At 71.4% G+C, this 230,686-nt stretch carries 193 protein-coding genes and 2 pseudogenes (2 of these 195 running past the window's edge); 88 read left to right on the top strand and 107 right to left on the bottom strand.

Annotated elements, in window-relative coordinates; genetic code table 11:
• The 5 genes from ACIHIX_RS08525 to ACIHIX_RS08505 form a co-directional block, all read right to left on the bottom strand.
• Positions 1-1,158, bottom strand: partial view of a CocE/NonD family hydrolase gene (locus tag ACIHIX_RS08525; protein ID WP_399951668.1) — the 5' portion only. 582 nt of this gene lie to the left of the window's left edge; the window shows 1,158 of its 1,740 coding nt (coding positions 1-1,158); it begins with the start codon at positions 1,156-1,158; its stop codon lies beyond the left edge, outside the window.
• A 117-nt stretch (positions 1,159-1,275) separates the two neighbouring features.
• On the bottom strand, positions 1,276-2,199 hold the full coding sequence (locus ACIHIX_RS08520; protein ID WP_399951665.1) for an LD-carboxypeptidase: 924 nt from the start codon (positions 2,197-2,199) through the stop codon (positions 1,276-1,278).
• The gene (locus ACIHIX_RS08515; RefSeq protein WP_399951663.1) at positions 2,196-4,160 is read right to left on the bottom strand and encodes a prolyl oligopeptidase family serine peptidase; all 1,965 of its coding nucleotides are present in this window, start codon (positions 4,158-4,160) and stop codon (positions 2,196-2,198) included. The genes ACIHIX_RS08520 and ACIHIX_RS08515 overlap by 4 nt, the downstream gene beginning before the upstream one ends.
• Before the next feature lie 4 nt (positions 4,161-4,164).
• Positions 4,165-5,469: a M20/M25/M40 family metallo-hydrolase gene (locus ACIHIX_RS08510; protein WP_399951660.1), complete on the bottom strand. Its 1,305-nt coding sequence runs from the start codon at positions 5,467-5,469 to the stop codon at positions 4,165-4,167.
• Positions 5,462-6,295, bottom strand: coding sequence for a M55 family metallopeptidase (locus ACIHIX_RS08505; RefSeq protein ID WP_399951657.1), 834 nt, complete (start codon positions 6,293-6,295; stop codon positions 5,462-5,464). The genes ACIHIX_RS08510 and ACIHIX_RS08505 overlap by 8 nt, the downstream gene beginning before the upstream one ends.
• A gap of 132 nt (positions 6,296-6,427) precedes the next feature.
• Between ACIHIX_RS08505 and lpdA the strand changes: the two genes are divergently transcribed.
• On the top strand, positions 6,428-7,840 hold the full coding sequence (gene lpdA / locus ACIHIX_RS08500) for a dihydrolipoyl dehydrogenase (RefSeq protein WP_399951654.1): 1,413 nt from the start codon (positions 6,428-6,430) through the stop codon (positions 7,838-7,840).
• A 375-nt stretch (positions 7,841-8,215) separates the two neighbouring features.
• Here the strand turns inward: lpdA and ACIHIX_RS08495 are convergent, their stop codons facing one another.
• From ACIHIX_RS08495 to ACIHIX_RS08480, 4 genes are all read right to left on the bottom strand, one after another.
• A complete protein-coding gene (locus tag ACIHIX_RS08495) occupies positions 8,216-8,941 on the bottom strand; it encodes a class I SAM-dependent methyltransferase (protein ID WP_399951651.1) in 726 nt (241 codons plus the stop codon).
• 155 nt (positions 8,942-9,096) lie between these two features.
• Positions 9,097-11,559 (bottom strand): SpoIIE family protein phosphatase, encoded by a 2,463-nt coding sequence (locus tag ACIHIX_RS08490; RefSeq protein WP_399951648.1) that lies wholly within the window; start codon positions 11,557-11,559, stop codon positions 9,097-9,099.
• Positions 11,560-11,808: 249 nt separating this feature from the next.
• Positions 11,809-14,199: an MFS transporter gene (locus ACIHIX_RS08485; protein WP_399951645.1), complete on the bottom strand. Its 2,391-nt coding sequence runs from the start codon at positions 14,197-14,199 to the stop codon at positions 11,809-11,811.
• Between the two features lie 162 nt (positions 14,200-14,361).
• Positions 14,362-14,805, bottom strand: a complete 444-nt coding sequence (locus ACIHIX_RS08480; protein WP_399951642.1) for an SRPBCC family protein — start codon at positions 14,803-14,805, stop codon at positions 14,362-14,364.
• A gap of 134 nt (positions 14,806-14,939) precedes the next feature.
• Between ACIHIX_RS08480 and ACIHIX_RS08475 the strand changes: the two genes are divergently transcribed.
• Both ACIHIX_RS08475 and ACIHIX_RS08470 read left to right on the top strand, forming a co-directional pair.
• Positions 14,940-15,971, top strand: coding sequence for an Rv2578c family radical SAM protein (locus ACIHIX_RS08475; protein ID WP_399951639.1), 1,032 nt, complete (start codon positions 14,940-14,942; stop codon positions 15,969-15,971).
• Between the two features lie 26 nt (positions 15,972-15,997).
• On the top strand, positions 15,998-16,672 hold the full coding sequence (locus tag ACIHIX_RS08470) for an HAD family hydrolase (RefSeq protein WP_399951636.1): 675 nt from the start codon (positions 15,998-16,000) through the stop codon (positions 16,670-16,672).
• Between the two features lie 3 nt (positions 16,673-16,675).
• Here the strand turns inward: ACIHIX_RS08470 and ACIHIX_RS08465 are convergent, their stop codons facing one another.
• Positions 16,676-20,566, bottom strand: a complete 3,891-nt coding sequence (locus ACIHIX_RS08465; RefSeq protein ID WP_399951633.1) for a TIR domain-containing protein — start codon at positions 20,564-20,566, stop codon at positions 16,676-16,678.
• A 70-nt stretch (positions 20,567-20,636) separates the two neighbouring features.
• Between ACIHIX_RS08465 and ACIHIX_RS08460 the strand changes: the two genes are divergently transcribed.
• The 4 genes from ACIHIX_RS08460 (at position 20,637) to ACIHIX_RS08445 (ending at position 23,796) form a co-directional block, all read left to right on the top strand.
• On the top strand, positions 20,637-21,125 hold the full coding sequence (locus ACIHIX_RS08460) for an NUDIX hydrolase (RefSeq protein WP_399951630.1): 489 nt from the start codon (positions 20,637-20,639) through the stop codon (positions 21,123-21,125).
• A 132-nt stretch (positions 21,126-21,257) separates the two neighbouring features.
• Positions 21,258-22,829: an alpha/beta hydrolase gene (locus ACIHIX_RS08455; protein ID WP_399951628.1), complete on the top strand. Its 1,572-nt coding sequence runs from the start codon at positions 21,258-21,260 to the stop codon at positions 22,827-22,829.
• A gap of 59 nt (positions 22,830-22,888) precedes the next feature.
• Positions 22,889-23,287: a RidA family protein gene (locus ACIHIX_RS08450; RefSeq protein ID WP_399951625.1), complete on the top strand. Its 399-nt coding sequence runs from the start codon at positions 22,889-22,891 to the stop codon at positions 23,285-23,287.
• A gap of 14 nt (positions 23,288-23,301) precedes the next feature.
• Positions 23,302-23,796 (top strand): GNAT family N-acetyltransferase, encoded by a 495-nt coding sequence (locus tag ACIHIX_RS08445; RefSeq protein ID WP_399951977.1) that lies wholly within the window; start codon positions 23,302-23,304, stop codon positions 23,794-23,796.
• Here ACIHIX_RS08445 and ACIHIX_RS08440 read toward each other — a convergent pair.
• Positions 23,793-24,368, bottom strand: a complete 576-nt coding sequence (locus ACIHIX_RS08440; RefSeq protein WP_399951622.1) for an adenylosuccinate lyase — start codon at positions 24,366-24,368, stop codon at positions 23,793-23,795. The two genes, ACIHIX_RS08445 and ACIHIX_RS08440, sit on opposite strands and share 4 nt — an antisense overlap.
• A 387-nt stretch (positions 24,369-24,755) precedes the next feature.
• Here ACIHIX_RS08440 and ACIHIX_RS08435 point away from each other — a divergent pair, with 387 nt between their 5' ends.
• From ACIHIX_RS08435 to pssA, 9 genes are all read left to right on the top strand, one after another.
• Positions 24,756-26,561 (top strand): 3-hydroxyacyl-CoA dehydrogenase family protein, encoded by a 1,806-nt coding sequence (locus ACIHIX_RS08435; RefSeq protein ID WP_399951619.1) that lies wholly within the window; start codon positions 24,756-24,758, stop codon positions 26,559-26,561.
• Positions 26,562-26,706: 145 nt separating this feature from the next.
• Positions 26,707-27,516 (top strand): TetR family transcriptional regulator, encoded by an 810-nt coding sequence (locus tag ACIHIX_RS08430; protein ID WP_329332902.1) that lies wholly within the window; start codon positions 26,707-26,709, stop codon positions 27,514-27,516.
• Between the two features lie 389 nt (positions 27,517-27,905).
• Positions 27,906-29,249 (top strand): crotonyl-CoA carboxylase/reductase, encoded by a 1,344-nt coding sequence (ccrA, locus tag ACIHIX_RS08425; protein ID WP_399951615.1) that lies wholly within the window; start codon positions 27,906-27,908, stop codon positions 29,247-29,249.
• A 17-nt stretch (positions 29,250-29,266) separates the two neighbouring features.
• Positions 29,267-31,315 carry a protein meaA gene (locus ACIHIX_RS08420; RefSeq protein ID WP_399951612.1) on the top strand — a complete coding sequence of 683 codons (2,049 nt, stop codon included), beginning with the start codon at positions 29,267-29,269 and terminating at the stop codon, positions 31,313-31,315.
• Complete coding sequence (locus tag ACIHIX_RS08415; protein WP_399951609.1) at positions 31,312-32,271, top strand: HpcH/HpaI aldolase/citrate lyase family protein; 960 nt, start codon at positions 31,312-31,314, stop codon at positions 32,269-32,271. Before ACIHIX_RS08420 ends, ACIHIX_RS08415 begins: the two co-directional genes overlap by 4 nt.
• 5 nt (positions 32,272-32,276) lie before the next feature.
• Positions 32,277-32,783 carry a MaoC family dehydratase gene (locus ACIHIX_RS08410; protein ID WP_059195327.1) on the top strand — a complete coding sequence of 169 codons (507 nt, stop codon included), beginning with the start codon at positions 32,277-32,279 and terminating at the stop codon, positions 32,781-32,783.
• 5 nt (positions 32,784-32,788) lie between these two features.
• Complete coding sequence (locus tag ACIHIX_RS08405; protein ID WP_399951606.1) at positions 32,789-33,994, top strand: acyl-CoA dehydrogenase family protein; 1,206 nt, start codon at positions 32,789-32,791, stop codon at positions 33,992-33,994.
• A gap of 170 nt (positions 33,995-34,164) precedes the next feature.
• Positions 34,165-34,821: a phosphatidylserine decarboxylase gene (locus ACIHIX_RS08400; protein WP_399951974.1), complete on the top strand. Its 657-nt coding sequence runs from the start codon at positions 34,165-34,167 to the stop codon at positions 34,819-34,821.
• A 22-nt stretch (positions 34,822-34,843) separates the two neighbouring features.
• Positions 34,844-35,662: a CDP-diacylglycerol--serine O-phosphatidyltransferase gene (gene pssA / locus ACIHIX_RS08395; RefSeq protein ID WP_399951971.1), complete on the top strand. Its 819-nt coding sequence runs from the start codon at positions 34,844-34,846 to the stop codon at positions 35,660-35,662.
• 54 nt (positions 35,663-35,716) lie between these two features.
• On the opposite strand, the gene ACIHIX_RS08390 is transcribed toward pssA, so the two are convergent.
• Genes ACIHIX_RS08390 through ACIHIX_RS08370 form a run of 5 tightly spaced genes read right to left on the bottom strand, consistent with a single transcriptional unit; the run spans position 35,717 to position 40,495 of the window.
• On the bottom strand, positions 35,717-36,973 hold the full coding sequence (locus ACIHIX_RS08390; protein WP_399951603.1) for an ABC transporter substrate-binding protein: 1,257 nt from the start codon (positions 36,971-36,973) through the stop codon (positions 35,717-35,719).
• Complete coding sequence (locus ACIHIX_RS08385) at positions 36,970-38,052, bottom strand: branched-chain amino acid ABC transporter permease (protein WP_399951600.1); 1,083 nt, start codon at positions 38,050-38,052, stop codon at positions 36,970-36,972. Before ACIHIX_RS08385 ends, ACIHIX_RS08390 begins: the two co-directional genes overlap by 4 nt.
• Entirely contained in the window at positions 38,045-38,935 is an 891-nt protein-coding gene (locus tag ACIHIX_RS08380) for a branched-chain amino acid ABC transporter permease (protein WP_399951597.1), read from the bottom strand. The genes ACIHIX_RS08385 and ACIHIX_RS08380 overlap by 8 nt, the downstream gene beginning before the upstream one ends.
• Positions 38,932-39,696 carry an ABC transporter ATP-binding protein gene (locus ACIHIX_RS08375; RefSeq protein ID WP_399951594.1) on the bottom strand — a complete coding sequence of 255 codons (765 nt, stop codon included), beginning with the start codon at positions 39,694-39,696 and terminating at the stop codon, positions 38,932-38,934. Before ACIHIX_RS08375 ends, ACIHIX_RS08380 begins: the two co-directional genes overlap by 4 nt.
• Positions 39,697-39,700: 4 nt before the next feature.
• Positions 39,701-40,495, bottom strand: a complete 795-nt coding sequence (locus ACIHIX_RS08370) for an ABC transporter ATP-binding protein (protein ID WP_399951591.1) — start codon at positions 40,493-40,495, stop codon at positions 39,701-39,703.
• A gap of 181 nt (positions 40,496-40,676) precedes the next feature.
• Between ACIHIX_RS08370 and ACIHIX_RS08365 the strand changes: the two genes are divergently transcribed.
• On the top strand, positions 40,677-41,873 hold the full coding sequence (locus ACIHIX_RS08365; protein ID WP_399951590.1) for a PucR family transcriptional regulator: 1,197 nt from the start codon (positions 40,677-40,679) through the stop codon (positions 41,871-41,873).
• Between the two features lie 5 nt (positions 41,874-41,878).
• Here ACIHIX_RS08365 and ACIHIX_RS08360 read toward each other — a convergent pair whose 3' ends face one another.
• Positions 41,879-42,997, bottom strand: coding sequence for a glycerate kinase (locus tag ACIHIX_RS08360; protein ID WP_399951969.1), 1,119 nt, complete (start codon positions 42,995-42,997; stop codon positions 41,879-41,881).
• Positions 42,998-43,188: 191 nt separating this feature from the next.
• Here ACIHIX_RS08360 and ACIHIX_RS08355 point away from each other — a divergent pair, with 191 nt between their 5' ends.
• The 5 genes from ACIHIX_RS08355 to ACIHIX_RS08335 all read left to right on the top strand — a co-directional run bounded on the left by ACIHIX_RS08355 (position 43,189) and on the right by ACIHIX_RS08335 (position 47,408).
• Entirely contained in the window at positions 43,189-44,259 is a 1,071-nt protein-coding gene (locus tag ACIHIX_RS08355; protein WP_399951587.1) for an ADP-ribosylglycohydrolase family protein, read from the top strand.
• A 29-nt stretch (positions 44,260-44,288) separates the two neighbouring features.
• Positions 44,289-44,783, top strand: a complete 495-nt coding sequence (locus ACIHIX_RS08350) for an NUDIX domain-containing protein (protein WP_399951584.1) — start codon at positions 44,289-44,291, stop codon at positions 44,781-44,783.
• A 180-nt stretch (positions 44,784-44,963) separates the two neighbouring features.
• The gene (locus ACIHIX_RS08345) at positions 44,964-46,331 is read left to right on the top strand and encodes a S8 family serine peptidase (RefSeq protein WP_399951581.1); all 1,368 of its coding nucleotides are present in this window, start codon (positions 44,964-44,966) and stop codon (positions 46,329-46,331) included.
• Between the two features lie 7 nt (positions 46,332-46,338).
• Positions 46,339-46,641, top strand: coding sequence for a hypothetical protein (locus tag ACIHIX_RS08340; RefSeq protein WP_399951578.1), 303 nt, complete (start codon positions 46,339-46,341; stop codon positions 46,639-46,641).
• Between the two features lie 41 nt (positions 46,642-46,682).
• The gene (locus tag ACIHIX_RS08335) at positions 46,683-47,408 is read left to right on the top strand and encodes an SIR2 family NAD-dependent protein deacylase (protein WP_399951575.1); all 726 of its coding nucleotides are present in this window, start codon (positions 46,683-46,685) and stop codon (positions 47,406-47,408) included.
• 7 nt (positions 47,409-47,415) lie between these two features.
• Here the strand turns inward: ACIHIX_RS08335 and ACIHIX_RS08330 are convergent, their stop codons facing one another.
• From ACIHIX_RS08330 to ACIHIX_RS08320, 3 genes are read right to left on the bottom strand one after another with little or no spacing between them, the layout of a single operon-like run.
• Complete coding sequence (locus ACIHIX_RS08330) at positions 47,416-47,898, bottom strand: methylated-DNA--[protein]-cysteine S-methyltransferase (RefSeq protein WP_399951966.1); 483 nt, start codon at positions 47,896-47,898, stop codon at positions 47,416-47,418.
• A 27-nt stretch (positions 47,899-47,925) separates the two neighbouring features.
• On the bottom strand, positions 47,926-49,410 hold the full coding sequence (locus ACIHIX_RS08325; RefSeq protein ID WP_399951572.1) for an AlkA N-terminal domain-containing protein: 1,485 nt from the start codon (positions 49,408-49,410) through the stop codon (positions 47,926-47,928).
• A 49-nt stretch (positions 49,411-49,459) separates the two neighbouring features.
• A complete protein-coding gene (locus ACIHIX_RS08320) occupies positions 49,460-51,448 on the bottom strand; it encodes a heavy metal translocating P-type ATPase (protein ID WP_399951569.1) in 1,989 nt (662 codons plus the stop codon).
• A gap of 35 nt (positions 51,449-51,483) precedes the next feature.
• Between ACIHIX_RS08320 and ACIHIX_RS08315 the strand changes: the two genes are divergently transcribed.
• Entirely contained in the window at positions 51,484-51,840 is a 357-nt protein-coding gene (locus tag ACIHIX_RS08315) for a metalloregulator ArsR/SmtB family transcription factor (protein WP_079308492.1), read from the top strand.
• Positions 51,841-51,859: 19 nt separating this feature from the next.
• Entirely contained in the window at positions 51,860-53,011 is a 1,152-nt protein-coding gene (locus ACIHIX_RS08310; protein WP_399951963.1) for an MFS transporter, read from the top strand.
• Here ACIHIX_RS08310 and ACIHIX_RS08305 read toward each other — a convergent pair.
• A complete protein-coding gene (locus ACIHIX_RS08305) occupies positions 52,990-54,765 on the bottom strand; it encodes a SpoIIE family protein phosphatase (protein ID WP_399951566.1) in 1,776 nt (591 codons plus the stop codon). The genes ACIHIX_RS08310 and ACIHIX_RS08305 overlap by 22 nt on opposite strands.
• Positions 54,766-55,107: 342 nt before the next feature.
• Here ACIHIX_RS08305 and ACIHIX_RS08300 point away from each other — a divergent pair, with 342 nt between their 5' ends.
• Positions 55,108-55,620, top strand: a complete 513-nt coding sequence (locus ACIHIX_RS08300) for a hypothetical protein (protein WP_399951563.1) — start codon at positions 55,108-55,110, stop codon at positions 55,618-55,620.
• A 111-nt stretch (positions 55,621-55,731) separates the two neighbouring features.
• Here the strand turns inward: ACIHIX_RS08300 and ACIHIX_RS08295 are convergent, their stop codons facing one another.
• From ACIHIX_RS08295 to ACIHIX_RS08265, 7 genes are all read right to left on the bottom strand, one after another.
• Positions 55,732-56,244, bottom strand: coding sequence for an O-acetyl-ADP-ribose deacetylase (locus tag ACIHIX_RS08295; RefSeq protein ID WP_399951560.1), 513 nt, complete (start codon positions 56,242-56,244; stop codon positions 55,732-55,734).
• Between the two features lie 229 nt (positions 56,245-56,473).
• Positions 56,474-57,889, bottom strand: coding sequence for a phytoene desaturase family protein (locus ACIHIX_RS08290; RefSeq protein ID WP_399951557.1), 1,416 nt, complete (start codon positions 57,887-57,889; stop codon positions 56,474-56,476).
• 257 nt (positions 57,890-58,146) lie between these two features.
• Positions 58,147-58,992 carry an inositol monophosphatase family protein gene (locus tag ACIHIX_RS08285; RefSeq protein ID WP_399951554.1) on the bottom strand — a complete coding sequence of 282 codons (846 nt, stop codon included), beginning with the start codon at positions 58,990-58,992 and terminating at the stop codon, positions 58,147-58,149.
• An 86-nt stretch (positions 58,993-59,078) separates the two neighbouring features.
• A complete protein-coding gene (locus ACIHIX_RS08280; protein ID WP_399951552.1) occupies positions 59,079-60,905 on the bottom strand; it encodes a gamma-glutamyltransferase family protein in 1,827 nt (608 codons plus the stop codon).
• Between the two features lie 58 nt (positions 60,906-60,963).
• Positions 60,964-64,725 carry a DUF4062 domain-containing protein gene (locus ACIHIX_RS08275; RefSeq protein ID WP_399951549.1) on the bottom strand — a complete coding sequence of 1,254 codons (3,762 nt, stop codon included), beginning with the start codon at positions 64,723-64,725 and terminating at the stop codon, positions 60,964-60,966.
• 32 nt (positions 64,726-64,757) lie between these two features.
• A complete protein-coding gene (locus ACIHIX_RS08270) occupies positions 64,758-65,420 on the bottom strand; it encodes a response regulator (protein WP_399951546.1) in 663 nt (220 codons plus the stop codon).
• 52 nt (positions 65,421-65,472) lie between these two features.
• Positions 65,473-66,690 carry a sensor histidine kinase gene (locus ACIHIX_RS08265; protein WP_399951543.1) on the bottom strand — a complete coding sequence of 406 codons (1,218 nt, stop codon included), beginning with the start codon at positions 66,688-66,690 and terminating at the stop codon, positions 65,473-65,475.
• A gap of 167 nt (positions 66,691-66,857) precedes the next feature.
• On the opposite strand from ACIHIX_RS08265, the gene ACIHIX_RS08260 reads away from it, so the two are divergent.
• Complete coding sequence (locus ACIHIX_RS08260) at positions 66,858-67,865, top strand: carboxymuconolactone decarboxylase family protein (RefSeq protein ID WP_399951540.1); 1,008 nt, start codon at positions 66,858-66,860, stop codon at positions 67,863-67,865.
• A gap of 211 nt (positions 67,866-68,076) precedes the next feature.
• The gene (locus tag ACIHIX_RS08255; protein ID WP_399951537.1) at positions 68,077-68,736 is read left to right on the top strand and encodes a hypothetical protein; all 660 of its coding nucleotides are present in this window, start codon (positions 68,077-68,079) and stop codon (positions 68,734-68,736) included.
• Between the two features lie 28 nt (positions 68,737-68,764).
• On the opposite strand, the gene ACIHIX_RS08250 is transcribed toward ACIHIX_RS08255, so the two are convergent.
• The 9 genes from ACIHIX_RS08250 to ACIHIX_RS08210 all read right to left on the bottom strand — a co-directional run bounded on the left by ACIHIX_RS08250 (position 68,765) and on the right by ACIHIX_RS08210 (position 79,765).
• On the bottom strand, positions 68,765-70,315 hold the full coding sequence (locus ACIHIX_RS08250; protein WP_399951534.1) for an NCS1 family nucleobase:cation symporter-1: 1,551 nt from the start codon (positions 70,313-70,315) through the stop codon (positions 68,765-68,767).
• A 114-nt stretch (positions 70,316-70,429) separates the two neighbouring features.
• Positions 70,430-71,449: a TIGR03842 family LLM class F420-dependent oxidoreductase gene (locus ACIHIX_RS08245; protein WP_399951532.1), complete on the bottom strand. Its 1,020-nt coding sequence runs from the start codon at positions 71,447-71,449 to the stop codon at positions 70,430-70,432.
• 11 nt (positions 71,450-71,460) lie between these two features.
• Entirely contained in the window at positions 71,461-72,864 is a 1,404-nt protein-coding gene (gene hydA / locus ACIHIX_RS08240; RefSeq protein ID WP_399951529.1) for a dihydropyrimidinase, read from the bottom strand.
• 60 nt (positions 72,865-72,924) lie between these two features.
• Positions 72,925-73,767, bottom strand: coding sequence for a nitrilase-related carbon-nitrogen hydrolase (locus ACIHIX_RS08235; RefSeq protein ID WP_399951526.1), 843 nt, complete (start codon positions 73,765-73,767; stop codon positions 72,925-72,927).
• 155 nt (positions 73,768-73,922) lie between these two features.
• Positions 73,923-75,470 (bottom strand): PucR family transcriptional regulator, encoded by a 1,548-nt coding sequence (locus ACIHIX_RS08230; protein WP_399951523.1) that lies wholly within the window; start codon positions 75,468-75,470, stop codon positions 73,923-73,925.
• Between the two features lie 25 nt (positions 75,471-75,495).
• A complete protein-coding gene (locus tag ACIHIX_RS08225; protein WP_399951520.1) occupies positions 75,496-76,779 on the bottom strand; it encodes an aspartate aminotransferase family protein in 1,284 nt (427 codons plus the stop codon).
• Positions 76,776-77,618 carry a nitrilase-related carbon-nitrogen hydrolase gene (locus ACIHIX_RS08220; RefSeq protein ID WP_399951517.1) on the bottom strand — a complete coding sequence of 281 codons (843 nt, stop codon included), beginning with the start codon at positions 77,616-77,618 and terminating at the stop codon, positions 76,776-76,778. Before ACIHIX_RS08220 ends, ACIHIX_RS08225 begins: the two co-directional genes overlap by 4 nt.
• 170 nt (positions 77,619-77,788) lie before the next feature.
• Positions 77,789-79,381 carry a hypothetical protein gene (locus tag ACIHIX_RS08215; protein WP_399951514.1) on the bottom strand — a complete coding sequence of 531 codons (1,593 nt, stop codon included), beginning with the start codon at positions 79,379-79,381 and terminating at the stop codon, positions 77,789-77,791.
• Positions 79,382-79,513: 132 nt separating this feature from the next.
• The gene (locus ACIHIX_RS08210; RefSeq protein WP_399951511.1) at positions 79,514-79,765 is read right to left on the bottom strand and encodes a helix-turn-helix domain-containing protein; all 252 of its coding nucleotides are present in this window, start codon (positions 79,763-79,765) and stop codon (positions 79,514-79,516) included.
• Positions 79,766-79,797: 32 nt separating this feature from the next.
• On the opposite strand from ACIHIX_RS08210, the gene map reads away from it, so the two are divergent.
• The 3 genes from map (at position 79,798) to ACIHIX_RS08195 (ending at position 83,745) form a co-directional block, all read left to right on the top strand.
• Positions 79,798-80,571, top strand: coding sequence for a type I methionyl aminopeptidase (map, locus tag ACIHIX_RS08205; RefSeq protein WP_399951508.1), 774 nt, complete (start codon positions 79,798-79,800; stop codon positions 80,569-80,571).
• A 7-nt stretch (positions 80,572-80,578) separates the two neighbouring features.
• A complete protein-coding gene (locus tag ACIHIX_RS08200) occupies positions 80,579-81,115 on the top strand; it encodes a GNAT family N-acetyltransferase (protein ID WP_399951505.1) in 537 nt (178 codons plus the stop codon).
• An 86-nt stretch (positions 81,116-81,201) separates the two neighbouring features.
• Complete coding sequence (locus ACIHIX_RS08195; RefSeq protein WP_399951503.1) at positions 81,202-83,745, top strand: ATP-dependent Clp protease ATP-binding subunit; 2,544 nt, start codon at positions 81,202-81,204, stop codon at positions 83,743-83,745.
• Here the strand turns inward: ACIHIX_RS08195 and ggt are convergent.
• Complete coding sequence (ggt, locus tag ACIHIX_RS08190; RefSeq protein ID WP_399951500.1) at positions 83,740-85,527, bottom strand: gamma-glutamyltransferase; 1,788 nt, start codon at positions 85,525-85,527, stop codon at positions 83,740-83,742. The genes ACIHIX_RS08195 and ggt overlap by 6 nt on opposite strands.
• 144 nt (positions 85,528-85,671) lie before the next feature.
• Between ggt and ACIHIX_RS08185 the strand changes: the two genes are divergently transcribed.
• A complete protein-coding gene (locus ACIHIX_RS08185) occupies positions 85,672-86,430 on the top strand; it encodes a hypothetical protein (protein ID WP_399951497.1) in 759 nt (252 codons plus the stop codon).
• Positions 86,431-86,546: 116 nt separating this feature from the next.
• The gene (locus ACIHIX_RS08180; RefSeq protein ID WP_399951494.1) at positions 86,547-88,115 is read left to right on the top strand and encodes a CocE/NonD family hydrolase; all 1,569 of its coding nucleotides are present in this window, start codon (positions 86,547-86,549) and stop codon (positions 88,113-88,115) included.
• Between the two features lie 166 nt (positions 88,116-88,281).
• Here the strand turns inward: ACIHIX_RS08180 and ACIHIX_RS08175 are convergent, their stop codons facing one another.
• Positions 88,282-89,025, bottom strand: coding sequence for an amino acid ABC transporter ATP-binding protein (locus ACIHIX_RS08175; protein WP_399951491.1), 744 nt, complete (start codon positions 89,023-89,025; stop codon positions 88,282-88,284).
• A 132-nt stretch (positions 89,026-89,157) separates the two neighbouring features.
• Complete coding sequence (locus ACIHIX_RS08170; protein WP_399951488.1) at positions 89,158-89,565, bottom strand: DUF6278 family protein; 408 nt, start codon at positions 89,563-89,565, stop codon at positions 89,158-89,160.
• A gap of 189 nt (positions 89,566-89,754) precedes the next feature.
• On the opposite strand from ACIHIX_RS08170, the gene ACIHIX_RS08165 reads away from it, so the two are divergent.
• Entirely contained in the window at positions 89,755-91,500 is a 1,746-nt protein-coding gene (locus ACIHIX_RS08165) for an SGNH/GDSL hydrolase family protein (RefSeq protein WP_399951485.1), read from the top strand.
• Between the two features lies 1 nt (position 91,501).
• Here the strand turns inward: ACIHIX_RS08165 and ACIHIX_RS08160 are convergent, their stop codons facing one another.
• From ACIHIX_RS08160 to ACIHIX_RS08120, 9 genes are all read right to left on the bottom strand, one after another.
• On the bottom strand, positions 91,502-92,284 hold the full coding sequence (locus ACIHIX_RS08160) for an exodeoxyribonuclease III (RefSeq protein WP_329332992.1): 783 nt from the start codon (positions 92,282-92,284) through the stop codon (positions 91,502-91,504).
• Between the two features lie 30 nt (positions 92,285-92,314).
• A complete protein-coding gene (locus ACIHIX_RS08155) occupies positions 92,315-92,950 on the bottom strand; it encodes an MBL fold metallo-hydrolase (RefSeq protein ID WP_399951960.1) in 636 nt (211 codons plus the stop codon).
• A 79-nt stretch (positions 92,951-93,029) separates the two neighbouring features.
• Complete coding sequence (gene pcaC, locus ACIHIX_RS08150; RefSeq protein ID WP_399951482.1) at positions 93,030-94,337, bottom strand: 4-carboxymuconolactone decarboxylase; 1,308 nt, start codon at positions 94,335-94,337, stop codon at positions 93,030-93,032.
• 112 nt (positions 94,338-94,449) lie between these two features.
• Entirely contained in the window at positions 94,450-95,475 is a 1,026-nt protein-coding gene (locus ACIHIX_RS08145) for a hypothetical protein (protein WP_399951479.1), read from the bottom strand.
• 123 nt (positions 95,476-95,598) lie between these two features.
• A complete protein-coding gene (locus ACIHIX_RS08140; protein ID WP_399951476.1) occupies positions 95,599-97,803 on the bottom strand; it encodes an SWIM zinc finger family protein in 2,205 nt (734 codons plus the stop codon).
• The gene (locus ACIHIX_RS08135) at positions 97,800-100,628 is read right to left on the bottom strand and encodes an SNF2-related protein (protein WP_399951473.1); all 2,829 of its coding nucleotides are present in this window, start codon (positions 100,626-100,628) and stop codon (positions 97,800-97,802) included. The genes ACIHIX_RS08140 and ACIHIX_RS08135 overlap by 4 nt, the downstream gene beginning before the upstream one ends.
• Positions 100,629-100,725: 97 nt before the next feature.
• On the bottom strand, positions 100,726-101,310 hold the full coding sequence (locus ACIHIX_RS08130) for a sugar kinase (protein ID WP_329333014.1): 585 nt from the start codon (positions 101,308-101,310) through the stop codon (positions 100,726-100,728).
• Positions 101,307-102,455 (bottom strand): ROK family glucokinase, encoded by a 1,149-nt coding sequence (locus ACIHIX_RS08125; RefSeq protein WP_399951469.1) that lies wholly within the window; start codon positions 102,453-102,455, stop codon positions 101,307-101,309. Before ACIHIX_RS08125 ends, ACIHIX_RS08130 begins: the two co-directional genes overlap by 4 nt.
• Before the next feature lie 150 nt (positions 102,456-102,605).
• Positions 102,606-103,343, bottom strand: coding sequence for a GntR family transcriptional regulator (locus ACIHIX_RS08120; RefSeq protein WP_399951957.1), 738 nt, complete (start codon positions 103,341-103,343; stop codon positions 102,606-102,608).
• A gap of 129 nt (positions 103,344-103,472) precedes the next feature.
• Here ACIHIX_RS08120 and ACIHIX_RS08115 point away from each other — a divergent pair, with 129 nt between their 5' ends.
• Complete coding sequence (locus ACIHIX_RS08115; RefSeq protein WP_399951466.1) at positions 103,473-104,474, top strand: Gfo/Idh/MocA family oxidoreductase; 1,002 nt, start codon at positions 103,473-103,475, stop codon at positions 104,472-104,474.
• A 65-nt stretch (positions 104,475-104,539) separates the two neighbouring features.
• On the opposite strand, the gene ACIHIX_RS08110 is transcribed toward ACIHIX_RS08115, so the two are convergent.
• From ACIHIX_RS08110 to ACIHIX_RS08100, 3 genes are all read right to left on the bottom strand, one after another.
• Positions 104,540-105,724, bottom strand: a complete 1,185-nt coding sequence (locus ACIHIX_RS08110) for a cytochrome P450 (protein WP_399951464.1) — start codon at positions 105,722-105,724, stop codon at positions 104,540-104,542.
• Positions 105,725-105,816: 92 nt separating this feature from the next.
• On the bottom strand, positions 105,817-106,497 hold the full coding sequence (locus ACIHIX_RS08105; RefSeq protein ID WP_399951461.1) for a response regulator: 681 nt from the start codon (positions 106,495-106,497) through the stop codon (positions 105,817-105,819).
• A gap of 91 nt (positions 106,498-106,588) precedes the next feature.
• Positions 106,589-107,848 (bottom strand): histidine kinase, encoded by a 1,260-nt coding sequence (locus ACIHIX_RS08100; protein WP_399951458.1) that lies wholly within the window; start codon positions 107,846-107,848, stop codon positions 106,589-106,591.
• A 169-nt stretch (positions 107,849-108,017) separates the two neighbouring features.
• On the opposite strand from ACIHIX_RS08100, the gene ACIHIX_RS08095 reads away from it, so the two are divergent.
• Positions 108,018-108,218 carry a hypothetical protein gene (locus ACIHIX_RS08095; RefSeq protein ID WP_399951455.1) on the top strand — a complete coding sequence of 67 codons (201 nt, stop codon included), beginning with the start codon at positions 108,018-108,020 and terminating at the stop codon, positions 108,216-108,218.
• A gap of 40 nt (positions 108,219-108,258) precedes the next feature.
• Here the strand turns inward: ACIHIX_RS08095 and ACIHIX_RS08090 are convergent, their stop codons facing one another.
• The 4 genes from ACIHIX_RS08090 to ACIHIX_RS08075 all read right to left on the bottom strand — a co-directional run bounded on the left by ACIHIX_RS08090 (position 108,259) and on the right by ACIHIX_RS08075 (position 111,261).
• Complete coding sequence (locus ACIHIX_RS08090; protein WP_399951452.1) at positions 108,259-108,648, bottom strand: ribonuclease domain-containing protein; 390 nt, start codon at positions 108,646-108,648, stop codon at positions 108,259-108,261.
• A gap of 85 nt (positions 108,649-108,733) precedes the next feature.
• The gene (locus ACIHIX_RS08085) at positions 108,734-109,639 is read right to left on the bottom strand and encodes a DMT family transporter (protein WP_399951450.1); all 906 of its coding nucleotides are present in this window, start codon (positions 109,637-109,639) and stop codon (positions 108,734-108,736) included.
• A 91-nt stretch (positions 109,640-109,730) separates the two neighbouring features.
• The gene (locus ACIHIX_RS08080; RefSeq protein WP_399951448.1) at positions 109,731-110,357 is read right to left on the bottom strand and encodes a dihydrofolate reductase family protein; all 627 of its coding nucleotides are present in this window, start codon (positions 110,355-110,357) and stop codon (positions 109,731-109,733) included.
• Positions 110,358-110,445: 88 nt separating this feature from the next.
• Complete coding sequence (locus ACIHIX_RS08075; protein ID WP_399951445.1) at positions 110,446-111,261, bottom strand: AIM24 family protein; 816 nt, start codon at positions 111,259-111,261, stop codon at positions 110,446-110,448.
• A 100-nt stretch (positions 111,262-111,361) separates the two neighbouring features.
• Here ACIHIX_RS08075 and ACIHIX_RS08070 point away from each other — a divergent pair, with 100 nt between their 5' ends.
• Entirely contained in the window at positions 111,362-112,108 is a 747-nt protein-coding gene (locus ACIHIX_RS08070; protein ID WP_399951443.1) for an SDR family oxidoreductase, read from the top strand.
• A gap of 58 nt (positions 112,109-112,166) precedes the next feature.
• Here ACIHIX_RS08070 and alc read toward each other — a convergent pair whose 3' ends face one another.
• Complete coding sequence (alc, locus tag ACIHIX_RS08065) at positions 112,167-113,282, bottom strand: allantoicase (RefSeq protein ID WP_399951440.1); 1,116 nt, start codon at positions 113,280-113,282, stop codon at positions 112,167-112,169.
• Positions 113,283-113,331: 49 nt separating this feature from the next.
• Positions 113,332-114,669, bottom strand: a complete 1,338-nt coding sequence (gene allB / locus ACIHIX_RS08060) for an allantoinase AllB (protein WP_399951437.1) — start codon at positions 114,667-114,669, stop codon at positions 113,332-113,334.
• A 252-nt stretch (positions 114,670-114,921) separates the two neighbouring features.
• On the opposite strand from allB, the gene ACIHIX_RS08055 reads away from it, so the two are divergent.
• Together ACIHIX_RS08055 and ACIHIX_RS08050 are read left to right on the top strand one after the other, a co-directional pair.
• Positions 114,922-115,716 carry an IclR family transcriptional regulator gene (locus tag ACIHIX_RS08055; RefSeq protein WP_399951435.1) on the top strand — a complete coding sequence of 265 codons (795 nt, stop codon included), beginning with the start codon at positions 114,922-114,924 and terminating at the stop codon, positions 115,714-115,716.
• On the top strand, positions 115,713-116,072 hold the full coding sequence (locus tag ACIHIX_RS08050) for a hypothetical protein (RefSeq protein WP_399951432.1): 360 nt from the start codon (positions 115,713-115,715) through the stop codon (positions 116,070-116,072). The genes ACIHIX_RS08055 and ACIHIX_RS08050 overlap by 4 nt, the downstream gene beginning before the upstream one ends.
• Before the next feature lie 83 nt (positions 116,073-116,155).
• Here the strand turns inward: ACIHIX_RS08050 and ACIHIX_RS08045 are convergent, their stop codons facing one another.
• Positions 116,156-116,470: a DUF5955 family protein gene (locus ACIHIX_RS08045; RefSeq protein WP_399951429.1), complete on the bottom strand. Its 315-nt coding sequence runs from the start codon at positions 116,468-116,470 to the stop codon at positions 116,156-116,158.
• A 192-nt stretch (positions 116,471-116,662) separates the two neighbouring features.
• Here ACIHIX_RS08045 and ACIHIX_RS08040 point away from each other — a divergent pair, with 192 nt between their 5' ends.
• Positions 116,663-117,262, top strand: coding sequence for an NTP transferase domain-containing protein (locus ACIHIX_RS08040; RefSeq protein ID WP_399951426.1), 600 nt, complete (start codon positions 116,663-116,665; stop codon positions 117,260-117,262).
• Between the two features lie 187 nt (positions 117,263-117,449).
• Entirely contained in the window at positions 117,450-119,084 is a 1,635-nt protein-coding gene (gene aceB, locus ACIHIX_RS08035) for a malate synthase A (RefSeq protein ID WP_399951423.1), read from the top strand.
• 1 nt (position 119,085) lies between these two features.
• Here aceB and ACIHIX_RS08030 read toward each other — a convergent pair whose 3' ends face one another.
• Genes ACIHIX_RS08030 through ACIHIX_RS08020 form a run of 3 tightly spaced genes read right to left on the bottom strand, consistent with a single transcriptional unit; the run spans position 119,086 to position 121,758 of the window.
• Positions 119,086-119,376 (bottom strand): SelT/SelW/SelH family protein, encoded by a 291-nt coding sequence (locus tag ACIHIX_RS08030; protein WP_399951420.1) that lies wholly within the window; start codon positions 119,374-119,376, stop codon positions 119,086-119,088.
• Entirely contained in the window at positions 119,373-120,278 is a 906-nt protein-coding gene (locus ACIHIX_RS08025; protein WP_399951417.1) for a HipA family kinase, read from the bottom strand. Before ACIHIX_RS08025 ends, ACIHIX_RS08030 begins: the two co-directional genes overlap by 4 nt.
• 22 nt (positions 120,279-120,300) lie before the next feature.
• Positions 120,301-121,758 (bottom strand): IucA/IucC family protein, encoded by a 1,458-nt coding sequence (locus ACIHIX_RS08020; RefSeq protein WP_399951416.1) that lies wholly within the window; start codon positions 121,756-121,758, stop codon positions 120,301-120,303.
• A gap of 87 nt (positions 121,759-121,845) precedes the next feature.
• Here ACIHIX_RS08020 and ACIHIX_RS08015 point away from each other — a divergent pair, with 87 nt between their 5' ends.
• The 3 genes from ACIHIX_RS08015 to ACIHIX_RS08005 are packed head-to-tail and all read left to right on the top strand — an operon-like array spanning position 121,846 to position 125,442.
• Positions 121,846-123,342, top strand: coding sequence for an IucA/IucC family protein (locus ACIHIX_RS08015; RefSeq protein WP_399951414.1), 1,497 nt, complete (start codon positions 121,846-121,848; stop codon positions 123,340-123,342).
• Positions 123,343-123,367: 25 nt separating this feature from the next.
• A complete protein-coding gene (locus ACIHIX_RS08010; RefSeq protein WP_399951412.1) occupies positions 123,368-124,633 on the top strand; it encodes a VWA domain-containing protein in 1,266 nt (421 codons plus the stop codon).
• The gene (locus tag ACIHIX_RS08005) at positions 124,633-125,442 is read left to right on the top strand and encodes a hypothetical protein (RefSeq protein WP_399951410.1); all 810 of its coding nucleotides are present in this window, start codon (positions 124,633-124,635) and stop codon (positions 125,440-125,442) included. Before ACIHIX_RS08010 ends, ACIHIX_RS08005 begins: the two co-directional genes overlap by 1 nt.
• A 44-nt stretch (positions 125,443-125,486) precedes the next feature.
• Here the strand turns inward: ACIHIX_RS08005 and ACIHIX_RS08000 are convergent, their stop codons facing one another.
• A complete protein-coding gene (locus ACIHIX_RS08000) occupies positions 125,487-126,113 on the bottom strand; it encodes a winged helix-turn-helix transcriptional regulator (protein ID WP_399951408.1) in 627 nt (208 codons plus the stop codon).
• Between the two features lie 87 nt (positions 126,114-126,200).
• On the opposite strand from ACIHIX_RS08000, the gene ACIHIX_RS07995 reads away from it, so the two are divergent.
• Genes ACIHIX_RS07995 through ACIHIX_RS07980 form a run of 4 tightly spaced genes read left to right on the top strand, consistent with a single transcriptional unit; the run spans position 126,201 to position 129,206 of the window.
• Positions 126,201-127,409: a pyridoxal phosphate-dependent aminotransferase gene (locus ACIHIX_RS07995; protein ID WP_399951406.1), complete on the top strand. Its 1,209-nt coding sequence runs from the start codon at positions 126,201-126,203 to the stop codon at positions 127,407-127,409.
• A 44-nt stretch (positions 127,410-127,453) separates the two neighbouring features.
• Positions 127,454-128,053 carry a histidine phosphatase family protein gene (locus ACIHIX_RS07990; RefSeq protein ID WP_399951404.1) on the top strand — a complete coding sequence of 200 codons (600 nt, stop codon included), beginning with the start codon at positions 127,454-127,456 and terminating at the stop codon, positions 128,051-128,053.
• A 49-nt stretch (positions 128,054-128,102) separates the two neighbouring features.
• Positions 128,103-128,729: a hypothetical protein gene (locus ACIHIX_RS07985; RefSeq protein WP_399951402.1), complete on the top strand. Its 627-nt coding sequence runs from the start codon at positions 128,103-128,105 to the stop codon at positions 128,727-128,729.
• A 54-nt stretch (positions 128,730-128,783) separates the two neighbouring features.
• Complete coding sequence (locus ACIHIX_RS07980) at positions 128,784-129,206, top strand: acyl-CoA thioesterase (protein WP_399951401.1); 423 nt, start codon at positions 128,784-128,786, stop codon at positions 129,204-129,206.
• 19 nt (positions 129,207-129,225) lie between these two features.
• On the opposite strand, the gene ACIHIX_RS07975 is transcribed toward ACIHIX_RS07980, so the two are convergent.
• Entirely contained in the window at positions 129,226-129,627 is a 402-nt protein-coding gene (locus tag ACIHIX_RS07975) for a winged helix-turn-helix transcriptional regulator (RefSeq protein ID WP_399951398.1), read from the bottom strand.
• 82 nt (positions 129,628-129,709) lie between these two features.
• Between ACIHIX_RS07975 and ACIHIX_RS07970 the strand changes: the two genes are divergently transcribed.
• Positions 129,710-131,158, top strand: a complete 1,449-nt coding sequence (locus ACIHIX_RS07970; RefSeq protein WP_399951395.1) for an MFS transporter — start codon at positions 129,710-129,712, stop codon at positions 131,156-131,158.
• 601 nt (positions 131,159-131,759) lie between these two features.
• Here the strand turns inward: ACIHIX_RS07970 and ACIHIX_RS07965 are convergent.
• Positions 131,760-132,623, bottom strand: coding sequence for an SDR family oxidoreductase (locus ACIHIX_RS07965; protein WP_399951392.1), 864 nt, complete (start codon positions 132,621-132,623; stop codon positions 131,760-131,762).
• Positions 132,624-132,710: 87 nt separating this feature from the next.
• On the opposite strand from ACIHIX_RS07965, the gene ACIHIX_RS07960 reads away from it, so the two are divergent.
• Both ACIHIX_RS07960 and ACIHIX_RS07955 read left to right on the top strand, forming a co-directional pair.
• Entirely contained in the window at positions 132,711-133,511 is an 801-nt protein-coding gene (locus ACIHIX_RS07960; RefSeq protein ID WP_399951389.1) for a helix-turn-helix domain-containing protein, read from the top strand.
• Positions 133,512-133,604: 93 nt separating this feature from the next.
• Positions 133,605-134,405, top strand: a complete 801-nt coding sequence (locus ACIHIX_RS07955; RefSeq protein WP_399951386.1) for a chitosanase — start codon at positions 133,605-133,607, stop codon at positions 134,403-134,405.
• Positions 134,406-134,413: 8 nt separating this feature from the next.
• Here ACIHIX_RS07955 and ACIHIX_RS07950 read toward each other — a convergent pair whose 3' ends face one another.
• The 7 genes from ACIHIX_RS07950 to ACIHIX_RS07920 form a co-directional block, all read right to left on the bottom strand.
• The gene (locus ACIHIX_RS07950; protein ID WP_399951383.1) at positions 134,414-135,799 is read right to left on the bottom strand and encodes a nucleobase:cation symporter-2 family protein; all 1,386 of its coding nucleotides are present in this window, start codon (positions 135,797-135,799) and stop codon (positions 134,414-134,416) included.
• Positions 135,800-136,043: 244 nt separating this feature from the next.
• Positions 136,044-137,420, bottom strand: a complete 1,377-nt coding sequence (locus tag ACIHIX_RS07945) for an 8-oxoguanine deaminase (protein WP_399951380.1) — start codon at positions 137,418-137,420, stop codon at positions 136,044-136,046.
• A 103-nt stretch (positions 137,421-137,523) separates the two neighbouring features.
• Positions 137,524-138,447: a factor-independent urate hydroxylase gene (pucL, locus tag ACIHIX_RS07940; protein ID WP_399951377.1), complete on the bottom strand. Its 924-nt coding sequence runs from the start codon at positions 138,445-138,447 to the stop codon at positions 137,524-137,526.
• 5 nt (positions 138,448-138,452) lie between these two features.
• Positions 138,453-138,842 (bottom strand): hydroxyisourate hydrolase, encoded by a 390-nt coding sequence (gene uraH / locus ACIHIX_RS07935; RefSeq protein ID WP_329333079.1) that lies wholly within the window; start codon positions 138,840-138,842, stop codon positions 138,453-138,455.
• Between the two features lie 6 nt (positions 138,843-138,848).
• Positions 138,849-139,358 carry a 2-oxo-4-hydroxy-4-carboxy-5-ureidoimidazoline decarboxylase gene (uraD, locus tag ACIHIX_RS07930; protein ID WP_399951373.1) on the bottom strand — a complete coding sequence of 170 codons (510 nt, stop codon included), beginning with the start codon at positions 139,356-139,358 and terminating at the stop codon, positions 138,849-138,851.
• 108 nt (positions 139,359-139,466) lie between these two features.
• Positions 139,467-139,835 carry a helix-turn-helix domain-containing protein gene (locus ACIHIX_RS07925; protein ID WP_399951370.1) on the bottom strand — a complete coding sequence of 123 codons (369 nt, stop codon included), beginning with the start codon at positions 139,833-139,835 and terminating at the stop codon, positions 139,467-139,469.
• The gene (locus tag ACIHIX_RS07920) at positions 139,832-140,098 is read right to left on the bottom strand and encodes a hypothetical protein (RefSeq protein ID WP_329333084.1); all 267 of its coding nucleotides are present in this window, start codon (positions 140,096-140,098) and stop codon (positions 139,832-139,834) included. The genes ACIHIX_RS07925 and ACIHIX_RS07920 overlap by 4 nt, the downstream gene beginning before the upstream one ends.
• Positions 140,099-140,236: 138 nt before the next feature.
• Between ACIHIX_RS07920 and ACIHIX_RS07915 the strand changes: the two genes are divergently transcribed.
• The 4 genes from ACIHIX_RS07915 to ACIHIX_RS07900 all read left to right on the top strand — a co-directional run bounded on the left by ACIHIX_RS07915 (position 140,237) and on the right by ACIHIX_RS07900 (position 144,149).
• Complete coding sequence (locus ACIHIX_RS07915; protein WP_399951367.1) at positions 140,237-141,058, top strand: TIM barrel protein; 822 nt, start codon at positions 140,237-140,239, stop codon at positions 141,056-141,058.
• Between the two features lie 26 nt (positions 141,059-141,084).
• A complete protein-coding gene (locus tag ACIHIX_RS07910) occupies positions 141,085-141,978 on the top strand; it encodes a 2-hydroxy-3-oxopropionate reductase (RefSeq protein ID WP_399951364.1) in 894 nt (297 codons plus the stop codon).
• Between the two features lie 173 nt (positions 141,979-142,151).
• Positions 142,152-143,609 carry a catalase gene (locus tag ACIHIX_RS07905; RefSeq protein WP_399951361.1) on the top strand — a complete coding sequence of 486 codons (1,458 nt, stop codon included), beginning with the start codon at positions 142,152-142,154 and terminating at the stop codon, positions 143,607-143,609.
• A 303-nt stretch (positions 143,610-143,912) separates the two neighbouring features.
• Positions 143,913-144,149, top strand: a complete 237-nt coding sequence (locus ACIHIX_RS07900) for a hypothetical protein (protein ID WP_399951358.1) — start codon at positions 143,913-143,915, stop codon at positions 144,147-144,149.
• A 252-nt stretch (positions 144,150-144,401) separates the two neighbouring features.
• On the opposite strand, the gene gcl is transcribed toward ACIHIX_RS07900, so the two are convergent.
• A complete protein-coding gene (gene gcl, locus ACIHIX_RS07895) occupies positions 144,402-146,189 on the bottom strand; it encodes a glyoxylate carboligase (RefSeq protein WP_399951355.1) in 1,788 nt (595 codons plus the stop codon).
• Positions 146,190-146,405: 216 nt separating this feature from the next.
• On the opposite strand from gcl, the gene ACIHIX_RS07890 reads away from it, so the two are divergent.
• Positions 146,406-147,089, top strand: coding sequence for a hypothetical protein (locus ACIHIX_RS07890; RefSeq protein ID WP_399951352.1), 684 nt, complete (start codon positions 146,406-146,408; stop codon positions 147,087-147,089).
• Between the two features lie 24 nt (positions 147,090-147,113).
• On the opposite strand, the gene ACIHIX_RS07885 is transcribed toward ACIHIX_RS07890, so the two are convergent.
• Together ACIHIX_RS07885 and ACIHIX_RS07880 are read right to left on the bottom strand one after the other, a co-directional pair.
• Positions 147,114-148,697, bottom strand: coding sequence for an AMP-binding protein (locus ACIHIX_RS07885; RefSeq protein ID WP_399951349.1), 1,584 nt, complete (start codon positions 148,695-148,697; stop codon positions 147,114-147,116).
• Entirely contained in the window at positions 148,694-150,358 is a 1,665-nt protein-coding gene (locus ACIHIX_RS07880; protein WP_399951346.1) for an AMP-binding protein, read from the bottom strand. Before ACIHIX_RS07880 ends, ACIHIX_RS07885 begins: the two co-directional genes overlap by 4 nt.
• A gap of 115 nt (positions 150,359-150,473) precedes the next feature.
• Between ACIHIX_RS07880 and ACIHIX_RS07875 the strand changes: the two genes are divergently transcribed.
• The 3 genes from ACIHIX_RS07875 to ACIHIX_RS07865 all read left to right on the top strand — a co-directional run bounded on the left by ACIHIX_RS07875 (position 150,474) and on the right by ACIHIX_RS07865 (position 155,251).
• Complete coding sequence (locus ACIHIX_RS07875) at positions 150,474-151,286, top strand: response regulator transcription factor (protein WP_399951343.1); 813 nt, start codon at positions 150,474-150,476, stop codon at positions 151,284-151,286.
• A 145-nt stretch (positions 151,287-151,431) separates the two neighbouring features.
• Entirely contained in the window at positions 151,432-154,236 is a 2,805-nt protein-coding gene (locus ACIHIX_RS07870; RefSeq protein WP_399951342.1) for an ATP-binding protein, read from the top strand.
• A gap of 223 nt (positions 154,237-154,459) precedes the next feature.
• Positions 154,460-155,251 carry a S1 family peptidase gene (locus ACIHIX_RS07865; protein WP_399951339.1) on the top strand — a complete coding sequence of 264 codons (792 nt, stop codon included), beginning with the start codon at positions 154,460-154,462 and terminating at the stop codon, positions 155,249-155,251.
• Positions 155,252-155,277: 26 nt separating this feature from the next.
• Here the strand turns inward: ACIHIX_RS07865 and ACIHIX_RS07860 are convergent, their stop codons facing one another.
• From ACIHIX_RS07860 to ACIHIX_RS07850, 3 genes are read right to left on the bottom strand one after another with little or no spacing between them, the layout of a single operon-like run.
• Positions 155,278-155,727 (bottom strand): LysR substrate-binding domain-containing protein, encoded by a 450-nt coding sequence (locus tag ACIHIX_RS07860; protein ID WP_399951954.1) that lies wholly within the window; start codon positions 155,725-155,727, stop codon positions 155,278-155,280.
• On the bottom strand, positions 155,643-155,930 hold the full coding sequence (locus ACIHIX_RS07855; protein WP_399951336.1) for a LysR family transcriptional regulator: 288 nt from the start codon (positions 155,928-155,930) through the stop codon (positions 155,643-155,645). Before ACIHIX_RS07855 ends, ACIHIX_RS07860 begins: the two co-directional genes overlap by 85 nt.
• A 10-nt stretch (positions 155,931-155,940) precedes the next feature.
• A complete protein-coding gene (locus ACIHIX_RS07850; RefSeq protein WP_399951333.1) occupies positions 155,941-157,056 on the bottom strand; it encodes a winged helix DNA-binding domain-containing protein in 1,116 nt (371 codons plus the stop codon).
• Between the two features lie 912 nt (positions 157,057-157,968).
• On the opposite strand from ACIHIX_RS07850, the gene ACIHIX_RS07845 reads away from it, so the two are divergent.
• Positions 157,969-159,141: a magnesium and cobalt transport protein CorA gene (locus tag ACIHIX_RS07845; RefSeq protein WP_399951331.1), complete on the top strand. Its 1,173-nt coding sequence runs from the start codon at positions 157,969-157,971 to the stop codon at positions 159,139-159,141.
• Between the two features lie 12 nt (positions 159,142-159,153).
• Here the strand turns inward: ACIHIX_RS07845 and ACIHIX_RS07840 are convergent, their stop codons facing one another.
• Positions 159,154-160,182, bottom strand: coding sequence for a hemolysin family protein (locus ACIHIX_RS07840; protein ID WP_399951328.1), 1,029 nt, complete (start codon positions 160,180-160,182; stop codon positions 159,154-159,156).
• Entirely contained in the window at positions 160,179-161,498 is a 1,320-nt protein-coding gene (locus ACIHIX_RS07835) for a hemolysin family protein (protein ID WP_399951326.1), read from the bottom strand. The genes ACIHIX_RS07840 and ACIHIX_RS07835 overlap by 4 nt, the downstream gene beginning before the upstream one ends.
• A gap of 241 nt (positions 161,499-161,739) precedes the next feature.
• Between ACIHIX_RS07835 and ACIHIX_RS07830 the strand changes: the two genes are divergently transcribed.
• From ACIHIX_RS07830 to ACIHIX_RS07805, 6 genes are all read left to right on the top strand, one after another.
• Entirely contained in the window at positions 161,740-162,825 is a 1,086-nt protein-coding gene (locus ACIHIX_RS07830; RefSeq protein ID WP_399951323.1) for an acyltransferase family protein, read from the top strand.
• 58 nt (positions 162,826-162,883) lie between these two features.
• A complete protein-coding gene (locus tag ACIHIX_RS07825; protein WP_399951321.1) occupies positions 162,884-163,147 on the top strand; it encodes a GlsB/YeaQ/YmgE family stress response membrane protein in 264 nt (87 codons plus the stop codon).
• Positions 163,148-163,249: 102 nt separating this feature from the next.
• On the top strand, positions 163,250-165,052 hold the full coding sequence (locus ACIHIX_RS07820; RefSeq protein ID WP_399951318.1) for a methylmalonyl-CoA mutase family protein: 1,803 nt from the start codon (positions 163,250-163,252) through the stop codon (positions 165,050-165,052).
• Positions 165,049-167,223 carry a methylmalonyl-CoA mutase gene (gene scpA, locus ACIHIX_RS07815; RefSeq protein ID WP_399951315.1) on the top strand — a complete coding sequence of 725 codons (2,175 nt, stop codon included), beginning with the start codon at positions 165,049-165,051 and terminating at the stop codon, positions 167,221-167,223. The genes ACIHIX_RS07820 and scpA overlap by 4 nt, the downstream gene beginning before the upstream one ends.
• Positions 167,220-168,212: a methylmalonyl Co-A mutase-associated GTPase MeaB gene (gene meaB, locus ACIHIX_RS07810; RefSeq protein ID WP_399951312.1), complete on the top strand. Its 993-nt coding sequence runs from the start codon at positions 167,220-167,222 to the stop codon at positions 168,210-168,212. The genes scpA and meaB overlap by 4 nt, the downstream gene beginning before the upstream one ends.
• Before the next feature lie 68 nt (positions 168,213-168,280).
• The gene (locus ACIHIX_RS07805; RefSeq protein WP_399951309.1) at positions 168,281-168,910 is read left to right on the top strand and encodes a TetR/AcrR family transcriptional regulator; all 630 of its coding nucleotides are present in this window, start codon (positions 168,281-168,283) and stop codon (positions 168,908-168,910) included.
• A 10-nt stretch (positions 168,911-168,920) separates the two neighbouring features.
• Here ACIHIX_RS07805 and ACIHIX_RS07800 read toward each other — a convergent pair whose 3' ends face one another.
• The 3 genes from ACIHIX_RS07800 to ACIHIX_RS07790 are packed head-to-tail and all read right to left on the bottom strand — an operon-like array spanning position 168,921 to position 172,409.
• Positions 168,921-169,925, bottom strand: a complete 1,005-nt coding sequence (locus ACIHIX_RS07800) for a VOC family protein (protein WP_399951306.1) — start codon at positions 169,923-169,925, stop codon at positions 168,921-168,923.
• Positions 169,922-170,791: an alpha/beta fold hydrolase gene (locus ACIHIX_RS07795; protein ID WP_399951303.1), complete on the bottom strand. Its 870-nt coding sequence runs from the start codon at positions 170,789-170,791 to the stop codon at positions 169,922-169,924. The genes ACIHIX_RS07800 and ACIHIX_RS07795 overlap by 4 nt, the downstream gene beginning before the upstream one ends.
• A 37-nt stretch (positions 170,792-170,828) precedes the next feature.
• A complete protein-coding gene (locus tag ACIHIX_RS07790) occupies positions 170,829-172,409 on the bottom strand; it encodes a bifunctional 3-(3-hydroxy-phenyl)propionate/3-hydroxycinnamic acid hydroxylase (protein ID WP_399951300.1) in 1,581 nt (526 codons plus the stop codon).
• A 105-nt stretch (positions 172,410-172,514) separates the two neighbouring features.
• Here ACIHIX_RS07790 and ACIHIX_RS07785 point away from each other — a divergent pair, with 105 nt between their 5' ends.
• Both ACIHIX_RS07785 and ACIHIX_RS07780 read left to right on the top strand, forming a co-directional pair.
• A complete protein-coding gene (locus ACIHIX_RS07785) occupies positions 172,515-173,177 on the top strand; it encodes a TetR/AcrR family transcriptional regulator (protein ID WP_399951297.1) in 663 nt (220 codons plus the stop codon).
• Positions 173,174-174,199: an amidohydrolase family protein gene (locus ACIHIX_RS07780; protein WP_399951294.1), complete on the top strand. Its 1,026-nt coding sequence runs from the start codon at positions 173,174-173,176 to the stop codon at positions 174,197-174,199. Before ACIHIX_RS07785 ends, ACIHIX_RS07780 begins: the two co-directional genes overlap by 4 nt.
• 22 nt (positions 174,200-174,221) lie before the next feature.
• Here ACIHIX_RS07780 and ACIHIX_RS07775 read toward each other — a convergent pair whose 3' ends face one another.
• Positions 174,222-175,016: an IclR family transcriptional regulator gene (locus ACIHIX_RS07775; RefSeq protein WP_399951291.1), complete on the bottom strand. Its 795-nt coding sequence runs from the start codon at positions 175,014-175,016 to the stop codon at positions 174,222-174,224.
• A 54-nt stretch (positions 175,017-175,070) separates the two neighbouring features.
• On the opposite strand from ACIHIX_RS07775, the gene ACIHIX_RS07770 reads away from it, so the two are divergent.
• The 3 genes from ACIHIX_RS07770 to ACIHIX_RS07760 are packed head-to-tail and all read left to right on the top strand — an operon-like array spanning position 175,071 to position 178,055.
• Positions 175,071-175,841 carry an SDR family oxidoreductase gene (locus ACIHIX_RS07770; protein WP_399951288.1) on the top strand — a complete coding sequence of 257 codons (771 nt, stop codon included), beginning with the start codon at positions 175,071-175,073 and terminating at the stop codon, positions 175,839-175,841.
• Positions 175,842-175,857: 16 nt separating this feature from the next.
• Positions 175,858-176,886 (top strand): L-idonate 5-dehydrogenase, encoded by a 1,029-nt coding sequence (locus tag ACIHIX_RS07765; RefSeq protein ID WP_399951285.1) that lies wholly within the window; start codon positions 175,858-175,860, stop codon positions 176,884-176,886.
• Between the two features lie 53 nt (positions 176,887-176,939).
• Complete coding sequence (locus ACIHIX_RS07760) at positions 176,940-178,055, top strand: FAD-dependent oxidoreductase (RefSeq protein WP_399951283.1); 1,116 nt, start codon at positions 176,940-176,942, stop codon at positions 178,053-178,055.
• A 13-nt stretch (positions 178,056-178,068) separates the two neighbouring features.
• Here the strand turns inward: ACIHIX_RS07760 and ACIHIX_RS07755 are convergent, their stop codons facing one another.
• A complete protein-coding gene (locus tag ACIHIX_RS07755) occupies positions 178,069-178,764 on the bottom strand; it encodes an alpha/beta fold hydrolase (RefSeq protein WP_399951280.1) in 696 nt (231 codons plus the stop codon).
• Between the two features lie 214 nt (positions 178,765-178,978).
• On the opposite strand from ACIHIX_RS07755, the gene ACIHIX_RS07750 reads away from it, so the two are divergent.
• The gene (locus ACIHIX_RS07750) at positions 178,979-179,197 is read left to right on the top strand and encodes a hypothetical protein (protein WP_399951278.1); all 219 of its coding nucleotides are present in this window, start codon (positions 178,979-178,981) and stop codon (positions 179,195-179,197) included.
• A 59-nt stretch (positions 179,198-179,256) separates the two neighbouring features.
• On the opposite strand, the gene ACIHIX_RS07745 is transcribed toward ACIHIX_RS07750, so the two are convergent.
• The gene (locus tag ACIHIX_RS07745) at positions 179,257-179,670 is read right to left on the bottom strand and encodes a (2Fe-2S) ferredoxin domain-containing protein (protein WP_399951951.1); all 414 of its coding nucleotides are present in this window, start codon (positions 179,668-179,670) and stop codon (positions 179,257-179,259) included.
• 152 nt (positions 179,671-179,822) lie between these two features.
• Here ACIHIX_RS07745 and ACIHIX_RS07740 point away from each other — a divergent pair, with 152 nt between their 5' ends.
• The 3 genes from ACIHIX_RS07740 (at position 179,823) to ACIHIX_RS07730 (ending at position 183,670) form a co-directional block, all read left to right on the top strand.
• Positions 179,823-181,322, top strand: coding sequence for a family 43 glycosylhydrolase (locus ACIHIX_RS07740; protein WP_399951275.1), 1,500 nt, complete (start codon positions 179,823-179,825; stop codon positions 181,320-181,322).
• Positions 181,323-181,374: 52 nt separating this feature from the next.
• Positions 181,375-182,817: a family 43 glycosylhydrolase gene (locus ACIHIX_RS07735; RefSeq protein ID WP_399951272.1), complete on the top strand. Its 1,443-nt coding sequence runs from the start codon at positions 181,375-181,377 to the stop codon at positions 182,815-182,817.
• 64 nt (positions 182,818-182,881) lie between these two features.
• A complete protein-coding gene (locus tag ACIHIX_RS07730) occupies positions 182,882-183,670 on the top strand; it encodes a polysaccharide deacetylase family protein (protein ID WP_399951269.1) in 789 nt (262 codons plus the stop codon).
• 6 nt (positions 183,671-183,676) lie between these two features.
• Here ACIHIX_RS07730 and ACIHIX_RS07725 read toward each other — a convergent pair.
• Together ACIHIX_RS07725 and ACIHIX_RS07720 are read right to left on the bottom strand one after the other, a co-directional pair.
• A pseudogene (locus ACIHIX_RS07725) lies at positions 183,677-184,796 on the bottom strand (cytochrome P450).
• A 73-nt stretch (positions 184,797-184,869) separates the two neighbouring features.
• Positions 184,870-185,883, bottom strand: coding sequence for a DUF2278 family protein (locus tag ACIHIX_RS07720; RefSeq protein WP_399951266.1), 1,014 nt, complete (start codon positions 185,881-185,883; stop codon positions 184,870-184,872).
• 128 nt (positions 185,884-186,011) lie between these two features.
• Between ACIHIX_RS07720 and ACIHIX_RS07715 the strand changes: the two genes are divergently transcribed.
• The gene (locus ACIHIX_RS07715) at positions 186,012-186,452 is read left to right on the top strand and encodes an SRPBCC family protein (protein WP_399951263.1); all 441 of its coding nucleotides are present in this window, start codon (positions 186,012-186,014) and stop codon (positions 186,450-186,452) included.
• A 17-nt stretch (positions 186,453-186,469) separates the two neighbouring features.
• On the opposite strand, the gene ACIHIX_RS07710 is transcribed toward ACIHIX_RS07715, so the two are convergent.
• On the bottom strand, positions 186,470-191,176 hold the full coding sequence (locus tag ACIHIX_RS07710; protein ID WP_399951260.1) for a DNA/RNA helicase domain-containing protein: 4,707 nt from the start codon (positions 191,174-191,176) through the stop codon (positions 186,470-186,472).
• Positions 191,177-191,299: 123 nt separating this feature from the next.
• Between ACIHIX_RS07710 and ACIHIX_RS07705 the strand changes: the two genes are divergently transcribed.
• From ACIHIX_RS07705 to ACIHIX_RS07695, 3 genes are read left to right on the top strand one after another with little or no spacing between them, the layout of a single operon-like run.
• Positions 191,300-192,580, top strand: a complete 1,281-nt coding sequence (locus tag ACIHIX_RS07705; RefSeq protein ID WP_399951258.1) for a toll/interleukin-1 receptor domain-containing protein — start codon at positions 191,300-191,302, stop codon at positions 192,578-192,580.
• Positions 192,577-193,539 (top strand): AAA family ATPase, encoded by a 963-nt coding sequence (locus ACIHIX_RS07700; protein ID WP_399951255.1) that lies wholly within the window; start codon positions 192,577-192,579, stop codon positions 193,537-193,539. Before ACIHIX_RS07705 ends, ACIHIX_RS07700 begins: the two co-directional genes overlap by 4 nt.
• 2 nt (positions 193,540-193,541) lie before the next feature.
• Positions 193,542-194,513 carry a hypothetical protein gene (locus ACIHIX_RS07695; RefSeq protein WP_399951252.1) on the top strand — a complete coding sequence of 324 codons (972 nt, stop codon included), beginning with the start codon at positions 193,542-193,544 and terminating at the stop codon, positions 194,511-194,513.
• 16 nt (positions 194,514-194,529) lie between these two features.
• Here the strand turns inward: ACIHIX_RS07695 and ACIHIX_RS07690 are convergent, their stop codons facing one another.
• The 5 genes from ACIHIX_RS07690 to ACIHIX_RS07670 all read right to left on the bottom strand — a co-directional run bounded on the left by ACIHIX_RS07690 (position 194,530) and on the right by ACIHIX_RS07670 (position 201,282).
• Positions 194,530-195,684 (bottom strand): XdhC family protein, encoded by a 1,155-nt coding sequence (locus ACIHIX_RS07690; RefSeq protein ID WP_399951250.1) that lies wholly within the window; start codon positions 195,682-195,684, stop codon positions 194,530-194,532.
• A gap of 38 nt (positions 195,685-195,722) precedes the next feature.
• Positions 195,723-197,180, bottom strand: a complete 1,458-nt coding sequence (locus ACIHIX_RS07685) for an NCS2 family permease (RefSeq protein ID WP_399951247.1) — start codon at positions 197,178-197,180, stop codon at positions 195,723-195,725.
• Positions 197,181-197,429: 249 nt separating this feature from the next.
• A complete protein-coding gene (locus tag ACIHIX_RS07680) occupies positions 197,430-199,817 on the bottom strand; it encodes a xanthine dehydrogenase family protein molybdopterin-binding subunit (protein ID WP_399951244.1) in 2,388 nt (795 codons plus the stop codon).
• Positions 199,818-199,819: 2 nt separating this feature from the next.
• Positions 199,820-200,392: a (2Fe-2S)-binding protein gene (locus ACIHIX_RS07675; RefSeq protein WP_399951241.1), complete on the bottom strand. Its 573-nt coding sequence runs from the start codon at positions 200,390-200,392 to the stop codon at positions 199,820-199,822.
• A complete protein-coding gene (locus ACIHIX_RS07670) occupies positions 200,392-201,282 on the bottom strand; it encodes an FAD binding domain-containing protein (RefSeq protein ID WP_399951239.1) in 891 nt (296 codons plus the stop codon). The genes ACIHIX_RS07675 and ACIHIX_RS07670 overlap by 1 nt, the downstream gene beginning before the upstream one ends.
• 367 nt (positions 201,283-201,649) lie before the next feature.
• Here ACIHIX_RS07670 and ACIHIX_RS07665 point away from each other — a divergent pair, with 367 nt between their 5' ends.
• Together ACIHIX_RS07665 and ACIHIX_RS07660 are read left to right on the top strand one after the other, a co-directional pair.
• Positions 201,650-203,323: a PucR family transcriptional regulator gene (locus ACIHIX_RS07665; RefSeq protein ID WP_399951236.1), complete on the top strand. Its 1,674-nt coding sequence runs from the start codon at positions 201,650-201,652 to the stop codon at positions 203,321-203,323.
• Between the two features lie 127 nt (positions 203,324-203,450).
• The gene (locus tag ACIHIX_RS07660) at positions 203,451-204,236 is read left to right on the top strand and encodes a hypothetical protein (protein ID WP_399951233.1); all 786 of its coding nucleotides are present in this window, start codon (positions 203,451-203,453) and stop codon (positions 204,234-204,236) included.
• 15 nt (positions 204,237-204,251) lie between these two features.
• On the opposite strand, the gene ACIHIX_RS07655 is transcribed toward ACIHIX_RS07660, so the two are convergent.
• Complete coding sequence (locus ACIHIX_RS07655; protein ID WP_399951231.1) at positions 204,252-205,127, bottom strand: GntR family transcriptional regulator; 876 nt, start codon at positions 205,125-205,127, stop codon at positions 204,252-204,254.
• Positions 205,128-205,309: 182 nt separating this feature from the next.
• Between ACIHIX_RS07655 and ACIHIX_RS07650 the strand changes: the two genes are divergently transcribed.
• Positions 205,310-206,155: a (2Fe-2S)-binding protein gene (locus ACIHIX_RS07650; RefSeq protein ID WP_399951228.1), complete on the top strand. Its 846-nt coding sequence runs from the start codon at positions 205,310-205,312 to the stop codon at positions 206,153-206,155.
• A 314-nt stretch (positions 206,156-206,469) separates the two neighbouring features.
• Positions 206,470-207,513 carry a DUF2637 domain-containing protein gene (locus tag ACIHIX_RS07645; RefSeq protein ID WP_399951225.1) on the top strand — a complete coding sequence of 348 codons (1,044 nt, stop codon included), beginning with the start codon at positions 206,470-206,472 and terminating at the stop codon, positions 207,511-207,513.
• 64 nt (positions 207,514-207,577) lie between these two features.
• Here the strand turns inward: ACIHIX_RS07645 and ACIHIX_RS07640 are convergent, their stop codons facing one another.
• Both ACIHIX_RS07640 and ACIHIX_RS07635 read right to left on the bottom strand, forming a co-directional pair.
• On the bottom strand, positions 207,578-208,060 hold the full coding sequence (locus tag ACIHIX_RS07640) for an ATP-binding protein (RefSeq protein ID WP_399951222.1): 483 nt from the start codon (positions 208,058-208,060) through the stop codon (positions 207,578-207,580).
• An 836-nt stretch (positions 208,061-208,896) separates the two neighbouring features.
• Positions 208,897-209,511 carry a hypothetical protein gene (locus tag ACIHIX_RS07635; protein ID WP_399951948.1) on the bottom strand — a complete coding sequence of 205 codons (615 nt, stop codon included), beginning with the start codon at positions 209,509-209,511 and terminating at the stop codon, positions 208,897-208,899.
• Positions 209,512-209,745: 234 nt separating this feature from the next.
• Between ACIHIX_RS07635 and ACIHIX_RS07630 the strand changes: the two genes are divergently transcribed.
• Entirely contained in the window at positions 209,746-211,062 is a 1,317-nt protein-coding gene (locus tag ACIHIX_RS07630) for a helix-turn-helix domain-containing protein (protein WP_399951220.1), read from the top strand.
• Positions 211,063-211,082: 20 nt separating this feature from the next.
• Here the strand turns inward: ACIHIX_RS07630 and ACIHIX_RS07625 are convergent, their stop codons facing one another.
• The 3 genes from ACIHIX_RS07625 to ACIHIX_RS07615 form a co-directional block, all read right to left on the bottom strand.
• Positions 211,083-212,825, bottom strand: coding sequence for a pyruvate dehydrogenase (locus ACIHIX_RS07625; protein ID WP_399951217.1), 1,743 nt, complete (start codon positions 212,823-212,825; stop codon positions 211,083-211,085).
• Positions 212,826-212,852: 27 nt separating this feature from the next.
• On the bottom strand, positions 212,853-214,184 hold the full coding sequence (locus ACIHIX_RS07620) for a protein phosphatase 2C domain-containing protein (RefSeq protein WP_399951214.1): 1,332 nt from the start codon (positions 214,182-214,184) through the stop codon (positions 212,853-212,855).
• A gap of 152 nt (positions 214,185-214,336) precedes the next feature.
• A complete protein-coding gene (locus tag ACIHIX_RS07615; RefSeq protein WP_399951946.1) occupies positions 214,337-218,020 on the bottom strand; it encodes a S8 family peptidase in 3,684 nt (1,227 codons plus the stop codon).
• A gap of 237 nt (positions 218,021-218,257) precedes the next feature.
• Between ACIHIX_RS07615 and ACIHIX_RS07610 the strand changes: the two genes are divergently transcribed.
• From ACIHIX_RS07610 to ACIHIX_RS07600, 3 genes are all read left to right on the top strand, one after another.
• Complete coding sequence (locus ACIHIX_RS07610) at positions 218,258-219,238, top strand: helix-turn-helix transcriptional regulator (RefSeq protein ID WP_399951212.1); 981 nt, start codon at positions 218,258-218,260, stop codon at positions 219,236-219,238.
• 55 nt (positions 219,239-219,293) lie between these two features.
• Positions 219,294-219,776 carry a DUF456 domain-containing protein gene (locus ACIHIX_RS07605; RefSeq protein ID WP_399951209.1) on the top strand — a complete coding sequence of 161 codons (483 nt, stop codon included), beginning with the start codon at positions 219,294-219,296 and terminating at the stop codon, positions 219,774-219,776.
• 119 nt (positions 219,777-219,895) lie between these two features.
• On the top strand, positions 219,896-220,276 hold the full coding sequence (locus ACIHIX_RS07600) for a PPOX class F420-dependent oxidoreductase (RefSeq protein ID WP_399951206.1): 381 nt from the start codon (positions 219,896-219,898) through the stop codon (positions 220,274-220,276).
• On the opposite strand, the pseudogene ACIHIX_RS07595 reads toward ACIHIX_RS07600, so the two are convergent.
• From ACIHIX_RS07595 to ACIHIX_RS07565, 7 genes and pseudogenes are all read right to left on the bottom strand, one after another.
• Positions 220,253-220,735: pseudogene (locus tag ACIHIX_RS07595) on the bottom strand (methylated-DNA--[protein]-cysteine S-methyltransferase); the annotation flags it as partial. The gene ACIHIX_RS07600 and the pseudogene ACIHIX_RS07595 sit on opposite strands and share 24 nt — an antisense overlap.
• Positions 220,732-222,084 (bottom strand): DNA-3-methyladenine glycosylase 2 family protein, encoded by a 1,353-nt coding sequence (locus ACIHIX_RS07590; RefSeq protein ID WP_399951203.1) that lies wholly within the window; start codon positions 222,082-222,084, stop codon positions 220,732-220,734. The pseudogene ACIHIX_RS07595 and the gene ACIHIX_RS07590, both read right to left, overlap by 4 nt.
• Positions 222,085-222,232: 148 nt before the next feature.
• Positions 222,233-223,336, bottom strand: coding sequence for a ribosome small subunit-dependent GTPase A (gene rsgA, locus ACIHIX_RS07585; RefSeq protein WP_399951200.1), 1,104 nt, complete (start codon positions 223,334-223,336; stop codon positions 222,233-222,235).
• Positions 223,337-223,548: 212 nt separating this feature from the next.
• Positions 223,549-225,033: a cellulose binding domain-containing protein gene (locus ACIHIX_RS07580; RefSeq protein ID WP_399951197.1), complete on the bottom strand. Its 1,485-nt coding sequence runs from the start codon at positions 225,031-225,033 to the stop codon at positions 223,549-223,551.
• A gap of 267 nt (positions 225,034-225,300) precedes the next feature.
• On the bottom strand, positions 225,301-226,620 hold the full coding sequence (locus ACIHIX_RS07575) for a radical SAM protein (RefSeq protein ID WP_399951194.1): 1,320 nt from the start codon (positions 226,618-226,620) through the stop codon (positions 225,301-225,303).
• Positions 226,621-226,829: 209 nt separating this feature from the next.
• Positions 226,830-227,273, bottom strand: a complete 444-nt coding sequence (locus ACIHIX_RS07570; protein WP_399951192.1) for a hypothetical protein — start codon at positions 227,271-227,273, stop codon at positions 226,830-226,832.
• A gap of 122 nt (positions 227,274-227,395) precedes the next feature.
• Positions 227,396-228,403 carry a hydroxyacid dehydrogenase gene (locus ACIHIX_RS07565; RefSeq protein ID WP_399951189.1) on the bottom strand — a complete coding sequence of 336 codons (1,008 nt, stop codon included), beginning with the start codon at positions 228,401-228,403 and terminating at the stop codon, positions 227,396-227,398.
• A gap of 105 nt (positions 228,404-228,508) precedes the next feature.
• On the opposite strand from ACIHIX_RS07565, the gene ACIHIX_RS07560 reads away from it, so the two are divergent.
• Both ACIHIX_RS07560 and ACIHIX_RS07555 read left to right on the top strand, forming a co-directional pair.
• Entirely contained in the window at positions 228,509-229,753 is a 1,245-nt protein-coding gene (locus tag ACIHIX_RS07560; RefSeq protein ID WP_399951186.1) for a D-arabinono-1,4-lactone oxidase, read from the top strand.
• Between the two features lie 121 nt (positions 229,754-229,874).
• Positions 229,875-230,686, top strand: the 5' portion of a protein-coding gene (locus tag ACIHIX_RS07555; protein WP_399951183.1) for an ROK family transcriptional regulator. 433 nt of this gene lie beyond the right edge of the window; only the first 812 of its 1,245 coding nucleotides appear in the window; it begins with the start codon at positions 229,875-229,877; the stop codon falls past the right edge of the window.

The following is a 230,686-nucleotide window of genomic DNA, read 5'->3' as shown; positions in this document are numbered from 1 at the left end:
GAGGCTGCCGGCGGTGGCGTAGGTCCCGTTCGGGTCGGTGATCCAGTCGCGGTAGTAGGCGAACGCCGGGCCGGTGTCGGTGGTCTTCTGCTCGCGCAGATAGCGGTCGAACCAGGCGAGGACGCGCTTGCCGACGTAGCTGGACTCCAAGTTGCCCTGGCTGAGGTTGAGTTCACCGGCGGCCTGGCCCCCGCTGTGCCCCCAGGACTGCCAGATCATCTTGGTGGTCGTGCCCTGCGCCTTGAGTTTCCGGTACGTCGCTGTCGCCTCGTTGAGGTTGAAGAGGCTGTCGGCCTGTCCCTGGACGAGGAGCGTGGGCGCCTTCACCCGGTCGAGGTAGGTGACCGGGGAGACGCTGCGGGCGTAGGCGAGGAGGTCGGCGGTCTCGGCGGCGGGGTAGCTGCCGGAGTTGAGGGTGCGCACGGTGTCGCAGGCGTCGGTGACGAAGTGCAGGCAGCCGAGGGAGTTGATGCGGGACGGGTCGAGGTTCACGGTGGTCAGGGGCTGGCTCTCGCCGATGAGGTAGAAGCCGTTGGTCCACTGCCACTTGAAGGCGCCGGGTACCTCGCGTGCGGCGCTGTTCGGGTCCAGGGCGTACGCCAGGTCGTTCCAGGTGATCATCGGCACGAGCGCGTCCACGCGGTGGTCGACGGCGGCCGTGGCCAGTTGGACGGCGCCGCCGTAGGAGCCGCCGATCATGCCGACGCGCGGGTCGCCCTTGCTGTCGAGGGTGACGAAGTCGGCCTTGGTGCCGTCGTCGGCGGCCCGTGTCCCGGCGAGGAAGTCGATGAGCCGGGAGGCGGCCCGGCCGTCGACGGCCGGGTCGTCGAGCGAGATCAGACAGCCGGAGTTGCCGAAGCCGAGGCCCGAGTAGACGAGCGAGACATAGCCGCGTTCCGCGAAGGCCTTGCCGATGGCGTCCGTGGAGCCGTCGGACTTGCTGCCGCCGAAGCCGTTGGTGGCGAGCACGGCGGGCGCCCGGTCGACACCGGTGGGCCGGTACAGATCGGCGTCGATCGTGCACGTACGACCGCCTGCCCGGACGGTGAACTTCAGTGCGGTGACGGTGTACTGGCCGGTGGCGGGGGCCGGTGCGGCGAAGGTGGCGCCGAGCAGGAGAGCGAGCGGAACGCTGTAGCCGAGCACACGACGGGACACGAGACCTCCACGCTGAGGACAACCCGACCTACCAACCGGTACGTACCGGCCGGTAGCCATGGTGTGACACGTGTCAGACCCGGTCAATCACCGGGACGGGGGTTTCTTGACGGAGATTCAGCGGAGGGCGGGTTCCCTGAGGGTCAACGTGGCGCTGTCGGCGTCGAGTTCGGCCGCCACCCCGAACGGGATCGTCAACGCCCCGTCACCGTGGCCGAATCCGAACTCCTCCACGACCGGCACCCCGAGCCCGCCGAGCCGGTCGACGAGCACCGCCCGCACCCGCGCATACGGATCGCAGTCCTGCCAGGAACCGAGCAACACCCCCCGCACCCCGTCCAGCCAGCCCGCGCGCAGGAGTTGGGTGAGATAGCGGTCGAGGCGGTACGTCTCCTCCCCCACGTCCTCCAGACAGAGCAGCCCGCCGCGCGCGGAGGGCCGGGCGTGCGGGGTGCCCAGGTCGGCGGCGAGCAGACACAGACACCCGCCCAGCGTGACGCCTCGGGCCCGTCCGGAGACCAGCGGTGTGCCGCCGGAGGCGATCGTGCGCACCGTCTCCGGGGCGAACAGGGTGGCCTTCAGATGGTCCTGGGCGCGGGTGTTCTTGATGAAGTCGATACCGGCCGCCATCGGCCCGTACAGCGTGGCCAGGCCGAGCCGGGCGGCGAACGCCTCGTGCAGCACCGTGATGTCGCTGAAGCCGACGAACACCTTGGGCCCGGCCGCCCGCATGGCGTCCCAGTCGAGCAGGTCGATCATCCGCTGCACGCCGTAGCCACCCCGCGCGCACAGCACCGCGTCCACGGCCGGATCGCACCAGGCGGCCTGGAGGTCGGCGGCGCGGTCCGCGTCGGTGCCCGCGAGGTAGGTGAACTCGCCGTGCCGGTCCAGCACATGGGGTGCCACGACAGGGTCCAGATCCCAGCCGCGCAGCACGTCGAGCCCGGCCTGCAACCGCTCCTCGGGCACGGGACCGCTGGGCGCGACGACGGCGACCCGGGCGCCGGCGGCGAGTCGGGACGGCCGGACGAGTTCTCTCACTTGCTGAGCTCCAGGGTCGGGATGCCGGGCGGGTTGAGCACGAAGACCTGCGCGTACAGGGAGAGTTCGGCCTCCAGGCACCTGATCATGGTCTCCGCCCGCCGGAACCCGTGTCCCTCCCCCTCGAAGGCGAGGTAGGCGTGCGGCACCCGGCGCCCCTCCATCCGGGCCAGGAACCGCTCGCACTGGGCGGGCGGACAGATCACGTCGTCCAGGCCCTGGAGCAGCAGGAAGGGCGCGGTGATCCGGTCGGCGTGCTCGGTGGGCGAGCGCTCCGCGTAGCGTGCGGGGACCTCGGCGAGCGGGCCGACGAGCGTCTCCAGGTACTGCGACTCGAAGTCGTGGGTCTCCCCCTCGCCCCAGCCGGCCAGGTCGAGGATGGGGTAGACGATGGTGCCGCAGGCGTAGACGTCGGTCGCGGTGAGCGAGGCGGCCGCGGTCCAGCCGCCGGCGCTGCCGCCGCGGATCGCGAGGCGGTCACGGTCGGCGGTGCCCTCGTCGGCGAGGGCGAGCGCGACGGCCGCGCAGTCCTCGACGTCGACGACGCCCCACTGCTCGCGCAGCCGGTTGCGGTACGCGCGGCCGTGCCCGGTCGAGCCGCCGTAGTTGACCTCGGCGACACCGATGCCGCGGGAGGTGAAGTAGGCGATGGACAGGTCGAGGACGAGGGGCGCCCGGCTGGTCGGACCGCCGTGCGCCCACACCACGTACGGCGGCAGTTGGGCGCCGGGGGCGACACAACCGGGGTGGTGGGGCGGGTAGATGTGGGCGTGGATCTCGCGTCCGGCGGGCCCGGTGAAGGTGCGGATCTGCGGCTCGGGGTAGTACGCGGGGTCCACCGAGTCGTCGTGGCGGGCTCCGATCACCCTCGCCCGGCCGGTGCGGGTGTCCAGCTCCACCACCTCGTGGTCGCTGCGCGGGCTGGCCCCGACGGCGACCACCCGCTCGCCGAGGACCGCCAGGGTGGGCGCGAACTCGGTCCAGGGGCCGGCCGCGTCGACGACCTCGGCGCTCTCCGGGTCCAGTATCCCGAGGGCGGTGGCGCCCCGGCCGTGCACGACGGCGATCAGGCCACTCTCCAGCGGGGCGAACCAGCGCTGCCCCAGCTTCCACAGCGGCCCGCCGAACTCCTCCTCCCGCGGGCACAGCGGCTGGCCGTCGCGGTAGAGGTTCCACCAGCCGGTGCGGTCGCTCGCGTACAGCAGGGCACCGTCGTGGGCCCAGTCGACCTGGGCGATGGACTCGTCGGGTCCGCCGGCGACCGTGCGGGCGGCTTGCAGGGCGCCGTCCTCCCGCACCTGGGCGAGGACCAGCTCCGTGCCGTCCCAGGGCATCCGCGGATGGTCCCAGCCGAGCCAGGCCACGTGCCGCCCGTCGGGTGAGATCCGGGGTCCGGTCACGAACCGGTGCCGGGCCTCGGTCAGTTCCCGTACGGCGTCCCGGTCCTGGGCGGCCGAACCGTCCAGCGGCACGGCGGCGAGGACCCGGCGGACGTCGGTGGGCCCGTCGCCGGTGAACTCCTCCAGGACGCACCACACTTCACCCCGGTCAAGGAGCACCACCGGGTCCGCCCAGCGCAGTCCACCGCCCACCGGAGAGACGGGGGTGAGCGGACGCGGGTCGCCGCCGGGCTCGTACCGGTACAGGCGCTGGTCGGCGAAGTTCACGAAGACGACGAGCGGTCGGCCGTCCTGAACCACACCGGCCCAGGGCTGCCCGCCGTACTCGATGACCCGGCTGCGGACGTTCCACGGCGCCGGGAGCACCGACTCCTCGCTGCCGTCGGCGTGACGTCGCACCAGCGTGCGCCGGCCGCCCTCGGTGGGCCGTGGCTCGGTCCACCACGCCTCGTCGCCGACGAGGCCCACCCACTCGGGGTGCCCGTCGTGCGCGGCGGCGAGGGCCGCGTCGATGGGCGAGGGCCACGAACCGAAGGGCAAGGTCTGCACGTCGTCCCCCATGTGCCTAGGCGGTGCGCAGGAACCGGTCGAGGACGCGGACGCCGAAGTGCAGCGCCTCGACCGGGACCCGCTCGTCCACACCGTGGAAGAGAGCCTGGTAGTCGAAGCCCTCCGGGAGCTTCAGCGGCGCGAAGCCGTAGCCGGTGATGCCGAGGCGCGAGAACTGCTTGGCGTCCGTGCCGCCGGACATGCAGTACGGCACCACATGCCCCTCCGGCGCGAACTCCTCGACGGCCGCCCGCATACGCGCGTACGTCGGTGAGTCCAGCGGTGCCTGGAGGGCGACCTCGCGGTGGTGGAACTCCCACTCGACGTCCGGTCCGGTCAGCCGGTCGAGCGTCGTACGGAACTCGTCCTCGCCACCCGGCAGATACCGTCCGTCGACGTACGCCACCGCCTCCCCGGGGATCACGTTGAGCTTGTAACCGGCGTCCAGCATGGTCGGGTTGGCGCTGTTGCGCACGGTCGCCTCGACCAGCTTGGCGGCCGGTCCCAGCTTCTCCAGCAGGGTGTCCACGTCGGTCAGGTCCGGCTCGATGCCGTACAGGACGGCGAGTTCGGTGAGGGCGGCCCTCACCGTCTCGGTGATCCGCAGCGGCCACTCGTGCTCGCCGATGCGGGTGACGGCGGCGGCGAGGCGGGTGACCGCGTTCTCCCGGTTCACCTTGGAGCCGTGTCCGGCCCGGCCGCGCGCGGTGAGCTTCAGCCAGCCCGTGCCCCGCTCACCGGCCGCGATGGGGTAGAGCTGCCGTCCGGCGCCGTCGTGGAAGGTGAACGCCCCGGACTCGCTGACGCCCTCGGTGCAGCCCTCGAACAACCCGGGGTGCCGGTCGGCGAGGAAGCCGGAGCCGTCCTCGGCGCTGGCCTCCTCGTCGGCGGTGAACGCGACCACGACGTCCCGCCGGGGCCGTACGCCCTCCCGGGCCCAGGACCGGACCACGGCGAGGATCATCGCGTCCATGTTCTTCATGTCGACCGCGCCCCGGCCCCACACGACGCCGTCGCGGATCTCCCCGGAGAAGGGGTGCACGCTCCAGTCCCGGGCCTCGGCCGGCACCACGTCCAGATGACCGTGGACGAGCAGCGCGTCCGCCGACGGGTCGGTGCCCTCGATGCGGGCGACGACGTTCGTACGGCCCCGGGTCCGCTCCAGCAGCACCGGTTCCAGGCCCGCCCCGGCGAGCCGCTCCGCCGCGTACTCGGCGGCCGGGCGTTCCTGGCAGTCGCCGCCGCCCCGGTTGGTGGTGTCGATGCGGATCAGGTCGGACGTGAACGTCACGACCTCGTCCAGCGCCTGCCGGTCAGCCATACTGCTCCTCCACCGCGGCCGAGACGATCGTGGTGACCGCCTTGAAGGCACGAATTCCCTCGTACATGGTGGCGCTGGTGTACGCCACCTTCCGCTCGCCGATCCGCTCCACGCCCGGCACGACGGTCGCCGCCTGGGCCAGATGCTCGGCGTCGAACTCCAGCGCGATCGTGAACGGCCCGGCGTCGAACGGTTCATGACGTACCGCCAAGGCCGCCGCCTCCTTCGCCGCCGCTCGGATGTCGGCAGCGGTCCTGGCCGGCGTCCGGCACACGGCGGCGTAGCGCGAGACATGGTCCTTGACCGCGACCTTCAGCGCCTCCGGCGCGTACCCGAGCGCGTCCTCGCAGGCCACGTCGTCACCGGTGACGAGGACCACGGGTACCCCGTACTCGGCGACCACGCGCGCGTTGAGCAGCCCTTCGCTGGCCCGTTCGTCGTTCACCCACACACCGGTGATGGAGTTGGCGAGATAGGTGTGGGCGAGGACGCCCTCCATGCCGGCGCCCGCGTGGTAGCCGACGAAGGCGATGCCGTCCACGTCGCCGTGCTGCACGCCCTCCACCATGGACAGCGACTTGTGCCGTCCGGTGAGCATCTCGGCGCGGTCGTCGAGGTGCTCCAGGAGCAGGTTGCGCATGGTCCAGTGCGCCTCGTTGATCAGCACTTCGTCGGCGCCGCCGTCGAAGAAGCCCAGCACGGCGGCGTTCACGTCCGAGGTGAACATCGCCCGGCACCGCTCCCACTGCGGTGTCCCCGGCAGCACGTCGGCCGGCCAGGTCACACCGGTGGCGCCCTCCATGTCGGCGCTGATGAGGATCTTCATGGTGCTTCACGTTACGCGCTGTCGGCGCTCCGGTTCAGGTCCATGCTCAGCTGATCTCTGTGGCGGCACACTTGCCGGGGTCGGAGAATCGATCCAGGAACCGCAGTTGAACCGATGGAAGAGGGACGACCGATGGTCGAGCAGGACGAACGATTCGATGTTGTCGTACTCGGCGCCGGACCCGGCGGCTATGTCGCCGCCGTCCGGGCCGCCCAGCTGGGCAAGCGGGTCGCGGTCGTCGAGGAGAAGTACTGGGGCGGCGTCTGTCTGAACGTGGGCTGCATCCCCACCAAGGCCCTGCTGCGCAACGCCGAGCTGGCGCACCTGTTCACCCACGAGGCGAAGACCTTCGGCATCAAGGTCGACGGGGAGGTCTCCTTCGACTACGGCGAGGCCTTCCGCCGCAGCCGCAAGGTCGCCGACGGGCGGGTCAAGGGCGTCCACTACCTGATGAAGAAGAACAAGATCACCGAGCTGGACGGCCGCGGCACCTTTCTCGACCCGCACACCCTCCAGGTCACCGGCTACGAGGGCGACACCCGGACCATCGGCTTCGAGCACTGCATCATCGCGACCGGCGCCACCCCCAAGCTGCTGCCCGGCACCAAGCGCAGCGCGCGCGTGGTGACCTTCGAGGAGCAGATCCTCGCCGACGATCTCCCGCAGTCGATCGTCGTCGCGGGTGCCGGCGCCATCGGCATCGAGTTCGCCTACGTCCTGCACAACTACGGCGTGAAGGTCACGATCGTCGAGTTCCTCGACCGCATGGCTCCCCTGGAGGACGCCGAGGTCTCCGCCGAGCTCGCCCGCCAGTACCGCAAGCTGGGCATCGACGTCCTCACCTCCACCCGTGTCGACGCCATCGACGAGTCCGGCCCCCAGGTCCGGGTCACCGTCACCGGCAAGGACGGCGCGCAGCAGGTGCTGGAGGCCGACAAGGTGCTCCAGGCCATCGGCTTCGCCCCGAACATCTCCGGCTACGGCCTGGAGAACACCGGTGTCGCCCTCACCGAGCGCGGCGCGATCGACGTCGACGGGCGCTGCCGCACCTCCGTGCCGCACCTGTACGCCATCGGTGACGTCACCGCCAAGCTGATGCTCGCGCACACCGCGGAGGCCATGGGCATCATCGCCGCCGAGACCCTCGCCGACGCGGAGACCATGGAACTGGACTACGCCATGATCCCGCGCGCCACCTTCTGCCAGCCCCAGATCGCCAGCTTCGGCTACACCGAGGCGCAGGCCCGGGAACTCGGCTACGACGTCAAGGTCGCCAAGTTCCCGTTCACCGCGAACGGCAAGTCGCACGGCCTCGGTGACACGACCGGCTTCGTCAAGCTCATCAGCGACGCCAAGTACGGCGAGCTCATCGGCGGCCACCTCATCGGCCCCGACGTCACCGAACTCCTCCCCGAACTCACCCTGGCCCAGCAGTGGGACCTCACCGTCCACGAGGTCGCCCGCAACGTCCACGCCCACCCGACACTGAGCGAGGCCGTCAAGGAGGCGATCCACGGCCTGGCCGGCCACATGATCAACATGTGAGCCCCCCGCCGGGCCCTTCGGCCTGCGCCCCGCCGCCCACGCCACACGGCCTCCAGCGGGCGCCGCGCCCCCGGGCCCGGCGGACCCACCCCCCACCCGACGAACGCCACCCAGCCCCCGCCCCCAGCCCTCCACCCACCACACCACACAAGCCCCAGCGAACGCCCCCACACCCCCGAGCCCAGCCAACCACCCCCGCACAGCACTGCATACCGGCGGACGCCACGACAGCCCCGGGCCCTGCTCCACCAGCCGCGCCACACCGGGCCGGCCCCTGTGCTCCGCGGGCCGCCCGGGCACCGGCCCGGGCGGTCGCCTGTACCTCCCCCGACCCGGCCCGCGGACGATCCTTCCGGGGCCTGTCGGCGGGTTTCGTCAGGGCGTTCGGCCCACGACCTGCCACTTGGAGGGCAGTTCGATCCGGGCTCCGTCGGGCGTGTACTCCGTGGTGGTGAGCGGCAGTTCGCCGTTCGCCAGGACCGTCAGGCCGGCCGCCCGCAGATACTCCGGGACCGCCGCGTCCGAGACCTCGCCGGGGGCGATGCCGTGGCGGAAGATCGGGGCGAGTTTGGGCGGCGGTCCCGAGGGGCTCAGGGCCAGGCCCAGCAGGACCGGCTTGGCGGACTCGGAGAGTTCGACGAGGAAGGCCCGGCCGCGCTCGCCGAGCAGCGCGGCAAGGCCGTCGACGAAGGGCTGCCGGTCGTCGGGCTCGCACTGGTGCAGTACGCCCCGCACATAGACGTTGGCGTCGCCGAGTTCCGCGTGCAGTGACTCCGCCTCGCCCTTCTCGGCGGCGTCGAGCACCCGGTAGCCGGCCTGTCCCGCGGGGTCGGCGTGCCGGGCGTGCTCCACGGCGGCCTCGGACAGGTCGACGCCGAGGACGTGCGGGAAGCGGTCGGCGAGGAAGCGGGTCTGGGTGCCGTTGCCGCAGCCCAGGTCGACCAGGGGCAGCCCGGGGTCGGTCAACTGGGGCTCGAACAGGGCGAGATGGAGGCCGACCGTGAGCGCGGGCTCCGCGTCCCAGAACACCGCCCCCGGCTCCTCTGGGGCCTCCCGCCAGAAACCCTCCCAGGCCTCCCGGTACCGACTCGTCACGCTCATGCCCAACTCCCCAGGGTGCGAAGGCGGCCCGCCGCGCCTGACGGGCCAGTACGGTCTATCGCGCCCTGGTCACGGCTACAAGCGCCGAGCGCATTCCTTCACTCCTCGTACGAGCCGTGCACGCCCCCGGGCGCCCCGCGCGCCCCGGAGGGCCGTCACCGTCGCGGCAGCGTCAGTTCGAACCAGACGGTCTTGCCCGCGTTGGTCCGGCTCGTGCCCCACTCCCGCGCCAGGGTGCTGACGATCCGCAGCCCGCGCCCGAACTCGTCGTCGGGCCCGGCATTGAGCAGCGTCGGCAGCTCGTGGTCGTCGTCGTCCACCTCGCACAGCAGCGTCTCGCCCCGTACCAGACGCAGCACGAGAGGGCGGCTGTGCGAGTGCCGTACGGCGTTGGTGACGAGCTCGCTCACCATGAGTGCGGTGGTGTCGGCGAGGCGCCCCAGCCCCCACTCGTGCAGCTGTTCCCGCACGGTGGCGCGCGCCCGGCGGACCTCGATCGGATCGAGGGCGAGCCGCCACTCGGCGACGTCCTCCGGCTCGATGCCGTTGAGGCGGGCCATCAGGAGGGCGACGTCGTCCTTGCGGCCGCCGCGGGTGTTGAGTGCGCGGATGATGGTGTCGCAGGCGTCGTCCATCGACGCGGCCGGGTGGGCGGCGGACTCGCACAGCGTGGCCAGTCCCACGCCGATGTCCTCGCCGCGCACCTCGACCAGTCCGTCGGTGCACATCACCAGCCGGTCGCCGGGCCGCACCGGCACCCGTACCGCCTCGAAGGGCACTCCGCCGACGCCGATGGGCGCGCCCGTGGGCAGGTCGAGGAGCTCGCTGCGGCCGTCGTCGGCGCGCACGATCACCGGTGGGATGTGGCCCGCGTTGGCGATCTGCACCTCGCCGGCGATCGGGTCGTACACGGCGTACAGACAGGTCGCCAGATAGGTGTCGCCGAGCCGCTGGGCGAGGTCGTCGAGGTTGCGCAGCAGCTGGGCGGGCGGCAGGTCCATGGCGGCCATGGTCTGCACGGCCGTACGCAACTGGCCCATCATCGCCGCCGAGTTGAGGCCGTGCCCCATGACGTCGCCGACGACGAGGGCGGTACGGGCACCCGGCAGCTTCACCGAGTCGAACCAGTCACCGCCGACGCGTCCGAGCAGGGTGCCGGGCAGATAGCGGGTGGCGATGTCGCAGCCCGCCATGCGCGGCGGGATGTGCGGCAGCATGCTGTCCTGGAGGGTCTCGGCGACGGACTCCTGGTACGTGTACATGCGCGCGTTGTCCAGCACGAGGCCCGCGCGGGCGGCGAGTTCGGCGCCGGTGACCCGGTCCATGTCGTTGAACTCGACGCGCTCCGGGTGCCGCAGCAGGATCATGAAGCCGAGGACCACATTGCGGGCCTTGAGGGGTACGACCAGCATCGACCGGCCGGTGATCAGCGGCCGGATGTCGCGCTTCTCGAACTGCGAGGCGATCATGTGCCCCATCTGCTCGCTGATGCGCGGCACGAGGACGGGCTGACCGCTGGTCATGCACTGGAAGAACGGGGTGTGCGCGGGGAACGGCATGGCCTCGCCGACCGGTACGACGTCGTCCCAGCGGCCGGGTTCGTCGGTGTGCTCCAGGGCGACCCGGTGCCACATGGTGGTGGTGTCCGGCACGCCCTCGGGGAACCCCTCGCCGGCGACGACCTGTTCGCGCAGATAGGTGCCGGCGACGTCGGTGAAGCGGGGCACGACGGCACGGCTGACCTCGACGATGGTGCGCGACAGGTCGAGGGAGGTGCCGATGCGTCCGCTGACCTCGTTGAGGAACTCCAGGCGCTCGCGCACGGCGGCGTACTCGAGGTCCTCGCCGTCGTCCGCCGCGATGTCCCGCGGGAGCGGCAGCCCGTCGGCCGCGGCGCGGGCGGCCCGCTCCCGGCGCGCCTTGCGCTCGGCGCGCCGCGGGACACCCCAGTCGGGGGTGACGGGCACCCGGTCGTTCTGGCTGAACTCCAGGACGGGATAGCCCAGTTCCAGAATCTGGGCGACGATCCGGGCGCCTTCCTCGACGCTCATGCTGGGCAGGATCTCGGGGAGCCTGCGGGCCAGTTCCTCGGCGCCGGGGAAGTCGGTGTGCAGGGCGAAGGCGGGGGCGATGCGTTCGACGGCCACGAGGTCGTCGGGGTCGTCGGACTTCAGGGCGTCCGCGTCGGCGGCCAGCACCAGCAGCCGCTCGTCTCCGGGGCCGATGAGGGGGTACGCCCACCACAGCACGTCGACGCGGCCCTGCTCCGCGACCGTGAGCCGGGCGCGGCCCGCGGCCGGGTAGAAGAGCCTGCCGTCGAGCGAGGACTCCAGGTCGGGTCCGAGCCCGTCGTGGTCGGCGTAGGCCCCGTAGGGCATGGTGTCTTCCTGGTCGGGCAAGGCTCCGGAGACCGGCAGCAGGTCGACCGCGGGGCGGCCGAGGGCCTCTTCCTTGGCGGCGCCGAACAGCCGTCGGGCGCCGCGGCTCCAGTGGGACACCAGGCCGTCGCGGTCCACCACGACCACGGCCAGCGGGATGCGACCGGCCACGGCGGTCTCCACCGCTCCGGTCCCAGCTCCGCGGCTGGGAGGCGTGTCCCTCGCACTGCCACGGTCCATGGCCCAGGCCCTCTCTCCCACGGCTCCGCAAAGATCTGTGTCGACCGTTCCACCGTACGGCTGCGCCAGGTGGTGATGTGCGGCAATACGGGAATTGACCCCGCCGCACCGACCACCGCGCGCCCCCTCGCGCTCCCCTCCCGGGACGGAAACCGCCGGTTGAGGGCACTGTGGGGTTACTGACGGGTTGCCCACGGCGGCGTCCGGTTTTTTCCGTGGCCGCCGTCCGGCCTTCTGCGTGGCCTCTGCTCAGTCCTCGTGCCCCAGTTGCAGATCCCGTTCCGTGCGGCCGCCGCCCGCCATCTGGAGGACGGTGGCGACCGGGGGATAGCCCGCGGCGATGACCGTGTACTCGCCGGAGGACAGGTCGACGAACCGGAACGTTCCGTCCGGGCCGGTGGTGAGCGTGTCCACGACGTTGCCCGCGGCGTCCAGCAGCGTCACGCGCGCGTCCTCGACGGGACGGCCGGCGCTCGCCCGTACCGTCCCGCGCAGCACGGCTCCGCCGGCGAGTTCGATGTCCTGCCGGGTCTCCCGGGCGGCCTGGACGGTGACGGGGAGCGCGGCCGGACGGAAGGCCGGGGCGCCGGCGGCGAGGGTGTACTCACCGGCGACGAGTTCGCTCATCACGTACCCGCCCTCGCGCCCGCTGCGCGTACTGGCGACGACCTCTCCGTGCACATTGGTGAGGGTGACGGTGGCGTCCCGCACGGTGGTGCCGTCCGCGGTCACCACGCTCCCGGCGAGGCGCCCGGCGCCGCCGAGGACCACGTCGAGTTCGACGGGCCGCTCACCGACGGTCACGGAGACGGCCTGCGGCTGGTGTCCGCCCGCCGCGGCGATCAGGACGTACGCCCCCGAGCCCGGTGTCGACAGCGCGTACCGCCCGTCCTCGCCGCTCGCGCCCCGGCCGATCTGCTGCCCGGCGACGTCGATCAGCGTGAGCGCCGCGCGCGGGACGACGGTTCCGTCGGGGTGCTGCACCGTGCCGCACACGGGGACTCCGGCGGCGTACGACGAACGGGCCTGCGGGATCGGCGTGTTCAGGGGGGCGGGCTCGGTTTCGGCGGTGTGGTGGGACACCAGTGGTTTCTCCTTGAGGAAGAAGGCGATGAGCAGTCCTACGACGAGGACCGGCACGAGGTAGAGGAAGATCCGCGGCATGGCGTCGGCGTAGGCGCGGATGTACGCCTCGCGCAGCTCGGGCGGCAGCGCGTGGACGAGCTGCGGGGTGATGGACTCGGCGTCGGGCAGACCCGCCGCCGGGGGCAGCCGCTTCGCCAGGGAGTCGGAGAGCCGGTCGGCGAAGAGCGTGCCGAAGATCGCCGCGCCGACCGAACCGCCGATCTGCCGGAAGTAGTTGTTGGCGCTGGTCGCCGTGCCGAGGTCGGCGGGGCGCACGGAGTTCTGCACGGCGAGGACGAGGACCGGCATCACCATGCCGATGCCGGCGCCGAGGACGGCCATCCAGATGCTGTAGTGCAGCCGGGGCGTGTCGACCTCAAGGCGGGACAGCAGCCACATGCCGAGGACGGAGAGCGCGCCGCCGAGGACCGGCCAGAGCTTGTACCGGCCGGTGTGGCTGATGAGCTGTCCGGCGATGACGGAGGCGCCGACGATGCCGCCCATCATGGGCAGCATCAGCAGCCCCGACTCGGTGGCGCTCGCCCCGTCGACCATCTGAAGGAAGGTCGGCAGATAGCTCGCGGCACCGAAGAGGGCGACGCCGATCACCAGGCCGACCAGCGCGGTGACGTTGAAGACCGAGTCCCTGAACAGCCGCAGCGGGATGAGGGGTTCGGGCGCGAAGTGCTCGGCGACGAGGAAGAGGACGGTGGCTGCCAGCGCGCCCGCGGCGAGTCCCAGGATGACGCGGGAGTCCCAGGCGTACTCGGTGCCGCCCCAACTGGTCAGCAGCACCAGGCAGGTGGACGCGGCGGCGAGAAGCAGCGCGCCGAGGATGTCGAGCCGGGCCCTGGTCCGTCGCTTGGGCAGTTTGAGGACGACGGTGACGACGGCGAGGGTGACGAGCCCGAAGGGGATGTTGATGTAGAAGCACCACCGCCAGGAGAGGTGGTCCGTGAAGTAGCCGCCCAACAGCGGCCCCGCGACGGAGGCGAGGCCGAACGCGGCGCCGATGAGGCCCATGAACCGGCCGCGCTCGCGGGGCGGCACGATGTCGGCGATGATCGCCTGCACACCGATCATGAGGCCGCCCGCGCCGACGCCCTGCACCGCGCGGAAGGCGATCAACTGGTCCATCGTCTGGGCTCGTCCGGCGAGGGCGGAGCCGATGACGAAGACGACGATCGCGAACTGGAAGACGCCCTTGCGGCCGAGGAGGTCGCCGAGCTTGCCGTAGACCGGCAGTCCGATCGTGGAGGTGAGCAGATAGGCGGTGATGGCCCAGGACATCTTGTCGAGGCCGTGCAGCTCGCCGACGATCTTGGGAAGCGCCGTGGCGACGATCATCTGCTCCAGCGCGGCGAGGAGCAGCGCGAGCATCAGCCCGACGAAGACCAACCGCACCCGGCGCGGGCCGAGTTCGGCGGCCGAGGCGGGATCGGGGACGGCGAGCCGCGGGGATTCCGGGACCGGTTCGTCCCGGAGGTCCTCCTGCACCAGAGTGGTCCCGCCCACGTGTCCGCTCCCCTCGCCGCGCCCACACAATTGCTGCCTAAAGCGACAACTACGAGCAAGCGCGACGAGTTACGGCAGACCGGCACCCGGTCGGGAGATCCACTCGATCCGGTGAGCGAGTCAACGCCCTCCGGACACGGGGGACTTGCCTACACGGGGGACTTACTTCTCGACCTCGGTGGCGAGGTTGGCGAGCACCAGGTCGTAGATCCGGCCGAGACCCTTGGGCGCGAAGGTCTTCTCGAAGAAGCCGCCGATCCCGCCGGCGCCGTTCCAGACGGTGGTCACGAAGACGCGGGACTTGCCCTCGCCGGCCGGGGTGACCCGCCAGGTGGTGACCATGGAGGAGTTGCGGTCCTTCTCGACGAGCTCACCGTCGGTCGGCTCGCTCACCTCCAGGAGGCAGTCGCGCACACGCTTGCTGGTGGCCTGGAGCTTCCAGTGGACGAGGGTGCCCTCGCCGTCGCCGCCCTCGCGCACCTCGTACTCGCTGAAGTGCTCGGGCAGCAGCTTCTGCCGCGTGCCGCTGTAGTCGGCGAGGGCGTCGAACACCTTCTCCGCGTCCGCCGCGACGACCCGCTCGGTAGTGGCCTCGACCTGCGCCATTGGAATCCTCCAGGACCTGGATTTCGGGGGTGGGGCCAAGCCAACCACCCCGGTCCCCGGCCGCCCAAATCGGGGTGGCACGATCAAGGGAACATGTGTTCTATTGTGGGGGCAGGCGCTACCGAGGAGGCCTCATGCGCTGGGAGAACCTCACAGAGTCCGAAGAGCACGGCAGGGCCGACGCCGCCCTGTTCGGAGCGGACGCGGTCACGAGCCGGACGATCGACACGCCCGAGTTCGCCGGCGTCACCTTCCACGAGATCAGGGCTCGATCGATCATCAACCGGGTGCCCGCGGTCTCCCGTATGTCCTTCCAGTGGACGGTGAACCCGTACAGGGGTTGTACGCACGCGTGCGTCTATTGTTTTGCGCGTAAAACACACAGTTATCTGGACCTCGACACCGGCCTGGGCTTCGACTCGCAGATCGTGGTCAAGGTGAACGCCCCGGAGCTGCTGCGCCACCAGCTCGGCTCGCGCCGCTGGCAGGGCGACCACATAGCGATGGGCACGAACGTCGACTGCTACCAGCGCGCGGAGGGCCGCTACCGCCTGATGCCGGGCATCATCGGCGCCCTCACCGACCACGCGAACCCGTTCTCGATCCTGACCAAGGGCACGCTGATCCTGCGCGACCTCGACCTGCTGAAGCGGGCCCACGCGGTGACGGACGTCGGCATCTCGGTCTCGGTCGGCTTCACGGACCCGGACCTGTGGCGCACGGTGGAACCGGGCACCCCTGCCCCCGAACGCCGCCTGGACGTCGTACGAGCCCTCTCCGAGCACGGCATCGGCTGCGGCGTCCTGATGGCACCGGTGATCCCGTTCCTCAGCGACGAACCGGCCCAACTCCGCGCCACCGTACGCGCGATCGCGGCGGCCGGGGCGACCTCCGTGACCCCGCTGGTGCTGCATCTGCGCCCCGGCGCCCGGGAGTGGTTCATGTCCTGGCTCGACCAGCACCACCCGTACCTGGTCCGCCGTTACGAGCGCCTGTACGCCGACGGCTCCTACGCGCCGAAGTGGTACCAGCGCCGGATCACCCGCCAAGTGCACGAACTGGCCCGGGAGTACGGCATCGGCCCCGCGGACACGGGTATGCCCCGCCGGATCACGCCGGTCCCCGAGCCGGACGTCCAGGAGCCGACTCAGCTGACACTGATCTGACGCGCCGGGGCGGGCACAATGGGCCCGTGAACGATGCCCTGCGCGCGGTGGTGTTCGACTTCTCGGGAACCCTCTTCGGGCGACTGTCCGGCCATGACTGGCTCTTCGACACGCAGGATCGCCCGGCTGAGGAAGAGCGGGCCCGCGCGGTCCACGCCCTGCGCCACCCGGCAGAGTTCGTGGACCGTATGACGCCGGCGCAGCTTCGCGACTGGGCGGACCGGGACCTGTCGCCCGAGGCCAACCACCGCGCCTATGGCACCCTGTTCCGGCTGGCGGGTCTGGGCGAGGCCGACTTCGCGCGGATCTACGGCCGCCTCAGCACTCCGTCGAACTGGCACCCGTACGAGGACACGCTCCCGGCGCTGGAGCGGCTCGCGCGGGCGGGCGCGCGCGTGGCTGTGCTGAGCAACATCTCCTGGGACATCCGCGAGGCGTTCATCCGGCACGGTTCGGATCGGTACGTCGCGCAGTATGTGCTGTCGTACGAAGAGGGCCGCGCCAAGCCCGACTTGGAGCTCTTCCGTGTCGCCGCCCGTCGGCTGGGCGTGGCCCCCGAGGAGTGCCTGATGGTGGGCGACGACCCGGTGTGCGACGGGGCGGCTCCGCGGGTCGGCATGGCCTTCGCGAAGGTGGCGACGGGGCCGGTGGGGACGCGGGGGCCGGTGTTGCTGGGGGCGTTGGCGCGGTACGGGTGGTGAGGGTCAGCGGGAGCGGAGGCGGGCTTCGGTGATGAGGGGGGTGATGTCGCCCATGGGCCCGCATTGGGGGCGGGTCAGGGCGTCGGAGATGTCCCAGGAGGAGAACTTTCCGGTCTGCGTCCCGGTGAGGGCGACGCGCCAGCCATCCAGCCAGAACACTTGTCGCACCGCAGCGCCCGGGTGGTGCAGCACCGTCACCCGGCCTCCCGCTGTCACGTCCCACAACTGCGCGGTCTCATCCAGGGAACCCGACAGGAGCAGTGCTCCATCGGGCGACCATGCAAGGGCGAGCACGTCTTGACGGTGGCCCATCAGGGGACGCCGTGCGACGAACCCGTCCTCTCCACGATCGAGCACGAGGACGGTGCCGTCCGTGCAGCCGACGGCGAGGGCCGTGCCCTCGGGGTGCCAGGCGAGGGCGGTGAAGACCTTGTCGCCTCGGTACTCGGCCACCGTGGCGTCGAGCGTGTTGACGGTGACGAGGTTGTCCTGTCCGGCAACGGCGAACTCCGCGCGTCGCGGGTGCCAGGCGACCGCGCTCAGGAAGCTCGCGTGCCGCGTCCATCCCGGCGGCGCCGGGCGGAGAGTGCCTTTGCGGTCGTAGACGCGCGGCAGCCACGTCCGGTCACGGGAGACCACGGCCAGCCACTCCCCGTCGGCGGACCAGCGGGCGTCGGTGACGGCGTCGTGGGCGTCAGTCAGTACGGCGGTCCTGTACAAGCGATTGGGCTGGCCCCAACCTTCCGGCGGCTCCCAGACCGACACACGGCTGCCGCCGCCTTCCACCACTGCGCAACGGGCCCCGTCCCCGGACCAGTCCACGGCATCCGGGTCGTCCAGGCCCTCGGCCTCGACCAGGCTCTTGCTTCGGCCGACGAGCCGTATGGCGTCGCGGTTGTCCAACTCGATCTCGGGGCTGATCCGCCAGATCCGTACGGTGCCGTCGTCCGAAGCGCTGGCGAGCCGATCCCCCCGGTGCGACCAGGCCACGTCGCACACTCCTTGGGCGTGCCCCTGGAAGACGTCCAGTTCCCTGCTGGCGCGCACGTACCACGTCCGCACCGTCGCGTCGGCCCCGGCGCTCGCCAGGCGGGTGCCGGAGGGAGACCAGGCCACCCTCCTGACCTGTTCCGTGTGTCCGTCGAGGCGGCGATCGGAGTACCCCCCGTGCGAGGGCGCCATGCCCACGTACACCTGGTTGTTCTGGTCTCCGGACGCCAGCTTGGAGCCGTCCACCGGGCTGAAGCGCACGGTCCTGACCGGCTTCCGCCGCATCGGGTCCCCCCAGTCCAGGTGTTCCACGCCCGCGTCCGGCGAGTGAACCTCGATCACCCCGTCCTCACGAGCCGTAGCCACCCGCCCATCCGCAGCGATGTCCGCATCCCACAACCGAACCGCACGCCCCTCCCCGTCCACGCTCAGGCACGTCCTGACCGGCTCTCGCCCCCTCCCCCGCGTCTCCCACACCCGCGCCGTCCCGTCCGCGCACGCGACCAGCACGTACCGCCCGTCAGGAGAGAACCGCACCGACCACGGCCGGTCGTCGAGCGGCACCACCCGCAGCTCGTCGCCCCCGGGCCAGGACCACAGCCGCAGCGTCTCGTCCGTCGCGACGGACGCGATCAGCTCACCGTCCGGCGACCAGTCCACGGAACGTACCCACCCCGGCCCGTCCCCCCGCGCCTCCCTGGCATGCCGAAACGTCGCCCGCACCACACCGGTGTCGGCATCGAGCACACGCACGCACCCGTCCTTGGACGCCGTGACCAGCAACGTGTCGTCCGGCGACCAAGCCACCCCCCACAGACCCGCCTCCTGAGCCCGGAAGCAGCGCAGTTGAGGGTGAGCCGCCATCGCGCGCCGCAGCAAGTGCCGCCAACCATCGAGGTCGGGCGCGTAGAGCAGCAGTCCCAGCAGCAGGTCACCCTGCGCCGAGCCATCCCCCGCCAACAAGCGCAAAACAGCGCGGGGATCGCTCTCGACCAGCAGCTCACCCCGTCTGACCTCGTCGTCCGCCGTGCGCTGAAGAGACTGCGCAACCAGGTCGAGCGCCGCGCCCGACAGGTGCAGGTCGGTCAGGGTGCCGTACAGCTCTGGCCACGCGGCGGTGAACGCCTCCTCCGTGCGCCCGGACAGCACCGACACCAGGCGCATCAGCCGCGAGGCAGGTATCAGTTGGTCCGGCTGCCGTCCGTAGCGGGCCCAGTCGACGGCCGTCTCCTCGATCTCCCGGCGTGCACGCAGGGCGTCATGGTCGCGTTCCAGGCTCTCCCTCAGCCGGGGCCAGTGCGCGAACAGGCTCTCGTGAGCGACCTCGAAGGCGTCCTCGCCGAGCTGGTCCCAACCGGTGTCGCCGGACCGCGCGCTCTCCACCGGATGCCGCACCGTCGTCAGCACCCGGCACTCCACGAACGGCCGCAGCAGGCGCAGTTCACGCTCCGGAAGGTCGTGCAGGGCCACGGGACGCCGGGTGTACTTGCCCGACTCGTCGACCGACACCAGCCGCCCCAGCGCCTTGAGCACCGCCCGTTCGGCGTCCCGCACGGTGCTGCGTTCCCCGTCGATGAGGCTGTCCCGGGCCACCCGGAACGCCTCCTCCGCCTGATCCATGAGGACCTTCTGCACGCGTCCCGAGGCCTCGTACTCGCCGCGGGTGATCTCCCGGGGCGGGCGTTTCCCGTCCGGGTTGACCTTCTGCCAGAGCTGCTGGAGCGCGAAGGCCAACAGGGGAAGGGCCTCGCCCGCCGCGTCCTCCTGGATGAGGCCGAGGGCCTGGTCGTCGAGGCGCCAGCCCAGTGTGTCCAGCGGCGCGTTGACGATCCGGGGCAGTTCGCTGCGGGCGAGCGGCTTCACGAGATGGTGGTCGCGCAGCAGCGGCTCGAACGCCTCGAACCGCATCAGCGCGTCCAGGAAGTCGGCCCGCACGGTGTACACCAGCCAGGTGTTCCGGCGTACCGCTTCGGCCAGGGCTGCGACGAGCAGCCCCGCGTCCGTGTCGGCCTCGGGCAGCAGCAGTTCCTCGGCCTGGTCGACGATCACGAGGAGGCGCGCGTCCGGTACGTGTGCGGGGATGCCGTCGAGGGTCTCGGCGAGGCCTTCGGGGCGTTCCCGTATCCGCTGGAGCACGAGTGGTCCGGTGTCGGTGTCGAGCCCGAGGTCCCGGCGTACCTCGGCGATGGCGTGCGCGAGGGCTGCGAGGCCACCGCGCGCGGGCGTCACCGGGCCCAGGACGATCCAGAAGGGGGCACTTCCGTCGGAAGCCACCGGGCGTTCACGCAACGCAGGTACCAGGCCGGCGCGTACGAGTGAGGACTTGCCCGCGCCGGAGGGCCCGATGACGGCCAGGGCACCGTTGCGGCGGCGGCCCAGCAGCGGGCGGCTGAGCGCGTCGATGTCCTCGTCGCGACCGAAGAAGACCCGGGCGTGCTCCTCCTGAAAGGGGTTCAGTCCCGGGAAGATGGCGGTCAGGGCTGCCCCGCGGGAAGCTCCGCCCTCGTCCAGCGCCTTCAGGATCGCGCGTTCGGCGTCCGCCATGGACCGCGGGTCGCCCGACGCGACCTCCAGCGCTTGCAGGGGGTCGATGAGGGCCCGGCCCGGGGCCCCGTCGACCCGGCACTCCACCACGGGCGCCAAGGGTTTGCGCTCCCGGAAGACGGAGACCTCCCAGACGCACCACTCGGCGGCGGAGCCCTCCGTGGTGACCACCACGAGCGCCTCCGCGGCCAGCAGGTTGCGCCGCAGTTCCTCGCGCCAGGGGTAGGAGACGGCGATGCCGTGGCCGGGCAACGCGTAGGCGAAGCAGTCCTCGTACCCGGCCGTCAGCAGGGCCTCGACGAGGCGATGGGCCGTGTCTGCGCCGTCGTCGGCGTGATAGCTGATGAAGACCCTGCCCATGACGCTCCCCCACGGCACACTCGGACTGGCGCATCATGCCCGGTGACGACCCGTCGGCAACCTCTTTTCCATGAACTGCGCAGGAGGCGGTGTGAAGCAGGACCACTTCGACGACCCCGACGCCCCGGCGGCCAACCGGCTGTGGCCGGTCGTCGGCGCCGTGGTGCGCGACGAGCCGGGCGATCTGCTGCTGATCGAACGGTCGGACGACGGGTACTGGGCGCTGCCGGGCGGGCTGGTCGACGTCGGTGAGTCGTTCACCCAGGCCGTGGTGCGGGAGGTGCGCGAGGAGACCGGCCTGGACATCGCCGTCACGGGGCTGGTCGGGCTGTACTCCGACCCCGGGCATGTCACCTCGTACGACGACGGGACGGTGAGCCAGGAGTGCTCGCTCGTCTTCCACGGGGCGGTCACGGGCGGCCGGTTGCGCACCAGCGAGGAGTCGCGCACCGTCCGTTTCGTCCCGCCGCGCGAGCTCGGCGCGCTGCGTATGCACCCTTCCACGCGGATGAGAATCACCCACGCTCTCGAACGGCGGGACGGTCCGTATCTCGGCTGAGGCCGCTCAGCCATTTCGGAGCCGAAGCAGTGAATTAAGCGATGAATCCGTTCCTCCGTGCCTCCTTTCCGGAACGATGCGGCGTGGACCGTGACACCCGCGGTCCGCCAACCTCCGTCCTGGGAGGACTCCATGAGAAAACGCGCAGCCGTGCTGTGCGGCGCCGCCGTCGTGCTGACCGGGAGCTTCACCGCCCTGCCCGCCGACGCGAGCGCACCGCGCACCGCGGACACCGCTCCGGCCGCGAAGCTCACCTGGAAGAGCTGCGGCACCACGAACTACCCGACGCTCCAGTGCGCGTCCCTCAAGGTCCCGCTCGACCACGACGATCCACACGGCCGGCGGATCACGCTCGCGCTGTCCCGTGTGCCGCACACCGCGAAGAAGTCCCAGGGCCCGCTGCTGGTCAACCCCGGCGGCCCGGGCGGCAGCGGTCTGACGCTGGCCGGCTTCGTCGCCGGCTCACTGCCCAAGTCGGTCGCGGCGCAGTACGACGTCATCGGCTTCGACCCGCGCGGGGTGGGCAAGAGCAAGCCGGCGCTCGACTGCAAGCCGGGCCACTTCAACCCCGTACGCCCCGACTCCCTGCCGAGCACGCCCGCGATCGAGAGGGCCAACCTCCAGCGGGCCAGGTCCTTCGCGGCCGCCTGCGGCAAGAAGTACGCCGATCTGCTGCCGTACATCAACACGGTCCAGGCCGTGCGGGACATGGACTCGATCCGTGCCGCCCTGGGCGCGAAGAAGATCAATTACTTCGGTTACTCCTACGGCACCTATCTGGGCGCGGTCTACGCCAAGCTCTTCCCGGAGCGCGTACGGCGCCTGGTCCTGGACTCGATCGTCGACCCGACCGGCATCTGGTACGACGACAACCTCGGCCAGGACTACGCCTTCAACGACCGCCATCTCGCGTTCATGGCCTGGGTCGCCAAGTACGACGCCACCTACAGGCTCGGCACCGATCCGGCGAAGATCGAGGCCAAGTGGTACAAGGTGCGGGCCCAGCTGGCGAAGAAGCCCGCGGGCGGGAAGGTCGGCGCCTCGGAGTTCGAGGACACCTTCATCCCGGGCGGCTACTACAACGGCTACTGGCCCTACCTGGCGGAGGCGTTCGCCGCGTACGTGAACGACAAGAACGCCGACCCGCTGGTCGAGGCGTACGAGAACTTCGCCGCCGTCGACGCCTCGGGCGACAACGGCTACAGCGTCTACACCTCGGTGCAGTGCCGTGACGCCGACTGGCCGCGCGACTGGAGCCAGTGGCGCGACGACAACTGGGCGGTGTACAAGAAGGCGCCGTTCATGGCCTGGAACAACGCCTGGTACAACGCGCCGTGCGCGTTCTGGCCGACCGGCTCCCTGGAGCCCGTGGACGTCGCCAACGGCGACCTGCCGCCGGTGCTGCTCTTCCAGGCGACGAACGACGCGGCCACCCCGTACCAGGGCGGCGTGATGGTCCACCGTCTGCTGCACGGCTCCAGCCTGGTGGTGGAGCAGGGCGGCGGGAACCACGGCATCACGCTGAGCGGGAACGCCTGCCTGGACAAGCACCTGGCGGCGTACCTGACCGACGGCACGGTGCCGCGCGGCGGCGGAGAGGTCGACGCGGTGTGCGACGCGCTGCCCGACCCGAAGCCGCTCGGCTCGACGTCGTCGGCGTCGCGCGGCTCGACACTGCACGGCATGCTCGGCTTCCGCGGCTGAGCAGTTCGGATCGACGGCCCGTCGGGGGCGTTGTCAGAGCCGTGGTCCACCATGGACGCATGAGTGAGCTGACCAGGATTCCCGCCCCCGACGGGCTCGCGCCCGCCGCCCAGTACTCCCACGTCGTCATGGGCAGCGGCACGTTCGTGGCGGTCTCCGGCCAGCTCGCCCTGGACGAGGACGGGAAGATCGTCGGCGAGGGCGACGCCGCCGCGCAGGCCCGCCAGGTCTTCGAGAACCTGAGCCGCTGTCTGGCCGCCGCGGGCGCGACCTTCGAGGACGTCGTCAAGCTCACCTACTTCGTCACGGACATGGCGCACCTGCCAGCGATCCGCGCGGCTCGCGCCGCGCACATACCCGACGACCGGTTGCCGGCCGCGTCGGCGGTCCAGGTCGCGGCGCTGGTGCGGCCCGAGTTCCTGATGGAGATCGAGGCGTTCGCGGTGCTCGCCCCGTGATCGAGGTCCGGGAGATGACGCTCGCCGACTGCGACCGCGTCGCCGAGATCCGTGTCCGCGGCTGGCAGACCGCGTACCGGGGGCTGATGCCGCAGCCGTATCTGGACGCCCTGAGCGTGGCCGAGGACGCCGAGCGCCGTCGCGAGCGCTTTTGGCAGTCCGACGGCAGCGTGGTGAACCTCGTCGCGGTACAGGACGGCGAGCTTCTGGGGTGGGCCGCGTACGGGCCGTACCGGGACGGCGAAGTACGCACGGCTGACGCCGAGTTGTACGCGATCTACGTCGACGCCGGGCACTTCGGCGGCGGCATCGGGCACGCGCTGCTCCAGGAGTCGGTACGACGCTGCAAGGCCGCCGACTATCCGTGCGTGCGGCTCTGGGTCCTCCAGGGCAACACCCGCGCCCGCTCCTTCTACGAGCGGGCGGGGTTCCGCCCCGACGGCGCCGAGGAGCCGTTCGAGGTGGACGGGGTTCCGGTGCCGGAAGTGCGGTTCACCCGCCCCCTCTAGGACCGCTGCGGGATCCGCGTCAGCGCGTGCACCGCCGCCTCCGCGAGCGCCGGATGCGCGAGCGCCTCGTTCAGTACGGGTCTGGCCCGGACGTCGCCGAGGGTACCGAGGCCCTCGACGCAGGCGAGTGCCACGCGGCGGTAGGGGTCATGCGGGCGCAGTCTGCGCGAAAGGGTGGTGATGAGGGCCGGGACCGACTCGGGGGCGCGCAGGTCGGTGAGCAGCCGCACCGGGTGCAGGGCGTAGGCGACCCGTAGTTCGTTGGTCGCCAGGGCCGCCGCCGCGCGCGCGGTGCGGGGGTCGCCGAGGCGGGCCAGGGCGTGGGCGGCGGAGGCGCAGCGCTGCGGGTCGCGGTGGTTGAGCAGCAGGACGAGCGACTCGAAGGCACGGGAGTCCCCGGCGAGCCCCAGGCGGAACGCGGCCAGCTCCCGCGCCCACAGCGGCTGCCCGGGCTCGGTCAGCAGTCCGGCGAGCTCATCGAGGTCCTGCGTCTCCACCAGCCGCTCGTAGACGGCCGACGCCCCGGACTCCTGCCGTAAGCGCTCCGTGAGTGATCGCAACTCTTCGTCCATGAAGGGCAGCCTAGGCGGGGTGCCAGGGGTGAGGGACGTACATCACAGAGACCGGGGGCTGGCGCGCTCGTTACCGGCGGGTTAAGCTCAATCGAGCGAGTAACCACTCGCGGAACTCCTTGCGGTGGCCTGGTGACGCAGCCGCCGTGAGAGCAGTCGGTTCGGTACCTCAGGTACCAGTGCTTCAGTACGACGTGGCTTGGGACAGAGCCGGTCGGCTCCACCGTTTCGGGGCGTGTGCACGCCCGCGACGACGGCATCGCACCACCGGGCGTGTGCGCTCGCAGCCCGGCAACACCCGCATCTCGCATGTTCCACGCACCCGGTGCGCCCTTCGGCGTACCGGGTCGCGCTCCCAGTCGTCACCCTCATTCCTGGAGTCCCGCGATGGCCGCTCCCCTGTCCGACACCTCTCTGTCCCCGATCCAGACCGTCGCCGTCGTCGGCCTCGGCACCATGGGCACCGGCATCGCCGAGGTCCTCGCCAAGGCCGGCCGCACGGTCATCGGCATCGACATCAGCGAGGCCGCGACCGCTCAGGCCGTCGCCGCCCTGGAGACCTCCACCGGCCGCGCCGTGACCCGCGGCCGGCTGACCGAGGAGCAGCGGGCGGACGTCCTCGCCCGGGTCCGCACCTCCACCGACCTGCGCACCGCGGCCGACGCGGACCTGGTCATCGAGGTGGTCCCGGAGTCGTACGAGATCAAGCACCAGATCTTCCGTGAACTCGACGGCATCGTGCGGCCCGAGACGATCCTGGCCACCGGCACCAACGCCCTGTCCGTCACCCGGCTCGCGGCCGACTCGGCCCGCCCGGAGCGCGTGCTCGGCCTGCACTTCTTCAACCCGGCGCCCGCGATGAAGCTGGTCGAGGTGGTCTCCTCGGTGCTGACCGCGCCGAGCGCCGTCACCGCGGTCACCGACCTCGCGCTCGACCTCGGCAAGGAGCCCGTCGCGGTCGGCGACCGGCCCGGATTCGTCGCCGACGGGCTGCTGTTCGGCTATCTCAACCAGGCCGCCGCGATGTACGAGGCGAAGTACGCCTCCCGCGAGGACATCGACGCCGCGATGCGGCTCGGCTGCGGACTGCCGATGGGTCCGCTCGCCCTGCTCGACCTGATCGGCATCGACACCGCGCGCACCGTCCTGGACGCCATGTACTCCGAGTCCCACGACCGGCTGCACGCGCCCGCCCCGATCCTCAAGCAGCTCAGCGAGGCGGGCCTGACGGGCCGTAAGTCGGGGCGCGGCTTCTACTCCTACGAGGCCCCGGGCAGCGCCACGGTCGTGCCGGACGCCCTCACTCCGGCCGAGGACGGCTCCCGGGCCCAGGGCCGTACGGTCCGCTCCGTCGGGGTCGCCGGTTCGGGCACGATGGCGTCCGGTATCGCCGAGGTCTTCGCCAAGGCCGGGTACCAGGTCGTCCTCGCCGCCCGTAGCGAGGAGAAGGCGCAGGCCGCCAAGGCCCGTATCGGCAAGTCCCTTTCGCGCTCGGTCGACAAGGGCCGGATGACCGCCGAGGCCGCGGCGCAGACCCTGGACCTGATCACCCCGGCGGGCTCCTACGACGCCTTCGCCGACGTCGATCTGGCCCTGGAGGCCGTCGCCGAGGACCTGGAGGTCAAGCAGCAGCTGTTCCAGACGCTGGACAAGGTCTGCAAGCCGGGCGCGGTCCTGGCCACCACCACCTCCTCGCTGCCGGTCGTCGCCTGCGCCCGCGCCACCTCGCGTCCGCAGGACGTGATCGGCATGCACTTCTTCAACCCGGCGCCCGCCATGAAGCTGGTCGAGGTCGTGCGGACGGTGCTGACCGCCGAGGACGTCCACGCGACGGTCCGCGAGGTCTGCGTCAGGATCCGCAAGCACGCGGTGGACTGCGGTGACCGGGCCGGCTTCATCGTGAACGCACTGCTTTTCCCGTACCTCAACAACGCCATCAAGATGGTCGAGGAGCACTACGCCTCCCTCGACGACATCGACGCCGCGATGAAGCTCGGCGGCGGCTATCCGATGGGCCCCTTCGAGCTGCTGGACGTCGTCGGACTCGATGTCTCGCTCGCCATCGAGAAGGTCCTGCACCGCGAGTTCCGGGACCCGGGCCTGGCCCCGGCCCCGCTCCTGGAGCACCTGGTGGCCGCGGGCTGCCTCGGCCGCAAGACCGGCCGCGGCTTCCGCGAATATGCCCGCCGCTGAGTCGTCCGGCGACTGGTTCAGAGCGAACGAGGACTGGGGCGGTCTGCTCGACCCCAACGGAATGCCCGGAAACCCCCCGCCCACGGCGGGCGGGGGGTCCCTGGGGCATGAGCGCCAACCTGGGCACATGCAGTACGTTCGGGTCATGTCCCAGCCCGCCAGGTCCTCACGTACACCAGCTACGCCCGACGCGCCGGAAAGTGCCGCAGGCAGTCGCGCGGCCGCCCAGCGGCTCAAGATGCGCCGAGAACTGGCGGCCGCGGCGATGGAGCTGTTCTCCACCAAGGGGTACGAGGCGACCACCGTCGACGAGATCGCGGCCGCGGCCGGAGTCGCGCGCCGTACGTTCTTCCGCCACTTCCGCTCCAAGGAAGAGGCGATCTTCCCCGATCACGACGACACCCTGATCCGTGCCGAGGCCGTGCTCAACGCGGCTCCCCCGCACGAGCACCCGCTCGACACGGTGTGCAACGGCATCAAGGAAGTCATGCGGATGTACGCGGCCCGGCCGGAGATCTCGGTCGCCCGCTACAAGCTCACGCGCGAAGTGCCCACCCTGCGCGAGGCGGAGATCGCGTCCGTGGCCCGCTACGAGCGCCTGTTCACCCGCTATCTGCTCGGCCACTTCGACGAGCACGCGCACGACGACGACGCCAACGACGACCCACTGCTCGCGGAGGTCGCCGCGTCCGCCGTGGTCACCGCCCACAACCACGTGCTGCGGCGCTGGCTCCGGGCCGGCGGCCAGGGCGACGTGGAGGCCCAGCTGGACCACGCCTTCGCGATCGTACGGAAGACGTTCGGGACGGGCATCGGCGCCGGGCGCACGGGCACCACCCAGCCGTCCGCCGCGACGGTCTCCACGCACGGCGAGGTCCTGGTGACGGTCGCCCGCACCGACGCCCCCCTCGACCAGGTGATGCGGACCATCGAAGAGGCACTGAAGGACCGCTGAGCCCCTGCCTCAACTGTGATGACGGCCACCCTTCGGGGTGGCCGTTTTGGCATGTCAGAGCCCCTTTTCCAGCAGATTTCAAGCCGCGTTCGATCGATCATCGCTCATTTGTTACGTAAAGATTTCACCTGAGAGCGGTTGCTGGCACTCAGTGCCTTGCCAGGTGACACGCGGTGTCATACGTTGAAGGAGTCCGGGCGGCCGGCGTGCAGAGACCATGCGTACGCCGGCTGTCCCAGCAAGTCATCGACCTGCCCGCCCGGACGCCTGCGTCACAGGCAACCTCCGCGCCACAAAGCGCTGCCGCACACCAAGACCGCCGAACCGACGGCAACCGACGTAACCCTCAGCGTCCCTCCCTCAGGACGCGTATCGCCGGAGGCAACACCGTGACCACGAAGGACATCCTGGACGCGATCCAGTCGCCGGACTCGACGCCGGCCGACTTCGCAGCCCTGCCGCTCCCCGAGTCGTACCGCGCGATCACCGTGCACAAGGACGAGACGGAGATGTTCGCGGGCCTGGAGACCCGCGACAAGGACCCGCGCAAGTCGATCCACCTCGACGACGTTCCCGTGCCCGAGCTCGGCCCGGGCGAGGCCCTGGTCGCCGTCATGGCATCGAGTGTCAACTACAACTCGGTGTGGACCTCGATCTTCGAGCCCCTGTCGACGTTCGGCTTCCTGGAGCGCTACGGCAGGCTCAGCGAGCTCACCAAGCGCCACGACCTGCCGTACCACATCATCGGCTCCGACCTCGCGGGCGTCGTCCTGCGCACCGGCCCCGGCGTCAACGCCTGGAAGCCCGGTGACGAGGTCGTCGCGCACTGTCTGTCCGTCGAGATGGAGTCGTCCGACGGCCACAACGACACGATGCTCGACCCCGAGCAGCGCATCTGGGGCTTCGAGACCAACTTCGGTGGCCTCGCCGAGATCGCGCTCGTGAAGTCCAACCAGCTGATGCCCAAGCCGGGTCACCTGTCGTGGGAGGAGGCGGCGGCCCCGGGCCTCGTCAACTCCACCGCCTACCGCCAGCTGGTCTCCCGCAACGGCGCCGGCATGAAGCAGGGCGACAACGTCCTGATCTGGGGCGCGAGCGGCGGACTCGGCTCGTACGCCACGCAGTTCGCGCTGGCCGGTGGCGCCAACCCGATCTGTGTCGTCTCCAGCGACCAGAAGGCGGACATCTGCCGCTCGATGGGCGCCGAGGCGATCATCGACCGCAACGCCGAGGGCTACAGGTTCTGGAAGGACGAGCAGACCCAGGACCCCAAGGAGTGGAAGCGCTTCGGCAAGCGCATCCGCGAGCTCACCGGCGGCGAGGACATCGACATCGTCTTCGAGCACCCCGGCCGCGAGACCTTCGGCGCCTCGGTGTTCGTCACCCGCAAGGGCGGCACCATCACCACCTGCGCCTCGACCTCGGGCTACATGCACGAGTACGACAACCGCTACCTGTGGATGTCGCTGAAGCGGATCATCGGCTCGCACTTCGCCAACTACCGCGAGGCCTGGGAGGCCAACCGGCTCATCGCGAAGGGCAAGATCCACCCGACGCTGTCGAAGACCTACTCCCTGGAGGAGACCGGTCAGGCCGCGTACGACGTGCACCGCAACCTCCACCAGGGCAAGGTCGGCGTGCTCTGCCTGGCCCCCGAGGAAGGCCTCGGCGTGCGCGACGAGGAGATGCGCGCCCAGCACATCGACGCCATCAACCGCTTCCGCAACATCTGAGACACCCGGGGTCATAGATGACTGAGCGTCAGCCCGCCGCAGGCACGCGGGAGAAGGACCGGCCGTGGCTCATGCGCACGTACGCCGGCCACTCCACGGCCGAGGCGTCCAACGAGCTGTACCGGCGCAACCTCGCCAAGGGCCAGACCGGCCTGTCGGTCGCGTTCGACCTTCCGACGCAGACCGGCTACGACTCCGACCACATCCTCGCCCGCGGCGAGGTCGGCCGGGTCGGTGTGCCGGTGGCGCACCTCGGTGACATGCGCCGGCTGTTCCAGGACATCCCCCTGGAGCAGATGAACACCTCGATGACGATCAACGCCACCGCCATGTGGCTGCTGGCGCTCTACCAGGTCGTCGCCGAGGAGCAGGGCGCCGACATCACCCAGCTCCAGGGCACGACCCAGAACGACATCGTCAAGGAGTACCTGTCCCGGGGGACGCACGTCTTCCCCCCGGGACCCTCGCTCCGCCTGACGACGGACATGATCTGCTACACGGTCAACAACATCCCCAAGTGGAACCCGATCAACATCTGCAGCTACCACCTGCAGGAGGCGGGGGCCACGCCGGTCCAGGAGATCGCGTACGCGATGTCGACCGCGATCGCCGTCCTGGACGCGGTGTTCGCGTCGGGGCAGATCCCCGAGGACCGCAAGGGTGATGTCGTCGCCCGTATCTCCTTCTTCGTGAACGCGGGCGTCCGCTTCATCGAGGAGATGTGCAAGATGCGCGCCTTCGGCCGCATCTGGGACAAGGTCACCCGCGAGCGCTACGGCATCGAGAACGCCAAGCAGCGCCGCTTCCGGTACGGCGTCCAGGTCAACTCCCTGGGACTGACCGAGGCACAGCCGGAGAACAACGTCCAGCGGATCGTGCTCGAAATGCTGGCGGTGACGCTCTCGAAGGACGCACGCGCGCGTGCCGTCCAACTCCCCGCCTGGAACGAGGCCCTGGGCCTCCCCCGGCCGTGGGACCAGCAGTGGTCGCTGCGCATCCAGCAGGTGCTGGCGCACGAGAGCGACCTGCTGGAGTACGAGGACATCTTCGAGGGCTCGCACGTCATCGAGGCGAAGGTCGAGAAGCTCGTCGAGGAGTCCCTCGCCGAAATCGACCGGATCCAGGAGATGGGCGGCGCGATGGCCGCCGTCGAGTCCGGCTACCTCAAGTCGCAGCTGGTCTCCTCGCACGCCGAGCGCCGGGCCCGGATCGAGTCCGGCCAGGAGAAGATCATCGGCGTCAACATCTTCGAGACGACCGAGCCCAACCCGCTGACGGCCGACCTGGACACCGCGATCCAGACGGTCGACCCGGCGGTCGAGGCCCGCGTCATCGCCGGCCTCCAGCACTGGCGGGACACCCGCTACCAGCCGCCCTTCAACCACCCGCGTCCGTGCAAGGCGCTGGAGAAGCTGAAGGAGGCCGCGAAGGGCACCGGCAACCTCATGGAGGCCACCCTGGAGTGCGCCCGCGCCGGGGTCACGACCGGCGAGTGGGCCGGGGCCCTGCGCGAGGTGTTCGGCGAGTTCCGCGCCCCGACGGGCGTGTCCTCCGCGCCGGTGGCCGTGCCCGCCGAGGAGGGCTCGCCGATGGCGGACGTCCGCCGCAAGGTGGACCTGACGGCGAAGGACCTGGGCGTCGGCAAGCTGCGGTTCCTGGTCGGCAAGCCGGGGCTCGACGGGCACTCCAACGGCGCCGAGCAGATCGCCGTGCGGGCCCGTGACGCCGGGTTCGAGGTGGTCTACCAGGGCATCCGGCTCACCCCGGAGCAGATCGTGGACGCGGCGCTCGCGGAGGACGTCCACGCGGTCGGCCTGTCCATCCTGTCCGGGTCGCACGCTCAGCTCGTGCCGGACGTGCTGGAGCGGCTCCATGTGGCCGGTGCCACAGATATCCCGGTGATCGCCGGTGGCATCATCCCGAATGGAGACGCCGAGCAGCTCAGGGCCGCCGGAGTGGCCGCCGTCTTCACCCCGAAGGACTTCGACATCACCGGAATCATCGGCCGCATCGTCGACGAGATCCGGAAAGCGAACAAGCTCGACCCCCTGGAGGTCCCCGCATGACCGTCAACCGTCTGCGTCCCCGCCGCTCGTGTCTCGCGGTGCCGGGAAGCAACCCCCGCTTCCTGGAGAAGGCGCAGGGCCTCCCGGCGGACCAGGTCTTCCTGGACCTGGAGGACGCGTGCGCCCCGCTCGCCAAGCCCGAGGCGCGGCACACGATCGTCAAGTTCCTCAACGAGGGCGACTGGACCGGCAAGACGCGGGTCGTGCGGGTCAACGACTGGACGACCGAGTGGACGTACCGCGACGTCGTCACGGTCGTCGAGGGCGCCGGCCAGAACCTCGACTGCATCATGCTGCCGAAGGTGCAGACGGCCGAGCAGATCGTCGCGCTCGACCTCCTGTTGACCCAGATCGAGAAGACCATGGGCTTCGAGGTCGGCAAGATCGGCATCGAGGCGCAGATCGAGAACGCGCAGGGCCTGAACAACGTCAACGAGATCGCGACGGCCTCCCAGCGCGTCGAGACGATCATCTTCGGCCCGGCCGACTTCATGGCGTCGATCAACATGAAGTCGCTGGTCGTCGGCGAGCAGCCGCCCGGCTACCCGGCGGACGCCTACCACTACATCCTGATGAAGATCCTGATGGCCGCCCGCGCCAACAACCTCCAGGCGATCGACGGCCCCTACCTCCAGATCCGCAACATCGACGGCTACCGCGAGGTCGCGGGGCGCGCCGCCGCCCTCGGCTTCGACGGCAAGTGGGTGCTGCACCCGGGGCAGGTCGAGGCGTCGAACGAGATCTTCTCGCCCTCCCAGGAGGACTTCGACCACGCCGAGCTGATCCTGGACGCGTACGACTACTACACGTCCGAGGCGGGCGGCAAGAAGGGCTCGGCGATGCTCGGCGACGAGATGATCGACGAGGCCAGCCGCAAGATGGCCCTGGTCATCTCCGGCAAGGGACGCGCCGCCGGCATGCAGCGCACCAGCAAGTTCGAGATCCCGGAGGCCTGAGCGCCATGCAGTTCGGACGCACCTACGAGGAGTTCGAGGTCGGGGCGACGTACAAGCACTGGCCGGGGAAGACGGTCACGGAGTACGACGACCACCTGTTCTGTCTCCTCACCATGAACCACCACCCGCTCCACATGGACACCAACTATGCGGAGAAGACGACGGACTTCGGCAAGAACGTCGTCGTCGGGAACTACATCTACTCCCTGCTGCTCGGCATGTCCGTCCCGGACATCTCCGGCAAGGCGATCGCCAACCTGGAGATCGAGTCGCTGAAGCACGTGGCGCCGACCTTCCACGGCGACACGATCTACGGCCAGACGACCGTGCTGGACAAGTGGCCGTCGAAGTCGAAGAACGACCGCGGGATCGTCTACGTCGAGACCAAGGGCTACAAGCAGGACGGCACACTGGTCTGCGTGTTCCGCCGCAAGGTCATGGTGCCGACCGAGACGTACATCAAGGAGCGCGGCGGCGAGCAGCCCGGCCGCCCGGAACTTCAGGAGGGCTGAGCCCGATGGCACGCCTCGCCCAGACCGCCGGTCTGACGGACATCCAGCAGGAAATCCTCTCCACCGTCCGCGACTTCGTGGACAAGGAGATCATCCCGGTCGCCACCGAGCTGGAGCACCGCGACGAGTACCCGCAAGCGATCGTCGACGGGCTCAAGGAGTTGGGCCTGTTCGGGCTCATGATCCCGGAGGAGTACGGCGGTCTGGGCGAGTCGCTCCTGACGTACGCGCTGTGCGTCGAGGAGATCGCCCGTGGGTGGATGTCGGTGTCCGGCATCATCAACACCCACTTCATCGTGGCCTACATGCTCAAGCAGCACGGCACGCAGGAGCAGAAGGACCACTTCCTGCCGCGCATGGCGGCCGGTGACATCCGTGGCGCGTTCTCGATGTCGGAGCCGGGCCTGGGTTCCGATGTGTCGGCCATCACGTCCAAGGCGGTCAGGGACGGCGACGAGTACGTCCTCAACGGCCAGAAGATGTGGCTGACGAACGGCGGAACGTCAAGTCTGGTCGCCGTTCTCGTCCGAAGTGATGAAGGACACCCCGAGGGCACCGCGCCCCACAAGTCGATGACGACCTTCCTCGTCGAGAAGGAGCCCGGCTTCGGAGAGGTCCGCCCCGGCCTCACCATCCCCGGGAAGATCGACAAGATGGGGTACAAGGGCGTCGACACCACCGAGCTGATCATGGATGGCCTGCGGATTCCGGCCAACCGTGTGCTCGGCGGCGAGACCGGCCGAGGTTTTTACCAAATGATGGACGGCGTCGAGGTCGGCCGCGTCAATGTGGCGGCGCGTGGCTGCGGTGTCGCTCAGCGTGCGTTCGAACTGGGCGTCTCGTATGCCCAGCAGCGTCACACTTTCGGCAAGGCGATCGCCCAGCACCAGGCGATCCAGTTCAAGCTGGCCGAGATGGCTACCAAGGTCGAGGCCGCGCATGCGATGATGGTCAACGCGGCACGCAAAAAGGACTCCGGGGAGCGAAACGACCTCGAAGCAGGGATGGCGAAGTACCTCGCCTCCGAATACTGCAAAGAGGTCGTCGAGGACGCCTTCCGGATCCACGGCGGCTACGGCTTCTCCAAGGAGTACGAGATCGAGCGCCTCTACCGAGAGGCACCGATGCTGCTCATCGGTGAAGGTACCGCCGAGATCCAGAAAATGATCATCGGTCGCAGGCTGCTCGAAGAGTATCGATTCCAGGGCTAGATGTCCGGATACGGGGTGTTTTCTTGGAGAAGAAGGTCACACCCCGTCAACACTCTTCGGCCGCCGACTCCGCTTCCTGGCTTGCCCAGTTGTGGTCACCGACCGGTACGATCCCCGGAAAGCCGCCGTCCCCCGTCACAGCGCGGCATCATCCGCTACGAAGGTCATCCATGCCCCACAGCCAAACCTCTGCACCTCGCGACAGCCTCGCCGGCGTACGCCTCGCACGCGGAGCATCGCCGTGGCTTCTCCCGACCGTCGCCACCGCAGCCCTCAGCCTGGTGCGCGCGCGCAGGTCCGGCGCCGCCAAGGCCGTCGCCGTGCCCGCCACCGCGCTCGCGGCGGGCATGCTGTGGTTCTTCCGCGACCCCGAGCGCGAGATCGCCACGGGCCGGGTCATCTCGCCCGCCGACGGTGTGGTGCAGAGCATCATGCCGTGGAAGGACGGCCGCACCCGCGTCGCGATCTTCATGAGCCCGCTCAACGTCCACGTCAACCGCGCGCCCCTCTCGGGCACGGTGACGTCGGTCGAGCACATCCCCGGTGGGTTCGTTCCGGCGTTCAACAAGGAGAGCGAGAACAACGAGCGCGTAGTCTGGCATTTCGACACCGAACTCGGTGACATCGAGATGATCCAGATCGCCGGCGCGGTGGCCCGTCGCATCGTTCCCTACATCCCGCAGGGCACGAAGGTCGAGCAGGGTGAGCGCATCGGTCTGATCCGCTTCGGTTCGCGCGTCGACATCTACCTGCCCGAGGGCGTGGATGTCGCGGTCGAGGTCGGTCAGAAGACCGTGGCTGGGGTGACTCGCATTGACCGTGATTGATCCTGAGACACAGGCGGGCTGGGTGCCCGAGGCCGACGAGGCGGACGACGAGGAGGAGATGCCTCTTTCTCTCCGCCTCTCGATAGCGGACACCCTCACCCTCGGCAACGCCACGTGCGGCTTCATGGCGGTGTACTTCACCACCACCGGCATCCTGATCCCGCACCTCACCGGCAGCCAGGAATCCGGCATGGCCCGCCACAGCGCGGCCACGGCGGTCATCCTGATGCTCTGCGCGGCGGTCTTCGACCTGTTCGACGGCCTGGTGGCGCGCAAGCTGCGCTCCTCCCCGATGGGCGCCGAGCTGGACAACCTCTCGGACCTGATCAGCTTCGGTCTGGCACCGGCGTACTTCGTCCTCGTGTACGGCATGGTCGCGGACGACGCGCATCAGCGGGTGGCCGCGGTCGGGGCGATCGTGGTGCTCCTGGCCGTGGTGCTGAGACTCGCGCGGTTCTCGTGCGTGACACCGCCGAACGGGATGTTCCAGGGCATGCCCTCACCGTTCGGCGCGCTGACGGTGGTCTCGATCGTCCTCCTCGAGCTGCCCTTCGTGGCGACGCTCCTGGCGATCCTGGGCACCGCTTGGCTGATGGTGAGCCGGGTCGAGTACCCGAAGCCCCGGGGCCGCCTCGCGGTCGCGATGCTCGCCTGGATCGTCGCCGCGATGGGTCTGCTGGCCGGCTGGGCGTTCGACGCCCCGAGCGGTCAGCTGCTCCTCCAGACCGGCTGTGCGCTCCAGCTGGTCATGGGCGCGGTCATCCCGCTGTTCGCCACGGCCCGCCGGGTGAACAACTTCCGCGACAACCGTCGCGAGGCACGCGCGGCACAGCTGCCGTAACGGCTTCATGAGAGAGGGCCCGAACCGATTCCGGTTCGGGCCCTCTCCGTTTTCTCAGTGGCTGTACGTCTCCGCCGCCTCGGACGCCTTCGCCTCCCGTACGACCTTCATGCCGCCCGTGACGGCCTTGTCCGGCTGGAGGATCACGCTCTCCCTGGAGGACGGGGACTTGGGGTCGGTGAAGTCCTGGGCGGGGCCGAAGCCGAGGTCGAAGTCGTTGATCGTCAGCAGGGCCCGGTCGACGCCCTCGCGGGTGAGGTCCTTGTTCTTGCAGGCCTTCTTCAGTGCCTCGCCGAAGGCGGACGCGGCGGTCCAGCCGGCGACGATGCCGTTGTCGAGGGCGTCCTTCGGGTACGCCGCCCGGTAGTCGGCCACGAGCTTCTTGGCCTCCGCGGTGTCCGCGCCGATGGGGAGCGAGGGCGAGGCCACGTAGTAGTTCTTCATCAGGGCCGGGCCCGCCTGGGTGGCGAGGAGCTGGGGCGCGAAGGCCGAGTTGTTGCCGATGACCGGCACGTCGAAGCCGCTCGCCGCCGCGACACCGACGAGTGAGGCCGCCTGGCGGGGACCGGCGCTCAGGACGATCGCCTTGACGCCGGCCTGCTTGAGGGCGGCGACCTGGGCGGTCATGTCGTTGTCGGTCGGTTTGATCTTCTGCTCCACGACGGTCAGCCCGGCCTCCTTCGCCATGTACCGGGAACCGACCAGCGCGCTCTCGCCGTAGTCGCCCTCGAAGTAGACGTGGCCGATCTTGTCGCCCTTCCTGATCCCCTTCTCCTGGAGCAGGAAGTCGACGGCGTTGATGGTCTCGATGTCGTACGTCGAGCCGATGACACGGATGTACGGGCTGCCGAGCAGCGCCGCCGACCATGCCTGCGGCAGCACCAGGCCCTTGTCCTGGCCGTCGACGCGCTGCTTGACCGCGGCGACGAACGGGGAGCCGATGAACTGCGCGAAGCCCAGCACCTTCGGCTCCAGCTCGGTGTAGCCGGAGACGGCCTTCTGCGGGTCGTAGCCGTGGTCGCGGATGGTGAGGGCCACCTGGTAGCCGCAGACGCCGCCGGCGGCGTTCAGCTGCTTCACATACAGCTGCTGGGCCTGGGTGACGCTCTTGCCGAGGGTGGCGTAGACGCCGGTCATGTCGGTGAGGACGCCGAGGTTGATCGTCTTGCCGGAGATTCCCTCACCGGTCTTGATCCCGCCGGCGGACTGCTTGTCCGCGTCGTCGTCCTTCGCCTTGGAGCTACAGCCCGCGAGCACCAGCAGTGCGGCGAGCGCACCGGCGGTGACTCTGGCCGCGTGGGTCCTGTTCATCGTTCCTCCCCGGAATCGGTTGAGCCGCGACGCCGGGCGGCCACGCTGACCAGGCCGCCGGGCAGGAACAGCACCACCAGCACGACGGCGGCGCCGTAGAGGTACCGGGCAGCCTCGCCCGGTGCGATCCCGCCCGTGCCCGGGGCGGAGACCAGGGGCAGCGCGTCGCTGTAGCGGGTCAGCAGCTGCGGGAGCAGGGTGACGAACACGGCCCCGGCGATCGCGCCGGAGACCGAGCCGAGCCCACCGACGACGATCATGGCGAGGTATTCGAGGGACAGGGTGATGCCGAAGTAGTCCGGCACGGTCCGCTGGAAGACCAGGGCGAGGACAACGCCCGCCAGGCCCGCGTACATCGACGACAGCACGAAGACGGCGGCCCGGTGGCGGGCCACCGGCACCCCGATCACCCCGGCGGCGATGCGATGGTCGCGCAGGGCGTTCATGGCCCGGCCCGGACGGCCGCGCAGGACACCCCGGGCGAACAGCGCGCCGGCCAGCAGGGCGAGCAGACCGGCGTACCAGAGTTTCTCCGCCGACCCGAACGGCACGTCGGCGACGAGGAGTTCACGATCGTCGAAGGTCAGGCCGAAAAGGCTCAGGGGCGGCACGTCACGGCCGTTGGCGCCGCCGGTGAGGTCGTGGGCGTTGAACATCACGTGCTGGCCGATGAAGACGAGGGCGAGGGTGGCGATGCCGAGGTAGGCGCCGCTGAGGCGGCCGGAGATGGGGCTGAAGAGCCCGCCCGCGATTCCGGCGACGCCCACCGCGAGCACGGCCGCGAGCCAGGTCGGCAGGCCGAGGCCGGTCAGCCCGTCGTCGCCGTCGGCCGCGAAGACGCAGTAGGCGTAGGCGCCCACGGCGAGGAAGAAGGCGTGGCCCATGGAGAGCTGGCCGGTGGCGCCGGTGAGGAGGTTGATGCCGATCGCGCCGATGGCGGCGGCCATGGCGAAGAGGCCGGCCTGGAGCCAGAAGCGGTCGAGGTAGAAGGGCAGGGCGAGGAGGAGGACGGTCGCGGCGGTCCACAGGTACGTCCGCGCGCCGAGCAGTCGGAGCGGTCTCACCAGGGCCTCAGACACGGGCCAGCTCCTTCGTGCCGAACAGCCCGGCGGGCCGGACGAGCAGGATCGCGACCATGACCAGGTAGGGGGCGAGGTCGCCCAACCCCCGTCCCAGGAAGGTCAGATCGCTCTGGTAGCCGGTCGCCAGCGACTCCGTGACGCCGACGAGCAGCCCGCCCACCAGGGCGCCGGTCGTGGAGTCGAGGCCGCCGAGGATGGCCGCCGGGAACGCCTTCAGCGCGGCCAGCGAGGTGGCCCGTTCCAGGCCCGGCGTCGGGAAGACGGTCAGGAACAGCGCCGCTACGGCGGCCAGGCCCCCGGCCATGGCCCAGGCGCCCAGCGACACCCTGCCCAGCCGTACGCCCATCAGCGCGGCCGTCTCCGCGCTCTCCGCCGCCGCTCGCATCGCCACGCCCCAGGACGTGTACCGGAACACCAGCAGGAACGCGGTGATGAGGAGCGCCGCGGCCACGAACGCGGCGATCCGGGTGTGCGCGAGGGAGATCGGCCCGACCTTGAGCACCGCGTCGCCCCACGGATCGCCGAGCGCCAGGACGTCCGTGCCGATACGGCGTGTCAGTTCGGTGGTGAGGAGGATGTCCACGCCGATGGTGACGATGGCGAGGACGCTGTGGTCGCTGCCCCGGTAGCGGCGCATGACCAGGAACTCCACGGCCGCCCCGACACACGCGGCGCCCGCGATCCCGACCAGCAGCGCGGGCCAGAAGCCCAGGTCGTCATGGAGGGTCGCGGTGACATAGCCGCCCGCCAACAGCAGGGACGCGTGGGCGAAGTTGACGACCTCGGTGGCCCGGAAGATGACCACGAAGCCGAGGGCGATCAGCGCGTACACCGACCCCAACGAGACGCCGTTCAGCAGGATTTCGGCGAAGGTGCTCATGATCCGGCCCCCAGGTAGGCCTGTACGACGGCCGGGTCGTTCTGTACGTCGGCGGGGGCGCCGTCGGCGATCCGGCGCCCGAAGTCCAGTACGGTCACCGCGTCCGCGAGCCGCATCACCACCCCCATGTCGTGTTCCACCAGCACGATCGAGATGCCGAGGCCGTCGCGGACGCCCGCGATCACGGCGGCCGTTCGGCGGCGTTCGTCGGCGGTCATCCCGGCGACGGGTTCGTCGAGGAGCAGCAGGCGCGGCTCCATGCACAGGGCGCGGGCGAGCTCGGCGAGCTTCTGCCGCCCGTAGGGCAGGGAACCCGCCGGGCGGGTCAGACAGTCGGCGATGCCGACGAACTCGGCTATCTCGCGGACGCGTTCACGGTGGACGCGTTCCTCGCGGGCGGCCGAGGGCAGGTGAAGTCCGGCCGCCACGAAGCCGGTTCGGGTGAGCCGGTGGCGGCCGAGGAGCAGGGCGTCCTCGACCGTGGCGCGGGGTGGCAGGGCGAGGTTCTGGAAGATGCGGGCGACCCCGAGCGCGGCGATGCGGTGCGCAGGCATGCCGGTGAGTTCGTGGTCGCCGAAGCGGACGCTGCCCGAGGTGGCGCGGTAGACGCCGGACAGGACGTTGAAGCAGGTGGATTTCCCTGCCCCGTTGGGGCCGATGAGGGCGTGGACGGTGCCGGGGCGGACGGTGAAGGAGACGTCGTCGAGGGCGGTGAGGCCGGCGAAGCGTACGGTCAGGCCGCGTACGTCGAGGGTGTCCACGGGCTCACCCCTTCCACCGGGTCAGCGTGCGCCCTACGACCTGGTCGGCGTCGGCCGCCGCGTCCTCGTCCACGACGCCCAGATAGCGGCGCCGGACCTCGTCGGAGGCGGCCAGTTCCGCGGCCGGGCCCTCCAGGGTGACCTCGCCGACTTCGAGGACGTACGCGTGCGTGGCGAGGCGCAGGGCGAGGGCGGCGTTCTGTTCCACGAGGAGGACCGCGGTGCCCTGGGCGTTGATCTCCCGGACGGTGTCGGCGATCCGCTCGGCCATGAGCGGGGCGAGGCCCAGGGAGGGTTCGTCCAGGAGGAGGACCTTCGGGGCGGCCATCAGGGCGCGGGCGACGGCGAGCATCTGCTGTTCGCCGCCGGAGAGCAACCCGGCGCGCTGGTGGGCGCGTTGGGCCAGGACGGGGAAGAGTTCGTGGACGCGGGCCAGCGCGCCGGCGCGGCCCGCCCGGGCGCCGCCGAGGGCGCCCGCGCGCAGATTGTCGGCGACCGTCATACGGGCGAACACCCGGCGCCCTTCGGGTACTTGGCAGACACCGGCGGCGACCACCCGGTCCGGCGGGAGTCGGTCCAGCCGTCGGCCGGCCAGGCTCACCTCGCCCTCGGTGACCGCGCCGCCCTGGAACGACAGGGTGCGGCTGATGGCGCGGAGCAGCGTCGACTTGCCCGCGCCGTTGGAGCCGAGGACCGTCACGACGGTTCCCTCGGGCACCTCCAGGGACACCCGGCGCAGGGCGCGCACGGGGCCGTATCCGACCGACAGGTCCCGCACCACGAGTCCGGATCCGACCATGGACTTCCCTTCTGTCCTCACTCTGTGTGGCGCTCACCCCAGCACCGGTGCGAGCGCGCGTCCACGGCCCGCCGCAATCTCGCTGCGGGTGCCCAGCGGGCCGGTGCCACCGTTGTGCGCGCGCACAACGCTGCGTGTCAGGGGCCTGTGCGGGGCCCGGTCGCGATGGCATCCTCCGGACATGGGGAGGCGACGGCCGCGGACCGGTCATGACTGGAAGCTGCTTGCGGAGTCCTGCACGGCTCTGCTGGAACGGGTGCCGGAGCTGGTCGACGAGCACCTCAGGCAACTCTTCGACCACTCGCCCGTCTACGCGCAGGTGCTGCCGTACGACCAGCAGTGGCGGGAGGCCGAGGAGGCGATACGGATCGGGATCGAGACGATCTCCGCGCCCCGGGACTCGCCCCGCCGTGACCTGGAGTGCGCCGAGGGCGCGGGACGGCGGCGGGCTCGGCAGGGGCTGCCCCTCGACCTGTTGATCCACGCCTACCGCAACGCCGGCTATCTGGTGTGGGACGCGCTCGTGGAGGGCGCGGCCGGGCGGGAGCCGGAGCGGCTGGCGGCGCTCATGCGGTCGACGACGATGGTGTGGTCGGCGGTGGACGCGCAGGCGGAGGCTGCCTCGGAGGCGTACCGGGCGACGGAGGCGGAGCTGCGGCGGCGGACGGACGAGCAGTTGCAGGCGCTGCTCGACGCGCTGCTGGAGGGCCAGGCGACCCCGGGGCTGGCCGCCCGTGCGGCGGCCGGGCTCGATCTGCCGGAGCACGGCCCCTACGCGGTGGTCGTGCTGCGGGCCGAGCGGCGGGAGCCGGCCGAGCGGCCGGTCCAGGGGGCCGGGTTCCGGTTCATCTGGCGGATGCGGGCCGACGGCGAGGTGGGGGTGGTGGCCCTCTCCCCCGGTCAGGGCCTGGACGGGGTGGCGCGGGTGCTGGAGGGGCGGTGCTCGGGGCCCGGTGGGATCAGCCCGGTGGTGCCCGGCCTCGCCGAGCTGGGGCGGGCCCGGCGGCTGGCGGAGCTGGCGCTGCGGACCTGTCCGCCGGACGGCACCGCCGTCGTACGCCTCGATCAGCGCATGCCGACGGCGCTCGTGGTGAGTCAGCCGGAGCTGGCCGACCGGCTGGTGGCGGACGTGTTCGGCGGGCTGCTTGAGCTGGAGCCCGCCGACCGGGCCGTGCTGCTTGAGACCCTGGACGTGTGGCTGGCCTGCGAGGGTTCGGCGGGCCGGGCCGCCGGACGGCTGTACTGCCACCGCAACACGGTGTTCAACCGGCTGCGGCGCCTGGAACAGCTGACGTCACGGTCGCTGGCCCGGCCGCGGGACCTGATCGAGATGACGCTGGCGCTGGACGCGTACCGGTTGTCCGGGGCCCGCCGCTGAGTTCCTCAGGTGAGAAAGTCGCGCGCGATCTGCTCCGCCACCCGCTCCAGGATCGGCCCGGCGTCGGCGATGCACTTCGCCACGTCCGGCTCGACCTCGGTGAGCGGGTACGCGCGTCGGATGCCGGCCCTGCCGAGCGCCTCCGGGGGCAGGGCGAGGCGACCGCACACCGCGACGACCTCCTTGCCGGCGGCGCGGGCCGCGGCGGCGACGCCCGCGGGGGCCTTGCCGTGCAGGGTCTGCTCGTCGAGGGAGCCCTCACCGGTGATGACCAGGGCGGCCCGCTCCAGCGCGGGGGCGAAGCCGAGGACGTCGAGCATGACCTCGATGCCGGCGCGGAACCGGGCACCGATGAGGAGCGCGCCGTAGCCGATGCCTCCGGCCGCGCCCGCGCCCGGAGACGCGGCGTACTCGGCGGCCTTGGCGCCGACCGTGTCCTCCAGCACGCGCGCGTAGTGGGCGAGGGTGGCGTCCAGGGTCTCCACGTCGTCCGGGGAGGCGCCCTTCTGCGGGCCGTAGACCGCGGGCGCGCCCTTCGGGCCGGTCAGCGGGTTGTCGACGTCGCTGGCGAGGACCAGCTCCACGTCGGCGAAGCGCGGATCGAGGCCCGACAGGTCGGCCGAGGCCAGCTCGGCGAGACCGCCGCCGCCCGGGGCGACCGGCTCGCCGTCCTTGTCGAGGAACCGGGCGCCGAGCGCGGTGAGCATGCCGGCGCCGCCGTCGGTGGTGGCGCTGCCGCCGACGCCGAAGACGATGGTGCGGGCGCCCGCGTCGAGCGCGGCCCGCAGCAGCTCGCCGGAGCCGTAGGTGGACGAGGTGAGGGGGGCGAAGACGCCCTTGGGCAGCCGCTGGAGCCCGCTGGCCTCCGCCATCTCCACGACGGCGGTGTCGCCGCGCAGCGCGAAGGCGGCGGTCACCTCCTGGCCGAGGGGTCCGGCGACCTTGATCTCGTGCCGTTCGAAACCGGCCGCGACCGCCGCGTCCACGGTGCCGTCGCCGCCGTCGGCCACGGGCAGCGCGGCCACGTCGACGCCCGGCGCGACCCGGCGCAGCCCGGCCGTCACCCGCTCGGCGACCTGCACGGCCGTCAGCGATCCCTTGAACTTGTCCGCGGCGATGAGCACCCCGTGGGCACCGTTGCCTGCAGCGAAAGCCACCTTGCATTCCCCTTGCTCTCCGGGCCTCACGCATGTCAGGCCAGTCGCGCCGCTGCGACCATAACCGGAGCTGCCCCTCGCCGTCATGCCCCGCCCGGACCTTGAGAAGCGGCTACGACCCCCCTGTGCGGACCCCTGGAATCGGGTAAACCGGTCCTATGACCCCTGTGGGCAGTGAGCCAGAGCTCGCCGACCGCGTTCTCGGGGGCTGGCTGGGCCGGATCGCGGGCAACATGCTCGGCAAGCCGGTCGAGCAGGGCGACCTGTGGACGCGGGACCGGATCGACCGTTATCTGCGGCAGGCCGCCGCCCTGCCGCTGACCGACTATCTGCCGGAGCCGCCGAGCGAGAGCGACGGTTTCGAGCTGCGCCCGGAGTGGCGGAGTTGCGTGCGTGGCCGGATCCACGGCAGCTGCCGTGACGACGACGTGGACTACGCCATCCTCGGCCTTGATCTTCTGGAGACCCACGGTTTCTCCTTCAGCACCGAGCAGGTCGGTGATCTGTGGCTGCTGAGGCTGCCGTACCTCCAGACGTTCACCGCCGAGCGGGCCGCCTACCGCAATCTCGCCAACGGGCTGAAGCCGCCGCTGACGGCGACCTACGACAACCCGTACCAGGACTGGATCGGGGCGCTGATCCGCGCCGACATCTACGGCTGGACCTGTCCGGGCGCCCCCCGCCGGGCGGCCTCGCTGGCGCGCCGGGACGCGGTGCTCTCGCACACCGGGAACGGGGTGTACGGGGCGATGTGGGCGGCGGCGCTGGTGTCGGCGGCGTTCACCGCGGCGACCGTGCGCCACGCCCTGGACCAGGCGCTCGCCGTCGTCCCGGCGGGCAGCAGGCTGGCCAGGACCGTGCGCCGGGTGATGTCCCTCCACGACACCCGGATGACCTGGGAGGACACGCTGACGACGGTGGGCGAGGAGACCGCCGGGCTCGGCTGGATCCACACCGTCCCGAACGCCGCGGTGCTCACCGCCGGGCTGCTGTACGGCGACGGCGACTTCACCCGGACCGTCACGCTGACGGTCCGCGGCGGTCTGGACACCGACTCCAACGGGGCCACGGCCGGCTCGGTGGCCGGGGTGCTGACCGGTGCGCGGGCGATCCCGGCGCAGTGGAAGGATCCGCTGGAGGACACGGTGCGCAGCGCGGTGTTCGGCTTCGACGGGGTACGGATCAGCGAACTGGCGGAGCGGACGGTGCGATTGATCGACGGTGACTGATCAGCGCGGGGGCGTCTTACCCTTCTGGCATGACCAGCGCTCAGGACTTCGCCACATATCTCGCCGGCCTCCCCCGCATCCTCGCCGGTGCCGCCGCCCTCTTCCGTGACGGGGAGGGGCGGCTGCTGCTCGTCGAGCCCAACTACCGGGAGGGCTGGGCGCTTCCGGGCGGCACCATCGAGTCGGACGACGGCGAGACGCCCCGTCAGGGCGCACGCCGCGAGACGCTTGAGGAGATCGGGCTCGACCGCGAACTCGGCCGACTGCTCGCGGTGGACTGGGTGTACCGCCCGGGCATGCCGCCGCTGGTGGCGTACCTCTACGACGGTGGCGTCCTCGGCGAGGACGAGCTGAAGGCGATCCGGCTCCAGGAGGAGGAGCTGCTGTCGTGGCGGCTCGTGCCGCGCGAGGAGTTGGACGACTATCTGCTGGGCACCCTGGGCGGCCGGGTGCGGGCCGCGCTGGATGTGCTCGCGGAAGGAGCAGGGACGGCGGAGCTGGAGAACGGCCGACGGGTTTCCTGACGCCTGTTGATCCGGGTGTCGATTCCCGTCGATTCCCCTGCGGAAATGTGTTCTTGAAGCTACGCCCTTGCGCGTATGGACCCCCTGTATCCGCGCCAATAGCGTGCGAGTCCTCGCCTTATCCGCAGATACCGGCGGCCCGGGTTTTCCTTGCCGCCGGATTCAATTACAGGGGGAACCATGCGGGTAATCGTTCAGATACGCCCGGAACCCGATCTCGTCCAGGCGATCGTGGATCCGTCCGTCAGCACTCCGCCGGCCTCGGACGTGGCCGGCTCACTGCCCGGCCTCGCGCTCGACCCGGACTTCGTGCCGGTGCCGGTGCCGCAGCCCAAACCGGCGTACTCCGACGGCGATCCGCTGTCGCTGGACCAGCCGCTCACCTTCTCGCTGGCTCCCGAGGACGCGAGCGTCCTGGTGCGCGGCGAGATACAGGACCGCGACGGCGCCGCGCGGCTGGCGATGCTGGGCGCCAAGCGCCCCGACATCGTCGGGATCTCCGCCGACCCGGCCGTCGAGACGATGCCCACCTGCGGCAACACGCCCCCGGTCGGCGACTGGCACGACGTGCAGCGGTTCGTCACGGACGCGCTGAAGAGTGAAGGGCTGGACGGGACGGGCGTCCCGCTGGCCATCGTCGACACCGGCATCAACGTCGCGCACCTCGGTACGGTCCTCGGCTCGCCCGTGACGGTCGACGCGGCGCGCAGCTGGAAGCCGCCGGGGGTGGCCGGGAACTTCGGTCAGTTCCCGGTGAACCACGGCACGATGTGCGCGTTCGACTCGCTGATCGTGGCCCGCAAGGTGTCCCTCCTCGACCTTCCCGTGCTGCTCTCTCAGCGGCAGGGCGCCACCGTGATGGAGGGGCTGCTCTCCGACGCGATCTCCGCGTACGCGCACCTGTGGGGGCTGCTGGAGCAGATGCCGCGCGAGCGGCGCCGGATGGTCATCAGCAACAGCTGGGGGTCGTTCCAGCCGACGTGGGACTTCCCGCCGGGACACCCGGGCAACTACTCCGACAACCGCGCCCATCCGTTCAACCTCATCGTCGCCGCCCTGGAGGTCTCCGGCGCCGACATCCTGTTCGCCGCGGGCAACTGCGGTGTCGAGTGCCCCGACGGGCGCTGCGGCTTCCCGAGCCGGCCCATCAACGGAGCGAACTCGCACCCCGGTGTGCTGTCCGTGGCCGGGGTGGACACGCATGACGCCCGGGTCGGCTACTCGTCCCAGGGGCCGGGACGGCTCGCCGTGCGCAAGCCGGACATCGCCACGTACACGCACTTCAGCGGATCGAAGGCGTTCGGCCAGAACAGCCCCGACTCGGGGACGTCGGCCGCCTGTCCGGTCGCGGCCGGCGTCGTCGCCGCGATCCGCAGCAAGGTGTCGGTGAAGGATCTGTCGCCGTCCCGGATGCGTACGCTGATCCGCCGGTCCGCGCACGACGTGGGCGGTCACGGCTACGACTTCGACTACGGGTACGGCATCATCAACACCGCGGCGATCGTCGACGCGGTCCGCCGCCTCGGCAAGACCACCGCCCGTCTGTAGGAGACCCATGGCTCCCGAGAGCCCCACCGTCCTCATCACCGTGACCCTGCCGCCGGGTTCGACCCTGGACGACGCCCGTCACCGTCTCGGCCTCACCGAGCACGAGGTCGACACGGCGTACGGCCTGGTCCCCGTGGACCCGGCGAACGGCACCTACGCGTTGCTGGTGACCGCGGAGGCCGGTGCGCGGCTCCAGGGAGCCCCCGAGGCGAGGGGGTCGTACCAGGGCCCCTTCGCCAACCCGAAGATCGAACCGTTCGGTCCGGTGCAACCGAAGGACGACGAGCCGGACGAGGACGACGGCCGATAACCGTTGGCTCCGCCCGACCGCGTCGATCTACCCTCGGCCGCATGAACAAGCCCCTCGTGGCCCTTCTCAGCGGCGCAGGAATTTCCACCGACTCCGGGATTCCGGACTATCGCGGCCCCAACGGTCTGTGGCGTCGGGATCCCGAGGCGGAAAAGCTCGTGACGTACGACTACTACATGAACGATCCGGAGATCCGGCGGCGTTCATGGCTCCTGCGAAAAGACAATCAGGCGCTCGCGGCGCAGCCCAACGCGGCGCATTTCGCGGTGGCCGAGCTGGAGAAGTCCGGGGTACCCGTGCGGGTGATCACACAGAATGTGGACGGGCTGCACCAGCTCGCCGGGATGCCGGCCCGCAAGGTCGTCGAACTGCACGGCACCGCACGGCAGGTGGTGTGCACGCGGTGTCATGCGCGCGGGCCCATGGAGGACACCCTCGCGCGGATCGACGCCGGGGAGGACGACCCGGCCTGCCGGGAGTGCGGCGGGATCCTGAAGTCCGCGACCGTGATGTTCGGCGAGCGCCTCGACCCGGTCGTGCTCGGTCAGGCCGCCGCGATCACCAAGGCCTGCGAGATCTTCATCGCCGTCGGCAGCACCCTCCAGGTCCAGCCCGCCGCCGGCCTCGCCGGCGTCGCCGCCGACCACGGCGCCCGCCTGATCGTCGTCAACGCCGAGCCGACCCCGTACGACGACCGCGCCGACGAGGTCATCCGAGAACCGATCGGCACGGCCCTGCCGGAACTGCTGCGCCGGCTGCGGGGCTAGCCACCGGTCAGAACAGCGCCGCCCCCTGTTCGAAGTCCAGCAGGCGCTGCTTGCGTTCCAGGCCGCCGCCGTAGCCGGTGAGGCTGCCGTTGGAGCCTACGACGCGGTGGCAGGGGACGATGATGCTGATCGGGTTCTTGCCGTTGGCGAGGCCGACCGCGCGGGAGGCGCCGGGGTTGCCGAGGGCTTCGGCGAGGTCGCCGTAGGAGCGGGTCTCGCCGTACGGGATGCGGAGGAGCTGGTCCCAGACGCCGCGCTGGAACGGGGTGCCGTGCAGGTGGAGTTCGAGGGTGAACTCCTTCAACTCCGAGGCGAAATAGGCCTCCAGCTGGTCCACGGCCTCGCCGAAGGGGCGGTCGTCGCGGGCGCCGAACGTCTCCTGCGCGGGGCGATGGCGCTGGTCGGTCATGTAGAGGTTGCTCAGGGTGCCGTCCGTCGCGACCAGGGTCAGCGGGCCGTACGGACTGTCGATCACGGTGTGCTGCTTCAGAGCGGGAACAGAGGTCACGGAACGTCCTTATACCGGAAGGAAGTTGATCGGGTGGCTGTCGGTCGCCCACAGGTACTGGACCGCGTACGCCCGCCACGGCCGCCAGGCCGCCGCTCGCGCGGTCAGCGCCGCCGGGGTCGAGGGGAGGCCCAACTCCTGGGCGGCCTTGCGGATGCCGAGGTCGGTGGGGAGGAAGGCGTCGGGGTCGCCGAGGGCGCGCATCGCGATGACGTCGGCCGTCCAGGGGCCGAAGCCGGGCAGGGCGAGGAGGCGGGCGCGCGTCTCCGTCCAGTCGCCCTCCACGCCCAGGTTCAGGGAGCCGTCCGCCAGTTGGCCGACGAGGGTGGTGAAGGTGGTGCGGCGGGTGCGGGGCATGGCGAGTGACTCGGGGTCCAGGGCGGCCAGTTGCTCCGGGGACGGGAAGAGGTGGGTGAGGCCGCCCTCGGGGTCGTCCACCGGGTCGCCATGGGCCGTCACCAGCCGGGCCGCGTGGGTGCGGGCGGCGGCGGTCGAGACCTGCTGGCCCAGTACCGCCCGGACCGCGAACTCCGCCTCGTCCACCGTCCGCGGCACCCGTCGCCCGGGCGCCTTCGCGACCAGCGGCGCCAGCACCGGGTCCGTGCGCAACTGGTCGTCGATCGCCACCGGGTCGGCGTCCAGATCGAGCATGCGGCGGCACCGGCTGATGGCGACCGTCAGATCGCGCAGGTCGCTCAGGGTGAGGCGGCAGGCGATGTGGTCGGGGTTCGGGGTGAGCGCCACGATGCCGTGGCCGTACGGCAGTCGCAGTGTGCGGCGGTAGGCGCCGTCCCGCCACTCCTCCACCCCGGGCACGGCGGTCGCCGCGAGGTGACCGAAGAGGTTGTCGGGGTTGAGGGGGGCGCGGAACGGCAGCCGGAGCGTGAGAACCCCGGGGGTCACCGCGCCCGCGTTCCCGCGCGGCACCCGTGACCGCAGCTCGCTCGGTGAGAGCGCGAAGACCTCGCGCACGGTGTCGTTGAAGGTGCGGATCGAGGAGAAACCGGCGGCGAACGCGATATCCGCCATCGGCAGGGCCGTCGTCTCGATCAACAGCCTTGCGGTCTGGGCGCGTTGGGCCCGGGCCAGGGCGAGCGGCCCCGCGCCCAGCTCGGCGAGGAGCTGGCGTTCGACCTGCCGGGTGCTGTAGCCGAGCCGCACGGCCAGTCCCGGCACGCCCTCGCGGTCCACGACCCCGTCGGCGATCAGCCGCATCGCGCGGGCGACCAGGTCGGCGCGCTGGTTCCACTCGGGGGACCCGGGGCTGGTGTCCGGGCGGCACCGCTTGCAGGCCCGGAACCCGGCCTGCTGGCAGCCGGCCGCGCTCGGGTAGAACGTCATGTTCGCGGGCTTGGGCGGCACGGCCGGGCAGCTGGGCCGGCAGTAGATCCGGGTCGTCAGGACCGCCGTGAAGAACCACCCGTCGAACCGGGCGTCCTTGGACTGGACGGCGCGCACGCAGCGCTCGGTGTCGGTGTGCATCCCTTTCTGCATACGTCCAGCATGGTGCAGCGCAGGAGGGTCGGCTGGCGGGAATCCGACATCAACGTCGCGCTGGCTGGACCTGGCCGGATCGCCAGGCCGACTCCCGCAGCAGCCGCAGCCCGTTCAGTCCGACGAGGACGGTGGAGCCCTCGTGGCCCGCGACACCGAGCGGCAGGGGGAGGTGTCCCACCAGGTCCCACACCACCAGGACGGTGATGAAGGTCCCCGCGATGACGAGATTCTGCACGACCAGCCGACGGGCGGCCCGGGACAGCCGTACGACCGCCGGTACGGCTGTCAGCTCGTCGCGCACCACCACCGCGTCGGCGGTCTCCAGCGCCAGGTCGGAGCCCCCGCGGCCCATCGCGACCCCGGAGTGGGCGGCGGCGAGCGCGGGAGCGTCGTTGACGCCGTCGCCGACGAACAGCACCTTGCGACCGGCGTCCTGCATCTCCCGTACGGCGTTCACCTTGCCCTCGGGGAGCAGACCGGCACGGACGTCGGTGAGCCCGGCGGCCTCGGCGACGCGGGCGGCGGCGCGGGCGTTGTCGCCGGTCAGAAGCGTGGGCGGGGTACCGGTCAGGGCGGTGAGGGCGGCGGTCGTGGCGGGGGCGGCGGGGCGCAGCCGGTCGGTGAGGGCCAGGGTGCCGACGGGGACGCCGTCACGGGTGACCCGGACGACGGTGGCGTCGCCGGGGGCGGCGCCCGGACGACCGACCGGCTCCCGCCCCTCCCCGTCCACCCGGCCGACGCTCACCGACCGCCCCTCCACCGTTGCGGTAACCCCCCGCCCCGGCATCGCGGCGAACCCCTCGGCCCGCGCGATCCGCACCCCCCGCCCCCGCGCCGCCCCCACGATCGCCCGGGCCAGCGGATGCTCACTGGGCAGCTCGGCCGCCGCGGCCAAGCCCAGCAGCGCGTCCTCGTCGAGCCCGGAGTCCGGTGTCGGACGTACCGCCGTCACCTCCGGCGCCCCCTCCGTCAGCGTCCCGGTCTTGTCGAGCGCGGCGATGTCGATCTCCCCCAACCGCTCCATGGCCACCGCCGACTTGACCAGCACCCCGTGCCGGCCGGCGTTGGCGATGGCGGACAGCAGGGGCGGCATCGTCGCGAGGACGACCGCGCACGGCGAGGCGACGATCATGAAGGTCATCGCGCGCAGCAGGGCACCGGTGAGGTCGGCGCCGAAGACGAGCGGCACGGCGAAGACGGCGAGCGTGGCGGCGACGATCACGACGGCGTACCGCTGCTCGATCCGCTCGATGAACAGTTGCGTCGGCGCCTTGGTGCGGGACGCCTCCTCGACCAGGGTCACGATGCGGGCGATGACGGAGTCGGCGGGGTCGCGCGCGACGCGGACCCGCAGCGCGCCGGTGCCGTTGAGGGTGCCGGCGAAGACCTCGTCGCCGGGGCGCTTGACCACGGGGAGGGGTTCACCGGTGATGGTCGCCTGGTCGGCCTCGCTGACCCCGTCCAGCACCCGCCCGTCGGCGCCGATCCGCTCCCCCGGGCGGATCAACAGCACATCGCCGACGGCGAGTTCGGTGGCCGGGACGACGGACTCCGCGCCCGCGTCGTCCAGTCGGGTCGCGGTCGTGGGCGCGAGGTCGAGCAGGCCGCGCACGGAGTCGGCGGTGCGGGCGGTGGCCAGGGCCTCCAGGGCGCCGGAGGTGGCGAAGATGACGATCAGCAGCGCCCCGTCGAGGACCTGGCCGATGGCGGCGGCACCGACGGCCGCGACGATCATCAGCAGGTCGACGTCGAGCGTCTTCTCGCGCAGCGCCCGCAGCCCTTCGAGCGCGGGCTCCCAGCCGCCGGTGCCATAGGCGACGGCGTACAGCGGCCCGTACGCCCAGGCCGGGGCACCGGACAGGTCCAGGGCGAGGGCCACCAGGAACGCGGCCGTCGCGGCGAGCGCCCAGCGGGCCTCGGGGAGAGCGAGGACGCGGGTGCGGCGAGGGGGCGCGGTGCGGGTGGGGGCAGGAACACGGGAGGGGGCAAGAGTCGCTGACACCCGGCCACCATACAGGAACACATGAAGACTCATTCATCTGTTCATGTGCGGTGGGTAAGATACCCCGCATGGGTCATGGAGCCGTCACCAGCACCGCCGAGGAGCGTGTACGCCTCGACGCGGGCAATGTCGCGAAGGTCGCCACCACGCTCCAGGCCCTGTCGACGCCCTCCCGGCTGCTGATCCTGGCGCGCTTGCGCGAAGGGCCGCTGCCCGCGACGGAGTTGGCCGCCGAGGTGGGGATGGAGCAGTCGGCGTGCTCGCACCAGCTGAGGCTGCTGCGCAACCTCGGCCTGGTGGTGGGCGAGCGACGCGGCCGCTCGGTCGTCTACACGCTGCACGACCACCATGTCGCCGAACTCCTCGACCAGGCCGTCTATCACGTGGAGCACCTGCGCCTTGGCCTCAGTGACACCGCCGACTGAGACGGCTCCCGCGCGCCGCATGTGGCCGCTCTACGCGGCCGGTTTCACCACCGCCTTCGGCGCGCACGGCATCGCCGCGAACCTGGGCGCCGACAGCGACGACGCCGTCACCTCCCTGCTCGTCCTGGGCGGGCTGCTGGCCCTGTACGACGGTGCCGAGGTACTGCTGAAGCCGGTGTTCGGCACGATCGCCGACCGGATCGGGGCGCGGCCGGTGCTGCTGGGCGGCCTGGTGGCGTTCGCCGTGGCGTCCGCGCTGTACGCCCTCGCCGACAGCCCGGGGTGGCTGTGGGCCGCGCGGCTCGGTCAGGGGGCGGCGGCCTCCGCCTTCTCCCCCGCCGCGTCGGCGCTGGTGGCCCGGTTGAATCCGGCGGCCAAGCACGGGCGGGCGTTCGGGAGTTACGGCTTCTACAAGTCGATCGGCTACACGCTGGGTCCGCTGCTCGGCGGGGTGCTGGTGTGGGCGGGCGGGCTGCGGCTGCTGTTCACGGTGTTGGCGCTGCTCGGCGCGGCGGTGGCGGTGTGGGCGCTGGTCGCCGTGCCCGTCGTACCGCCGCTGCCCCGGGCCCGGCAGACGGTGGTGGACCTGGCCCGGCGGCTGGCCGATCCGGCGTTCCTGGTGCCGACGGCCGCGCTGGCCGGGGCGACCGCCGCGCTGTCGGTGGGCGTCGGGTTCCTGCCGGTGTCGGGGTCGGTGGCCGGGCTGGGGACGGTGGCGACCGGGGCGGCGGTGTCGGTGCTGGCCGCGTGTGCGGCGGTCGTCCAGCCGCGAGCGGGGCGGGCGTTGGACGCGGGGCGGATCACCGCGCGGGCCGGGCTGACCGTCGGGCTGCTGCTCGCGGCGGTGGGGCTGGCCTGCGCGATGCTGCCGGGGCTCACGGGCGTTCTGCTCGCCGCCGCGCTTGTCGGCGCGGGCACCGGACTCATCACCCCGCTGGGCTTCGCCGCGCTCGCCTCGTCGACCCCGCCGGAGCGGCTGGGGCAGACCATGGGCGCGGCCGAGCTCGGGCGTGAACTGGGCGACGCGGGCGGTCCGTTGCTGGTCGCGGGGGTGGCCGTGGCGGCGACGCTGACGTACGGGTACGCGGTGCTCGCGGTGCTGCTCGCCGCTCTGGGGCTGGCACTGGGGGTACGGCGGCGGGCGGCGCCTCAGCGGACCGGGACGTCCTGAACTCCCGCTCCCGGCACCCCGCGTGCCCGGGCCGCGAGCAGCGCGATGTCGTCGTGCACGGACCCCGTCGCCGCGTGCGCCAGGATGCCGTCGAGGATCTCGTCGAGGCCGCCGCCGGGCGGCAGACGCAGGTCGGTCAGGCGGCTGAGGGACGTGTCGATGTCCTCGTCGCGGCGTTCCACCAGGCCGTCGGTGTAGAGGAGCAGGGTGCCGCCGGGCTGGCCGGGGCGGGTGACGGTCTCGTAGGCGCCCAGGCCGGTGCCGAGTGGCGGGCCTGCGGGGAGCGGGACCAGTTCCACCTGGCCCTCGGCGCTGATCCGCAGCGGGGGCAGGTGGCCGGCGTTGGCGTAGCTGATGGTGTCGGTGGCCGGGTCGCCGAGGGCGAGCAGACAGGTGGCGACGCGGTCGAAGCCGGACGCGGCGATCATGCGGTCGGCGGCGTAGAGCATCTCGTGCAGCGGCAGGCCCGAGGAGGAGGCAAGGGCCCTGAGCATGGACCGGTAGTGGCTCATCGCGACGGCGGCCTCCACGCCGTGGCCCATCACATCGCCGATGACGAGCAGGTTCCGGCCCTGCGGGAGGGCCAGCGAGTCGTACCAGTCGCCGCCGACCACCGCGCTGTCGTCGGCGGGCAGATAGCGGGAGGCGGTCTCCAGGTCGGGGTGCGGGAGGGTCGGTTCGCTGAGCAGGGCCCGCTGGAGTTCCAGCGCCATGGTGTGCTCGCGGGCGTAGTGCCGGGCGCGTTCGAGGGCGCGGGAGGCTCGGCCGGCGAGTTCCTGGGCGACCACGCCGTCCTCCATGGTGAAGGCCGGCGAGGAGCCCGCCCGGACCATGGCGAGGACGCCCACGCTCCGCGAGTCGGTGGTCAGGGGCACGACCAGCCCGGAGTGGATGCCGGCGGCCCGGTACTCCGCCAGCCGGTCGGCGTACGGCCCGCGCAGCCCCGGTGGCCTTCTGCCGGGCACGCTCGTCAGCAGCGGACGGCCGCGTTCCAGGACGCGGCGCACCGGGGACGTGGGGCCGTGCTCGTTGACCTCGTCGAGGACGGGCGGGCGGCCGAGCCGCTCGGCCAGCTCGGGGCTTCTGCTGACGGCGGCGCGCCGCAGCCGTACGACGCCGTGCGGCACGGGGTCGGCCGGGTCGTCCTCGACCACCAGGTCGACGGAGGCGCCGTCCGCGAGATCGCGCACCACGAAGTCGACGAGTTCCCGGCAGGTCGTCTCCAGGTCCAGCGTGGTGCCGATGCGCAGGGCGGCCGTGTGCAGCATGGCCATCCGGCCGTGGGCCCGCTCCAGCTCGGTGACATAGCGGCGCGGCTCGGTGACCTCCACGCCGACGGCCACCAGGCCGACGACCTCGCCCCGCTCGTCGTGGCGCCGGTGGTAGGTGCACTGCCACTCCCGGGGCGCGCTGTGGTCGCCGGTGCCCATGGTGCCGGAGACGACGACGTCACGGGGGCGGCCGTCGCGCAGCACCGCCCATGGCACCTCGACGGGCCGCTCCACGCCGGGCATGACCTCGGTGAGGGTGCGCCCCAGGTGCTCGCTCACCGGGACGCCGTTGATCCGGGCCATGTGAGGGTTGACGTACACATAGCGCAGCCGGGTGTCGAGGACGGCGACGGCCGCCGACCCGCCCTCCACGATGTCCCGCAGCATCCGGTACTCCCGCCCCAGCTCCGGGTCCGCGCCCGCCAGCAGTGCCTCGACGTCCGCGGACAGCAGGGTCCGCGGGAGCGGGGGGTCCGTCCCCAAGGGCACCTCCCGTTCTCCGGGACAGGGGGTTCCATGATCGGGCCGGTCCGCACGGAGCGCATGTCGCGGGCGCCGCACCGGACGCCGTCCCGGCCCCAGGGGCGGTGGACGGTGCCGCGAGGTACTCGACGGGGACGCCGTGTCCGGCTGAACCCGCACCCTGACGGGCGAACGGACCGCCGTACCCGGATGGGCCTGCACTCGGGGCGAAACAGCCTGGTCAGGGTCGCCGCACGGCGAGCGCGCGGCGCGGTGGGGGCCGCTTGATCGGTTTGCGGGGCATCTGACCCGTTCTCACCGTGGGCGCAAGGACTGTACTTCAAGCGCTTCGAAAGGATCTTCATGCGCGCCCTTGTCTCCCGCGGCCTTCTCGTGCCGCCCCTGGTCTGCGCCGCGCTCGTCTTCGGCCAGGCCGGCACCGCTGCCGCCGTAGGCGACGTGGGCCGAGATGTGCCGGGCCTGAGCATCGCCGAGTCCGCCGCGCGGTCCGACGCCGCGACGGAACCACTGCTGGACTCGCTGGACTCACTGACGACGCGCGGCACGGGGCTCGACCCGGCCGCGGCCACCTCGTACGCGGAGGAGCTGCGCACCTGGAGCACCACCGTCCAGGACCGGCTGCGGGCCCTGGACGCCCCCGCGGACCGAGCGGTGCCGGGCCGGGCCGCGGACCCCGTGGACGACCTCGTCGCCCAGGTCCAGTCCGCGGTCAACGGCCTGCTCAGCTCACTGACCTCACTGGACCTCGGCGGAGTGCTGGGCGCGGTGACGGGGCTGCTGTCGCCGGTGCTCGACCTCATCACGGGCCTGCTCGGCGGAGCGGTACCGGCGGTGCCCGCACCTCCGCTGACGTGATCAGCCGCTGACCATCGGGTCGGGCCGGTCACGCCGGTCCGACCGGTGGGCGGTGGTCGGGGTGATCAGGCAGGGCACGACGATCGGGCCGGGCGCGGCCCGAGCGGCCTATCAGCCCTCGGCCCGCGCCACGAACACCTCGTACGCCTGCTCGCCGAAGAGCACGAACCTGACCTCCGTCACCGAGGTCCGCGCGGCCCGCACCGTCTGGACGGCGATGCGGGCCGCGTCGTCCATCGGCCAGCCGTAGACGCCCGTGGAGATCGCCGGGAACGCGACCGTGCGGGCGCCCAGTTCGTCGGCGACCTTCAGCGCCTCCCGATAGCAGGAGGCCAGCAGGTCGGAGCGGTCCTCGCTGCGGCTGAACACCGGGCCCACCGTGTGGATCACCCATCGGGCGTCCAGCTCACCGGCCGTGGTGGCGACCGCCTGGCCGGTCGGCAGTCCCTTGCCGTACCGCGCGGCACGCAGCGCCCGGCACTCCTCCAGGATCGCCGGGCCGCCGCGGCGGTGGATGGCCCCGTCCACTCCGCCCCCGCCGAGGAGGGAGGAGTTCGCCGCGTTGACGATCGCGTCGACGCTCTCGCGCGTGATGTCGCCCTGGACGAGCGTGATCGTGGTCATGGGCCCACTCTGCCAGCCCTGCCGGCGTCCCGCGGGGCCTCACCAGGTCACGGGCAAGCGCCCCCAGCCCATGGATGGCGGACCGCGACACGGGCAGTTCCTCCGCCGGCGCCGCGAGTTTCAGCTCGGGCAGCGGGTCGAAGAAGGGCTTGTCTCATGCCGGTTCCCAGCGGATTCGGTCATCCGGAAGCAACGGAACGGTGTGCCTCTGCGTCCGGTCGCGGCGGGCTCACGCCTGCTGCTGTCGCAGCCGACGCCAGACCGCCTTCGCCGCGTTGTGGCCCGACATGCCGTGCACCCCGGGGCCCGGCGGGGTGGCCGAGGAGCAGATGAAGACGGCCGGATGCGGGGTGCCGTACGGGGACAGGGAGAGCTTGGGGCGCAGCAGGATCTGGAGGCCGGTGACCGCGCCGGAGCCGATGTCGCCGCCGACGTAGTTGGCGTTGCGGGAGGCTAGTTCGGGCGGCCCCGCCGTCGCGCGGGCCAGCACCCGGTCGCGGAACCCCGGGGCGAAACGCTCCAGTTGGCGTTCGAGGGCGTCGGTGAGGTCGCCGTCCCAGCCGCTGGGGACGTGCCCGTAGGCCCAGAACACCTGCTTGCCCTCGGGAGCCCGGGTCGGGTCGACCACACTCGGCTGCACGGTGATCATGAACGGCTTGTCGGGGGCCCGGCCCTCGCGGGACGCGGCGCGCAGGGCGGTGCCGATCTCCGCACTGCTCGCGCCGATCTGCACGGTCCCGGCGACGCGGGCCTCCGGCGCGGTCCAGGGCACCGGGCCGTCGAGCGCGTAGTCGACCTTGAAGACGCCCGGGCCGTACCGGTAGCCGTCGTAGTAGCGGCCGAGGCCGGCGATCCGGGCCAGGGCGGTGGGCGAGGTGTCGAAGACGTAGGCGCGCGCGGGCGGCAGGTCGTCGAGGCGCTTGACCTCGTAGTCCGTGTGGACGGTGCCGCCGAGGTCCTTGAGGTACGCGGCGAGCGCGTCGGAGATCGACTGGGAGCCCCCACGGGCGACGGGCCAGCCCCGGGCGTGCGCGGCGAGCGCGAAGACCAGGCCGATGGCGCCGGTGGCGAAGCCGGAGAGCGGCGCCATGACGTGGGCGACGAGACCGGAGAAGAGGGCCTTGGCCCGTTCGTCACGGAAGCGGCGCATCAGCCAGGTCGACGGCGGCAGCCCGACGAGCCCGAACCGGGCGAGGGTCACCGGGTCGCGGGGCAGGGCGGTCAGGGGCAGCGACATGAAGTCACGGGCCAGGGTGTCCCACTTGGGCAGGAACGGCTCGACCAGTCTGCGGTACGCCCCCGCGTCGCGGGCCCCGAACGAGGCGGCCGTCTCGGCGACCGACCGGGACAGCACGGCGGCGGTGCCGTCGCTGAAGGGGTGGGCCATGGGCAGTTCGGGCTGGAGCCACTCCAGTCCGTACCGCTCCAGGGGCAGGGCGCGGAACGCCGGGGAGTTGATCCCCAGGGGGTGCGCCGCGCTGCACGGGTCGTGCCCGAAACCGGGAAGGGTGAGCTCCTCGGTGCGGGCTCCTCCGCCGACGGTGTCCCGCGCCTCGAAAACGGCCACGGAGAAGCCGCGACGGGCCAGCTCCACGGCAGCCGTCAGTCCGTTCGGCCCCGCACCCACCACGACCGCATCGAGCATCGACGGCACCTTCGGACTCCTTCGTCAGCCGATGGCCACTGGATCAGGATATGACGGGGTACCGACAGTGCCGGGCCGCGGGGGGAGTTCGACGGCCGAGGGCGCCCGACGGTCAACCGGTCGACCATCGACCATGGGCTGCCGCTCAGCAATCGACGGGGGCTTCCGCTCGGTGACCGGACCGGGGGCCGCCGCTCGGCAACCGAACCGGGGGCCGCTCGATATCAGACCCTGGGCCGCTGGTGTCCCGCTGGACTTCAGACGGTGCCTGCCAGCACCGCCGCTATGCGCCGCGCGGTCGCGGTGTCCCGGGCGGCGGTGAACGGCAGGGCGTTGCCCCCGGTGATGCGGAACGGCTCGCCGGAGCGGGTGAGGTGGGCACCGCCCGCCTCCTCCACGAGGAGCAGCCCCGCGGCGTGGTCCCAGGCGGCCTCCCAGGAGAAGGCGGTGGCGTCCAACTGCCCGCGCGCGACGGCCAGGTACTCCAGTCCGGCCGAGCCGCAGGGACGCGGCGCGAGTCCGTCCGTCCACAGTCCGCGCAGGGCGCGCTTCTGCTCGTCCGTCGTGTAGTCCGGGTGGGAGGTGGCCACTTCGAGGTCGCGGCCGGGCTCGGGCGGCCCGGCGTACAGCCGCTCCCCGTCGAGGAAGGCGCCCTGCCCCCGTACCGCCGTGGCGAGTTGGTCGAGCGCCGGGGCGTATGTCCACGAGGCGCGCACGACGCCGCCCTGCGCCAGTGCGATCAGCGTGGCGAAGCCGGGGTCGCCGTGCACGAACTGCCGCGTCCCGTCGACGGGGTCCACGATCCACACCGGGGCGTCGTCCTGTATCGCCTCGTACGAGGCCGGGTTGGCGTGCACCGCCTCCTCGCCGACCACGACCGAACCGGGCAGCAGCGCGCCCAGCACCTCGGTCAGATACTGCTCGGCGAGCCGGTCGGCGTCGGTCACCAGGTCATGCGGTCCGCTCTTCTCGTCGACCTCGTGGGCGGCGAGCCGGCGGAAGCGGGGCATGATCTCGGCCGCGGCGGCCTTGCGGACCGCCTCCTCCACGTCGGCCGAGTGGTGGGCGAGAAACTCGTCGATGGTTTCCGTGTCTTCGATCATGGCTCCATGAGAGCACGCGCCACTGACAATCCCTACCCGGCGGGTGGATGCCGGGTGGAATCGGCATGAACTCACGGAGGTGTGGCTCATCGGCCCACGGCGTACCCCTGCATCCCGCGCGGGTTGGCGGCCGCGGACAGCACCCCGGTCTCCGGGTCCCGGGCGACCGCGCACAGCCGTCCCTCGGACCAGGCGTCACCGACGGTCACGTCATGTCCACGCCGCCGTAGCTCCTCCACCACGCCCGCGTCCATGCGCGCCTCGACCGTCACGCTCCCCGGCCGCATCCCACGCGGATAGAAGGAGCCCGGAAAACTGTCGTTGTGCCAGTTGGGAGCGTCGATGGCTCCTTGCAGATCAAGCCCGCCCCGGACCGCCGACCGCAGCGCGACGGCGAGGAAGAAGTGCAGCTGCCACTGGTCCTGCTGGTCCCCGCCGGGCGTACCGAACGCCATCACAGGAACCCCGTCACGCAGCGCGACGGAGGGAGTGAGCGTGGTACGGGGCCGTCGCCCCGGCGTGAGCGAGTTCGGCAGCCCCTCCTCCAGCCAGGTCATCTGAAGCCGGGTCCCGAGCGGGAAGCCGAGCTCGGGTACGACGGGGTTGGACTGGAGCCAGCCCCCACTGGGCGTGGCGGCGACCATGTTCCCCCACCGGTCGACGACGTCGAGGTGACAGGTGTCGCCCCGCGTGGACCCATCGGCCCCGACACCGGGCTCACCCGGCACGGGCGAGGTGGGCGGCTTCGCGACGGTCGGCTCGCCGACGCCCATGGGACTGAACCCCGGCTCATCCGGCACCACGACATGCGCGTGCGCACACAACCGAGGAGCCCGCCCCCCAGGGCTCCCGGGCCGCAACTCATACGACGCCTTCTGCCCCACCAGCCCCCGCCGCCCGGCGTTGTACCCGTCCGCCAGCAACTCACCGAGCGGCACCTCATCGGCATCCCCGTACCAGGCCTCCCGATCGGCCATGGCGAGCTTGCACCCCTCGATGAGCAGATGCACGTACTCGGCGGACCCGTGGGCGGGAAGCTCAGCCGGCAACAGGGCAAGCTGCTGCAACAACACCGGTCCCTGACTCCAGGGACCGGCCTTGCACAGGGTCCACCCGTTCCAGTCGTACGTAGCCGGCGCCTCGTAGGTGGCGGACCACCGTGCGAGATCGTCAGCGGTGAGTGTCCCGGCATGCCGCTCACCACTGGTGTCCATGGTGGGCCGCGCGGCCTGGCGCACGAGCGCTTCGCCGATGAACCCGGTACGCCACACATCCCGCGCGGCCTCGATCTGCGCGACCCGGTCCCCGGCGCCGTCGACTTCACCGAGCAGCCGCTTCCAGGTGGCGGCGAGCGCAGGATTCCGGAACAGCTCACCGACCTTCGGAGCCTTCCCACCCGGCAGATACACCTCCGCCGACGAGGTCCACTCCGTCTCGAACAACTCCCGCACGGTCTCGACGGTCGCCCCGACGTTCTCCACGGGCGCGTGACCGTCTTCGGCGTACCCGATGGCGTACTTGAGGACATCGGCGAGGGACTTGGTCCCGTGGTCCCGAAGCAGCAGCATCCAGGCGTCGAAGGCACCGGGAACGGCGGCGGCGAGGGGCCCGGTGCCGGGCACGAGGTCGAGCCCGAGCGACTTGTAGTGCGCGACGGTGGCCCCTGCGGGGGCAACTCCCTGCCCGCACAACACGCGTACGTTCCCGTCGGCGGGCGCCAGCAGGATGGGCACCTCCCCGGCGGGGCCGTTGAGATGCGGCTCGACGACATGCAACACGAACGCCCCCGCCACCGCGGCGTCGTAGGCGTTGCCACCGTCTTCCAACACCGCCATCGCCGACTGCGAGGCCAGCCAGTGCGTGGAGGAGACCATGCCGAAGGTGCCCTGGAGGGTGGGGCGGGTGGTGAACACGGGGGTCCTCACGACGAGTGACAGGGAAGCGAGGTTGCGGTGCGATCGTACGTCGCTACTACGGCAGCTCCGACGGCAGCAAGAGTTCGATGAACCTACGGAGCCTGACGACAAGTTCGCCACGACTGCACTGCACCAAGGTCGTTCTGGCCGCGCGGCTGTGCGGAGCCAGCAGACTCAGTGCCAAGACGGCGCTCGCCCTGACGTTCGTTGATGAGTCATACCTGGCCACATCGGTCAGGAATGCGAATTCACCCGCCAGATCATGACCTGATTCCATATTCGTCGGGATTCCTGCGACGCCCCGCCGCGAGCCCTCCCAAAATCCGTAAGGGAATTCGAGAGTTCGCAGATCGAACGGGATTCTGAATTCCTCCTGGAATCCGCTCAGATACCGGAACACATCCGGCGTCTGGAAGTCCAGCGGAAGCCGAAGTCGCCACACGGCGGTGGCGCGCACATACTGATCCTCGTCACGAGAAATCCTCTCGCGGAGGAACTCATTCAACCAGGTCGGGCTTCGGAGAACCGCCATGAGCAGTACCTCCATGCGTACATTCCGGTTCTGCTCACGTTCCGAGAGATATCGAGCCGCTTGCAGCCCCTCCTCGTGGCTCGTCGCCAGCAGCAGTTCGAAGGCGCGCAGGCTGATATCGGTGTGCGAGCTTCTCAGGGTCCGCCGCAATAGCAATACCCGTCGCTCCACGTCCCGCTCTACATCGGCCCAGACGTTCAGCATCCACAGCCTTGCCGCCGGCGATGAATCTGCCTCGATACGGAGCTCAAGCCAAGCCAGTTCCGCCGCGTCAAGCCCCGAGGTCCCGAGTGCGGCGACGATCTCCATGCGCAATTGAGGCGCCGTACTCAGATCTTCAGCCTGCTTCCGCGCCCGTGCCCGCAACTCGCCTTCCTCCGGCAACAGTTCCAGCATGGCGGCCAGCACCCAGACCCATGCTCCCGAGTCAAGACACTCGGCGATCTGTTCTCGGACCCAGTCCATCACTACGGGATCGTCCGCCCAGCCTCGAGCCAGCGCGATGAGGGCGGGCGCTCCGGTCTGCGCCAGTCCATTGACAGCACCAAGCCAGTGCTGCCTCAACAGGGCGTCGGATTCCGGCATGTGACGCCACCCCTTGACGAGGGTCAACGTCAAGGCGTCTCGTACGGCATACGGCTCGTTCAGCGGGACGCTGAGCTGCGACTGGGTGGAGCAGAACTGTAGAACGATCTCCAGCGCCTGCCGGTCTCCGTGCCACTGTCGGGACAGATACCGCAGGGTATCGATGACGACCGAATAGGCTGTCTCCACGCTCGATCGTCTCCCGATGGCATCGAGAACCTCACGGTCTCCCGGCCATCCCCGCTCCAGAGCCTCCAACGCGGCCATCCGCACTCGTGGCTGCCGATCCGCCCGCAGCACCTCCGTGAGAGCCCACCCCACGTCCTCCCGCCCGGCCCACTCACGCTCCAACGCGGCAACGGCCCCTCTCCGCACCGCCTCTTCGTCGTCCCCGAGCGCATTGATCGCAAACTCACGTCGTTCCACCCTGGAGCGCAACGCCAGTTGAAGCTGAAACCCGACCATCCGGCTGCGCAGCGCCTTGACCATGCCGAATCCGTCGATGATGCTCAGCGTGTCCTCTCGGAGGGTGACCGGCGACGTCATGATCGCCGAGAACGAAGTGAGCGCATCGTTCAGAAACGCCACCGAGGTGTCATCGTTCGCCCTCGCCACGGATCGGATGGCGACCACCAGCCGGTGCAGTAGATCCCGCGACCAGTCGTCGTCACTGGCCCCGACCTCGGCAACACAACGCGCCGCGAACCCAAGGTGGGTCGGCACACCGGCAACGCTCCGACTCAACAAGTGGTCGATGACTTTCCGTACGGGTGACTCCTGTTCTTTCAACGTGGCGATCAGCAGCAGGAGCACCTCCCGCCAGTCGCTGATCCAGTAGCTCCGCGCGAACAACGCCGTCAGCCAGTCGTAGTCCGCCTCCCGCCGATTGAACTCCGCCTTGCAGTACTGCGCGGCGAAGTACTCCATGAACGTGCGATGGACGAACCCGAACCGGTTCTCGCCCACCTCTGCGATGACATAGGTCCGTTCGCGAAGGTGATTGAGGATCTCCGAGGCCACCGCACGCGCCTCGCCCGGCGACTTCGTGTACTCCGACTGGAGATACTCGGCGATGATGACGAGCAGCGGCTCACGCGTGATGATGTTGAGCTCGCTGTCCGCCTCTCGGTGCTCCAGCATGTGCATGGCCACCTGCTGAAGCAGTTCCTCCTTCTGCTCCGCCACCATCGGGAAACCCAGCGGAAGGGATTCCTGCCGCGAGATCTTCTTCCGCTTCACCTCCCAGTCCTCCAGCAGGACTTCGGAGCACCGCTTGTAGAGCTGAAGCCGCTTCTCGGGCAGGTCGTGGTGTTTGTAGATGACCGCCATCATCGTCAGCAGGAGCGGGTTGCCGGCCAGGTCCAGCAGTCGTGGGCTTTCCGAGATGCGATGGATCAGGCCCTGCGCGTCCCGTTCGTCGCCCTGCCAGGTGTAGTACGTGTACCACTTGGGCACGAAGTCGCGAATCTCTGGAAGCCCGAAGCCGAGGACGGTGTAGTGACGGAAGCCGTCCCGTTCCAGTTCCAGGGCCTCGTACCCGGCGATCCGGGACGTGACCACGATCCGGCAGCCCTCGTACGCGCGCGAGAACTGCCGGAACTCCTCGATCACCGCGCTCTGGGTCCGCGGGTCGAAGACCTCGTCCAGACCGTCGAACATCACTACGGCCCGGTCGGTCTCGCCAAGAACGGCTTTGACAGTCTCGACGTCGACGTCCAGGCCGTATCGACGGCTCACGTTGGCGGCGATGTACTCGACGAACGTCGGTGCCGGGTCGAGGACGTACTGCCGGAGTTCGACGAAGAAGGGGAGCGGCGCGTGCCGTAGGTTCGGGGGCAGGTCGTCCGGGCCCCGTCCGGTGTCGCAGAGTTGGAGTACGGCGTCCAGGAGAAGGGTGCTCTTTCCGCTGCCCGGTGCGCCCAGGAACACCTGTCGGCGCTCCCTGGCCAGTACGTCCCGGATCTGCTCGACCGCCGCGCCGCCCACCCCTGTCACGCCCGTGAGGGCCGGCTCCGCCCTCTCCGCATCGGCCTGCCTCGCGCCCAGGTCCTCAGACGGTAGTACCTCGTACTCGGGTGAACCTCCTTGCACCTGCTGCGGGACGAACACGTCGGTCAGCGGGATCTCCGTCAGCCGGCGGTCCTGCTTCGCCCCGGCGATGACCGCCAGCCTGACCCAACGGTGAGCGTCGGAGACGGACCTCCGGTACGACTCCCAGTCGGCGACTCCCTCAGAGGATCCCTGCTTGCGTTCCCACCGGTGAATCGCCTCGGCGACCTTTCTGCCCAGGTCGGCTTCGTCCGTGAACGTGTCCACGATCGTGTCGCGTTCGAGCTCGGCCCGGAAGCGTGTCAGGTCCGCCATGGCCCCGAGTTCCATCCGGCTCATCGGCCATCGTGCTTCCTGGTCGAGCAGAAAGACGAGCCGCGGCTTGCCGGACACGACGGCCTGCCGGTATTCGAGCTCGGTGATCGACTCCGTCCGCCCCTCGGGAACGAACCCGTACCGCCAGGCGACGACGCAGATGTAGAGGTCACAAGCGGCCACGTCGGCAACGCACTTGTCCAAGGGGCGTTCGTCCGACGCCCCGTAGTACTCCATCGCCACGTCGACGTGTTGCATACGCCGGACGGTCTGCCGTACCTGTGCGCGGGCCTCTTGCAGGTCCTGGAACGTCGAGGAGATGTAGACGTCGACCATGGCGCCCCCGCTTTCGAACCGGCCGCCGACACTCATTGTCCCCGTGCCGTCACCAGCCCCGACTCATAGGCGAACACTACAAGTTGGGCCCGATCCCGCGCCCCCAACTTCGTCATCGCCCGGCTCACATGCGTCTTCGCCGTGAACGGGCTGATCACCATGTGCGCGGCGATCTCCTCGTTGCTGAGCCCGCGCGCGGCGAGCGCCGTGACCTCGAGTTCGCGGCGGGTGAGGCATTCCAGGCCGGGGGCGGTGGCGCGGTCGGGTGGGCGGGAGACGAACTCGCCGATGAGGGTGCGGGTGATGGACGGGGACAGCAGGGCTTCCCCCTTCGCCACCACCTCGATCGCCTGCAACAGCTCCGCCGGTTCCGTGTCCTTGAGGAGGAAGCCGCTCGCCCCCGCCCGCAGCGCCTCGAAGACGTACTCGTCCACACCGTAGTTGGTGAGGATCACGACCCGGACGGTCGCGAGCGACGGGTCCGCCGCGATGCGACGCGTCGCCTCGATGCCCGTCATGACCGGCATCTGTACGTCGATCAGCGCGATGTCCGGCACCTGCGCGCGGACCAGCTCCACGCCCCGCTCCCCGTCCGCCGCCTCCCCGACCACCTCGATGCCGTCCTCGGCGTCGAGGAGCGCCCGGAACCCGGCCCGCATCAGGGCCTGGTCGTCGACGAGGGCCACCCTGATCACGCGCTCACCGCCAACGGCCGCCCGGGACAAGGCGAGAGGCCGAGCACCCCGATCACGCGGCCGCCTCCACCGGCAGCTCGGCCCGCACACGGAAGCCGCCCTCCGCGCGCGGGGCGGCGAGCAACGTGCCGCCCAGTGCCGTCACGCGTTCACTCATGCCGCGCAGACCGATGCCGGGCGTGACCGGGCGGCTCGGGTCGGCGTTGCCGTCGTCCTCCACCGTCACCGTCACGCATCCCTCGCCGTACGCCAGCCGCACCCCCACCTTCGCCGGTCCCGCGTGCCGTGCCGCGTTCGTCAGTGCCTCCTGGACGATGCGGTAGACCGCCCGGTCGACCGTGGCCGCCAACGGCTGTTCCTCGCCCGCCACCGTCAGCTCCACCGCGAGGCCCGCCGCCCGCGCCCGCTCCACCAGCAGCGCCGGCGTGCCCGTGGGCTCGTCAGTGCGCAGTACGTCCAGCGTGGCCCGGAGTTCGCGCATCGCCTCGCCGCTCGCCTCCTGGATGGCCAGGAGGGCGTCCGGTACCTCCTCGCCCCGCTTGCGGGCCAGGTGCACCGCCACGCCCGCCTGGAGTTTGACGATCGAGATGCTGTGGGTCAGGGAGTCGTGCAACTCCCTCGCTATGCGCAGCCGTTCCTCGCCCGCCCGGCGCAGCGCCACCTCCTCCCGGGTGCGTTCCGCCTCCAGGGCGCGCTGTTCCGTCTGACGCAGGTACGCCTGCCAGTTGCGGTCGGCGAGGCCCGTCACCACCGCGCACAGGAACCAGCCCATGAGCAGCGCGGCCTGCTCGACGATCTGCCGGGTCGTCGGGCCGGTCGCGAGATACGCCACCAGGAACACCCCGCCCGCCACGGCAGCCCACGCGCGGTGCCCCACACGGGCCGCCACGTGGCTCGCGGCGATCACGGGGAGAGCGGCGGACGGCCCCGGGTGGGCATGCAGGACGTACGCCGCACCGCTCGCCGTCGCCACGGCCAGCACCGCCCTGGGCGCCGTGCGGTACAACGCCAGGACGGCCGACGCGACGGCGATCAGCGCGTAGTCGGCGACGGTCGTGTCCGTGTCGAAGGCCGCCGTGACCCCGACGAGGGTGCCGACGAGGACCGCGAGGATCACATCGACGAGCCGCTCGCGCGCGGCCACCCGCACACCCGCAACCGGAGCCGCCGCAACCGACCCCGTACCCGCCCGCGTCGTCGCCCCCGAGGCCGTCCCGTCGGCCGCCCCCAACGCCGTACCGGCGGCCGTCCCGCCCTGGATCCCGCTCATGTCCGCACACTAGACCGCCGTACCGACCCCCGCGTCAGCCCTGTGGACAACTCCGCGGCTACTCCCGGCGTAGTAGTCCCCCGCCCCCTCCCGCCCCGGCGGCGCAGGCGCAACTCCCTTCCGCCGTACGACGACCGCGGCCGCTCGACCGGCGCACCCTGGCACCCATGTCCACTTCCTTCCGCTACACCGAGCCCCTGCCGCCCAAAGCGGCCACCGGACGCACCGCCGAGGTCTACCGGCAGCTGTCCCACGACTTCGGCATCGACGAGCCGGCCACCTTCGTGGTGCTCTCCGCCGTACCGGAAATCCTCGCCGCCACCTGGGCGTTGATGCGCGAGTCCCTGATCGCCGGCCCCGGTGGCCGTACCGGCAAGGAACTCGCCGCGCTCGGGGTGTCGCTCGCCAACAAGTGCCCGTTCTGCGTAGACGCGCACACCGTGCTGCTGCACGCCACCGGCGACCACGCCGTGGCCGAGCGCGTCGCCCAGGGGCACGAGCCGCGCGACGAGGCGCACGCGCGTGTGCTGGCCTGGGGCCGGCGTACCCGGGTGCCGGGCGCGGCCCTCGGCGACGGGCCGCTCCCCTTCCCGCGCGTGGACGCCCCGGGCTATCTCGGGACCGCGCTCGCCTTCCACTTCATCAACCGCGTCGTGTCCGCCCTGCTGACCGAGAAGATGCTGCCGTGCAACCTCCAGCGGTTCCGCGCGGTGCGCAGCGTCGCGGGCCGTACCCTCGCGCGGACCGTGCGCCGGACCGCCGCGCCCGGGGAGAGCCTCACGCTGCTCGACCGTCCGGACGCCGGTGAGGCCCCCGCGTGGGCGGGCGGCACGGCCGTCGGTGACGCGTACGCGGCGCTGCTCAGGGCGGCCATGGCGGGCGCCGACCTCCTCGACGTCGACGACCAGGACCTCGTGGAGGAGGTGCTTCAGGACTGGGACGGGGATCACCTTCCGCTCGGCCTCCCCGGCATCCCCGGCCGGGACGAGCAGCCGGGGGTGCGGCTCGTGCTGCTGGCCGCGCTCGCGCCGTACCGCATCACGGACGAGGACGTGACGGCGTGGCGCGGCCCGCAGCACACCGACGGCGATCTGGTGCGGCTCGTCTCCTACGGCGCGTTCCTCGCGGTCGACCGGATCGAATCGGCCTTCACTCACAGCGCCGTACGGAGCTGACGAGGGGACATAACAGGGCACTCGGCGCGTCAACCGCGGGCCTCCGTCACCGCACATGCACGGAGCGAGTTGGCACTACCGCCCCACAGGGACTCGTGTGACACTGGCGTCCCGTCCACAGTGCGGACACCCTCCGCACCGACACCCCCGCGCCGTCCCCCGTCCGCTGTGCGGACCGTCTCCGCACCCATCCCCCACGAGAAGTGCGCCTGTGCGTTCCCTTCCTCTGCCGCTCGCCCTGACCGCGCGTCTGTCCCCGGTCGTCGTGCTCGCCGCCGCGGGCTGGACGCTGTCGTCCGGCCCCGCTCCGACCGGCGACCACGAGTCCGCGTCGAAGGGCGGCGGTGGCACCAGGTCCGCGTCGGCGCCCTCGACCGCGGCGGCCTCGAAGACGTACACCTCCTCCCCCGCGCCCTGCGGCAGCGTCACCGTGAAGAACATCAAGTCGCTGGTTCCGGGCGCCAAGACGGCCGGCAAGGAGATTCCGTCCACGGACACGAAACTCCGCCGCACCTGCTCCTGGAACGCGCTCAAGGGCTACGACTACCGCTGGCTCGACGTGTCCTTCGAGATCACGGACTCGGACGAATCGGCACAGAAGACGTACAAGGAGCGTATCGAGGAGAAGAGCGGCGGAGGAGATGTTCCGGGCCTCGGGGACCAGGGCTACTCCGTCGTGAACCTCACCACGGAGGACAAGCAGCAGACGCGCGAGGGCGTGGTGATCGTCCAGGCGTCCAACGCGCTGGTGGTCGTCACGTACAACGGCAGCGACTTCGAGTCGAAGAAGGCGCCCGACACGGACCTCATCAACAAGGGTGCCATCAAGGCCGCCAAGGACGCGGTGGCAGCGCTGGAGGGCGGCCGGTGACACCGGCCGCCCTCCAGTCGCACGACCGTCACACGCGCTCCTGCTCCCTCCCCAACGGCAGCATCAGCGCGACGTACAGCGCCAGCGACGCTCCCAGGCCCACGGCCCAGCCGTAGTCCGCCAGGGGCTTGAGGAACGGGATCAGTCCGTCCGTCGGGAAGGGCCCCGTCCTCGACCCGTCGGCGCCGACGCCCGAGTACGAGCCGCCGACCGCGAGCAACCCGCCGACGACGAAGGCGAGGATTGCCCGCCAGTTCCAGCCGTTGGAGTACCAGTAGCGCCCACCGGGCGTGTACAGGTCCGCCAGGTGCAGGACCGTACGGCGCACGATCCAGTAGTCGGCGATGAGGATGCCCGCGACCGTACCGAGCAGGCCGCCGACCACGCCGAGCCAGGTGAAGATGTAGAACTCGGGCGTCGAGATCAGCTTCCAGGGGAAGATCAGGATGCCGACGACCCCTGTGATCAGCGCGCCCGTACGGAAGTTGATGAGTTTCGGGGCGAGGTTGGCGAGGTCGTACGCCGGTGAGACGACGTTCGCCGCGATGTTCACCGAGATGGTGGCGACCAGCACGATGATCAGCGCGAAGAGCAGCCCGAAGGCGTTGTCCGCCTTGGCGGCGAGGGTGACCGGGTCCCAGATCGCCTCGCCGTAGACGACCTCGGAGCCGGAGGTGACCAGCACCGCGAGGACCGCGAAGAGCGTCATGGTCGTGGGCAACCCGAGCGCCTGTCCCCAGGTCTGCGCCTTCTGGCTGGCGCCGAAGCGGGTGAAGTCGGGGATGTTCAGCGACAGGGTCGCCCAGAAACCGATCATGCCCATCAGCGACGGGAAGAAGACCGGCCAGAAGTCGGGGCCCCAGCCCAGCTTGGAGGGCTGGTCGAGCAGTGCGCCGAAACCGTCGGCCTTGACCGCGATCCACACCAGCAGCACGATCGCGCCGACGATCACGAAGGGCGCGGCCCAGTTCTCGAAGTGCCGCAGGAAGTCCATGCCGCGGTAGATGATCGCGATCTGCAGCGCCCAGAAGAGCAGGAAGCACAACCACAGCGGCCACGGGTTCCCTGCGATCTTCCCCGCGTTCTCCCAGTGCCCGCCGGTGAGTTTGGAGCCCAGCGCGAAGATTCCGCTGCCGCCGATCCAGGTCTGGATGCCGAACCAGCCGCAGGCCACGGCCGCCCGGATCAGCGCCGGGATGTTGGCGCCGCGCAGCCCGAAGGAGGCGCGGGCCAGCACCGGGAAGGGGATGCCGTACTTGGGTCCGGCGTGCCCGGTGGCCAGCATCGGCAGCAGCACGATGACGTTGGCCAGGGCGATGGTGAAGACGGCCTGCTTCCAGTCCATCCCGAGCGCGACCAGGCCGGAGGCCAGGGTCCAGCTGGGGATGCAGTGGGCCATGGAGATCCACAGGGCGGCGAAGTTGTACGTCGTCCACTTGCGTTCGGAGACCGGTACGGGACGCAGGTCGTCGTTGGCGAAGGGACTGTCGGCGGGAAAGGCCTCGGGGCTGAGTTCGATGCGGCCGCCGGTGTCGGCGGACTTCGATATCGGCGACCCCGGGGGGACTGTGTCGGTCATGGGCAGGCCAATCAGTGAGCGGGACGGGAAAGGCCGTGCGGGGGCCTTGGGCCCTCCCTCCCCGGGACGGCGGGAAGGGAGGAGACAAGGTGTGGGGGGTCCAGGTGGTGCTGGTCAGGCGTTGAGCGCGGGGATGACCTTCGCGCCGTACGCGTCGATGGTCGTCTCCTGCGCGTCGTGCATGTCGTAGACGGCGAACTGGTCGACGCCCAGCTCGCGCAGGGCGTTGAGCTTCTCGATGTGCTTCTCGACGGGCCCGATGAGGCAGAACCGGTCCACGATCTCGTCGGGCACGAACGCGGTGTCCGGGTTGTCGGCCCGTCCGTGATGCGAGTAGTCGTACCCCTGGCGGGCCTTGATGTAGTCCGTGAGTTCTTCTGGGACCTGGGACGAGTGCTCGCCGTACTTCGACACCAGGTCGGCGACATGGTTGCCGACCATCCCGCCGAACCAGCGGCACTGCTCGCGCGCGTGGGCGAGCGCCTCGGGCGAGTCGTCCTCGGTGACATAGGCGGGGGCGGCGACGCAGATCTTCACCTCGGAGGGGTCACGGCCGGCCGCGACCGCCGCGTCCTTCACCGCCTTGACCATGTACTCGGTCAGATACAGATCGGCGAGCTGGAGGATGAACCCGTCGGCCTCCTCCCCCGTCATCTTCAGCGCCTTCGGGCCGTACGCCGCCATCCATACGGGGAGTTCGGCGTCCTCCTTGATCCAGGGGAACCTGATGACCGTGCCGCCGAGGTCGGCCTCCTGGCCGGAGCCGAGGGCGCGGATGACCTTCATCGCCTCGCTGATGCGGGCCAGTGTGTTCGGGGTGCGGCCCGCCACGCGCATCGCGGAGTCGCCGCGGCCGATGCCGCAGACGGTGCGGTTGCCGAACATGTCGTTGAGGGTGGCGAAGGTGGAGGCGGTGACCTCCCAGGTGCGGGTGCCCGGGTTGGTGACCATGGGTCCGACCGTCAACTTCGTTGTGTTGGCCAGGATCTGACTGTAGATCACGAACGGTTCCTGCCACAGCACGGCGGAGTCGAAGGTCCAGCCGTAGGTGAAGCCGTTGCGCTCGGCGCGCTTCATCAGGCTGACGACCTTCGAGGCCGGCGGGTCGGTCTGCAGGACGAGTCCGAAGTCCATGGGCGCCACTCCTAGTTGAGGTACTGACAGGTGGAACGGGGGGTGTAGACGCCGTGCCCTGCGTGCCCGGTGTACTCCCGCTCGGTGATGACGGCTTCGCCGCGCGAGAGGACCGTCTCGACCCGGCCGGTGAGGCGCTTGCCCTCGTACGCCGAGTAGTCGACGTTCATGTGGTGCGTCTCGGCGGAGACGATCTGCTCCGCGTGCGGGTCGTAGATGACGACGTCCGCGTCGGCGCCGGGGGCGATGGTGCCCTTCTTCGGGTACATGCCGAACATGCGGGCCGGGGTGGCGCAGGCGATCTCGATCCAGCGGCGGCGCGTGATGTGCCCGTCGACGACGGCCTGGTGGAGCAGGTCCATGCGGTTCTCGACGCCGGGGAGACCGTTGGGGATCTTCGAGAAGTCGCCGCGGCCCAGCTCCTTCTGGCCGACGAAGCAGAAGGGGCAGTGGTCGGTGGAGACGACCTGGAGGTCGTTGGTCCTGAGGCCCTGCCAGAGCTTGGCCTGGTGTTCCTTCGGGCGCAGGGGGGTCGAGCACACGTACTTCGATCCCTCGAAGTCCGGCTCGGCGAGGTTGTCGGTCGACAGGAACAGATACTGCGGGCAGGTCTCGCCGAAGACGTTGAGCCCCTCGTCGCGGGCGCGCGCCAGCTCGGCCACCGCCTCCATCGCCGAGACGTGCACGACGTACAGGGGTGCGCCGGCGACCTGGGCGAGCTTGATGGCGCGGTGGGTGGCCTCGGCCTCCAGCAGGGCCTTGCGCACCTCACCGTGGTAGCGGGGGTCGGTCTCGCCGCGGGCCAGCGCCTGCTCCACGAGCACGTCGATCGCGATGCCGTTCTCGGCGTGCATCATGATCAGGCCGCCGTTCTCGGCGGAGCGCTGCATGGCGCGCAGGATCTGGCCGTCGTCGGAGTAGAAGACGCCCGGGTAGGCCATGAACTGCTTGAAACTCGTCACCCCCTCCTCGACCAGCAGGTCCATCTCCTTGAGCGTCTCCTGGTTCACATCGGAGACGATCATGTGGAAGGCGTAGTCGATGGCGCAGTTGCCCTCCGCCTTGGCGTGCCAGGCGTCGAGGCCCTCGCGCAGGGAGTGGCCGACGCTCTGCACCGCGAAGTCGACGATCGTGGTCGTACCGCCCCAGGCTGCGGCCCGGGTGCCGGTCTCGAAGGTGTCGGAGGCGAAGGTGCCGCCGAACGGCAGCTCCATGTGGGTGTGGGCGTCGACGCCACCGGGGATGACGTACTTCCCGGTGGCGTCGAGGGTCCGCTCGCCGGTGAACGCTTCGGCGGCGGACGTGCCCGAGGCGGCGAGGGCGGCGATGCGGCCGTCCTCGATCAGCACGTCGGCGTGGATCTCGTCGGACGCCGTGATGACGAGACCACCGCGGATGACGGTACGGCTGCTCATGGTCCCTCTCCTGCCAGGGTGGTGGGTTCGGTCAGGGTGGGTTCGGTCAGGTGGGTTCGGTCAGGGTGCGGTCAGCGGCGCATACGCGTCCGGGCGGCGGTCGCGGAAGAACTGCCAGCGGTCGCGCACCTCGCGCAGCTTGTTCAGGTCCAGGTCCCGTACGACGAGTTCGGTCTCCTTGTCGCTCGCCACCTCGCCCACGAACTGGGCCTCCGGGTCGACGAAGTAGGTCGTCCCGTAGAAGTCGTTGTCGCCCAGTTCCTCGACGCCCACCCGGTTGATCGCGCCGACGAAGTACTCGTTGGCGACGGCCGCGGCCGGCTGCTCCAACTGCCACAGGTAGGCGGAGAGTCCGCGCGAGGTGGCCGAGGGGTTGAAGACGATCTCGGCGCCCGCGAGACCCAACGCCCGCCAGCCCTCCGGGAAGTGGCGGTCGTAGCAGATGTACACGCCGATCTTCCCGACCTTGGTGTCGAAGACCGGCCAGCCCAGGTTGCCGGGGCGGAAGTAGAACTTCTCCCAGAATCCCGGGACTTGGGGGATGTGGTGCTTGCGGTACTTGCCGAGGTACGAGCCGTCGGCGTCGATCACCGCGGCCGTGTTGTAGAGGACGCCGGGCTGCTCCTCCTCGTACATCGGCAGGATCAGGACGATGCCCAACTCCTTGGCCAGCGCCTGGAATCGCTTGACGATCGGCCCGTCCGGGATCTGCTCGGCGTACTCGTAGAACGCCTTGTCCTGGACCTGGCAGAAGTACGGCCCGTAGAACAGCTCCTGGAAGCACAGGACCTGAGCACCCTGCGCGGCCGCGTCGCGGGCCGCCTGCTCGTGTACCTGGATCATCGATTCCTTGTCGCCCGTCCACGCGGTCTGGAAGAGGGCGGCACGGATCACTCTGCTCATCGGGACCTCCGGTCGCTCGGTGTGCGAGCAATCTAGGAAGTCCGGAAGCGGGCTTTGAGTTGCAGCGTGTCACGTCTGCGGGCGTGCGGCGTGTCACGGTGTCACCCCTGCGCGATCCCATGTTTCACCGTCGTTTTCCCAGGTCATGGCATGTTTCAGCTCTGTTGCGCGTCATGCGCGAGGAGCGCGATGTGCACCGAGGCGGCCTGTTCGAAGTCATCGAGGTCGACGCCGAGCCGGGTCTGTATCGCTTCGAGGCGCCGGTACAGCGCGGGGCGCGAGACATGGTGGAGCTGGGCCGTGCGGGACTTGTTGCGGCCGGTGGCGAGATAGGTCCGCAGAACGGCGAGCAGCCCCTCCCCCGGGCCCGAGTCGCACAGCAGCCCGTCCAACTCCCGCTCGGCGAATGACTGCACATGCGGGTCGTCCCGCAACAGCCTTATCAGGCCGCGCAGATGAACGTCCTTGAGGCGTACGACGACCGGAAGGTCGAGCGCCCCGGAGGCGACGGCGTCGGCGACGTGCTGGGCCTCGCGCATCCCGGCGGGGACGTCGTCCCAGGCCGTACGGGGGTCTGCCGCCGCCACGACGGTCTGCGTCAGCCGGGCCGCGAAGTTCGCCGTCAGAACCGCGGCGTCCTGGTCCCGGGCCAGGCTCAGCAGCACGGCGGTGACCCCGTCGGCGAGTTCGGCGACGAGTCCGGGCAGGCCCAACAGCCGTAGCACCCGGTCGAGTTCGGCCGGATCACCGTCCCGCACGACCAGTGGCACGAACGTCCGCCGGTTGACGGGCAGCCCGGCGGCCCGCGCCCGCGGCAGCAGCTGCCGTGCCGGTACGACCCCGCTGACGAGGTCGGTGAGCAGGCTCTGCGCGGACTGCTCCTCCCAGGTGTGGGCGGAGGTGCCGCCGAGCATGCGGTGCAGGACGAGGGCCTCGGCGGCCCGGTCGGCCAGCAGCCGTCCGCTCGCGGTGTCCCCGCGGTAGCCGCAGAGCAGGATCTGCCCCCAGCGTTCGCCGCGTCCGCCCAGTTCGGCGCGGATCCAGCCGTCGCCCTCGGTGCCGCCGGCCTGTCGGGCGATGCGCTCCCAGTCGCGCAGCACGTCGTCCACGGCCGGCCGCTCCCCCGCGGTGGCGAGGACGCGATGGGCGAGGTTGGTGACGACGACGGGGCAGGCGCTGTGCTGGGCGATGTCGTCGAGGAGCCGCTGGAGCGGGGCGCCCGCGGTGATGAGGCCGGTGAGGGAGGTGCGGACGGCCTCGGAGAGGCTCACCGCCGCGAACTTCCGCCGGACCAGCCGGGACTGCACCTCCTCGGTCAACTCGGCGAAGGGGAAGGGCCGGTGGAGGACGACCATGGGCAGCCCGCACCGCTCGGCGGCCCGGCGCATGACGTCCGGCGGGGCCGGAAAGGCCCGGCCCAGACCGAGGACGACGGCCGCGGCCTCCGCACGGTGCAGCGACTGGATGTACTCGGCCTGCGCACCCTCGTCACCGGCGAGCAGCACCCCGGTGGTGAGGACCATCTCGCCGCCGGTGAGCATGACGCCGACGTCGGCGGCCTCGGCGACATGCACCCAGCGCACCGCGCGGTCGAGCTGGGCCGCGCCGGCCACCACCTCGGGCTCCCCGGCGAGCACCCGTTCCAGGGTGAGGACCTGGCGGACGGACAGGGCCGGTTCCAGATGGTCCAAGGTGGTGGTCATGGCGTACATCCCTTGCTGGGTACTGCTACTGGATGCCCCTCAGAGCGTTCTCGAGGATCGCGGCGCCTTCCTCGGCCTCCGCGACGGTGAGGGACAGCGGCGGGGCGATCCTCAGGGCGCTGGTGTTGTGGCCGCCGCCCTTGCCGATGAGCAGCCCGCCCGCACGGCACGCCTCCAGCACGGCGCCCGCCGCGTCCGGGTCGGCCTGGTCGGTGCCGGGTTTCACCAGCTCGACGCCGAGCATCAGCCCGCGCCCACGGACCTCGCGTACGCCGGGCACCTGCGCGGCGACGGCTCGGAGCCGTTCGACGAGGAGTCCGCCGACGCGCCGCGCGTTGCCCTGGAGGTCGTGTTCCAGGAGGTACGACAGGTTGGCGAGGCCGGCCGCCATGGTGATCTGGGTGCCGCCGAACGTCGAGATGCTGTTGGCGTCGAGGCAGTTCATGATCTCGGCGCGGGCGACGACACCGCCGATGGACATGCCGTTGCCGATGCCCTTGGCGAAGGTGAGCAGGTCGGGCGGGCCGTTCTGCCCGTGGGCCTGCCAGCCCCAGAAGTTGTCGCCGGTGCGGCCCCACCCGGTCTGCACCTCGTCGGCGATCCACAGGATGCCGCGCTCGCTGAGCACCTCGCGGAAGGCGGCGTACAGCCCGTCCGGCGGGGAGGTGAAGCCGCCGACGCCCTGGATCGGCTCGGCGATCAGGGCGGCGGGTGGGCGGGTGTGGCCGAGGAGATCCTTGAGGTCCTCGACGCAGGCCGCGATGAAGTCGTCGTCGCTCAACGACGCGTAGGGGCCGCGGGTACGGACGCCGCCATGGACGTACAGCGTCTGGAGCGGGGAGAGCGAGGTCGGGGACCAGCCGCGGTTGCCGGTGATGCCGACCGCGCTGAAGGAACGGCCGTGGTAGCTGTTGCGCATCGCGAGGATCGTGTTGCTGCGGCGGTACGTCGTCGCGAGGAGCAGGGCGGTGTCGTTGGCCTCGGTGCCGGAGGTGGTGAAGAAGACACGGGCGTCCGGGATGCCGGACAACTGGGCGATGCGCTCGGCGAGTTCGACCATGGGCCGGTTGAGGTACAGGGTCGAGGAGTGGATGATCCTCCCGGCCTGTTCGCTCACCGCCTTGGTGACCTCGGGCAGCGCGTGCGCGGTCATCGTGGTGAGGATGCCGCCGAAGAAGTCGAGGTACTTGTTGCCCTCGGCGTCCCACACGTACCGGCCCTCGCCGTGCGTGATCTCCAGCGGGTTCGCGTAGTAGAGGGCGAGCCACTCGGGGAGGACGGAGCGATGGCGTGCGAACAGGTCGTTCACGGCTGCACCAGCCCCTCGTAGGCGTCGGGCCTGCGGTCCCGGTAGAAGGCCCACTGCTGCCGTACCTCTTCGATGAGGTCGAAGTCGAGGTCGCGGACGACGAGTTCCTCGGTCTTGTCACTGGCCGTGTCCCCGACGAACTGACCACGCGGGTCGACGAAGTACGACGTCCCGTAGAAGTCGTTGTCGCCGTACTCCTCGACGCCGACGCGGTTGATCGCGGCGACGAAGTACTCGTTGGCGACGGCGGCGGCCGGCTGCTCCAGGCGCCAGAGGTAGCTGGAAAGCCCGCGGTGGGTGGCGGAGGGGTTGTAGACGAGCTGGGCGCCGTTGAGGCCGAGTTGGCGCCAGCCCTCCGGGAAGTGGCGGTCGTAGCAGATGTATACGCCGACCTTTCCCACGGCCGTGTCGAAGACCGGCCAGCCCGCGTTGCCCGGCTTGAAGTAGTACTTCTCCCAGAAGCCCTTCACCTGCGGGATGTGGTGCTTGCGGTACTTGCCGAGGAAGGTGCCGTCGGCGTCGATCACGGCGGCGGTGTTGTAGTAGAAGCCGGACTGCTCGACCTCGAAGACCGGCACGACGATCACCATGCCGGTCTCGCGGGCGAGGTCCTGCATACGGCGCACGGTCGGCCCGTCGGGCACCGGCTCGGCCCACCGGTAGTGCTCCGGTTCCTGGACCTGGCAGAAATAGGGGGCGTTGAACACTTCCTGGAAGCCGATGATCTTCGCACCCTGGCGGGCCGCCTCGCGGGCGTGCTCCTCGTGCTTCGCCACCATGGACTCGGTGTCGCCGGTCCAGGTGGCCTGGACCAGTGCGGCACGAACGACGTTGGCCATGAGCTGCTCCTTCGACGGGACCTCAGAGCCTCTACGCCCGTAGACGAAGGCCGTAGAGGGTCGAAAGTAAGCCTCTCCAGCAGCCTTGCCAAGACCATCGTCGTTAACCCGCTGAGTCGATCACGTTTCACACTCACGTGGGTGAGCGGACGCGGCTCGGGCGGGGGCTCTCAGGTGGTGAAACCGGCGACGCGGAGCGCGTGCACAAGGTCCCAGTGGCGTTCCTCCGACACCCCCTGAGCCGCCTCCAGCAGCAGCGGTACGAGGGTCTGCGGCCCCGGGGCGGCGCTGCGGGCGGCCTCTTCCGGGGTGCGGACACGGACGTACGCGTCGAGCAGCGCGCGCACCTCGCGGCGGCGTCCCTCGTGGACGAGCCCGAGCACGGCCTGGCCGACCTCCTCGGCGGGCCGTACGACGCCCTGCCGCAGCACCTGCTCCCCGTCCGTGCCGCGCCCCGCGGCCACGAGCGCGTCCGCCGCGGCGACGAGCCGTTCCGCGGGCAGCGAGGCGGCCTCCCACAGCAGGGTCGCCCAGTCGGCGCCGAGCCCGGCGCGCTGGAGCTCGGCGGCGAGCAGCGGGAACCGGGCGGCGGGCCAGTACGCGGCGTCGACCAGCAGGGCGTGCGCCTCCCCGCTGCGTCCTTCGCCCCGCAGCCGTACGAGCTGCTCGACGGCCTGGGCCACCTCCCGCCGCGCCCCGCCGTCCAGCGGCTCGGCCTGCGCCCGCGCCGCCTCCACCGGCTCGGCGGCCCCGGCGAACCGGGCCCCTCGCGGGGTACGGCGACCGGTGGCGGCCGGGGTGGGCAGCGTCGGCGCTGCGGCGGGCGGTACGGCTACGGGAGCGACGTCCTCCTCGACGATGCCGGCGAAGCGGGCGCTGCCTCGGCGCCGCTTGCGCTGCTTGGGGGTGGGGGTGGGGGCGGGGGTGCTTGCGGGGCCGTCACCGTGGGTTCTGGGCTCGGGCTCCTCGGGCCTGCCGGGGCTTAGAAAATCACCGGGCCCGGCCGGGAAATCCTGGGGAGCGGACAGGGCGGCGGCGGCCCGGGGCGGTTCGCCCGGCCGGTCATGGGGCTGCCGGCGCTGCCCGTCGGCGCCACCCTGGGGCCCGGCCGCAACGTCGACACCGGCGGTGCGGGCCCGCGCCTCCCGCTCCTGCGCGGCACCCCACCCCGCCGCGCCGTCGCCTCCGACAGGAAAGACCCCGCCCGCCGCCGTCTGCCCGCCCCGCCGGATCTCCCGCGCCTGGCCACCCGCCGAGCGGCGGTCCAAGTCCGCCATACGGGACCGGAGTTCGGCGCAGCGGGCGGTCGCGCGTTCATGGTCGTCGCGGGCCCAGGCGAGGTCGAGACGGATCGCGTCGGCGGCCTCCTGGGTGGTGGCGCCGGCGAGCAAGTGGCCCAGTTCCGCCTGGCGTTCGGCGGCGTAGCGCTGCTCGCGGAGCATGACGTCGAGACGGTCACCCAGGGCGTCACGGGCGCCGGGCCGGGCGTCGTACGCGGCAAGGGCCTCGGCGTGCAGGACGCGGGCCCGTTCGGCCTCGGGAGCGGCGACGGCGGGACCGTACTCGGTGGCGAGGTCCTGGAGGAGCGCCTCCACCACGTCCCAGGGCGGCACTTCACGCCCTTCGAGGCAGGCCTGCATGCCTTCGGGGTCGCGCTGCCAGAACACCGCGCACCAGCCGCCACCGTGATCCAGGCGAGCCAGCAGGCCGTCCAGGTGGTACACGAACTCCCTTATCCGACCCGGGAGTTGATCCACTGCCATCGCTCAACTCCCGCCAGACCGGAGCACTCCGGTCCGTAAGACAACACGAGCCGTGTTACGAATGCGCTACGGGGAGTTTTCGGACTGGCCGCAGAGTGTGCCGCACCTGCCGGAACGTGCCGTGCGGCATGGTCACACGGGCGCCAGGGCGCACCTCTCGACGATCTCGTCCATCGACAGCCCGAGCGCCCGCGCCAGTGCCGCCACGGTGAAGAACGCCGGCGTGGGGGCCCGGCCGGTCTCGATCTTCCGGAGGGTCTCGGCCGAGAGGCCGGCGCTCGCCGCGACGTCGGCCATGCTGCGGCCGCCGCGCGCCTCGCGCAGCAGCCGGCCGAGCCGTTCGCCGCGTTCGCGCTCTTCGGGGGTCAGTGGGGTGCGTACCATGCCCCCATTCTAATACCGGTATAGTAATTGGCATGGTGGAGCTGAAGACAGACACATCGATCGACGCCATGTACGAGGCGGGGCAGGTCGTCGGGCGTGCTCTCACGGCCGTGCGCAAGGCCGCCGACGTGGGCGTTTCCCTGCTGGAGCTGGACGAGGTGGCCCATGCGGTGCTCCGGGAGGCGGGCGCGACCTCGCCGTTCCTCGGCTACCGGCCGTCCTTCGCGCCGACCCCGTTCCCGGCCGTCCTGTGCGCCTCCGTGAACGACGCGATCGTGCACGGCGTCCCGACCCGCTACCGGTTGCGCGACGGCGACCTCGTCTCGATGGACTTCGGCGCCGAACTCGGCGGCTGGGTCGGCGACTCGGCGCTCAGCTTCACGGTCGGCACCCCGCGCGAGGCGGACCTGCGCCTGATCGAGGCGGCGGAGCGAGCCCTGGACGCGGGGATCGCGGCGGCCGTCGTCGGCAACCGCATCGGCGACATCGCGCACGCGATCGGCACGGTGTGCCGATCGGCCGGGTACGGCATCCCGGACGGCTTCGGCGGGCACGGCATCGGCCGCCGTATGCACGAGGACCCGGGCGTCCCGAACGAGGGCCGCCCCGGCCGTGGCATGAGGCTGCGGCACGGCATGGTCCTGGCGATCGAGCCCATGGTGATCGGCGGCGGCACCGACGGCTACCACGCCGACCTCGACGGCTGGACCCTGCGCACGAACGACGGTTCGCGCGCGGCGCACGCCGAGCACACGGTGGCGATCACGGACGCGGGCCCGCGCGTCCTCACCGCACGCGCCGACTGACGCCGGTATGCGCATCGACGCGGGCACCCCCGCCGACGCCGACCGGATCGCCGCCCTGCACACGGCGAGCTGGCGCAGCGCCTACGCCCCGCTCCTGCCCGCCGCGTATCTCAATGGCTCACTCGCCCAGGACCAGCGGGAGCAGTGGCGGGCGCGGACGGCCGCCCTCAGCGCGGACCAGCTGCTGCTGACCGCGCAGGAGGACGGCGAGCTGTGCGGGTTCGTCCACCTCCGGACCACCGCCGACGGCCGCGTCCACGTCGACAACCTGCACGTCCGCCCGGACCGTGTGGGCACCGGCCTCGGTCGCCGCCTCCTGCGCGCCGGCCTCACCTGGGCGGCCGGCACCTGTCCCGGCCGGGACGTCGTCCTGGAGGTGCTGCGGGGCAACGATCGTGCGATCGTGTTCTACGAGCGTGAAGGCGGCCTGCGCACGGCCGAGCGCCCGCTGCGGCTGGCGCCCGACCTCGTGGTGGGCGAGGTCGAGTACATCTGGCCCGCCGCGCTGGTGGGTCGCCTGGCGAAGGAGTGGTCACAGGTGTAGCGGGCCGCGGCCCGGGTTACCCGACTCCGGCACGTCGATCAGCGAGGGCGTCCCGGGCCCCGCAGGGACGCCGGATGGGAACGGCCATGACCAGCGGCTTCAGCGGACCGGAAGGCTACGACCCCTTCGGTGAGTTCCTCGCCCGTTTCTTCGGCGGGCCCCGCCCCGGCCCCCGGCAGATCAACATCGGCCAGCTTCTGAGCCAGCCCGCCCGGGAGTTGGTCCGGGGCGCCGCCCAGTACGCCGCCGAACACGGCAGCCGGGATCTGGACACCCAGCATCTGCTGCGGGCGGCGCTCTCCGCCGAGCCGACCCGGAGTCTGCTCAGCCGGGCCGGCGCGGACCCCGACGAGCTGGCGACGGAGATCGACGAGCGGTCGGGCCCGGTGCTGCACCCGCCCGGCGAGGCCCCGCCGCCGACCTCGCTCTCCCTGACCCCGGCCGCCAAGCGCGCCCTGCTGGACGCGCACGACCTGGCCCGGTCGCGCGGCGCCGGGCACATCGGCCCCGAGCATGTCCTGAGCGCGCTGGCCGCCAACCCCGACTCGGCGGCGGGCCACATCCTCAACTCGGCCCACTTCGCGCCGACCGGCCTGCCGCCCGAGGCCGCGCCCGACGCCGGGACGGCCCGCAGCGACGCACCGCGCGACACCGGAACCCCGACTCTCGACAAGTACAGCCGCGATCTGACGGACCTGGCCCGCCGGGGCGGTATCGACCCGGTCATCGGGCGGGACGAGGAGATCGAGCAGACCATCGAGGTGCTCTCCCGGCGCGGCAAGAACAACCCGGTCCTCATCGGTGACGCGGGGGTCGGCAAGACGGCCATCGTGGAGGGTCTCGCCCAGCGGATCGCCGACGGGGACGTGCCGGACGTGCTCACCGGGCGGCGGGTCGTCGCCCTCGATCTGACCGGCGTGGTCGCGGGCACCCGTTACCGGGGCGACTTCGAGGAGCGGCTCACCGCCATCGTCTCCGAAATCCGGTCCCACTCCGACCAGTTGATCGTGTTCATCGACGAACTGCACACCGTGGTCGGCGCGGGCGGGGGCGGCGAGGCCGCCTCCATGGACGCCGGGAACATCCTCAAGCCCGCCCTCGCGCGCGGTGAGTTGCACATCGTCGGCGCGACCACACTGGAGGAGTTCCGCCGCATCGAGAAGGACGCGGCACTGGCCCGCCGCTTCCAGCCCATCCTCGTCCCCGAACCCTCCGTCGCGGACGCCCTGGAGATCCTGCGCGGGCTGCGCGACCGCTACGAGGCGCACCACCAGGTCCGCTACACCGACGAGGCGCTGACCGCGGCCGTCGAGCTGTCCGACCGCTATCTCACCGACCGCCGGCTGCCCGACAAGGCGATCGACCTGATCGACCAGGCGGGCGCGCGGGTACGCCTCCGGGCCCGCACCAAGGGCACGGACGTACGCGCCCTGGAACGCGAGGTGGAGCAGCTCGTCCGGGAGAAGGACCAGGCCGTCGCCGACGAGCAGTACGAGCAGGCCATGCAACTGCGCGACCGGATCACCGAGTTGAAGCAGCGGATCGCCGAGGCGTCCGGTGGCGGGGAGGCCGACGAGGGCCAGCACCTGGAGGTGACCGCGGAGGCGATCGCCGAAGTGGTCTCCCGGCAGACGGGCATCCCGGTCGCCAGCCTCACCCAGGAGGAGAAGGACAAGCTGCTCGGCCTGGAGGAGCACCTGCACGAGCGGGTCGTGGGCCAGCAGGAGGCGGTACGGGTCGTCGCCGACGCGGTACTGCGCTCCCGCGCCGGACTCGCCAGCCCCGACCGCCCGATCGGCAGCTTCCTGTTCCTCGGCCCGACCGGCGTCGGCAAGACCGAACTGGCCCGCGCCCTCGCGGAGGCCCTGTTCGGCAGCGAGGAGCGCATGGTCCGGCTCGACATGAGCGAGTACCAGGAACGCCACACCGTCAGCCGCCTGGTCGGCGCCCCGCCCGGATACGTGGGCCACGAGGAGGCGGGCCAGCTGACGGAGGTGGTCCGCAGGCACCCGTACTCCCTGCTCCTCCTGGACGAGGTGGAGAAGGCCCACCCGGACGTCTTCAACATCCTGCTCCAGGTCCTCGACGACGGCCGCCTCACCGACTCCCAGGGCCGCACGGTCGACTTCACCAACACGGTCGTGGTGATGACCAGCAACCTCGGCTCGGAGGCGATCACCCGCCGCGGCGCCGGCATCGGCTTCGGCGCGGGCGGCGCGGAGGCCGACGAGGAGGCGCGCCGCGAACAGATCCTGCGCCCGCTGCGCGAGCACTTCCGTCCCGAGTTCCTCAACCGCATCGACGAGATCGTTGTCTTCCGCCAGCTCACGGAGGAGCAACTCCGCCAGATCACCAACCTCCTCCTGGACGGCACCCGCCGCATGCTGCACGCCCAGGGCATCACGGTCACCTTCACCGAACCGGCGGTCGACTGGCTCTCCCGCCGCGGCTACCAGCCGGAGTACGGCGCGCGTCCGCTGCGCCGCACGATCCAGCGCGAGGTGGACAACCAGCTGTCGAGGCTGCTGCTGGACGGCAGGGTGAAGGAGGGGGGCAGGGTCACGGTGGACGTGGAGGGCGAGCAGCTCGCGTTCCGTACGGAGGGCGAGCTGCCCACCCCGGAGCTATGACGCCGGATGCACCACCATCGCCGAGCCGCCGCCCCGTCGTACCTTCTCGGCGGCGGCGAGCCATCTGCCGTCCGGCAGCCGCTGCACACCGGTGGCCGCCCCGATCTCGGCGTTCAACCGGAAGCCGTGCCCGAGCGCCTCCAACTGTGTCCTCAAGTCGCTGTTGTACAGGGCCGGTTCGAGTTCGGTGGTCGTCTGGTTACGCTGGCTCGCCCGGGGCGCCGCGATGGCGTCGACCAGCGGCATCCGCTGGTCCAGGAACTGCGTCAGCGTCTGCAGCACGGTGGTGATGATCGTCGCCCCGCCCGGTGAACCCAGCGCCACCACAGGCTTGTTGTGCTTGTCCAGCACGATCGTCGGCGAAATGGACGACCGCGGCCGCTTCCCCGGCCCCGGCAGATTCGGGTCGTGCACAGCCGGGTTGGCGGGAGCGAAGGAGAAGTCCGTCAGCTCGTTGTTGAGGATGAACCCACGCCCGGGAACGGTGATTCCGCTGCCGCCGGTCTGCTCGATGGTGAGGGTGTAGGAGACGACGTTCCCCCACTTGTCGGCGACCGTGAGATGCGTGGTGTTCTCGCCTTCGTACGTCGTCGGCGCCGCCGTCCCCGAGGAGCCGGGGTTACGCGGATCCCCGGGCGCCACCGGGCTCGTGAGCACCGCGTCGTCCTTGATGAGCGCGGCCCGCTCATCGGCGTACCGCTGCGAGAGCAGCCCCTTCGTCGGTACGTCCTCGAAGGCGGGGTCGCCGACCCAGCGCCCGCGGTCCGCGAACGCGATCCTGCTGGCCTCGATGTAGCGGTGCAGGAACTGCACCTCGCTCGCCTTGGAGAGGTCGGTGTTCTCCAGGATGTTGAGGGCCTCACCGACCGTGGTGCCGCCGGAGGAGGAGGGCGCGATGGAGTAGACGCCGAGCCCGCGGTAGGAGGTCCTGGTCGGCTTCTGGAGCTTGGCCTCGTACGCGGCGAGGTCCTTCTCCGACAGGTCGCCGGGGCGGGCGTTCCAGCCCGAAGACGGGTTCACGGGCGGGTCGTTCACGGTGTCGAGGATGTCGTCGCCGAGGTCGCCGTGGTAGATCGCGCCGACGCCCTTCTTGCCCAACTCGGCGTAGGTGCGGGCGAGATCGGGGTTCTTGAAGGTCGCGCCGACGACCGGGAGGGCACCGTTCGGCAGGAACAGCTTCGCCGTGTCAGGGAAGTAGCGGAAGCGGGTCTCGTTGAGGGCGGTCTGCGCACGGAAGGTGTCGTCGACGGTGAAGCCGTCACGCGCGATCTTCTCGGCGGGCTTCAACACGCTGCCGAGCGATCTGCTGCCCCACTCGTCGAGCGCCGTCGCCCAGGTGGCGGGGGTACCGGGAGTGCCGACGCTCAGACCGCTGGTCACCGCGTCGGCGAAGGCGAGGGGCTGGCCGTTCTCCAGGAAGAGATCGGAGCCGGCGGTGAGCGGGGCGGTCTCACGGCCGTCGATGGTGTGCACCGTACGGGACTTGGCGTCGTAGTAGACGAAGTAGCCGCCCCCGCCGATGCCGGAGGAGTAGGGCTCGGTGACGCCGAGCGCGGCGGCCGTGGCGACGGCGGCGTCGACGGCGTTGCCGCCCTTTCTCAGCACCTCGATGCCGGCCGCGGAGGCGTCCGCGTCGACGCTGGCGACGGCGCCGCCGTAGCCGACGGCGACGGGCACCTTCGGTGGTGTGGTCGCGGGCGTCGGCGGTGCCGCGGCCCCTACTGACACCACGGCGGCCGAGACCGCCAGGACCGACAGTTTCCGCGCGACAGGGCGACGCATGCGCACCTCCAGGCCAGGACCGTCCGCGCAGCGTAACCACAACACGGGGGGCTCGACAGCCCCATTCAGGGCAGCTGTCATGAGATCGCCACACATCGAACACGGGTACGTACCAGCCATCCGGGCCCGCTAGCATGCGCGCCCATGAATGACGACGTGCGCAACATCGTCCTGGGCGTGCTGGCCGCCGGTATCAGTGCCGCGCTCGGCTGGCTGGCCCGCACCTATCTGTGGAAGCGGAAACTCCGGCGCAAGCAGGCCTTCTTCGGGCTGCCCGACAACTCGGAGTCGCTGCTCGTCGTCAACCGGGACGCGGCCAGCCCCGACCTCGCGGTGCACCGCTACGACGTCTTCGCGCTCCTCGAACTCTCCGCGCTCATCAAGGACTGCGGCGCGCACGCCGATGTGATCACCCAGGACGCGGCGCGGCAGGGCTTCGGGGAGCGGACGGAGTTCTGCGTGGGCGGGCCCGGTTCCAACCGCCGCATGGCGGCCCATATGCACGCCATGCTGCCCGGGGTGCGGGTGAACCTCGATCCGGAGCCGGGGCCGGACCGGCTGGCCTTCCAGATCGGCAGCGAGCGCTACCGGATGGAGAAGGGGCAGAGCGAACACGTGCTGCTGGCCCGGCTCACGGCCGGACAGCCGGGCCAGAGCCGGCCGGTGTTCCTGTTCTGCGGCCAGACCGCCATCACCAACCAGGCCGCCACCCGCTATCTGGCCCGCAACCACGAACGCCTGGCCCGCAAGCACGGAAACAGCTCGTTCGTACTGCTGCTCAAGGTGGTCAACTCACAGGCGTACGGCCCCGATGTCGCCGAACTGGTCGCGGACGTGACCCGGGCGGCCCAGACCCCGCTGCCCACGCCTGCGGCTCCCCGGAACTCACACCGCGCCTCCTGAATTCATTCACATGACAACAATCGTTACTGGCACGTAACTTACCGACGGGTTACCTCGGGTAAACGGCCGAGGTTACCGTCTGGTCACTTTGCACTGACACGAGTGAGGAGTGACCCGTGGGACACCATCGCAAGGCCCTGCGCACGACCGCCGTGGGCGCCGTCTCCGCGACGCTGATCGCCGGTAGCGCCCTCGGGTTCGCCCCGGCCGCCCAGGCCTCGACCGGGGGCGTACGGTTCGTCGACATCACCGGTGACGGCGGCACCGTGCTCAAGGCGAACGTCATCACGCCCGCCGGCGCGGACGGTTCGCGGCGCTATCCGCTGATCGTGTTCCCCACGAGCTGGGGCCTGCCCCAGGTCGAGTATCTGGCGCAGGCCCAGAAGCTCGCGAACTCCGGCTACATCGTGGTCAGTTACAACGTACGCGGCTTCTGGCAGTCGGGCGGACGGATAGAAGTCGCGGGCCCGCCCGACATAACCGACGCCTCCAAGGTCATCGACTGGGCGCTCGCCAACACCCCCGCCGACGCGGCGCACATCGGCATGGGCGGCGTCTCCTACGGCGCCGGCATCAGCCTGCTCGCCGCCGCCCACGACAAGCGCGTCAAGGCGGTCGCCGCGCTCAGCGGCTGGGCCGATCTGATCGACTCGATCTACTCGGGCCGTACGCAACACGTCCAGGCGGCCGGGCTGCTGGACGGGGCGAGTGTCGTCACGGGCCGGCAGAGCGCCGAACTCCGGGAGATCTTCGACAACTTCTACGCCTCCAACCTGTCCAAGGAACAGGACATGCTCAACTGGGGGAAGAAACGTTCGGCCGCCACATATGTGGATCAGCTGAACAAGAACGGCGCGGCGGTCATGATGGCCAACGCCTGGGGCGACTCGATCTTCCCGCCCAACCAGTACGCGGACTTCTACGAGAAGCTGACCGGCCCCAAGAGACTGGAGTTCCGCCCCGGCGACCACGCGACCGCCGAGCTGACGGGCCTGTTCGGGCTGCCCAACGACGTGTGGACCGACACCGAGCGCTGGTTCGACCGCTATCTCAAGGGCTCGGCGAACGGCATCGACAAGGAGCAGCCGGTCCAGCTCAAGTCCCGTTCCACCGGCGGCTACGAGGGCTACCCGGACTGGAAGTCGGTCGGCGCGACGACGAGGAAGCTCGCCCTGTCCGGCACGACCACGATCCACACGAACGTCGACTCCGGGGCCGACGGCGGAGTCGTCTTCCTCTCCAGCATCCTCGACCAGGTCGCCCAGCTCCCCCCGGTCGCCTCGATCCCCCTGCTTCCCCGGCGCTGGGCGGCCGTGTGGCAGTCGGAGAAGTACGCGACGGCCCAACAGGTGCGTGGCACCGCCGAGTTGCACACGACGGTCACCCCGACGAAGGAGAGCGGCACCCTCGTCGCCTACCTCTACGACGTGGGGCCGCTCGGCCTCGGCAAGCTGGTCTCCCACGCGCCGTACACCTTCCACGGACGGACGCCCGGCACGTCGTTCGGCCTCGACCTGGAGCTGTACTCCACGGCCTACGACGTCCCGGCGGGGCACCGTCTGGCGCTGGTCGTCGACACGGTCGACCCGCTCTACATCGAGCACAACCCGTCCGGCGCGCAGCTGACCTTCTCCTCACCGGCGACCGACCCGTCGTACGTGTCGATCCCGCTGCGCGAGCAGTGATCTCCGGCCTACGCGCCGGGCGGGTATGGCTTCTGTGAGCTGCCACCCCCTACGGCCTCGGGGCCGTGGGGGGACCGGGGGGACCGCCACCCGGTAGCAGCGAGATCGCCGTCATCGGCGATGAACGGCACAGCGTAGTCGAGGTGCGAGGCGCGGCGCTCCCTGGTCAGTGCTTGAGGATCTTGGAGAGGAAGTCCTTGGCGCGGTCGGTCTCGGGGTGGGTGAAGAAGGCGTCGGGGGCACGGTCCTCGATGATGCGGCCGTCGGACATGAAGACGACGCGGTTGGCGGAGGCGCGGGCGAAGCCCATCTCATGGGTGACGACGACCATGGTCATGCCGTCGTGGGCGAGTTGCCGCATGACCTCGAGGACCTCGTTGATCATCTCCGGGTCGAGGGCCGAGGTCGGCTCGTCGAAGAGCAGGGCCTTGGGTTCCATGGCGAGGGCGCGGGCGATGGCCACGCGCTGCTGCTGGCCACCGGAGAGCTGCGCCGGGTACTTGTCGGCCTGGTCGGCGAGGCCGACCCGGTCCAGGAGTTGGCGCGAGCGCTGGTCGGCCTCGTCCTTCTTCCGTCTGCGGACCTTGACCTGGGCCAGCGAGATGTTCTGAAGGACCGTCTTGTGGGCGAAGAGGTTGAAGGACTGGAAGACCATGCCGACCTCGGCGCGGAGCCTGGCGAGGGCCTTGCCCTCCTCCGGCAGCGGCTGCCCCTCCAGCTGGATCTCGCCGGACTGGATGGTCTCCAGCCGGTTGATGGTCCTGCACAGTGTCGACTTCCCCGACCCCGACGGGCCGATGACCACGACCACCTCCCCCTTGCCGACGGTGAGGTTGATGTCCTGCAGGACATGCAGCTCCCCGTAGTACTTGTTGACGTCACGCAGCTCGATCAACGGATCGACGGCCATGCCCAGCCCTACCCACTCTCAGCTGTGTCGCGATTGCCGCAAACTATCCAGGCAGGCCCGGAGCGAGCGCACGACACGCACTTTTCGGGCATTAGCCGTATTTACGCCCCTTTTATGTGCGCGCCGCCTGCCCTACGCCTCCGCCACCTCGGCGTACAGCTGGGAGAGTTCGGGCACTCCGCTCGCCGCCCACTCATGACCGTCGGCGACGACGTCGAACTCCCGGCCGGAGGCGAGGCGGATCACGGGCTGGCCGTCGGCACGGATCCCCCACACGGCGCCCGGCACGGTCCGCACGATCACCGTCCCGAGATAGAGCCCGGCGTCGTTGCCGAGCCACTCCAGCACCTCGGCGTCGTCCCGCCAGCGCGGTACCAGCTGGTCGAGGGCCTCCAACGAGGCGGCGGTGTCGTCGAGTTGGACTCCGGACCGGGCCGCCTGTCGGCGCAGCAGCTCGCACTCGGCGAGGAGTTCCGCGATGCCCTCGGCGTCGTGCGCCCCGGGTTCCTTGCGTCGGCTGCCCAGAAAAGGGATCTTCATATGCCCAGCGTGTCATTCGCACCCGCGTGCGCACCACAGGCGCGCGGGCAGTCGATTCCGGGCGACTTCACGCCGAGTTCGCGCATGGCGCGTTGACGGGTCATCCCGGCCTCCCTACCTTCGCCGTGCGTCACACGTCTCGTCCTGACCGGTCGTGAACGGGGGAACCAGGTGCGTCGAGGTGTTCGCATGTCCGGGCTCGTGCTCGCGCTGTTGACGGCGCTGACGCCGGCCGCTCCCGCGCAGGCCGCGCCGGTGCGCAGAGCCACGGAACCCCTGCCGCTGGAGCGGCTCTTCGACAACACGGCCGTGAGTGCCGACGCGCGCCCCGGCGAGGCGGACTTCGACGGCTCCGGCGCCTCCTTGTCCGCGCGGGACCTGACGGCGGCGGGCTGGACGCCGGGCCGCACACTGACCTTGCAGGGGGCGCGGTTGACGTGGCCCCGCCGCAAGCCGGGCGAGCCGGACAACGTACGGGCCGCAGGACAGTCGGTGCGCGTGACCGGGCGCGGGGACGCGCTCGCCTTCCTGACGGCGGCCACGTCGGGATCCGATGTCACGGGCGCGGGGAAGGTGTCGTACACGGACGGCACGGCCTCCTCGTACCGCCTGACCGCACCCGACTGGCGGACCGGCCCGCTCGCCACCAAGTTCGTGGCACTGCCGCACCTGAACACGCCGGGGGGGCAACTCGCCGAAACCGTACGGCTGTACGTCGTGACCGTGCCGCTCGTGCGCGGTCGCCGGGTCGCGTCGGTGCGACTGCCCAACTCGCCGGATCTGCATGTGTTCGCGGTGTCCGTGCGGGCCACCGCACCTGGCTGGACGGGGAGTTGGGCCGCCGCGACGGCCGGGTATCCGGAAGTGGGGCCGTGGCGCGACCGGACGCTGCGGCTCGTCGTGCACACCTCGGTGGGCGGGCCCCGGGTGCGGCTGCGGTTCGACAACACCTTCGCGGCGACACCGGTGCGCATCGGGAGCGTCACCGTGGCGCTCCAGGCGGCGGGCGCGACGGCGCGCGACCTGCCGGTGGCGGCGGGCTTCCGGGGTGCGGCGGGGGTCGAGGTGGCCGCCGGGGCACAGGTGTTCAGCGATCCGCTCGACTTCGACGTGCCGCCGGACAGCAGTCTGCTGGTGAGCTTCCATCTGCCGGGAACGGTGACGGCGGCGCCCGTGCACCGGCTCGCGCGGCAGCGGTCGTACGTCAGCGAGGCGGGCGACCACGCGGCGGACGGCTCGGGAGCGGCGTACACCGGCGTCCTGACCAGCTGGCCGCTGCTGACCGGGGTGGACGTGGGCGGCGGGCCCGGGTCGGTGGTGCTGCTCGGGGACTCGATCACCGACGGGGAGAAGTCCACGGCCGACGCCGACCGGCGCTGGCCGGACGTCCTCGCCGACCGGCTGCTCGCCCAGGACGAGGTCCCGCACTACGGCGTGCTCAACCAGGGCATCTCCGCGAACCGCGTGGTCACCGACCGCTACCCCGGCGACGGTGTCTCCACCGACACCGGCGGGGTGAGCGCCCTGCACCGCTTCGACCGGGACGTCCTCGCCCAGACGTCGGCGCGTACGGCGGTCGTCTTCCAGGGCGTCAACGACGTGCGCTGGGGCACCACGGCCGACGAGGTGATCGCCGGGCTGCGCGAACTCGCCGACCGGGGGCATCAGCGGGGGCTGCGGATGCTGGCGGCGACGATCCTGCCCTGCGAGGGCGAGGCGCGCTGCACGGCCGCCGTCGACGCCGAGCGGGTCCGGGTCAACGTCTGGATCCGGGACACCGACGCGTTCGACGGCGTCCTCGACTTCGACGGGGTCGTACGCGACCCGGCCCACCCGGCGCGGATGCTGCCCGCGTACGACAGCGGGGATCACCTGCATCCGGGGGACGCGGGGCTGGCCGCCCTCGCGGGGGCGGTGGACCTGACGCTGCTGTGACCTACGGGACGTCCAGGTCCACGACCACCGGTGCGTGGTCCGAGGCGCCCTTGCCCTTGCGCTCCTCGCGGTCCACGTAGGCGTCGGTGACGGCCTTCGCGAACGGCTCGTTGCCGTACACCAGGTCGATGCGCATGCCGCGGTTCTTGGGGAAGCAGAGCTGGCGGTAGTCCCAGTACGTGAAGGGGTGGTCGTACTTCAGGGGGCGCGGGACGACGTCCGACAGGCCGGCCTCGCGGAGGGCGGCGAGGGCCGCCCGCTCGGCCGGGGTGACATGGGTGAGGCCCTCGAAGGCGGCCACGTCGTAGACGTCGTCGTCCGTCGGTGCCACGTTGTAGTCACCCAGGATCGCGAACGGCCTGCTGCCCGCCGCGTCACCGGCGACGGCCGCCTTGAGGGCCTCGAACCACTGGAGCTTGTAGGCGTAGTGCGGGTGGTCCACCTCGCGGCCGTTGGGCACGTACACCGACCAGACGCGGACGCCGCCGCAGGTCGCGGAGATCGCGCGGGGTTCGGGGGCGCCGTCGTAGCCGGGGTCGCCGGGCAGGCCCTTGACGACGTCCTCCAGGCCTACTCGGGAGATCACCGCCACGCCGTTCCACCTGCCGGTCGCGTGGACCGCCGCCTCGTAGCCCGCCTCGCGCAGCTGGTCGAACGGGAACTGTTCCTCGGCCAGCTTGGCCTCCTGGAGGCAGAGCACGTCCGTGCCGCTGCTCTCCAGCCAGGCCAGGAGCCTCGGCAGGCGGGCGGTGATCGAGTTCACGTTCCAGGTCGCGATGCGCATGCCTGACAACCTACCGGGCCCCACTGACACTCACACCGACGTGCTCTCCCCCGGCGCCAGACGCAGATGCTCCGCCCCGCCGAGCGCGCCGATCTGGTTGTCGTAGATCGGGCGGGCCAGGTCGGTGAGCAGGGCGTCATGGATGTCGTACGCCCGCTGTGGCTTGACCTCGCGGACGTAGTCGATCACCTCGGAGATCTTGCTCCAGGGCGCCATGACCGGCAGCATCAGCGTCTCCACCGCGTGGTCGGGGACGGTCAGGGCGTCGCCCGGGTGGAAGACCCGGCCGCCGTCGATCAGGTAGCCGACATTGGTGATGCGCGGGATGTCCGGGTGGATCACGGCGTGCAGCTCGCCGTGGACCTGGACGTCGAAGCCCGCGGCGGTGAACGTGTCGCCGTGGCCGACGGTGTGCACCCGGCCCGGGAAAGCGGCGGAGATCTTCTGCGCGACGGAGCTCAGGGTCCAGATCTCGGTCGCCGGGTCGGCCTCCATGGCCGCGCGCAGCCGCTCCTCGCTGAAGTGGTCGGCATGCTCGTGCGTGACGAGGATCGCCTCCGCGCCGAGGGCGGCGTCCTCCTCGCTGAACATGCCCGGGTCGAGGACGAGCGTGCGCCCGTCCTTCTCCAGACGGACGCAGGCGTGCGACTTCTTCGTGAGCTTCATGGTCATGGCACCATCCTGCCCCCTGGAAAGGACACCTGGGCGGACTCAGCCTGGTGGTCCCGCTGCCCGGCTGAGGTACTCACTCCTCGGGGGTGGTCTCCTCGCGGATGACCTGCTGGGCCACCTTGAAGGCGCTGTTGGCCGCCGGGACGCCGCAGTAGACGGCCGCCTGGAGCAGCACCTCCTTGATCTCGGCCGGGGTGAGGCCGTTGCGCAGCGCGGCCCGGACATGGAAGCCGAGCTCCTCCAGGTGGCCGCCCGCGACCAGCGCGGTGAGCGTGACACAGCTGCGGGAGCGGCGGTCGAGGCCCGGGCGGTCCCAGATCTCGCCCCAGGCGTAGCGGGTGACGAACTCCTGGAAGTCGCCGGAGAAGTCGTCGGCCTGCGCCAGCGCGCGGTCCACGTGCGCGTCGCCGAGGACCTCACGGCGCACCTTGAGCCCGGCGTCGTACGGGTCGGGCCGGCCGCCCATGACCAGGGGTGCCGGGGCGGCCGGGGCGATCTCGGCGATCGGCACGACCTGGGGCGGCGGCCCCGGGGCGGCCAGGACCGGCTTGACGGGGGCCGCGGGGATCGCCATCTGGCCGGTCGTCGAGTCGTAGGCGGGCTGCCAGGCGGTGGAGAAGTGCCGGACCAGGAGGTCGGTGACGGCCGCGGGCTGTTCCACCGGTACGAGGTGCGAGGCACCCGGTACGACGGCCAGGCGCGCGTCGGGGATCCCGGCGACCAGCGTGCGGGCCTCCGCGGGGCCGGTGACCTGGTCGTCGGAGCCGACGAGGACGAGGGTCGGCGCCCCGACGCGACCGAGCTCGGGCCGTACGTCGAAGGCGGCGAGGGCCTCGCAGGCCGCGATGTAGCAGCCGGGGTCGGTGGTGCGGACCATCTGCACGGCCCAGTCGGTGATCGCGGGCTGCGCGGCGGCGAACCCGCCGGTGAACCAGCGGTCGGGGGACGACCGGGCGATGGGGTCGAGCCCGTTGGTCCGCACGATCACGCCCCGCTGCCGGAACTCGTCCGGCGTCCCGAACCGGGGCGAGGTCGCGATCAGCGCGAGGGACGCGATCCGCTCCGGATGGCGCAGCGCCAGCTCCATGCCGATCGCACCGCCGAGCGCGCAGCCCGCGTAGCCGAAGCGCTGCACACCGAGGCCGTCGAGGGTGGCGAGCAGCCGGGCGGTGATGTCGCCGACCGAGCCCGCGGGGTAGGCGGGTGCGCCGCCGTGGCCCGGCAGGTCGAACCGGAAGATGCGCCACTGCTTGGCCAGCTCGGGCACCTGCCGGTCCCACATGTGCCAGGTCGTGCCGAGCGAGGGGCCCAGGATGAGGACCGGGGCGTCGTCCGGGCCGTCGAGGCGGTACTGGAGGGCGGGGGTCTGCGTCTCACTCACCGCTCCACGCTAACCGCCGTTTCTGAGCGCCCGGCCCCTGGGCCCCCAGTCCCCACACCTGGCTCCCGCACATCGACGGCGAACCCTCACATCGTCTTCACCGACGGGCGCGTTACGGGAAACCGGGGGCGGGGGCCGTACCTCGGACGGCCACGCCGTAGCGGGTCCGCATGCGCCGCATTTCCCAGAGCGCGACGACGGTCACCGACACCGGGCCGCCCAGCAGGGAGCAGAGCTGAACGCCGGGCGGGCCCTGCGCCGGCATCCCGCTGTCGATCAGGTTGAAGATCGCGAACACCCACACGAACACCATCGTCACCACGGGCGGCAGCATCGGATGGACGTGGCCGGTGTTGAAAGCGCTGCGCGCGGAGTAGAGCGAGGCCAGGACGAAGAAGGGAAGACCCCAGGCCAGCGCGGCCAGTCCCGCCAGCCCCACCACGAACCCCTGCCAGCCGTGCAGGTCGGTCTTGGCCAACAGGGAGATTCCGAAAAGGGTTCCGCCGAGGACTACCACGGTCGTCACATACCAGCCGACCGCCTTCAGCGGGACCCGGAGCCGGGAGCGGAGGTGGGGTCGCAGATGCGGGGGCGCGTAGTAGATGAAGCCGAGGATGACCAGTGGACCGCCGACGATCAGCAGGACCGGGGCGACGAGCGCCTGGGCGGCACTGCCGGCCGCCGCGTCCTCCCAGCCGCCCTTGTCCGCGCCGTAGACGAGGAACAGGACGACGGTGGCGGCGGCGCCGAGGACGGTGCGGGCCACCTGGACGCGATCCACGGTGCGGTCCTGGATGCGATCGTCGCCCGCCTGCACGAAGAGCCGGGTGGCGACGCGGTGCGCGGAACGGATGATGACGGCGGTGAGGTAGGGCAGGGACAGGAACCACAGCCGGCTGCGACGGCGTGGCAATCGGCCGGGCGTCGGGGCCGGGGGCACGTAGGGGTACGGGTTCTGCGGCGGGTACGGGTGTGGCGGCGCCGGTGGTCCGTAGGGACCGCCCTGGGGCGGGAGTCCATAAGGGTTGTTCGTCGGCGGGCCGGGCGGCGGGCCCCAGCCCTGGCCGCCGTTCGGGTTGCCGCCGGGGTGTCCCGCCTGTCCCGGGCCCGTGCCGGGGCCCCATCCGCCCGTTGCCATCTCTGTTCCCCCGAGGTGTTCCGCTGTCAGTTCGCCGTGTCGCGCGGCGACATCGCGGCAGTGTAGTGGCTGATGTGTCCACTGCCGTCACCTGGTTTGTGGCGAGATGGTGCGGAAACGAGGTCAACTCTCCGCCGAAGCACCCAGACCCGTCAGGGCTCCGACCGGATCCAGGTCGGGCGTGCCGCGGGGCCACCAGTCGTCGGCGCCGGGGTCGGACTCGTACGCGTACCACAACCCGTCGCGGCCGAGGCGGAGTTGGACATGGCCGCGGGGGTGGGTGAGGTGGTTGCGCCAGGGGCGGAAGGCCGGGAGGTCGGCGGCGAGGAGCAGTGGGCGGGCCCGGTCGAAGCGGCCGGCCGGCGGGTCCCAGGGTTCCTCCAGTACGGCGAGTCCCTCGAACCCGCCCTGCCGCCACGCGGCGACCGCGCGGGCCAGGTCGGACGGGGTGCGGTCGGCGGCGGAGGCGAGCGAGGCGTACAACGACCGGGTGGTGGCGGTGAGTCCGGAACCGGGGCGGGCCGCGGCGAGCCGTACCGCGTCCTGCCACAGGGTCAGTTCGGCGACCGGGTCACGGCCGGTGCCGAGCAGGGCGTGGGCGCGGGCGGCGGCGTCGGTCGCCAGCTGGTCCAGCGCGAAGGGGTCGGGGCCGCCCGGGGCCGCCGGGTAGACCGGGGACTGCTCGGGGTGCGCGGGCACGGGCAACGGCGCCGGGAGCGGCGGAAGCTGACGGGGCGTGAGGACTTCTGTGGCGCGTACGCCGGGCAGCGGCGCCGGTCCCTTCTCCTGGGCGGCGCGGGCCGCGCGGGCGGCGCTCAGCCGGGAGAGGGTGTCGAGCAGCTCACGCTCGCCCCGGCCGCGCAGCAGGAGCAGCACGAAGGGGTCGGCGTCGAGGAGTCGGGCGGTCTGGTAGCAGAGGGCGGCGGCGTGTTTGCAGGGGTGTCCGCGGTCCGGGCAGCTGCAGTGCGGGTCGAGCTCTCCGGGCCCCGGGAGCAGTCGCACCCGGCCCTCGGCCAGCGAATGCGGCATCTCCTTGTCGAGGAGCGCGGCGATGTGGCCCGGGCGCTCGGCGGCGGCGTCCAGGAACCACCCCCACTGCTCGTCGTCGAGCGTGCGCAACCGCACCTGGACGCGGTAGGGGCGAGGACGGCTCCCCTGCACATAGGCGAGAACCAGGCCGGGTGTCACGGTGATGGCGTCGACGTTCCCCTGCTCGGCGTACCCTCGCCCGCGTGCCAGCCGCTTCGCGTCCAACGCCCCCTCCTCCAACGCCGTGACCCACGCATTGCCCCACCAGGTCTCGGCGAAGCCGTGCTCACCGCCCGGGGCACGGGAGCCGAACGCCGGGAAGGTACGCCGGAGTTCACCGTCCCGGCCGGGGGCGGCCATGGAGCGGGGGTGGCGGGGGGTCGAGGTCGGTGAGTCGGAGGGCGTGGCGAAGGGACGGGGCTCGGCGGGGGTGCGGGGCGGGGTGCTGGTGGCGGGCGTCGGTGGAGTGGAGGTGTGTGCCGTGGCCGGGTCGGGCGAGGGTGCGGCAGGCGCGGCGGATGTCTCCGTCGGGGTCTCGCCGTAGGAGGACGCCGGACCAGCCGAACCGCCCTGCACGGCCTGGGGGTCGCCGTCGCCGGGCTCGGTCGGCTCGTTCCCGTCTTCGGGCATACGGAAGGCGTCGCCGATCAGAGCCCGGAGGTCACGCGCGCGCCGGCCGCCGCCTCGTCCGCCGGGCGGGGAGCCGGGCGTGCGAGGGGCCGGCCGCTGCGACGTGTGCCGTCTGCTCGCGGCAGCCTCGGTCACGCCCTCCACCTGGACGGCACGCCGCGCTTCCGCCCTGGCGGCCCGCAACGCCTCCCGCGCACGGTCGGCGGGGCGCGCGGGCGGGTCCTCGCCGACGGAACCGTCGGCCGCGTCCGCCGCACCCGCCGGGTTCTCCGCCGCACCTGCCGGGCCCTCCCCCACGCCGGACCCGCTGTCGGGCGCCGCGCGCTGGGTCCCACCAACCGCGGGGGCGCCCTGCGGCTCCGCCTGCCCGGGATCGCCCACACCGGAGCCGGCCCGAGTCTCCACCCGCCCGGCGTCTGGCACGCCGTAGGCATCCTGCGGTTCCGGCCCGCGGTCCGTCGGCCCGCCGGCTCCGGCCGTGTCCCGCAACGGAACGTCCTGCTCCGCCCCCGCCCCACCGTCCACCGGGTCGGAGCTTCGTCGCGGCATCGCGGCGCCGCCCTCATGTCCCCCGCGTTGTGCCGCCTCCTCCTCCGCGGCTCTCCGCTGCCGGGCCTCGCGCGCCTCCCGCAGGGCGCGGCGGGCCTCGTCGGCCGGGCGCGCGGTCATGGCGTCCTCCGCAGGGAGACGAGGTCGGTCAGTTCGCGGTCCGTCAGTTCCGTCAGGGCCGATTCACCGGAGCCCAGGATCGCGTCGGCGAGGGCCCGCTTCGCTTCGAGCATCTCGGCGATGCGGTCCTCCACCGTGCCCTCGGTGATGAGGCGGTGGACCTGGACCGGCTGGGTCTGGCCGATGCGGTACGCGCGGTCGGTCGCCTGCTCCTCGACGGCCGGGTTCCACCAGCGGTCGAAGTGGACGACATGGCCCGCGCGGGTGAGGTTCAGGCCGGTGCCCGCCGCCTTGAGGGAGAGGACGAGGACCGGTGTCGCGCCGGCCTGGAACCGGTCCACCATGCGTTCGCGTTCCGGCACCGGCGTGCCGCCGTGCAGCAGGTCGACCGGGACCGCGCGGGCGCCGAGGTGGGCGGTGATCAGACGGGCCATGCCGACGTACTGGGTGAAGACGAGCGCCGAGCCGTCCTCGGCGAGGACCGTGTCCAACAGCTCGTCCAGCAGGGCGAGTTTGCCGGAGCGCAGCGCCAGCCGCTCGGCGCCACCGGCGTCCTCCTTCAAATACAGCGCCGGGTGGTCGCAGATCTGTTTCAGCGCGCCCAGCAGCTTCAGGACCAGGCCCTTGCGGGCGATGCCGTCCGCCGTCTCGATGGCGTACAGCGACTCGCGTACGACCGCCTCGTAGAGGGAGGCCTGTTCGCGGGTGAGCGGGACGGGGTGGTCCGTCTCCGTCTTGGGCGGCAGTTCGGGGACGATGCCGGGGTCGGACTTCTTGCGGCGCAGGAGGAAGGGGCGGACCAGGCGGGCCAGCCGTTCCACCGCTTCCGTGTCCTCGCCGTTCTCGACCGCGCGTGCGTGGCGGGCGCGGAAGGATTTGAGCGGGCCGAGGAGCCCTGGTGTCGTCCAGTCGAGGAGGGCCCAGAGTTCGGAGAGGTTGTTCTCCACGGGCGTGCCGGTGAGGGCGACGCGGGCGGGCGACGGGATCGTGCGCAGGGCCTTCGCCGTCGCCGAGTACGGGTTCTTGACGTGCTGTGCCTCGTCCGCGACGACCATGCCCCACTGCTGCTCGGCCAGCCGCGCGGCCGTCGACCGCATGGTGCCGTAGGTGGTCAGGACGAAGCCGCCGTCGAGGTCGTCGAGGCTGCGCTCGGGGCCGTGGAAGCGGCGGACGGGGACGCCCGGTGCGAAACGGGTGATCTCCCGCTGCCAGTTGCCGAGGAGCGAGGCCGGGCAGACCACGAGGGTGGGTTCGGTGCGGGCGCGTCGCAGGTGCAGCGCGATCACCGTGATCGTCTTGCCCAGGCCCATGTCGTCGGCGAGACAGCCGCCGAGGCCGAGGGTGGTCATGAGGTCCAGCCAGGCGAGGCCCCGGAGTTGGTAGTCGCGCAGTGTGGCGTGCAGGCCCGGCGGCGGCTCCGCCGGGCGGATGCCCGCCGTCAGCCGGTCCCGCAAGGCCGCCAGTGCGCCGACCGGGACCGCCTCCACCGTCTCGCCGTCGACCTCCGCCGTGCCCGAGAGCGCGACGGACAGCGCGTCGACCGGGTCGAGCAGGCCCAGTTCGCGCTTTCGGGCCTTGCGGACGAGCGCCGGGTCGACCAGCACCCACTGGTCACGCAGCCGGACGACGGGCCGGTGGGCCTCGGCGAGCGTGTCCATCTCGGCCTCGGTGAGCGGGTCGTCGCCGAGCGCCAACTGCCAGCGGAACTGGAGGAGTTCCTCGCTCTCGAAGAAGCCGGTGCCGTCGGTCGCCGAACCCGGGGCGGGTCGGACCACGGCGGCGGCGCTGAGGTCGTGCGCCAGGTCCCGGGGCCAGTGCACGGCGACCCCGGCCGCCGCGAGCCGGGTCGCGGCGACACCGAGCAGTTCCCCCAACTCGTGCTCGGACAGGGCCAGTACGTCGGGGACGTCCTGTTCGGCGAGCCGGTCCAGGGGCGGCCAGACCCGGGCGGCGCGCCGCACGGCGAGGGCGGCGTCGACGCGCGCGCGGGGCCCGAAGACCGCGTCGGCCTCGCCCGCCCACAGGGCCGCCGCGTCGGCGACGAGGGTGGGGTCGGCGAGGCTGTGCACCTGGACGATGGCGGCACCGGCGCTGCGGACCTGGTCACCGGTGTCGAACAGTTCATAGGCCGACAGGTCGAGGCGGAGCGAGATCCGCACGCCCGCGTCCATGCCGGCGGCGACCTCCGCGGCCCAGTCGTGCGCACCGGGCAGCTGCTGCGGGCGGCGGTCGGCGAAGGGCCTGCCGGAGGCGAACGGGGCGGCCGGGGTGCGCGGGAGGGTGTCCGCGACGGCGTCCAGGAAGGCGCGCATCAGCGCTTCCGGCTCGGGCAGCCGCAGCGGGCCGGGGCCGGGCAGCGGGACGGCATGGCCCTCGGCCGGCAGGGCGGCGGCGATGGCGCGCAGATGCGCGATGTCGTCCGGGTCGAGGGGGCCGGCCCGCCAGGCGTCATGTCCCGTGGCGGTCAGGCCGGGCAGCAGCCGGCCGCGCGCGGTGAGCCGCAGCGCGTGCAGGGCGGCGGCGCCCCAGCAGGCGGTGGCGGGATGGGCGGCCGGGTCGCGCCGGGCGCGCACGAGGAGGGGCAGGGCCTCGGCGAGGGGGACGGTGAGCGCGGGGGCCGTACGCCGACGGACACCTGCGCCGTGCCGTCGTACGACGGTGAGGTCCGTGCGACCGTCGGCTCCGTCGGGCAGGGGGCCGTCCTCGGGGTCCCAGAAGGCCATCCGGCCCTCGCGCGGGAGCGGGGCGGGGAGGAAGACGGCGGCGAGGCGCGCGGAGAGCGGCTGGGTCGCCCGGTCGGCCACCGCCGTGACCGTGTCGCTCATACGTCCTGCCACCTCCCCACCCGTGTGTCGGATCAGACGTCTACGACTCTACGGGCGGGGTCTGACAATCGGCTCCGGCGGCGGGCCGCGCCCCCGCCTACGGAACCGTGCGGGAGACGACGTACACCATCGGGTTGGCCGGGTCGGCGGTGTTCACGACGATGTCCTGGGTCGGCGCGGGGTTCTTCTGTTTGTGGACCAGGCCCGCCCAGGGGCCGGGGCCGGTGAAGGACCAGCCGGTGATCTTCTGGTCGCGGGCGCTGATGGTGATGTCGCCCTGCTTCAGGTCGTCGCGGCCGACGCCGACGCCCGCGAGGAAGGTGTCCAGGCCCGCGTTGGAGGTGCGGAACTGGACGTAGAGGCGGCTGGTCTTCCAGTTGTTGGTCTCGTAGTACGCGATCCGGTCCGCGGGGTGCGGGACCGGCACCTGGTACAGCCGGCGCTGGACCTTCGACGGGTACCCGGCGGTGAGGCCGGTCGCCGAGTACTTCGCCTCCTTGTCCTTGCCGCTGTTGCGGCTCTGGTTGGCGGAGATCACCAGATAGCCGGCCGGGACGCCGATGAGCAGCACGATGATGAGCAGCGTGAGCGCGCGGCGGCGGTTGCGGTGGCGGCGGTCCTCGGTCGGCCGGGGCGGCTCGTCCGGGGAGTGGGCCGCCTGGCGTGGCAGCGAGGCCGTCACAGGGACTCCCGGGTCGTGCGGCGGGCCTCCGTGTACCGCGCGTAGCGCTCGTACCGCTCGACGCGGCGCCGGTTGGCGCGCCGGAAGCGGCGGGCGACCAGCCGCGCCAGGTCCGCCGCGCCGACCATGCCGGCCTCGGGGCCGAGCTGGGCTCGGACTATGCGCGCCTCGGGGCGGTAGCCGCGCCCGGTGAGCTGGCGCTTGAAGGCGTCCCGCGCGGGGGCGATCAGCAGCTCGTCGGCCGCGGAGACACCGCCGCCGATCACGAAGCAGGAGGGGTCCAGGGCGGCCGCGAGGTTGGCGATGCCGACGCCGAGCCACTGGCCGATGTCCTGGAGCAGCTCGATGCACATCGCGTCGCCCTCGCGGGCCAGCTCCGTGATCATCGGGCCGGTGATGTCGCCGATCTGGCCCTTGACGTGCTCGATGATCCCGTACGCCACCGGCGAGTCGGCGGCGGCGAGTTCCTTGGCCTCGCGCACCAGCGCGTTGCCGGAGCTGTACTGCTCCCAGCAGCCGCGGTTGCCGCACGGGCAGCGGTGGCCGCCGGGGACGACCTGCATATGGCCGAACTCGCCCGCGACGCCGTACTTGCCGCGCTTGACCTGGCCGTCCTCCAGGATCGCGCCGCCGATGCCGGTGCCCAGCGTGATCATCACGAGGTGGTCCTCGTCCCGGCCCGCGCCGAAGCGCCACTCGGCCCAGGCCGCGGCGTTGGCGTCGTTGTCGACCAGGACGGGCACGGCGAGGCGGTCCGCGAGGCGGTCGCGCAGCGGTTCGTTGCGCCAGGACAGGTGCGGGGCGAACAGGACGCGGTTGCGGTCGGCGTCGACCCAGCCGGCCGCGCCGATGCCGACCGCGTGCACGTCGTGCCGGTCGGAGAGGTCCAGGACCAGCTCGCAGATGGTGTCCTCGACGACCTTCGGGCTCTTGGACTTGTCCGGGGTCTCGGTCCGGAGCTTCTCCAGGATGTTGCCGTCGGCGTCGACGACTCCCGCCATCACCTTGGTGCCGCCGATGTCGATGCCCACGGTGGGCACGCGGGGTGCGGTCAGGTGTGAGCGGCGCTCGCGGGTGCCGACCGTGCGCAGGGCCGGGGCGCGGCGGGAGCCGATCGGGGCGCTGAAGTTGCCGTAGGTGCTCATCGGCCTCGATTCTGCCTCACCGTCGGTACGGGTGCCGTACGGGGAAACATAGACGAGGTTCAGGTCGGTCACTTTGTCCGGACATTGCGACCAAGTCACCCCGGCTCAAGCGGGCCTGCGGCGCCGGGCGAGGGCCTCCCCGGTGGCTCCCTAGGGGCGCACGAGCAGCTGGAACTCGAAGGAGTAGCGGGTCGGCCGGTACGTGTGCGTGCCGAACTCGACGGCGCGGCCGGTGTCGTCGAAGGTCACCCGCTGCATGGTGAGCAGCGGCGCGCCCGTCTCCTCGACGAGCCGCTCCGCCTCGGTGGTGGTGGCGGCGCGGGCGCCGATGGACTGGCGGGCACTGTGCAGGGTGATCCCCGCGGAGCGCATCAGCCGGTACAGGCCGGTGGCCTCCAGCTGGGCGGTGTCCAGGTCGAGCAGGCCGGGCGGGATGAAGTTGCACAGGTACGCCATCGGCTCGCCGTGTGCCAGGCGCAGCCGCTCGATGCGGTGTACATCGCTGTCCTCGGCCACGCCGAGGGCCGCCGCGACCTCGGCGGAGGCCGGGACGAGGGTGTTGACGACGACCTTGGTCGCCGGGCGCTGTCCGGCCGTCTCCAGGTCGTCGTAGAGGCTGCTGAGCTCCAGCGGGCGCTTGACCTGGCTGTGCACGACCTGCGTGCCGACCCCGCGACGGCGGACGAGCAGGCCCTTGTCGACGAGCGACTGGATGGCCTGGCGGACGGTCGGCCGGGACAGGCCGAGGCGCGCGGCGAGTTCGATCTCGTTGCCGAGCAGACTGCCGGGGGTGAGCGTTCCGTGCTCGATCGCGGCCTCCAGCTGCTGGGACAGCTGGAAGTACAACGGCACCGGGCTGCTTCGGTCCACGCTGAGGTCGAGTGTCACGGTCGGGTCCACATCTGGTTTCGGCACGGGCCGAGCGTAGCCGCGTGGCCGGTTGACGGGAAGTTGTGTAGTTCGATTGTCCGGACATATGCATTGACAGCGAGTGGTCCGCGACCACATTTTGTTCACATGCGCATCGGGGTCATCGGTACCGGCCGGATCGGCACCATTCACGCGAGGACGCTCAGCCGTCATCGCGACGTCGGGTCCTTGATCCTCACGGACGCCGACGGCACACGGGCACAGGAGCTGGCACACCGCTTAGGGGAGACGGCCGCCCCCGGGGTCGACGAGATCTTCCAGTGGGGCGTGGACGCGGTGGTGATCACCACGGCGACGTCGGCGCACGCCGAACTGATCGGTCGGGCAGCGCGCTCGGGGCTCCCGGTCTTCTGCGAGAAGCCGATAGCGCTCGACCTGCCCGGCACGCTGCAGGCCATCGACGAGGTCGAGACGGCCGGGACGGTCCTCCAGATGGGCTTCCAGCGCCGCTTCGACACGGGCTACGCGGGCGCGCGCGACGCGGTGCGATCGGGACGGCTCGGGCGGCTGCACACCGTACGGGCGCTCACCTCCGACCAGGAGCCGCCGCCGGCCGCCTGGCTGCCGCTGTCCGGCGGGCTGTACCGGGACACCCTGATCCACGACTTCGACATGCTGCGCTGGGTGACCGGACGGGAGGTCGTGGACGTGTACGCGGCCGGATCCGACGCGGGGCCCGCGATGTTCCGCGCGGCGGGCGACGTCGACACGGCCGCGGCCGTCCTCACCCTCGACGACGGCACGCTCGCCACGGCGACGGCGACCCGGCTGAACGGGGCGGGCTACGACGTCCGCATGGAACTCGCCGGGGAGCTCGACCAGATCGTGGTCGGCCTCGACGACCGCACCCCGATCGCGTCCACCGAGCCGACGGGTCCCCCGGCCGCCGACAAGCCGTGGGAAGGGTTCCTGGAGCGGTTCGGACCGGCCTACGAGGCCGAACTCAACGCGTTCGTCGAGGTGGTCCGGGGGGAGCGCGCCAACCCCTGCGACGGGCGCGAGGCGTTGCAGGCGCTGCGGATCGCCGAGGCGTGCGAAGTGTCACGGCGGGAGCGGCGGCCGGTGCGGCTGGGAGAGGGACTGGGCTGACGGAGCACGGGGCTGACGAGGCACGGGACTGACGGAGCACTGGGCCGGCGGAGCCCCTCCCCCGGTCACCACCGCACCGGAAGGCTCCGCATCCCCCGCATCAGCATCCCCGGCAGCCACTCGCCGGTGGGGCCGTCGAGGGCGAGTTCCGGCGCTCGCTCCAGCAGCGCGCGGATCGCCGTACGGGCCTCCACGCGCGCCAGTGGGGCGCCCAGGCAGTAGTGGATGCCGTGGCCGAAGGCCAGGTGGCCCCGGGTGTCGCGGCGGATGTCGAAGCGGTCGGGAGCGGGGTAGCGCGCTCCGTCGCGGTCGGCTGCGGTGAGGCCGACCATCACCGCGTCGCCCCGCGCCATCCGCGTCCCGCCGATCTCCAGCGGCTCGGCGGCGAACCGGAACGTGGCGTTCTCCACCGGGCCCTCCCAGCGCAGGGTCTCCTCGACGGCACCGTCGAGCAGGCTCATGTCGGCGCGCAGGGCGGCGAGTTGGTCCGGGTGGGTGAGCAGGGCGTACACCGCGCTGGTGATCAGGTTGACCGTGGTCTCATGGCCCGCGATCAGCAGGATGAAGGCCATGCCCCGCAGTTCCTCCGGGGAGAGGCGGTCGCCGTCCTCGGCGGTGGTGCGGATGAGGTCGCCGAGCAGGTCGCCGCCGGGTCCTGCGGAGGTCTTGGCCGCGATGAGCTCGGTGAGGTACTCGGCGAGCCGGACGAACGCGTCGTACTCACTCTCGGCGCTGGTGGGGGCGACGGCCTCGCTGGTGATCTTCCGGAACTCCGTGCGGTCCATCTCGGGGACGCCCAGGAGTTCGCAGATGACGGTCAGGGGCAGGGGGTGGGCCAGCGCTTCCACCAGGTCCGCGCGGCCCTGCGGCAGCATCGCGTCCAGCAGGTCGTCGGTGATCTGCCGGATCCTGGGGCGGAGTTCCTCGACGCGGCGCAGGGTGAAGGCTCGGGAGACCAGGGAGCGCAGCCGGGTGTGCTGGGGCGGGTCGGCGACCAGGAGGTACCTGCCGATCAGTTCCTCGTCGAGGAACGTCACGCCGATCCTGCGGCCGTCCTTGGACAGGCGCGGGTCGGTGAGCGCCGCGCGTGCCTCCTCGTACCCCACGATCAGCCAGGTCTCGTGGTGGGCGTCGGGCACCGGCAGCCGGACGCGGTGCACCGGTCCACGGGCGCGCAGTCGCGCGTACACCGGGTGCGGGTCCGTGCGGAACGCCGCCCCGTACTCCCCCAGGTCGATCACTTCGGTCATCCCGGTCCCCCTCGTCGCCCCCACAACGCGCCCGGGAGCTCTCACCGCCTCCCGTTGCCCCCACAACGCTCGGCAGCGCCCGCGAGTGCCCGCTAGGGCCTGTCCTCGCCCGATTCGTCCAGAAGTCCCGCGTCGTAGGCGAGGAGGGCGATCTGCACCCGGTTGTTGAGGTCGAGCTTGGCGAGGACGCGGGAGACGTGGGTCTTGACGGTGGCGACGCTCATGAACAGCTCCGTGGCGATCTCGGCGTTGGCCAGGCCCCGGCCCACGGCCACCGCCACCTCGCGTTCGCGGTCGTTGAGGGCGGCGATGCGCGCACGCGCGCGTGTGCGGCGCGTGTCGGCGGCGGTGCCGGCCGCGTGCCGCATCAACTGCCGGGTGACGGTGGGCGACAGGACGGGGTCGCCGGCCGCGACCCGATGGACCGCGTCGACGATCTCGGCGGGCGGCGTGTCCTTCAGGACGAACCCGGCGGCGCCCGCGCGCAGGGCGCGCAGCACCTGGTCGTCGGCGTGGAAGGTGGTCAGGAGCACGACCTGCGGGGCGTCCGGGCGGGCGCGCAGGCGTTCGGTGGCGGTGAGGCCGTCCACGGACGGCATGCGGATGTCCATGAGGACGACGTCCGGACGGGTGCGGTCGACGAGCGCCTCGACATCGCTGCCGTCGGCCGCCTCCCCGACGATCTCGATGCCGTCGGCACCGCCGATCATCAGGGACAGGCCGGCCCGCACCAGCGGATCGTCGTCGACGAGGAGCAGTCTGATCGCGGTCATGGGGCTTACGTAATCACGGTTTCGGGGAACGCAGGGACCGACGAGAGGCGGAGCCCCCGCCCGGCCGAACCGGCCACGCCCAAAGGCCCGTTCACCCCCACGGCAGCCAGGCGCGCACCCCGAAGCCCCCGTCCGGCTCCGGTCCGTGCTCCAGTCGGCCCCCGGCCAGGGTCGCCCGCTCGGTCAGGCCGATCAGCCCCTGCCCCGAGCCGGGCACGGGCCTCACCTCGCCCTCGGGCGCCGGGTTGCGGACGATGACGGTGACGCCCGCGCCCGGTGCGCCCTCGACGGTGACGGCGACCTCGGTGCCGGGGGCGTGTTTGCGGGCGTTGGTGAGGCCCTCCTGGGCGATGCGGTAGGCGGTGCGGCCGACGGAGGCGGGAACGCCCGCGGGATCGCTGACGCGGAGGTCGAGGGTGACCTTCATGCCGGCTTCGCGGGACTCGGCGACCAGCGCGTCCAGGGCGGCGAGCGTGGGCTGAGGGCGGCCCGTGTCGTCGTGGTCGCCCGCCCGCAGGACGCCGATGATCTCGCGCAGGTCCTGGAGGGCCTCGTGGGCGCTCTCCCGGATGACGCCGGCCGCCCGGGCGACCTCCTCCTGGGGCGCGCCCGGCCGGAACTCCAGCGCTCCCGCGTGGACGCTGAGCAGGGTGAGCCGGTGGGCGAGGACGTCGTGCATCTCGCGGGCGATGGCCTCGCGGGCCAGCCGCTGGGCCTGCTCGGCACGGAGCCTGGCCTCGTTCTCGGCGCGCCGGGCGCGGTCCCGGAGGCTCAGCATGAGCTGCCGTTTGGAGCGGACGACCGTGCCGCAGGCGATGACCACGGCGGTCAGCAGCACGATGATGACCACCGCGGCGAGGTACGGCAGGTCCGGGTCGGGGCGCAGCCAGAAGTAGAACGGGATCAGTGCCATGTTGGCGCCGCCCACCCAGGCCACGTACCGGAAGGGCCGGTGCACGGCGAGCGTGAACAGGGCGATCATGCAGGCGCCGCCGGCCGTGTCGGAGACGATCCCCACGGGGACCGTCGCCACGGCCAGCCCCAGCGGCCAACGGCGGCGCAGCCAGACCGCGCCGCAGGCGACCGCGCCGATCAACTGGTCGAGGTGGGCCAGGTTGTCCGGGACATGGGGGTTGTCGGCGACGGACTCCGCGCCGACCAGGCCAACGACGACGGCCACCGCGAAGCAGCTGAAGTCGACGAGCCAGTCGCGCGCGGTACGCCGGGGCCGCCGCCCGGGGCGCTCGGCGTCGGGGTCGAGTTCGTTCAGGACCGCCGAGGGCAGCAGCCAGCGCCGTCCCGCGAAGAACTGGGGCACCGCTGTCTGCTTGTCACCGCTCACGGTCGACAAATCTACGCACGCAAGCCCGGCGTCACCTCCGCGCGGACGGGATCGGCTACCAAAGTCGCGGGACCGTCGACTTTCGGCGCTTCGGCTCCATTCGGCCGGCACCTTCCGTCGGACATGCCTCGCCCCGCGGCCGATGACTGTGGGGGGACCGCGGGGCGAGGGTCGTGCCATGAAGCAATTGCTGGAGCTGTTCGGATTTCTCGCCCTGGTGCAGGGCGTGGCCGGCCTGGTGCACGAGTTCACCGACTGGCACTGGGGGCTCGTGCAGAAGGTCGGCTTCCTCGACGGCTACGAGCTCTACGCGAGCGTCGCACTGCTCGTGCTGGCGATCGCGCTGTTCGCCGCCGCGGAGAGCCGGAAGTCCGGCTGAACGCGGACCGGACCTCCGGCCGGTCTCACTGTTCCTCGGCTCAGCAGCTGTAGTTGACCAGGCGGAACGTGGCGTAGTGGTCCGCCGTGTAGTAGTCCTCCTGGCTCTTCTGACCGGTGACGATACGGCGGGCGCCACGCGTGGACGATCCGGGCGTGATGACCGTGTACTCGTGGTAGTAGCCGCTCGACTGGCTGGGGAGGACGCCTTCCCGGTTCTGGAAGACGCTGCCGTCCTGGGAGTACGGGTAGGGGCCACCCTGCTCGATCAGGTCGAGGGTGTCGTGCGCCTGCGAGGGCAGGGCGCTGTAACAGACGTTGCCGACCGCGGCGGCCGCGGGGGAAGCCGCCGCGACGGTTCCGCCGACGAGAAGACCGGACAGGAGGGCGGCTGCGGCCCCGATGCGGGTGATTCGTGGGGGGAATCTCATGCCCTCATGATGACGCGCGTAGACCGTGGCATGTCAATGACAACTGCGGAGATTTTCCCGTCACGTCCGATGAGTTTTCCGGGAGTTAACGTGCGGCCCCGCGCCCCCACGCGGTCCCCACAAGCACCAGCGCCCCACCCGCGAGACCGAGCGCGCCGAGCCGTTCGCCGCCCAGCGCGATCCCCGCGAGGGCGGCCCACAGGGGCTCGGTGCCGAGCAGCAGGCTGACCCGGGACGGGGAGGTGCGGCGCACGGCCCACATCTGCACGAAGAACGCGAACAGCGTGCAGAACGCGGACAGGAACAGCAGCCCGGCCCACTCCCGCGCCCCGAAGCCCGCCGCGGTCGCCCACGGGGTGGCCTCGGCGCCGGTGGACAGCAGCGCGAACACCACGACGGCCGCGCCGAGTTGGACGGTGGTCAGGGACAGCGCGTCGGCGTCCCGCACCGCCTTGATCCGGGACATGGCGAGGACGTGGACGGTACGGGCCAGGGCGGCCAGCAGCATGAGCAGATCGCCGAGGGAGGGCTCGGTGAAGCCGCCGCCCTGCGTGAGCAGGACGACGCCGAGCACGGAGAGGGCGGCGGCGCCGAGGAAGGCCCGCGAGGGGCGCCGCCGGGTCACGGCGGCCTCGGCGAGCGGCGTGAAGATCATGGTGAGGCTGATGATCAGGCCGGCGTTGGTGGCGGAGGTGTGGACGACGCCGTACGTCTCCAACAGGAAGATCCCGCTGAGGATCAGCCCGAGCACCCCGGCCCCGCGCCACTGGGCGCCGCTCAGGGCGCGCAGCGCGCGCCATCCGGCGGTGACCAGGACCGGCAGCACGATCGCGAACCGCAGTACCAGGACCGCGAGGACCGTGCGCGCGGTGGTGATGTCCTTGGCGGCGAGATAGCTCGCACCCCAGACGACCGCCACCAGCAGGACGGGCAGGTCGGTCAGCCAGGTGCGGCGGGGCGCGATCGTGCCCGGTACGGCGATCGAGGACATCGGTGCGGCTCTCCCGGTCTCCCTCAGGGATGTGGAGACGTCGGTGGCTCGCACGTGGAGCGATCACCGTACCCGCGCGGCTGACCTGGGGCTAGGCGTTTTCGGGGAGGTCGAAGGAGCCGTACTCCGGGCGTCCCGCCTTGTCGTACGTCTGGATGGAGACGCCCTTGGAGGTGATGAGGCCGCTGCGGTGCTCGAAGGCGGTCGGCAGGCTGCCCTCGGCGAAGAGGCGGCGGCCGGCGCCGAGGACGACCGGGACGGTGATCAGGTGGAAGGTGTCGATCAGGTCGAGGTTCAGCAGGGACTGCACGAGGGCTCCGCTGCCGTGGATCTGGAGCTCGCCGTCGGTACGCTCCTTGAGGGCGGTGACCTCCTTGGCGAGGTCGCCGCCGAGCACGCTGGTGTTGTGCCACTCCGGGTCGGTCAGGGTGGACGAGGCGACGAACTTCGGCAGGGCGTTGAGGCGGTCGGCGATGAGGTTGTCGGGGTCGGTCACCTTCGGCCAGTACCCGGCGAAGATGTCGTACGTACGGCGACCCAGGAGGAACGCGCCGACCCGGCCGAAGACCTCGGTGACGAAGCGGCCGAAGTCCTCGTCGTCGTACGGGGCGGTCCAGCCGCCCTGGTCGAAGCCGCCCCCGGGGTCCTCCTCGGGGCCGCCGGGGGCCTGGTAGACGCCGTCGAGGCTGACGAAGATCTGGGAGACGAGCTTGCCCATGACGGGTGCCTTCTCTCGGGAGTGGGGTCTGTTGTCATCACCTCAGACCCCACTCCCGCCCGCAACTCATCGGTGGGCCCGCGCGGTCTCAGCCCGCGTGCGTGGAGAACAGGCCGCCCGTCGGGCCCTGCTTGTCGCCGCCCTGCGCCTTCTTCAGGGCGTTGGCGAGGCTCTCGATGGTCAGGGACTGGAGGATGACGCGTCCGTTGCCCTCCAGGGTGGCCAGCGAGAGGCCCTCGCCGCCGAAGACGGCGTTCATCAGGCCCTGCCGGTTCAGCCCGCCGACGCGCTGGACGCCGTACTGGATGCCCTCCTCGAAGGCGACGACGCAGCCGGTGTCGACCTCGATGCGGCCGCCGAAGTCCGCCGGGTTCAGGTCGATGAAGTTGCCGGCGCCGGCGATGATCACGGTGCCGCGGCCGGTGAACTTCTCCAGGATGAATCCCTCGCCGCCGCTGCGGCCGGTCCGGCCGCCCTGGAAGGCGATGCCGAAGTCGACGGTCGACTCGGCGGCGACGAACGCGTCCTTCTCCGCGAACCACGCGCGCGTGCCGTCGAGCTCCAGTGCGCGCATCTCGCCGGGCAGGACGCCCGCGAAGCCGACCGTGCCCTCGCCGCCGGTCGAGGTGAAGTACTGGAACGCCAGCGACTCGCCCGCCAGGGCACGCTGGCCGACCTGCATGGCGGTGCCCATGGCCTGGCGGAGCATGCCGCCCATGCCTCCGGAGCCGCCCTGCGGCTGCTGTCCGCCCCCGTCCGACGGGCCGCCGAGCCGGGTCTCCATGGTCACGTTCGTGGTCTTGAACAGGAACTTTCCGGCCTCGCAGTACACGGTCTGACCGGGCTGGAGGCTGACGACCGCCATCTGCATGGCGTTGCCGACGATGTCTTGCTGAAGGGTCACGTGAGGAGAACGCGGGAGGCGGAGGGAAGAGTTCCGGAGCGGTGACATCGGTGTCCGTTCGCCGCCAGCACGCGCGGGTGCGCGCCGCTGAGATGGAGGCATGACAACGACTCACGGAACTCTGTACGGCAAGGTCGCGCTCGTCACCGGTGGCAGCCGGGGTATCGGGGCGGCGACGGTCCTGCGGCTCGCGCGGGAGGGCGCGGACGTGGCGCTCACGTATGTGAAGGACAAGGAGGCGGCCGAGGACGTCGTACGGGCCGTCGAGGCGCTGGGGCGGCGGGCGGTGGCCCTGCGGGCGGACTCCGCGGACCCGGAGGAGGCGGCCGAGGCCGTGGAGCGCGCGGCGGCGGCGCTGGGCGGTCTGGACGTGCTGGTGAACAACGTGGGCGTGGGGGTGCTGGGGCCGCTGGAGGGCCTCTCGCTCGCGGAGGTGGACCGGGTGCTGGCGGTGAACGTCCGCGGGGTCTTCCTGGCCTCGCAGGCGGCTGCCGCGCGGATGGGGGCCGGCGGGCGGATCATCACGATCGGCACCTGCATGACGCAGCGGGTGCCCGGGCCCGGTGGCACGCTCTACGCGATGAGCAAGGCGGCGCTCGTCGGGCTGACGAAGGCGCTGGCCAGGGAGCTGGGCGGGCGGGGGATCACGGCGAACATCGTGCACCCCGGGCCGACGGACACCGACATGAACCCGGCCGACGGGCCGTTCGCGGCGGGGCAGGCCGCCATGACGGCGCTCGGGCGGTTCGGGACGGCGCAGGAGGTCGCGGGGACGGTCGGGTATCTGGCCGGGGCGGCGTATGTGACGGGGGCGGAGTTCGCGGTGGACGGAGGACACGCGGCGTGAAACCCGCGTGGGGCGCACCGGCGCTGTCGAGCCGGTGCGCCCCACGCGCGCGTGCGCGTCAGCCGCCGAGCTCCTGGTGCCGCGCCGCGAGAGCCGCCGCTCCCGCCTCGGTCAGGGAACCGAACAGCCGCAGTCGGGAGATGCCCCCGTCCGGGAAGATGTCCACGCGCGCGTGGGTGCCGACGGCCGGCGTCGGGAGGACGAAGCGGTGGTTGGTGTCGGGCTGGAGGCGGGTGCGCGGGAGGATCTCCCGCCAGTCGCCGCTCTCGCCGTCCCGCACGGACACCGACGCCCAGCCCGCGCTGTTGCCCTTCAGATACGCGGTGTCGATCTCGATCGCGCGGATCTGGGACTGGGCCACCAGGCGGTAGCGGATCCAGTCGTTGCCCTGGTCACGGCGGCGGCGCGTCTCCCAGCCGTCGTCCATCTTGCGCGAGCGGCCCGGCTGGATGGTGTTGGAGGCCGGGGAGTAGAAGAGGTTGGACGCGTCCTCGGCCCGGCCGCCGTTCTCCAGCGCGACCACGTCGAAGGTGCCGAGGACCGCCAGCCACCGCGGGTCCGGTACGACCTCGCCGTACACGCGCAGGCGCGCGATGCCGCCGTCGGGGTGCTGGTTGACCCTGAGGTGCGTGAAGCGCTGCTCCACGGAGATCTCGAAGCCGTTGGCCGCGTGTCCGCCCACCGGTGTGCGCGGGACCAGCGTCGTCCACTTCACGTCGTCGCCGAGGAGTTCCTCGGGGGACGGGGAGCCCGCCACCGACGTGCCCTCCACCGACACCGCCTGCGGGTAGTTGCCACGGAAGTGGGCCGTGTCGACGACGATCCCGCGGATCACCCCGGGCGCGCCGAGGCGGACCAGCGCCCAGTCGTGGTCCTCGGCGGTCGGCCACGGGTGGTCGGCGGAGGCGCCACGGCGGCGCCGTGTCTCCCAGCCGTCCATGATCTTGCCCTTGTGCCCGAAGTGCTCGGGGTCGAACTCGGCGCGCTCGGGCAGGAGCAGGTTCTCGCGCTGGGCGAAGAACTCGTCGTTGGCGGCGATGACTCCGGCGCCGAGCTGCCGGGCGGCGAGGTCGGCGTACTGGGTGAAGGGGAAGTCGGCGGTGCGGTAGTCGGCGTACGGGTCACCGCCGCCGTAGGGGTTCGCGTCGCCGGTGAAGCTCGGGATCGCCGTCACGAAGGATGCCTTTCTGGAGGGTCGGCCGCTGCGGGTGCGGTGGTGAGGATCAGGGGGTGCGGGTGAGGAGTTCGCCCTTCGGGTCCGTGAACTCGCCGTCCGCGACGATGCGTTCGCCGCGCAGCCAGGTCGACTTCACGACGCCGTACAGGGTCTTGCCCGCGTACGCCGTCACACGGTTGCGGTGCTGGAGCTCGGCCGGGTCGACGGTGAAGGTCTCGTCGGGTGCGAGGATCGCGAAGTCGGCGTCGCGGCCGGCCTCGATGGCGCCCTTCTGGTCGAGGCCGACCAGCTGCGAGGTCCGCGTCGACATCCAGCGGACGACGTCCTCGAGGGAGTGGCCGCGCTTGCGGGCCTCCGTCCAGACCGCCGCGAGGCTCAGTTGGAGGCCGGAGATGCCGCCCCACGCCGTCGCGAAGTCGTCCGTCTTGAGGTCGGCCGTGGACGGCGAGTGGTCGGTGACCACGCAGTCGATGGTGCCGTCGGCCAGCGCCTGCCAGAGCAGGTCCTGGTTGGCGGACTCGCGGATGGGCGGGCAGCACTTGAACTCGCTGGCGCCGTCGGGGACTTCCTCGGCGGTGAGCGTGAGGTAGTGCGGGCAGGTCTCGACCGTGATGCGGACGCCCTCGGCCTTGGCGGCGGCGATCAGCGGCAGCGCGTCGGACGACGAGAGGTGCAGGACATGCACGCGTGCGTCCAACCGCTTCGCCTGGGCGATGAGTTGGGCGATCGCCGTGTCCTCGGCGTCCCGGGGGCGGGAGGCAAGGAAGTCGGCGTACTTGGGGCCGCCCTGCTGCGGGGCCGCCTCCAGGTGGTGCGGGTCCTCGGCGTGCACGATGAGAAGTCCGCCGAAGGAGGCGATCTCGGCCAGGGACTGGGCGAGTTGGTCCTGTTCGAGGTGCGGGAACTCGTCCACGCCGGACGGCGACAGGAACGCCTTGAAGCCGAAGACGCCGGACTCGTGCAGCGGGCGCAGGTCCTTGACGTTGTCGGGCAGGGCACCGCCCCAGAAGCCGACGTCGATGTGGGCCTTGTCGGCGGCGACGTCCTTCTTGGTGCGGAGGTTGTCGACCGTGGTGGTCGGCGGGAGGGAGTTGAGGGGCATGTCGACGAGGGTCGTGATGCCGCCGGCCGCCGCCGCGCGCGTGGCGGTCCAGAAGCCCTCCCACTCGGTGCGGCCGGGGTCGTTGACGTGCACATGGGTGTCAACCAGGCCGGGCAGGACGACATGGTCGCCGACGTCCTCCAGGCGGGCGCCGGAGGGGACTTCGGCGTCGTACGGCAGTACGGCCGCGATCTTGCCGGCGGCGACCGCGACCGAGGCGGCGCGCGTCCCTTCCGGAGTGATGACGCGCGTCGAGCGCAGCACCAGTTCAGCGTCGGACACCCGAACCCCTCTCAGTCACCGGTTTACTTCCACGTAACGGAATTCAACTTTCTGTTGAAGGAGTCTTCACTCCCGTTCTCACGCCGTCAAGGGCACACTTCGCTACAGCGGCCCCGGCGCCCGCACTCTGGACGTTTCCATAAAGCGGAATTAGAATTCCGACAGGCAGAACGTAGCTACGCACAACCGGGGAGTCAACCGACCGCCGGGTAGGCTTCTGCCCTTCCTGCCAGGTCCCGAAAGGAACGCGCCGTGCCGACGTCCAGCGCCAGCACCACCGACTCCGCCAAGTCCGCCGGTGGCGGGGTCCAGTCCCTCGAGCGCGCCTTCGATCTGCTGGAGCGGATGGCGGACGCGGGCGGCGAGGTCGGCCTGAGCGAGCTCTCCGCGACCAGCGGGCTGCCGCTGCCCACCATCCACCGCCTGATGCGCACCCTCGTGGCCTGCGGATACGTCCGCCAGCAGACCAACCGCAGGTACGCGCTGGGCCCGCGCCTGATCCGCCTCGGCGAGTCCGCGTCCCGGCTGCTCGGCACCTGGGCCCGCCCCTACCTGGCCCGCCTGGTCGAGGAGACCGGCGAGACGGCGAACATGGCCCTGCTCGACGGCGACGAGATCGTCTATGTCGCCCAGGTGCCGTCCAAGCACTCGATGCGCATGTTCACCGAGGTCGGCCGTCGCGTCCTGCCGCACTCGACGGGCGTGGGCAAGGCGCTGCTCGCGAACACCCCTGACCACGAGGTGCGCGCACTGCTCGCCCGCACCGGCATGCCGGCCGCGACCGAGAAGACGATCACCACCCCGGACGGCTTCCTCGCTGCCCTGGCCGACGTACGGCAGCTCGGTTACGCGGTCGACGACAACGAGCAGGAGATCGGCGTCCGCTGCCTCGCGGTGTCGGTGCCCAACTCCCCGACCGCCGCGGCCATTTCGATCTCCGGACCGGCGGGACGCGTCACCGAGTCGGCGACGGACAAGATCGTGCCGGTGCTCCAGCAGGTGGCGACCGAACTGTCGGAGGCGCTGGCCAGCCAGAGCCCGGCGTGACGTCCGTCGAGAACCGTCTGGCGGCGGTGATGACAGCGCCGGATCTGCTCGCTCTCGCCGCGTACGGGCTGCCGGACGACGTCGTCATGACACCGTCGTTCCAGACCGACGCCGAGCCGACGCTCGTACCGAACCTGGCGGGGCCGCGCGAGCGTGAACTGGCCGGCGCGAACGACCGGTTCTACGACCTGGGTCTGTGGGGCAGTCACGATCTGACGGTGCGGACGGGGGCGGCACGGGGCGACGGCCGGGTCCTGGCCCTCCGCTCGGCACCACTCACCGCGGCCGACATCGCGCCGGCGCCGCGGGAGTACCACGCGGACCTCTGCCACCCGGCCGTCGACTTCATCGGCTGACCCCGGGCTTCGGGACAACGCCCCGCACACCTTCTGGGGGCAGCTGGTCACGGACCGGGGCTGCTGAACCCCGAGGACGCCCGTCAGCCCCGCCCCGGCTCCCCGAACAGGTCCACCGCGTCCCGCACCTGCGACAGCCCCCGCGACAGCGCGCTGACCGACCCGATCGCCCCCGCGATCAGCAGCAGCGAGCGGCGCAGCCGGGGAATCTCCGGCGCCCCGTCGATCGTCATCGCGGCCAGTGCGGCGAGCTCGTCCTCGGCGATGACGCGGTCGGGGAACTCGGCCGGGTGCGCGGCGAGTTCGCGGCGCAGCCGGGACACCGCGGTCCGCAGTTCCGCCACCCTCGGATCCTCGTCGCTGCCGGTCACTGGCCTCTGCCCCAAGCTCCGCAACACAGCTCTCCCCCCGAGCGCACGCCGTTGTGCGCCGCACCTCGTGATCCCGCCCGAAACAGCCCCGTGGCGCTGGTCGGGCGCCGGGGGACGCGGGTCAGTAAACGCCACCCCGGGCGCGCCGCGCCACTGCGCGGACCGAAATTCAGCCCTTCGAAACCGGCCACTCACCTGGACGTCGGGTATGCAGGACGCATGACGGACAACGAAGACCAGGTCGCCGGCCTTCTTCTCGCCGCGGGCGGCGGGCGGCGGCTCGGCGGGCGACCCAAGGCGCTGCTGGATCATCGCGGCAGGCCACTGGTGGAACACGCGGTGAGCGTCCTGCGCGCGGCCGGCTGCACGCGCGTGCACGTGGTCCTCGGGGCCGCCGCCGACGCCGTACGGAACCAGGCCGATCTCGACGGGTGCGTGCTCGTCGAGAACCCGGAGTGGGCCCAGGGCATGGGTTCCTCGCTTCGAGCGGGTCTTGAGTCGTTCTCCGGTACGGACGCGCGGGCGGCGCTGGTGTCGCTCGTGGACCAGCCCGGTATCGGAGCGGCGGCGTTCGCGCGCGTGCGCGGCGCCTACAAGTCCCCGGACTCCCTGGTCGCCGCCGCCTACGACGGCGTACGCGGGCATCCCGTGCTGTTCGGGTCCGCGCACTGGGCGGGGATCGCCGCGACTGCCACCGGGGACCGAGGGGCACGCGCGTATCTGAAGGAACACGCGGCGCAGGTCGCGCTCATCGAGTGCGGTGACATCGCCCGGCCCTACGACATCGACACCGTCGAGGATCTGCACCACCTTGAGTGAGCGGGGTGGCACCGAGCGCCACCTTTCCTCGACTCAGAGAATCTCGATATCAACAAACCATTGAACTTCCACGATGAGGAAACTAATATCCACTGATCAGAAGCGCCCTACCACTCCGGGGGCGTTCCTCGCCGTACCCGGTTCGACTGGCACCCGGTGCCACGCTCGCTGAAGGAAGTGACAGCTCATGTCCGCACCAGCGCCGTCCCCGCTGGCCATCGTCGACGCCGAGCCCCTGCCGCGGCAGGAGGAGGTCCTCACCGACGCGGCCCTCGCCTTCGTGGCCGAGCTGCACCGCCGGTTCACGCCCCGGCGTGCGGAACTCCTCGCCCGTCGCGCGGAGCGCCGCGCCGAGATCGCCCGCACCTCCACCCTCGACTTCCTCCCGGAGACGGCCGCGATCCGCGCCGACGACTCCTGGAAGGTCGCCCCCTCCCCCGCCGCCCTGAACGACCGCCGCGTCGAGATCACCGGCCCCACCGACCGCAAGATGACCATCAACGCCCTCAACTCGGGCGCCAAGGTCTGGCTCGCGGATTTCGAGGACGCCTCCGCGCCGACCTGGGAGAACGTGATCCTCGGCCAGGTCAACCTCGCCGACGCCTACACCCGGAACATCGACTTCACCGACGAGCGGTCCGGCAAGTCGTACGCCCTGCGCCCGAACGAGGAGCTGGCGACGGTCGTCATGCGCCCGCGCGGCTGGCACCTGAACGAGCGCCACCTCGTCGACGCCGACGGCAACGCCGTGCCCGGCGCCTTCGTCGACTTCGGCCTCTACTTCTTCCACAACGCCCAGCGGCTGCTCGACCTCGGCAAGGGCCCGTACTTCTACCTCCCGAAGACCGAGTCGCACCTCGAAGCCCGGCTGTGGAACGACGTGTTCGTCTTCGCCCAGGACTACGTCGGCATCCCGCAGGGCACCATCCGCGCCACCGTCCTGATCGAGACGATCACGGCGGCGTACGAGATGGAGGAGATCCTCTACGAACTCCGCGACCACGCCTCCGGGTTGAACGCCGGCCGCTGGGACTACCTGTTCTCCATCGTCAAGAACTTCCGTGACGGCGGCGCCAGGTTCGTCCTCCCGGACCGCAACCTGGTCACGATGACCGCCCCGTTCATGCGCGCCTACACCGAACTCCTCGTCCGCACCTGCCACAAGCGCGGTGCGCACGCGATCGGCGGCATGGCGGCGTTCATCCCCTCGCGCCGGGACGCCGAGGTCAACAAGGTGGCCTTCGAGAAGGTCCGGGCCGACAAGGACCGTGAGGCCGGCGACGGTTTCGACGGCTCCTGGGTGGCCCATCCCGACCTGGTCCCGATCGCCATGGAGTCCTTCGACAAGGTCCTCGGCGACCGGCCGAACCAGAAGGACCGGCTGCGCGAGGACGTCCACGTCGAGGCCGCCGACCTGATCGCGATCGACTCGCTGGACGCCAAGCCGACGTACAACGGACTGGTCAACGCCGTTCAGGTGGGCGTCCGTTACATCGAGGCCTGGCTGCGCGGGCTCGGCGCGGTCGCCATCTTCAACCTGATGGAGGACGCGGCCACCGCCGAGATCTCCCGCTCCCAGATCTGGCAGTGGATCAACGCGGGCGTCGAGTTCGAGCACGCAGGAAGCACAGTGAAGGCCACCCCGGAGCTGGCCCGCAAGGTCGCCGCCGAGGAACTCGCCAACATCCGGGCCGAGTTGGGCGAGGAGGCGTTCGCGGCCGGCCACTGGCAGCAGGCGCACGACCTGCTGCTCGAAGTGTCGCTGGACGACGACTACGCGGACTTCCTGACGCTGCCCGCGTACGAGCAGCTCAAGGGCTGACCTACTGCGGCACCGCCTTGTCCGAGTGGCCCAGGGACTTTCCCGGGGCCACTCGGTCGCGTACGGCCTGCTTCACGGCCGTGGGCTCCGGGAAGCCCTGTTCGCGCCGGTCCCAGACGACCTCGTCGTCGACCCGGACGACGAAGACGCCGCCGGTGCCGGGCTTGAGGGACAGCTCGCCCAGCTCCTGCTCGAAGGTGGTGAGCAGCTCCTGGGCCAGCCAGGCCGCGCGGGGCAGCCAGCGGCACTGGGTGCAGTACTCGATCTGTACGACGGGTGCGTGCGGGCTCATCCGAGGTGCACCGACCAATCCTGTTCAGCCGCGGGCTTGCCGTGCAGATCGGGGACCTGCTTGAGCCATGCGGGACGTCCTCGTTGGTTCTTCGCCGCCCGACGGGCCTCCTCGGCGGCGAGTTCCGCACGGGTGGGGAAGTCCGTGGGCAGCCAGTCGGCCGACGCCTCGACGCGCGCGTGGAGGTACGCCACGTACGCCTCGCGTGCCTGGTCGGGGGTGGCGTGGTCCGTGAGCCAGGCGTCGGGGACGGCCGCGGTCACCTCGCGCAGCAGGTCCGGCGTCACCTTGGGGGCCAGTTCCGTGTCGGCGGCCCGGACGTCGGGAGCGGAGTGGCCGAGGGCGTGGTGCCGGAAGTCGTAGCGCTTGGCGGGATCGGAGCCGTCCCAGCGGTGGTGGAAGACGAGCGCGGCGCCATGGTCGATCAGCCACAGGCGCGGGGGCGCGACACCGAGCGTGGGCCACACCATGAGGTTCGAGCTGTGCACCGTGCGGTCCACGTTGACGGTCAGCGCGTCGAGCCAGACGATCCGGCCCGCCTCCAGCGCGTCGACCGGGAACGCCTGGGCGACCTCCGGGGTGAAGTCCCGCGCGCCCGGCAGATAGTCCATGCCGAGGTTGAGGCCCGCGCTGGCACCGTGCAGCTCCCGCACCTCCTGGTGGGGCTCACTGTCGGCGATCGCCGGGTCGAAGTGGACCAGGACCAGCTCGGGGAAGCGCAGCCCGAGCGCGCGGGCCAGCTCACCGACGATCACCTCGGCGACCAGCGCCTTGCGGCCCTGCGCGGAGCCGGTGAACTTGACGACGTACGTCCCCAGGTCGTCGGCCTCGACGACCCCGGGCACCGAACCGCCTGACCGCAGCGGGGTCACGTATCGAACAGCAGTCACTTCGCGCAGCACACCGGCCAGGGTATGCCAGCGCTCACCGTGCCAGTGGGCTGGGCAGCGGCAGGTAGCGGGCGTCCGCCCCGTCCGCCCCCGTCCAGCGCAGCAGCAGGTTGGTCTTGCCGGGGAGGGTGGGCGAGGTGAGCAGGGCCGTGATCTCGGGGAGGTCGTGACGGGCCAGTTCCCGGCGCAGGGCGGGCCACGGGTCCAGACCGGGCCGGCGTTCGGCGAGGGCGGCCGCGACCTCGCACAGATGGTTCACCACCAGGCAGTACACCAGCCGCTCCCACCCGGCCGCCCGCTCCACGTCCGTCAGCAGCTTCACGCCCTCGGCGTCCCGGAACAGGGCCTGCACGGGCATGCCGTCGGTGTCCACGGCGACCAGGGTGTTCTGCAGGTGCGCCTCGAGTACGACGCCGTGGTCGGCGAAGGCCACGAGGGCGGGCGGTACGACGGCCCGCAGATACGCCTCCCACCAGGCCGTACCGCCGGACGGGGCGCCCTCGAAGCCCTCCACGAGTCCGGCGGCGAGCAGCGGGGTCGCGCCGGGGCGGAGATGGCCGCGGAAGCCGTCGCGGACCAGGACGGCGAGTTCCTCGAAGGCGAAGTCGGCGGTGCGGTAGCCGCGGTCGGAGAGCCAGGCGGCGGGGCCGTCAGCGAACGCCTTGACGGCCGCCCGGTCGGTCCGCCTCAGTGCGCGCAGATCGTGGCGCCACAGGCGGCGGATGTCGTTGGTGATGCGCACGTCCAGGCTGAACTTGAGGAACAGGTCGCGCTCGGGGGCGTAGAGCGTGCGGATCGCGGCCGTGGGCCAGGCGTCGAAGGCGGTTGTGCCGAGCCGGATCAGCCGGCCGTCGGCGAAGGCGTCCGCGAGGTCCACGAGGTCGAGCTGCCAGGGGTGGGCGGGCAGCAGACGGTAGCCGGGCGGGGCCTCGCCGAGGGAGTCCAGGGCCGAGGTGTCGCCCTCCTCGACGACCGTGTCCTCGCGCACGCCGAGCAGGGTCAGCGGGAAGCGGGCGTGGGCCTCGGGGGCGAAGGGCAGCCAGCGGGCGACCGGGCCGCCGCCACGGGCCTTGGGAGCGGGGTGGTAGGGGTGGCCGGTGAGCAGGGACTGCTCGGAGCGCAGATACGGGTCCGTGGGCGGCGTCGCACGCACGCGTGCCGTCAGGATCGCCGCGACCGCGTCCCGGCTGTCGATCATCTCGGCGGGGAGGTCGTGGTTGGACAGACCGGTGTGGAAGGTCAGCTCCTCGGCGACGAGCTTGACGAGTTCGGTGTGACCGATGCGGTGCCAGTGGCCGTCGGTGTTCACCTCGGGTTCCCCCGGCCGCCGCGCACCGCGCACCCGCAGCAGCCGGCCGCTCGGCAGCCTGTGGGTGCGCACCTCGCCGGCGCCCGGGAGCGCCTCGGCGACCTCGCGCAGCAGGCAGTTGAGCAGCGGCGCGGCAGCATAGGCGTCGGCGGCGGCCGGGGAGGTGAGGTCCACGCGTTTCACTCGTTCTCTACGTGCGGGCGGAGACGATCAGTATCTCTGTCGCCGGCCTCCCGCCGTGCCACCTATTCGTACCCGAGGAGCCCATCCGTGCACCGTTCCCCCACCGCCGAGGCCGAGGTCGCCGAGGAGCTGGCCGAGGCGCGCCCCGACCTGGTGTCGCGGTACGCGGCCGAGCTGCCGGGCGCCCGGGCAGCCGTACTGACCCGGCTGTGGCGGGCGCTGGCGTACGAGCCGCTGCCCTGGATCACCGGCCGGGACGGCCGCACCCTGCGCCTGCGGGACGGACGGCGGCTCGCCGGTCCGGCGGCCGACCCGTACGCGACCGCCGCGTACGTCACCGACGTACGGCTCGACGGAAGGACGTATGACGATCCCGCGCGGCTCATGACCGGCCTCGGGGTGCCGCACGGCAGCGATCTGGCGGCCGAACTCGGCCACAGTGTGGCGTCGTTGGCCCTGTCACGGGCCGGGCAGCCGACGGCCGCACCGAAGGAGTGGCCCGTGGCCGACTGGGAGTGGGAGCAGCGGGTGGTGGACGGGCATCCGTTCCACCCCAACTGCCGTTCCCGACCCGGTTTCTCGGTGGCGGAGCAGCTGGCGTACGGGCCCGAGCACCGGCCGCTCGTGGGGCTGCGGACGGTCCCGGTTCCGGCGGCGGAATGTCTGGTGTCGGGCGGATGGCCCGACGAAATGCGGGACGGGGGGCGACTGTTGATTCCCGTGCACCCCTGGCAGGCGGACCATGTGCTGAAGCGGGTCGGCGACGAGGGTCCGGCCGCGCATCCGCTGATGTCGCTGCGCACGCTGGCCCTGAGCGGTGAAGGCCCCCATGTGAAGACCGCGTTGAGCGCCCGGCTGACGTCGTCGGTGCGGGACATCTCGGTCTACTCGATCGGCATGTCGGCGACCCTGTCGGCCTTCGCGGAGTCGCTGGCGGCCCGCACGGACGGACTGCTGCACTTCACCCGCACGCTGGGCGCGGTCACCGCCGACTCCCCCGACCTGGCCGCCGTGCTGCGCGAGTCGCCGCAGACGTACGCCGGAAACGGCGAGCGGGTCGTGCCGGTGGCCGCCCTCGCCACCACCGACCTGCCGTCGAGCGCGGCCTGGCTCGCGGAGTTCACCCGGCTGGCGCTGACCGTCGGACTGCGACTGCTGGACCTCGGGGTGGCTTTGGAGGCGCACGGCCAGAACCTCCTCGTCGTGCTGTCCGCGAACGGCGCGCCCCTGCGGCTCGTCTACCGCGACCTCGCCGACATCCGCGTCAGCCCGGCCCGGCTGGCCCGGCACGGCATCCCCGTACCGGAGTTGAGCGGCCGGGTCGTCACCGATGACGAGAGCGCGCTGCGGCGCAAGCTGTTCGGGGCGTTGGTGGCGGGGGCGCTGGCGGGCACCGCGGGGTCGGGAGCGGCGCTGCGCAGGGCACTGGAGACCGTCGTGAGAGATCTTCCGGACACCCCCGATCTCGCGGCGCTCCGCGAAAAACCTCTGCCCACCAAGGCGTTGACGCTGATGCGGCTGTCGCCGGGGACGCCCGGGGACCAGTGGGCCGGGCTGCCGAACCCGCTTCGTTTTGGAGGGTGACACCTCCGGTCAATAGGATCCGCCGATGATCACAAGACAACGGCTGGCGGCAGGAGTGTGCGCCCTGCTCGCCGCCTTGACGGCCGGGATCGTCGTCCCGGTCGCGGCGGTCGCCGGTGAACCCACGGGCGGGACCGCGCCCCAGGTCGACCTCGTCCTCGACGTCAGCGGCTCCATGCGGACGGCGGACATCGACGGCGGCACCCGGATGGCGGCGGCGAAGCAGGCCTTCAACGAGGTGCTGGACGCGACCCCGGAGGAGGTCCAGCTCGGCATCCGGACCCTCGGCGCCAACTACCCCGGCGACAACCAGAAGACGGGCTGCAAGGACACCGCGCAGCTCTATCCGGTCAGCACGCTGGACCGCACCGAGGCCAAGACGCAGGTGGCGACCCTCTCGCCCACCGGCTGGACGCCGATCGGCCCGGCGCTGCTGAAGGCCGCCGACGACTTCACCGACAGCGCCTCCTCCAAACGGATCGTGCTGATCAGTGACGGCGAGGACACCTGCGCCCCGCTCGACCCGTGCGAGGTGGCCCGGGAGATCGCGGCCAAGGGCATCGGTCTGACCATCGACACCCTGGGCCTGGTCCCGAACACCAAGATGCGGCAGCAGCTGAGCTGCATCGCCGAGGCGACCGGCGGTACGTACACCTCGGTCGAGCACACCGAGGAACTCTCCGACAAGGTCAACCAGTTGGTGGACCGGGCGGCCGACCCGGTGGTGACGCCGGTGGCCACCGAGGGTGCCGAGCAGTGCGCGAAGGCGCCCACGCTGCAGTCGGGTCTGTTCACCGACCGCGAGGAGTTCGGACGGCAGCGCTGGTACCGGGTGGACGTCGAGCCCGGCCAGGAACTGCGCGCCTCGGTGAGCGTGGCGGCCGACCGCGCCGTGAACCCCTCCTACGGGGTGCTGCTGCGGGCGGTGACCGTGCACGGCCGTGAGATCGTGCGCGGCGAGACCTCGGGCAACGGCCGTACGGACGTGATCTCGACGGGGTTGCGCTATCCGAAGGCGGACAGCGACGAGGACGATCCGGCCGCCGAGACCGTGTGTCTCCAGGTCACCAACTCCTTCTCGCCGGCCTCCGGCGTGAAGACCACGCCGGGTCTGCCGCTGGAGCTGACGGTGGACGTCGTGGACGCCCCCTCGGCGTCGAGCGACGTGGCCTCGTTCGGCCTCGGGCGCGGCTGGTGGCTGCTGGGCGCGCTGATCCTCACCGGCTTCCTCGCCGGTCTCGTCTGGGGCTGGCTCTCGCGCTGGCGCCTCGCGGTCTGGAGGACCAACTGATGCGTTTCACACGAGTGCTGGGTGCGGCGCTGCTGACGCTGGGGCTCGCCGTGGCGCCCGCGGCGGCCGACTCCTCGCCGTCCCCGTCGGCCTCCTCGGACGGTGCCGCGCCCACGTCGGCCGGTACGTCGTTCCGGACGGCGACCGAGTTCGAGCAGGGGCAGCAGGCCACCGCGAGCGGCTCCACCGGTGACTTCCTGTACTGGTCGTTCCCGGCGGACGCCGGACAGCGCCCCACCGTCGAGGCGACGGTGAAGCTGCCCGGGACGCATGCCGCGCAGACCTGGCAGGTCGACGTGTACGACGGTCTGCGGCGCCGCCAGGCCTGCCAGTACGGGGCACAGACCCGCACCGCGGCGGCCGGCGCGACCTCCGTGGAGCTGGCGTGCGTGCTGCGCACGGTCCGCGCCTGGTCGGAGCCGTGGGCGGGCGACCCGCTGCCCGGCACGTACTACGTCCGGCTGACGGCCGTCGACCTCACGACCGCCGACCTCGGCCAGCCCGTCGAGACCTCGGTCGAGGTGAACTCCAAGGACATCGGCGGCGCGGCGGCGGTGGACGGCTCGCTGGCGAAGCCGCTCGTGCCGGGCATCTCGGTGAAGACGGAGACCGACGCCTCCGAGGACGACTCGTCGACGTCGGCCGTGCTGTCCAGCATCGAGCCGGAGGACGGCTGGGCCGGCGGCTGGTGGTCCGACCGCTGGGTGTGGACCGCGGTGGGCGGTGTGCTGGCCGCGCTCGCAGGTGTCGGCGGGTACTCGCTGACACGCGGGTCGGGTCGGCCGTCTCGGGTGCCGCCGAGCGCCTGACGGTGCGTCAAAGGGCCCGTTGCGTAAAGGCAGCGGGCCCTTTCTCATGCGTTCCTGAGCCCCTTGGCCAGCGTCCCGTCGCCCTCCACCTCGATACGGCCGCCCCGCACCGCGTCGGCGACACTCAGCTCGCCGCGCGCGACGGCCGTACAGGTGTCGACGTCCATGGAGAGCCGGGCGTCGGGCTCGCCGGGTGCGCGACCGTGGCCGTGGACCGGTCCGTCCTCGGCGCCGACGTACAGGTGGAAGTCCCCCTCCTCCAGCCGGACTTCGACGAGCCCCTCGCCCTCCAGCGCGCGCAGCAGCGGCAGCGCGAACCAGTGGGCCCGTACGGCGTCGGTGGGCCGCAACTCCCCCAGCTCCGCCTCGCCCCACGCGCCCAGCGCCTGGATGACGGGCAGCAACGCCCTTCCCCGGGCGGTGAGTTCGTAGACGTTGGCGGCGCCGGGCGGGGGCAGTCTGCGCCGGGTCGCGAGTCCGTCCCGCTCCATGTCCTTCAGCCGGGAGGCCAGTACGTCCGTGCTGACGCCCGGCAGGTCCGCGTGCAGGTCGGTGTAGCGGCGCGGGCCGGCGAGCAGCTCACGGACGATCAGCAGGGTCCAGCGGTCACCGACGGTGTCCAGCGCGCGGGCGGCGGAGCAGTACTGGTCGTAGCTTCGGCGAGATGGCATGCGTCGCAGTGTAGACAAGTCATTGGACTTTCCAAGCTGCCACTTGGTAAAACCAAGCAACACACGAAACCGGAGAGGCAGCAGAGCATGGAGTTCCGGCAGTCCAGCAAGCTCAGCGACGTCTGTTACGAGATCCGCGGCCCGGTCATCGAGCACGCCAACGCGCTCGAGGAGGCGGGCCACAGCGTGCTGCGCCTGAACACCGGCAACCCTGCGCTCTTCGGTTTCGAGGCGCCGGAGGAGATCGTCCAGGACATGATCCGGATGCTCCCGCAGGCCCACGGCTACACGGACTCCAAGGGCATCCTCTCCGCCCGCCGCGCCGTCGCCCAGCGCTACCAGACGCTCGGCCTGGAGGTCGACGTCGACGACGTCTTCCTCGGCAACGGTGTCTCCGAGCTGATCTCGATGGCCGTACAGGCGCTGGTCGAGGACGGCGACGAGATCCTCATCCCCGCCCCGGACTTCCCGCTGTGGACGGCGGTGACCACGCTGGCGGGCGGCAAGGCCGTGCACTACATCTGCGACGAACAGGCCGACTGGAACCCGGACCTGGCCGACCTGGAGTCGAAGATCACGGACCGCACCAAGGCCGTCGTGATCATCAACCCGAACAACCCCACCGGCGCCGTCTACTCCAAGGAGATCGTCGAGGGCATCCTCGACCTCGCCCGCCGGCACGGACTGATGGTCCTCGCCGACGAGATCTACGACCAGATCCTGTACGACGACGCCGTGCACCACTCGGCCGCGGCGCTCGCCCCCGATCTGGTCGTCCTGACGTTCTGCGGTCTGTCGAAGACGTACCGGGTGGCCGGCTTCCGCTCGGGCTGGATGGTCGTCACGGGCCCGAAGCAGCACGCCAGGGACTACCTGGAGGGCCTGACCATGCTGGCCTCCATGCGGCTGTGCGCCAACGCCCCGGCCCAGTACGCCATCCAGGCCGCGCTGGGCGGCCGCCAGTCCATCCGCGAGCTGACCCTGCCGGGCGGCAGGCTGCACGAACAGCGCAACGTGGCCTGGGAGAAGCTCAACGAGATCCCCGGCGTCTCCTGTGTGAAGCCGAAGGGGTCGCTGTACGCGTTCCCGCGCCTCGACCCCAAGGTCTACAAGATCCACGACGACGAGAAGTTCGTCCTGGACCTGCTGCTGCGCGAGAAGATCCAGGTCGTCCAGGGCACCGGCTTCAACTGGCCCGCCCCCGACCACTTCCGCATCCTCACCCTCCCCTACGCGGACGACCTGGAGGCGGCGATCGGCCGCATCGGGCGCTTCCTGAGCGGCTACCGGCAGTAGCGACACCGGCGGCGCACCACGGCCCGGGCTCCTAGCCTGGAGCCATGGGTGATCTCTTTCTGGTCCGGCACGGCGAGACCGAGTGGTCGCGTTCCGGGCGGCACACCGGAAGCACGGACGTCCCGCTGACCGAGCACGGGCGCGAGGAGGCGCGGCGGCTGGTGCCGCTGATCCGCTCGCACCGGATCGGGGCCGCGTTCGTCAGCCCGCTGCAACGCGCGCGGGAGACCGCCGAGCTGATCGGCGTGCCGGACGCCCGGGTCGACGTCGACCTGCGGGAGTGGGACTACGGCGGCTACGAGGGGATCACCACCGTCGAGATCCAGCGCACCCGGCCCGGCTGGTTCCTGTTCACGGACGGGGTCGCGCCCGGCCCGCCGGACCACCCCGGGGAGAACCCGGAGCAGGTGGGCCAGCGGGCCGACCGGGTCCTGGCCAAGGTCGACGCGGCCCTCGCCAACACCGAGGGAGTGGTGCTGCTGGTCGCGCACGGGCACTTCCTGCGAGTGCTGACGGCCCGGCGGCTGGGACTGCCGGCGGCACAGGGGGCACTGTTCCAACTGGCCACGGGGACGGTGTGCCGGCTGGGGACGGAACACGGCCGGCCGGTGATCTCCGGGTGGAATGTCAGACCTCCGTCGTAGCCTGCGAAGCAGCCGAAGCGGCGACGTCGTCAGCCGAAGGGGGAATGCCGTGACCCGTCCGCCCACCGCCGCGCAGCGCCGCACCATCGACGCCGCCGATCCCGTCACCGGGCGTCTGAAGGGCACCGAGGCGCAGCTCGCGTCCCTGGTCAGACATGGGCTGGCGTTCCGGCACCCGCGACCGCCGCACGACCACTTCCTCACCCCGGCCGGGCACCGTCTGCGGGAGGCCGAGCCCGTGACGCCGGCGCCGGAGGCGCCCTCGCCTTCCGGTGTCTTCGCCGCCCGTATCGGCGGCGAGGAGGATCCGCCCGTCGCGGGCCCGGCCCGGGTGCGGGAGGTGCACAGCGCGTGGGAGGGGTTGCTGGAACTGCGCCGGATGACGAACCAGGACGGGGCCACGGACCGGCCGTGCGGCTGGGAGCGCGCGCATCTGGTGCAGGCCGCCGCGCTCGCCCTGGAGGCGGCCGGGCACCCTCCCGCTCGGGCCGACGCCGAGGGCGGCTACCGGGTGCGCGCGACCCCGCAGCCCGACGCGGTCGCCGTGCGCGAGCCGGACGCCGCCGCGCTCACGGCCTGCGCGGCCACGCTCCAGGCGGCGGGCTGGCAGGTCGGCGAGTACACCGAGCCACGCACCAGGGCCCGCTATCTGCTGGCCTCGCCGAGACGCGTGTAACAGGCACATGCCAGGATCGGTCCATCAACTTCCGTGGTACGAGAGGGGATTGAGATGACCGAGCCGTTCGCCGTTCCGGTGACAGTCCGCGGGTACGAGACGGATGTCCAGGGCCATCTGAACCAGAGCGTCTACATCAACTACGCGGAGCACGCCCGCTGGTCGCTGCTGCGGGCCGCCGGGATCACCCAGGCGGGGCTCATCGGCAGCGGTGTGGGGCCGGTGGCGCTGGAGACCACGATCCGCTATCGGCGGGAGCTGCTGGCGGGTGACGAGGTGGAGGTGAGCTGCGGCTTCGAGTGGGGCGAGGGCAAGACCTTCCGCATAGCGCAGACCATCCGCAAGAAGGACGGCACCGTGGCCGCCGAGATCACGGCCGTCGGCGGGCTGATGGACCTCGCCGAGCGCAGGCTGGTCGCGGATCCGCGGCGGTACTTCAAGGAACTGGCGGCGGCTCCGGCGCTGTTCGGCCTGTGAACCGCCCGCAAGACCCCGGCTACGCGTCGACCAGGTCCGGCCGGTGCTCGGTGTCGTAGGCCGCGCGCGACTCCGCGATGTAGACCCTGTTGCGCTCGGCCCAGTCGGTCAGGCGTTGCAGGGTCTCGTGCAACTCCCTGGCCGCCCGGGTCAGTTCGTACTCGACCTTCGGCGGGACCGTGGGGTGGACGGTGCGCGTCACCAGGCCGTCGCGCTCCAGGTTGCGCAGGGTCAGGGTGAGCATCCGGCGGCTGATGCCCTCGATGCCGCGCTCCAACTCGGTGAAGCGGATGGGACCCTGAGCGGCGGCGACCAGGATCTGGACGCTCCATTTCCCGGCGACCCTGTCAAGAACTTCCCGCACCGGGCACGCGTGCGCGTTCACTGCCTCGACGGTTACACCGGTGTTCCTCTGTGACATCGAACTGCCTCCTTACGCCTCTCCTCATGGTCACTGACGATGCACTCAGTCACAAGTCGTGCACCTAAGGAGAGCGAAGGCCATGCCGACCACGATCGAGTCACGGACGAGGGCGCGGGCGACGGCCGCGACACCGCCCCGAACATACTCCCGCTGGGCATCCCTCGTCGTCCTGTGCGCGGGGACGCTGATGACGATCCTGGACGGCAACATCGTCACGGTCGCCATGCCTGCCGTCCAGAGCGACCTCGGCTTCTCGGCTACGGGTCTGGCCTGGGTCGTCAACGCCTACCTCATCCCCTTCGGCGGGCTGCTCCTGCTCGCCGGCCGGCTCGGCGACCTCGTGGGCCGCAAGCGGATGTTCACGGCGGGGCTAGCCGTGTTCACCGGGGCCTCCGTGCTGTGCGGGCTCGCGACCGGCCAGGGCGTGCTGATCGCGGCGCGTGCCCTCCAGGGCGTGGGCGGGGCGATGACCTCGGCGGTCGTGCTCGGCATGCTGGTGGCGCTCTTCCCCGAGCCGCGTGAACAGGCCCGTGCCATCGCGGTGTTCAGCGCGGTCGGCGCGGCGGGCGGGGCGCTCGGCACGTTCCTCGGCGGGGCGCTGACCGAGGCGTTGAGCTGGCACTGGATCTTCCTGATCAACCTGCCCATCGGAATCGTGGCGTGGCTCGCCGCCGTACGGGTGCTGGCGACGGACACCGGGGCCGGGCTCGGCAAGGGCGCCGACTACCCCGGCTCGGCGCTGGTCACGGGCGGCCTGATGCTCACGGTCTACGGCATCGTCGGCGCCGGGGACCGCGAGCCGACCCGCACCCTCCTTCTCGCGGCGCTCGCCCTCGCGCTCTTCGCGGCGTTCGCCCTCCGCCAGGCCCGGGCCGCCCGCCCCCTGCTGCGGCTGCGCCTGTTCCGCTCCCGGCTGCTGAGCGGCGCGAACGCCGTGCAGATCCTGATGATCGGGACGATGTACGGTTTCCAGTTCATCGGCGCGCTCTATCTCCAACGCGTCCTGGGCTACGGCGAGTTGCTCACCGGTACCGCGTTCCTGCCGGCGCCGATCGCGATCGGGCTGCTGATGCTCGGCCTCTCCGCCCGCACGATCGGCCGCTTCGGCGCCTACCGGGTGCTGCTCGCCGGGCTCGTCCTCATCGTCGCCGGGATGGCGCTGCTGGGCCGCGCCCCGGCCGACGGCTCCTATGTCACCGACGTACTCCCGCCCCTGCTTCTGCTCTCCGCCGGCTTCGCCGCCGCGATGCCCGCGCTGACCGGGCTGGCCATGTCGGGGGCACGGGAGGAGGACGCGGGGCTGGCGTCCGGGCTGTTCAACACCACGCAGGTGGTGGGAGGTTCACTCGGGCTCGCGGCGCTCTCGGTCCTGGCGGCGAACCGGACGGAGGCGCTGCTCGACGGCGGCGGCACGACGCTGGTGGCTGCCACCGCCGAGGGCTACCAGCTGGCGTTCCGGGCGGGCGCCGGGATCGCGCTCGCCGCGCTGGCCCTGGCGGCGGCCGTCCTGCGGCCTCGGCACAAGTAAGACGGTGGCGGCCCCCCGAGGCGTCCTGCGCCCCCGGACCAGACGAGACGACGGCGAGCACCCCACCCCGCGACCCCGGGCCCGGTGTGAGCCGACGGCGGGCCCCCGTGCCCGCCACCCCGCGACCTCGGACCAGGTAGGACGACAACAGCCACCCCGCGCCCCACTCCGCGCCCCCGGACCAGGCGAGACGACAACAGGCACCCCACCCCACCCCGCGCCCCCGGGCCCAGTGTGAGTCGGCAGCGGGCCCCGTGCGCCCCGCGACCCCGGACAAGGTAAGACGACAACGGACACCCCGCCCCACCCCGCGCCCCCGCGCCCCCGGCCCCCCGGGCCCCCGCGCCCCCGCGCCCCCGCGCCCCCGCGCCCCCGGGCCCCCGGGCCCCCGGGCCCAGTGTGAGCCGACGGCGGCCCCCCGTGCCCGCCACCCCGCGACCCAGGACCAGGCGAGACGACAACAGGCACCCCACCCCACCCCGCGACCGCGGACCAGGCGAGACGACAACGGGCACCTCGCCCCCCGCGCCCCCGGGCCCCGGGCCCCGGGCCCCGGGCCCAGTGTGAGCCGACGGCGGCCCCCCCTGCCCGCCACCCCGTGTCACGGCTCGACGAACACGTGCCGGTGGTCCTCGGTCCACTCCCGGTAGGACCGCGCGGGCCGCCCCAGCGCCTCGCGCACATCGTCCGTGACGGTGGTGTTGCCACCCCCGCGCGCGAACTCCAGCCCCCCGAGCACCCCGTCCACCGCCGGCTCGCTCAACCCGGAGGCGGCCAGCTGCTCCCGTATCTGCTCCGTCGACGGAGTGACCGTCTCCACCGGGCGGCCGATCACTTCGGCGAGCACCGCGGCCTGGTCGGGGACGCTGATCGCCTCGGGTCCGGTCAAGGTGTACGTCCGCCCCGCGTGCCCGGGGCCGGTCAGGGCCACCACCGCCGCCTCGGCCACGTCCCGCGGGTCGACGACGCCCTGCCGTCCCTCCCCCGTCAGGTTGGGCACGGGCTGCCCCGCCCGCAGCGCCTGCGCCCAGCCGAGGGTGTTCGAGGCGAAGGACGAGGGCCGCAGGATGGTCCACTCCACCTCGCTCGCCCGCAGGGCCTGTTCACCGGGCAGATGCCAGGTGCCGAACGGGCCGAACTCCGGCTCGCCGGTGCCGATGGAGGAGAGCTTCACGATCCGCCGCACACCCGCGGCCCGCGTCAGTTCGATCAGTCGCGCGTCCCGCCCGCCGTCCTCCGGCCCGAGCACCCCCACGAGGAACGCCGCGTCCACCCCCACCAGCGCCGCCTCCAGGGAGGGCTGGTCGAGGAAGTCCCCACGCACCACCTCCACCCCGTCGGGCACCACCGCCCGCCCGGGGTCGCGGGTCAGGGCCCGCACCTTCGCACCACGTGCCGTGAGCTGTCGTACGACTGCGCTTCCGATGGTGCCCGTGGCACCCGTCACCAGGATCATGGCCTCCACGTTGGCAAACGAGCCGAGGGCGGCTCTTGGAGATTCCGGCACGGTTGGGCGCCCCACACGGCCGCTCCGCACGCTTACGGTGGAGGAGTGACGACCACGACCGCCGAGCCCTTCCCGCCCCTTCCCGACGCCCTGCGCCCCTGGTTCGCCGAGATCAGCACGGTGACGGGCGGCGAGTCGGTCGCGCACGCTCCCGACACCGCGACGAAGCTGGTCGTGCGGGTCGAGGAGGGCGGTCGGCGGGATGTGCTGGTCGTCGGCCCGCGGACCCGCGCCTCCTACCACCGGGCGGAGGGGGAACGCCTCTCGTCCTGTCTGCAACTGCACCTGGCGCCGGGGACGGCACGTCCGCTGCTGGGCGTGGCGGCCGCCGACCTGGTCGGCCGGGTCGTACCCCTGCGGGAGCTGCCCGCGCGGACGGCGCGACAACTGTCGTACGAAATGGGCGACTCGGCGTTCGACGACATGCTCGGCCGACTGGCTGCCGCGCTGCCGGCGCTCCCGGAGTCCCGGAGCGGGCTGCTGCGGGCCGCGGTGGACGCCCTGTCGTTCCGCGGCGGCCGGATACCCGGGCAGGTGAAGGAGGTGGCCCGGGAACTCTCCGTCAGTGAACGGCAGTTGCGGAACCTCTTCGCGGAGGGCGTCGGCCTCTCCCCCAAGCACTACGCCCGCATCGACCGCGTCCGCGCGGTGCTGGCGCAGGCCCCGACCGCGCGGTGGGCCGACCTCGCCGCCACCACCGGCTACTACGACCAGGCGCACATGACGACCGACTTCCGGACCCTGATGGGCGTTCCGCCACGTTCCTTCTTCACCGGCCGCCTTCCCGAGGCCCGCCCCTGCCAGGCGTTCGACCGGCTCCGCAGGCGGGACGCGGACTCACAGTGACCTGCTAACGGCACCTCACGGCTTTCCCAAGTCGGCGCGCGACTCTCGACTGCCCTTCACAGCGCCTGCCTTGGAGATGAAGACGTGCCCCTGATGTCCGCGAAATCCGCCCGTCGCACCCTGCTCGCCGCCTTCGGCACGGCCGTGCTGAGCACCCGGTGGCCGTCCGCCGAAGCCGCTGCCACCACCGGGCTCGACGCCCCGGGGAAGAAGGACATCGCCATGCGGCTGGTGTCGAGCGCGGAGAACTCCTCGCTCGACTGGAAGGCGCAGTACAAGTACATCGAGGACATCGGGGACGGTCGCGGGTACACGGCCGGGATCATCGGCTTCTGCTCGGGGACGGGCGACATGCTTGCGCTGGTGGAGCTCTACACGGAGCGGGATGCCGACAATCCGCTCACCGAGTATCTGCCCGCCCTGCGCGCGGTCGACGGGAGCGACTCCCACGAGGGGCTCGACCCGGGCTTCCCCGGCGCCTGGCGGAAGGCGGCGAAGACGGCCGCGTTCCGCGAGGCCCAGCGTGACGAGCGGGACCGGGTCTACTTCGATCCGGCCGTAATGCGCGCCAAGAAGGACGGTCTCGGCGCGCTCGGCCAGTTCGTCTACTACGACGCGATGGTGATGCACGGCCCCGGCACGGACGCCGTCAGCTTCGGCGGCATCCGCAGACGAGCCCTGAAGCACGCCGACACCCCGGCCGCCGGCGGCGACGAGACGACGTATCTGCACGCCTACCTCGACGCCCGGGTGTGGGCGATGCGGCAGGAGGCGGCTCACAGTGACGTGAGCCGGGTCGAGACCGCCCAGCGGGTCTTTGTGAGGAAGGGCAATCTCGACCTGGACACGCCGCTCAAGTGGAAGGTGTACGGGGACAGTTACGTCATCGCCTGAGCCGAGCCTCAGTGCGCTGCGGCGATCTCCTCGCCCGCCTCCATCGGGTGCGTCACGTCCTGTGCGTCGCGCTGCCTGCCCAGGTGGTTGAAGACCAGGTTGAGCGCCACCGCGGCCACACAGCCCGTGGAGATCCCCGAGTCGAGCACGATCTTCGCCGTCTCGGGGAAGGCGTGGTAGAACTCCGGCGCGGTGATCGGGATGATCCCGACGGCCAGCGAGACGGCGACGATCAGGACGTTGTTGTCCTTGTCCAGGCCGGCCCTGACCAGGGTCTGGATGCCGCTGGCCGCGACCGACCCGAACAGGACCACGCCCGCTCCGCCGAGGACCGGGCGCGGTACGACCGCGATGAGCGAGGCGGCCATCGGGCACAGGCCCATCAGCACGAGGAACGCGCCGCCGGTGGCGACGACGTACCGGCTGCGGATCCTCGTCATCGCGACCAGGCCGATGTTCTGGGCGAAGGCGCTGCACATGAAGCCGTTGAAGAACGGACTGAGCGCGGAGCCGAGGGTGTCGGCGCGCAGGCCCGCCGCGATGGTCTTCTCATCGGCCGGGCGCTCGACGATCTCGCCCAACGCCAGCATGTCGGCGGTGGATTCGGTCATCGAGACCACCATCACCACGCACATGGACACGATGGCCGCGGCCTGGAACTGCGGGGCGCCGAAGTGGAACGGCGTCGGGAAGCCGATCACGTCCGCGGCCCCGACCGGGCTGAAGTCGGTGACGCCGAAGGGGATCGCGAGGAGGGTGCCGATCACCAGGCCGAGCAGCACGGCGATCTGCTTGACGAATCCGCGGGTGAAGCGGCGCAGCAGCAGCACGATCACGAGTGTCGCGCCCGCCAGGCCCAGGTAGGTGGTCGAACCGTAGTCGTCCGCCGCGGGGTTGGGGCCCTGCGCCCAGCCGAAGGCCACCGGCAGCAGGGACACGCCGATGAGCGTGATGACCGTTCCGGTGACGACGGGCGGGAAGAAGCGGATCGCCTTGCTGAAGAAGGGGGCGGCGAGGAAACCGAGGAGTCCGGCGACGATCACCGCGCCGAAGATGACGGGCAGGGCGTCGGACTTGTCGTCGGTGGAGGCGACGATCGCCGTCATCGGGGCCACGCCCGCGAAGGTGACGCCGTTGACGAAGGGGAGCCGGGCGCCGATCTTCCAGACACCGAGCGTCTGGAGGAAGGTGGCGAGGCCCGCGGTGAACAGACAGGCGCCGGTCAGGAAGGTGAGTTCGGTGCCGGAGAGGCCGACGGCCGCCCCGACTATCAGGGGCGGGGCGACGACTCCCGCGTACATGGCGGCCACGTGTTGGAGGCCCGTGGTGGCCATTTTGACTGCGGGGAGTTTTTCGTCGACGGGGTGTGTGTCGTCGGCTCGTTGGGCGGTCACGGCGGTTCCTCCGGGTCAGCTAACACGTCGGCTCTGACGTGGGTTTCTTGGAGGTGGTGCGCGGTCGTGCGGGACCGGAGGACGGGTGGGGTGCATGGGGGGACATGCACGGTGACCGTTCCGGGGCGCACACGTGTGGCGTACGCCCCGGAGACGGCCGCCATGAACCCCGCTCGGGTTCACGGCTACCGGCCGGGAGCCGTCCCTCCCAGCCGGAGATCAAGTGCCGTACAGGAATACGGAGTTACTGCGCGGCGATCCGCGCCAGCCGCTGTGCCTGCTCGCGCGTGGAGCGGGCGATCGCGTCCTCGTCGGCGTGCAGCAGGCGGCCCGCCTCGACGATCTGGCGGCCGTTGACGAAGGACGCCGTGACCGGGGCCGCGGCACCGAAGACCAGCGCGGTCACCGGGTCGGCGATGGAGGCGTGGGCGAGCGTGTCCAGCTTCCACAGCACCAGGTCGGCGAGCTTGCCGGCCTCCAGGGAGCCGATCTCGGCGCCGCGGCCGAGGACCTGGGCGCCGCCGTAGGTGCCGAGGCGCAGCGCCTGGCGGGCGTTGAGGGCGGCCTCGCGATGGGCGCCGAGGCGGTTGATGAGGAGCGCGTTGCGCAGCTCGGTGTGGAGTTCGCCGGACTCGTTGGAGGCGGTGCCGTCGACACCGAGGCCGACCGGGACACCGGCGGCGAGCATGTCGGGGACGCGGGCGATACCGGCGGCGAGGCGGGCGTTGGAGGACGGGCAGTGCGCGACACCGGTCTTCGTGCGGGCGAAGGCGGCGATGTCGGAGTCGTTCATGTGGACGCAGTGGGCCATCCACACGTCCTCGCCGAGCCAGCCGGTGGACTCGAAGTAGTCGGTCGGGCCCATGCCGAACAGTTCCTTGCAGAACTGCTCCTCCTCGACGGTCTCCGAGCCGTGGGTGTGCAGCCGCACACCGAGACGGCGGGCCAGCTCGGCGCCCTGGCGCAGGAGTTCGGTGGAGACGGAGAAGGGCGAGCAGGGGGCGACGGCCACCTGGGTCATGGCGTCGAAGGAGGAGTCGTGGTGCTCCTTGACGGTCGCCTCGGTGGCGGCGAGGGCGCCTTCGAGGGTCTCGACGGCGAAGTCCGGGGGCAGGCCGCCGTCCTTCTCGCTGCGGTCCATGGAGCCGCGGGCGAGGGTGAAGCGGACGCCCATCTCGCGGGCGGCGCGGATGATCGAGCCGGACAGGTCGCCGGAGCCCTGCGGGAAGACGTAGTGGTGGTCCATCGCGGTGGTGACACCGCCGCGGGCCATCATGCCCAGCGAGCCCTGCGCGGCCGAGTACGTCATCTGCTCGTCGATGCGCGCCCAGGTCGGGTACAGCGCGACGAGCCAGTTGAAGAGGTTGTGGTCGGTGGCCAGGCCCCGGGTGATCCACTGGTAGAAGTGGTGGTGGGTGTTGACCAGACCGGGGGTCACGAGATGTCCGGTGGCGTCGATGCGGCGTACGACGTTCTCCAGGCCCTCGGGGGCCCTGCCCGCGCCGAGCGACTCGATGCGGTTGCCGGCGATGACGACGTACCCGTGTCCGTACTCGGTGTCGTCGGCGTCCACCGTCGCGATCGAACAGTTCTCGATGACGATGCGCTGGGCTGCTGCCATGGTTCGTCCTTTTCACTGTGTGGAGTGGGCACGGCAGGACCCGGGGATTTGAGTACCGCGGCCCGCCCAGGCGGGCCGCGGGTGCCGCAAGAACGTGCAGTTGTTACAGGTTGGTGAGGTCCACGGGGATCTTCGGCTCGCAGCCGTCCCGCAGGATCGTCGCCTCGATCAGGCCGTAGGGCCGGTCCGCGGCGAAGTACACCTCGTTGTCGTTCTTCAGCCCGAACGGCTCCAGGTCCACGAGGAAGTGGTGCTTGTTCGGGAGCGAGAAGCGGACCTCGTCGATCTCGCTGCGGTTGTTGATGATCCGTGAACCCATTTGGTACAGGGTCTGCTGGAGCGAGAGCGAGTAGGTCTCGGCGAAGGCCTGGAGCATGTGCTTCCTGGTCTGCTCGTAGGACTTCTCCCAGTGGGGCATCCGCTGCTCGTCGTCGGTCCAGTTGAACCGCCAGCGGGCCGAGACCTGGGTGGCCAGGATGCGGTCGTACGCCTCCTGGAGCGTCGTGTACTTGTCCTTGACGTAGCCCCAGAACTCGGAGTTCGTCGAGTTCATCACGACCAGGTCCTTCAGACCCGAGATGACCTCCCATGACGAGCCGTCATAGGTGATCTGGGTGACCCGGGTCTCCTGGCCCTTGCGCACGAACGAGTGCTTGACCTCGTCCGCGCCGATGAACCGGGAGTTCGCGTCGGAGGCGGCGATGCGCTCCCACGCGTACTCCTCGATCCGGATCCGGGCTACCTTGATCGGCTCCTGCGAGGTCACGAAGTGCCGGGCGAGGTGGATGCCGAACTGCTCGGCCGACTCGATGCCGTGCTCCTTGGCGAACGCGTACACCGTGTTCTTGGTGGTGTCGGTCGGCAGGACATGGGCGTTGGAGCCGGAGTAGTGGACCTCGTCCATGTCGCCGCTCAGCGCGACGGACACGTTCAGGTCCTTGATGTGGTGGGTGGCGCCGTCCCGCGTGATCTTTACGACTCGGTTCTCGGCCTTGCCGTACTGGTTCTGTCCCAGGATCGTGGGCATGTCTGCTAGCTCCCTCGGTAAACGGAGTAGCCGAACGGGTTGAGCAGCAGCGGTACGTGGTAGTGCTCGCCGGGCTTGACGGCGAAGGTGATCGCTACCTCTGGAAAAAACGCACCGCTGTCCCGATTCGCGGGGGCGTCCTGCTGCGCATCGGCTTGCTTCTTCTCGAAGTACGGTTCGACGGCGAAGTCGAGCCGTACGTGTGTGGTGCCCTCCGGCAGGGCCGGCAGGTCTTTGCACCGCCCGTCCGCGTCGGTCGCGCTGCCGCCGAGCGCCTGCCAGTCCGCGCCCGGGCCCGGGCGGGCGGACAGCTGGACGGCGACTGCTTCGGCGGGGCGGCCGATGCTGGTGTCCAGGATGTGGGTGGACACCGAGGCGGTGGTGCTGGTGCTCATGCTGCGTCAGTCCTCTTCGACGAGTCGGGCGAGCCGGATACGGTTGATCTTGCCCAGCTCGGTGCGGACGATCTCCCGCTCCTGCTCCGGCGCGTTCCCGATCCGCTCCTTGACCGCGTCGCGCATCTGCTCGCCGGTCCGGCCGGTGGCGCAGATGAGGAAGACATGGCCGAACTTCTCCTGGTAGGCGAGGTTCAGCTCCAGCATCTCGGCCTTGAGCTCCTCCGTCGCGCCGGCCATGCCGCGCTGTTCGCGGGCGGAGGTCGGGTCGCCCTCCTTGGGGCGGCCGATGGGCGGGTGTCCGGCCATCGCCTCGCCGAGGTCCTCGGCGGTCAGCTCGGCCGTCGCGGCGTCGCTGACGGCGTAGAGCTCGTCGCTGGTGGAGTAGGGGCGGGCGGCGAGCAGCCGCCGCGCCCATGCCGTGGAGGCACACGCCTCGTGGAGGGCGGCGAGGGCCGCGTGCTCCTCCAGGGCGTTGAACCGGGTCAGGCCCGGCGGCGTGGAAGTCGAAGTCACGGGAGCCTCCGTGGCCATGTTGCTGAACGGGCTGCCGATAGCTAACGCCCTTCGAAACACCACGTCAACACTTTGTTGAAAATTCGGGGTTACAAGCCCCAGCGGGGGCTACAGGCCCTTGTCGCGGTTCAGATAGTTGTAGACCGTGAACCGGCTGACCCCGAGGGCGCTCGCCACGGTCTCCACGCCGTGCCGTACGGAGAAGGCGCCACGCGCCTCGAGTATGCGCACGACCTCCTGCTTGGCCTTGCGGTCCAGGTCGGCCAGCGGCTTGCCCTGTTTGCGCTCCATGGCGGCCAGGATGTGATCGAGGGAGTCCGCGAGCTGCGGCAGGCGTACGGCGACCACGTCGGCGCCGTCCCAGGCCAGCACGACGTCGTCGGGGCCGGCCTCGTCGGGCGGGACCAGCTCCCCGCCCATGGCGTCGACCAGCGGCTTCACCGCCGTGATGAAGGGTTCGTCCCCCGAGCCGGTCACTTCCCGCCCTCCCCGACCACGTTCTCCCCGATCACGTTGACCTGGAGCGAGACCCGGGTCGCGCCGGCCGCCAGGGACCTGCGCAGCAGCGCGTCGACGGCGGTGAGCACGGCGTCGGCACCGCCTTCCACGGTGTTGCCGAACGGGCCGACGTCCACCGCGTCCAGCTCAGCACTCTCGACGACCTCACGGGCCGCGACCGCGTGCGCGGGCGCCTCGTCCAGGTCGAAGGGCTCGGTCGTGAACTCCACTCTCAATCGCACGCGCTCAACCTAACGCGCGGCGTCGACTTCCGCCGAGCCCTCTTGACAAGCGACGAGACCCGACGGCAATCTTCCATTAAGCAGAAACGAACTTCCGCAATACGGAATCACTCGACACGGAAGGGAGCGCAGCGGCCCATGGGATTCGCAGACCAGCGCTTCAACGTCAACCTGTCGATCCTCTTCACGGAACTCCCGCTCCTGGAGCGCCCCGCGGCCGCCGCCGCGGCGGGCTTCACCGCGGTCGAGCTGTGGTGGCCCTGGGTCGACTCCCCCACCCCCGAGCAGTCCGAGCTCGACGCCCTGAAGAAGGCGATCGAGGACGCGGGCGTCCAGCTCACGGGCCTGAACTTCTACGCCGGCCGGCTGCCCGGCCCCGACCGCGGCGCCCTGTCGATCCCGGGCGAGGAGTCGGACAGGTTCCGCGCCAACATCGAGGTGGCCGCGGACTTCGCCCGGTCCCTCGACTGCAAGGCGCTCAACGCCCTGTACGGCAACCGCGTCGACGGCGTGGACCCCGGCGCGCAGGACGCGCTCGCGCTGGAGAACCTGGTCCTGGCGGCCCGCGCGGCCGACCGGATCGGCGCGATCCTGCTGATCGAGACGCTGAACAAGCCGGAGTCGCCGCTCTACCCGCTGGTGTCCGCGTCGGCCGGGATCGGGATCGTCGACAAGGTCAACGAGGCGACGGGACTCGGCAACGCCAAGTTCCTCATGGACCTCTACCACCTGTCCATGAACGGCGAGGACCTGCCGGCGGTGATCGAGGACTACGCCGCGAAGACCGGCCACGTCCAGATCGCCGACAACCCGGGCCGTGGCGCTCCGGGCACGGGCTCGCTGCCCCTCGAAGACCTCCTCGACCAGCTGAAGAAGGCGGGTTACGACGGCTGGGTCGGCCTCGAGTACAAGCCGGGCGACCGCCCGAGCGCCGAGGCCTTCGACTGGCTGTCCCGCTGACCCCCTCCCCGAAAGGCACCCCCATCATGAGCAACACCCTTCCCAAGATCGCGTGGATAGGCCTCGGCATCATGGGCTCCCCCATGTCCGAGAACCTGATCAAGGCGGGTTACGACGTCACCGGTTTCACGCTGGAGCAGGACAAGCTGGACCGTCTGACCGCCGCGGGCGGCAAGGCCGCCGCCTCGATCGCCGAGGCCGTCGAGGACGCCGACGTGGTCGTCACGATGGTGCCCGCCTCCCCGCAGGTCGAGGCCATCTCGTACGGCCCCGACGGCATCCTGGAGAACGCGAAGTCCGGTGCCCTGCTGATCGACATGTCCTCGATCACCCCGCAGACCTCGGTCGACCTCGCGAAGGCCGCCAAGGAAAAGGGCATCCGCGTCCTGGACGCCCCGGTGTCCGGCGGCGAGGCCGGCGCCATCGAGGCCGTGCTGTCCATCATGGTCGGCGGTGAGCAGGCCGACTTCAGCGCCGCCGAGCCGATCCTGGAGGCGCTCGGCAAGACCATCGTGCTGTGCGGTCCGCACGGCTCCGGCCAGACCGTGAAGGCCGCCAACCAGCTGATCGTCGCCGTCAACATCCAGGCGTGCGCCGAGGCCGTGGTCTTCCTGGAGAAGTCCGGCGTGGACCTGAAGGCCGCGCTCGACGTGCTCAACGGCGGCCTCGCGGGCTCGACCGTGCTGACGCGCAAGAAGGACAACTTCCTGAACCGCGACTTCAAGCCGGGCTTCCGTATCGATCTGCACCACAAGGACATGGGCATCGTCACCGACGCCGCCCGCAACGTCGGCGCGGCCCTGCCCGTCGGCGCGGTCGTCGCCCAGCTGGTCGCGTCGCTGCGCGCCCAGGGCGACGGCGGCCTGGACCACTCCGCACTGCTGCGCGCGGTGGAGCGCCTCTCCGGCGCCCAGCTCTGACGCGCGGCCCCACACCCCGGGCGGCGCACGCTGCTGACACCTGTCCTGTCGCGCCCAAGCGGCGGCGCCGCCCGGAATCCACTTCAACAAAGTGTTGACGCCCAGATCGCCCCACTTCTAGGCTCCACAAAGCGGAAACAGGTTTCCGCTGTCACCCGCACGGAAGGTCCCCGATGTCGAAGCGCGTGCTGACGACCGAGTCCGGCGCCCCGGTCGCCGACAACCAGAATTCCGCCTCCGCCGGTGCCGGCGGTCCGCTCCTCCTCCAGGACCAGCACCTGCTGGAGAAGCTCGCCCGCTTCAACCGTGAGCGCATCCCGGAGCGCGTGGTGCACGCCCGCGGCAGCGGCGCGTACGGCTACTTCGAGGTGACCGACGACGTCACCGGGTTCACGTACGCCGACTTCCTGAGCAGCGTCGGCAAGCGCACCGAGGTCTTCCTGCGCTTCTCCACCGTGGCGGACTCGCTCGGCGGCGCGGACGCGGTCCGTGACCCGCGCGGCTTCGCGGTGAAGTTCTACACCGAGGAGGGCAACTACGACCTCGTCGGCAACAACACCCCGGTGTTCTTCATCAAGGACCCGATCAAGTTCCCCGACTTCATCCACTCGCAGAAGCGCGACCCGTTCACGGGCCGTCAGGAGGCGGACAACGTCTGGGACTTCTGGGCGCACTCCCCCGAGGCCACGCACCAGGTCACCTGGCTGATGGGCGATCGCGGCATCCCGGCGTCGTACCGTCACATGAACGGTTACGGCTCGCACACCTACCAGTGGACGAACGCCGAGGGCGAGGCCTTCTTCGTCAAGTACCACTTCAAGACCAACCAGGGCGTCCGCTCCCTGTCCGCCGAGCAGGGTGCCGAGCTCGCGGGCAAGGACCCGAACTCGCACCAGACGGACCTGCTCCAGGCCATCGAGCGCGGGGTGAACCCGTCCTGGACGCTCTACGTCCAGGTCATGCCGGCGGCCGAGGCGGCGGACTACCGCTTCAACCCGTTCGACCTCACCAAGGTGTGGCCGCACAAGGACTACCCGCTCCAGCGCGTGGGCCGGCTGGTCCTCGATCGCAACCCGGACAACGTGTTCGCCGAGGTCGAGCAGGCCGCGTTCTCGCCGAACAACTTCGTGCCGGGCATCGGCCCCTCGCCGGACAAGATGCTCCAGGGCCGGCTGTTCGCCTACGCGGACGCGCACCGCTACCGCCTGGGCGTCAACCACACCCTGCTCGCGGTGAACGCCCCCAGGGCGACGACCGCGAACAACTACGGCCGTGACGGCCTCATGGCGGCCAACTCCCAGGGCCGCGCGGCGAAGAACTACGAGCCGAACTCCTACGACGGCCCGGCGGAGACCGGCCGCCCGCTCGCCGCCCCGCTGGCGGTCAGCGGCTGGACCGGCACGCACGAGGCCCCGCAGCACACCAAGGACGACGACTTCTTCCAGGCCGGTGAGCTGTACCGGCTGATGTCCGAGGACGAGAAGAAGCGCCTGATCGCGAACATCGCCGGCGGCCTGTCCCAGGTCTCCCGCGACGACGTGATCGAGAAGAACCTGGCCCACTTCCACGCCGCCGACCCGGAGTACGGCAAGCGCGTGGAGGAGGCGGTCCGCGCCCTGCGCGAGGACTGACCCGGCCAGGCGATGAGCTCCCTGTTCGCGCCCGGACACTGAGCGACCCGGATGAGGGGTGGTCCCTCGGTACGGGGCACGGGCAGGGTGATGGACCGCGGCGGCGTGCGAGCCAGTGCGGTGGTGAAGGACCGGAGATCCTCTTCTCGACCTGAGGGAAGGGCGTTTCGGGCTCCGTCGCTGCCGCCGCGGTCCCAGCAGAACGGCACGACCCGAAGAGCACCGGATACGGACGGTCCCGTATCCGGTGCTCTTCGCCGTGTCCGGGGTGCGCGGACGGCTCGCGCGCAGCACGCTGAAGGCATGGCACACGCACCGCACCATCCGCACGTCGTGGTGCACTCGCCGGGCCTGGACGGCTCCCGGCGGGTCACCGCGGACGACCACAACCTCGGCGTCGCCTCCCACCTGGACGATGTCGTGGAGCTGCTGCGCCTCGCCGATCTCGACCGGATCGAGGTCGAGGACGAGGACATCGTGGAGTGGCAGGGCGGCGGCCCGGACGACTGGCCGGGGCTGTCCGAGCACCCTCAGCCGTGAGCCCGCCTACACCCGGCGGCGTAGACGGGCTACGGAACCCTCAAATCAACCTCTGAACCCGCCCCCGGAGGCTTCAACCGCCCCCGGGGGCGGGCACATTGTCGTCACGCGGTGCCCGCCGGCACGGGGGCGGCGGGCACCGCGTGACGGGGGATACGGGGGATACGGGGGGACGGATACCGGGGGGACAGGGCATGCCGAAGGGGCGGCCCATCCCCCCGGCTGGGCCGCCCCTGTGGTCGCTGCGGTACGTCAGGCCTTCAGCGTCCTGATCGCCGTTGGGGCGTGCCCCGGCTCCGTCGCGAGCTCCTCGAACTCGGTGACGTCGCTGATGTCGGCGGTCTTGCTCATCGCGATGTTGGTGACCCGCTCCAGGATCGCCTCGACGACGACCGGCACCCGGTACTCGGCGGCCAGCTTCTTGGCCTCCTCGAAGGCCGGCAGCAGCTGGTCGGGCTCGGTGACGCGGATGGCCTTGCAGCCGAGGCCCTCGACGACCTTGAGGTGGTCGACGCCGTAGACGCCCAGCTCCGGGGAGTTGATGTTCTCGAACTCCAGGTTGACCTGGAAGTTGATGTCGAGACCGATCTGCGCCTGCCGGATCAGACCGAGGTAGGCGTTGTTGACCAGGACATGGACGTACGGGATCTTGTGCTGCGCGCCGACGGCCAGCTCCTCCAGCATGAACTGGAAGTCGTAGTCGCCGGAGAGGGCGACGACGGGCGTCTGCGGGTCGGCCTTGGCGACGCCGAGCGCGGCCGGGAGGGTCCAGCCGAGCGGACCGGCCTGACCGCAGTTGATCCAGTGCCGCGGCTTGTACACGTGCAGCATCTGGGCGCCCGCGATCTGCGAGAGGCCGATCGTGGTGACGTAGCGCGTCTCGGGGCCGAAGGCCTTGTTCATCTCCTCGTAGACGCGCTGCGGCTTCATGGGCACGTTGTCGAAGTGCGTACGGCGCTGGAGGGTGGCCTTGCGCTCCAGGTGGGAGGCGACCCAGGCAGAGCGGTCGGGAAGCTTGCCCGCCGCCTTGAGCTCGCGTGCGATCTCGACGAAGAGCTCCAGGGCGGCCTTGGCGTCGGAGGCGATGCCGTAGTCCGGGGCGAAGATCTTGCCGATCTGGGTGGGCTCGATGTCGACGTGGACGAACTTGCGCTCGCCCCGGTAGACGTCGAGCTTGTAGCCAGTGTGCCGGTTGGCCCAGCGGTTGCCGATGCCGAGGACGAAGTCCGACTCCAGGAACGTGGCGTTGCCGTAGCGGTGCGAGGTCTGGACGCCGACCATGCCGGCGTTCAGCTCGTGGTCGTCCGGGATGGTGCCCCAGCCCATCAGGGTGGGGATGACCGGGGTGTCGGTGAGTTCCGCGAACTCGACGAGCAGGTCGGAGGCGTCCGCGTTGATGATGCCGCCGCCGGCGACGATCAGCGGGCGCTCGGACTCCAGCAGGAACCTGATCGCCTTCTCGGCCTGGGCGCGGGTGGCGGCCGGCTTGTAGACGGGCAGCGGCTCGTAGGTCTCCGGGTCGAACTCGATCTCGGTGAGCTGGACGTCGATCGGCAGGTCGATGAGGACCGGACCGGGACGGCCTGAGCGCATGAGGTGGAAGGCCTGCTGGAAGACGCCGGGGACCTGGGCGGCCTCCAGGACGGTGGTCGCGGCCTTGGTGACCGGTTTGGCGATCGAGGCGATGTCGACGGCCTGGAAGTCCTCGGTGTGCAGTTTGGCGACCGGCGCCTGGCCGGTGATGCACAGGATCGGGATCGAGTCGGCGATCGCCGAGTACAGGCCGGTGATCATGTCGGTGCCGGCGGGCCCTGAGGTGCCGATGCAGACACCGATGTTGCCGGGCCGGGTGCGCGTGTACCCCTCGGCCATGTGGGAGGCGCCCTCGACGTGCCGGGCGAGCGTGTGGTCGATGCCGCCGCCCTCCTTGAGGGCGCGGTAGAAGGGGTTGATCGCCGCGCCGGGCACACCGAACGCGTTGGTGACGCCCTCGCGCTTGAGGATCTCAACTGCCGCGCGGGCAGCGGTCATACGGGCCATCGAGTACTCCCTGCTTCGGCTGCCGGATTCGCACTCCCGTCGCGCCCCGCGGTGAGCACTTCCGTACGCTCGAAATTCCACATTACGGAAACTAACTTCTACTATCTGGAATCAATGTAAGTGGAGGGGTGAAGGGCGTCAAGAGACGGACAAGCGGGGGTTCGCTGGAGGACGATGGGAGCGCTGTCCCGACGTGCGGTCGTTCTGGAGTGGGCCATGTCCGAGAACGTGTCGGTGCGCTGCCCGGTCTGCCGGCGCGAGCACTTCTATGCGGCACCGTCCTATCCGTGCGCCTGCGGGGCGCCGGTGACACCGGCGCTGGACCGGCGGGCGCGTGCGACGACGGTCACGCACCGCTCCTGGGAGGACGACTGGGTGACGGTCCTGTGCGCGCGCTGCGGGCGCACGGGCGAGTGGCCGCACCCGGAGGTGGGCTGCGCGTGCGGAGCGGTCCTGCGCGTTCCGGTCACCCCGGAGGCGGTCGGCATCACGACGAGCCGACGCGTCGAGCAGTCCCGCCGACGCACCTTCCAGCCGGTGACGATCCGCACGGCGCGCGACGCGGTGACGGCAGCGGCCCTGTACCTGCGCTGGCTCGGCTACCAGGACATCCGCCGCGCCGACCAGCGCCCCCCGAACGGCATCGGCCTCGCCGCCCGAGGCCTCCTCGCCCAGGTCGACCCCACCGTCCGCCCGGCCTCACTCCGCGACGTCGAATGCCTGTGGCTCACCGCCATGACGGAGTCCGCGCACTGCGTCTACTTCTCCCTGGCCGGCTACGCCACAGAGGCCCGCACAGTCGCCGACGCCCTGGGGGTACCCCTGTTCGTCCTCGACCTGACGGGAACACCCCAGCCGGTGAACGGCCTGGCGGACGAACTGGATTCCACGGGCGCCTGAAGGTACGTATCCGCTTAGGCGCGCCTACCCTTCCCCGTACGTCTCCCGCAGCTCCACCTTGCGTACCTTCCCCGACACCGTCATCGGGAACGACTCCAGTACCTGGAGTCGGCTCGGCACCTTGTAGTGGGCTAGGCGGCCCTCGCAGAAGGTGTGGATGTCCTCCAGGGTCGGCGGGTCGGCCGGGTCGCGGGGGATGACGCAGGCGAGGACCTCCTCGCCGTACCGCTCGTGGGGAACTCCGACGACCTGGACGTCCGCGATCTTCGGGTGGGCGTAGAGGAACTCCTCGATCTCGCGCGGGTAGATGTTCTCGCCGCCCCGGATGATCATGTCCTTGATGCGGCCGACGATCTCGACGTAGCCGTCCTCGCGCATCACGGCCAGGTCGCCGGTGTGCATCCAGCGGCCCGTGTCGATCGACTCGGCGGTCTTCTCGGGCTCGTTCCAGTAGCCGAGCATCACGCTGTAGCCGCGGGTGCACAACTCCCCCGCCTCACCGCGGGGTTGCGTCACACCCGTCACCGGGTCGACCACCTTCACCTCGATGTGGGGCAGGACGCGGCCGACCGTTCCGGTGCGGTGTTCCAGGTCGTCGTCCCGCCGCGTCTGGAGCGACACCGGGGACGTCTCGGTCATGCCGTAGCAGATGGAGACCTCCGCCATGTGCATCTCGGCGACCACCCGTTTCATCACCTCCACCGGACACGGCGAGCCCGCCATGATGCCGGTGCGCAGGGAGGAGAGGTCGTACGACGCGAAGTCCGGGTCGTTCAACTCCGCGATGAACATGGTCGGTACGCCGTAGAGGGAGGTGCAGCGCTCCTGCTGTACGGCGTCCAGTGTCGCCTTCGGGTCGAAGGACGAGGCCGGGATCACCATGCAGGCGCCGTGCGAGGTCGCCGCCAGATTGCCCATCACCATGCCGAAGCAGTGGTAGAAGGGCACCGGGATGCAGATCCGGTCCTGTTCGGTGTACGCGATCGACTCCCCCACGAAGTATCCGTTGTTGAGGATGTTGTGGTGGGAGAGGGTCGCCCCCTTCGGGAAGCCCGTCGTCCCCGACGTGTACTGGATGTTGATCGGGTCGTCGCAGGACAGCTCCGGGTACGGCGCCGGGGTCGCCCGGGCGAGGAGCGCGTCCCAGCTCGGATCGCCGATGAACACCGTCTCCCTCAACCGCGGGCAGGCACCCCGCACTTCCTCCACCATCGCCCGGTAGTCGCTCGTCTTGTGACTGAGGGACGCGAACAACAGGGAGATCCCGGCCTGGTTGAGCACGTACTCGACCTCGTGGGTGCGGTACGCCGGGTTGATGTTCACCATGATCGCGCCGATGCGGGCGGTGGCGTACTGGACCAGCACCCACTCGGGGCAGTTGACCGCCCAGATGCCCACCCGGTCACCCTTGGCGACCCCGCTCGCCATCAGCGCGTACGCCAACTCCTCGACGTCGGCGGCGAATTCGCCGTAGGTCCAGCGTCGTCCGGACGGTACGTCGACCAGTGCCTCGCGGTCCGGCCGGCTCGCCACCGCCCGGTCGAGGTTCGCGCCGATCGTGTCCCCGAGCAGTGAAGTCCCGCTCGTCCCATGGGTGTAGGAGCTCATCGGAAGTCCTCCTCGCGGTACTCGGCGGCCGAACCGGCGGCGGTGGCCTCGCGCAGCTCGATGCGGCGGATCTTGCCGGAGACGGTCTTGGGCAGCGGCGCGAACTCCAGGCGGCGGATGCGCTTGTAGGGCGCCAGGACGTCCCGTGAGTGCTCGAAGAGGACCTTCGCGGTGTCAGGGCCTGGCTCCCAGCCCTCCGCAAGGACGACGTACGCCTTCGGCACCGCCAGCCGCAGTTCGTCCGGCGCGGGCACGACGGCCGCCTCGGCGACCGCCTCGTGCTCCAGCAGCGCGCTCTCCAGCTCGAAGGGGCTGATCTTGTAGTCGCTGGCCTTGAAGACGTCGTCGCTGCGGCCGATGTAGGTGAGGTAACCGTCCGCGTCCCGGGACGCCACGTCCCCGGTGCGGTAGTAGCCGCCCGCCATCGCCTCCGCCGTACGGTCCGCGTCGCCGTGGTAGCCGGTCATCAGGCCGACGGGCCGCGCGGACAGGTCGAGCGCGATCTCGCCCTCGTCGGCACCCGGAGCGCCGGTCACCGGGTCGAGGAGTTCCACGCGGTAGCCGGGGCTGGGCCGTCCCATGGAGCCGGTCTTCAGTGGCTGGCCGGGGCTGTTGGAGACCTGGACCGCCGTCTCCGTCTGACCGAAACCGTCCCTGATCGTCACTCCCCACGCCCGCCGCACCTGCTCGATGACCTCGGGGTTCAGGGGCTCGCCCGCCGCCACCGCCTCCCTGGGCGGGGTCCGCAGTTGGGTGAGGTCGGCCTGGATGAGCATCCGCCACACCGTGGGAGGGGCGCAGAAGGTGGTCACGCCCGCGCGGTCCATCTCCGCCATCAGACGGGCCGCGTCGAAGCGCGTGTAGTTGTGGAGGAAGACGGTCGCCTCCGCGTTCCAGGGCGCGAACAGGTTCGACCACGCGTGCTTGGCCCAGCCGGGCGAGGAGATGTTCAGATGCACGTCGCCGGGCTTGAGGCCGATCCAGTACATGGTGGCCAGGTGCCCGACCGGGTACGAGGTGTGGGTGTGCTCGACCAGCTTGGGGCGGGCGGTGGTGCCCGAGGTGAAGTAGAGCATCAGCGGGTCGTCGGCCCTGGTCGGGCCGTCCGGGGTGAAGTCCGGAGCGGCGGCGTACGCGTCCTCGTAGCGCCGCCAGCCCTCGGGGGCGCCGCCGACCGCGATCCGGGTGTAGTCGCCGGGCACGTCGTCGAACTTGCCGGTGTCCTCCGACCGTACGAGCACCTGGCGCACCCGCCCGCGCTCGACGCGGTCGCGCAGGTCGGCGGGGCCCAGCAGCGGCGTGGCCGGGATGACGACGGCGCGCAGCTTCATCGCGGCGAGGGCGGTCTCCCACAGCTCGGCCTGGTTCCCGAGCATCACCAGGACGCGGTCCTCGGCGCGCACGCCCTGGTCGCGCAGCCAGTTCGCGATCCGGTCGGAGCGCTCGGACAGTTCGGCGAAGGACAGCCTGACCTCGGCGCCGTCCCCCTCGACGATGTGCAGGGCGGTCCGGTCGTTGCCGTCGGCGATGACGTCGAACCAGTCGAGCGCCCAGTTGAAGCGCTCGGGCCGGGGCCAGGTGAAGCCCTCGTAGGCCGTCGCGTAGTCCTCGCGGTGGGCGAGCAGGAAGTCCCGCGCTGCGCGGAACGACTCCGTCGTCATCTGTCCTCCTCAGGGGCCGGACCATTGCCGGGCGGCTCTCTGTCATCGTTTACTCCGTGATGCAGGTCTCACTACCCCCGAACGGGGGTGTGCGCCGCGGCGAAAGGACGAACGGGTGGCTACGGACGCGGCGGAGATCCGCAACGCGCTGGTGCGGCTGCGGCGGACGACCGGGCTCCCGGTCGCCTTCGGCGGGCTCGTGGAGGCCGGCCGCCCGCAGATGCGCATCAGCGAACTGAGCGGCACGGCGACGGTCGCGCTGCGCGCCCTGGCGGTGACCTCGGGCAGCGGCCTCGGCGGCAGGGCGGTCGCCCTCGCCCGCCCGTGCGCGGTGACGGACTACTCCGCGTCCCGGCAGATCAGCCACGAGTACGACGCCCCGGTCGCCACCGAGGGCCTGCGCTCGATCGTGGCGGTGCCCGTCGTCGTGCGGCGCCGGGTGCGGGGTGTGCTGTACGGCGCGCTGCGCACCGTACAGCCGCTGGGTGACCGGGTGCTGGGCGCGGCGATGGAGGCGGCGCGGGACGTGGAGCAGGCGCTGGTGGTGCGCGAGGAGGCGAGGGAGCTGGTGGCGGCGGCCGAGCCGGCCGGGGTGGACCCCGTGTCGCGGGAACAGGTCCGGGAGGCGCACGCGGCGCTGCGGGCGCTGGCGCCGCGGATCACCGACCCGGCGCTGCGGGCCGAACTCCTCGACGCGTGCGGGCTGCTCACCGCGCGGCAGCGACCGGTCCGCGCGGCCCTCGCCCCGCGTGAGCTGGACGTCCTGGCCTGTGTGGCCGAGGGAGCGACCAACGCGGCGGCCGCCGAGCGGCTGGGGCTGCGGCCGGAGACCGTCAAGGGGTATCTGCGCTCGGCCATGCGCAGGCTGGGCGCGCGCACCCGCGGGGAGGCGGTGGCCGCGGCGCGCCGGGCGGGGCTGCTGCCCTAGAACGTTGCCCCACCATTCATTCAGCTGTGCTTTGAATTTCCCCATACTTTGAGGTTGTTATGTGCCTCACCACGTCTCCCCTCCGGATTTCAAAGATTCGTTGCCTAGAATTTGGCCCGGACACGACACGAGGGGAGCGGCGACCGTGCAACGGGACTTCCAGGAGCCTGCGAGATGCCGCCCCGACCTGGTCATCGGCCGGGAGGAGGTGTTCAGCCAGGCCCGGGAGCAGCTCGTCCGGGGCGGCAGCGTGCTGCTGCACGGCCCCGCCGGAATAGGAAAGTCCACCGTCCTGCGGGCATTGGCCGCCGATAACGGCGACTCGGCCCGCACCGTCCTGCGCTGCTCGGCCACCGAGTCCGAATCCCATCTCCCCTTCCTCGCCCTCGCCGACCTGCTCGGTCTGGTCCTCGACGAGGTCTCCGGGAAGCTGCCCGCCGCACAGCGCACCGCGCTGGAGTCGGCGCTCACCGGCCGCGGCGAGTCCACCCTCCAGCGCGACGGCCTCGCCCTGCGCCTCGCCGTGCTGTCGGCGCTGCGCGCGCTCGCCGCCGAGGGCCCGGTGCTGATCGTCGCCGACGACGTGCAGTGGCTGGACTCCGCCAGCGCCGAACTCCTCGGCTTCGCGGCCCGCCGCCTCGGCGACACCCCGGTGCGGATGCTGTGCGCGGTGCGGACCGAGGGTCAGGAGTACGACCGCCATCTACGCGCGTCCCCGCCGGACACCCTCGCCCTGCGCGTCAACCCGCTCTCCCGCACCCAGGTCTCCGAACTGCTCGGCCACCGCGGCTACACCGGCCTGCCCCGCTCCACGGTCCGCGACATCCACCGCACCAGCGGCGGCAACCCGCTCTTCGCCCTGGAACTCGGCCGCGCCCTCAGCGAGAACCCCACCCCGCCCCGGCCCGGCGAGCCGCTCCCGGTGCCCACTTCGCTGCGCACCCTCGTGCTGAACCGACTGGAGATGCTCTCCGACGAGGCCCGCCGCACCCTCCTCGTCGCGAGCGCCGGCGCCCGCCCCACCCCCGCCCTGCTGCGCGCGGCCGGCCGGGAGAACGCCGAGGCGGAGACCGCCCAGGCCGCCGCCCTCGGCCTGCTGGCCACCGAACCCGAGGGCCCCGCCGTACGGTTCGCGCATCCGCTGATCTCGGCCGCGCTGTACGCGGAGGCGCCGGCGCACGAGAGACGGGCGGCGCACGCCGCGCTGTCGAAGGCCGCCTCCGACCCCATCGAGCGGGCCCGGCATCTCGCCCTGGCCACCACCGGCACCGACCCGGACACCGCCGACAGCCTCGCCGAGGCCGCCTCCCTAGCCCGGGACCGCGGCGCCCCCTCGGTCGCCGCCTCCCTCGGACTGCTCGCCGCCCGCCACACCCCCGCCGAGGCCGACCCCGACGCGCGGCGCCTCCAGGCCGCCGAGGACGCCATCACCGCCGGCGAGCTGGATCTCGCCCGGGACATCGCCCGGGACGTGCTGACCCGGGCGACCGTGCCCGCCGAGCGGGTGCGGGCCTGGATCATCGTGATCGACACCGCGGGCCACGCCATGACGGAGGTCGACTCGGTCTTCCCGCAGGCCCTGGCCGACGCGGGCGACGACCCGCAGTTGCTCGCCCTGATCCACTACCAGCTGACCTGGCGGGCCGTCCTGGTGGACGGTGACTTCGACCAGGCCCGCGAGGAGGCGGCGCACTCGGCGGCGCTCGCCGCGCGGGCCGGCGACCGCTACAACGAGCTGATGGCGCTGGCCTTCCAGGCCCAGATCGAGACGCTCATGGGCCATCCGGACGCCCCCGCGACCATCAAGCGCGCCCTGAAGGAACCCCAGGACCCGCGGGTGTCGTGCCACCACAACGGCGCAGGCTACTCCCGGTTCCGCTGGCTGATCATGAGCGACCAGCTGGCCGAGGCCCGTGCGACGGTCACCGCGCTGCTGCGCGAGGTCCAGCGCACCGGCGCGGTCGAGAGCGAGGTGCACTTCCTGCGCGGGGTCGCCGAGACGGAACTGCGCTCCGGGCACTGCGGGCGCGCCCTCGACCTCGCCCGGGAGAGCCTGATGATGGCCCGGGACACCGGCATCGGCGAGGTCGCCTCCGCGGTCCTCACCTCGCTCGGGGAGGCCTCGGGCGGCGATGTCGAGCGAGCCCTGGAGCTGGCCCGGGAAGCGGTCGCCCACGCCGAGGAGGACGGCGACCAGATGTACGTCTCCCGTGCGCTGACCGCCCTCGGCTACGCCCAGCTGGTCGCCGGGGACGCCGAGGCCGCCGTCCGCTCGCTGCGCCGGGTGCGCGAGCTGGAGCAGGGACTCGGCATCACCGACCCGGCCCGGGGCCGCTGGCAGGGCGATCTCGCCGAGGCCCTCGTCCGGACCGGCGAGCTGCGCGAGGCCCAGGACGTCATCGAGGTCACCCGGGAGCAGGCGCTGCGGCTGGGCCGGGAGAGCGTGCTCGCGGTGCTGGACCGCGCCGAGGGGCTGCTGCGGGCCGCCCGCGGTGAACACGAGGCCGCCCTCGCCCAGTTGACGTCGGTACAGGACCGGCTCGCCAAACTCGGGTACGGCCTGGAGGAGGCCCGCACCGCCTTCGCGCTGGCCCAGCTGCGCACCCGGCGCCCGGGTCCGACGTCGTTCGACGAGGCGGCCCGCCTCTTCCGGCGCTGCCGGGCGCTGCCCTGGCTGCGGCAGGTCGACGCGGCGACCGTCGTACCGGCGACCGAACCGGAGCCGCCGGCCGCGCCCGCCCCGACGACCGACGCCCTCGAAGGGCTCGCGGCGATGGAGCGTCAGGTCGCGGCGCTCGTCATGGAGGGCGCGACCAACCGGGAGATCGCCGCGCGGCTGTTCATCAGCGTCAAGACGGTCGAGGCGACCCTGACCCGGGTCTACCGCAAGCTGGGGATCCGCTCGCGGGTGGACATCGTCCGGCTGGCGGCGGGGCGCCGTACGAAGTGAGACAGCGCGGGATTTACTGACCCGCGTGGTGTTTCCTGCGGCCGACCGAGGGTTTTCCCTGCCCAACTCCCCTAGGGGGTTCCCTCATTGGGAAGGGGAACTTCCCGGTTCTAGGTTATGAACGTGCCGCTCGCCCGGGCATACGGGGGTCGGTCCCGCGACCCCCGTGCTCACCCCCCACACCCGCGCGTCCCCCCACCGGCAACCCCCACTGAGGAGACTCATGTTCGGGCTCAACCGCGCCAAGAGAACCGCGGCCGTCGTGGCGGCCACCGCTGCGGCCGCAGCGACCGCGCTGCTCGGCGCCCCCTCCGCCGTAGCCGCTCCCCAGCCCATCGTCGGCGGTTCCACGACCACGACGACCTCGTACCCGTTCATGATGCAGATCACGGACTCGTCCCAGAACCAGTTCTGCGGCGGCACCCTGGTCTCCTCGACCAAGGTGGTGACGGCGGCCCACTGTATGGTCGGCGAGACCACGAGCAGCGTCCGTGTCGTCGGCGGCCGGACCTACCTCAACGGCACCAACGGCACGGTCAGCCGGGTCAGCAAGATCTGGATCAACCCCAGCTACACGGACGCCACCAACGGTGACGACGTGGCCGTCCTGACCCTCTCGACGGCGATGTCGTACACCCCGGCGTCGTACGTCTCCTCGTCCCAGACCGGTGTGTACGCGGCGGGCACCACCGCCCGCATCCTCGGCTGGGGCACCACCTCGGAGAACGGCAGCTCCTCCAACCAGCTGCGGACCGCGACCGTGCCGATCGTGTCCGACTCCAGCTGTGCGAGCTCCTACGGTTCGGACTTCGTCCAGTCCGACATGGTTTGCGCCGGATACACCTCCGGCGGCGTAGACACCTGCCAGGGCGACAGCGGCGGTCCCCTGCTCATCGGGGGCGTCCTGGCAGGGATCACTTCTTGGGGCGAGGGCTGCGCGGAGGCCGGTTACCCGGGTGTCTACACCCGGCTGACCACCTTCTCCAGCCTGGTGACCGCACAGGTCAACTCATAGGTCCCAGAAGTTCTCCTGAGCACCCCTCAGGTGAAGTACCAGGGGGCGTTGCGGGCCTCCACGAGCGGCCCGCAGCGCCCCCTATCCATGTCTTCCAAAAAGGGCTGGCGGTCGGCGGTGAGCTTCCCGGCGGCGCCCTGGACTCCCTTGAACGGTGTGCCTGTTCGGTGACTCCAGTCCATCGCCACCGGGGTCCGCGACCAAGGAGCAGCCCGCACGGCCAGTCCCGTCGACAGGGCGAGCCCGGGCGCGCGGAACGGCACGAAGGCCATCCCCTCGCGCGGCAGCGCGGCCACCAGGGGGTCGGACCACAAGGGCAGTACGCGTACGCCGGGGACGGGCTCGACGGCCCGTACGAACGCGGCGTCGAGCTGCCCACCGGCGACCCGCGTCAGCCGCTCGGCGGCGGGCAGGGAGACCAGTTCGACCGGCACCTGCGGCGCCCGTCGGGTGAACGCGGCGAGGACGCGGTCCAGATGCTCGCCGAGTCCGGTGCTGGTGCCGATCCGGAGGCCGGGCGGTGGGGCGAACGGTCGAACAGGTCGGCAGCCAGCTCCCGCTCCAGTCGCTGGATCTGCTGACCGACCGCGGACTGCACGATGTGCAAACGCTCGGCGGCCCGCCCGAAGTGCAGTTCCTCGGCGACGGTCACGAAGCAGGCGAGCCGGCGCAGTTCCATGGTCCGGACTCTAGGACGGCCGTACGACGGTCCCGAACCGGATGTCGTACGACGTCCCGGGATGCATGGTGGCGAGCATCCGCGCCCCCTCCTGGGTGACCTCGTCCCGCCGGCCCTTGGTCAGCTTGCCGAAGGGCTCGATGACGAGGGCGTGACTGTCCGGGGCGTCCTTCTCCAGCTTCCACACGCCCGCGAGGAAGCCGTCGACGAGGAAGGTGGCGTACACCATGTTCCCCACCCAGCTGCGGCCCCAGTACGCGGCCGGGATCACCCGGGTGCGGTCGGCGTGGGAGAGGAGGAGGTTGTCGAACTCGGGGAGGAAGCGGGGCGGGGCCGGGGTGTCGGCGTCGGGGCGCGGGGCGTCGGGGAGGTCGAAGAGTTCGACGCCGTGCTCGTCGCGGAAGGTCAGGAGCTGCGGGCGCAGGCGCTCGAAGGCTTCGCGCAGGCGGGTCAGGCCGGCCCAGGTCTGCATGTCCTTGACGGAGGCGGGGCCGAAGGCGGCGAGGTAGCGCAGGACGGTGGCGTCGGGGGCGGGGGTGGGTTCGGCGGGGCGGCCGAGCCAGTGCTCGGCGGTGGTGAGGGCCACCTGGCCGCTGTGACCCCACAGTCCACGCGGGGTGACCTGGACGAGGGGGAGCCGGCAGCGGGCGGCGATCGCGAGGGACTGCGGGTCGGCGTCGGGCCACTCTTCGAGCAGCGCCTCGCGGAGCTGCTTCATGGTGCGGGGCTCGGTCTCGACGAGATCGCGGGCGAGGGCGGCGAGCCGGTCCAGGTCGACGCCGGCGAGTCCCTTGCGGAAGTTCGTGAGTTCGCGGTCGCGGGCGGCCTGGACGAGCGGGCGCAGGGTGAGGGTGTCGGCGGCGGTGTGGGTGTGGATGGTCGACCGCATGGTGACGATCCGGACGACCTCACGATCGGCCATGAGACCGGACAGCTCCTCGGGGGCGAACCCCTCCAGGCGGGCGGCGAGCGCGTAGTAGGGCGGCTTGACGTTCTGCGCCTGGAGACCGAGCAGATGCTCCACCGCAGCCTTCGCCGTCAGCGAGGAACGCTCCAGCAGCAACTGCCGGTCGAGGGTCGCCCGGTTGAGGGCGCGGGGGTCGAGCACGGGGGCCGTCTTCGTCATACCGCGCACGCTAACGCCCGTTGAGGACACCTTCTGTCCGCAACGCAACCGGATCCCCCACCGACACACCCCCATCGCCACCCGCCCGGCAGGCCCCGCCCCCAACCGACATCACCTCCCGCGGGCCCTACCCCCAACCGACATCACCTCCCGCGGGCCCCGCCCCACCGACACCGCTTCCCACACGACCCGAACCCGCCACGACCCGCCTCCCACACCCCCGACCCACACGACCCAAACCCCCCGGCCCGATTCCCGCACCCCCGACCCAACCGACACCACCCCCCGCAGGACCCACCCCACCGACACCACTTCCCACACGACCCGAACCCGCCACGACCCGCCTCCCACACCCCCGACCCACACGACCCAAACCCCCCGGCCCGATTCCCGCACCCCGGCCCCATCGACACGACTGGCCCACACCACCCAGCCCCGTCCGCGCCGGCACCCGCACGACCTGGCCCCGTCGACGCCGGCCCGCACACCACCCGGCGCCATCCATGCCGACACCCGCGCCACCCAGTCCCATCCATACCGACGCCCGCACCACCCAGCCCCGTCGACACCCGTCCCACCCCGCCCAGGTCCGCCCGCGTCACCGCCCACACCGCCCGAACCCGACAGCCGATTCCTGCACCCCTGCCCTCATCAACGCCACTGCCCGCCCCCGCCCAGTCCCGTTGACGCAGGCACCCGCACCGCCCAGCCCCGTCGATGCGGACACCCGCACCCCGCCCCCACCAACGCCAACGCCCGCACCCCCGGCCCCGTCGACGCCGATGCCCACACCACCGCCCCCCGTCGACGTCCGACCCGACGACGCCCCACCCGACCCGGTCGGCGTCGTTTGCCGCGTATATCCTGCTCGCTGATCACGCAGCCGGTGACTCGAGCCGAGAGGCAGCCGTGATGTCCGAGCGACGCGTTCGTCCGACCGCGAAGGGCCGCGGGAAGTCCGCCTGGCTCCGTGCCCTGGCCCCGGCAGCCCCTCCCCCGCCGACGGAGAGACAGCCCGCCGACCGGTCCGACCCGGTGACCACCGAGGCGGAGCCGCCGAGCATCGTCCAGGCGGCTCTGTACCGGGACGGCGTCCGGGTCTCCGCGCCGGCGACCCTCGCCGAGACCTTCCGCGAGCTGCGAGAGCAGCGTGAGCAGCGGTCCGGCATGGCATGGATCGGTCTTGCCCGTCCGACCGAGGCGGAACTCCTCTCCCTGGCAGCCGAGTTCAATCTGCATCCGCTCGCGGTCGAGGACGCGATGGAGGCCCATCAGCGGCCCAAGCTCGAACGCTACGGCGAGACCCTCTTCGTCGTCCTGCGGGCCGCCCGCTATCTGGACGCCCCGGAGGAGGTCGACTTCGGAGAGCTGCACGTGTTCGTGGGCCCCGACTTCGTCATCACGGTCCGGCACGGCGCGGCCCCCGACCTGTCGGCGGTCCGCAGCCGCATGGAGGCCTCGCCCGACCTGCTGAAGCTCGGCCCGGAGGCGGTGCTGTACGCCATCCTGGACGCCGTGGTCGACGGCTATGTCCCGGTCGTGGCGGGCGTGCAGAACGACGTCGACGAGATCGAGACGGAGGTCTTCCGGGGCGACCCGGAGGTCTCCCGCCGGATCTACGAACTCTCCCGCGAGATGGTCGAGTTCCAGCGCGCCACCCGCCCCCTGGTCGGCATGCTGCACGGCCTGATGGCCGGCTTCTCCAAGTACGGCACCGACGACGAACTCCAGCGCTACCTCCGCGACGTCGCCGACCACGTCACGCACACCAGCGAACGCGTCGACGGCTTCCGTCAGGCCCTCACGGAGATCCTCACCGTGAACGCGACGCTGGTCACCCAGCAGCAGAACGCCGAGATGCGGGCGTTGGCCGAGGCGGGGTTCGAGCAGAACGAGGAGATCAAACGCATCTCCTCGTGGGCCGCCATCCTCTTCGCGCCCACCCTCGTCGGCACCATCTACGGCATGAACTTCCAGCACATGCCCGAACTGGGGTGGACCTTCGGGTATCCCTTCGCGATCGGGCTGATGGGCGTGATCTGTGTCGGGCTGTACGTGATCTTCAAGCGGCGCGACTGGCTCTGAGGGACCGGTCCGCTACGACGACACGGCGGCCGGTGCCGGGCCGACCAGCTCCGTCAGTACGTCCTCCATGGTCACGAACCCGAGGACGGCCCCCTTCTCCCCGGTCACGGCGGCCAGATGGCTGCCGTCGGCGCGCAGGGCGGTGAGGGTGTCGTCCAGCGGGGTGTCGATGCGGACCCGGGTGACCGGGTGCAGGGCGGTGCGCGGGAAGGGGCGGTCGCGGTCGGCGTTGCCGAGGGTGTCCTTGATGTGCAGGTAGCCGAGGAGCGTGCCCTGCGGGCCGGTGACCGGGAAGCGGGAGTAGCCCGCCTCGGCGGCCACCCGCTCAAGGCGCGCCGGGGTGACCGAGGCGTCGACGGTGCGCATCCGCTGGACCGGGACGAGGATCTCGCCGACCGGGCGGGTGCCCAGCTCCAGGGCGTCCCGCAGCCGTTCGCCGTCGGCGGGCGAGAGCAGTCCGGCCTCGCTCGCGTCGAGGACCATCCGGGCCAGCTGGTCGTCGGTGAAGACCGACTCCACCTCGTCCTTCGGCTCGACCCGCAGCAGCTTCAGCAGGGTGTTGGCGAAGGCGTTGATGCCGAACACGACCGGCCGCAGCAGCCGGGTCAGGGCCACCAGCGGCGGGCCGAGCACCAGCGCGGTCGCCACGGGGGCCGCCAGGGCGATGTTCTTCGGCACCATCTCGCCGATCAGCATGTGCAGATAGGTCGCCAGTGCCAGCGCGATCACGAACGCGATCGGATGCACCAGGCCGTCCGGGATGTGGGCCGCCTCGAAGCCGGGCTCCAGCAGATGGGCGATGGCCGGTTCGGCGACCGCGCCGAGCACCAGGGAGGAGACGGTGATGCCGAGCTGGGCGGTCGCCATCATCGCGGAGAGGTGCTCCAGGCCCCACAGGGTCATCCGGGCCCGCTTGTCGCCCTCCTTCGCGCGCGGCTCGATCTGGCTGCGGCGCACGGAGATCAGGGCGAACTCGCCGCCCACGAAGAACGCGTTGGTCAGCAGCGTCAGGGCGCCGATGAGAAGCTGCACGGCGGTCATCGGGACTCCTCCCCCACCTGGACCGGCACCTGGGCCGGTGCGGTGATGCGGACACGGTCGGCGCGGTGGTGCTCGACGTCGAGCACGTCCAGCAGCCAGCCGTCGAGCGCGACGACGTCGCCCTTGACGGGGATGCGGGCCAGTCGGGTGGCGACGAGGCCCGCGACGGTCTCGTACGGGCCATCCGGGGCGGCGAGTCCTATCGCCTCCAGTTCGTCCAGCCGGACGGAGCCTTCCGCCTCCCAGGCGCCGACGCCCACGGGCTGCAGGTCCGGCGCCTCGACGGGGTCGTGCTCGTCGCGGACCTCGCCGACGACCTCCTCGACGATGTCCTCCACCGTGGCGACGCCCGCCGTACCGCCGTACTCGTCGATGACCACAGCCATGGTGCGGGTCGCGCGCAGCCGCTCCAGGAGCCGGTCCGCGGGCAGGCTGTCCGGCACCAGCAGGGGCTCGGTGGCCAGTTCGGTGACCGGCGTGACGGACCGCTTCTCCGGCTCCAGGGCCAGCACGTCACGGATGTGGACGCTGCCGATCACCTCGTCGAGGCTGTCGCGGTAGACCGGGAAGCGGGACAGGCCGGTGGCGTACGTCAGGTTGGCCGCGTCGGCGGCCGTGGCGTGTGCCTCCAGGGCCTGGACGTCGACGCGCGGGGTCATCACGTTCTGCGCGGTCAGCTCGCCCAGGTGCAGGGTGCGCACGAACAGTTCGGCGGAGTCCGCCTCCAGGGCGCCCTCGGCCGCCGAGTGCTCGGCGAGCGCGACGAGCTCCTCGGGGCCGCGGGCGGAGGCCAGCTCCTCGGCGGGCTCCAGGCCGAGACGTCGTACGACCCGGTTCGCGGTGTTGTTGAGATGGCCGATGAACGGGCCGAACGCGGCCGTGAAGCCGCGTTGCGGTCCGGCCACCACCTTCGCGACGGCCAGCGGCCGGGAGATCGCCCAGTTCTTCGGCACCAGCTCGCCGATCACCATCAGCACGACCGTGGACAGCGCCACGCCGAGGACGGTCGCCACCGTGGGGGCGGCCCCGCCCAGGCCGAGGGCCTCCAGCGGGCCCCGCAGCAGCGCGGCCAGGGACGGCTCGGCGAGCATGCCGATCACCAGCGAGGTGACGGTGATGCCGAGCTGGGCGCCGGAGAGCTGGACGGTCAGCCGGCGTACGGCCTTCAGGGCGCCCTCGGCGCCGCGCTCGCCCGCCTCGGTGGCGCGCTCCAGCTCACCGCGCTCGACGGTGGTCAGGGAGAACTCGGCCGCGACGAACACGGCGCAGGCCAGTGTGAGCAGGAGGGCCAGCAGGAGCAGCAGGACCTCGGTCACCGCGCCACCCCCGTTGTCCGGAACGGGCGGGAGTCGGCGCGGTCGGTACTGGGAGGCTCACCCATCGCGGGCTCGTGTCTCCTTCTCTTTTTCGACGGATCCTCGGCGGATCGGGGGTGTGGACGCATCCCCATGGTAAAGGACACGCAAAGCACGCTGGTCAAGTGCACAACGCTCGGGACTTCCCCGTTGTTCCGCCGATGGGTGGTTTACCTCGCCCGGAGTCGGCAAGGCGGACAGGATGCCGCCCTCCGCCTCCACAGCCGTAACTCCCGTAAGAGACGTAACCCGCCCCACAGGTTCCAGAACAGCGGCGGCCGAACAACCCCGGCAGCGGGACGCGTTCTTCGACAACGCCAAGTACCTGGCGATCGTGCTGGTGGCGATGGGGCACGCCTGGGAGCCGCTGCGCTCGGACAGCCGTGCGGTGACCGCGCTCTACATGGTCGTGTACGCCTTCCACATGCCGGCGTTCATCGTGATCTCGGGCTACTTCTCGCGGAACTTCGACGCGAGCCCGGCGAAGATCAGGCGTCTGGTCACCGGCGTCGTGGTCCCCTACGTCGTCTTCGAGACGGCGTACACCTACTTCACCCGCTGGTCCGACGGCGAACCCGACCGTGCGATCAGTCTGCTGGACCCGCTGTATCTGACCTGGTTCCTGGCGGCGCTGTTCATCTGGCGGCTGACCACGCCGATCTGGCGGGCGGTGCGGTGGCCGATGCCGATCGCGCTCGCCGTCGCGGCGCTGGCCACGCTCACGCCGTCCATCGGCAAGGACCTCGACCTCCAGCGCACGCTTCAGTTCCTGCCGTACTTCGTGCTCGGTCTGTGTCTGCGGCCCGCGCACTTCAGTCTGGTCCGGCAGTGGCGGGTACGGCTCGCGGCGGTGCCGGTCATGGCGGCCACGCTCCTGTTCGCGTACTGGGCGGTGCCGCGCATGGACTACGCCTGGTTCTTCCACAAGGACGCCGCCGCGGACTTCGCCGTGCCCGACTGGTACGGGCCCCTCATGACCCTGGCCCTGTTCGGCTGTTCGCTGGTCCTGGTCGGCTGCTTCCTCTCCTGGGTGCCGGGGCGCCGGATGTGGTTCACCGCGCTGGGCGCGGGCACGCTCTACGGCTATCTGCTGCACGGCTTCGTCATCCAGGCGGCCAACCACTGGCACTGGTCCCACGTCGAGTGGTTCCATCAGCCGCTCGGCAAGGTCACCGTCTCCGTCGTGGCCGCCGCGGTGGTGACGGTGTTGTGCACGGGGCCGGTGCGGCGGGTGTTCCGGTGTGTGATGGAGCCGCGGATGAACTGGGCCTTCCGCAGGGAGGTCTGACCTCGGTTCGAACGGGCACTCGTATTGTCACCAACGACTGAGGGGTGGCAGACCGCTCATGGAGATTTCCGGCGTCATCAGCGCCATCGTCATCGGCATCGTGATCGGTGTCCTCGGCCGGCTCGTCGTCCCGGGCCGGCAGCGCATCGGCGTCCTGTGGACGATCGTGATCGGCATCGTCGCCGCGTTCATCGGAACCGGCATCGCCTCCGGCCTGGACGTGGCCGACACCAAGGGTGTCGACTGGGTCGAGTGGCTCATCCAGATCGCCCTCGCCGCCCTCGGCGTGGTCGCGATCAGCAAGGTCAAACTGCGTCGGTGAGGGGTGGCGGTCGGCCAGTGCACCAGGTCACATTCCGAGCGAGAACAAGGTCACAGGCCTGCACTCTGCTGGAACTTCAGTGATCTGCCCTAGCATCCGAGCATGACGGTCCTGCCTGACGACGGGCTCGCGCTGGCCGCCGAGTTCCCTGACGCGACACACGAACAATGGCAACACCTCGTAGCCGGGGTGCTGCGCAAGTCGGGCAAGGAGGTCTCGGACACGGCGGCGGAGGATGCTCTGGCCACCGTGCTCGAGGACGGGCTCGGCGCCCGCCCCCTGTACACCGCGCGCGACGCCGCACCCGACCCCGGCCTCCCCGGCTTCGCCCCGTTCGTCCGCGGCGGCCGGGCCGCGGGCAACACGGTCGGCGGCTGGGACGTCCGCCAGCGGCACGCGACGGCCGACGGCCAGGCGGTCCTGACCGACCTGGAGAACGGCGTCACCTCCGTGTGGCTGCCGCTCGGCGAGGGCAGCGGCATCCAGGTCTCCGAGCTGGGCCGGGTCCTCGACGGCGTCTATCTCGACCTCGCGCCCGTCGTCCTCGACGCGGGCGCCGAGACCGAGGCCGCCGCACTCGCACTGTTCAAGGTCCACGAGGAGCGGGGCGTCGCCCCCGACGCCGTGCGCGGCAACCTCGGCGCCGACCCGCTGGGCTTCGAGGCCCGCACCGGGCGGTCGTACGACCTCGCACCCGTGCTGAAGCTCGTCGGGCGCCACCCCGGCCTGCGCGCCCTGACCGTGGACGCGCTGCCGTACCACGAGGCCGGCGGCTCGGCCGCGCAGGAGCTGGGCGCCTCGCTGGCGACCGGCGTCGCGTATCTGCGCGCGCTCACCGAGGCCGGGTTCAGTGCCGAACAGGCCTGCGCCCAGCTGGAGTTCCGCTACGCGGCGACCGCCGACCAGTTCCTGACCATCGCCAAGCTGCGCGCGGCGCGCCGGCTGTGGGCCCGGGTCGCGGAGGCGTGCGGGGTGCCGAAGGCGGGCGCCCAGGTGCAGCACGCGGTGACCTCGCCGGTGATGATGACGCGCCGCGACCCGTGGGTGAACATGCTGCGGGCCACGATCGCCACGCTGGCCGCCGGTGCCGGTGGCGCCGACGCCGTGACGGTGCTGCCCTTCGACCAGGAGCTGGGGGTGCCGGACGCGTTCGCCCGCCGTATCGCCCGCAACACCTCCACGGTCCTCATCGAGGAGTCCCACCTCGCCCGGGTGATCGACCCGGCGGGCGGTTCCTGGTACGTGGAGCGGCTGACCGACGAACTCGCCCACGCGGGCTGGGAGTTCTTCCGCACGATCGAGCGGGACGGCGGACAGGCGGCCGTGCTGCGCTCGGGCCGGCTGCGCACCGACCTGGCGACGACCTGGGCGGAGCGCTCCAAGAAGCTCGCCAAGCGGCGTGAACCGATCACCGGTGTCAGCGAGTTCCCGCACCTGGCCGAGAAACCGGTCGTGCGCGAGCCCGCGCCCGAGCCGCTGACCGGCGGACTGCCCCGGGTGCGCCGCGACGAGGCCTACGAGGAGCTGCGCGCCCGCTCCGACGCCCACCTGGCCGCCACCGGCGGCCGACCCCGCGTCTTCCTGGCCGCGCTCGGCCCGGCCGCCGCGCACACCGCACGGCTGACCTTCGCCGCGAACCTCTTCCAGGCGGGCGGCATCGAGGCCGTCACCGAGGGCACCTTCGCGGACAGCGGTGCCACCGAGGTGTGCCTGTGCTCCAGTGACGCGCTGTACGCGGAGCAGGCCGAGGACACCGCCCGGGAGCTGCGCGCGGCGGGTGCCACGCATGTCTCCCTCGCCGGCCGCCCGGCGGAGTACGCGGGCGTGGACTCCTATGTCTTCGCCGGCTGTGACGCCGTCTCCGTTCTGACCGACGCTCTCGACCGCTTGGGGGTCTCCCGATGACCGTCCCCGACTTCTCCGGGATCGAACTCGGAACCCCGGCCGCCACCGGCACCGCCGACGACTGGCAGGCGGCCGTCAAGAACGCCGGTGACGGCGACGACCTGCTCTGGGAGACCCCGGAGGGCATCCCGGTCAAGCCGCTGTACACCGGGCAGGACCTGGAGGGCCTGGACTTCCTGGACACGCGTCCGGGCGTCGCGCCGTATCTGCGCGGGCCGTACCCGACGATGTACGTCAACCAGCCCTGGACGATCCGCCAGTACGCGGGGTTCTCCACCGCCGAGGAGTCCAACGCCTTCTACCGCCGCAATCTCGCGGCCGGACAGAAGGGGCTGTCGATCGCCTTCGACCTGCCCACGCACCGGGGTTACGACAGTGACCACCCGCGCGTGACCGGTGACGTCGGCATGGCGGGCGTGGCCATCGACTCGATCTACGACATGCGTCAGCTCTTCGACGGCATCCCGCTGGACAGGATGACCGTGTCGATGACGATGAACGGCGCCGTGCTGCCGGTGCTCGCGCTGTACATCGTCGCCGCGGAGGAACAGGGCGTACCGCCCGAGAAGTTGGCCGGGACCATCCAGAACGACATCCTCAAGGAGTTCATGGTCCGCAACACCTACATCTATCCGCCGTCGCCGTCGATGCGGATCATCTCGGACATCTTCGCGTACACCTCGCAGCGGATGCCGCGGTACAACTCCATCTCGATCTCCGGCTATCACATCCAGGAGGCGGGTGCGACGGCCGACCTGGAGCTGGCGTACACCCTCGCGGACGGTGTGGAGTACATCCGCGCGGGGCGTGAAGCGGGCCTGGACGTCGACGCGTTCGCGCCCCGGCTGTCGTTCTTCTGGGCGATCGGCATGAACTTCTTCATGGAGGTCGCCAAGCTGCGCGCGGCACGCCTGCTGTGGGCGAAGCTGGTCAGGCAGTTCGACCCGAAGAACACCAAGTCCCTTTCCCTGCGCACCCATTCGCAGACCTCCGGCTGGTCGCTGACCGCGCAGGACGTGTTCAACAACGTCACGCGCACCTGCGTGGAGGCGATGGCGGCGACGCAGGGCCACACCCAGTCGCTGCACACCAACGCCCTCGACGAGGCGCTCGCGCTGCCCACCGACTTCTCCGCGCGCATCGCCCGCAACACCCAGCTGCTGCTCCAGCAGGAGTCGGGCACCACCCGGGTCATTGACCCGTGGGGCGGCAGCGCGTACGTCGAGAAGCTGACGTACGACCTCGCGCGCAAGGCCTGGCAGCACATCCAGGAGGTCGAGGCGGCGGGCGGCATGGCCAAGGCCATCGACGCCGGCATCCCCAAGCTGCGCATCGAGGAGGCCGCGGCCCGCACCCAGGCCCGCATCGACTCCGGCCGGCAGCCGGTGATCGGCGTGAACAAGTACCGGGTGGCGAACGACGAGGCGATCGACGTCCTCAAGGTCGACAACTCCTCCGTGCGCGCCCAGCAGATCGAGAAGCTGCGCCGGCTGCGCGCCGAGCGGGACGAGCGGGCCTGCCAGGACGCCCTCGACGCGCTGACCCGCGCGGCGGGCGGTGCGGGCAACCTGCTGGAGCTGGCCGTGCACGCGGCCCGCGCGAAGGCGACCGTCGGTGAGATCTCCGACGCCCTGGAGAAGGTGTACGGCCGGCACGCGAGCCAGATCCGTACGATCTCCGGCGTGTACCGCAACGAAGCAGGGGAGTCCCCGTCCGTGGACCGCACCCGCGCCCTGGTCGACGCCTTCGAGGAGGCGGAGGGCCGGCGCCCGCGCATCCTGGTCGCCAAGATGGGCCAGGACGGCCATGACCGCGGGCAGAAAGTCATCGCGACCGCCTTCGCCGACCTCGGCTTCGACGTCGACGTCGGCCCCCTGTTCCAGACCCCGGCCGAGGTGGCCCGGCAGGCCGTCGAGGCGGACGTGCACATCGTCGGGGTGTCGTCCCTCGCGGCCGGTCACCTCACCCTCGTCCCGGCGCTGAAGGAGGCGCTGGCCGAGGAGGGGCGCGAGGACATCATGATCGTCGTCGGCGGGGTGATCCCGCCGCAGGACGTGCCGATCCTCCTTGAGATGGGCGCAGCGGCCGTGTTCCCGCCCGGGACGGTGATCCCGGACGCGGCCCACGACCTGGTGGAGCGGCTGTCGTCGGACCTCGGGCACGCCCTGTGATCGATGTCGACGCGTATGTGAAGGGCGTGCTCGACGGGAAGCGGGCGATCATCGCGCGCGCCATCACGCTCGTCGAGTCCACCCGACCCCAACACCGGGTGCTGGCGCAGGAGTTGCTCACCGAGCTGCTCCCGCACAGCGGCCGGTCGCGGCGGATCGGGATCAGCGGGGTGCCCGGCGTCGGCAAGTCCACCTTCATCGACGCGTTCGGCACGATGCTGACCTCACTGGGGTACCGGGTCGCGGTTCTCGCGGTGGACCCGTCCTCCACCCGGACCGGCGGCTCGATCCTCGGCGACAAGACCCGCATGGAGCGCCTGGCCGTCGACCCGGCGGCTTTCGTGCGCCCCTCCCCCACCGCCGGCACGCTGGGCGGTGTGGCCAAGGCGACCCGTGAGTCGATCGTGGTGATGGAGGCCGCGGGATACGACGTGATCCTGGTGGAGACCGTCGGCGTCGGCCAGTCGGAGACCACGGTCGCCAACATGGTCGACACCTTCCTGCTGCTGACCTTGGCCCGTACCGGCGACCAGCTCCAGGGCATCAAGAAGGGCGTCCTGGAGCTCGCCGACGTGATCGCCGTGAACAAGGCGGACGGCCCGCACGAGCGTGACGCGCAAGCAGCCGCACGCGAGTTGGCCGGCGCGCTGCGCCTCATGCACGGCAAGGACGCGTTCTGGACGCCGCCGGTGCTCAGTTGCAGCGCCCGCCAGTCGACCGGCCTCGACACGGTCTGGGAGCGGATCGAACAGCACCGCACCCTGCTGGACTCCACCGGCCGCCTGTCCGCCAAGCGGCGTGACCAGCAGATCGACTGGACCTGGAGCATGGTCCGCGACGAGCTCCTGGACCGGCTGAACGCCGACCCGGCGGTGCGCGCCGTCGCTCCCGGGCTCGAACAGCGGGTCAGGGAGGGCGAGTTGACGGCCACCCTAGCCGCCGAGCGGATCCTGAAGGCCTTCGGGAGCCGTACGCCCACGGAGGACTGAGGGCCCAACCCTCCGGCCTGCGCCAGAATGGTCGTACGAAACCCCGTACGAACCGGAGAGACCCACTCATGACCAGCGCGAACCCCGAGCGGAAGCAGCGTGCCAACGGGGTGGAGTCCCGGCGCCGGATTCTCGACGCGGCCGTGGAGATCGCGGGTGAGCGCGGTTACGAGGGCACGTCCATCGCGGCCGTGCGGGAGAAGTGCGGGCTGCCGGCGAGCTCGATCTACTGGCACTTCAAGGACAAGGACGACCTGATCGCGGCGGTCATCGAGCGCAGCTTCGAGACCTGGCTGGCGGCCGTGGAGCTGCCCGGGGAGGACGCGGGCACACCGCTGGAGCGGGTCACGGCCATGGCGGCGAACGTGGCGAAGTCCCTGATCGACGCGCCGGACTTCCTGCGGCTCGGTCTGATGCTCGCCCTGGAACGGCGGCCCGCCGAGCCGCGCGGGCGGATGGTGTTCCTCCAGGTCAGGGACATTTCCCGGCAGCGGATCGCGGACGTCGTCCGCACGGTGTTCCCGCAGCTCGCCGAAGGAGACGTGCAGACCCTCACGACGTACGCGATCGCCGGGGCCGACGGGCTGTTCGTGCACCGGGAGATCCATGGCGAGTCCGTGGACCTGGTGGCGATGTTCGAGCTGCACGCGCGGCTGGTGTTCGACGCGGCGGCGCGTATGGCGGCCGCCGCGCGATGACGGCGTCCGGTCAGTCGTCGGGCACGCCGGCGCCGCTGAGTGCGGGCACCGTGTCCTCACGGCGGGCCAGGGAGAGGCCGCCGCGGCGGAACTGCTCCAGCTTGTCGACGATCGTCCGGCCGACCGGGGTGTGGCCCCAGACGCTGATGCCCTGGTGGGTGGTGGGCTGCCAGGTCGACTCGTCGACGACGAGGGGGTTCCAGCCGACCTCCCACTCGAAGCCCGAAGGGGTGCGGGCGTAGTAGGAGAGCTCCTTGTCGTTGGTGTGCTGCCCCACCGACAGGGCCATGTCGAAGCCGAGTTCGCCGACGCGGTCGTAGCTGCGCGCCAGGTCGTCCAGGCTCTCGGCCTGGATGTTGAGGTGCTGGACGCGGGTGCGGACCGGGTCGATGGGCAGGCCTCTGACGGCGGCGATGGCGATGGAGTGGTGGCGTTCGTTGACGCGCAGGAAGCGGATCTTGAGCTTGACGCCGCTGATGGTCTCCTCGATGCAGTCGGTGAGCCGGGCGTCGAAGACGGTGTCGAAGTAGCCGCGCAGCCGCGCCGGTTTGGCGGAGGTGATCGCGACGTGGCCCATGCCGGAGTCGCCGGTGACCCAGCCGGAGGAGAGCATGCGCAGCGGCTCGGACGAGGCGACCGGGGTGGTGTAGATCTCCTGGGTGATGCCCTTGGGGCCGGGGAAGCGCAGGAGGCGTTCGACGCCGCGCAGGGCGGCCTCCTCGGCGGAGCCCTCGGTACAGGGGACGCCGTGGGCGCGTACCCGGGCCTCGATCCGTTCGAAGGAGGCGTGGTCGTCGATGTGCCAGCCGGTGGCGACGACGTCCTCGGCGGGGCCGCGCCGGAGCAGGAAGCGGCACTCCTGGTCGTCGAGGCGGAAGCGCATGACGTCACGCGAGAGGGCGTCGTGGTGCATGCCGATGGCGTCGGTGCCGAAGCGGCGCCAGTCGGTGAAGCGGTTGGTCTCGATGACGAGGTAACCGAGGTGGACGGCTCCGAACACGGACTCGGTGCTCATCGGCGGCCTGCCAGGAAGTCGGCGCAGAGGCGGTTGAAGAGGTCTGCGCGTTCCCACTGCACCCAGTGCCCGGTGTTGGCGACCAGGTAGAGGTCGCCGTTGGGCAGCCGGTCCGCCAGCATCCGGCCGCCGGAGGGCCGGTTGACCCGGTCGGCGGCACCCCACAGGACGAGGGTCGGCACGGGCAGCCGGGACAGCCGCCTGTCGCGCGTGAAGTCCGTCTTCCACAGGGCCTTGAGCGACTTCGGCCGCCGCAGCGGCGGGGCCGCCACGACCTCGGGGTCGAGGCTGTCCCGGTAGCGGGCGTCGATGACGCCGTCGGGGACGTCGGCCGCGTTGAAGACGAGGTACTGGCGGATGAACTTCTCCAGCTTCAGCCGTGAAGGGCCGTCCCCGCCGTAGTAGTTGAGCAGGGAGCTGAGGCCGGGCGTGGGCAGTGCGCGGGTGGTGCCGATGCCGCCGGGGCCCATGAGGACCATGCGGTCGACCCGGTCGGGGGTGTCCAGGGCGAGCCGCAGGGCGCAGGCCCCGCCGTAGGAGTTGCCGACGAAGTGCGCCTTGTCCAGGCCCAGTCGGTCCAGTACACCGCGGATGCCGGTGGCGAGGGTGCCGAACGGGTCGGTGCGGTCGACGCCCTTGCTGCTGCGGCCGTAACCGGGCAGGTCGGGGACGACGACCCGGTACTCCCTGGCCAACTCGGCGATGTTGCGGGAGTAGTTGGAGACTCCGGAGGCGCCGGGGCCGCCGCCGTGCAGCAGGAGGACGGGCGGGGCGTCGGCCGGGCCGGCCGCGGCGACGAAGATCTGCCGGCCGCCGACGTCGAGGAGGGACTCCTCAAGGGGCGGGAGGGCGGTATGTGCGTTCATCGGGTCCTCGTGATCGGGCGGGTGAGGGGGTGCGTGTTCATCGGGTTCTCGCGATCGGGCGGGTGACGGGGGTGAACCCGGCGGGCGGTGGCGGGAGGCGGTCCCCGGGGGCCGCGGCGCTGTAGACGTAGGCGTCGGGGCGCAGGGCGACGGCCGCCGCGCGGTGCGCGGTCAGCCAGGGCAGCAGGACGCCGTCGCTGTCGACGACCGCGCCCTCGGCCGGCCTGGAGCCCACGGGCAGGACGGCCAGCGCGGGAACGCCGAGGCGGTCCCAGGCCGGCTGCGGGGTGGGCCGCCCGAGGTGCAGCAGCAGCCACCGGCCGCCGAGCGCGTCGTCCAGGCGTACGCGCTCCCCGTCGGCGCCGGTCACCCAGGGCTGCGGGATCTGATGGCCCGTGGCCTTGGTGCGGGGGCGGGCCTGGAGACCGTCGGCGTAGTGGGCGACCGGTATCCAGTTGGAGTCGGTCAGCCAGTCGCTCAGGCGCTGGACCCGGTTCAGGAGCGGGAGGAGCGTGTCGCGGACGCGGGTGACCGGGCGGCGCCGTTCGGTGATGATGCGCCCGACGAGGACGGCCCGTCGGGTGACCTCCCTGACGTGGGGTTTGCGCTCGGTCTCGTAGCTGTCGAGCACCGACTCGGGCAGCTCGCCGCGCAGCACCGCGTCCAGCTTCCAGCACAGGTTCGCCGCGTCCCGTACGCCGGCCGCCATGCCCTGTCCGATCCACGGCGGCATCGCGTGGGCCGCGTCGCCGGCGAGGAAGACCCGGCCGACGCGGAAGCGGGCGGCGAAGCGGACGTGGTGGCTGTAGACGGTGGCGCGCAGGATCCTGATCCGGTCCCGGCCGATGCCGTACTTGGCGACCATCGCGTGAATGGCGTCGTCGGTGGTCAGCCGCTGCTCGTCGTCGCCGGGGAGGATCGGGAACTCCCAGCGGTGGTGGCCCAGCGGGGTCGGGCAGTCGACCGCGGGCCGCTCCGGGTCGCAGCGGAAGCGGAGCCGGTCGTGGTCGGGCCAGGGCTTGAGCATCTCGGTGTCGACGACGACCCAGCGGTCCTCGTACGTCCGCCCCTCGTAGCCGACGTTGAGCTGGGCGCGGGTGAGGCTGGAGCCGCCGTCGGCCGCGATGACGTACCGCGCGCGCAGGCGTCGTACGGAGTCGTCGCCGGTGGACACCACGGTGAGCTCCACGCCGTCCGCCTCCTGGCGCAGGCGCAGACACTCGTGGCGCAGCCGCACCTCCACGTTCGGGTAGCGCTCGACGCCCTCGCGCAGGACCTGCTCCAGCGCGGGCTGGTAGAGGAACATCTGCGGCGGGTGGCCGTGGCCGCGCGGGGTGGGGCAGGCGCTGAGGAAGGTCCGGCCGCGGGCGTCGACGAAGTCGAGCGGGCGCTCGGCCAGCATGTCCCGCTTGAGCCGGTCGGCGAGGCCGGCGCGCTGCCAGATCCGTACGACCTCCTCGTCCGTGGAGATGGCCCGCGCGCGGGAGTAGACCTCGGCGTCCCGTTCCAGGACGACGACCCTGAGACCCGCCGCGCCCAGCAGGTTCGCGGCCGTGACGCCGGTCGGCCCGTAGCCGATCACCGCCACGTCGTACGTGCTGTCACTGTCTTCGCTCACCCGGACCACCTCGTTGCTGTAACGCTTATTCCAATTGGAATGCTCGCTACGGTAAGGTGGTGGTCGAAGACGGTCAAGAGGTTGCGGCGCAGGAGGGACACCTTCATGACCAGGCGCGTCAAGCGGGCGAACGGCGTGGAGTCGCGGGAGCGGATCCTCGACGCGGCCGTGGAGATCGCGGGCGAGCGCGGCTACGAGGGCACGTCCATCGCGGCCGTCAGCGCCAAGTGCGGGCTGCCCGCCAGCTCGATCTACTGGCACTTCGAGCACAAGGACGACCTCATCGCGGCGGTCATCGAGCGCAGCTTCGAGGCCTGGCTGTCGGCTGTGCGGCTGCCGGACGAGACGACGGGGACGCCGCTGGAGCGGGTGCTGGTCATGGCGCGCAGCGTGGCGGAGTCCCTGCTGGCCGCGCCGGACTTCCTGCGGCTCGGCCTGATGCTCGCCCTGGAACGGCGGCCCGCCGAGCCGCGCGGGCGCAAGGTGTTCCTCCAGGTCCGCGAGACCGCCCGGCGGCGGGTCGCCGACGACGTCCGCGGCCTCTTTCCGGACCTCGACGAGGCCGCCGTGCAGACCCTGACCACCTACACGGTGGCCGGTGCCGACGGTCTGTTCGTGCACCGGGAGATCAACGGCGGCGCCGTCGATCTGCGGACGATGTTCGAGCTGCACGCACGGCTCGTGTTCGACGCGGCGGCCCGGCTGGCGGCGCGCCCCGGTGACGCCCCTCCGACTTCTTTCAGCCCCCTCAGAAAGCGATCCGCATGACTGCCGACTCACCCCGCCGTATCGACGTCCACCACCATCTGGTCCCGCCCTTCTACCGCGACCTGCTCACCGAGGCGGGCATCGCCGAGGCCGGTGGCCGTGCCCTGCCGGACTGGAGTGCGGAGGCGGCCCTGGAACAGCTGGACCTGCTGGGCACCGACACCGCCGTCGTGTCCGTCTCCACCCCCGGCGCCGGCTTCCTCACCGACCCGGCCGAGGCCGCCGGCCTGGCCCGCCGGCTCAACGAGTACGCGGCCGGCCTTCCCGAGCGGTTCGGCTGGTTCGCCACCGTCCCGATGCCGGACGCCGCCGCCTCGGCCGCGGAGGCCGTACGTGCCCTGGACGAACTGGGCGCCGACGGGGTGACCCTCCTGGCCAACAACCGGGGCACGTATCTGGGCGCGCCCGGCCAGGAGGCCCTGTGGCGGGCGCTCAACGACCGGGGCGCCGTCGCCTTCGTGCACCCCGCCGACCTTCCGGCACCCGCCGTCGAGGGGATCCCGCCGTTCGCCGCGGACTTCCTCCTGGACACCACGCGGGCCGCCTTCCTCCTCGTCCGCAACGGCATCGTCCGTACCTACCCGGACATCCGGTTCATCCTCAGCCACGCGGGCGGCTTCGTGCCGTACGCCTCCCATCGCATGGCCGTCACCATCGCGGGCGAGACCGGGCGCAGCCCGCTGGACGTCCTGGACGACTTCCGCTCCTTCTACTTCGACACCGCGCTGTCCTCCAGCCCGGCCGCCCTGCCCACGCTGCTCGCCTTCGCCCGCCCCGGACACGTCCTGTTCGGCAGCGACTGGCCCTTCGCCCCCTCGATCGCGGGCCAGTACTTCGCGACCGGCCTCGACACCGAGCTCGCCCCCACCACCCTGGCCGCCGTCAACCGCACCAACGCCCTGACCCTCTTCCCCCGCCTGGGCGCTACGCCCGCACGGACGCCGCGACGGAACCTGCGCCGGTCCGCGCAACGGGCGGGCGCGCGCTTCTTCTTCCGGCTGGTGAATCCCGGGAAGGCCTGAGGGGACGTCCACGTCCTCACCCTCACCGCCCCGGCAGCCGTACCCCCAGCTCTTCCGCCGCCGCGCGCAGCACCGGCACCATCGCGGTCATGTCCGTCATGGTGCGGCGGAAGGCCGGGGCGGCGGTGGAGAGGGCGGCGAAGAGCGTGCCGTCCGGGCGGAGGACGGGGACGGCGACGGCGCGGAGGCCCGCGTGGTGTTCCTCGTCGGCCGTGGCGTAACCGCGTCCGGCCGCGCGGGCGACCTCCTCGCGCAGGACGTCGCGGTCGGTGATGCTCCGGGGGCCGTGCGGGGTGAGTTCGACGCGGTCGAGGAGGTCCTCGCGGACGTCGTCGGGCGCGAAGGCCATGAGGATCTTGCCCATCGAGGTGCAGTGCAGCGGGCCGTGGCGGCCGGGGTCGCTGCGGACGCCGACCGGCAGGGGGCCGTCCACGTAGTGCACGTAGAGATGGCGGGTGCCGTCGAGGACGGACATCAGGGTGGCTTCCTCGGTCTGCCGCGTCACCCGCTGCATCACGGGGAGCGCGGTGCCGGCGAATCCGTAGACCTGGCCGGCCTGCTGGCCGAGTTGGAACAGCCGGAGCCCCGGCTTGTAGCGCTTGCCCGCCGTCTCGAACTCCACCAGGCCCTCCCGGCACAGGGAGTTGACCAGCCGGTGCACGGTGCTGACGGCGACGCCGCTGGCCCGGGACAGCTCGGACAGCGTGATGCCGTGCGGATGCTCGCCGACCAGGACGAGCAGCCGGATCGCCCGGCCCACGACATCGGCCGGCACGTCGGAGGGCATTCCGGTCGGCCCCTCACTGGTGGCACTCATACCTCGCAGATTACCATTGAGTGGATACATTTTCCACTGAATGGAAAAACAGCGATGAGTCACCCTCTCTTCGACGTCACCGGCAAGGTGGCCCTGGTCACCGGTTCGAGCCGTGGCATCGGCCGGGCCCTGGCCGCGGGGCTGCTGGAGGCCGACTGCACCGTCGTCCTCAACGGCCGTGACCCCGTCGCCCTGGAGGCCGCTCGCAAGGAGCTCGCCGAGACGTTCGGCGACCGGGTCCGCGCCGAGGCCTTCGACGTCACCGACTCCGCCGCGGTCGCGGACGCCGTCGCCCGCGTCGAGGACCGCGACGGCCCGATCGGCATCCTGGTCAACAACACCGGCGCCCAACGCCGCGCCCCGTTCCTCGACTTCACCGACGAGGACTGGCACGGCCTGCTGGACACCAACCTCACCAGCGCCTTCCTCGTCGGCCGCGAGGTCGCCCGGCGCATGGTGCCGCGCGGCCACGGCAAGATCGTCAACATCTGCTCGCTCCAGAGCGAGGCGGTCCGTCCCGGTATCGCGCCCTACTCCGCCACCAAGGGCGGTCTGAAGATGCTCACCAAGGGCATGTGCGCCGACCTCGGCCCGCACGGCATCCAGGTCAACGGCATCGGCCCCGGCTACTTCGACACCGAACTGACCTCCGCCCTGGTCGCCGACGAGGAGTTCAGCGCCTGGGTCCGCGGTCGCACCCCCGCCGGCCGCTGGGGCAAGGTCGAGGACCTCGTCGGCGCCCTGCTCTTCCTCTCCTCCCCCGCCTCCGACTTCGTCAACGGACAGCTCGTGTACGTCGACGGCGGCATGCTCTCCGTCCTGTAACCCCGAAGGAGCCCTCATGCACGCCTGTGTCGTCCACGGAGCCGGTGATCTCCGGGTCGAGGAACGGCCGTACGACGGTCCCGGCGCCGGCGAGATCGCGGTCGCCGTCGCCCTCGGCGGGATCTGCGGCAGCGACCTGCACTACTACCACCAGGGCCGGGTGGGGGACTTCGCCCTGTGCGAGCCCATGGTGCTGGGCCACGAGGTGGTCGGCCGGGTCGCCGCCCTCGGCCCCGGCACCGACGGCCCGCCGCCCGGTACGCCCGTCGCGGTCCACCCCGCCACACCCTGCGGCAGCTGCGCCGAGTGCGCCGGCGGCCGGCGCAACATCTGCGCCCGCACCCGCTACCTCGGCAGCGCCGCCCATTCCCCGCACGTCCAGGGCGGGTTCGCCGAGACGATCACCGTGCCCGCCGAACAGATCCGCGCGCTGCCGCCCGGCCTCGACCTGCGGCGGGCCGTCCTCGCCGAGCCGCTGTCGGTGGCGCTGCACGCCGTCAACCGGGCGGGCGAGGTGCGCGGCAGGCGGGTCCTCGTGACCGGCGCCGGGCCGATCGGCTGCCTGGTGGTGGCCGCGCTGCGGCGCCGGGGCGCCGCCGAGGTGGTCGTCAGCGACCTCTTCGAGGAGCCGCTGCGCATCGCGACGGCCGTCGGCGCCACGGCGACGGCACGGGCGGACCGGCCCGAAGACCCGTCCTGGGCGGGCGGCTTCGACCTCGCGATCGAGGCGTCCGGCGCCCCGGCGGGGCTGCGGACCTGCGTCGAGCGCGTCCACCGCGGCGGCGTCGTCGTCCTGCTCGGGCTGCTCCCGCCGGGCGAGATCGGCCTGTTGGGCAATGTCGCGGTCACCCGTGAACTCGAACTACGGGGGGCCTTCCGCTTCGACACCGAGTTCGACGAGGCGCTCGCCCTGCTGGCCGAGGGCCTGCCCGTGGACCCGGTGGTCACGCACACCTTCCCGCTGGCGGAGTCCGTCACCGCGTTCGCCACCGCCCAGGACCGGAGGGCCGCCTCGAAGGTGCTGCTGGACCTGTCGGGGTCCTGACCGGCCGAACATCCGCTCACAGCGGAGCAGTTGTGGCGGGTACGTTCGATCGCATGCGCATACGGACGATGGTCATAGGCGGCGGAATCGGCGGTACGGCGACGGCGTTGGCCCTGCACAAGGCGGGTGCCGACGTCGTCGTGCACGAGGCGCATCCCGACTCGGCCGAGGACCTGGGCGCGTTCCTCACCCTGGCGAGCAACGGCATGCGGGCCCTGGCCCAGTTGGACGCCGGTGCCGCCGTCCGCGCGGTCGGGTTCCCGCTGCGGTCGATGCGGGTGCTCGACGCGACGGGCGGCGAGCTGGCGCGGGTGCCGCTGGGCGAGGCCGACGATCCGCTGCTGCGGTTCCGGTGCGTACGCCGCGGCGACCTCAACGCGGCGCTCCAGTCGGAGGCGGCGCGCCGGGGCATCGACGTCCGGCACGGGGTGCGGCTGGCCTCCGTCGAGGAGGGCTTGGGCGGCGTTACCGCCCGCTTCTCGGACGGGGGCCGTACGACGGCCGACCTGCTCGTCGGCGCCGACGGCCTCCACTCCACGGTCCGGGAGACGATCGCCCCGGGCGTGCGCCCGCGCTACGCCGGGCAGCGCGTGTTCTACGGCTACACCGGCACCGCCCGCCCGTCCGGCGCCGCCGAGCAGATCACGATGGTGCGCGGCAGCCGGGCCGCGTTCGGGTACGCGATGTCGCCCGACGGGGAGACGTACTGGTTCGCGCGTGTGGCGGACGTACCGCCGAAGGCGCCCGGCGGGTGGCGCGAGCCGCTCGTGGAGCTGCTGCGCGAGGACGCCGGCCCGGCCGCGGACATCGTCGCCGCCACCCAGGACGACATCCTCGTCACCGACGCCGCCGAGATCCCCGCCGGCACCCCCTGGCGCTCCGCCCGCACCCTGCTCGTCGGCGACGCGGCCCACGCGGCGTCCCCCGCGACCGGCCAGGGGGCGTCGATGGCGCTGGAGGACGCGGTCGTGCTCGCCAAGTCACTGCGGGACACCCCGGATCTGGACGCCGCGCTCACCCGCTACGAGGAGCTCCGCCGCCCGCGCGTGGAGCACAACGTCGCGGTCAGCGGCGCCCTCTCCCGCGGCGACCGCCCCACCGGGGCACCCCGCCCCGGCGAGGACGATCTCGTACGACTGCTGGACTGGAACAGCGAGTTGGCGGCCTGATCCCCGGTGTCGCTCAGATCCAGCCGTCGAGGGACTTCATGAACCCGTCGAAGTCGTCCCGGTGGATCGTGTGGCCCGCCCCGGCGACCGTACGCACCTCGAAGCCGCTCGCCCGCAGCCGCGTCACGTCCGCCGCCCCCACCAGGAAGCTGGGCTCGGCGAGTTGGACCAGGGAGGGCACGGCCGGGCGGTCGGGGACGAAGCCGGCGAGCGGGCGGCCGTCGAGGAAGTACGAGGTGTCCGCGTCCCAGTCGGCCAGCGTGGCCACCTCGACGTCCACGTCCGCGGGGTCCCAGCGCGGGTTCGACCGGGCTATGTGCTCCCGCGTGACGTTCTTGCCGGACGCGAACGTCTCGGGGTCCAGCGGCTGTTCGGGGTCGGGTGAGGACCAGGCCGGATCGGAGTAGACGGCCCGCAGCGGGCGCAGCCGCTCCACCGCGAGGGAGAGGGCGAGTCCGCCGAGGGAGTGGCCGATGATCACGTCGGCGCCGGGCGGCAGGGTGTCCACGAGGTCGTCGGCGAAGTCCCCCGGGGTGTACTCGCCGCGCGGCGAACGGCCGTGGCCACGCAGGTCGACCGCGAGCACCCGGTAGCCGCGCTCGGCGAGGGCGGGTCCGACGCGGCGCCAGGTGCGGGAGTCCGACATGATGCCGTGGACGAGCAGGGCCGTCCGGTCGCCGGTGCCCCATTCACGGGTGTGGAGTTGCACGGAATGCCTTTCGCTCCGGTGTGAGTGTGCCGCAGTCAGTGTGCGGGTTCCTCCCCCGCCAGGACATGCCCGCCGCTGTCGGGGATGACCTCGCCGAGCGTGGCCCTGTCGCGACGCACGACCCGGCTCACCCGGACGGGCCCTCCCTGCGGGCAGGACGGGCGGGGGCTTCTTAGCGTGGCGGTATGTACCGGCCGGCGGTGACGAGGTGACCATGCACGCGTCCTCCGACACCTCGCCTTCCGCTCAACCCCCGCTGTGCAAGGGGCAGTTCGACGGTTCCGACGCGGGGCGGACGTGTACCGCCCGGGCCCGTTTCGAGATCGGCCGGTATGTCGACTTCCCGCTGCCGGTGTGCCCGGAACATCTCGGGCCGTCCCTGCTGCGGGCGCGCAACGTGCTGTGGCCGCCGGTGATCAGACTGATCGGCTGACCGTCCCCGTCCGACACGGACCAGGCCGACGAGCGCACCGGCTCCCTGCCGTCGCGCGCTCAGCGGCGGGCGCGGCGGAGTTCCGGGCGCGGCGGGCCGATGAACTGGAGGGTGAGGGTGGCCGGGGGTTCGGCCAGGCCGGGGCCGCCGGCCGCCACCCAGTCCAGTACGTCGTCCGTGCAGGCGTCGTCGCCGGACCAGCCGATCCAGGTCGCCCGCCCGCCGCGGCGCCGCCCCTCGCCGGAGGGCTGTACGACGAGGACGTTCGCCTGGTCGCAGGGGCCGAGACAGTCGGTCGTACGGACCGCGAGCCGGCCGCCGGACTCCGCGGCGGCGGCCCGCAACCGGTCCAGCTGCCACTCATGGTCGACACCGGGGTGCTTGCGCGCGTCACCGCAGCAGCAGCCCCGGCACAGGACGAGGGTGCACGGCCGGGCGCCGGCGGCCCCGAACACGGCCCGGCTCTTCGGCACGCTCACTTCAGTCCCCTCCCGACAACTCCATCGATCTTGAAGATCGTACGTGCACCACGTATGACGAAACCGTTGACGGGAACATGCCCCATCCCTATCTTCTGACCGGAATCACGAACTACGTTCGAAATTACGGACAGGGACGGTCGCGTATGCCTCGGACTCACCTCGGGAAGCACCGCGGAGCACTGCTCGCCTGCGTGCTCGGCCTGCTGCTCGCGCTCGTGGCGGTGACCCAGCCGGCCCAGGCCGCGGAGGGCCGCCCGTACACCAATCCGCTCAAGTCCGCCAAGGGCGCCGACCCCTGGCTGGAGTACTACGACGGCAACTACTACCTGATCACCACGACGTTCACCGGCATCCTCGGCATCCGGAAGTCGCCGACGCTGGCGGGCCTCGCCACCGCGCCCAACGTGCAGGTGTGGTCGGACACCACCTCGACCCGCAACACCAACATCTGGGCGCCGGAGATGCACTTCTTCGACGGACACTGGTACGTCTACTACTCCGCCGGACAGAGCGGGGTGGCCTGCTGCGACTCGCAGCGCACGCATGTCCTGGAGAGCGCCGGGACCGACCCGATGGGCCCGTACACCTACAAGAACACGCTCACCGGGTCCAACCTCAGCCCGAACGGCTGGCTGATCGACGCGAGCGTGCTGGAGCACGGCGGCAGCCTGTACCTCGTCGGCAGCGGGTTCATCAACGGCAGCACGCAGAGCCTGGTCATCGCGCCGATGAGCAATCCGTACACGCTGGCCAGCAGCACCTTCACCATCATCTCCAGCCCGACGGCGAGTTGGGAGACCTCCGGCTCCCCCGTCAACGAGGGCCCCGAGCCGCTCTACCACGACGGCCGCACGTTCCTGACCTTCTCGGCGAGCTCCTGCCAGACGGCCGACTACAAACTCGGCATGCTGGAGCTGACCGGCTCCGACCCGCTCAACGCGTCCTCGTGGACGAAGGGTTCGTCACCGGTGTTCCAGCGCAGTGACGCACGCGGCGTCTACGGCCCCGGCCACAACGGCTTCTTCAGCTCCCCCGACGGCACCGAGAACTGGATCGTCTACCACGCCAACTCGTCCTCCTCGGGCGGCTGCGGCAACGGACGGACCACCCGCGCCCAGAAGTTCACCTGGAACGCCGACGGCACCCCCGACTTCGGCACCCCCGTCGCCCTCGGCACCTCCCTGCCCGGCCCGTCCGGCGAGAGCGCGGCGACCCCGACGTCGTACACCCTCGTCAACCGCAACAGCGGCAAGTGCCTCGACGTGAACGGCGGCGGCACCGCCGACGGCACCAACATCTTCCAGTGGACCTGCAACGGCGGGACCAACCAGAAGTGGAGGATCGAGGACCTCGCCGACGACACCAACCGGCTGGTGAACGTGGCGACCGGCAAGGTCGCCGACGTCGCCGACTGTTCCGCCTCGGACGGCGCAGACATCCGACAGTGGTCCTGGCTCAACAACAAGTGCCAGCGCTTCCGGCTGGTGTTCACCGCCACCGGCGACTACGTCCGGATCGTCAACGAGTCCACCGGCAAGGTCGCCGACGTCGCCGACTGCGGCACCGCGAACGGCTCCGACGTCCGGCAGTGGACCTGGCTGAACAACAACTGCCAGCAATGGCGCCTCGTCCCGACGACCTGACCTTCCCTCCTTCTCTGACCTTTCCTGACCTCCCCCTCTCAGGAGAACTCCCTTGAGACGTCACGTCATTCGCCTGCTGCTGGCTCTGCTGGTGGCACTCACCGCGGCACTGGGCACCGCTCCCGCCCAGGCCGCCGCACCCGACTCCCCCGCCGTGACCTACACCAACCCGATCGCCGAGAAGCGGGCCGACCCGCACATCTTCAAACACACCGACGGCTACTACTACTTCACCGCGACCGTCCCCGAGTACCACCGCATCGTGCTGCGCCGGGCCACCACCATCCAGGGTCTCAACACGGCCTCCGAGGTCACCATCTGGACCAAGCACAGCAGCGGTGTGATGGGCGCGCACATCTGGGCGCCGGAGATCCACTACATCGACGGCAAGTGGTACGTGTACTTCGCCGCCGGCTCGACCAGTGACGTGTGGGCGATCCGCATGTACGTCCTGGAGGGCACCGGCGCCAACCCGCTGACCGCGACCTGGACCGAGAAGGGCCAGATCACCACCACGTGGGAGAGCTTCTCGCTGGACGCGACGACCTTCGTCGTCAACGGTGTGCGGTATCTGGCGTGGGCGCAGCGCAACCCGTCGGAGAACAACAACACCAGCTTGTTCCTCGCGAAGATGGCCAACCCCTGGACGATCACCGGGACTCCCGTCGAGCTCTCGCAGCCGACGCTGTCGTGGGAGACGGTCGGCTACAAGGTCAACGAGGGCCCGGCGGTGATCCAGCACGGCGGCAAGGTCTTCATGACGTACTCGGCCTCGGCCACCGACGCCAACTACTGCCTGGGGATGCTGACCGCGTCGGCGACGGCCGATCTGACCAACGCCGCTTCCTGGACGAAGAGTTCGACGCCGGTGTTCCAGAGCAACGCCTCGACCTCGCAGTACGGGCCGGGCCACAACTCCTTCACCACCTCCGAGGACGGCAAGTCGGACATCCTCGTCTACCACGACCGCAGCTACAAGGACATCAGCGGCGACCCGTTGAACGACCCCAACCGCCGCACCCGGGTGCAGAAGGTCTACTGGAAGGCGGACGGCACCCCGGACTTCGGCATCCCGGTCGCCGACGGTGTCACCCCGCAGCGCTTCTCGTCGTACAACTTCGCGGACCGGTTCATCCGCCACTGGGAGTACCGGGCGAAGATCGAGGCGAACGTCTCGCCGCTCGCGGACTCACAGTTCCGGGTGGTCACCGGTCTCGCGGGCACCGGCACGGTCTCCCTGGAGTCGGCGAACTTCCCGGGCTACTACCTGCGGCACAAGAACTTCGAGGTGTGGGTGGAGAAGAACGACGGCACGTCCGCCTTCGCCTCCGACGCGAGCTTCTACCAGCGGTCCGGGCTGGCCGACTCGGCGGGAGTCTCGTACGAGTCGTACAACTACGCGGGCCGGTACATCCGGCACTACAACTACCTGCTCTACGTGCAGACGCCCGCCACGGCGACGGACCGGGGGGATGCCACGTTCTACGCGCAGTAACCGGCCCGAGGGCATGACCGACAGACTATAAACCGCGAGTATAATCGCTGTGTATAGTCCGGACATGCCATCTCTGACCAACCAGATGCACAAAACGGGGAACAGGTTCCGAGCGGCGCTGATGTCGGCGGCGGCAGCGTGTCTCGCGCTGTCGCTGACCGGCTGCGCGAAGGTCGACACGACCGCGCCCAGCGCCGCCCGGGCCGAGGCCGCGACGGCCACCGCCCAGGCCCGCTTCGGGACCGTCGACTGCCGTCACACCAAGTGCATCGCGCTCACCTTCGACGCCGGACCGAGCGAGCACTCCGCGAAGCTCCTCGACATCCTCAAGGAGAAGCAGGTCCCGGCGACCTTCTTCCTCCTCGGCAAGCGGCACATCGAGAAGTACCCGGAGCTCGTCAAGCGCATGGCGGACGAGGGCCACGAGGTGGCCAGCCACACCTGGGACCACAAGATCCTGACCCGGCTGAAGCCGGACGAGATACGTGAGGAGCTGGAGCGCCCGAACCGGGAGATAGAGCGCCTCACCGGGAAGCGCCCCACCCTCATGCGCCCGCCGCAGGGCCGCACAGACACCGCCGTGCACGACATCTGCGAGGAACTGGGCATGTCGGAGGTGCTCTGGACGGTCACCGCCAAGGACTACACGACGACCGACTCGGCGCTGATCCAGGAACGCGTCCTCGCCCAGGCGTCCCGCGACGGGATCATCCTGCTGCACGACCTCTACGACGGAACGGTGCCGGCCGTCCCCGGCATCATCGACGCGCTCAAGGCGCGCGGGTACGTGTTCGTGACCGTGCCACAACTGCTGGCGCCCGGGAAGGCGGAGCCGGGGAAGGTGTACCGCTGACGCCGCTCACCAGGCGAGGTGGAGGCGGAACGGGGACCGGTGGATCATCGTCGGCCGCATCTCGACGGCTTCACCCTCCGCAAGCCGCAGTCCCGGCAGCCGCCTGGTCAACTCCGCCAGTGTGAGCCGCAGTTGCTCGCGGGCCAGCTGCGCGCCGGGGCAGCCGTGCGCGCCGAAGCCGAAGGCTAGATGACGGGCCGGGGCACGGGTGATATCGAACGTGTCGGCCCGCTCATGCCGGGCCGGGTCCCGGTTCGCGCCGCCGAAGGCCACGAACACCGCGACCCCGGCCGGGAGTTCGGTACCGGCGAGGGAGACAGGCCGGGTGGTGACCCGGCGGAACCCCTGGAGCGCGCTGTCGTACCGGGCCGCCTCCTCGACGGCGGCAGGTATCCGCTCGGGCTCGGCGCACAGCAGCGCCCACTGCTCGGGGTGGCGCAGCAGATGCAGGACGGTCGTGCCGATGAGCGCGGTGGTCGTCAAGTGCCCGGCGATGAGCAGGTTCTGGAGGTGCGCGACGAGTTCATGGCGCTGATCCAGGGTGATGTCACCTCCGGGCTCGACCACGGAGGCGACGAGTTCGCCGCACAGGTCCTCGCGGGGTGCGGCGTGCCGTTCCCGCACGTACCGTTCGAGGATGCGCTGCATGGCGACGACGTCCTCGGCGGCGGCGATCTGCTCGCTCTCCTCCAGCGGCCAAAAGAGCAGTTCCTCGGCACGGTGTCCGCCGTGCACCACCGCGGGGACGTCGGCGGGTTCGAGCCCGACGATCCGCCCGATCACCTCACCGGGCAGCCGCTGGGCATAGGCCCCCATCAGCTCCGACCGGCGCCCGCAGCTCCTGATGCCGGGCCCCGTCGGAGGTGACGACCACGGGCCGCCCGCCGAACCCGCCGCCGAGCACGGCGAGCGCGGCGGGCCCCGGGCGGATGTCGGGGACGAGCGCGTTGGCGGACGAGAAGTCCTCGGTCCTGCGCAGGACTTCCCGCACCTCGGCGTCACGGACGACCAGCCAGGCGTCCAGTTCGGCGAGACGAGTCAGCCCGGCTGTCCGCCGCGCCCGCTCGTAGTGCGGATACGGATCACGCTGCAACTCGTCGCGTCTACCCAGCAGTTCACGATCCACGGGACACCCTCCGGCCGGTGGTGCGGTGCGGGTGGGCTCATGGTGGCGTACTGCCGTACGGGTACGGAAGGGCTCAGAAGACGACGGACCACCCTTCCCGGGCCGCCTGTTCCTTGGTGTAGGAGACACCGTGGACCTTCAGTGCCTGGGCATCGAGGAGAGTGATCTCCCCTCCATGGTTGCCGAGTCGGGCCCCGCCCTCGGCGAGCGGTACGGCGAGGCAGGCACCGGCGGCGAGCGTCCTGGCGGGCACCGCCGACTTCTGCCCCAGACGGTCACCGATGCGCCAGCCGGTGAGGTCGACGGGGTCGGGCGAGGCGTTGAGGAGCGTGACGGTCTCCGCCTCGGGCGCGGGTCCGGGCGGGTTGACGAGCGCGGCGACGATGCGGACGCGGACGGTGTCCGGAGCGGGCCGGTCACCGTCGACGTCGTCGAGGGCGTGCCCGGTGACGTCGTCGGTGTGCCAGGCCTGGCTCTGGAAGGCGAGGAAGATGCCGACCCACCGGTCCTGTGCCGGGAAGTGGACGAGTATCCCCCCGTCCTGCCAGACCCCGTCGTCCCCGCGGAAGCGGCGGCTGTTGCCCTGGTTCATATGCAGGTCATGGACCCCGTTGCCCGGCAGAAAGCCGAACACCTTGTCCTTGACGCCGGGTTCGGGCCCGAAGCGCTCGCCGAAGAGATACAGCCGGGCGTCGGGGTCGGCGACGGCCCGTCGTACGTAGTGGTCGAGGATGTCGGCGAGGTCGTTGCCGTCGCCGGGGAGGTCCGGGGGCAGGGTGCGCATCTTCGCCGGGTCGAAGAGGTTGCCGCGCACGAAGTCGAGATGGGGCCCGCCGGGCCCGGACGGCAGCGTGTTCCACCCGCCGGCCAGCCCCGCCAGCCGGGCGGTGACCGGGTGCCGGAAGTCCTCGTCGACGAGGTAGAGCAGCTCGGAGGGCCGCTCCTGGGACAGCACGTTGACGGCGGCGCGGTAGTGGACGCCCTGGTCGTCGGTGAGATGGATCTGGTAGTGCGGGGTGTCGACGGCGCCCTCGCGGCGAGTGTCGACGGCCCGGGTGATCAGTACGCCGTAGGCCTTCAGTGGCATGGCGATCAACTCCCCCTGCTGATGGGCGGAATGCCCACCTGTGGGATAAATCGTAGACTGCCGGCGCCCACTCTGTGAGCCGCCTGTGGATACGCCGCTGAGCTGCCCCGATTCCCTAAGATCGCTACGTGGTCACCTTCTCCCTCACGCGCACGGCCCCGCTCCCCCTGGCCGAAACCTGGCACCGCCTCACGGAATGGCCCCGCCATGGGGAGGTGGTCCCACTGACCCGCGTCAGGGTCGAGACGGCGGGGCCGACGGGGGTGGGAACCGTTTTCGTGGCGCGTACGGGGCTTGGTCCGCTGGCCTTCGACGACCGCATGGAGGTCACGGCGTGGCGTCCACCGTCGGATTCCGCGTCCGGCTTCTGCCGACTGGAGAAACGGGGACGGGTCGTCACCGGGTGGGCGGAGATCGAGGTGGCGCCGGGGCCGGGTGGGCGCAGTCGGGTGGTGTGGCGGGAGGAGCTGGGGTTCCGGTTTCTGCCGGGGGTGGTGGATCCGGTGACGCGGAGGGTGGCTCGGTATGTGTTCGGGCGGGCGGTGAATCGGTTGTTGAGGATGGGGTGAGGGGTGGGGCGGGCGGGTCAACGGTGGTCGGAGACGCGGCCCGGCACGAGTCGCCGTAGGGCCTCCTGGGTCTCCGGGTCGGTGGAGAAGAGGACGACGCCTGTTCTGCTGCGGGTGAGGAGGACGCGGTAGGCATTGCGGATGAGGCGGTCGATCAGGTGGTTCGGAGTCGCCTTCGGCCGGAGGGCGGGGTCGAGGTTCGCGCCCCGATCGGTGATCCAGCGACCGTCGCGGTGGACGAGGTCGGGGCCGAGGAGGACTCCGCACCAGTCGAACTCGTAGCCCTGGACGTGGTAGACGGTCCCCACCTCCTCCTCGTCTCCCGAGCGCGGGATCCTGGACTGCCAAGGCCGCTGCCACTCCCCCACCCGTACGCTCCCGCGCTGCGGGGAGGGCGGCGAGGGCCAGCAGAGTCCCGCCACCGCCCGTGCCGTGCCGCCCTCTTCACGGCGCTCCCGCAGAAAGGCCTCCATCTCCGCCGGACCGGCTGCCGAGAGGACGGTGTGCCGGCCGTCGGGGATCCAGGGCCTGGCGTCCTCGTCGGGGGACAACACGGCGTCGACCCAGCGCGGGTACGCGGTACCGCCCCCGAAGCGGAGGGGGGTGCGCAGCGTCACGACCTCCACCGGCAGGCCCCTCGCCTCGGCGGCTGCGCTGATCAGCGCGACCGTTCCGATGTCCCCCCGGCGCAAGGTGCTCTCCTCGTCGAGGATGAAGACGGACACGTCGGCGGCGTCGAGCAGTTCCTCGATCTGGGGTCGATCGGTCCGGGAGGTGGTCCGGCCCTTGGACGTGGGGCGAAGGCACTGGCTGTCGTCGAAGATCAGCAGGGGAAAGTGCTGACGGGACGTGCGTTGGGCCGCCGTCGGGTCGTCGGCGAAGTTGTTGGGGGGCACGATCACCGGGCGGGGGCCCAGGGCGCTCCGCAGACTGTGCCGGAAGGCACGCTGCCCGGTGACATAGGCCGTCGGACTACCGCTCTCCGGCCCCTCCGTGAAGAGCTTCAGCGCCAGTGTCGTCTTTCCCGTCCCCGCGGCTCCCGTCACCACGACGACACGCTTCCGTCGTCTGCGGACCGCCTCCATCACCCGGCCCGCCGCGAACACCTGCCGGTCCAGCAGTGGCCGTTTGTCGCTCAGAACGGATTCGGGAGCTCCGCTGAACCGTGTCCGAGAGCCGGACAACAGCATGTCCGCCGCACCCTGCCCGGCCCCGGAAGCGAAGCGGGACCGTAGGAACGAGGCCAGCTGCGCCCGTGATTCGCCGTCGAAAAGTCGAGACCCGCGCGTCTCCGTCCCGTCCACGACAACCGCCGAGTGCAGGTACGCGACATGGTTGACCTGTGAGGAGGCGACGCTGAACGCCTCGTGCGTCCTGACGAGGTGGGCCATCCGGGCCCGTGCCCGCTCAAGGGGGTGGATCTCCCGGCCGAGCCCCTCGAACTGGATCACACGCGGCTCGATCGGATCGAATCGCACGGAGCGCCAACTCCGTAGCTCGACACACACACAGAACAAGTGCTCGCCGCTCACCGCGTCACGGCCGACCAGCGTGACGTCCGCGGGTTCGTCGCCGGGACCCCCCGCCTCTCCCAGGAGCACATCGACGTCACCGAGGCCCGCTTCCAGCAGGACCTTCGCCAACGCGGCGTAGTCACTGCGCAGTTCACTCGGTCTGGCCGGGCCGGACGGCTCCTTCGGGTACTTCAGGCACTCCGCCCGCCACACGTCCGCCGCCACCTCTGCCACCGTCCTGGCCAGCACCGCGGCCGAGGTCCGGATGAGGAACGGGCCCTCGCCGACACGCCGTCCGCCGGGAGCGTCGCCGAGGTCGGCCGTGCCGTCGGACGCGCCGACGTCCTCGGAGCCGGTGGGTACGGCGGGCTCCAGTTCGTAGACCTCGCCACGCGGCGTCCGCAGCCGCACCCGGCCCGACCCCACCCGTACGGACCGCTCCGCGCCCGCGGGGACCGTCACCGTGCGGAAGCCGTCCGCGCCGCTCCCCAGCACCTCGACCACCCGGGGATCCGTGTCCGGGACCACGATCGCCTCGTCCCGGGGCGTCGCCACTCCGGCCCCGAGGGTGAGCGCGCCGCCCGACCGCGACACCGTCAGCGTGGCGTCTCCCACCACGTCGACGATGACGGCGACGTCGTCGGCGGTCACTCCCGGCGGGGCGGGCCGGTGTTCCAGGCCCACTTCGGGGACCCGGTGCAGGGCTGCCGTGACCAGCTGCCAGGCGAGCTTGCTCTCGCGGACAGCCTCGGGCAGTCGGGGCCAGGCACCGGCCAGCCAGTCGGCGATCCCCTCTCGGTGTTCCTCGACCAGCGCCCGGAGTGCGGGCAGGAGCAGGGCGTCGGAGAGCGACGAGCCGCCCCCGTCTGTCAACGCATCGGTCACATCGAGCCAGTTCAGCCGCTCCTCGATGCCCAGCGCGGGCGAGACGTGCGCGTGCACCTCCTCCACCACGGAACCGAGCGTCCAGATCGGGTCGGTCGGCGCGCTTGCCGCGAGCTGTGCGGCCAACTCCGCGCGCAGGACCGGCAGCAGCTCCGTACGCAGGGCCATCGCCTGGGGGGTCCGGGCCGCCGTCCAGGGGCTGAACCAGAGGTCGGCCTCGTCGCCCGCGTCCAGCAAGGGGAACACCCGCAGGCGCACGGCCCGGATCAACTCCGGCTCGATGCGGGTGGCGATGCTGAGCGCGACGGCCAACTGGCGGGCGCCGGACGCGGGTTCCGGGAGCGCTCTGGTTGCGGGGCGGCGGTCGCCGGGCGGGGCGAGGCGGCGAGCGGCCACCTCGGCCTCGGGTCCGGGGACACGGGCGAGGAGGTCCAGGAGGAAGCCGGTCTCGCCCGGACGCACCTGATCAGGTGCCGGGAGCAGAGTGAGGATCGTCGGGCCGACGGCCGCGAAGGCGGACACCTCATCGGGAGTGCGGGGCGGGAGATGGCCGGCTACACGGCTCCTGACCGCCTCGTGCACCTGTGGTTCGACAGCGATGGCCTCGGCCAGTCCGGCCGCGGCGAGCAGGTGGTAACGCAGTGCCGCGGCTCGCTCCTTTGCCCCGTCCCCGAGGTCGAGGACGTTTCGGAGCAGCGCCTCACCGTCTGCACGGCGCGCCAGCCCCACGGCGCACAGGAAGACGTCCCGCCAGGGATCCTGCTCCACGTGCAGCCCCAGCAGGCCGAAGTCCCCGTTCTCGACCAGGGACCGTGCCGCCAGGAAGTCCTGGAACGAGCGATGCAGGAAGTCGACGGTCCCTTCGGCTGGTGAGCGCAGCACACCCGAGCGTTCCAGGAGACGCGTCAGGATCTCCTGGCGCCCGGGCACCTGCGGCATGCGTTGCCTGCTGGTGTCGATGATGTGGAGTGCCTGCTCGTACGACATCTCGCTGCGCCCGTTGCGCGCCAGCCAGTAGGCGAGGTCGCCCAGGAACACGGCCTGCTCGTCCCCCGACAGCTCCTCTCCGCGCAGCCGGCCGATGCCCCGCTCCGCGTCCCGCCGGCCCAGCAGCATGTCCAGAAGGGTCCGGTAGAGCTCGGTGCGGGTCCGGGGAAGCCTCCCGCCCCGCTCTTCGTGCAGGGTGCACAGGACGACGCAGAGCAGCGGATTCCTCGCCAGGCCCATCAGATCGTCTCGTTCGCGCAGCAGGGCCAGGAGTTCCTCCGCCGACCGGCGGTCCTGCGGGCTCCCGCTCCGGTACCAAAGTGTCACGAAGGAGTCGACGTCCGTGTCCGAGAAGGGGGCGATCTCCTCCTCATGGAACCCCAGTTCCGCCAGCCAGCCCGCCCGCACGGCCGAGGGGCGGCAGGTGACGATCCAGCGGCTGTGGGGATAGGCGGCGCAGAGGTCGTACAGCCACCCGCGCACGTGAGCCCGTTCGCGCTCCGGGATCTCGTCCACGCCGTCGACCATGACGAGTGCGCGCCCTTCCGCCAGGATGCGCGGGGTCCAGTCCCGCGGCTCCGGCAGCGGGCAGCCCGCGGCCGACAGGAACTCGGCCGGGCCGGGCAGACGGTCCGCCCGGGCCAGGGAGCGCACCCGCAGCAGGTACGGCACCCGCGCGGTCCGGAGCGCGAGCCATTGCAACGCGGTCGTCTTGCCCGCCCCCGCCGCTCCGCGGACCAGGAGCCTGGGCCTCTCCTCGACGACTTGTTCCAGCGGCCGGGCGACCGGCGCGGCGCCCTCGCAGGGCCTCACCATCGTCGGCACGTAGATCTGATGGAGCGGCACCACGCGCTGCCGGACCGGAACCCCAAGGGTCCTCGTCCTGCCGTGCGTCGCCGCGACGTACTCGCGGTACCTCCGCTCGTACTCCGCATCGAGCGTGTAGGCACCCCGTGCGAAGGCCAGAGCCAGCTCGCAGACGGTCCTCAACAGCCGCAGCACCACCCGTGCCTGCTCCGGAGAGAGAGCCGGACGTGTCCGGAACAGCAGGTGGTCGGCCAGGGCCGCGGTCCCCGCCTCCCAGGCGTGGACGTCGGTCGCCCCGGCGGCCAGGCCCCGCACGGCCTCCGTCAACGCCTCGACGACCTGCGTCAACTCCGTTTCAACGAGATCGACTTCGCCCTGCCGCGTCGCCCACCGCAACACCTGCCGCACCAGCTCACGAGCCGCGGAGTCGCTGTCGGTCGCTTCGGTGCGTGCCCCCTCACGCCCGAGCAGCTCCCGCAGCAAGGGCAACGCGGCCTCGAAGAGACCCGGTTCGACGGAATTCCCCTCCACGCCCACGAGTATCTCCGAGTCCTTTGCCCGTGACACGGCCATCGGTCAGAATCGGCATGTGAACACGCTCGGGGGACGCACACCGATACGCCGTCCAGCAGGCGACACGGGTGCGCGGCGCCCATGATCAACGTGTTCGTCAGCCACAGCGCCAAGCGGGACCCGCTCGCCCTCCGCGTCACCCAGCGCGTCCTCACCGGTCTCAGGGACGAGGCGAGGTACGAAGTCAGACTGGACATGGACGCGTTGCAGGCCGGACGTGAGTGGTGCCCGCAGCTGATGCGGTGGATCGCCGAGTGCGACGTCGCGATCGTCCTGCTGAACGACGCGGCGCTGAAGTCGACATGGGTGCGCCGTGAGGTCAACATCCTGATGTGGAGACGGGCGCTGTGTCCGTCGCTGCGGGTGCTGCCGGTACTCGTCGGCGAGGTGACGGCCGGTCAGCTGGAGGACGAGGGTTTCGAGGACCTCCTCCCCTTACAGGTCGCCAAGCTGTCCTACGACGCGGACGACGACACCTACGCGGAGCGGCTGGCCGACGCCGTGCTCGGCGAGTTCGCCGCGCTGCCCGCCATCCAGCACCCCACCGATCACATGCGGCGCTGGATCGAAGACGTGGTGAAGCGGCTGAACACGGTCCATGACCCCAAGGCGCTGCTCGCCACGGGCCGCGCTCTCGGGATCGAGGAACAGGACCTGCAGCAGATCGGCGCGTTGGCCGGCAGCGGCGAGTTCCTCGCGCACCACATGCTGGCGACGGCGACGGCGGCGCGGCTGAGGGAGGCCGTGTACGAGATCGCGCAGAGCATGAGCATGGACGAGCTGAGGAAGCTCATCACTCTCCTGACGCCCACGTGGATCGATGCCGAGGCGGCGCGGCGGCTACTGCCTCCGGACGGACTGGCGTCCAAGCACCTGGTGGCGCTGAACGCCCGGGACACCGGTACGGCGGGGCAGTACGTGGACCGCGCCATGTGCCGGCAGATCATGTACTACCGGTACCGGGCCGCGGGCGGCATCCCCACCGGTGAGGACGCGTACGACGACCTCGTGGCGCAGTGTGTGGAGGCGGTGCGGCAGGTGCACCATTACCCCGCCTGGCGTGACATCGCGAAGTTCCGTCCCCGCGACGGCTTCCTGCACTGTCTCATCCTCGACGTCCACGAGGTCCGCCCCCGGTTGGTCGAACGTGTCGTGGCCCGCCTCCACGAGCTGTTCCCCTGGTTTCTCATCGTCCTGCTCGTCGACGAACACGACCCCGCCCGTACCCGGCTCGCGTCCCGGCTGGCGGATCTCGTGGTCCTCCCCCGTCTCGCCGAGGACTCCGAGGACTTCGGCTATCAGCTCACCCAGGAACTCAAGGACCTGCCCGACCGCCTCAACGGCCTGGAGGTAAGCGCATGACCGGTGACGACCTCGCGCAGGCGGACCCCGTCACCCCGCCCCGGGACGCACCGGACCGCCGCGACGGCCTCGGCTATGTCAGCCACAAGCGGATCGAGCTGGCCGTCGACGTCGCCCTGGCCACCGGGCGCCCCTTGCTGCTGCGCGGGGAGCCCGGTTCCGGCAAGTCGTCCCTGGCTGCGCACATCGCCCTCACCAAAGGGTGGCGCTACTACGAGCAGGTCGTCACCTCACGCACGCAGGGCCGTGACCTGCTGTGGACGTACGACCATGTCCGCCGCCTGAGCGACGCCCAAGTGCGGGGCAGAGGATCCGCGTTGAGGGACGAACGCTATGTGACTCCCGGTCCGTTGTGGTGGGCGTTCGACCCCGGTTCGGCGGCCGGTCGAGCGGGCGAACCACGCGTCGACCCCTGGCACGAGGTCAACAAGGACCGCAAGCGGCACTGCGCCGTCGTCCTGATCGACGAGATCGACAAGGCCGACCCGGACATGCCCAACAGCCTTCTTGTTCCGCTGGGTTCGAACCGGTTCAGGGTGCAGGAGACCGGCGAGGAGGTGACCCGGCAGACACCGGTCCTGGACGGCGAGCCCGCAGCACATCTCGTGATCATCACCACGAACGAGGAACGTGAACTTCCGCAGGCCTTCCTGCGCCGTTGTGTGGTGCTCTGGCTCGAGGAACCGCAGAAGGGCCGACTGGTGGAGATCGCCCAGGCCCACTTCACCACGTCCGTCGGGGTCTTCACCGCGGCCGACCGGAAACTGGCGGCGGAACTCGCCGACGCTCTGCTGAGTACCCGGCGGGAAGCCAAGGAGAAGGGGCTGCGCCCGCCCAGCACGGCGGAGTTCCTGGATGCCCTGCGCGCCTGTAAGGAGCTGAGGATCAACACCGACGACGGCCGCTGGTCCCAGCTGAAAGATCTCGCCCTGCTCAAGCCGCAGCAACCGGAGAGCTGACGGTGACGTCTCCCGGGATCTGGCTCGGCGATGTCGCCCGGGCCCTCGCCGCCCTGGGCGACCACGATCCTGAGACCCTGCGCGCGGTGTCCGAACTGCTCGGCGTCACCAAGAACACGAGCGGCACGGGGGATGAGATACGTCCCTCCGAAGCCCCGGACGCCGGACGCCGGCCCCAACCTCCCGCCCCCGCACGGCCGGACATCGGGCAGACGGCACCGGTCCCCGCGTTCCACGCACCCGCCACCACCGCCGGGGGCCAGGACGCCGCCGGAACGGGTCCTCGGCTTCTCGTCCCGGTCGTCCGGGCGAGCCGCCCGCCGGTCCGGTGGACGGTGCCCGCACTGCGCGCCGCATCCCGCAGCGGCCCACCACCACTGCGGCAACCGCTCCTCGCGCCCCGCTCGGCACCCGCGATCGTCCAGGCCGCCGTATCTCGCTGGGAACCCGACGGGGACGTGGACATCCCACGCGCCGTCGACCGGCTGGCCAAGGGGCTGCCGCTGAACACCCTGCCCCGCCGTCCCGCCCCGACTTTGCGCTTCGGCGTGCAGGTCCTCGTCGATCGCGGCCTCGGCATGCAGCCGTTCCACAGGGATCAGGATGATCTCGTGGCGCGGATCCGTGGAACCGTCGGGCAGGACACCACGGAAGTCCTGTACTTCGAGGACTCCCTCGTCGGAGGGGCGGGACCGGCCGACCACGGGGCCTGGCAGCCCTACGTGCCGCCGGTCCCGGGGACCCGGGTCCTCCTCCTCACCGACCTGGGGTTGGGCGGTCCCGCACACTCCTGGCAGGGCGGCAGGGCCGAGTGGGAGCGCCTTTTCGAGCGTCTGACCCGAGCCCGCTGCGCCCCCGTCGTCTTCCTCCCCTACCCCCGCCACCGCTGGCCCTCCTGGGCCACCGACCGCGTCCGCATGGTCCCCTGGGACCGCAGGACCACGGTCGGCTGGGTCCGGATGCACAACGGCTGACGGCGACCGTGGGACCTCAGGCCACCGACCCGATCCGCCGACCCGGAAGAGACGTCGTCACGTCATGGTGAATCGGCGTATGCGCCCCCGTCAGCGAAACCCCGCTCCCCCCACGCCGGTTGGCGACAATCTCCGCCCCGATCGACAACGCCGTCTCCTCCGGCGTACGCGCCCCGAGGTCCAGCCCGATCGGCGACCGCAGGCGCGCCAACTCCAGCTCGGTCACGCCGACTTCGCGCAGCCGTTCGTTGCGGTCCAGGTGGGTGCGCCGGGAGCCCATGGCACCGACGTACGCCACCGGCAGGCGCAGCGCCAGCTGGAGCAGGGGTATGTCGAACTTCGCGTCGTGCGTCAGGACGCACAGGACCGTGCGCGCGTCGACCTGTGTCCGCTCCAGGTACTTGTGCGGCCACTCCACGACGATCTCGTCCGCCTCCGGGAAGCGGGCCTGCGTGGCGAAGACGGGACGCGCGTCGCAGACCGTGACCTGGTAGCCGAGGAATTTACCTACCCGCACCAGCGCCGACGCGAAGTCGATCGCGCCGAAGACGATCATCCGGGGGGCCGGGACCGAGGACTCGATCAGGACCGTGAGCGGTGCTCCGCAACGCGAGCCCTGCTCTCCGATCTCCAGCGTGCCCGTGCGGCCGGCGTCCAGGAACGCGCCCGCCTCCGCCGCGACCGTGCGGTCCAGTTCGGGGTGGGCGCCGTAGCCGCCGTCGTACGAGCCGTCCGGGCGGACCAGCAGCGCCCGCCCCACCAGCTCGGCCGGGCCTGACACGACACGGGCCAGCGCAGCCGCCTCACCGGAAGCCGCGGCGGCCAGGCCCGCGACGACCACCTCACGGACGGGGTCTCCCGCCCGTACCGGTGTCACCAGGATGTCGATGATGCCGCCGCAGGTCAGGCCGACCGCGAAGGCGTCGTCGTCGCTGTAGCCGAAGCGTTCCAGGACCGTCTCGCCGTCCTGCAACGCCTGTTGGCACAGCTCGTACACCGCGCCCTCCACACAACCGCCGGAGACCGAGCCGATCGCCGTGCCGTCGGCGTCGACCGCGAGGGCGGCGCCAGGCTGGCGAGGGGCGCTGCCGCCGACGGCCACCACGGTGGCCACGGCGAAGTCGCGTCCCTGCTCGACCCACCGGTGCAGCTCTTCGGCGATGTCCAGCATCTCTCGGTCTCCTAACGGAAGTGGTGTACAGGGGGCGGCTAGTGCACGCCCATCCAGCTCTCAATGGGATTGAGGGCGAAATAGACGAAGAAGATCACTGTCAGGGCCCACATGAAGGCCCCGATCTCCCGCGCCTTGCCCTGGGCGACCTTGATGGCGACGTACGAGATGACACCGGCCGCGACGCCCGCCGTGATCGAGTACGTGAACGGCATGATGACGACGGTCAGGAAGACCGGGATCGCCGTCGCCCGGTCCGCCCAGTCCACGTGCCGGGCGTTCATCATCATCATCGCGCCGATGACCACCAGGGCCGCCGCCGCCACCTCGCCCGGCACGATCGCCGTCAGCGGGGTGAAGAACAGGCACGCCGCGAAGAACAGGCCGGTGACGACCGAGGAAAGGCCCGTGCGGGCCCCCTCGCCCACTCCCGTCGCCGACTCCACGAACACCGTCTGGCCCGAGGCTCCCGCCACGCCGCCGATCGCGCCGCCCGCGCCGTCGATGAAGAGGGCCTTCGACAGGCCCGGCATCCGGCCCTGCTCGTCGGCCAGCTTGGCCTCCGTGCCGACGCCGATGATCGTCGCCATCGCGTCGAAGAAGCCCGCCAGGACGAGCGTGAAGACGATCATGCCGACCGTCATCGCGCCGACCTCGCCCCAGCCGCCGAACTCGACGTCGCCGAAGATCGAGAAGTCCGGCATCGAGACCGCGCTGCCGTGGAGTTCGGGGGCGCCGCTCGCCCACTGCTTCGGGTCGATCACGTCGAGGGCGTTGAGAATCACGGCCAGGACCGTGCCGCCGAGGATGCCGATCAGGATCGCGCCGGGGACGCCTCGGGCCTGGAGCATGAAGATCGCGAGGAGCGTGGCCGCGAAGAGGAGGACCGGCCAGCCCGCGAGTTCACCCGTCGGGCCCAGGGTCACCGGGGTCGCCTTGCCCTGGTGGACGAAGCCGGCCTTGTAGAAGCCGATCAGGGCGACGAACAGGCCGATGCCCATGGTGATCGCGTGCTTGAGGGCGAGCGGAATGGCGTTCATGATCATCTCGCGCAGGCCGGTGACGACCAGCAGCATGATGACGACGCCGTACATCACGCACATGCCCATGGCCTGCGGCCAGGTCATCTGCGGGGCGACCTGCGAGGACAGGACGCCGGAGACGGAGAGGCCGGCGGCGAGGGCGAGCGGCACCTTGCCGAAGAAGCCCATCAGCAGTGTGGTGAAGGCCGCCGCGAACGCGGTCGCGGTGATGAGGGCCTTCTGGCCGAGGGTGTCCCCCGCCGCGTCCTTGCCGGACAGGATCAGGGGGTTGAGCAGGAGGATGTACGCCATCGCCATGAAGGTGGTGACGCCGCCGCGCACCTCGCGCGCGACCGTGGATCCCCGCTTGGATATGTGAAAGTACCGGTCGAGCCAGGACCGTCCGGCCGGGACGCGGGTGCCTTCTCCCGCGTCGTCGGCGACGGTCTCCGGCTCCAGTGACTGCTGGGTCATGTGGGCCTACTCCCAAGGTTCACAGGGGCCCCCGTCAACCGCTCTTGCGGCTGCGGGATTTGGGAAGGTGCTTCGGCCGCACGACCCGGGGGACGGCCCGAGACGAACGAACAGAGGTACTACTTGGTCGCGCTTGGTCGCGCTTGGTCGCGCTTCAAGTGCCGCGAGCGGTGCGGGACTTGGTGCTCCGGGCGGCGCGGTGGAGGTTGTGACGTTCCCTGCGCCGCCCGGAGAGCTTCAACTGGGCGGTTACGCCGTGCCCGTGAGGTGTTCGGGCCTGACCGGCGTCCTGTTGAGTTCCAGCCCGGTCGCGTTCCGGATCGCCGCGAGGACGGCCGGGGTCGACGACAGGGTGGGGGCCTCGCCGATGCCACGGAGCCCGTACGGGGCGTGGTCGTCGGCGAGTTCGAGCACGTCCACGGGGATGGTGGGCGTGTCGAGGATGGTGGGGATCAGGTAGTCCGTGAAGGAGGGGTTCCTGACCTTGGCGGTCTTGGGGTCGACGATGATCTCCTCCATCACCGCGACGCCGAGGCCCTGGGTGGTGCCGCCCTGGATCTGGCCGATGACGGACAGCGGGTTGAGCGCCTTGCCGACGTCCTGGGCGCAGGCCAGCTCGATGACCTTGACGAGGCCGAGCTCGGTGTCCACCTCGACGACCGCGCGGTGCGCGGCGAAGGAGTACTGGACATGGCCGAAGCCCTGGCCGGTCCGGAGGTCGAAGGCCTCGGTCGGACGGTGCCGCCACTCGGCCTCCACCTCGACGGTCTCGCCCTCCAGCACCTCGGCCAGATCCGCGAGGACCTCGCCGCCGTCGGTGACGACCTTGCCGCCCTCGAGCAGCAACTCAGCGGTCGCCCACGCCGGGTGGTACGAGCCGAACTTGCGGCGGCCGAGCTCCAGGACCTTCTCGCGGACCAGCTCGCAGGAGTTCTTGACCGCGCCGCCGGTGACGTACGTCTGCCGGGAGGCCGAGGTCGAACCGGCGCTGCCCACCTGCGTGTCGGCCGGCTGGATGGTCACCTGCGCGACGCCCAGCTCGGTGCGGGCGATCTGCGCGTGGACGGTGACGCCGCCCTGGCCGACCTCCGCCATGGCCGTGTGGACGGTGGCGACGGGCTCGCCGCCGACGACCTCCATGCGGACCTTGGCGGTGGAGTAGTCGTCGAAGCCCTCGGAGAAGCCGACGTTCTTGATGCCGACCGCGTAGCCGACGCCTCGGACGACACCCTCGCCGTGCGTGGTGTTGGACAGACCGCCGGGCAGCTGCCGTACGTCGGCCTCCTCGCCGGCCGCGAGCCACTGCTGCTCGGGCGGGAGCGGCATCGCCTTGACGCGGCGCAGGAGTTCGGCGACCGGGGCCGGTGAGTCGACCGGCTGGCCGGTCGGCATGATCGTGCCCTGCTCCATCGCGTTGAGCTGACGGAACGCGACCCGGTCCATGCCCACCTGGTCGGCGAGCTTGTCCATCTGGGCCTCGTAGGCGAAGCACGCCTGGACCGCGCCGAAGCCGCGCATGGCGCCGCAGGGCGGGTTGTTGGTGTAGAGGGCGATGGCCTCGATGTCGACGTCGTCGACCACGTACGGGCCGATCGAGAGGGAGGAGGCGTTGCCGACGACCGCGGGGGACGCGGAGGCGTACGCGCCGCCGTCGAGGACGATGCGGCACTTGACGTGCGTCAACTTGCCCTCAGCCGTGGCCCCGTGCTCGTAGTAGAGCTTCGCCGGGTGGCGGTGGACGTGGCCGAAGAAGGACTCGAAGCGGTTGTAGACGATCTTGACCGGCTTGCCGGTGCGCAGCGCCAGCAGACAGGCGTGGATCTGCATCGAGATGTCCTCGCGGCCACCGAAGGCACCGCCGACGCCGGACAGCGTCATCCGGACCTTGCTCTCGGGCAGGCCGAGGACCGGGGCGATCTGCTTGAGGTCGCTGTGCAGCCACTGGGTGGCGATGTAGAGGTGGACGCCACCGTCCTCGTCCGGCACCGCGAGACCCGACTCGGGGCCGAGGAAGGCCTGGTCCTGCATGCCGAAGGTGTACTCGCCCTTGACGACGAAGTCGGCACGCCGAGCGGCCTCTTCGGCGTTGCCGCGGATGATCGGCTGGCGGTGCACGATGTTCGGGTGCGGGACGTGACCGATGTGGTGGTCGTCGCGGCCCTCGTGGACCAGGATCGCGTCCGGCGCGGTCGCGGAGGCCTCGTCGGTGATGACGGGCAGCTCGCGGTAGTCGACCTTGATCTTGGCGGCGGCGCGGCGCGCGGTCTCCGGGTGGTCGGCGGCGACGATCGCGACCGGCTCACCGTGGTGGCGTACCTTGCCGTGCGCGAGCACCGGGGTGTCCTGGATCTCCAGGCCGTAGTTCTTCACGTCGGTCGGCAGGTCGTCGTACGTCATGACGGCGTAGACACCCGGCAGGGCGAGGGCCTCGCTCGTGTCGATGGACACGATCTCGGCGTGTGCGACCGTGGAGCGCAGGATCTGGCCCCAGAGCATGTCCTCGTGCCACATGTCGGACGAGTACGCGAACTCGCCGGTGACCTTGAGGGTGCCGTCCGGGCGGAGCGTGGACTCGCCGATGCCGCCCTTGGTCTTGGAGCCCTGCGTGATGTTGGTGGGCGTACCAGTCGTACCCATGGTCAGACCGCCTCAGACTGCCGGGCGGCCGCGAGGCGGACCGCGTCCATGATCTTCTCGTAGCCGGTGCAGCGGCACAGGTTGCCCGACAGCGCCTCGCGGATGTCCGCGTCGGTCGGGTTCGGGTTGTGCTCCAGCATCTCGTCGGCGGCGACCAGCAGCCCCGGGGTGCAGAAGCCGCACTGGACGGCGCCGGCGTCGATGAACGCCTGCTGGATCGGGGAGAGTTCGGTGCCCTCACCGGTCTGCGAGTCGGTGCCCCCCTTCGCCTCCCAGTGCTTGGCCTCGTTGAGCGAGGTCCCACAAGTGGAGCCGCAGGAGCGCTGCTTGGCGTAGTCCGCCAGCCCCTCGACGGTGACGACCTCGCGGCCTTCCACCTGGCCCGCCGCGACCAGACACGAACAGACCGGCACCCCGTCCAGACGGACCGTGCAGGAACCGCACTCGCCCTGCTCGCAGGCGTTCTTGGAGCCGGGCAGGCCCATGCGCTCACGCAGGACGTAGAGGAGGCTCTCGCCCTCCCAGACGTCGTCGGCTTCCTGCGGACGGCCGTTGACCGTGAAATTGACGCGCATTACGCGACTCCCTCCGTGCGAGCGGCGGTGCCGCGGTACGACTCCCAGGTCCAGGTCAGCGTGCGGCGGGCCATGATGCCGACCGCGTGGCGGCGGTAGCTCGCCGTGCCCCGGACGTCGTCGATCGGGTTGCAGGCGCCCGAGCACAGCTCCGCGAACTGCTTGGCGACCGACGGGGTGATGATCTTTCCGTTGTCCCAGAACCCGCCCTCTTCGAGCGCCGCGTTCAGGAACTCCTCCGCGGCCTTGGCCCGAACGGGGGTGGGGGCCGCCGAACCGATGCCGGTGCGGACCGTGCGGGTCTCGGGGTGCAGGGCCAGACCGAAGGCGCAGACCGCGATGACCATCGCGTTGCGGGTGCCGACCTTCGAGTACTGCTGCGGACCGTCGGCCTTCTTGATGTGGACCGCGCGGATCAGCTCGTCGGGCGCGAGCGCGTTGCGCTTCACCCCGGTGTAGAAGTCGTCGATCGCGATCAGGCGCGAGCCGCGCACCGACTCGACCTCGACCTCGGCCCCGGCCGCGAGGAGCGCGGGGTGGGCGTCACCGGCCGGGGAGGCGGTGCCGAGGTTGCCGCCGACGCCGCCGCGGTTGCGGATCTGCGGGGACGCCACCGTGTGCGAGGCCAGGGCGAGGCCCGGCAGCTCGGCACGGAGGTTCTCCATGATCCTGGTGTACGGGACGGAGGCGCCGAGCCGCACCGAGTCCTGGCCGACCTCCCACTCGGTGAGGTCGGTGACCCGGTTCAGGTCGAGCAGGTACTCGGGCCGCCGGTGGTCGAAGTTGATCTCGACCATCACATCGGTGCCGCCCGCAATGGGCACAGCGGTGGGGTGCTCGGCCTTGGCGGCGAGCGCCTCCTCCCAGCTGGCGGGGCGAAGGAAGTCCATGACCGGCTCTCTTCTGCGTCTCGTGGGTGGTACGGATCGAGCCAGATCGTGTGCGGCGGGCCCGGCTCGTTCATGTGTTGTTCACGCGGAGTGGGGCCAGTACACAGCGACGTGCTCCGACGGGGTCAGTCACGGAAACTCTGAAGGAGTTGGCTGGTCGGGGCGGGCATCTTGTAGATTCGTATGAACGGAGGTCCTCAGTAACCTCCATGTTTTCCTGTGGAAACGCGCGACACACCGGGCGTGACCTGGGACACAGCCCGAGGGGCGGTGCGCGGAGCACACCGGCCCCGTCGGACCGGCGCCTCCCGCACAGGGGCCTCACAGTTCATCGTAGATTTCGAGACAAAGATCGGCGGCGACGAGAATGCGGCTGCGCGCACTGCTGGACACCGACGCGCTGGGCCTGCGGCTGCTCGGCGGCGAGGACGAGCTGGACCGCACCGTGCGCGGTGTGATGACCACGGACCTGCGGGATCCGAGCCGCTATCTGTCGGGCGGCGAGCTGGTGCTCACGGGCCTGGCCTGGCGGAGGGACGCCGCCGACTCCGACGCGTTCGTGCGGATCCTGGTGCAGGCCGGGGTGGCGGCGCTGGCGGCGGGCGAGGCCGAGCTGGGCGATGTGCCGGACGACCTGGTGCTGGCCTGTACGCGCAACCGGCTGCCGCTGTTCGCGGTGCACGAGTCGGTCGCGTTCGCGACGATCACCGAACATGTCGTACGGCAGGTCAGCGGCGAGCGGGCCGGGGATCTGGCGGCCGTGGTGGACCGGCACCGCCGGATGATGACCTCGGGTCCGGCGGGCGGCGGCCCGGACGTCGTCCTGGACCTGCTCGGCTCCGACCTGGATCTGCGGGCCTGGGTGCTGTCGCCGACCGGGCGGCTGATCGCGGGCTCGAAGGCCTCGGGCCCGGCGCTGCCCGCCGACATCTGCGCGAAGCTCGCGGCGGAGCATCTGGCGGCCGTCCGCACGGGCCGGCGCGGGCCGCACCGGCTGACGCTCGGCTCCACGACGTATTCGCTGTTCCCGGTCCGCAGCAGCGGACGCTCCCCGCAGGCCTCGCGGGACGTGCGCGAGACGGTGCTGTCGGACTGGCTGCTGGCCGTCGAGGCGGACGCCGGGGACTGGCCGGAGGAGCGGCTCGACCTGCTCCAGGGCGTCACCCAGCTGATCGCCGTCGAGCGGGACCGCCGAGACGCGGCCCGCACGGTGCGGCGGCGGCTGGCCCAGGAGATCCTGGAGCTGGTCCAGACGGGCGCCGCACCCGCCGAGATCGCCGCGCGTCTGCGGGTCGCCGCGCCGGTCCTGCTGCCCGGTCTGGGGGCGGCGCCGCACTGGCAGGTCGTCGTGGCCCGCGTGGAGTGGGACGGCGGGGACGTCGAGGGCGGCACGGTCGCCCAGTCGCTGCTGGAGGAGATCCTCGTCGACCCGCTGGCCGGCGGCACCGAGCCGTCCGACCGGATCGCGGTCGCCCACACCGGCGACGAGGCCATCGCGCTGGTCCCGCTGCCCGCGGTGTCGACCGAGCACGACGGCTCCGAGACGGGCATCCTCGCCGACGTCCTGCTGGAGTCCGTACGGGACCCGCTCGCCGCCGGTCTCGACGACGACGGCCGGGTCACGCTGGGCGTCAGCGCGGCCGTGCACTCGGCGGAGGGGCTGCGCGGCGCGCTGGAGGAGGCCCGGCACGCCCGCCGGGTGGCGGCGGCCCGGCCCGGCCGGGTGTGCGCGGCGGGCCATCAGGAGCTCGCCTCGCACGTCCTGCTGCTGCCCTTCGTCCCGGACGACGTCCGCCGCGCGTTCACCGCCCGACTCCTGGACCCCCTGCGCGACTACGACCGCCGGCACCGCGCGGAGCTGATCCCGACGCTGGAGGCGTTCCTCGACTGCGACGGCTCCTGGACCCGCTGCGCCACCCGGCTCCACCTGCACGTCAACACACTGCGCTACCGGGTGGGGCGAATCGAGCAGTTGACGAGTCGTGACCTTTCCCGGCTGGAGGACAAGCTGGATTTCTTCCTGGCGTTGAGGATGAGCTGACATCCGGCGCCGCCGGGGATCCCACGACTTTGTGAAATCCTTCACCCACCCCCTTGGCCGGGCCACGGAATTCGTGCTGAGATGCGGCCACCACTCAACAGCTCAATGGTGTGCCGGGGAGGGCGAGGTGGCGTATACCGCCATGTCTGGTAACGGAACGACCCCTGACGATCCACTCCAGACCGCGGTATGGCGGCTGCGCTCACGCGCCTGCTGGGCCGACGCGGCAGCCCTGCTCCAACCGGTGGGCGCGGACGCGGCGTTGCAGCGGGCCGCGCTGCTGGTCGAGCGGTGTCTCTACACCGAGCAGGGCTGGGAGGAGGCCGAGGACGCGCTGCGCACGGCCGAGGCGCTGGCCCACACCGACGACGAGCGGGGCGCCGCCGCTTGTGAAAGAGGGCAACTTGCGTACGCGGCCACGCTGCACCAGGTCCGCGACCGGGCCGACGAGGCGCGGGCCGCGCTCGGGCGGGCGGCGGCGCTGATCGCGCCGGGGGCGCCGGGACGGGCCCTGCTGGACTTCCGGCGCGGACTGCTCGCCGAGAACCTCACCCGCTCGCCGCAGGCCGCGCGGGCGGCGTATCGGCGGGCGCACGCGGGAGCGGTGGCCCACGCGGATCCGCTGCTCCTCTCCTTCACCTGGCGCCATCTCGCCGGACTCGCACTGCGGGAAGGGGAGTTGGCGGAGGCTCGGCACGGGTTCAGCGAATCGCTGCGGATCCGGGAGGAGTTGGGCTACCTGGTCGGCACCGCCCCGGCACTGGCCTCGCTGGCCGACGCGGAGGTGGAGCCGGAGGCGTCACGGCTGCGCGAGGAGGCACGGCGGCTGTTCCGCCTGCTGGGTGGCGTACCGACGTGGCTGTCCCGGCAGTTGACGCCGCTGCCTCCGGCGGCGGGGGCGGCTACGGCGTAGTCCCAGCGGGACCGTTCAGCTCGCGCCCGCGAAGTGCTCCCCCACCAGCGCCCGCACCACGTCGAGATGCCCGGCGATCAACGCGTCCAGCAGTGCGGTGTGCTCCGCCGCGTCCGCGACCAGTTCGGCGCGGCCACGGGCGGCCGGACCGCCGGTCAGGGGCCACTGGGCGCGGCGGTGGAGGTCGTCGGCGATCTGGACGAGCTGTTCGTTGCCGGCCAGGGCGAGGACCGCGCGGTGGAAGGCGCGGTCCGACTCGGCGTACGTCGCCCGGCAGCCGGTCGACGCGGCCCGCACCGTGGCCTCGGCGACCGGCCGCAGCTCCGCCCAGCGCTCGGCGGGCGTCGTCCGCGCCAGCCGCAGCATGACCGGCACCTCGATCAGGGCGCGGACCTCGGCCAGTTCCGCCAGCTCCCGGGCGCCCCGCTCGACGACCCGGAACCCGCGGTTGGGGACGACCTCGACGGCGCCCTCCAGCGCGAGCTGCTGCATGGCCTCACGGACCGGCGTCGCGGAGACGCCGAAGCGTTCGCCGAGGACGGGCGCCGAGTAGACCTCGCCGGGGGTCAGCTCGCCGGTCACCAGCGCGGTGCGCAGGGCGTCGAGGATCTGTCCGCGCACGGAGGCCCGCTGGACGACGGGCCGGGCGCTGTGTGCGGCGGCCACGGAGGGCGGCGACACCGGCGGCTGCTCGGCGGGGACCACGGAGGGCGGTGCCGGCAGGGGCCGCTCGGCGGGCGGGCGCCCGCCGCGGGCGTTCGGTACGGCGTCGGCGGCGCGGGTGCGCTCGACCTGGGGTTCCGGCAGCCCGCCGTGGGGACGCGCCTGCGACGGCACCCGTACCGGTCCGGTGACCTCCGTCCCGGTGGAGCCCTGTGTGCCCTGCTTCACAAGGAGCCTCCTCCGGACGTGTCAGTACTTGGGGTCATTACGGCGGGTTGTCACTCACCCGTCAAGCACCTTAGGCGCAGAAGCCGACGGTTCAAAGCGTGATGATCTTGGGTAAGGTTAGCCTTACCTTCAGAACCTCTGCCCTATGTGGTCGCACAACTGTCCTGGATTGGTGGCCCCGCATGCCCGCTCCCGCCTCGGCCCTCACGGACGCCTACAACCGTCTGACCGAGGTCTTTCCGGGCATGACGGTGCGCGAGCTGGGGCCCGCGGAGCCGTCGCCCCGGGGCGACGGATGGGTCGGCGCCCACGCGCTCGCGGCGGGCACCGACGGACTCGACGCCTTCCTGGTGTGGGACGACGCACAGGTGCGGCGCGATCACGGACGCCCCGGCCGGCCGGACGTCATCGCGAGCTTCGGACTGCACCGGTACGCCTGGCCCGCCTGTCTGCTGATCACCCTGCCCTGGTTCCTGCACCGCCGGGTGCCGCGCTTCCCCGTGACGCGGGTGTCGTACGACCGGACCCGGGGCCCGATGGACTTCGCCGTACGGACCGGGCCCTTCGCCTGCCTGCCGGGCGATCCGGCCGCGGCACTGCCCGGCGCCCGGGTGGTCCCGGACGAGGAGGCGCTGCGCGCCGAGGTGCGGGAGGCCGTCGCCGAGCACATGGAGCCGCTGCTCGCCGGGTTCGGACCCCGGATGCGGCGGCGCGGGCGGGCCCTGTGGGGCATGGTGACCGACGAGGTGGTCGAGGGGCTCTGGTACGTCGCCGGACTGCTCGGCGAGCACGAGCAGCGTCGGGCCGAGCGCGAACTGGAGCTGCTCCTGCCGGGCACGACCAAGCCGTACGTCGGCTCGGCGGCCTTCCGGGAGTTGAGCGGACCGGCCGGCGAGCCGCTGCCCACCCGGGACCGGATCAGCTGCTGCATGTACTACACCCTCGAACCGCAGGACACCTGCGCCACCTGCCCGCGCACCTGCGACGCCGACCGGGTCGTCAAACTGCTGGCGGCGGCAGCCAGTTGAGGGACCCCGCGGTACGGACCCGGTCACCGGTCCCGTAAGATCATCCGCGAACAGGGCTCCCGCGCGGCTCCCGGCCGGTTACAGGGGATTCACAATTTCCTCACCTGCCGAAGGAACTTTCCGTGGAACCACCCGTACGGGTAGTCTTATTCGAACTCAACTCCCGCCCCTCACGCGGCAGTTCGAGCAGAACGCCGCCTTGGGCAATCCCTTGCACCTCCTTGGCGGCCTCTTGCCCCGAAACCCCCTGAGGGCCGGTGGGATTGGGCCACTATGGCGGGCGTTACGCCCTATCCCAATGCAAGGGACCCCAGATGAGACTGACCGACATATCGCTGAACTGGCTGCTTCCGGGCGCCGTACTGCTCCTGGGCATGGTCGCGGCGATGGCGGTGCTGGCGCGGAGCAAGCGGTCCAGCGGGGAGCACGCGAAGGACGACTCGTGGGAGCGCAGCGAGGAGCGCCGGCGGCGCAAGGAGGCCATATACGGCACCGCCTCCTATGTCCTGCTGTTCTGCTGTGCGGCGGTCGCCGCCGCCCTCTCCTTCCATGGCCTGGTCGGCTTCGGCCAGCAGAACCTGAACCTGTCCGGCGGCTGGGAGTACCTGGTCCCGTTCGGCCTGGACGGCGCGGCGATGTTCTGCTCGGTGCTCGCGGTGCGCGAGGCCAGCCACGGTGACGCGGCGCTCGGCTCCCGGATACTCGTGTGGACGTTCGCGGGTGCCGCGGCGTGGTTCAACTGGGTGCACGCGCCCAGGGGCTTCGGCCACGACGGCGCGCCGCAGTTCTTCTCCGGCATGTCCCTGTCGGCGGCCGTCCTGTTCGACCGCGCGCTGAAGCAGACCCGCCGGGCGGCGCTGCGCGAGCAGGGCCTGGTGCCCCGTCCGCTGCCGCAGATCCGCGTGGTCCGCTGGCTGCGGGCGCCGCGTGAGACGTACAAGGCCTGGTCGCTCATGCTCCTGGAGAACGTGCGCAGCCTCGACGAGGCGGTCGACGAGGTCCGCGAGGACCAGCGCCAGAAGGAGACGAACCGGCTGCGCCGCCGCGAGGCGGACCGTCTGGAGCGCGCCCAGCTCAAGGCCATCAGCCGGGGGCACCGCGGATTCATCGGCCGCGGCGGCGGCCGGCAGGTGGAGACCCAGGCCCTGGAGCGGGGCGGCGACCGAGCCACCGCGGAGCCTGCCATATCCACGACGCCGGAACCGCTGCCCGTGCGCTCGCGTCCGTCCCTTCAGCCGGTCCGTCAAGGCACTGAGCCGATCACCGTCGACCTCACCGCGGAGGACGACACCATGGCCCTGCCGCGGCTCGACTCCCTCGAGCGCAAGCTCAAGGACCTTGAGCAGCAGTTCGGTTAAGCCCTTCGGGGACCATGCGAGGGGGGTACGGCCGGACGGCCGTACCCCCCTCGCATGCCGTCGGTCACGCGGCGCCCGCGTCGAGCTCGAACCACACCGCCTTCCCCACCCCGTGCGCCCGTACGCCCCACGCGTCGGCGAGGGACTGGACGAGGACCAGGCCCCGGCCGTGCGTACCGTCGTCGGCGTTCGGTACGCGCAGTCTGGGCCTGCGGGCCACGAAGTCCCGCACCTCCACCCGCAGTCCACGGGGTCCGACGGTGGCCGTCAGGACCGCGTCGTGGTCGGTGTGGACGAGTGCGTTGGTGACGAGTTCACTCGTGAGCAGCTCCGCTATCTCCGATCGTCCGGGCCTCCCCCATTGCCCCAGCAACTCGCGCAGTGCGCGGCGTACTTCGGGCACCGCCCGCAGATCCGCCCGCCCGAGTCTGCGCCGTAGCGATACGGCCGACGTCGGTTCTCCGACGCTCACGGCCCTGTCCTCCACCGTCTCCACCGAGAAGGCCCCGATCGCCGTGGGACCGCCTCCTCGTGCCTGCCTCTTCATGACCCCCGCCCGCGTGCCGATGTCGGTTTCCCTCCTGCTCGAACACGTTCACGGGGATCCATGCCCCGTCGTTCACGCCGCAGTCATGTCGAATCGTCAACGACCAGGTGTTCGGCCACGGTTCACGGCTACGACACCCACCGCTCGGCCGCCGCTGCACCGCCTTTCGATCAGGCTTCGAGGCGCCGTGCGGCATGTCCGGATCGGGGTGTCGACGGGGCCGGGGCGGGTGCCGGGGCGGGCCGGGCACGGAGGGCGGCGCGGGGCGGGCGTGCCGGTGGTTCCCCCGGTTGGCATGTGCCGCGCGGGCCGCGGGCCTGGGCGAGGGCCCGCGCGGACGGCGCGTGGCGGGGAAAGGGCTGGTCGACGAGGCCGTTCCGGTTGGCGCCGGCACACGGTCCGGGGGCCCGCCGCGGGACGGGTGGGACGCCAGGACCAGCCCGGGTTCCCGGTACGGGCAGGGTTGTACGACCTCGTGGGCGTCCGGCTCGACGACGTACCCCGTGGGACCGGCACCCGACGGTGAGCGCGGCCGGAGCCATGCGTCCGGCCCGTGTCCGGGTCGGCCGACCGGCGGTTCGGCGGGGCTCCGGGCCTACGCACCCGGGAGACACCCTGACCGACGGGCCTCGGACGAACTGCCCATGCCCGTCTGCCCGGGCCGCCGTACCCGGCCGGCGACGGAGACCTGCGGACATGGCACGTCAGGCCGCTCCGGCTGCTGTTTTACCCGGCGTTGAAACTGGCCTGAATTCGCCCGCCCCGAACCGGACCTGCCGCGGAGGCCGCCCTCCCGACCCCCGTGGCGAGAGGGCGGCTCCGCTTCTTCCGGTGGCTCAGTAGAGCTTGTCGACGGCCTTGGTCGTCGTCTTGCGGAACGCCTTCACCGGTGCGTCGGCGAAGTCGCCCAGCTGCCCCCACTCCACGACGGTGACGGTCCCGCCGTCCCGGCCGACGGAGAGCAGCTTGATGTCGGAGGAGCCCCAGGAGCCCTCGATGTGCAGACCGTGCACCCGGGCGCCCTCCTCGACCGGCAGCGTGCCGTAGTCCCGGTGCGTGGCCTCGACCTCCGGGTCGGCCTGCTCCAACTGGGTGGCGCAGGTCCTGATGTCCTTGTTCAGGCGAGTGGCGAGGGCCTTGGCCTTGCCGGTGTCGCCGACGACGATCGTCAGTTGCAGGGCGCTGGTGTCGAGGTCGGTGTGGAAGGCGCGGTACCGGGAGTCGTAGCCGGGCAGCGTCTCCCGGAGGCAGGACAGCAGGTTGTCCGGGGCACCGTCGGTGACCTTGCCGGCCGTCCAGGAGGACGAGGGGTGCGGCGGCAGCTCGGACGCCGCAAGGAACTTCGGAGCGGGCTTCGGAGCGGCGTCCGCGGGTGAGGCGAGCGTCGCGCCGAGGGCGAGTCCGGTGGCGGCGACGGCGAGGAGCGCTCCGGCTCGGGTGCGCATGGGCATGGTGGTCCCCCGTGTAGTGAGTGCGAGAAGCATGTGCACAAGCGTGCGAGTAAGTAGCGTGTCGCTCCGGGGTGGTTGGTCGGTCCGGCCCGCTCGGTGCGACACCAAGAGCATCAGCGGTCACAGGCGTCCGGCGCAACAGCCGACGGCCGTTGTGCGCCGGTGGAACCATCCCAGGCCATGTGACGTGCAGGTATGTGAGTGCCTGGGACAAGCGACGGGGGCGGGACAACGGTGTCGGACCAGGGGGACGCGGCCGCGGTGGCGCAGTTCGCGGCGCTGCTCACGCGGCTGAAGGAACGGACGGACCGCAGCTACGGCCAGTTGGCTCGTCGACTGGCCATGAACACCTCGACGCTGCACCGCTACTGCGCCGGGGAGACGGTCCCGCTGGACTTCGCCCCTGTGGAGCGGTTCGCGGCACTGTGCGGGGCGACGCCGGAGGAACGGCACGAACTCCACCGGCGCTGGCTGCTCGCGGTGGCGGCACGGCAGCGATCGCGCCCGCAGGAGCCGACGTCGACACCGACGGCACCCCCGGTCGAACCGGCCGTCGAGGCGAACGAGGTGAACGAGGCCGATCCGGTCACCGTCGTCCGCGCCCCTGAGCCGCCCCGCCCCTGGTACCGCCGACGGCGAGCCCTCGTGGCCTCGGCCGCGGCCGTCGCCCTGATCGCCACGCTCGGCAGTCTGTCCGCCCTCTCGGACGACCGCTCCTCCGCCGCCGACTCCGTGAGCCCCACCGATCCGGCCCGCTCCACCTCGGCCGCACCCACGTCACCCGACCCCACCGCGTCCAGGAAGAAGCCGAGCCCGTCCGCCTCCCCGAGCCGGGGGACCCCGTCGCCGTCCGGCTCCGGCCCGGGTCGGCCACACCCCGGCGCGTCCGCCAAGGGCGGCGACAGCCCCACCGGCGGCGCCGCCCCGGGGGCCGCCGTGCCCCTGTCCTGGACGGTCAACTCCCATGTCTGGAACGCGGGCTGCGGCCACCGCTACGTCATCGACAAGCCGTCGGCGCAGGTGCCACCGCCGCCGGTCGCGCAGGACGCCGCGACCTGGGCGGCGGCGCAGGGCGCGCTGCACGGCGGCGAGACGATGGTGCAGGTGTCCGTGCAGGGGCGCAGTTCCACGGCCGTGGTCCTGGAGGCGCTGCGCGTGCGGGTGGTCGGACGATCGGCCCCGGCCGGGGGCAACTCGTACGCCATGGACAACGGCTGCGGCGGCGCGCTCACGCCGCGCATGTTCTCCGTCGACCTCGACGCGGACCGGCCGATCGCCCGCTCGGAGGCAGGCAACGACGGCGAGAACGAGATCCCGGCGATCCGGATGCCCTACCGCGTCTCCGCCGAGGACCCCGAGATCCTGCTGGTCACCGCGCGGACCGTCGGCTGCGACTGCACCTGGTACCTCGAACTCGACTGGTCCTCCCAGGGCCGCACCGGCACCGCCCGCGTCGACGACCACGGCACCCCGTTCCGCACGACGGGCGACAAGAAGCTGCCGCAGTACTCGTACGACTACTCGAACCGGAAGTGGGTCTCGGAGGACTAAAGGACTAGAGGACTAGAGGACTAGGGTCGAGGGACGTTGCGCAGATTCGAGCGGGCCATCTGGAGCATGCGGCCCACGCCGCCGTCAAGGACGATCTTCGAGGCGGAGAGGGCGAAGCCGGTGACCATCTCCGTGCTGATCTTCGGCGGGATGGAGAGGGCGTTGGGGTCGGTGACGACGTCGACGAGGGCCGGGCCCTTGTGCTTGAAGGCGTCCTTCAACGCCCCCGCGAGTTCCTTGGGCTTCTCGACACGGACACCGTAGGCACCGCAGGCACGGGCGACGGCGGCGAAGTCGGGGTTCTTGTTCGTGGTGCCGTACGACGGGAGTCCGGCGACCAGCATCTCCAACTCGACCATGGACAGGGAGGAGTTGTTGAAGAGGACGACCTTCACGGGCAGGTCGTACTGCACCAGGGTCAGGAAGTCGCCCATCAGCATGGAGAATCCGCCGTCGCCCGACATCGACACGACCTGCCGCTTGCGGTCGGTGAACTGGGCGCCGATCGCCATCGGCAGTGCGTTGGCCATGGAGCCGTGCGAGAAGGAGCCGATGACGCGGCGGCGGCCGTTCGGTGAGATGTAGCGGGCTGCCCAGACGTTGCACATGCCGGTGTCGACCGTGAACACGGCGTCGTCGGCGGCGAGTTCGTCGAGGACGGAGGCGACGTACTCGGGGTGGATCGGGACGTGCTTCTCGACCTTGCGGGTGTAGGCCTTCACCACGCCTTCCAGCGCGTCGGCGTGCTTCTTGAGCATCTTGTCGAGGAAGCGCCGGTTCTGCTTCTCCTTCACCCGCGGGGTCAGACACCGCAGGGTCTCCTTCACATCGCCCCACACCGCGAGGTCCAGCTTGGAGCGGCGGCCCAGGTTCTCGGGGCGGACGTCGACCTGGGCGATCTTGACGTCGTCGGGCAGGAACGCGTTGTACGGGAAGTCGGTGCCGAGCAGGATCAGCAGATCGCACTCGTGGGTGGCCTCGTAGGCGGCGCCGTAACCGAGCAGACCGCTCATGCCGACGTCGTAAGGATTGTCGTACTGGATCCATTCCTTGCCCCGCAGGGCGTGTCCCACCGGTGACTTGATCTTCTCGGCGAACTCCATGACCTCGGCATGCGCGCCGGCCGTGCCGCTGCCGCAGAAGAGGGTGATCCGGGCGGCCTTGTCGATCATCTCGACGAGCCGGTCGATCTCGGTGTCGCCGGGGCGGACCGTGGGCCGGGTGGTGACGAGCGCGGTCTCCAGCGGCTTGTCCGGGGCCGGGTCGTCGGCGATGTCACCGGGAAGGGAGACGACGCTGACGCCCGAGCGGCCGACCGCGTGCTGGATCGCCGTCTGCAACAGCCTCGGCATCTGCTTCGGGCTGGAGATCAGCTCGCTGTAGTGGCTGCACTCGCGGAACAGCTGGTCGGGGTGGGTCTCCTGGAAGTAGCCCAGGCCGATCTCGCTGGAGGGGATGTGGGACGCGAGGGCGAGGACCGGCGCCATGGAGCGGTGGGCGTCGTAGAGACCGTTGATGAGGTGCAGGTTCCCCGGGCCGCAGGAACCGGCGCAGGCGGTGAGCCTGCCCGTGATCTGTGCCTCGGCGCCCGCGGCGAAGGCGGCGGTCTCCTCGTGCCGTACGTGCACCCAGTCGATGCCGGCGTTGCGGCGCACGGCGTCGACGACCGGGTTCAGGCTGTCGCCGACGACGCCGTAGAGGCGCTTGACCCCGGCGCGGACGAGGATGTCTACGAACTGTTCGGCGACGTTCTGCTTGGCCATGAGTCCATGTATCCACACCCCCCGCGGTTACGCCTCCCACACGGCGGCGGCCGTACGGTCGTCGGCGTAGCCCTTCACCCGGACCTGGGTGTCGGCGAGGAACGCGGCGAGGCCCGGCGCGGTGGGGCCCGCCCAGCGTCCCGTGAGGTAGTCGCTCAGTTCCGGCTCACCCCGCAGGGGCTCCGCGAGGCCGCCGCTGCACATCAGCAGCGTGTCACCCGGGCGGGCTACCGAGGCGCGGAAGCGGAACGGCTCGCGGGGTGGCTCGGGGGCGGGTTCGTAGGGGCTCGGCGGGGTGGGGATGCCGAGGTCCATGGTGAGGCGGTCGCCCTCGGGGGTCTCGGCGGGCAGCGAGCCGAAGCCGACGACCGGTTCGCCGGTCACGTCCAGGACGCGCGGCTCGATGTCCTGCCACTCGCCGTCCCTCAGCCGGAACAGGCCGCCCGCACCGACGCCGAAGAAGACACGGGTACGGCAGTCGGTGTCGGCGGGCAGGAGCAGACAGCGCAGGGTCGCGGAGTACTCCTCCGGGTCGATGCCCTGCTCGGCGGCGCTGGCGCGGAGTTTGCCGAGGCTGCGGTCGGTGAGGCGGTGCAGCCCCGACTTGAGGTCGCCGCGGCGGGCGGCCCTGAGGTCCTCGGCGAGGCGGGCGTGACTGCGGCCGACCGCACGGCCGATCCAGTGGCAGGCCTCGGCGGCGGCTCGATGGGCGCCGGGCGTGGCCCGGGCGCCGGTCGCCATCGCGACGAGGACCAGGGCGTGGTCGCCGGTGCCGAAGCGGGCGGTGAGGAGGGAGTCACGGCGGGGTTCGCCGCGGAAGCGGGCGGAGTCGCCGCGGACGGAGGCGGCGCGGAGGGTGCAGGAGCCGTAGTGGGCGCCGTCGAGGACGGTGTCGGCCACGAGGTCGTCGAGGTCGTCGGGGTCCGCGGGCGGGAGAGCGGTGGGTTCGGCTTCGTAGGTGGGCGGGCCTGAGCCCAGGTAGGTGACGGGGGATGTGGGCGGGAGGGTGGGGAGGTCGAGGCGGGTGGCCGTGCGGACGGGTTGCTGCGTGTCCGGGTCGCCCGGGGTCGGTGCTGGGGGGTGGGTCTCGCTCGCCCGGGCCGGCGGGGTGCCGCTGCGTCCACCCGTGCCGCCCTGCGGCACGACTGCCCGCAGTGGCGCCGGTGGTTCGGAATCGGCGGGCTGCGCCGGGATGTCAGCCCTCTCCGCGTCCCCGTTCACCGTGCCCGCCGCCGACTCGTATCTGTCGTCCAGTGAGTCGGGCGCGGACGTGGGGCCCGCGTCCGGTGTCCTGTCGTCGTACAGCTGTCCCCACCAGTCGTCCTCGTGGCCGGTGGGCCTTCCCCCCTGATGGCTCATGCCCCTAATTGTCCACCGCTGGGGCCGGATGAAAACGGGGCAACCGGAAAATCAGCAGGTCGTGCGAAACAAGGCCGCCGGGCGGCTCCACCCCCCACGGGAGAACCGCCCGGCGACATCCGGGTGACCCGGGCCTTCGATCCCCTGGCGCGCTAGCGCACGTCGTAGGCCCGGGTCACGATCTGGGTGACCGAGTTGCCGTTGGCGTCGGTCAGGTCGGCCCTGAGTGTGACCTGCTTCCCTGTCGCGGAGCTGTGGTCGAGGACCGCGGACCACACGCCGTCCCGCCGCTCGGTCCGCGCCTGCGTCCAGGTCTCACCGCCGTCGTAGGAGTAGGCGAGCCGTACCGACGTCAATTCGCCCGGGTGGTAGCCCGCGTGGCCCGTCGCCGTGAGGGTGATGCGTTGGCCGGCCTTCGCGGGGAGGGTCTTGAGGCCGTCCTCGGGGAGGGCGTAGTACGGGAACAGGAGCGGGATGCCCTGGGAATAGGCGTTCTCGTCGAGTGCCGAGCGGAAGGACCACGTCGTGGTCGTCTGCGTCGTCCTGTTCCAGGCGCGGGCCGGCTGGCCGAACTTGGCCGTGTTCAGGGTGAGTTCGTACGACGACTCCTGTGCCGGGACCGTGAACACCCCGAACGGATAGGGGCTGTCGCCGATGGTCTCGCCGTTCCGCTTCAGGATCATGCCGCCCAGGTCGCCGAAGCTGCCCTGGACGCCGATGTGTCGGGTGTCGCCGTAGAAGGCGGGGGCGACGCCGATGAGGTTGCCCTGGCGTTCGGCGGCCAGTGCCTCGGTGCCGGTGTCGTCGAGGGGGCCGGTCGGCGCGAGGACACCGCCGTACCACTCCTCCTGACGACGCTCGCCCTTCTCGTACGTCCGCACCGGGTCGATCATGAACTCGCCCCACGGGAAGCTGCTGGACAGCTGGTGCCCCCAGCCGGTCGTGCCGGGGGTGAGGTACTCGGTGCGGGTGAAGGGCGCGGGGACGGTCTCGAGGTCGCCGAAGTAGCCGGACAGGCCGTTCGGGCGGGTCATGGTCTGAAGGTCGATGTGGTCGGTGGCACCGCCCGACATCGACCTGTACGTCGCCGTCGTCGCCGCCAGTTCCCGGTCACGGGCGTGGTAGGCGCGGTCGCTCCGGATCTCTCCCGTCTCCGGGTAGGCGAGGTTGTAGAGGTACGGGCTCTTCGCCGTGGCCGTCCAGCGCAGGGTCACGTCGCTTCCCGCCGCGAGGAGCGCCCGCGCCTCCTCCGTCGGGATGCCCAGGATCGGCAGGGTGCCGCCGGTGAAGCCCGCCGACGGGTACCAGCGGCCCGGCGCCTCGCGGTAGCCGAGGACGGCGATCGCGCCGGCCGCTTTCGCGCGGTTCGCGACGTCGTAGGCGCTGCCGCTGTCCGGCAGCTCGACGAGTGCGATCTTGCCCTTGGCGCCCGAAAGCTCCTCCGCCGTACCGGACTTGGCGTCGTGGAGCGGTGCCCGGCCCGTGCCGTCGAGGTTGACGGAGCTGGTGGACGCGGTCACCGGGTGGAGCTGCCGCCCGCCCACGACGGCGAGTTCGGTGATCTGCGGGGCTGCCGCACGCCAGAAGCTGTCGAACTCGAAGGTGCCGTCGGTGGCCTTGCCGTTGACGGAGGCGTAGTAGCCGCGCAGGGAACGGCCGCCTGCCGCGGTGCCGCCGTGCAGCCAGGTGTCGTCCCACGAGCGGGCGAAACCGAGCGTGGCGCCCCGGAGTTCGGTCGTCCGGTCCGTCCGGACACTGAGGCGGTGGGCCCCTCGGGCGTCCAGGACGACCGTCGTGTCCCCGCGGATCTCCAGCTGCGGACGGGCCAGGTAGGAGAGGGAGTCGTAGAGCGTGCCCGCGGTCTCCGGGGTGGTGATGAAGCTGGAGAGGAAGTAGCTGCCGGGGCGGATCGCGTACGTCTGGTCGACGGCCCCGTCGTTGAAGCGGCGTTCGCCGGTGGCGTCGTCGGTGCCGATGACGTCGACGGAGGAGGCGCCGGTGGCGGGGTTGCCGAGGCGGTCGATCAGCTTGACGCGCAGGGTGACCGTCTCGGGCTGGACGTAGAGCGAGAAGGGGGTGGAGACGGTGACGCCGCCTGCGGCCTCCGCCAGGACTCGGCCCGTGATGTCGCCGTACTGGGCGCGCTTGAGCGTGGCCGTCGGGTCGACGCGGAGCGGGATCTCGACCGTCTTCCCGGCAGGGACGGTGACCGGTGAACCAGCTCCCGGGCGGGCGATCGGCGAGCGGACGGCGGAGCCGTCGTTGCCGGTGATCCCCGTCACCGACAGCTTCAACTCCACCGCCCCGTCGGTGGTGTTGGTGTACGGCACGGAGACCGTCGTGCGGTCGGTCGCGTCCTGCGGCCAGTCGTAGGTGCCGGCCTGGACGGCGGGCGCGCCGAGGACCCTCTGGTCGACGGCCGCCTTGACGTCGAGGCGACCGCCGCCGGTCTCCCGGACGTCGCCGGGGATGCCGGCGTCGGCCGAGGAGACGAGGGCCGCCTTGATCCGGGCGGCGCTCCAGTCGGGGTGGCGCTGCTTGACGAGGGCGGCGGCGCCCGCGACATGCGGAGTCGCCATCGACGTACCGCTCATGGACTGGTAGGCGTACACGCCGCGGCCGCCCGCGTTGGCGGCGGAGATGCCGACACCTGGTGCGGTGATCTCGGGCTTGAGGGTGTGGGAGCCGTAGGCCGGGCCGCGGCTGGAGAAGTTCGCCGTGGAGTCGTCGCGGTCGACGGCGCCGACGGTGAGGACGCTCGGGGCGCAACCGGGCGAGGAGACCGTGTTGTTGCCGGGTCCCGAGTTGCCGGCGGCGATGACGAAGAGGGTGTCCGTGCTGGAGCGGGCCAGTTCCTCGGTGGCCTGGGCCATGGGGTCGGTGCAGTCGGTCTGCTCGGGGTTGCCGAGGCTCATGGAGACCACGTCGGCGCCCTGGTCGACGGCCCACTGCATGCCGGCGATGATCCACGAAGTCTCGCCGTAGCCGCCGTCGTTGAGGACCTTGCCGTTGAGGAGCTCGGCGCCGGGGGCCACGCCCTTCTTCCTGCCGTCGCTCGCGGCTCCGGTGCCGCCGACGGTGGAGGTGGTGTGGGTGCCGTGGCCCTGGTGGTCGTCGGCGTCGGCGGAGTCGGTGAAGTTCTTCGCCGCGCTGATCCGGCCCTTGAGGTCGGGGTGGTCGGCGTCGACGCCGGTGTCCAGGACGGCGACCTTGGTGCCCTTGCCGTCGTAACCGGCGGCCCAGGCCTCCGGGGCGTGGACCTGCCTGGTCGAGCGGTCGAGGGTGGCGGACACCTTGGCGTCCAGCCACAGCTTCTTGAGCGAACCCTGGTCGACGTCGTCCCAGAAGACGCCGGCCTTCTCCTTGTCCGCGTCGAGGGCCACGCCGTCGATCGAGTCGAGCACACGGTCGCGGGCGGCGCCGCGCGGGGTCTTCGGAACGCTGCGGGCGGTGACGGCACGGTCGTACGTCGCGATCAGCGGCAGCGTGTCGGTGTGGGCGTCGTCGTAGCCCTGCCGGACCAGGCCGGTGACGTTGAACAGCTCCTCGTCGACCCGTCCGGCGGCCAGCGCCTCCATCGCGCCCTCGGGATAGACGTACAGGTCGTCGCCGTCCTGGCGGGTCTGGGTGAACGGGGTCGTGCCGTCCGCGCCGGGCAGGGCCACCGCCCCGTCCTTCGTGACGAGGACCCGGTCACCGGTGACGAGGGTGACGACGGCGCCGGAGCCGGGGGTGGCCCCGCTGCCGGTCAGTGGTCTCGACGGGCCCGGATCCTCGGCCGCGTGAGTGGGCGCGGCGGTCGTGACGGCCAGCACGACGGCGGTCGCCGCCCCCATGGCCGTACGGCGTATCGCTCTCGCCAAGATCGCTCTCCTGCCGTGTCGCCGCATGCCCGCGTACGCGAAACGCGCAGGCCGAAGAGGCCCAAGTCGGGCATTGCGGACGGTGGTTGATGCTGCGGTGGCGCCACGATGGCAGAGCGGCGGGTGGTGCGGCGATGATGTGCCGAGGCGGGTTTGCGCCGTGGCCGGTTCCCGCCACGGTGCCGTCGAGGCCGCTCGGGAGGGGCGTTGATGCTGGGTGTGCTGGGGCTGGACGAGACGCACGAGTCGGCGTACCGGGCGCTGGTGTCCGTGGGCGCGGCCGACCTGCCCGATCTCGCGCGGCGGCTGACGCTCGCGGAGCACGACACCGAGCGCGCCCTGCGCCGCCTGGAACGGCACGGGCTCGCGGCCCAGTCCTCCGCCCGGCCCGGCCGGTGGGTCGCCGCTCCCCCGGGTGTGGCGCTGGGCGCGCTGCTCACCCAGCAGCGGCACGAGCTGGACAAGGCGGAGCTGGCGGCGGCGCTGCTCGCCGAGGAGTACCGGGCGGCGGCGGCCGAACCGGCCGTGCACGACCTGGTCGAGGTGGTGATCGGCGCGGCGGCGGTGGCGCAGCGGTTCCTGCAGTTGCAACTGGCGGCGACCCAGGAGGTGTGCGCCCTGGTCACCGGCAGTCCGGCGGTGGTCTCCGGCGGGGACAACGACGCCGAGGAGCAGGCGGCCGGGCGCGGGGTGCGCTACCGGGTGGTGGTCGAGCGGTCGGTCCTGGATCTGCCGGACGGCATCGGCGAGCTGTCCGCCGCGCTGGGCCGGGACGAGGAGATACGGGTGGTGGACCGGGTGCCGACCAAGCTGGTCGTCGCCGACCGCGCCCAGGCCCTCGTACCGCTGACCTCGCACACGGCGGAGCCGGCCGCGCTGGTGGTGCACGCGAGCGGGCTGCTGGAGCTGCTGTCGGGACTGTTCGAGTCGGTGTGGCGGGAGGCCCTGCCGCTGCGTCTGGGCACCGCCGGGGTGACGGAGGAGGAGGCCGACGCCCCCGACGGGACGGACCTGGAGGTGCTGTCCCTGCTGCTCGCCGGGATGACCGACGCGAGCGTGGCCAAACAGCTGGACCTGGGGCTGCGGACCGTGCAGCGCCGGGTGAAGCGGCTGATGGAACTGGCCGGGGTGACGACCCGGCTGCAGTTGGGCTGGCATGCGTACGACAGGGGCTGGGTGGCCCGGCAGTGAACTGAGCGAACCTTCCTGACCTGCGCCTTCTCGCACTGTCCGGCACCCTGGACAGATGGGAGTGTGGGACCTCCTGCTGGTCGGCCTGGTTCTGCTGCTCGGCCTGTGCGGAGTACTGGTGCCCGGGGTGCCGGGGTCGTGGCTGGTGTGGGCCGCGATCCTGTGGTGGGCGCTGAAGGACCCCCGGCCGCTCGCCTGGGGCGTACTGGTGGGGGCCACCGTGGTGCTGTTCCTGTCCCAGGTGGTGCGCTGGGCGCTGCCCCCGCGCCGGCTGCGCACGAGCGGGGCGACCCCCCGGATGGCGGTGTACGCCGGGGTGGGCGCGTTGCTCGGCTTCGTGCTGGTGCCGGTCGTGGGCGCGATCCCCGGCTTCATGGGCGGCGTCTACCTGTACGAACGCCTCCGCCTCGGCCGCCACGCGGAGGCGCGTGCGGCTCTGCGCACGGTGATGCGGCAGGGGGGTTCCAGCGTGCTGGCGGAGCTGTTCACCTGCCTGCTGATCGCGGGGGCGTGGCTGGGGGCGGTGATCTGGGGCTGACGGGCGGATTCCGGTGCCCGGGCTGATCCACCGAGGTCGCGCCTGGGGCCAGGGACCTAGGTCGGGGCTGGGCCGAGGAACCGATGTGCCGGGCGGCAACGGCGTGTTTGGCTGGCGGCATGACCGAATTCAGCGAGGCCGAGCGGGCGTATCTGACGTCGCAGCGGCTGGGGCGGCTCGCCACCGTCGATCCCCAGGGGCAGCCGCAGGCGAACCCGGTCGGCTTCTTCCCGCAGGACGACGGCACGATCCTGATCGGCGGCTACCAGATGGGCCGCAGCAAGAAGTGGCGCAACCTCCGGCAGAACCCGAAGGTCGCCCTCGTCGTGGACGACATCGTGAGCCTACGTCCGTGGAAGGTGCGCGGGGTCGACATCCGCGGTGAGGCCGAACTCCTGGTGGGACCGCATGAGTTGGGTCCGCATTTCAGCGAAGAGGTGATCCGGATCCATCCCCGCCGGATCCACAGCTGGGGCCTGGAGGACGCCCTCGACGGTTAGCAGTGCGGTCTTGCGCTCCAGCCCGCCGGCGTACCCCGTCATCGACCCGTTCGCGCCGATCACCCGATGGCAGGGCCGGACGATGAGCAGGGGGTTGGCGCCGATCGCCCCGCCGACGGCCCGTACGGCGGCCCTTGAGGCCCCGGCACGGGCCGCGATCTCGCCGTAGGTGACCGTCGCCCCGTAGGGAACGTCGTCCAGGGCGGCCCAGACCCGCTCCCGGAACTCGGTGCCCTGGGTGTGGAACTCCAGGCGGAACTCCTTGAGTTCCCCGGCGAAGTAGGCGGCGAGCTGCTCCGCCGCGTCCCGGAAGGGCCCGGGGTCGCGCCGCCAACTCTCCTGCACGACCCGCCCGTTCTTCTGCCCGGGCACCGACAGGGAGGTGAGCGCACCATCCGGGCCGGCGGTGAGGAGGAGCGGACCGACGGGGCTTTCGACGGTCGTCCAGTAGGTGGTCATCGGGACTCCAACTCCCCTGCGGTGCGCAGGTGTTGCAGGGCGTACGAGCGCCAGGGGCGCCAGCTGTCGGGGAGGTCGGGGCCGGGTGGGGCCACGTCCGGGTCGCCCAGGGCGCGGGTGCGGATGACGGCGACCGTACGGGCGTCGATGCCGGGCAGCGCGAGCAGCGCGGCCTGTGCGTCCTCGCGGTCGGCGCCCGGGTCGAGGCGCAGGACGCCGTCGGCGAGGGCGGCGGCGAGGGTCCCGACAGGGCCGTCGGCCTGGGCGAGGGCGGCGGCCTCCGGGAAGAGGTGGGTGAGGCTGCCGCAGGGGGCGTCGAGGGCCTTGCCGTACCGCCGTACGAGCCGCTCGGCCTCCGCCGCGCCGACGAGTGCCCGTACCGCGAGCTCCTCGGGGTCGGCCGCCCCGGGTGACCGCAGCCCGGGCCGGGCGGCGACGAGCGGGGCGAGCCGCGGATCGGCGCCGAGGCGCTCGTCGACGGCGTACGGATCGGCGTCGAGGTCGAGGAGCCGCCGCAGCCGGCCGACGGCGGTGGTCAGATCGCGCAGGTCGGTGAGGTGCAGCCGGGCGTCGAGCCAGCCCCGGGGCCGCTCGTCGACGGCGACGATCCCGGTGCCGTACGGCAGCCGGAGGGTACGCCGGTAGACCCGCTTCCCGGAGACCCCGCTGACCTCCTCGACACCGGGTACGGCCTCGGCGGCCAGGACGTCGAAGACGGCGGAGGACTGATAGGGCCCCCGATAGGCGAGCCGCAGCGGCACGCCGGCCGCCGGGGTGGCCGTGCGCCGCGATCCGGGGGCGGCGGCCCGCAGCTCGCTCGGGGTGGAGGCGTACACCGTCCGGATCGTGTCGTTGAACTGCCGCACACTGGCGAATCCGGCGGCGAACGCGATCTGGGTGACCGGCAGCTCGGTGGTCTGGAGCAGGATCCGTGCGGTGTGGGAGCGCTGGGCCCGGGCGAGGGCGACGGGACCGGCGCCGAGCTCGGCGGTGAGCTGCCGCTGGACCTGCCGGGCGCTGTACCCCAGCCGCCCGGCGAGCCCCGCGACGCCCTCCCGGTCGACGACCCCGTCGCCGATCAGCCGCATCGCCCGACCCACCACATCGGCCCGCACATTCCACTCCGCCGACCCCGGCACCGCGTCCGGCCGGCACCGCCGGCAGGCCCGGAACCCCGAGCCCTGAGCGGCGGCGGCGGTCGCGAAGAACCGCACGTTCCGCCGCCTCGGCGTGACGGCCGGACAGCTGGGCCGGCAGTAGATCCCGGTGGTGGAGACGGCGAAGAAGAACTCCCCGTCGAACCGCCCGTCCCGGCTCCGCACAGCTTCGTACCTGGTGTCTTCGTCCATCACACAGTCCAGTGTGCGTCCTGGACAGGAACAGGGCTGGCGGATTTCAGACACGGCATTGACAGCGCCCCGAAGGGGCGCGGGGAACTGCGCGAGCAACCACGACGAACCCGCAGCCGCCCCACAGATCCCGGCACCCCATTAGGCGCTACGCCCACCGCCCCCGCTTCACCTCCATCGCCGCCTTCCCCTCGGCCCCCCGCTTCTTCCACTCCCGCCGAAGCTCCGCACGGACCCGCGCATCGGTCTTCGCGACGATCCGCTGGTTCTCCCGCATCAGCTTCCGATAGCTCTCCAGCCGCCGCTCCCCCAGCTCACCGGAGTCGATCGCGGCCAGCACCGCGCACCCCGGCTCACTCTCGTGCGCGCAGTCATGGAACCGGCACGCGCCGGCGAGCTCCGCGATCTCGGAGAACACCTGCCCGACGCCGATCTCGGCGTCGAAGAGCCCGACGCCCCGAAGCCCGGGCGTGTCGATGAGGACACCCCCGCCCGGCAGCACGAGCAGATTCCGGGTGGTGGTCGTGTGCCGCCCCTTGCCATCGACGTCACGAGCGGCCTGGACCTCCATGACGTCCGAGCCGACCAGGGCGTTGGCCAGCGTCGACTTCCCGGCGCCGGACTGCCCGAGCAGCACCGACGTACCGCCGGAGGCCACCGCCGCGAGGACGTCGAGCCCGCCCCCGTCGAGGGCGCTGACGGTCAGCACCGGCACACCCGGCGCGGTCGTCTCCACGTCCTCGACGAGATGCGCGAGCGTCACGGCGTCCGGGACGAGGTCGGCCTTGGTGAGGACGACGACGGGCTGCGCCCCGCTCTCCCAGGCGAGGGCGAGGAACCGCTCGATGCGGCCGAGGTCGAGTTCTACGGCCAGCGACACGGCGACGATGGCGTGGTCGACGTTGGCGGCGAGGATCTGCCCCTCGGACCGCTTGGAGGAGGTGGAGCGCACGAAGGCGGTACGGCGCGGCAGATACGTCCGTACGTAGCGCGGGTTGCCGCCGGGTTCTACGGCGACCCAGTCGCCGGTGCACACGACCCGCATCGGGTCGTGCGGGGTGACGAACGCGGTGTCGGCGCGCAGTGTCCCGTCGGCGGTGACGACGTCGCACTGCCCGCGGTCGACGCGGACGACCCGCCCGGCGAGCAGTCCTTCGGCGTCGTAGGGGGCGAACACGTCCGCCCATGCGTCGTCCCAGCCGTAGGGAGCGAGCGCGGAGAAAACAGCAGAAGTGGAGCTGGAGGAAGTCAAGGGTGACCCTTCACAGGGCGGCCCCGGCAAGGAAGTCGGGTGAGGTCAGCCGGTGGCCACGGAGGTGGACGTGATGATCTGGATGCGAGCAGCGCTCATCGCAGTGACAGCCATCGGTCGACACCTCCTCGTAAAAGCTCACCCGGCCGGCTCGTCCGGCTGGAACGTCCACACCGTATCCGGGACCCCCTCGGGCCCGTCAACCGAATTAATCAGGACTTCGTGCAGGCCTGCCCGTTCAGCGTGACGTCGTACCCCGGCGCGTTCGCCCCCTGCCAGGAGGCGAGGAAGCCGAAGGCGAGACTGTCGCCCGCCGCGACGGTCTTGTTGTAGTCGGCGGCGGTGGCGGTGACGCGGGTGCCGCTCTGGCTGAAGTTCGCGTCCCACATCTGGCCGACCTTCTGGCCGTCCTTGAAGGACCAGGCGACCCGCCAGTCGTCGAGGGCCTGGCCGGTAGTGACGGTGAGGGTGGCCTGGAAGCCGTCGGGCCACTGGTTGACGAGGGTGTACGCGTAGGTGCAGGCGGCCTTCCCGGTCGTGGCGGGGGCCGGTTTGCCGTCGTCGTGCGCGGCGGAGGACGTGGTGCCCTGGGGTTCGGGGTCGGGGTTCTCCCGGGTGGGCGAGCCCTGGGTGTCGCTCGCGGTGGGGGTCGGCGAGCCCGACGGGCTCGGGGTCGCGGAGGGCAGCGTGGTGCCGGGGTCGGCCGCGACCGGCTGACGGTCGGCGGAGTCGCCGGGGCTCGCGGAGCCGTCGTCCATGCCGCCGTCGCCGAACGGCATCATCGAGACGCCGAGCGCCAGCAGGGACACTAGGACGGCGGTGACGAGGAGGCCGTTGCGCACCACGCGCGCCTTGTGCGCGCCGGGGTTGGGGGGTCCGGCGTCGGCCGGTTCCGGGCGTCCGGCGCCCAGCCGCACCTCGGCGGCCCGGCGGCGGCGCTCCAGGTAGGCGAGGCCGCCCCAGCCGATCACCCCGCCCGCGAGCGCCGCGGGCAGCCCGCCTCCGTGCAGTCGCAGACAGGCCGCCGCCTCCGCGCACTGGACGCAGGTGGCGAGGTGCCGGGAGAGGTCCTCGGGGGTGCCGGCGCCGGAGGACCGGGTGACCGCGTCGAGCAGGCGGGCGTAGCTGCGGCACTGCGCCGCCATCGGGGTGTCGAGGTGGTTGCGGTGGCTGCGGTCCCTGAACAGTCCGCGCACCTGGGCGAGTTCCTCGGACACGTTGGCCGGGTCGAGGCCGAGTCGGCGGGCCACCACGGGCAGCGGCAGCGCCTCCACCTCGGCCAGCCAGAGCAGGTCGGCGTCGTGTTCCTGCATGTCGCGCAGGCCGCGCAGGGCGAGCGGGCGCTGCAACGGCGGGCCGGTGTAGCGTTCGGCCTTGTCCGAGTTGAGCCACAGCCGCAGCTCGGGGTCGAGTGTGTGGCCCTGTCCGTCGGACTCCCAGCCGGCCGCGGTGGTCCGTACGGCGGTCAGCAGCAGCGGGATCATGGGCAGCCGGGGCGCTCGTCGGCCGGCGCCGCGGCCCGGGCTCGTGTCGGCGGACCTGGCCTCGCGCATACCGAAAGCGAAGGCCTCCGCGGCCAGTTGGTTGGCCGCGGCCGAGCCGGACGTGCACAGGTCGGCATAGGAGAGGACCGCGTCCCAGCACTCCGAGAACAGCGCGGCCTCGGTGGCGTCATGGGGGGTCGGCAGGTCGGGCATCGGTCTCCTGCATCCAGAGCGAGGTCAACTCACCTTATTGGCAACGGAGTTGTGGGGAACCTCGCGACAGTGCACGAGCTTTTCACGGGTTCCACACAACTGACAAGCGGGCTATTCATATCCGGTTACCGGGAGTTGGAGGGCGCCCACGCCGCGTTGCCCTTGTTGTGCCTGTTGCGCCTGTTCCTTCTGGTGTCGCTTCTGGATACATACGCAGAGAAGGCCCGGACGTCTCGATCCGGGCCTTCTCGCTGTCGTTGGAGCCGATTACGCCTCTACGGTCTCCTGCGCCGGCAGGCTGTCCATGAAGGAACTCACGGAGAAGACGGCGCGGCCGGCGCCGGGCTCGCCGTAGCCGGGGGGCGAGGAGAGGCCGAACTCCTCCATCGTCCGGCGATAGGCCTGGAGCAGCCGGATGTGGTACTCCAGCGGCGCGCCCTGCGGGTTGGCCTTGCCCAGCGGGGTCGTCGGCTCGGGGCACCAGGTGGTGAAGCGGGGCGTGATGCCCTGCGACATGAAGAAGCGCAGGCCCTCCGTGGTCGACGCGATCGCCTCGTCGACCGTCTTGAAGCCGAAGGGCTCGGCCATCTCCACACCGGCGACGAAGTTGGGGATCACGTTGCGCGCGCCGAAGATCTCCGCGGAGTCGAGGATGCGCTTGTGCCACTCGTCGCGGCCGACGTAGCGCTCCTTGCCGGGGCAGTACATCTTGAACAGGTACTCGTCCCACACCTCGTAGTTGGGGTGGTAGATCTGCACGCCGTAGTCCTTGAACCGCTGCACGTCGTCCTTGGGCAGCGCCTGGGCGACGACCTTGCCGATCCAGCGGCCCGGGAAGCGCTCCTCGATGGCCTTGGCGTAGTGGCCGTAGAAGTCGGCCTCGTCGCGTCCGGAGACGGTCTTGGTGATCGCGCCGCCGGTGAGGGTGTAGGCGGTGGACGCCTTCTGGGTGTCGTACCGGTCGATGATCTCCAGGGCTTCGAGGACCTCCTCGACGTCCTTCACGCCCGTGTACGGCCGGCCCGCCGCCTTGTGCTGGCGCCAGTTGTGGTTGATGTCGCAGTACTGGCACTCCTCCTTGGCGCCGAAGTACTGGCAGACCCGGAAGACCGTCAGATAGATGAGGTAGCCCCACTGGATGGTCGGGGCGACCTCCATGACGGACTTCCCGTTGGCGAGCTTGTGCTTGTAGTACTCCGGCATCGGCGGCACACCGACGTCGGCGATCCGCTTGCCGTCCAGGTAGAGGCCGAGCACGCCCTCGTCGTCGGCGGCGACGCGGTACGGCGAGGCCGGGTTCACGCGCACGGAGACGACGGTGCGGCGCAGGTCGTACGGCCCGCCGGTGAGGATGATCTCCTCCGGCGGGCGGCGCAGCGCGGCCTCGCCGAGCTCGGGGAGGGTGCCGTGGTCGAAGGAGAAGATGAAGTACGACTTCGGCTTGACCTCACCGCCCTCGTTGTCGCTGAGGGCGGACGGGTCGAAGGCCACTCCGCCCCGGAGCAGATCCTCCTTGAAGACGGCTTCCCGTGGCACCCCCGGGAACCTCTCCATCAGATCTTCGACCAGCGCGGTACGGCTGCCCATCCGTCATCTCCTCCCGGGTCAGGCGTTCAACTCCTCACGGTATGCCCCCGCCCGCCCGTCACGCGTACCGGGTCCCCTCGCGCCGCACGATGTGTCCGGATTCGGGGGTTTCGACGGTCGGCACTCCCCGGACGGACGTGAGCGGCACCACACCAGCGCACAGCCCCAGCCCGGTCGCGGGCTGGGGCTGTCCTCGGGGGGCCGGTCCCCTAGTCGATCGGCACCTCTACCGCCCACCTGGTGCCGCTGAACGGGGGCTGGACGCTGGGCGCGAGGCCCACGGTTCCGTCCTGGGTGTGGCCGTCGAGGAACCTGTTGCCCTCGATGTCTCCCAGGCACCTGATGGTGGTGATGTTGTCGTTGCTCTTGGTGGCCTGCCACCTGGTGCCCGTGAACGGCGCGCTGGTGTCGGGCGCGAGACCGACGGTTCCGTCCTGGGTGTGACCGTCGAGGAACCTGTTGCCCTCGATGTCTCCCAGGCAGCGGAAGACGAACTCGTCCTGTGTTCCCTGGATCTTCCGCATGTCCCACCGGGTGCCGCTGAACGGGGGCCCGGTGTTGGGCGCGAGGCCCACCGTTCCGTCATGCGTGTGTCCGTCGAGGAAGCGGTTGCCCGGAAGCTCCCCTCGACACCGGAGAAAGACAGTGGTCATAGCAGGCTTCCTTCTCGTTCGGCAGGCGAAGTGCTCGGCACGTCCCCCCGCATGCCCCGCCCACCGCTCGTCCCCCTCCGTCCAGCCTGCGCCTGTCGACAACGGGACGCCACTCGCACCACTCAGGCCTCGTGCTCCAACGCCGCCCACTCCACCGGGTACGCCACCCCCGCACCCCGCCCCAGCCGTGCCGCCTCCTCCGCCACCGTCGCGCCGAGACGGGCCAGCTCGTTGCCCTGGGAGCCGGCGAGGTGCGGGGTGACGAACGCGTTGGGGAGGTCGTAGAGCGGGGAGTCGGCCGGGAGCGGTTCGGGGTCGGTGACGTCGAGGATCGCGCTCAGACGGCCGGTGCGCAGTTCGGCGATCAACGCGCCGTGGTCCACGAGCCCGCCGCGCGCGGTGTTGATCAGGGTGGCCCCGTCGGGCATCAGGGCCAGTTCGCGGCGGCCGAGGAGGTGACGCGTCCGCGGGGTCTCGGGGGCGTGGAGGGTGACGATGTCCGAGGTGCGCAGGAGGTCGTCCAGTTCCAGCAGGGGGACGCCGAGTTCGGAGGCCCGGGCCGCGTCGACGTACGGATCGGCGAGCGCGGGACGCAGATCGAAGGGGCGCAGCAGTTCCAGCACCCGGCGGCCGATGCGGGAGGCGCCGATGACGCCGACGCGGCGGCCCAGGTTGCCGATGCCGGGGACGACTCCCCAGCCGGGGTGGGCGCGGGTGCCGCGCAGGCGTTCGCGGGCGGAGAGGAGATCCTTCCCGGCGAGGAGGATCATGGCGAGGGTGTACTCGGCGACCGGCAACGCGTTGGCGACGGCCGCCGAGGAGACGGTGAGGCCGCGCCGCCAGACCTCGTGGGTCGCGAAGCCCTTCACGGAACCGGCCGAGTGCAGGACGGCCCGGAGTTCCGGGGCCGCGTCCAGGACCGCCGCGTCCAGACGGGGGCAGCCCCAGCCGGTGACGAGGATCTCGGCGCGGGCCAGTGCCCGCCGGGCGCCGGGGTCGGTGAAGTCCTCGGCGACCAGCTCCGCGTCGATGTCCACCGACTCCCGCAGCCGCGCCAGCACCTGGGGCGGGAAGACGAGCGGGAGGTTGGCGGCGGTCATGGCGAACAGGGCCTGGGGGCGCTCGGACAACGAAGGGCCTTCCCGCTGGGCGTCTTGGATAGCAAACGGTTTCTAACGTAGGCGGCGGCGAATGAGAGGGTCAATGCACACGCACTCACCTGGAGGACGGCAGGTATGACGGAGACGGTCACCAACTGGGCGGGCAACATCACCTACACCGCGAAGGAGCTGCACCGGCCCTTCTCGCTGGACGCGCTGGCCGCGCTCGTGGCCGGGAGCGGGCGGGTGCGGGTGCTGGGCAGCGGGCACTCCTTCAACGAGATCGCCGAGCCGGGCGCCGAGGGGGTGCTGCTGTCGATCGCCGGGTTCCCGCCGGTCATCGACGTGGACTCGGCCGCGCGGACCGTGCGGGTGGGGGGTGGCGTGCGGTACGCGGAACTCGCCCGCGTCGTCCACGCGCACGGGCTCGCGCTGCCCAACATGGCGTCCCTGCCGCATATTTCGGTCGCCGGGTCGGTCGCCACCGGCACGCACGGTTCGGGCGTGGGCAACGCTCCGCTGGCGAGCGCGGTACGTGAGGTGGAGCTGGTCGTCGCCGACGGGTCGACGGTCACGATCGGGCGCGGCGACGCACGGTTCGCCGGTGCGGTGACCTCGCTGGGCGCGCTCGGAGTCGTCACCGCGCTCACGCTGGACCTGGAGCCGTCGTACGACGTCGAGCAGCATCTGTTCACCGAACTCCCTTTGGAGAACCTGGACTTCGAGACGGTGATGGCGGCGGCGTACAGCGTCAGCCTCTTCACCGACTGGCGGGAGCCGGGCTTTGGGCAGGTGTGGCTCAAGCGGCGCACGGATCAGCCGCTCGCCGAGTTCCCCTGGGCCGCGCCGGCCACCGAGAAGCTGCACCCGGTGCCGGGGATGCCCGCGGTCAACTGCACCGAGCAGTTCGGGGTGCCGGGCCCCTGGCACGAGCGACTGCCGCACTTCCGGGCCGAGTTCACCCCGAGCAGCGGGGCGGAGCTCCAGTCCGAGTACCTGCTGCCGCGCCACTGCGCCGTCGAGGCGCTGCACGCGGTCGACGGCGTCCGGGAGACGGTCGCCGGGGTGCTCCAGACCTGCGAGGTGCGCACGGTCGCCGCCGACGAGCAGTGGCTGAGCCCGGCGTACGGGCGGGACACCGTGGCCCTGCACTTCACCTGGATCGAGGACACCGCCGCCGTCCTGCCCGTCGTACGGCGGCTGGAGGAGGCGCTGGACGGGTTCGAGGCGCGCCCGCACTGGGGGAAGGTGTTCACCACGCCGGGCGAGGTGCTGCGCGAGCGCTATCCGCGGCTCGACGACTTCCGGGCGCTTGCGCGGGACCTCGATCCGAGCGGTAAATTCGCCAATGGCTTCGTGCGGGACGTGCTCGCCGACTGACGGCCGTCCGACTTTATAAAGCCCCTTTCCTAACCCCTTGTCGAAAGGTCCCGACAGCCATAACCTTGCGGCGCGCCGGTGCCGTCGTCCCGGCAGGAGCCGAAGGGACAGGGGCTACCCGGTGAAGCGCACCTCACGTGACATCCGCACCGCGAACCGCTACGAGGTACTGCGCCAGATCATCGCCGAGTCGCCCACCTCCCGGCAGGAGCTGGCGGCCGCCACGGGGCTCAGCCTCGCCACGGTCGCCACGCTCGTCGGTGAACTGCTGGACCTCCGCATGATCACGGAGGTCGGGTTCGAGGACTCGGCGGGCGGTCGCCCTCGGGGGCTCGTGGCGGTCAACACGTCGGGGGGCGCGCTGATCGGCGTCGACATCGCGGAGACGTACGTCCATGTCGAGCTGTTCGACCTCGGGCTGAACGTGCTGGCCCGGGCCGAGGAGGACGTCCGGCCGAGCGAGAGCCGGCCCGAGCAGGTGGTCGGGCATGTGGCCGCGGTCGTCGGCTCGGTGGTCGCGCAGGCCGGGATCGAGGGGGCGCGGGTCCTGGGTGTCGGGGTGAGCGTGCCGGGCCAGGTGGACCGGGCCACCGGTATCTCGGAGTACGCGCCCAACTGGGACTGGCACGACGTGCCGTTGCTCGACCTGCTGACCGAGCACATCGCCTACCCCCTCTATCTGGACAACCCGCTGCGCGCCTCCGCGGTGGCCGAGCTGTGGTTCGGGGCGGCGCGCGGGCGCGGGGACGCCGTGGTGGTCAACCTCGGGACCGGCGTGGGCTCCGGGCTGATCCTCGGCGGCGGACTGCACCGGGGCGTCAGCAACAGCGCCGGCGAGTGGGGCCACACGACGATCGTGCTGGACGGCCGGCTGTGCCGCTGCGGCAAGAACGGCTGCGTGGAGGCGTATGTCGGCGCGTCCGGGATCATGCT

This window comes from Streptomyces sp. NPDC051913, assembly GCF_044593635.1.
Lineage (GTDB): Bacteria > Actinomycetota > Actinomycetes > Streptomycetales > Streptomycetaceae > Streptomyces.
This window is presented reverse-complemented; position numbering and strand designations above follow the sequence as displayed.

Coding starts and splice junctions, on each gene's coding strand:
- ACIHIX_RS08515 (WP_399951663.1), bottom strand. CDS start 4,160: ATGGGGGACGACGTGCAGACCTTGCCCTTCGGTTCGTGGCCCTCGCCC.
- ACIHIX_RS08510 (WP_399951660.1), bottom strand. CDS start 5,469: ATGGCTGACCGGCAGGCGCTGGACGAGGTCGTGACGTTCACGTCCGAC.
- ACIHIX_RS08505 (WP_399951657.1), bottom strand. CDS start 6,295: ATGAAGATCCTCATCAGCGCCGACATGGAGGGCGCCACCGGTGTGACC.
- lpdA (WP_399951654.1), top strand. CDS start 6,428: ATGGTCGAGCAGGACGAACGATTCGATGTTGTCGTACTCGGCGCCGGA.
- ACIHIX_RS08495 (WP_399951651.1), bottom strand. CDS start 8,941: ATGAGCGTGACGAGTCGGTACCGGGAGGCCTGGGAGGGTTTCTGGCGG.
- ACIHIX_RS08490 (WP_399951648.1), bottom strand. CDS start 11,559: ATGGACCGTGGCAGTGCGAGGGACACGCCTCCCAGCCGCGGAGCTGGG.
- ACIHIX_RS08480 (WP_399951642.1), bottom strand. CDS start 14,805: ATGGCGCAGGTCGAGGCCACTACCGAGCGGGTCGTCGCGGCGGACGCG.
- ACIHIX_RS08475 (WP_399951639.1), top strand. CDS start 14,940: ATGCGCTGGGAGAACCTCACAGAGTCCGAAGAGCACGGCAGGGCCGAC.
- ACIHIX_RS08465 (WP_399951633.1), bottom strand. CDS start 20,566: ATGGGCAGGGTCTTCATCAGCTATCACGCCGACGACGGCGCAGACACG.
- ACIHIX_RS08460 (WP_399951630.1), top strand. CDS start 20,637: ATGAACTGCGCAGGAGGCGGTGTGAAGCAGGACCACTTCGACGACCCC.
- ACIHIX_RS08455 (WP_399951628.1), top strand. CDS start 21,258: ATGAGAAAACGCGCAGCCGTGCTGTGCGGCGCCGCCGTCGTGCTGACC.
- ACIHIX_RS08450 (WP_399951625.1), top strand. CDS start 22,889: ATGAGTGAGCTGACCAGGATTCCCGCCCCCGACGGGCTCGCGCCCGCC.
- ACIHIX_RS08445 (WP_399951977.1), top strand. CDS start 23,302: ATGACGCTCGCCGACTGCGACCGCGTCGCCGAGATCCGTGTCCGCGGC.
- ACIHIX_RS08440 (WP_399951622.1), bottom strand. CDS start 24,368: ATGGACGAAGAGTTGCGATCACTCACGGAGCGCTTACGGCAGGAGTCC.
- ACIHIX_RS08435 (WP_399951619.1), top strand. CDS start 24,756: ATGGCCGCTCCCCTGTCCGACACCTCTCTGTCCCCGATCCAGACCGTC.
- ACIHIX_RS08430 (WP_329332902.1), top strand. CDS start 26,707: ATGTCCCAGCCCGCCAGGTCCTCACGTACACCAGCTACGCCCGACGCG.
- ACIHIX_RS08420 (WP_399951612.1), top strand. CDS start 29,267: ATGACTGAGCGTCAGCCCGCCGCAGGCACGCGGGAGAAGGACCGGCCG.
- ACIHIX_RS08415 (WP_399951609.1), top strand. CDS start 31,312: ATGACCGTCAACCGTCTGCGTCCCCGCCGCTCGTGTCTCGCGGTGCCG.
- ACIHIX_RS08410 (WP_059195327.1), top strand. CDS start 32,277: ATGCAGTTCGGACGCACCTACGAGGAGTTCGAGGTCGGGGCGACGTAC.
- ACIHIX_RS08405 (WP_399951606.1), top strand. CDS start 32,789: ATGGCACGCCTCGCCCAGACCGCCGGTCTGACGGACATCCAGCAGGAA.
- ACIHIX_RS08400 (WP_399951974.1), top strand. CDS start 34,165: ATGCCCCACAGCCAAACCTCTGCACCTCGCGACAGCCTCGCCGGCGTA.
- ACIHIX_RS08390 (WP_399951603.1), bottom strand. CDS start 36,973: ATGAACAGGACCCACGCGGCCAGAGTCACCGCCGGTGCGCTCGCCGCA.
- ACIHIX_RS08380 (WP_399951597.1), bottom strand. CDS start 38,935: ATGAGCACCTTCGCCGAAATCCTGCTGAACGGCGTCTCGTTGGGGTCG.
- ACIHIX_RS08370 (WP_399951591.1), bottom strand. CDS start 40,495: ATGGTCGGATCCGGACTCGTGGTGCGGGACCTGTCGGTCGGATACGGC.
- ACIHIX_RS08365 (WP_399951590.1), top strand. CDS start 40,677: ATGGGGAGGCGACGGCCGCGGACCGGTCATGACTGGAAGCTGCTTGCG.
- ACIHIX_RS08355 (WP_399951587.1), top strand. CDS start 43,189: ATGACCCCTGTGGGCAGTGAGCCAGAGCTCGCCGACCGCGTTCTCGGG.
- ACIHIX_RS08350 (WP_399951584.1), top strand. CDS start 44,289: ATGACCAGCGCTCAGGACTTCGCCACATATCTCGCCGGCCTCCCCCGC.
- ACIHIX_RS08345 (WP_399951581.1), top strand. CDS start 44,964: ATGCGGGTAATCGTTCAGATACGCCCGGAACCCGATCTCGTCCAGGCG.
- ACIHIX_RS08340 (WP_399951578.1), top strand. CDS start 46,339: ATGGCTCCCGAGAGCCCCACCGTCCTCATCACCGTGACCCTGCCGCCG.
- ACIHIX_RS08335 (WP_399951575.1), top strand. CDS start 46,683: ATGAACAAGCCCCTCGTGGCCCTTCTCAGCGGCGCAGGAATTTCCACC.
- ACIHIX_RS08325 (WP_399951572.1), bottom strand. CDS start 49,410: ATGCAGAAAGGGATGCACACCGACACCGAGCGCTGCGTGCGCGCCGTC.
- ACIHIX_RS08320 (WP_399951569.1), bottom strand. CDS start 51,448: ATGAGTCTTCATGTGTTCCTGTATGGTGGCCGGGTGTCAGCGACTCTT.
- ACIHIX_RS08315 (WP_079308492.1), top strand. CDS start 51,484: ATGGGTCATGGAGCCGTCACCAGCACCGCCGAGGAGCGTGTACGCCTC.
- ACIHIX_RS08310 (WP_399951963.1), top strand. CDS start 51,860: ATGTGGCCGCTCTACGCGGCCGGTTTCACCACCGCCTTCGGCGCGCAC.
- ACIHIX_RS08300 (WP_399951563.1), top strand. CDS start 55,108: ATGCGCGCCCTTGTCTCCCGCGGCCTTCTCGTGCCGCCCCTGGTCTGC.
- ACIHIX_RS08295 (WP_399951560.1), bottom strand. CDS start 56,244: ATGACCACGATCACGCTCGTCCAGGGCGACATCACGCGCGAGAGCGTC.
- ACIHIX_RS08290 (WP_399951557.1), bottom strand. CDS start 57,889: ATGCTCGATGCGGTCGTGGTGGGTGCGGGGCCGAACGGACTGACGGCT.
- ACIHIX_RS08285 (WP_399951554.1), bottom strand. CDS start 58,992: ATGATCGAAGACACGGAAACCATCGACGAGTTTCTCGCCCACCACTCG.
- ACIHIX_RS08275 (WP_399951549.1), bottom strand. CDS start 64,725: ATGGTCGACGTCTACATCTCCTCGACGTTCCAGGACCTGCAAGAGGCC.
- ACIHIX_RS08265 (WP_399951543.1), bottom strand. CDS start 66,690: ATGAGCGGGATCCAGGGCGGGACGGCCGCCGGTACGGCGTTGGGGGCG.
- ACIHIX_RS08260 (WP_399951540.1), top strand. CDS start 66,858: ATGTCCACTTCCTTCCGCTACACCGAGCCCCTGCCGCCCAAAGCGGCC.
- ACIHIX_RS08250 (WP_399951534.1), bottom strand. CDS start 70,315: ATGACCGACACAGTCCCCCCGGGGTCGCCGATATCGAAGTCCGCCGAC.
- ACIHIX_RS08245 (WP_399951532.1), bottom strand. CDS start 71,449: ATGGACTTCGGACTCGTCCTGCAGACCGACCCGCCGGCCTCGAAGGTC.
- hydA (WP_399951529.1), bottom strand. CDS start 72,864: ATGAGCAGCCGTACCGTCATCCGCGGTGGTCTCGTCATCACGGCGTCC.
- ACIHIX_RS08235 (WP_399951526.1), bottom strand. CDS start 73,767: ATGAGCAGAGTGATCCGTGCCGCCCTCTTCCAGACCGCGTGGACGGGC.
- ACIHIX_RS08230 (WP_399951523.1), bottom strand. CDS start 75,470: ATGACCACCACCTTGGACCATCTGGAACCGGCCCTGTCCGTCCGCCAG.
- ACIHIX_RS08220 (WP_399951517.1), bottom strand. CDS start 77,618: ATGGCCAACGTCGTTCGTGCCGCACTGGTCCAGGCCACCTGGACCGGC.
- ACIHIX_RS08215 (WP_399951514.1), bottom strand. CDS start 79,381: ATGGCAGTGGATCAACTCCCGGGTCGGATAAGGGAGTTCGTGTACCAC.
- ACIHIX_RS08210 (WP_399951511.1), bottom strand. CDS start 79,765: ATGGTACGCACCCCACTGACCCCCGAAGAGCGCGAACGCGGCGAACGG.
- map (WP_399951508.1), top strand. CDS start 79,798: ATGGTGGAGCTGAAGACAGACACATCGATCGACGCCATGTACGAGGCG.
- ACIHIX_RS08200 (WP_399951505.1), top strand. CDS start 80,579: ATGCGCATCGACGCGGGCACCCCCGCCGACGCCGACCGGATCGCCGCC.
- ACIHIX_RS08195 (WP_399951503.1), top strand. CDS start 81,202: ATGACCAGCGGCTTCAGCGGACCGGAAGGCTACGACCCCTTCGGTGAG.
- ggt (WP_399951500.1), bottom strand. CDS start 85,527: ATGCGTCGCCCTGTCGCGCGGAAACTGTCGGTCCTGGCGGTCTCGGCC.
- ACIHIX_RS08185 (WP_399951497.1), top strand. CDS start 85,672: ATGAATGACGACGTGCGCAACATCGTCCTGGGCGTGCTGGCCGCCGGT.
- ACIHIX_RS08175 (WP_399951491.1), bottom strand. CDS start 89,025: ATGGCCGTCGATCCGTTGATCGAGCTGCGTGACGTCAACAAGTACTAC.
- ACIHIX_RS08170 (WP_399951488.1), bottom strand. CDS start 89,565: ATGAAGATCCCTTTTCTGGGCAGCCGACGCAAGGAACCCGGGGCGCAC.
- ACIHIX_RS08165 (WP_399951485.1), top strand. CDS start 89,755: ATGTCCGGGCTCGTGCTCGCGCTGTTGACGGCGCTGACGCCGGCCGCT.
- ACIHIX_RS08160 (WP_329332992.1), bottom strand. CDS start 92,284: ATGCGCATCGCGACCTGGAACGTGAACTCGATCACCGCCCGCCTGCCG.
- ACIHIX_RS08155 (WP_399951960.1), bottom strand. CDS start 92,950: ATGAAGCTCACGAAGAAGTCGCACGCCTGCGTCCGTCTGGAGAAGGAC.
- ACIHIX_RS08145 (WP_399951479.1), bottom strand. CDS start 95,475: ATGGCAACGGGCGGATGGGGCCCCGGCACGGGCCCGGGACAGGCGGGA.
- ACIHIX_RS08140 (WP_399951476.1), bottom strand. CDS start 97,803: ATGACCGCGCGCCCGGCCGACGAGGCCCGCCGCGCCCTGCGGGAGGCG.
- ACIHIX_RS08135 (WP_399951473.1), bottom strand. CDS start 100,628: ATGAGCGACACGGTCACGGCGGTGGCCGACCGGGCGACCCAGCCGCTC.
- ACIHIX_RS08125 (WP_399951469.1), bottom strand. CDS start 102,455: ATGAGCACCTACGGCAACTTCAGCGCCCCGATCGGCTCCCGCCGCGCC.
- ACIHIX_RS08115 (WP_399951466.1), top strand. CDS start 103,473: ATGCGCATCGGGGTCATCGGTACCGGCCGGATCGGCACCATTCACGCG.
- ACIHIX_RS08110 (WP_399951464.1), bottom strand. CDS start 105,724: ATGACCGAAGTGATCGACCTGGGGGAGTACGGGGCGGCGTTCCGCACG.
- ACIHIX_RS08105 (WP_399951461.1), bottom strand. CDS start 106,497: ATGACCGCGATCAGACTGCTCCTCGTCGACGACGATCCGCTGGTGCGG.
- ACIHIX_RS08095 (WP_399951455.1), top strand. CDS start 108,018: ATGAAGCAATTGCTGGAGCTGTTCGGATTTCTCGCCCTGGTGCAGGGC.
- ACIHIX_RS08090 (WP_399951452.1), bottom strand. CDS start 108,648: ATGAGATTCCCCCCACGAATCACCCGCATCGGGGCCGCAGCCGCCCTC.
- ACIHIX_RS08085 (WP_399951450.1), bottom strand. CDS start 109,639: ATGTCCTCGATCGCCGTACCGGGCACGATCGCGCCCCGCCGCACCTGG.
- ACIHIX_RS08080 (WP_399951448.1), bottom strand. CDS start 110,357: ATGGGCAAGCTCGTCTCCCAGATCTTCGTCAGCCTCGACGGCGTCTAC.
- ACIHIX_RS08070 (WP_399951443.1), top strand. CDS start 111,362: ATGACAACGACTCACGGAACTCTGTACGGCAAGGTCGCGCTCGTCACC.
- ACIHIX_RS08040 (WP_399951426.1), top strand. CDS start 116,663: ATGACGGACAACGAAGACCAGGTCGCCGGCCTTCTTCTCGCCGCGGGC.
- aceB (WP_399951423.1), top strand. CDS start 117,450: ATGTCCGCACCAGCGCCGTCCCCGCTGGCCATCGTCGACGCCGAGCCC.
- ACIHIX_RS08030 (WP_399951420.1), bottom strand. CDS start 119,376: ATGAGCCCGCACGCACCCGTCGTACAGATCGAGTACTGCACCCAGTGC.
- ACIHIX_RS08010 (WP_399951412.1), top strand. CDS start 123,368: ATGATCACAAGACAACGGCTGGCGGCAGGAGTGTGCGCCCTGCTCGCC.
- ACIHIX_RS08005 (WP_399951410.1), top strand. CDS start 124,633: ATGCGTTTCACACGAGTGCTGGGTGCGGCGCTGCTGACGCTGGGGCTC.
- ACIHIX_RS08000 (WP_399951408.1), bottom strand. CDS start 126,113: ATGCCATCTCGCCGAAGCTACGACCAGTACTGCTCCGCCGCCCGCGCG.
- ACIHIX_RS07995 (WP_399951406.1), top strand. CDS start 126,201: ATGGAGTTCCGGCAGTCCAGCAAGCTCAGCGACGTCTGTTACGAGATC.
- ACIHIX_RS07990 (WP_399951404.1), top strand. CDS start 127,454: ATGGGTGATCTCTTTCTGGTCCGGCACGGCGAGACCGAGTGGTCGCGT.
- ACIHIX_RS07980 (WP_399951401.1), top strand. CDS start 128,784: ATGACCGAGCCGTTCGCCGTTCCGGTGACAGTCCGCGGGTACGAGACG.
- ACIHIX_RS07975 (WP_399951398.1), bottom strand. CDS start 129,627: ATGTCACAGAGGAACACCGGTGTAACCGTCGAGGCAGTGAACGCGCAC.
- ACIHIX_RS07970 (WP_399951395.1), top strand. CDS start 129,710: ATGCCGACCACGATCGAGTCACGGACGAGGGCGCGGGCGACGGCCGCG.
- ACIHIX_RS07955 (WP_399951386.1), top strand. CDS start 133,605: ATGTCCGCGAAATCCGCCCGTCGCACCCTGCTCGCCGCCTTCGGCACG.
- ACIHIX_RS07945 (WP_399951380.1), bottom strand. CDS start 137,420: ATGGCAGCAGCCCAGCGCATCGTCATCGAGAACTGTTCGATCGCGACG.
- pucL (WP_399951377.1), bottom strand. CDS start 138,447: ATGCCCACGATCCTGGGACAGAACCAGTACGGCAAGGCCGAGAACCGA.
- uraH (WP_329333079.1), bottom strand. CDS start 138,842: ATGAGCACCAGCACCACCGCCTCGGTGTCCACCCACATCCTGGACACC.
- ACIHIX_RS07915 (WP_399951367.1), top strand. CDS start 140,237: ATGGGATTCGCAGACCAGCGCTTCAACGTCAACCTGTCGATCCTCTTC.
- ACIHIX_RS07910 (WP_399951364.1), top strand. CDS start 141,085: ATGAGCAACACCCTTCCCAAGATCGCGTGGATAGGCCTCGGCATCATG.
- ACIHIX_RS07905 (WP_399951361.1), top strand. CDS start 142,152: ATGTCGAAGCGCGTGCTGACGACCGAGTCCGGCGCCCCGGTCGCCGAC.
- ACIHIX_RS07900 (WP_399951358.1), top strand. CDS start 143,913: ATGGCACACGCACCGCACCATCCGCACGTCGTGGTGCACTCGCCGGGC.
- gcl (WP_399951355.1), bottom strand. CDS start 146,189: ATGGCCCGTATGACCGCTGCCCGCGCGGCAGTTGAGATCCTCAAGCGC.
- ACIHIX_RS07890 (WP_399951352.1), top strand. CDS start 146,406: ATGTCCGAGAACGTGTCGGTGCGCTGCCCGGTCTGCCGGCGCGAGCAC.
- ACIHIX_RS07885 (WP_399951349.1), bottom strand. CDS start 148,697: ATGAGCTCCTACACCCATGGGACGAGCGGGACTTCACTGCTCGGGGAC.
- ACIHIX_RS07880 (WP_399951346.1), bottom strand. CDS start 150,358: ATGACGACGGAGTCGTTCCGCGCAGCGCGGGACTTCCTGCTCGCCCAC.
- ACIHIX_RS07865 (WP_399951339.1), top strand. CDS start 154,460: ATGTTCGGGCTCAACCGCGCCAAGAGAACCGCGGCCGTCGTGGCGGCC.
- ACIHIX_RS07855 (WP_399951336.1), bottom strand. CDS start 155,930: ATGGAACTGCGCCGGCTCGCCTGCTTCGTGACCGTCGCCGAGGAACTG.
- ACIHIX_RS07850 (WP_399951333.1), bottom strand. CDS start 157,056: ATGACGAAGACGGCCCCCGTGCTCGACCCCCGCGCCCTCAACCGGGCG.
- ACIHIX_RS07845 (WP_399951331.1), top strand. CDS start 157,969: ATGTCCGAGCGACGCGTTCGTCCGACCGCGAAGGGCCGCGGGAAGTCC.
- ACIHIX_RS07840 (WP_399951328.1), bottom strand. CDS start 160,182: ATGACCGCCGTGCAGCTTCTCATCGGCGCCCTGACGCTGCTGACCAAC.
- ACIHIX_RS07830 (WP_399951323.1), top strand. CDS start 161,740: ATGCCGCCCTCCGCCTCCACAGCCGTAACTCCCGTAAGAGACGTAACC.
- ACIHIX_RS07825 (WP_399951321.1), top strand. CDS start 162,884: ATGGAGATTTCCGGCGTCATCAGCGCCATCGTCATCGGCATCGTGATC.
- ACIHIX_RS07820 (WP_399951318.1), top strand. CDS start 163,250: ATGACGGTCCTGCCTGACGACGGGCTCGCGCTGGCCGCCGAGTTCCCT.
- scpA (WP_399951315.1), top strand. CDS start 165,049: ATGACCGTCCCCGACTTCTCCGGGATCGAACTCGGAACCCCGGCCGCC.
- ACIHIX_RS07805 (WP_399951309.1), top strand. CDS start 168,281: ATGACCAGCGCGAACCCCGAGCGGAAGCAGCGTGCCAACGGGGTGGAG.
- ACIHIX_RS07800 (WP_399951306.1), bottom strand. CDS start 169,925: ATGAGCACCGAGTCCGTGTTCGGAGCCGTCCACCTCGGTTACCTCGTC.
- ACIHIX_RS07795 (WP_399951303.1), bottom strand. CDS start 170,791: ATGAACGCACATACCGCCCTCCCGCCCCTTGAGGAGTCCCTCCTCGAC.
- ACIHIX_RS07785 (WP_399951297.1), top strand. CDS start 172,515: ATGACCAGGCGCGTCAAGCGGGCGAACGGCGTGGAGTCGCGGGAGCGG.
- ACIHIX_RS07780 (WP_399951294.1), top strand. CDS start 173,174: ATGACTGCCGACTCACCCCGCCGTATCGACGTCCACCACCATCTGGTC.
- ACIHIX_RS07775 (WP_399951291.1), bottom strand. CDS start 175,016: ATGAGTGCCACCAGTGAGGGGCCGACCGGAATGCCCTCCGACGTGCCG.
- ACIHIX_RS07770 (WP_399951288.1), top strand. CDS start 175,071: ATGAGTCACCCTCTCTTCGACGTCACCGGCAAGGTGGCCCTGGTCACC.
- ACIHIX_RS07765 (WP_399951285.1), top strand. CDS start 175,858: ATGCACGCCTGTGTCGTCCACGGAGCCGGTGATCTCCGGGTCGAGGAA.
- ACIHIX_RS07760 (WP_399951283.1), top strand. CDS start 176,940: ATGCGCATACGGACGATGGTCATAGGCGGCGGAATCGGCGGTACGGCG.
- ACIHIX_RS07750 (WP_399951278.1), top strand. CDS start 178,979: ATGCACGCGTCCTCCGACACCTCGCCTTCCGCTCAACCCCCGCTGTGC.
- ACIHIX_RS07740 (WP_399951275.1), top strand. CDS start 179,823: ATGCCTCGGACTCACCTCGGGAAGCACCGCGGAGCACTGCTCGCCTGC.
- ACIHIX_RS07730 (WP_399951269.1), top strand. CDS start 182,882: ATGCCATCTCTGACCAACCAGATGCACAAAACGGGGAACAGGTTCCGA.
- ACIHIX_RS07720 (WP_399951266.1), bottom strand. CDS start 185,883: ATGCCACTGAAGGCCTACGGCGTACTGATCACCCGGGCCGTCGACACT.
- ACIHIX_RS07705 (WP_399951258.1), top strand. CDS start 191,300: ATGATCAACGTGTTCGTCAGCCACAGCGCCAAGCGGGACCCGCTCGCC.
- ACIHIX_RS07700 (WP_399951255.1), top strand. CDS start 192,577: ATGACCGGTGACGACCTCGCGCAGGCGGACCCCGTCACCCCGCCCCGG.
- ACIHIX_RS07690 (WP_399951250.1), bottom strand. CDS start 195,684: ATGCTGGACATCGCCGAAGAGCTGCACCGGTGGGTCGAGCAGGGACGC.
- ACIHIX_RS07685 (WP_399951247.1), bottom strand. CDS start 197,180: ATGACCCAGCAGTCACTGGAGCCGGAGACCGTCGCCGACGACGCGGGA.
- ACIHIX_RS07680 (WP_399951244.1), bottom strand. CDS start 199,817: ATGGGTACGACTGGTACGCCCACCAACATCACGCAGGGCTCCAAGACC.
- ACIHIX_RS07675 (WP_399951241.1), bottom strand. CDS start 200,392: ATGCGCGTCAATTTCACGGTCAACGGCCGTCCGCAGGAAGCCGACGAC.
- ACIHIX_RS07670 (WP_399951239.1), bottom strand. CDS start 201,282: ATGGACTTCCTTCGCCCCGCCAGCTGGGAGGAGGCGCTCGCCGCCAAG.
- ACIHIX_RS07665 (WP_399951236.1), top strand. CDS start 201,650: ATGCGGCTGCGCGCACTGCTGGACACCGACGCGCTGGGCCTGCGGCTG.
- ACIHIX_RS07650 (WP_399951228.1), top strand. CDS start 205,310: ATGCCCGCTCCCGCCTCGGCCCTCACGGACGCCTACAACCGTCTGACC.
- ACIHIX_RS07645 (WP_399951225.1), top strand. CDS start 206,470: ATGAGACTGACCGACATATCGCTGAACTGGCTGCTTCCGGGCGCCGTA.
- ACIHIX_RS07640 (WP_399951222.1), bottom strand. CDS start 208,060: ATGAAGAGGCAGGCACGAGGAGGCGGTCCCACGGCGATCGGGGCCTTC.
- ACIHIX_RS07635 (WP_399951948.1), bottom strand. CDS start 209,511: ATGCCCATGCGCACCCGAGCCGGAGCGCTCCTCGCCGTCGCCGCCACC.
- ACIHIX_RS07625 (WP_399951217.1), bottom strand. CDS start 212,825: ATGGCCAAGCAGAACGTCGCCGAACAGTTCGTAGACATCCTCGTCCGC.
- ACIHIX_RS07620 (WP_399951214.1), bottom strand. CDS start 214,184: ATGAGCCATCAGGGGGGAAGGCCCACCGGCCACGAGGACGACTGGTGG.
- ACIHIX_RS07615 (WP_399951946.1), bottom strand. CDS start 218,020: ATGGGGGCGGCGACCGCCGTCGTGCTGGCCGTCACGACCGCCGCGCCC.
- ACIHIX_RS07610 (WP_399951212.1), top strand. CDS start 218,258: ATGCTGGGTGTGCTGGGGCTGGACGAGACGCACGAGTCGGCGTACCGG.
- ACIHIX_RS07605 (WP_399951209.1), top strand. CDS start 219,294: ATGGGAGTGTGGGACCTCCTGCTGGTCGGCCTGGTTCTGCTGCTCGGC.
- ACIHIX_RS07600 (WP_399951206.1), top strand. CDS start 219,896: ATGACCGAATTCAGCGAGGCCGAGCGGGCGTATCTGACGTCGCAGCGG.
- ACIHIX_RS07590 (WP_399951203.1), bottom strand. CDS start 222,084: ATGGACGAAGACACCAGGTACGAAGCTGTGCGGAGCCGGGACGGGCGG.
- ACIHIX_RS07580 (WP_399951197.1), bottom strand. CDS start 225,033: ATGCCCGACCTGCCGACCCCCCATGACGCCACCGAGGCCGCGCTGTTC.
- ACIHIX_RS07575 (WP_399951194.1), bottom strand. CDS start 226,620: ATGGGCAGCCGTACCGCGCTGGTCGAAGATCTGATGGAGAGGTTCCCG.
- ACIHIX_RS07570 (WP_399951192.1), bottom strand. CDS start 227,273: ATGACCACTGTCTTTCTCCGGTGTCGAGGGGAGCTTCCGGGCAACCGC.
- ACIHIX_RS07560 (WP_399951186.1), top strand. CDS start 228,509: ATGACGGAGACGGTCACCAACTGGGCGGGCAACATCACCTACACCGCG.